General features: G+C 60.0%; 196 protein-coding genes, 8 tRNA genes, 3 rRNA genes, 1 other RNA gene, 16 pseudogenes and 1 riboswitch (2 of these 225 only partly in view). Of the genes and pseudogenes, 123 read left to right on the top strand and 101 right to left on the bottom strand.

Annotated elements, in window-relative coordinates:
• From ileS to ispH, 4 genes are all read left to right on the top strand, one after another.
• Positions 1-1,912 carry the 3' portion of an isoleucine--tRNA ligase gene (gene ileS, locus ACZZZ4_RS04790; protein ID WP_463547343.1) on the top strand. Its footprint begins 920 nt before the window's first position, so 1,912 of the gene's 2,832 nt are visible here — the last part of the coding sequence; its start codon lies beyond the left edge, outside the window; its stop codon occupies positions 1,910-1,912.
• Positions 1,905-2,417 (top strand): signal peptidase II, encoded by a 513-nt coding sequence (gene lspA / locus ACZZZ4_RS04785; protein WP_039761690.1) that lies wholly within the window; start codon positions 1,905-1,907, stop codon positions 2,415-2,417. Before ileS ends, lspA begins: the two co-directional genes overlap by 8 nt.
• Entirely contained in the window at positions 2,410-2,862 is a 453-nt protein-coding gene (fkpB, locus tag ACZZZ4_RS04780; RefSeq protein ID WP_016773128.1) for an FKBP-type peptidyl-prolyl cis-trans isomerase, read from the top strand. The genes lspA and fkpB overlap by 8 nt, the downstream gene beginning before the upstream one ends.
• Positions 2,863-3,068: 206 nt before the next feature.
• Positions 3,069-4,013: a 4-hydroxy-3-methylbut-2-enyl diphosphate reductase gene (gene ispH, locus ACZZZ4_RS04775; protein WP_016773129.1), complete on the top strand. Its 945-nt coding sequence runs from the start codon at positions 3,069-3,071 to the stop codon at positions 4,011-4,013.
• On the opposite strand, the gene ACZZZ4_RS04770 is transcribed toward ispH, so the two are convergent.
• On the bottom strand, positions 3,970-4,539 hold the full coding sequence (locus ACZZZ4_RS04770; RefSeq protein WP_463547342.1) for a GspH/FimT family pseudopilin: 570 nt from the start codon (positions 4,537-4,539) through the stop codon (positions 3,970-3,972). The two genes, ispH and ACZZZ4_RS04770, sit on opposite strands and share 44 nt — an antisense overlap.
• Positions 4,540-4,669: 130 nt before the next feature.
• Between ACZZZ4_RS04770 and ACZZZ4_RS04765 the strand changes: the two genes are divergently transcribed.
• Genes ACZZZ4_RS04765 through thiO form a run of 7 tightly spaced genes read left to right on the top strand, consistent with a single transcriptional unit; the run spans position 4,670 to position 11,439 of the window.
• Positions 4,670-5,143: a GspH/FimT family pseudopilin gene (locus ACZZZ4_RS04765; RefSeq protein WP_101157579.1), complete on the top strand. Its 474-nt coding sequence runs from the start codon at positions 4,670-4,672 to the stop codon at positions 5,141-5,143.
• Positions 5,140-5,589: a type IV pilus modification protein PilV gene (gene pilV, locus ACZZZ4_RS04760; RefSeq protein WP_129999801.1), complete on the top strand. Its 450-nt coding sequence runs from the start codon at positions 5,140-5,142 to the stop codon at positions 5,587-5,589. Before ACZZZ4_RS04765 ends, pilV begins: the two co-directional genes overlap by 4 nt.
• Positions 5,586-6,299, top strand: coding sequence for a PilW family protein (locus ACZZZ4_RS04755; protein WP_463547341.1), 714 nt, complete (start codon positions 5,586-5,588; stop codon positions 6,297-6,299). The genes pilV and ACZZZ4_RS04755 overlap by 4 nt, the downstream gene beginning before the upstream one ends.
• 10 nt (positions 6,300-6,309) lie before the next feature.
• The gene (locus ACZZZ4_RS04750) at positions 6,310-6,789 is read left to right on the top strand and encodes a pilus assembly PilX family protein (protein ID WP_016773134.1); all 480 of its coding nucleotides are present in this window, start codon (positions 6,310-6,312) and stop codon (positions 6,787-6,789) included.
• Positions 6,776-9,865: a pilus assembly protein gene (locus ACZZZ4_RS04745; protein ID WP_463547340.1), complete on the top strand. Its 3,090-nt coding sequence runs from the start codon at positions 6,776-6,778 to the stop codon at positions 9,863-9,865. The genes ACZZZ4_RS04750 and ACZZZ4_RS04745 overlap by 14 nt, the downstream gene beginning before the upstream one ends.
• A gap of 15 nt (positions 9,866-9,880) precedes the next feature.
• The gene (locus ACZZZ4_RS04740) at positions 9,881-10,282 is read left to right on the top strand and encodes a type IV pilin protein (RefSeq protein WP_129999805.1); all 402 of its coding nucleotides are present in this window, start codon (positions 9,881-9,883) and stop codon (positions 10,280-10,282) included.
• Between the two features lie 56 nt (positions 10,283-10,338).
• Positions 10,339-11,439, top strand: coding sequence for a glycine oxidase ThiO (gene thiO / locus ACZZZ4_RS04735; RefSeq protein ID WP_463547339.1), 1,101 nt, complete (start codon positions 10,339-10,341; stop codon positions 11,437-11,439).
• 92 nt (positions 11,440-11,531) lie between these two features.
• On the opposite strand, the gene ACZZZ4_RS04730 is transcribed toward thiO, so the two are convergent.
• The 4 genes from ACZZZ4_RS04730 to ACZZZ4_RS04715 all read right to left on the bottom strand — a co-directional run bounded on the left by ACZZZ4_RS04730 (position 11,532) and on the right by ACZZZ4_RS04715 (position 15,820).
• Positions 11,532-12,899, bottom strand: coding sequence for a sigma-54-dependent transcriptional regulator (locus tag ACZZZ4_RS04730; RefSeq protein WP_463547338.1), 1,368 nt, complete (start codon positions 12,897-12,899; stop codon positions 11,532-11,534).
• Positions 12,874-14,475, bottom strand: coding sequence for a sensor histidine kinase (locus ACZZZ4_RS04725; RefSeq protein ID WP_463547337.1), 1,602 nt, complete (start codon positions 14,473-14,475; stop codon positions 12,874-12,876). The genes ACZZZ4_RS04730 and ACZZZ4_RS04725 overlap by 26 nt, the downstream gene beginning before the upstream one ends.
• A complete protein-coding gene (locus ACZZZ4_RS04720; RefSeq protein ID WP_039761661.1) occupies positions 14,444-14,677 on the bottom strand; it encodes a PP0621 family protein in 234 nt (77 codons plus the stop codon). Before ACZZZ4_RS04720 ends, ACZZZ4_RS04725 begins: the two co-directional genes overlap by 32 nt.
• A 126-nt stretch (positions 14,678-14,803) precedes the next feature.
• Positions 14,804-15,820, bottom strand: a complete 1,017-nt coding sequence (locus tag ACZZZ4_RS04715) for an outer membrane protein assembly factor BamD (protein ID WP_016773139.1) — start codon at positions 15,818-15,820, stop codon at positions 14,804-14,806.
• Between the two features lie 151 nt (positions 15,821-15,971).
• Between ACZZZ4_RS04715 and rluD the strand changes: the two genes are divergently transcribed.
• From rluD to ACZZZ4_RS04675, 8 genes are all read left to right on the top strand, one after another.
• Complete coding sequence (gene rluD / locus ACZZZ4_RS04710) at positions 15,972-16,934, top strand: 23S rRNA pseudouridine(1911/1915/1917) synthase RluD (protein WP_016773140.1); 963 nt, start codon at positions 15,972-15,974, stop codon at positions 16,932-16,934.
• Positions 16,931-17,653, top strand: a complete 723-nt coding sequence (gene pgeF, locus ACZZZ4_RS04705) for a peptidoglycan editing factor PgeF (RefSeq protein ID WP_463547336.1) — start codon at positions 16,931-16,933, stop codon at positions 17,651-17,653. The genes rluD and pgeF overlap by 4 nt, the downstream gene beginning before the upstream one ends.
• Before the next feature lie 131 nt (positions 17,654-17,784).
• Positions 17,785-20,349, top strand: a complete 2,565-nt coding sequence (gene clpB, locus ACZZZ4_RS04700; RefSeq protein ID WP_463547335.1) for an ATP-dependent chaperone ClpB — start codon at positions 17,785-17,787, stop codon at positions 20,347-20,349.
• A 296-nt stretch (positions 20,350-20,645) separates the two neighbouring features.
• Positions 20,646-20,721: transfer RNA gene (locus tag ACZZZ4_RS04695), tRNA-Asn, on the top strand.
• 9 nt (positions 20,722-20,730) lie between these two features.
• Positions 20,731-20,807, top strand: a tRNA-Pro gene (locus tag ACZZZ4_RS04690).
• Positions 20,808-20,812: 5 nt separating this feature from the next.
• Positions 20,813-20,888, top strand: a tRNA-Lys gene (locus ACZZZ4_RS04685).
• Between the two features lie 96 nt (positions 20,889-20,984).
• Positions 20,985-21,061, top strand: a tRNA-Pro gene (locus tag ACZZZ4_RS04680).
• A gap of 160 nt (positions 21,062-21,221) precedes the next feature.
• Positions 21,222-22,847: a methyl-accepting chemotaxis protein gene (locus ACZZZ4_RS04675; RefSeq protein WP_039761656.1), complete on the top strand. Its 1,626-nt coding sequence runs from the start codon at positions 21,222-21,224 to the stop codon at positions 22,845-22,847.
• Between the two features lie 208 nt (positions 22,848-23,055).
• Here the strand turns inward: ACZZZ4_RS04675 and ACZZZ4_RS04670 are convergent, their stop codons facing one another.
• The 4 genes from ACZZZ4_RS04670 to ACZZZ4_RS04655 all read right to left on the bottom strand — a co-directional run bounded on the left by ACZZZ4_RS04670 (position 23,056) and on the right by ACZZZ4_RS04655 (position 25,792).
• On the bottom strand, positions 23,056-24,354 hold the full coding sequence (locus ACZZZ4_RS04670) for an NAD(P)/FAD-dependent oxidoreductase (protein ID WP_016773144.1): 1,299 nt from the start codon (positions 24,352-24,354) through the stop codon (positions 23,056-23,058).
• A 63-nt stretch (positions 24,355-24,417) separates the two neighbouring features.
• A complete protein-coding gene (locus tag ACZZZ4_RS04665) occupies positions 24,418-24,591 on the bottom strand; it encodes a DUF3094 domain-containing protein (RefSeq protein WP_007909875.1) in 174 nt (57 codons plus the stop codon).
• A gap of 50 nt (positions 24,592-24,641) precedes the next feature.
• Complete coding sequence (locus ACZZZ4_RS04660) at positions 24,642-25,169, bottom strand: MOSC domain-containing protein (RefSeq protein ID WP_415761401.1); 528 nt, start codon at positions 25,167-25,169, stop codon at positions 24,642-24,644.
• Positions 25,166-25,792, bottom strand: a complete 627-nt coding sequence (locus ACZZZ4_RS04655; protein ID WP_007909887.1) for a DUF1780 domain-containing protein — start codon at positions 25,790-25,792, stop codon at positions 25,166-25,168. The genes ACZZZ4_RS04660 and ACZZZ4_RS04655 overlap by 4 nt, the downstream gene beginning before the upstream one ends.
• Positions 25,793-25,909: 117 nt before the next feature.
• Here ACZZZ4_RS04655 and ACZZZ4_RS04650 point away from each other — a divergent pair, with 117 nt between their 5' ends.
• Positions 25,910-26,599: an energy-coupling factor ABC transporter permease gene (locus ACZZZ4_RS04650; protein WP_463547334.1), complete on the top strand. Its 690-nt coding sequence runs from the start codon at positions 25,910-25,912 to the stop codon at positions 26,597-26,599.
• A gap of 49 nt (positions 26,600-26,648) precedes the next feature.
• Here ACZZZ4_RS04650 and yacG read toward each other — a convergent pair whose 3' ends face one another.
• The 5 genes and pseudogenes from yacG to pilB form a co-directional block, all read right to left on the bottom strand.
• On the bottom strand, positions 26,649-26,849 hold the full coding sequence (yacG, locus tag ACZZZ4_RS04645; RefSeq protein ID WP_016773149.1) for a DNA gyrase inhibitor YacG: 201 nt from the start codon (positions 26,847-26,849) through the stop codon (positions 26,649-26,651).
• A pseudogene (gene coaE / locus ACZZZ4_RS04640) lies at positions 26,846-27,459 on the bottom strand (dephospho-CoA kinase). The gene yacG and the pseudogene coaE overlap by 4 nt, the downstream one beginning before the upstream one ends.
• Positions 27,456-28,328: a prepilin peptidase gene (locus ACZZZ4_RS04635; RefSeq protein ID WP_463547333.1), complete on the bottom strand. Its 873-nt coding sequence runs from the start codon at positions 28,326-28,328 to the stop codon at positions 27,456-27,458. The pseudogene coaE and the gene ACZZZ4_RS04635 overlap by 4 nt, the downstream one beginning before the upstream one ends.
• Before the next feature lies 1 nt (position 28,329).
• Positions 28,330-29,547 carry a type II secretion system F family protein gene (locus ACZZZ4_RS04630; protein ID WP_463547332.1) on the bottom strand — a complete coding sequence of 406 codons (1,218 nt, stop codon included), beginning with the start codon at positions 29,545-29,547 and terminating at the stop codon, positions 28,330-28,332.
• A 2-nt stretch (positions 29,548-29,549) separates the two neighbouring features.
• A complete protein-coding gene (gene pilB, locus ACZZZ4_RS04625) occupies positions 29,550-31,250 on the bottom strand; it encodes a type IV-A pilus assembly ATPase PilB (protein ID WP_434766758.1) in 1,701 nt (566 codons plus the stop codon).
• A gap of 226 nt (positions 31,251-31,476) precedes the next feature.
• On the opposite strand from pilB, the gene ACZZZ4_RS04620 reads away from it, so the two are divergent.
• The gene (locus ACZZZ4_RS04620) at positions 31,477-31,914 is read left to right on the top strand and encodes a pilin (RefSeq protein WP_039761637.1); all 438 of its coding nucleotides are present in this window, start codon (positions 31,477-31,479) and stop codon (positions 31,912-31,914) included.
• A gap of 298 nt (positions 31,915-32,212) precedes the next feature.
• Positions 32,213-32,566, top strand: a complete 354-nt coding sequence (locus ACZZZ4_RS04615) for a BON domain-containing protein (protein WP_039761635.1) — start codon at positions 32,213-32,215, stop codon at positions 32,564-32,566.
• A gap of 269 nt (positions 32,567-32,835) precedes the next feature.
• Here ACZZZ4_RS04615 and ACZZZ4_RS04610 read toward each other — a convergent pair whose 3' ends face one another.
• The 14 genes from ACZZZ4_RS04610 to dksA all read right to left on the bottom strand — a co-directional run bounded on the left by ACZZZ4_RS04610 (position 32,836) and on the right by dksA (position 52,534).
• Positions 32,836-33,135: a DUF2845 domain-containing protein gene (locus ACZZZ4_RS04610; RefSeq protein WP_039761633.1), complete on the bottom strand. Its 300-nt coding sequence runs from the start codon at positions 33,133-33,135 to the stop codon at positions 32,836-32,838.
• The gene (locus ACZZZ4_RS04605; protein WP_463547331.1) at positions 33,132-36,083 is read right to left on the bottom strand and encodes a DUF748 domain-containing protein; all 2,952 of its coding nucleotides are present in this window, start codon (positions 36,081-36,083) and stop codon (positions 33,132-33,134) included. Before ACZZZ4_RS04605 ends, ACZZZ4_RS04610 begins: the two co-directional genes overlap by 4 nt.
• Positions 36,084-36,305: 222 nt before the next feature.
• Entirely contained in the window at positions 36,306-37,322 is a 1,017-nt protein-coding gene (locus ACZZZ4_RS04600) for a class I SAM-dependent rRNA methyltransferase (RefSeq protein WP_463547330.1), read from the bottom strand.
• 134 nt (positions 37,323-37,456) lie between these two features.
• Positions 37,457-39,394, bottom strand: a complete 1,938-nt coding sequence (gene acs / locus ACZZZ4_RS04595) for an acetate--CoA ligase (protein ID WP_463547329.1) — start codon at positions 39,392-39,394, stop codon at positions 37,457-37,459.
• Between the two features lie 201 nt (positions 39,395-39,595).
• Entirely contained in the window at positions 39,596-41,260 is a 1,665-nt protein-coding gene (pgi, locus tag ACZZZ4_RS04590; RefSeq protein WP_016773160.1) for a glucose-6-phosphate isomerase, read from the bottom strand.
• Positions 41,261-41,619: 359 nt separating this feature from the next.
• Positions 41,620-42,480: a pantoate--beta-alanine ligase gene (gene panC, locus ACZZZ4_RS04585; RefSeq protein WP_039761627.1), complete on the bottom strand. Its 861-nt coding sequence runs from the start codon at positions 42,478-42,480 to the stop codon at positions 41,620-41,622.
• Entirely contained in the window at positions 42,477-43,277 is an 801-nt protein-coding gene (panB, locus tag ACZZZ4_RS04580; RefSeq protein ID WP_463547328.1) for a 3-methyl-2-oxobutanoate hydroxymethyltransferase, read from the bottom strand. The genes panC and panB overlap by 4 nt, the downstream gene beginning before the upstream one ends.
• 435 nt (positions 43,278-43,712) lie before the next feature.
• The gene (gene folK / locus ACZZZ4_RS04575) at positions 43,713-44,198 is read right to left on the bottom strand and encodes a 2-amino-4-hydroxy-6-hydroxymethyldihydropteridine diphosphokinase (RefSeq protein ID WP_463547327.1); all 486 of its coding nucleotides are present in this window, start codon (positions 44,196-44,198) and stop codon (positions 43,713-43,715) included.
• Between the two features lie 3 nt (positions 44,199-44,201).
• Positions 44,202-45,602 (bottom strand): polynucleotide adenylyltransferase PcnB, encoded by a 1,401-nt coding sequence (locus ACZZZ4_RS04570; RefSeq protein WP_463547326.1) that lies wholly within the window; start codon positions 45,600-45,602, stop codon positions 44,202-44,204.
• 732 nt (positions 45,603-46,334) lie between these two features.
• Entirely contained in the window at positions 46,335-47,771 is a 1,437-nt protein-coding gene (locus ACZZZ4_RS04565; RefSeq protein ID WP_039761623.1) for a sigma-54-dependent transcriptional regulator, read from the bottom strand.
• Between the two features lie 22 nt (positions 47,772-47,793).
• A complete protein-coding gene (locus tag ACZZZ4_RS04560; protein ID WP_161806084.1) occupies positions 47,794-50,748 on the bottom strand; it encodes a sensor histidine kinase in 2,955 nt (984 codons plus the stop codon).
• Complete coding sequence (locus ACZZZ4_RS04555; RefSeq protein WP_003176118.1) at positions 50,732-50,908, bottom strand: hypothetical protein; 177 nt, start codon at positions 50,906-50,908, stop codon at positions 50,732-50,734. The genes ACZZZ4_RS04560 and ACZZZ4_RS04555 overlap by 17 nt, the downstream gene beginning before the upstream one ends.
• Positions 50,909-50,985: 77 nt before the next feature.
• Complete coding sequence (gene gluQRS, locus ACZZZ4_RS04550; protein WP_463547325.1) at positions 50,986-51,879, bottom strand: tRNA glutamyl-Q(34) synthetase GluQRS; 894 nt, start codon at positions 51,877-51,879, stop codon at positions 50,986-50,988.
• Positions 51,880-52,090: 211 nt separating this feature from the next.
• A complete protein-coding gene (gene dksA, locus ACZZZ4_RS04545) occupies positions 52,091-52,534 on the bottom strand; it encodes an RNA polymerase-binding protein DksA (protein WP_016773167.1) in 444 nt (147 codons plus the stop codon).
• A 332-nt stretch (positions 52,535-52,866) separates the two neighbouring features.
• Here dksA and ACZZZ4_RS04540 point away from each other — a divergent pair.
• Both ACZZZ4_RS04540 and sfsA read left to right on the top strand, forming a co-directional pair.
• Positions 52,867-54,035: pseudogene (locus ACZZZ4_RS04540) on the top strand (pyridoxal phosphate-dependent aminotransferase).
• Positions 54,035-54,748 carry a DNA/RNA nuclease SfsA gene (sfsA, locus tag ACZZZ4_RS04535; protein WP_415761419.1) on the top strand — a complete coding sequence of 238 codons (714 nt, stop codon included), beginning with the start codon at positions 54,035-54,037 and terminating at the stop codon, positions 54,746-54,748. Before ACZZZ4_RS04540 ends, sfsA begins: the two are co-directional and overlap by 1 nt.
• Here the strand turns inward: sfsA and ACZZZ4_RS04530 are convergent.
• The gene (locus ACZZZ4_RS04530) at positions 54,745-55,062 is read right to left on the bottom strand and encodes a Rieske (2Fe-2S) protein (RefSeq protein ID WP_463547324.1); all 318 of its coding nucleotides are present in this window, start codon (positions 55,060-55,062) and stop codon (positions 54,745-54,747) included. The two genes, sfsA and ACZZZ4_RS04530, sit on opposite strands and share 4 nt — an antisense overlap.
• Positions 55,063-55,227: 165 nt before the next feature.
• Here ACZZZ4_RS04530 and ACZZZ4_RS04525 point away from each other — a divergent pair, with 165 nt between their 5' ends.
• The 4 genes and pseudogenes from ACZZZ4_RS04525 to ACZZZ4_RS04510 all read left to right on the top strand — a co-directional run bounded on the left by ACZZZ4_RS04525 (position 55,228) and on the right by ACZZZ4_RS04510 (position 58,768).
• A complete protein-coding gene (locus ACZZZ4_RS04525) occupies positions 55,228-56,100 on the top strand; it encodes a heme/hemin ABC transporter substrate-binding protein (protein ID WP_463547323.1) in 873 nt (290 codons plus the stop codon).
• Between the two features lie 50 nt (positions 56,101-56,150).
• Complete coding sequence (locus tag ACZZZ4_RS04520) at positions 56,151-57,134, top strand: FecCD family ABC transporter permease (RefSeq protein WP_463549254.1); 984 nt, start codon at positions 56,151-56,153, stop codon at positions 57,132-57,134.
• Positions 57,134-57,901 (top strand): heme ABC transporter ATP-binding protein, encoded by a 768-nt coding sequence (locus ACZZZ4_RS04515; protein WP_463547322.1) that lies wholly within the window; start codon positions 57,134-57,136, stop codon positions 57,899-57,901. The genes ACZZZ4_RS04520 and ACZZZ4_RS04515 overlap by 1 nt, the downstream gene beginning before the upstream one ends.
• Positions 57,902-57,920: 19 nt before the next feature.
• A pseudogene (locus tag ACZZZ4_RS04510) lies at positions 57,921-58,768 on the top strand (ChaN family lipoprotein).
• A 233-nt stretch (positions 58,769-59,001) separates the two neighbouring features.
• Here ACZZZ4_RS04510 and ACZZZ4_RS04505 read toward each other — a convergent pair.
• The 4 genes from ACZZZ4_RS04505 to ACZZZ4_RS04490 all read right to left on the bottom strand — a co-directional run bounded on the left by ACZZZ4_RS04505 (position 59,002) and on the right by ACZZZ4_RS04490 (position 62,361).
• The gene (locus ACZZZ4_RS04505) at positions 59,002-59,796 is read right to left on the bottom strand and encodes a Crp/Fnr family transcriptional regulator (RefSeq protein WP_463547321.1); all 795 of its coding nucleotides are present in this window, start codon (positions 59,794-59,796) and stop codon (positions 59,002-59,004) included.
• A gap of 15 nt (positions 59,797-59,811) precedes the next feature.
• A complete protein-coding gene (locus ACZZZ4_RS04500) occupies positions 59,812-60,084 on the bottom strand; it encodes a TfoX/Sxy family protein (protein WP_016773175.1) in 273 nt (90 codons plus the stop codon).
• A 284-nt stretch (positions 60,085-60,368) separates the two neighbouring features.
• On the bottom strand, positions 60,369-60,713 hold the full coding sequence (locus tag ACZZZ4_RS04495) for a pentapeptide repeat-containing protein (RefSeq protein ID WP_039761605.1): 345 nt from the start codon (positions 60,711-60,713) through the stop codon (positions 60,369-60,371).
• A 91-nt stretch (positions 60,714-60,804) separates the two neighbouring features.
• Complete coding sequence (locus ACZZZ4_RS04490) at positions 60,805-62,361, bottom strand: bifunctional aminoglycoside phosphotransferase/ATP-binding protein (RefSeq protein WP_463547320.1); 1,557 nt, start codon at positions 62,359-62,361, stop codon at positions 60,805-60,807.
• A gap of 115 nt (positions 62,362-62,476) precedes the next feature.
• Between ACZZZ4_RS04490 and mrcB the strand changes: the two genes are divergently transcribed.
• The 3 genes from mrcB to ACZZZ4_RS04475 are packed head-to-tail and all read left to right on the top strand — an operon-like array spanning position 62,477 to position 65,902.
• Positions 62,477-64,801 carry a penicillin-binding protein 1B gene (mrcB, locus tag ACZZZ4_RS04485; RefSeq protein WP_463547319.1) on the top strand — a complete coding sequence of 775 codons (2,325 nt, stop codon included), beginning with the start codon at positions 62,477-62,479 and terminating at the stop codon, positions 64,799-64,801.
• Between the two features lie 16 nt (positions 64,802-64,817).
• A complete protein-coding gene (locus tag ACZZZ4_RS04480) occupies positions 64,818-65,567 on the top strand; it encodes a tetratricopeptide repeat protein (RefSeq protein WP_463547318.1) in 750 nt (249 codons plus the stop codon).
• Positions 65,567-65,902 carry a YqcC family protein gene (locus ACZZZ4_RS04475; RefSeq protein ID WP_039761596.1) on the top strand — a complete coding sequence of 112 codons (336 nt, stop codon included), beginning with the start codon at positions 65,567-65,569 and terminating at the stop codon, positions 65,900-65,902. Before ACZZZ4_RS04480 ends, ACZZZ4_RS04475 begins: the two co-directional genes overlap by 1 nt.
• A 126-nt stretch (positions 65,903-66,028) precedes the next feature.
• Here the strand turns inward: ACZZZ4_RS04475 and ACZZZ4_RS04470 are convergent, their stop codons facing one another.
• Positions 66,029-66,445 (bottom strand): DUF4124 domain-containing protein, encoded by a 417-nt coding sequence (locus tag ACZZZ4_RS04470; protein ID WP_415761432.1) that lies wholly within the window; start codon positions 66,443-66,445, stop codon positions 66,029-66,031.
• Between the two features lie 398 nt (positions 66,446-66,843).
• Here ACZZZ4_RS04470 and ACZZZ4_RS04465 point away from each other — a divergent pair, with 398 nt between their 5' ends.
• From ACZZZ4_RS04465 to ACZZZ4_RS04400, 14 genes and pseudogenes are all read left to right on the top strand, one after another.
• A complete protein-coding gene (locus ACZZZ4_RS04465; protein ID WP_463547317.1) occupies positions 66,844-68,568 on the top strand; it encodes an acetolactate synthase 3 large subunit in 1,725 nt (574 codons plus the stop codon).
• 2 nt (positions 68,569-68,570) lie between these two features.
• On the top strand, positions 68,571-69,062 hold the full coding sequence (gene ilvN / locus ACZZZ4_RS04460; RefSeq protein WP_003176102.1) for an acetolactate synthase small subunit: 492 nt from the start codon (positions 68,571-68,573) through the stop codon (positions 69,060-69,062).
• A gap of 46 nt (positions 69,063-69,108) precedes the next feature.
• Entirely contained in the window at positions 69,109-70,125 is a 1,017-nt protein-coding gene (gene ilvC / locus ACZZZ4_RS04455; protein ID WP_463547316.1) for a ketol-acid reductoisomerase, read from the top strand.
• Between the two features lie 148 nt (positions 70,126-70,273).
• Entirely contained in the window at positions 70,274-71,131 is an 858-nt protein-coding gene (gene pssA, locus ACZZZ4_RS04450) for a CDP-diacylglycerol--serine O-phosphatidyltransferase (RefSeq protein ID WP_016773182.1), read from the top strand.
• A gap of 63 nt (positions 71,132-71,194) precedes the next feature.
• A pseudogene (msrP, locus tag ACZZZ4_RS04445) lies at positions 71,195-72,207 on the top strand (protein-methionine-sulfoxide reductase catalytic subunit MsrP).
• Positions 72,207-72,830, top strand: a complete 624-nt coding sequence (msrQ, locus tag ACZZZ4_RS04440; protein ID WP_463547315.1) for a protein-methionine-sulfoxide reductase heme-binding subunit MsrQ — start codon at positions 72,207-72,209, stop codon at positions 72,828-72,830. The pseudogene msrP and the gene msrQ overlap by 1 nt, the downstream one beginning before the upstream one ends.
• Before the next feature lie 541 nt (positions 72,831-73,371).
• Positions 73,372-74,908: ribosomal RNA gene (locus ACZZZ4_RS04435) — 16S ribosomal RNA — on the top strand.
• Positions 74,909-74,989: 81 nt separating this feature from the next.
• Positions 74,990-75,066, top strand: a tRNA-Ile gene (locus ACZZZ4_RS04430).
• A 30-nt stretch (positions 75,067-75,096) separates the two neighbouring features.
• Positions 75,097-75,172: transfer RNA gene (locus ACZZZ4_RS04425), tRNA-Ala, on the top strand.
• 247 nt (positions 75,173-75,419) lie between these two features.
• A 23S ribosomal RNA gene (locus ACZZZ4_RS04420) occupies positions 75,420-78,313 on the top strand.
• Positions 78,314-78,467: 154 nt separating this feature from the next.
• Positions 78,468-78,583: ribosomal RNA gene (gene rrf, locus ACZZZ4_RS04415) — 5S ribosomal RNA — on the top strand.
• Together the 16S, 23S and 5S rRNA genes with 2 tRNA genes alongside form the textbook arrangement of a ribosomal RNA operon.
• Before the next feature lie 147 nt (positions 78,584-78,730).
• On the top strand, positions 78,731-79,390 hold the full coding sequence (locus tag ACZZZ4_RS04410) for a paraquat-inducible protein A (protein ID WP_039761234.1): 660 nt from the start codon (positions 78,731-78,733) through the stop codon (positions 79,388-79,390).
• Entirely contained in the window at positions 79,377-80,000 is a 624-nt protein-coding gene (locus ACZZZ4_RS04405; RefSeq protein WP_039761236.1) for a paraquat-inducible protein A, read from the top strand. The genes ACZZZ4_RS04410 and ACZZZ4_RS04405 overlap by 14 nt, the downstream gene beginning before the upstream one ends.
• A pseudogene (locus ACZZZ4_RS04400) lies at positions 79,993-82,295 on the top strand (PqiB family protein). Before ACZZZ4_RS04405 ends, ACZZZ4_RS04400 begins: the two are co-directional and overlap by 8 nt.
• Positions 82,296-82,484: 189 nt before the next feature.
• Here ACZZZ4_RS04400 and mksF read toward each other — a convergent pair.
• The 3 genes from mksF to mksB are packed head-to-tail and all read right to left on the bottom strand — an operon-like array spanning position 82,485 to position 87,293.
• Positions 82,485-85,325 carry an Mks condensin complex protein MksF gene (mksF, locus tag ACZZZ4_RS04395; RefSeq protein ID WP_039761238.1) on the bottom strand — a complete coding sequence of 947 codons (2,841 nt, stop codon included), beginning with the start codon at positions 85,323-85,325 and terminating at the stop codon, positions 82,485-82,487.
• Positions 85,322-86,023, bottom strand: a complete 702-nt coding sequence (gene mksE / locus ACZZZ4_RS04390; RefSeq protein WP_415761443.1) for an Mks condensin complex protein MksE — start codon at positions 86,021-86,023, stop codon at positions 85,322-85,324. The genes mksF and mksE overlap by 4 nt, the downstream gene beginning before the upstream one ends.
• The gene (gene mksB, locus ACZZZ4_RS04385) at positions 86,013-87,293 is read right to left on the bottom strand and encodes an Mks condensin complex protein MksB (RefSeq protein ID WP_163032968.1); all 1,281 of its coding nucleotides are present in this window, start codon (positions 87,291-87,293) and stop codon (positions 86,013-86,015) included. Before mksB ends, mksE begins: the two co-directional genes overlap by 11 nt.
• 232 nt (positions 87,294-87,525) lie before the next feature.
• On the opposite strand from mksB, the gene ACZZZ4_RS04380 reads away from it, so the two are divergent.
• A complete protein-coding gene (locus ACZZZ4_RS04380) occupies positions 87,526-88,272 on the top strand; it encodes an energy transducer TonB (protein ID WP_463549253.1) in 747 nt (248 codons plus the stop codon).
• Entirely contained in the window at positions 88,265-88,717 is a 453-nt protein-coding gene (gene rimI, locus ACZZZ4_RS04375; RefSeq protein ID WP_076564123.1) for a ribosomal protein S18-alanine N-acetyltransferase, read from the top strand. Before ACZZZ4_RS04380 ends, rimI begins: the two co-directional genes overlap by 8 nt.
• A 58-nt stretch (positions 88,718-88,775) precedes the next feature.
• Here the strand turns inward: rimI and ACZZZ4_RS04370 are convergent, their stop codons facing one another.
• Complete coding sequence (locus tag ACZZZ4_RS04370; protein WP_039761244.1) at positions 88,776-89,180, bottom strand: hypothetical protein; 405 nt, start codon at positions 89,178-89,180, stop codon at positions 88,776-88,778.
• Positions 89,181-89,320: 140 nt separating this feature from the next.
• Between ACZZZ4_RS04370 and can the strand changes: the two genes are divergently transcribed.
• On the top strand, positions 89,321-89,965 hold the full coding sequence (gene can / locus ACZZZ4_RS04365) for a carbonate dehydratase (protein WP_039761245.1): 645 nt from the start codon (positions 89,321-89,323) through the stop codon (positions 89,963-89,965).
• Between the two features lie 9 nt (positions 89,966-89,974).
• On the opposite strand, the gene ACZZZ4_RS04360 is transcribed toward can, so the two are convergent.
• Positions 89,975-90,499 carry an SET domain-containing protein gene (locus ACZZZ4_RS04360; protein WP_039761246.1) on the bottom strand — a complete coding sequence of 175 codons (525 nt, stop codon included), beginning with the start codon at positions 90,497-90,499 and terminating at the stop codon, positions 89,975-89,977.
• A 172-nt stretch (positions 90,500-90,671) separates the two neighbouring features.
• Positions 90,672-91,844: a hypothetical protein gene (locus ACZZZ4_RS04355; protein WP_463547314.1), complete on the bottom strand. Its 1,173-nt coding sequence runs from the start codon at positions 91,842-91,844 to the stop codon at positions 90,672-90,674.
• 217 nt (positions 91,845-92,061) lie between these two features.
• Between ACZZZ4_RS04355 and ACZZZ4_RS04350 the strand changes: the two genes are divergently transcribed.
• Positions 92,062-92,352, top strand: coding sequence for a nucleotidyltransferase family protein (locus ACZZZ4_RS04350; protein WP_076564119.1), 291 nt, complete (start codon positions 92,062-92,064; stop codon positions 92,350-92,352).
• Positions 92,349-92,693, top strand: a complete 345-nt coding sequence (locus ACZZZ4_RS04345) for a HepT-like ribonuclease domain-containing protein (RefSeq protein ID WP_129997694.1) — start codon at positions 92,349-92,351, stop codon at positions 92,691-92,693. The genes ACZZZ4_RS04350 and ACZZZ4_RS04345 overlap by 4 nt, the downstream gene beginning before the upstream one ends.
• Positions 92,694-92,729: 36 nt before the next feature.
• Here the strand turns inward: ACZZZ4_RS04345 and ACZZZ4_RS04340 are convergent, their stop codons facing one another.
• Positions 92,730-94,148 (bottom strand): short-chain fatty acid transporter, encoded by a 1,419-nt coding sequence (locus ACZZZ4_RS04340; RefSeq protein WP_016773194.1) that lies wholly within the window; start codon positions 94,146-94,148, stop codon positions 92,730-92,732.
• Between the two features lie 338 nt (positions 94,149-94,486).
• Here ACZZZ4_RS04340 and ACZZZ4_RS04335 point away from each other — a divergent pair, with 338 nt between their 5' ends.
• The 4 genes and pseudogenes from ACZZZ4_RS04335 (at position 94,487) to ACZZZ4_RS04320 (ending at position 98,019) form a co-directional block, all read left to right on the top strand.
• Positions 94,487-95,800 (top strand): MFS transporter, encoded by a 1,314-nt coding sequence (locus ACZZZ4_RS04335; RefSeq protein WP_129997693.1) that lies wholly within the window; start codon positions 94,487-94,489, stop codon positions 95,798-95,800.
• Positions 95,801-95,868: 68 nt separating this feature from the next.
• A pseudogene (locus ACZZZ4_RS04330) lies at positions 95,869-96,642 on the top strand (PAS domain-containing protein); the annotation flags it as partial.
• Positions 96,622-97,230 carry a methyl-accepting chemotaxis protein gene (locus ACZZZ4_RS04325; protein WP_420480646.1) on the top strand — a complete coding sequence of 203 codons (609 nt, stop codon included), beginning with the start codon at positions 96,622-96,624 and terminating at the stop codon, positions 97,228-97,230. The pseudogene ACZZZ4_RS04330 and the gene ACZZZ4_RS04325, both read left to right, overlap by 21 nt.
• Positions 97,231-97,419: 189 nt before the next feature.
• Positions 97,420-98,019, top strand: a complete 600-nt coding sequence (locus ACZZZ4_RS04320; protein ID WP_434766726.1) for a flavin reductase family protein — start codon at positions 97,420-97,422, stop codon at positions 98,017-98,019.
• 53 nt (positions 98,020-98,072) lie between these two features.
• Here the strand turns inward: ACZZZ4_RS04320 and ggt are convergent.
• Together ggt and ACZZZ4_RS04310 are read right to left on the bottom strand one after the other, a co-directional pair.
• Positions 98,073-99,904: pseudogene (gene ggt / locus ACZZZ4_RS04315) on the bottom strand (gamma-glutamyltransferase).
• A gap of 190 nt (positions 99,905-100,094) precedes the next feature.
• A complete protein-coding gene (locus tag ACZZZ4_RS04310) occupies positions 100,095-100,277 on the bottom strand; it encodes a hypothetical protein (protein ID WP_463547313.1) in 183 nt (60 codons plus the stop codon).
• Between the two features lie 163 nt (positions 100,278-100,440).
• Here ACZZZ4_RS04310 and ACZZZ4_RS04305 point away from each other — a divergent pair.
• Positions 100,441-100,777, top strand: a pseudogene (locus tag ACZZZ4_RS04305) (helix-turn-helix domain-containing transcriptional regulator).
• 188 nt (positions 100,778-100,965) lie between these two features.
• Here ACZZZ4_RS04305 and ACZZZ4_RS04300 read toward each other — a convergent pair.
• Together ACZZZ4_RS04300 and ACZZZ4_RS04295 are read right to left on the bottom strand one after the other, a co-directional pair.
• Positions 100,966-101,042, bottom strand: a tRNA-Met gene (locus ACZZZ4_RS04300).
• A gap of 115 nt (positions 101,043-101,157) precedes the next feature.
• Positions 101,158-103,215, bottom strand: a complete 2,058-nt coding sequence (locus tag ACZZZ4_RS04295; protein WP_463547312.1) for a methyl-accepting chemotaxis protein — start codon at positions 103,213-103,215, stop codon at positions 101,158-101,160.
• A gap of 328 nt (positions 103,216-103,543) precedes the next feature.
• Here ACZZZ4_RS04295 and ACZZZ4_RS04290 point away from each other — a divergent pair, with 328 nt between their 5' ends.
• On the top strand, positions 103,544-104,761 hold the full coding sequence (locus tag ACZZZ4_RS04290) for an MFS transporter (protein WP_463547311.1): 1,218 nt from the start codon (positions 103,544-103,546) through the stop codon (positions 104,759-104,761).
• 182 nt (positions 104,762-104,943) lie between these two features.
• Here ACZZZ4_RS04290 and ychF read toward each other — a convergent pair whose 3' ends face one another.
• The 8 genes from ychF to ACZZZ4_RS04250 form a co-directional block, all read right to left on the bottom strand.
• Positions 104,944-106,044, bottom strand: coding sequence for a redox-regulated ATPase YchF (gene ychF, locus ACZZZ4_RS04285; RefSeq protein ID WP_039761260.1), 1,101 nt, complete (start codon positions 106,042-106,044; stop codon positions 104,944-104,946).
• 22 nt (positions 106,045-106,066) lie between these two features.
• Entirely contained in the window at positions 106,067-106,651 is a 585-nt protein-coding gene (gene pth, locus ACZZZ4_RS04280; protein WP_039761261.1) for an aminoacyl-tRNA hydrolase, read from the bottom strand.
• Positions 106,652-106,822: 171 nt separating this feature from the next.
• Positions 106,823-107,425 (bottom strand): 50S ribosomal protein L25/general stress protein Ctc, encoded by a 603-nt coding sequence (locus tag ACZZZ4_RS04275; protein WP_039761263.1) that lies wholly within the window; start codon positions 107,423-107,425, stop codon positions 106,823-106,825.
• A gap of 141 nt (positions 107,426-107,566) precedes the next feature.
• Positions 107,567-108,508, bottom strand: a complete 942-nt coding sequence (locus ACZZZ4_RS04270; protein ID WP_003171603.1) for a ribose-phosphate pyrophosphokinase — start codon at positions 108,506-108,508, stop codon at positions 107,567-107,569.
• A gap of 45 nt (positions 108,509-108,553) precedes the next feature.
• A tRNA-Gln gene (locus ACZZZ4_RS04265) sits at positions 108,554-108,628 on the bottom strand.
• A 37-nt stretch (positions 108,629-108,665) separates the two neighbouring features.
• Positions 108,666-109,517 carry a 4-(cytidine 5'-diphospho)-2-C-methyl-D-erythritol kinase gene (gene ispE, locus ACZZZ4_RS04260; protein ID WP_122507866.1) on the bottom strand — a complete coding sequence of 284 codons (852 nt, stop codon included), beginning with the start codon at positions 109,515-109,517 and terminating at the stop codon, positions 108,666-108,668.
• Positions 109,518-109,520: 3 nt separating this feature from the next.
• Positions 109,521-110,138, bottom strand: a complete 618-nt coding sequence (lolB, locus tag ACZZZ4_RS04255) for a lipoprotein insertase outer membrane protein LolB (protein ID WP_463547310.1) — start codon at positions 110,136-110,138, stop codon at positions 109,521-109,523.
• A 3-nt stretch (positions 110,139-110,141) separates the two neighbouring features.
• A complete protein-coding gene (locus ACZZZ4_RS04250; protein WP_463547309.1) occupies positions 110,142-111,866 on the bottom strand; it encodes a tetratricopeptide repeat protein in 1,725 nt (574 codons plus the stop codon).
• Between the two features lie 182 nt (positions 111,867-112,048).
• Here ACZZZ4_RS04250 and hemA point away from each other — a divergent pair, with 182 nt between their 5' ends.
• The 6 genes from hemA (at position 112,049) to ACZZZ4_RS04220 (ending at position 117,408) form a co-directional block, all read left to right on the top strand.
• Positions 112,049-113,335, top strand: coding sequence for a glutamyl-tRNA reductase (gene hemA / locus ACZZZ4_RS04245; RefSeq protein ID WP_016773209.1), 1,287 nt, complete (start codon positions 112,049-112,051; stop codon positions 113,333-113,335).
• Positions 113,332-114,414 carry a peptide chain release factor 1 gene (prfA, locus tag ACZZZ4_RS04240; RefSeq protein ID WP_463547308.1) on the top strand — a complete coding sequence of 361 codons (1,083 nt, stop codon included), beginning with the start codon at positions 113,332-113,334 and terminating at the stop codon, positions 114,412-114,414. The genes hemA and prfA overlap by 4 nt, the downstream gene beginning before the upstream one ends.
• Positions 114,415-115,245 (top strand): peptide chain release factor N(5)-glutamine methyltransferase, encoded by an 831-nt coding sequence (gene prmC / locus ACZZZ4_RS04235; RefSeq protein ID WP_463547307.1) that lies wholly within the window; start codon positions 114,415-114,417, stop codon positions 115,243-115,245.
• Entirely contained in the window at positions 115,239-115,994 is a 756-nt protein-coding gene (locus ACZZZ4_RS04230; RefSeq protein ID WP_039761279.1) for a molybdopterin-synthase adenylyltransferase MoeB, read from the top strand. The genes prmC and ACZZZ4_RS04230 overlap by 7 nt, the downstream gene beginning before the upstream one ends.
• Positions 115,987-116,778: a glutamate racemase gene (gene murI, locus ACZZZ4_RS04225; RefSeq protein ID WP_463547306.1), complete on the top strand. Its 792-nt coding sequence runs from the start codon at positions 115,987-115,989 to the stop codon at positions 116,776-116,778. The genes ACZZZ4_RS04230 and murI overlap by 8 nt, the downstream gene beginning before the upstream one ends.
• Positions 116,779-116,889: 111 nt before the next feature.
• Positions 116,890-117,408: an acyloxyacyl hydrolase gene (locus ACZZZ4_RS04220; protein WP_024014291.1), complete on the top strand. Its 519-nt coding sequence runs from the start codon at positions 116,890-116,892 to the stop codon at positions 117,406-117,408.
• A 134-nt stretch (positions 117,409-117,542) separates the two neighbouring features.
• Here ACZZZ4_RS04220 and ACZZZ4_RS04215 read toward each other — a convergent pair whose 3' ends face one another.
• From ACZZZ4_RS04215 to ACZZZ4_RS04160, 12 genes and pseudogenes are all read right to left on the bottom strand, one after another.
• Positions 117,543-117,848: a YkgJ family cysteine cluster protein gene (locus tag ACZZZ4_RS04215; RefSeq protein ID WP_039761282.1), complete on the bottom strand. Its 306-nt coding sequence runs from the start codon at positions 117,846-117,848 to the stop codon at positions 117,543-117,545.
• A gap of 52 nt (positions 117,849-117,900) precedes the next feature.
• Entirely contained in the window at positions 117,901-118,392 is a 492-nt protein-coding gene (locus tag ACZZZ4_RS04210; protein WP_129997682.1) for a DUF2878 domain-containing protein, read from the bottom strand.
• Positions 118,385-119,649 (bottom strand): annotated as a pseudogene (locus tag ACZZZ4_RS04205) (class I SAM-dependent methyltransferase). Before ACZZZ4_RS04205 ends, ACZZZ4_RS04210 begins: the two are co-directional and overlap by 8 nt.
• Entirely contained in the window at positions 119,636-120,451 is an 816-nt protein-coding gene (locus ACZZZ4_RS04200) for a DUF1365 domain-containing protein (RefSeq protein ID WP_463547305.1), read from the bottom strand. Before ACZZZ4_RS04200 ends, ACZZZ4_RS04205 begins: the two are co-directional and overlap by 14 nt.
• A complete protein-coding gene (locus ACZZZ4_RS04195) occupies positions 120,448-121,695 on the bottom strand; it encodes an NAD(P)/FAD-dependent oxidoreductase (RefSeq protein ID WP_129997679.1) in 1,248 nt (415 codons plus the stop codon). The genes ACZZZ4_RS04200 and ACZZZ4_RS04195 overlap by 4 nt, the downstream gene beginning before the upstream one ends.
• Entirely contained in the window at positions 121,692-122,474 is a 783-nt protein-coding gene (locus ACZZZ4_RS04190) for an SDR family NAD(P)-dependent oxidoreductase (protein ID WP_129997678.1), read from the bottom strand. The genes ACZZZ4_RS04195 and ACZZZ4_RS04190 overlap by 4 nt, the downstream gene beginning before the upstream one ends.
• Positions 122,471-122,893 (bottom strand): nuclear transport factor 2 family protein, encoded by a 423-nt coding sequence (locus ACZZZ4_RS04185; protein ID WP_039761293.1) that lies wholly within the window; start codon positions 122,891-122,893, stop codon positions 122,471-122,473. The genes ACZZZ4_RS04190 and ACZZZ4_RS04185 overlap by 4 nt, the downstream gene beginning before the upstream one ends.
• Positions 122,886-124,331 carry a deoxyribodipyrimidine photo-lyase gene (gene phrB, locus ACZZZ4_RS04180; RefSeq protein WP_463547304.1) on the bottom strand — a complete coding sequence of 482 codons (1,446 nt, stop codon included), beginning with the start codon at positions 124,329-124,331 and terminating at the stop codon, positions 122,886-122,888. The genes ACZZZ4_RS04185 and phrB overlap by 8 nt, the downstream gene beginning before the upstream one ends.
• Before the next feature lie 16 nt (positions 124,332-124,347).
• The gene (locus tag ACZZZ4_RS04175; protein WP_463547303.1) at positions 124,348-125,289 is read right to left on the bottom strand and encodes a MerR family transcriptional regulator; all 942 of its coding nucleotides are present in this window, start codon (positions 125,287-125,289) and stop codon (positions 124,348-124,350) included.
• Positions 125,289-126,251, bottom strand: a complete 963-nt coding sequence (locus ACZZZ4_RS04170) for a YbgA family protein (protein WP_463547302.1) — start codon at positions 126,249-126,251, stop codon at positions 125,289-125,291. The genes ACZZZ4_RS04175 and ACZZZ4_RS04170 overlap by 1 nt, the downstream gene beginning before the upstream one ends.
• 198 nt (positions 126,252-126,449) lie before the next feature.
• On the bottom strand, positions 126,450-126,665 hold the full coding sequence (locus ACZZZ4_RS04165) for a TIGR02450 family Trp-rich protein (protein ID WP_415761487.1): 216 nt from the start codon (positions 126,663-126,665) through the stop codon (positions 126,450-126,452).
• Positions 126,662-127,648: an NAD(P)/FAD-dependent oxidoreductase gene (locus ACZZZ4_RS04160; RefSeq protein ID WP_130909546.1), complete on the bottom strand. Its 987-nt coding sequence runs from the start codon at positions 127,646-127,648 to the stop codon at positions 126,662-126,664. The genes ACZZZ4_RS04165 and ACZZZ4_RS04160 overlap by 4 nt, the downstream gene beginning before the upstream one ends.
• Positions 127,649-127,845: 197 nt before the next feature.
• On the opposite strand from ACZZZ4_RS04160, the gene ACZZZ4_RS04155 reads away from it, so the two are divergent.
• Together ACZZZ4_RS04155 and hemH are read left to right on the top strand one after the other, a co-directional pair.
• Positions 127,846-128,748 carry a TIGR01777 family oxidoreductase gene (locus tag ACZZZ4_RS04155; protein ID WP_463547301.1) on the top strand — a complete coding sequence of 301 codons (903 nt, stop codon included), beginning with the start codon at positions 127,846-127,848 and terminating at the stop codon, positions 128,746-128,748.
• A gap of 13 nt (positions 128,749-128,761) precedes the next feature.
• On the top strand, positions 128,762-129,787 hold the full coding sequence (gene hemH, locus ACZZZ4_RS04150; RefSeq protein ID WP_463547300.1) for a ferrochelatase: 1,026 nt from the start codon (positions 128,762-128,764) through the stop codon (positions 129,785-129,787).
• A 131-nt stretch (positions 129,788-129,918) separates the two neighbouring features.
• Here the strand turns inward: hemH and ACZZZ4_RS04145 are convergent, their stop codons facing one another.
• Entirely contained in the window at positions 129,919-131,193 is a 1,275-nt protein-coding gene (locus ACZZZ4_RS04145; RefSeq protein WP_071173568.1) for a uracil-xanthine permease family protein, read from the bottom strand.
• A gap of 2 nt (positions 131,194-131,195) precedes the next feature.
• Positions 131,196-131,834: a uracil phosphoribosyltransferase gene (upp, locus tag ACZZZ4_RS04140; RefSeq protein WP_024014279.1), complete on the bottom strand. Its 639-nt coding sequence runs from the start codon at positions 131,832-131,834 to the stop codon at positions 131,196-131,198.
• 165 nt (positions 131,835-131,999) lie between these two features.
• On the opposite strand from upp, the gene ACZZZ4_RS04135 reads away from it, so the two are divergent.
• The 3 genes from ACZZZ4_RS04135 to ACZZZ4_RS04125 all read left to right on the top strand — a co-directional run bounded on the left by ACZZZ4_RS04135 (position 132,000) and on the right by ACZZZ4_RS04125 (position 133,568).
• The gene (locus ACZZZ4_RS04135) at positions 132,000-132,557 is read left to right on the top strand and encodes a hypoxanthine-guanine phosphoribosyltransferase (protein WP_016773231.1); all 558 of its coding nucleotides are present in this window, start codon (positions 132,000-132,002) and stop codon (positions 132,555-132,557) included.
• Positions 132,558-132,737: 180 nt separating this feature from the next.
• Positions 132,738-133,217, top strand: a complete 480-nt coding sequence (locus ACZZZ4_RS04130) for a hypothetical protein (protein ID WP_463547299.1) — start codon at positions 132,738-132,740, stop codon at positions 133,215-133,217.
• A 63-nt stretch (positions 133,218-133,280) separates the two neighbouring features.
• Positions 133,281-133,568, top strand: a complete 288-nt coding sequence (locus tag ACZZZ4_RS04125) for a PA4642 family protein (RefSeq protein ID WP_463547298.1) — start codon at positions 133,281-133,283, stop codon at positions 133,566-133,568.
• A gap of 60 nt (positions 133,569-133,628) precedes the next feature.
• Here the strand turns inward: ACZZZ4_RS04125 and mqo are convergent, their stop codons facing one another.
• Positions 133,629-135,137, bottom strand: coding sequence for a malate dehydrogenase (quinone) (mqo, locus tag ACZZZ4_RS04120; protein WP_039761312.1), 1,509 nt, complete (start codon positions 135,135-135,137; stop codon positions 133,629-133,631).
• A 702-nt stretch (positions 135,138-135,839) separates the two neighbouring features.
• Positions 135,840-136,073 (bottom strand): hypothetical protein, encoded by a 234-nt coding sequence (locus tag ACZZZ4_RS04115; protein ID WP_039761314.1) that lies wholly within the window; start codon positions 136,071-136,073, stop codon positions 135,840-135,842.
• A gap of 205 nt (positions 136,074-136,278) precedes the next feature.
• Between ACZZZ4_RS04115 and ACZZZ4_RS04110 the strand changes: the two genes are divergently transcribed.
• Positions 136,279-136,863: a YajG family lipoprotein gene (locus ACZZZ4_RS04110; RefSeq protein WP_039761315.1), complete on the top strand. Its 585-nt coding sequence runs from the start codon at positions 136,279-136,281 to the stop codon at positions 136,861-136,863.
• Between the two features lie 189 nt (positions 136,864-137,052).
• Here ACZZZ4_RS04110 and ACZZZ4_RS04105 read toward each other — a convergent pair whose 3' ends face one another.
• Positions 137,053-137,259, bottom strand: coding sequence for a hypothetical protein (locus ACZZZ4_RS04105; protein ID WP_039761317.1), 207 nt, complete (start codon positions 137,257-137,259; stop codon positions 137,053-137,055).
• Positions 137,260-137,452: 193 nt separating this feature from the next.
• On the opposite strand from ACZZZ4_RS04105, the gene ACZZZ4_RS04100 reads away from it, so the two are divergent.
• Positions 137,453-137,731 (top strand): hypothetical protein, encoded by a 279-nt coding sequence (locus ACZZZ4_RS04100; protein WP_101161925.1) that lies wholly within the window; start codon positions 137,453-137,455, stop codon positions 137,729-137,731.
• Positions 137,732-137,785: 54 nt separating this feature from the next.
• On the opposite strand, the gene ACZZZ4_RS04095 is transcribed toward ACZZZ4_RS04100, so the two are convergent.
• Complete coding sequence (locus tag ACZZZ4_RS04095) at positions 137,786-138,952, bottom strand: 1-acyl-sn-glycerol-3-phosphate acyltransferase (RefSeq protein WP_041479984.1); 1,167 nt, start codon at positions 138,950-138,952, stop codon at positions 137,786-137,788.
• A gap of 138 nt (positions 138,953-139,090) precedes the next feature.
• Here ACZZZ4_RS04095 and ACZZZ4_RS04090 point away from each other — a divergent pair, with 138 nt between their 5' ends.
• From ACZZZ4_RS04090 to ACZZZ4_RS04080, 3 genes are read left to right on the top strand one after another with little or no spacing between them, the layout of a single operon-like run.
• A complete protein-coding gene (locus tag ACZZZ4_RS04090; RefSeq protein WP_463547297.1) occupies positions 139,091-139,273 on the top strand; it encodes a CPXCG motif-containing cysteine-rich protein in 183 nt (60 codons plus the stop codon).
• A gap of 9 nt (positions 139,274-139,282) precedes the next feature.
• Entirely contained in the window at positions 139,283-139,543 is a 261-nt protein-coding gene (locus ACZZZ4_RS04085) for a putative signal transducing protein (RefSeq protein ID WP_039761322.1), read from the top strand.
• 35 nt (positions 139,544-139,578) lie between these two features.
• On the top strand, positions 139,579-140,202 hold the full coding sequence (locus ACZZZ4_RS04080) for an SOS response-associated peptidase (protein ID WP_129997667.1): 624 nt from the start codon (positions 139,579-139,581) through the stop codon (positions 140,200-140,202).
• A gap of 99 nt (positions 140,203-140,301) precedes the next feature.
• On the opposite strand, the gene ACZZZ4_RS04075 is transcribed toward ACZZZ4_RS04080, so the two are convergent.
• The gene (locus tag ACZZZ4_RS04075; protein ID WP_430981869.1) at positions 140,302-141,045 is read right to left on the bottom strand and encodes a methyl-accepting chemotaxis protein; all 744 of its coding nucleotides are present in this window, start codon (positions 141,043-141,045) and stop codon (positions 140,302-140,304) included.
• 111 nt (positions 141,046-141,156) lie between these two features.
• Positions 141,157-141,354 (bottom strand): annotated as a pseudogene (locus tag ACZZZ4_RS04070) (HAMP domain-containing protein); the annotation flags it as partial.
• 1,338 nt (positions 141,355-142,692) lie between these two features.
• Here ACZZZ4_RS04070 and ACZZZ4_RS04065 point away from each other — a divergent pair.
• Entirely contained in the window at positions 142,693-143,511 is an 819-nt protein-coding gene (locus tag ACZZZ4_RS04065) for a M48 family metallopeptidase (protein ID WP_016773242.1), read from the top strand.
• A 96-nt stretch (positions 143,512-143,607) separates the two neighbouring features.
• Here the strand turns inward: ACZZZ4_RS04065 and ACZZZ4_RS04060 are convergent.
• The 3 genes and pseudogenes from ACZZZ4_RS04060 to ACZZZ4_RS04050 form a co-directional block, all read right to left on the bottom strand.
• Positions 143,608-144,191: pseudogene (locus ACZZZ4_RS04060) on the bottom strand (TMEM165/GDT1 family protein).
• A gap of 88 nt (positions 144,192-144,279) precedes the next feature.
• Positions 144,280-144,404, bottom strand: a riboswitch (yybP-ykoY riboswitch).
• A gap of 39 nt (positions 144,405-144,443) precedes the next feature.
• On the bottom strand, positions 144,444-145,442 hold the full coding sequence (locus tag ACZZZ4_RS04055) for a methyltransferase (RefSeq protein WP_463547296.1): 999 nt from the start codon (positions 145,440-145,442) through the stop codon (positions 144,444-144,446).
• Positions 145,443-145,472: 30 nt separating this feature from the next.
• A complete protein-coding gene (locus ACZZZ4_RS04050) occupies positions 145,473-146,438 on the bottom strand; it encodes a 2-hydroxyacid dehydrogenase (protein ID WP_463547295.1) in 966 nt (321 codons plus the stop codon).
• A gap of 241 nt (positions 146,439-146,679) precedes the next feature.
• Between ACZZZ4_RS04050 and ACZZZ4_RS04045 the strand changes: the two genes are divergently transcribed.
• The 5 genes from ACZZZ4_RS04045 (at position 146,680) to ACZZZ4_RS04025 (ending at position 155,721) form a co-directional block, all read left to right on the top strand.
• Positions 146,680-147,309, top strand: a complete 630-nt coding sequence (locus ACZZZ4_RS04045) for a LysE family translocator (RefSeq protein ID WP_463547294.1) — start codon at positions 146,680-146,682, stop codon at positions 147,307-147,309.
• 200 nt (positions 147,310-147,509) lie between these two features.
• On the top strand, positions 147,510-149,192 hold the full coding sequence (locus ACZZZ4_RS04040) for a fatty acid--CoA ligase (protein ID WP_463547293.1): 1,683 nt from the start codon (positions 147,510-147,512) through the stop codon (positions 149,190-149,192).
• A gap of 337 nt (positions 149,193-149,529) precedes the next feature.
• Positions 149,530-151,419 (top strand): DUF1302 domain-containing protein, encoded by a 1,890-nt coding sequence (locus tag ACZZZ4_RS04035; RefSeq protein ID WP_310406004.1) that lies wholly within the window; start codon positions 149,530-149,532, stop codon positions 151,417-151,419.
• 27 nt (positions 151,420-151,446) lie between these two features.
• Positions 151,447-152,811, top strand: coding sequence for a DUF1329 domain-containing protein (locus ACZZZ4_RS04030; RefSeq protein WP_024014265.1), 1,365 nt, complete (start codon positions 151,447-151,449; stop codon positions 152,809-152,811).
• A 522-nt stretch (positions 152,812-153,333) separates the two neighbouring features.
• Positions 153,334-155,721 carry a LuxR C-terminal-related transcriptional regulator gene (locus tag ACZZZ4_RS04025; RefSeq protein WP_463549252.1) on the top strand — a complete coding sequence of 796 codons (2,388 nt, stop codon included), beginning with the start codon at positions 153,334-153,336 and terminating at the stop codon, positions 155,719-155,721.
• Positions 155,722-155,824: 103 nt separating this feature from the next.
• Here the strand turns inward: ACZZZ4_RS04025 and ACZZZ4_RS04020 are convergent, their stop codons facing one another.
• Positions 155,825-160,222, bottom strand: coding sequence for a matrixin family metalloprotease (locus tag ACZZZ4_RS04020; protein WP_463547292.1), 4,398 nt, complete (start codon positions 160,220-160,222; stop codon positions 155,825-155,827).
• Positions 160,223-160,425: 203 nt separating this feature from the next.
• Between ACZZZ4_RS04020 and ACZZZ4_RS04015 the strand changes: the two genes are divergently transcribed.
• Together ACZZZ4_RS04015 and ACZZZ4_RS04010 are read left to right on the top strand one after the other, a co-directional pair.
• The gene (locus ACZZZ4_RS04015; RefSeq protein ID WP_463547291.1) at positions 160,426-161,070 is read left to right on the top strand and encodes an MBL fold metallo-hydrolase; all 645 of its coding nucleotides are present in this window, start codon (positions 160,426-160,428) and stop codon (positions 161,068-161,070) included.
• Positions 161,071-161,189: 119 nt separating this feature from the next.
• The gene (locus tag ACZZZ4_RS04010) at positions 161,190-161,924 is read left to right on the top strand and encodes a YiaD family glycine zipper/OmpA-like lipoprotein (protein ID WP_041479972.1); all 735 of its coding nucleotides are present in this window, start codon (positions 161,190-161,192) and stop codon (positions 161,922-161,924) included.
• A gap of 255 nt (positions 161,925-162,179) precedes the next feature.
• On the opposite strand, the pseudogene ACZZZ4_RS04005 reads toward ACZZZ4_RS04010, so the two are convergent.
• Positions 162,180-162,613, bottom strand: a pseudogene (locus ACZZZ4_RS04005) (Z-ring associated ZapG family protein).
• A 144-nt stretch (positions 162,614-162,757) separates the two neighbouring features.
• On the opposite strand from ACZZZ4_RS04005, the gene ACZZZ4_RS04000 reads away from it, so the two are divergent.
• The 3 genes and pseudogenes from ACZZZ4_RS04000 (at position 162,758) to zapE (ending at position 165,951) form a co-directional block, all read left to right on the top strand.
• Positions 162,758-163,387 carry an alpha/beta hydrolase gene (locus ACZZZ4_RS04000; protein ID WP_463549251.1) on the top strand — a complete coding sequence of 210 codons (630 nt, stop codon included), beginning with the start codon at positions 162,758-162,760 and terminating at the stop codon, positions 163,385-163,387.
• Positions 163,388-163,411: 24 nt separating this feature from the next.
• Positions 163,412-164,766, top strand: a pseudogene (locus ACZZZ4_RS03995) (tryptophan--tRNA ligase).
• A 90-nt stretch (positions 164,767-164,856) separates the two neighbouring features.
• Positions 164,857-165,951 (top strand): cell division protein ZapE, encoded by a 1,095-nt coding sequence (zapE, locus tag ACZZZ4_RS03990; protein ID WP_039761353.1) that lies wholly within the window; start codon positions 164,857-164,859, stop codon positions 165,949-165,951.
• A gap of 223 nt (positions 165,952-166,174) precedes the next feature.
• Here the strand turns inward: zapE and ACZZZ4_RS03985 are convergent, their stop codons facing one another.
• Positions 166,175-167,071, bottom strand: coding sequence for a GlxA family transcriptional regulator (locus ACZZZ4_RS03985; protein ID WP_165368386.1), 897 nt, complete (start codon positions 167,069-167,071; stop codon positions 166,175-166,177).
• A 250-nt stretch (positions 167,072-167,321) separates the two neighbouring features.
• Here ACZZZ4_RS03985 and ACZZZ4_RS03980 point away from each other — a divergent pair, with 250 nt between their 5' ends.
• Positions 167,322-168,458: an acyl-CoA dehydrogenase family protein gene (locus ACZZZ4_RS03980; protein WP_129997655.1), complete on the top strand. Its 1,137-nt coding sequence runs from the start codon at positions 167,322-167,324 to the stop codon at positions 168,456-168,458.
• 156 nt (positions 168,459-168,614) lie between these two features.
• Here the strand turns inward: ACZZZ4_RS03980 and ACZZZ4_RS03975 are convergent, their stop codons facing one another.
• A complete protein-coding gene (locus tag ACZZZ4_RS03975; protein WP_039761359.1) occupies positions 168,615-169,655 on the bottom strand; it encodes an NADP(H)-dependent aldo-keto reductase in 1,041 nt (346 codons plus the stop codon).
• A gap of 244 nt (positions 169,656-169,899) precedes the next feature.
• Between ACZZZ4_RS03975 and rplM the strand changes: the two genes are divergently transcribed.
• From rplM to ACZZZ4_RS03940, 7 genes are all read left to right on the top strand, one after another.
• The gene (gene rplM / locus ACZZZ4_RS03970; protein WP_003228062.1) at positions 169,900-170,328 is read left to right on the top strand and encodes a 50S ribosomal protein L13; all 429 of its coding nucleotides are present in this window, start codon (positions 169,900-169,902) and stop codon (positions 170,326-170,328) included.
• A gap of 14 nt (positions 170,329-170,342) precedes the next feature.
• The gene (rpsI, locus tag ACZZZ4_RS03965) at positions 170,343-170,735 is read left to right on the top strand and encodes a 30S ribosomal protein S9 (protein WP_003228056.1); all 393 of its coding nucleotides are present in this window, start codon (positions 170,343-170,345) and stop codon (positions 170,733-170,735) included.
• Between the two features lie 272 nt (positions 170,736-171,007).
• Positions 171,008-171,601: a ubiquinol-cytochrome c reductase iron-sulfur subunit gene (gene petA, locus ACZZZ4_RS03960; RefSeq protein ID WP_007917031.1), complete on the top strand. Its 594-nt coding sequence runs from the start codon at positions 171,008-171,010 to the stop codon at positions 171,599-171,601.
• On the top strand, positions 171,601-172,812 hold the full coding sequence (locus ACZZZ4_RS03955; RefSeq protein ID WP_039761369.1) for a cytochrome b: 1,212 nt from the start codon (positions 171,601-171,603) through the stop codon (positions 172,810-172,812). The genes petA and ACZZZ4_RS03955 overlap by 1 nt, the downstream gene beginning before the upstream one ends.
• Complete coding sequence (locus tag ACZZZ4_RS03950; protein ID WP_415761520.1) at positions 172,812-173,594, top strand: cytochrome c1; 783 nt, start codon at positions 172,812-172,814, stop codon at positions 173,592-173,594. Before ACZZZ4_RS03955 ends, ACZZZ4_RS03950 begins: the two co-directional genes overlap by 1 nt.
• A 146-nt stretch (positions 173,595-173,740) precedes the next feature.
• On the top strand, positions 173,741-174,358 hold the full coding sequence (locus tag ACZZZ4_RS03945) for a glutathione S-transferase N-terminal domain-containing protein (RefSeq protein ID WP_007961620.1): 618 nt from the start codon (positions 173,741-173,743) through the stop codon (positions 174,356-174,358).
• A 16-nt stretch (positions 174,359-174,374) separates the two neighbouring features.
• Positions 174,375-174,788, top strand: coding sequence for a ClpXP protease specificity-enhancing factor (locus ACZZZ4_RS03940; protein WP_039761371.1), 414 nt, complete (start codon positions 174,375-174,377; stop codon positions 174,786-174,788).
• A 48-nt stretch (positions 174,789-174,836) separates the two neighbouring features.
• On the opposite strand, the gene ACZZZ4_RS03935 is transcribed toward ACZZZ4_RS03940, so the two are convergent.
• The 4 genes from ACZZZ4_RS03935 to ACZZZ4_RS03920 form a co-directional block, all read right to left on the bottom strand.
• Positions 174,837-175,415, bottom strand: a complete 579-nt coding sequence (locus ACZZZ4_RS03935; protein ID WP_434766682.1) for a BON domain-containing protein — start codon at positions 175,413-175,415, stop codon at positions 174,837-174,839.
• Entirely contained in the window at positions 175,412-176,005 is a 594-nt protein-coding gene (locus tag ACZZZ4_RS03930) for a phosphoheptose isomerase (RefSeq protein WP_463547290.1), read from the bottom strand. Before ACZZZ4_RS03930 ends, ACZZZ4_RS03935 begins: the two co-directional genes overlap by 4 nt.
• Positions 176,006-176,106: 101 nt before the next feature.
• The gene (locus ACZZZ4_RS03925; protein ID WP_415761523.1) at positions 176,107-176,469 is read right to left on the bottom strand and encodes a YraN family protein; all 363 of its coding nucleotides are present in this window, start codon (positions 176,467-176,469) and stop codon (positions 176,107-176,109) included.
• Positions 176,469-178,280, bottom strand: coding sequence for a penicillin-binding protein activator (locus ACZZZ4_RS03920; protein WP_039761373.1), 1,812 nt, complete (start codon positions 178,278-178,280; stop codon positions 176,469-176,471). The genes ACZZZ4_RS03925 and ACZZZ4_RS03920 overlap by 1 nt, the downstream gene beginning before the upstream one ends.
• Before the next feature lie 177 nt (positions 178,281-178,457).
• Between ACZZZ4_RS03920 and rsmI the strand changes: the two genes are divergently transcribed.
• The 18 genes and pseudogenes from rsmI to lpxC all read left to right on the top strand — a co-directional run bounded on the left by rsmI (position 178,458) and on the right by lpxC (position 198,043).
• Positions 178,458-179,363 carry a 16S rRNA (cytidine(1402)-2'-O)-methyltransferase gene (rsmI, locus tag ACZZZ4_RS03915; RefSeq protein WP_165368379.1) on the top strand — a complete coding sequence of 302 codons (906 nt, stop codon included), beginning with the start codon at positions 178,458-178,460 and terminating at the stop codon, positions 179,361-179,363.
• 73 nt (positions 179,364-179,436) lie between these two features.
• Positions 179,437-179,787, top strand: an RNA gene (gene rnpB / locus ACZZZ4_RS03910) — RNase P RNA component class A.
• A 402-nt stretch (positions 179,788-180,189) separates the two neighbouring features.
• Positions 180,190-180,645, top strand: a complete 456-nt coding sequence (gene mraZ, locus ACZZZ4_RS03905; RefSeq protein WP_007917012.1) for a division/cell wall cluster transcriptional repressor MraZ — start codon at positions 180,190-180,192, stop codon at positions 180,643-180,645.
• Entirely contained in the window at positions 180,642-181,589 is a 948-nt protein-coding gene (rsmH, locus tag ACZZZ4_RS03900; RefSeq protein ID WP_463547289.1) for a 16S rRNA (cytosine(1402)-N(4))-methyltransferase RsmH, read from the top strand. The genes mraZ and rsmH overlap by 4 nt, the downstream gene beginning before the upstream one ends.
• Complete coding sequence (gene ftsL / locus ACZZZ4_RS03895) at positions 181,586-181,879, top strand: cell division protein FtsL (RefSeq protein WP_016773269.1); 294 nt, start codon at positions 181,586-181,588, stop codon at positions 181,877-181,879. Before rsmH ends, ftsL begins: the two co-directional genes overlap by 4 nt.
• Positions 181,879-183,618 (top strand): peptidoglycan D,D-transpeptidase FtsI family protein, encoded by a 1,740-nt coding sequence (locus tag ACZZZ4_RS03890; protein WP_177433300.1) that lies wholly within the window; start codon positions 181,879-181,881, stop codon positions 183,616-183,618. The genes ftsL and ACZZZ4_RS03890 overlap by 1 nt, the downstream gene beginning before the upstream one ends.
• The gene (locus ACZZZ4_RS03885) at positions 183,618-185,081 is read left to right on the top strand and encodes a UDP-N-acetylmuramoyl-L-alanyl-D-glutamate--2,6-diaminopimelate ligase (protein ID WP_039761379.1); all 1,464 of its coding nucleotides are present in this window, start codon (positions 183,618-183,620) and stop codon (positions 185,079-185,081) included. The genes ACZZZ4_RS03890 and ACZZZ4_RS03885 overlap by 1 nt, the downstream gene beginning before the upstream one ends.
• Positions 185,074-186,441, top strand: a complete 1,368-nt coding sequence (locus ACZZZ4_RS03880) for a UDP-N-acetylmuramoyl-tripeptide--D-alanyl-D-alanine ligase (protein WP_434766678.1) — start codon at positions 185,074-185,076, stop codon at positions 186,439-186,441. Before ACZZZ4_RS03885 ends, ACZZZ4_RS03880 begins: the two co-directional genes overlap by 8 nt.
• Positions 186,441-187,523: a phospho-N-acetylmuramoyl-pentapeptide-transferase gene (gene mraY / locus ACZZZ4_RS03875; protein WP_016773275.1), complete on the top strand. Its 1,083-nt coding sequence runs from the start codon at positions 186,441-186,443 to the stop codon at positions 187,521-187,523. Before ACZZZ4_RS03880 ends, mraY begins: the two co-directional genes overlap by 1 nt.
• A 5-nt stretch (positions 187,524-187,528) precedes the next feature.
• Positions 187,529-188,875 (top strand): UDP-N-acetylmuramoyl-L-alanine--D-glutamate ligase, encoded by a 1,347-nt coding sequence (gene murD / locus ACZZZ4_RS03870; RefSeq protein ID WP_415761529.1) that lies wholly within the window; start codon positions 187,529-187,531, stop codon positions 188,873-188,875.
• Complete coding sequence (gene ftsW / locus ACZZZ4_RS03865; RefSeq protein ID WP_016773276.1) at positions 188,872-190,089, top strand: putative lipid II flippase FtsW; 1,218 nt, start codon at positions 188,872-188,874, stop codon at positions 190,087-190,089. The genes murD and ftsW overlap by 4 nt, the downstream gene beginning before the upstream one ends.
• On the top strand, positions 190,079-191,149 hold the full coding sequence (gene murG, locus ACZZZ4_RS03860; RefSeq protein WP_463547288.1) for an undecaprenyldiphospho-muramoylpentapeptide beta-N-acetylglucosaminyltransferase: 1,071 nt from the start codon (positions 190,079-190,081) through the stop codon (positions 191,147-191,149). Before ftsW ends, murG begins: the two co-directional genes overlap by 11 nt.
• Positions 191,142-192,566: pseudogene (gene murC, locus ACZZZ4_RS03855) on the top strand (UDP-N-acetylmuramate--L-alanine ligase); the annotation flags it as partial. The gene murG and the pseudogene murC, both read left to right, overlap by 8 nt.
• Before the next feature lie 30 nt (positions 192,567-192,596).
• Entirely contained in the window at positions 192,597-193,571 is a 975-nt protein-coding gene (locus tag ACZZZ4_RS03850) for a D-alanine--D-alanine ligase (RefSeq protein ID WP_016773280.1), read from the top strand.
• A gap of 4 nt (positions 193,572-193,575) precedes the next feature.
• Positions 193,576-194,442 carry a cell division protein FtsQ/DivIB gene (locus ACZZZ4_RS03845; RefSeq protein ID WP_039761388.1) on the top strand — a complete coding sequence of 289 codons (867 nt, stop codon included), beginning with the start codon at positions 193,576-193,578 and terminating at the stop codon, positions 194,440-194,442.
• A gap of 15 nt (positions 194,443-194,457) precedes the next feature.
• Positions 194,458-195,717: a cell division protein FtsA gene (gene ftsA / locus ACZZZ4_RS03840; RefSeq protein WP_016773282.1), complete on the top strand. Its 1,260-nt coding sequence runs from the start codon at positions 194,458-194,460 to the stop codon at positions 195,715-195,717.
• Positions 195,718-195,822: 105 nt separating this feature from the next.
• Positions 195,823-197,019 carry a cell division protein FtsZ gene (ftsZ, locus tag ACZZZ4_RS03835; RefSeq protein WP_016773283.1) on the top strand — a complete coding sequence of 399 codons (1,197 nt, stop codon included), beginning with the start codon at positions 195,823-195,825 and terminating at the stop codon, positions 197,017-197,019.
• A 112-nt stretch (positions 197,020-197,131) separates the two neighbouring features.
• On the top strand, positions 197,132-198,043 hold the full coding sequence (gene lpxC, locus ACZZZ4_RS03830; protein ID WP_007916984.1) for a UDP-3-O-acyl-N-acetylglucosamine deacetylase: 912 nt from the start codon (positions 197,132-197,134) through the stop codon (positions 198,041-198,043).
• A 203-nt stretch (positions 198,044-198,246) separates the two neighbouring features.
• On the opposite strand, the gene ACZZZ4_RS03825 is transcribed toward lpxC, so the two are convergent.
• The 7 genes and pseudogenes from ACZZZ4_RS03825 to ACZZZ4_RS03795 form a co-directional block, all read right to left on the bottom strand.
• On the bottom strand, positions 198,247-199,755 hold the full coding sequence (locus tag ACZZZ4_RS03825) for a sensor domain-containing diguanylate cyclase (RefSeq protein WP_463547287.1): 1,509 nt from the start codon (positions 199,753-199,755) through the stop codon (positions 198,247-198,249).
• A 185-nt stretch (positions 199,756-199,940) separates the two neighbouring features.
• A complete protein-coding gene (locus ACZZZ4_RS03820; protein WP_463547286.1) occupies positions 199,941-201,257 on the bottom strand; it encodes an OprD family porin in 1,317 nt (438 codons plus the stop codon).
• Positions 201,258-201,452: 195 nt separating this feature from the next.
• Positions 201,453-201,674 (bottom strand): hypothetical protein, encoded by a 222-nt coding sequence (locus ACZZZ4_RS03815; protein WP_039761392.1) that lies wholly within the window; start codon positions 201,672-201,674, stop codon positions 201,453-201,455.
• Between the two features lie 300 nt (positions 201,675-201,974).
• Positions 201,975-203,339 (bottom strand): heavy metal sensor histidine kinase, encoded by a 1,365-nt coding sequence (locus ACZZZ4_RS03810; RefSeq protein WP_463547285.1) that lies wholly within the window; start codon positions 203,337-203,339, stop codon positions 201,975-201,977.
• A complete protein-coding gene (locus tag ACZZZ4_RS03805; protein WP_016773287.1) occupies positions 203,329-204,006 on the bottom strand; it encodes a heavy metal response regulator transcription factor in 678 nt (225 codons plus the stop codon). The genes ACZZZ4_RS03810 and ACZZZ4_RS03805 overlap by 11 nt, the downstream gene beginning before the upstream one ends.
• A 7-nt stretch (positions 204,007-204,013) precedes the next feature.
• A pseudogene (locus ACZZZ4_RS03800) lies at positions 204,014-207,126 on the bottom strand (multidrug efflux RND transporter permease subunit).
• A complete protein-coding gene (locus tag ACZZZ4_RS03795) occupies positions 207,123-208,283 on the bottom strand; it encodes an efflux RND transporter periplasmic adaptor subunit (protein WP_463547284.1) in 1,161 nt (386 codons plus the stop codon). The pseudogene ACZZZ4_RS03800 and the gene ACZZZ4_RS03795 overlap by 4 nt, the downstream one beginning before the upstream one ends.
• A gap of 190 nt (positions 208,284-208,473) precedes the next feature.
• Between ACZZZ4_RS03795 and ACZZZ4_RS03790 the strand changes: the two are divergent.
• The 3 genes and pseudogenes from ACZZZ4_RS03790 to ACZZZ4_RS03780 all read left to right on the top strand — a co-directional run.
• Positions 208,474-208,569: pseudogene (locus tag ACZZZ4_RS03790) on the top strand (transcriptional regulator); the annotation flags it as partial.
• Positions 208,570-208,580: 11 nt separating this feature from the next.
• Positions 208,581-208,955, top strand: coding sequence for a hypothetical protein (locus ACZZZ4_RS03785; RefSeq protein WP_463549250.1), 375 nt, complete (start codon positions 208,581-208,583; stop codon positions 208,953-208,955).
• Positions 208,956-209,094: 139 nt separating this feature from the next.
• Positions 209,095-209,334: a hypothetical protein gene (locus ACZZZ4_RS03780; protein WP_039761398.1), complete on the top strand. Its 240-nt coding sequence runs from the start codon at positions 209,095-209,097 to the stop codon at positions 209,332-209,334.
• A 132-nt stretch (positions 209,335-209,466) separates the two neighbouring features.
• Here the strand turns inward: ACZZZ4_RS03780 and ACZZZ4_RS03775 are convergent, their stop codons facing one another.
• The 5 genes from ACZZZ4_RS03775 to norR form a co-directional block, all read right to left on the bottom strand.
• A complete protein-coding gene (locus ACZZZ4_RS03775; RefSeq protein ID WP_463547283.1) occupies positions 209,467-210,216 on the bottom strand; it encodes a YkgJ family cysteine cluster protein in 750 nt (249 codons plus the stop codon).
• Between the two features lie 83 nt (positions 210,217-210,299).
• Positions 210,300-210,626, bottom strand: a complete 327-nt coding sequence (locus ACZZZ4_RS03770; protein WP_463547282.1) for a hypothetical protein — start codon at positions 210,624-210,626, stop codon at positions 210,300-210,302.
• Positions 210,627-210,773: 147 nt separating this feature from the next.
• Complete coding sequence (locus ACZZZ4_RS03765; RefSeq protein WP_463547281.1) at positions 210,774-211,256, bottom strand: GNAT family N-acetyltransferase; 483 nt, start codon at positions 211,254-211,256, stop codon at positions 210,774-210,776.
• Between the two features lie 3 nt (positions 211,257-211,259).
• Positions 211,260-212,162, bottom strand: coding sequence for a chemotaxis protein CheV (locus ACZZZ4_RS03760; protein ID WP_016773296.1), 903 nt, complete (start codon positions 212,160-212,162; stop codon positions 211,260-211,262).
• A 96-nt stretch (positions 212,163-212,258) separates the two neighbouring features.
• Positions 212,259-213,821 (bottom strand): nitric oxide reductase transcriptional regulator NorR, encoded by a 1,563-nt coding sequence (gene norR / locus ACZZZ4_RS03755; protein WP_463547280.1) that lies wholly within the window; start codon positions 213,819-213,821, stop codon positions 212,259-212,261.
• A gap of 165 nt (positions 213,822-213,986) precedes the next feature.
• Between norR and hmpA the strand changes: the two genes are divergently transcribed.
• The 10 genes from hmpA to ACZZZ4_RS03705 all read left to right on the top strand — a co-directional run bounded on the left by hmpA (position 213,987) and on the right by ACZZZ4_RS03705 (position 223,010).
• Positions 213,987-215,168, top strand: coding sequence for an NO-inducible flavohemoprotein (gene hmpA, locus ACZZZ4_RS03750; protein ID WP_039761403.1), 1,182 nt, complete (start codon positions 213,987-213,989; stop codon positions 215,166-215,168).
• Between the two features lie 222 nt (positions 215,169-215,390).
• Positions 215,391-215,900: a disulfide bond formation protein B gene (locus ACZZZ4_RS03745; protein ID WP_039761404.1), complete on the top strand. Its 510-nt coding sequence runs from the start codon at positions 215,391-215,393 to the stop codon at positions 215,898-215,900.
• An 827-nt stretch (positions 215,901-216,727) separates the two neighbouring features.
• On the top strand, positions 216,728-217,669 hold the full coding sequence (gene cyoA, locus ACZZZ4_RS03740; protein ID WP_463547279.1) for a ubiquinol oxidase subunit II: 942 nt from the start codon (positions 216,728-216,730) through the stop codon (positions 217,667-217,669).
• A 3-nt stretch (positions 217,670-217,672) separates the two neighbouring features.
• Positions 217,673-219,703, top strand: coding sequence for a cytochrome o ubiquinol oxidase subunit I (gene cyoB, locus ACZZZ4_RS03735; RefSeq protein WP_016773302.1), 2,031 nt, complete (start codon positions 217,673-217,675; stop codon positions 219,701-219,703).
• Between the two features lie 3 nt (positions 219,704-219,706).
• Positions 219,707-220,330 (top strand): cytochrome o ubiquinol oxidase subunit III, encoded by a 624-nt coding sequence (gene cyoC / locus ACZZZ4_RS03730; RefSeq protein WP_024014230.1) that lies wholly within the window; start codon positions 219,707-219,709, stop codon positions 220,328-220,330.
• Complete coding sequence (gene cyoD, locus ACZZZ4_RS03725) at positions 220,330-220,665, top strand: cytochrome o ubiquinol oxidase subunit IV (protein ID WP_011335842.1); 336 nt, start codon at positions 220,330-220,332, stop codon at positions 220,663-220,665. Before cyoC ends, cyoD begins: the two co-directional genes overlap by 1 nt.
• Positions 220,666-220,675: 10 nt before the next feature.
• Complete coding sequence (gene cyoE / locus ACZZZ4_RS03720; RefSeq protein WP_016773305.1) at positions 220,676-221,563, top strand: heme o synthase; 888 nt, start codon at positions 220,676-220,678, stop codon at positions 221,561-221,563.
• 115 nt (positions 221,564-221,678) lie between these two features.
• Entirely contained in the window at positions 221,679-222,023 is a 345-nt protein-coding gene (locus tag ACZZZ4_RS03715; RefSeq protein WP_463547278.1) for a toxin, read from the top strand.
• Positions 222,020-222,334 (top strand): helix-turn-helix domain-containing protein, encoded by a 315-nt coding sequence (locus ACZZZ4_RS03710; RefSeq protein ID WP_122611835.1) that lies wholly within the window; start codon positions 222,020-222,022, stop codon positions 222,332-222,334. The genes ACZZZ4_RS03715 and ACZZZ4_RS03710 overlap by 4 nt, the downstream gene beginning before the upstream one ends.
• A gap of 184 nt (positions 222,335-222,518) precedes the next feature.
• Positions 222,519-223,010, top strand: coding sequence for a RidA family protein (locus ACZZZ4_RS03705; protein ID WP_463547277.1), 492 nt, complete (start codon positions 222,519-222,521; stop codon positions 223,008-223,010).
• A 73-nt stretch (positions 223,011-223,083) separates the two neighbouring features.
• On the opposite strand, the gene ACZZZ4_RS03700 is transcribed toward ACZZZ4_RS03705, so the two are convergent.
• On the bottom strand, positions 223,084-223,785 hold the full coding sequence (locus ACZZZ4_RS03700) for a hypothetical protein (protein ID WP_016773307.1): 702 nt from the start codon (positions 223,783-223,785) through the stop codon (positions 223,084-223,086).
• Between the two features lie 134 nt (positions 223,786-223,919).
• Positions 223,920-224,846, bottom strand: coding sequence for a LysR family transcriptional regulator (locus ACZZZ4_RS03695; protein ID WP_463547276.1), 927 nt, complete (start codon positions 224,844-224,846; stop codon positions 223,920-223,922).
• Positions 224,847-224,948: 102 nt separating this feature from the next.
• Between ACZZZ4_RS03695 and ACZZZ4_RS03690 the strand changes: the two genes are divergently transcribed.
• Complete coding sequence (locus ACZZZ4_RS03690; RefSeq protein ID WP_463547275.1) at positions 224,949-226,130, top strand: acetylornithine/succinylornithine family transaminase; 1,182 nt, start codon at positions 224,949-224,951, stop codon at positions 226,128-226,130.
• Here the strand turns inward: ACZZZ4_RS03690 and ACZZZ4_RS03685 are convergent, their stop codons facing one another.
• The 3 genes from ACZZZ4_RS03685 to ACZZZ4_RS03675 form a co-directional block, all read right to left on the bottom strand.
• Positions 226,131-226,322 carry a type II toxin-antitoxin system Phd/YefM family antitoxin gene (locus tag ACZZZ4_RS03685; RefSeq protein WP_463547274.1) on the bottom strand — a complete coding sequence of 64 codons (192 nt, stop codon included), beginning with the start codon at positions 226,320-226,322 and terminating at the stop codon, positions 226,131-226,133.
• 169 nt (positions 226,323-226,491) lie between these two features.
• On the bottom strand, positions 226,492-228,411 hold the full coding sequence (locus ACZZZ4_RS03680) for an alkaline phosphatase D family protein (RefSeq protein ID WP_463547273.1): 1,920 nt from the start codon (positions 228,409-228,411) through the stop codon (positions 226,492-226,494).
• A gap of 71 nt (positions 228,412-228,482) precedes the next feature.
• On the bottom strand, positions 228,483-228,773 hold the 3' portion of the coding sequence (locus ACZZZ4_RS03675) for a hypothetical protein (RefSeq protein ID WP_463547272.1). 447 nt of this gene lie beyond the right edge of the window; the window shows 291 of its 738 coding nt (coding positions 448-738); its start codon lies beyond the right edge, outside the window; its stop codon occupies positions 228,483-228,485.

Genomic DNA, 228,773 nt, shown 5'->3' with positions numbered 1-228,773 from the left:
CGATCGTCTGTCGCCGGTGTACCTGGCTGACTACGTCGAACTGGGCGCTGGCACCGGCGTGGTTCACTCCGCCCCGGCCTACGGCGTGGACGACTTCGTGACCTGCAAGAAATACGGCATGGTCAACGACGACATCCTCAACCCGGTGCAGAGCAACGGCGTATACGTGCCTTCGCTGGAATTCTTCGGCGGCCAGTTCATCTGGAAGGCCAACCCGGCCATCGTGGAAAAACTGACCGAAGTCGGTGCGCTGATGCACACCACCGTCATCGAACACAGCTACATGCACTGCTGGCGCCACAAGACCCCGCTGATCTACCGCGCCACTGCGCAGTGGTTCATCGGCATGGACAAGGAGCCAACCAGCGGCGACACCTTGCGCGTGCGCTCGCTCAAAGCCATCGAAGACACCAAGTTCGTTCCGGCCTGGGGCCAGGCGCGTCTGCACTCGATGATCGCCAATCGTCCGGACTGGTGCATCTCGCGTCAGCGCAACTGGGGCGTGCCGATCCCGTTCTTCCTCAACAAGGAAAGCGGCGAGCTGCACCCGCGTACCGTCGAGCTGATGGAAGAAGTCGCCAAACGCGTTGAAGTCGAAGGCATCGAAGCCTGGTTCAAACTCGACGCAGTCGAACTGCTGGGCGATGAAGCGCCGCAGTACGACAAGATCAGCGACACCCTCGACGTCTGGTTCGACTCGGGCACCACGCACTGGCACGTCCTGCGCGGTTCGCACCCGATGGGCCACGAGAGCGGCCCGCGTGCCGACCTGTACCTGGAAGGTTCCGACCAGCACCGTGGCTGGTTCCACTCCTCGTTGCTGACCGGTTGCGCCATCGACAACCACGCACCGTACCGCGAACTGCTGACGCACGGTTTCACCGTCGATGAGTCCGGGCGCAAGATGTCCAAGTCGCTGGGCAACGTGATCGCGCCGCAGAAGGTCAACGACACCCTGGGCGCCGACATCATGCGTCTGTGGGTCGCTTCGACCGACTACTCCGGCGAAATGGCCGTGTCCGAGCAGATCCTGCAGCGCAGCGCCGATGCCTACCGTCGTATCCGTAACACCGCGCGCTTCCTGCTTTCCAACCTGACCGGTTTCAACCCGGCCACCGACCTGCTGCCGGCCGAAGACATGCTGGCGCTGGATCGCTGGGCCGTGGATCGTACGCTGCTGCTGCAACGCGAGTTGCAAGAGCACTACGGCGAATACCGTTTCTGGAACGTGTACTCGAAGATCCACAACTTCTGCGTGCAGGAGCTGGGTGGTTTCTACCTCGACATCATCAAGGACCGCCAGTACACCACCGGCGCCGACAGCAAGGCCCGTCGCTCGTGCCAGACCGCGCTGTTCCACATCTCCGAGGCGCTGGTGCGCTGGATCGCGCCGATCCTCGCCTTCACTGCCGACGAGCTGTGGCAATACCTGCCGGGCGAGCGTAATGAGTCGGTCATGCTCAACACCTGGTACGAAGGGCTGACCGAGCTGCCGGAAGGCTTCGAGCTGGGTCGCGCCTACTGGGATCGCATCATGGAAGTGAAAGTCGCGGTCAACAAAGAGATGGAAATCCAGCGTGCGGCGAAAGCCGTCGGTGGCAACCTGCAGGCCGAAGTGACGCTGTTTGCCGAAGAGGCGCTGAGCGCCGATCTGGCCAAGCTGAGCAACGAGCTGCGTTTTGTCCTGATCACCTCGACTGCCAGCGTTGCGCCGTTCGTGCAGGCTCCCGCCGATGCAGTGGCCACCGAAGTCAGCGGTCTGAAATTGAAGATCGTCAAATCGACGTTCCCGAAATGCGCGCGTTGCTGGCATTGCCGCGAAGACGTCGGCGTGAACCCGGAGCATCCGGAAATCTGCGGGCGTTGCGTCGACAACATCAGCGGCGCGGGCGAGGTTCGTCACTATGCCTGATGCCATTGGCCGTTTCGGACGGCTGAGCTGGCTGTGGTTGAGCCTGCTGGTCCTGGTCATTGACCAGGCCAGCAAGTTCTACTTCGAAGCCAGGCTCGAAATGTTTCAGCAGATCGTGATCATTCCCGATCTGTTCAGCTGGACCCTGGCCTATAACACTGGCGCTGCCTTCAGCTTCCTCGCCGACAGCTCCGGCTGGCAGCGCTGGCTGTTTGCCCTGATCGCGATTGTGGTCAGCGCCGTGCTGGTGGTCTGGCTCAAGCGTTTGGGCCGCAACGACACCTGGCTGGCCGTCGCCTTGGCACTGGTGCTGGGTGGCGCGCTGGGCAACCTGTATGACCGCGTTGCCCTGGGCCATGTGATCGACTTCATCCTGGTGCACTGGCAGAACCGCTGGTATTTCCCGGCGTTCAACATTGCCGACAGCGCGATCACCGTTGGCGCGATCATGCTGGCACTGGACATGTTCAAATCGAAGAAAACCGAAGAGGCCGCTCATGACTGAACCGCTATCGACTGAGCAACGCATCGGCCAGAACACCGAAGTCACGCTGCACTTTGCCTTGCGCCTGGAAAACGGTGACACCGTCGACAGTACCTTCGACAAGGCCCCGGCGACCTTCAAGGTCGGCGACGGCAACCTGCTGCCGGGTTTCGAAGCCGCACTGTTCGGTTTCAAGGCCGGCGACAAGCGCACCCTGACCGTCGAGCCGGAAAACGCTTTCGGTCAGCCGAACCCGCAGAACGTGCAGACTATCCCGCGTTCGCAGTTCACCGACATGGAGTTGTCGCCGGGGCTGCTGGTGATCTTCAATGATGCGGCCAATACTGAATTGCCAGGCGTGGTGAAGGAATTCGATGACACGCAAGTGACCGTCGACTTCAACCACCCGCTGGCGGGCAAGACGCTGACCTTTGACGTGGAAATCATTTCCGTCAAAGCGATCTAAAAATGCAGGAGTGAGCCTCTGTGGCGAGGGGATTTATCCCCGCTGGGGAGCGAAGCGCTCCCAGACCAGTCAACGGATTCTGAGATAAGTCCGTTGATAGTCTACGACTGCTACGCAGCCGAGCGGGGATGAATCCCCTCGCCACAACAAGCAGGTCTCCACAGTCTGTTTTCCATTGTTTTCGCGCGCAAGACACGAGGCACAGCATGCAAATCAAACTCGCCAACCCCCGTGGCTTCTGCGCCGGTGTGGACCGGGCGATCGAAATCGTCAACCGCGCCCTGGAAGTCTTCGGGCCACCGATCTACGTGCGCCATGAAGTGGTGCACAACAAATTCGTCGTCGAAGACCTGCGCAGCCGTGGCGCGATATTCGTCGAAGAGCTCGATCAGGTGCCCGATGACGTCATCGTCATCTTCAGTGCCCACGGGGTTTCCCAAGCCGTACGCAACGAAGCCGCCGGTCGTGGCCTGAAAGTCTTCGATGCAACCTGCCCGCTGGTGACCAAGGTGCACATCGAAGTCGCCAAATACAGCCGCGACGGTCGCGAGTGCATCCTGATCGGCCACGCCGGTCACCCGGAAGTTGAAGGCACCATGGGCCAGTACGATGCCAGCAACGGCGGCGCGATCTACCTCGTCGAAGACGAAAAGGACGTGGCAGCATTGCAGGTCCGCGATCCGGAAAGACTCGCTTTCGTCACCCAGACAACCTTGTCGATGGACGACACCAGCCGCGTTATCGATGCCCTGCGCACGCGCTTCCCGGCCATCGGTGGCCCGCGCAAGGACGACATCTGCTACGCCACACAAAACCGCCAGGACGCCGTCAAGCAACTGGCCGACGAGTGCGACGTGGTGCTGGTGGTCGGCAGCCCGAACAGTTCCAACTCCAATCGTCTGCGTGAACTGGCTGAACGTATGGCGACTCCGGCGTACCTGATCGACGGTGCCGAAGATCTGCAACAGAGCTGGTTCGACGGCGTCGAGCGCATCGGCATTACCGCTGGCGCCTCGGCACCGGAAGTGCTGGTCCGTGGTGTCATTCAGCAATTGCAGGCCTGGGGCGCGACCGGTGCCGACGAGCTGGCTGGCCGTGAGGAGAACATCACGTTCTCGATGCCGAAAGAGCTGCGCGTCCGTTCGATCTGACATTTCTGCTTTTGTCGCACAGCGCCTGCTTGGTTTCCTGACTGCTCAGGCGCACGCGACCGGTCGCCGCCAGCACGATCTGGCGCTGGCTGACCGGTTCGTGTGGCGAACAGATATGTAATGTCCCCGCCTGAAATCGCCGTCCCGGCATCAGCGGTTGCCCCAAATGACTGAACCGCACGTAGCGGCTCACCCACCAATTGCCGACGATCGGCACCTTTGCCTCGCTGGCGCGTTCAAGCAACAGCGGATTGCTGCTGTCCTCCGGCCCCTTGCCGCTCCGATCCAGAATGATCCGCCAACCCTGACTCCAGTCCCCATCGATGCCATGGATCACCACGCTCTGATTGTGCGTGATGGCCAGTGTGCGAGCGTGGCGGATGCCTTCGAGCAGCGACTGCGCCGCGTGGTCGCGTTGCGTCGCCTGTTTGAGTGCGGCGAACGCCGGACTGACCAGCAGCAGAACAATTGCACCAATCGCCAGTCCCATAAGCAGTTCAATCAGGCTGAAACCGTGTTGCGGCATGAAAAATCCCTCCTTGGAATGGTATGAGCGGCGCGATCCGTGCGCCGCGCAGGGCAAATCAGTCGGCACGTGCCGAGCGAATGTTCTAGCGTGTAAAGGCAGGTATAGCCGACAGCAACGGAGGGCATCGATGGATCTTCGTACAAAAGGTTTCACGCTGGTCGAGTTGCTGGTCGCGATCGCGGTGTTCCTGGTACTGATCACGCTGGCGGTGCCGGCCTTTACCCGTACGATCCAGAGCAGCAAGGCGGATACCGAAGTCGGTGACTTGCAGCGGGCAATCAATTTCGCCCGGCTCGAAGCGATCAACCGTGGCGTGACCACGCGTCTGCGTCCGACCGCTGGCGGCAGTGTCTGGACCGGTGAGCTGGCGGTCTACGACAGTACTGGCAATCCGGCCAATGTGTTGCGGGTTGTTCCAGCGATGAGCAGTGGCGCAACTCTGACGCTACCCTCAGGAGTGACCGCACTGGATTTCAACAATCTTGGTGGTCTGGCGGCACCGTCGACGGCGGTGGCCATCGGTTACACGCTGGGCACGCAAAGCAGGACGCTGAACGTGTGTTTGAACGGACGCATTCAACTGGGTGGAAATTGCGGATGAGGGCAGGGAGCAACAACGCACAGGAGGGCATGACGCTGATCGAAGTGCTGGTCGCGTTGCTGATTCTGACCGTCGGGCTGTTGGGCGCAGCGGCGGTGCAGCTCAATGCGCTGAAGTACACCGACAGTTCGCGGATGACCAGTCAGGCCAGTTTCATTGCCTATGACATGATGGATCGCATTCGCGCCAATTCTGGCGCCGACTACACCGTCACGCCGCCGACCTCGGGCAATCTCAATGTTGCTCGGGATCAGGATCTCTACGACTTCACCACCAATATCGCCAACTTTGGCGGCCCGACCGCGACGGGCAGCATCACCCTCAACCAGCGGGTCTACACCATCACGATCACCTGGAGCGATGCCCGCGCGGCCAACGCTGCCAGCGCTCAGCGCAGTTTCGTCCTGACCAGCCGTGCGGCGGTCGATCCGGTAGCGACGCCATGAGGCGCTCCAGCCGAGGTTTCGGCCTGATCGAGTTGCTGATTGCTCTGGCTTTGGGGTTGATCGTCGTACTCGGTGTGGTGCAGATTTTCATCGCCGCGAAAAACACCTACGTCAGTCAGAACAGCGCCGCAGCGATGCAGGAAGACGCGCGCTTCGTCCTCAGCAAAATGATTCAGGAAATCCGTATGGTCGGCATGTTCGGCTGCCTCGGCACCATCGTCGACTCCAGCTCAGCGGGGGATTTCAACGCCGCGCAGATCGCCCCGATCAGTTGGGATAACGCCAACCTGAAACTGACCCTGGTCACTGCCGATGTCGGCAGCGGGGGAGGGACGCCAACCTGGACGGTGGTTTCCGATTGCCGTAACAGCGCGATCGCTTACAGTGGATTGCGCAGCCCGACCACGGGCCAGATCGCTTTCCCGATCCGGCGCCTGATCTACAGCTTCAGCAATAACCAGATCCTCATGGGCACAGGTAGCGGCAATCCGGCGCAGCAAGTGCTGGTGAACAACGTCAGCGCCTTCAACGTCACCTTTGGTATGGCCAGCTCGGCCACCGATGTGGCGGCCTCCACTTACAGCAGCAACCCCGGCGATCCAGCACGCATCCGCAGCGTGCGCCTGAGCCTGACCCTCACCGACCCGAACAATCGGGTACGCAATCAAACCTTCAACGTGGTTGCGGCATTGCGCAACCGCTTGCCATGAGGGCGCGTCGATGAGGATTTCCTTGCAGCAACGTCAGGCCCAGCGCGGCATGGTCTTGCTGGTCAGTCTGGTGTTTCTGCTGTTGCTCACATTGATCGGTTTGTCCTCGATGCAGAGCGCCAACCTGCAAGAGAAAATGGCCGGCAGCGTCAGCTTGCGCAATCAATCGTTTCAGGCGGCCGAAGCGGCATTGCGTGTCGGCGAAAGTGCAGTACAACTGGACAGCTATTCTTTGGCGGTGTGCAGCGGCACGAGCCAATGTCTGCCGCCGGCCGAATCGTCATCGGTCAGCTCGGCAGGTTTCAATTCGACCTCCGGGGTGACCTGGATCGCTGCCGGTAATGGCTTTTATGGCGTGCAGAACATCGGCACGACCCTGACGGCGGTGAACGTGCCGAGCAACACTTCGGCGACGTTGTATCGAGTCACTGCGGTCGGCATCGCCGGCAATTCGCGTAGCGTGGTGGAGAGTGTCTATGCGAAGTATTGAGCGCGGCCTGTCGCTGCTGATCGGCATGCTCCTGAGTTTCTATCTGGCGGCGCCGGCCTGGGCGTTCACGCCGTCCGATTCGCCATTGTTGAGCGCGGCTGCGGTGGCGCCAAACGTGATGCTGCTGATCGACGATTCAGGAAGCATGAACAGCATCATCTACGCCGCCGGATTTGACCCGAACGTCAACCGCACTCCAGCTAGGCAGTGCAATGCCTTCCTCGGATTGTGCACTGCGCTCAATGCCCCGCAGATAACCGGCGACACGGTATTTTTATCGAGCCTGCCAACCTCCGGTTGCTCGGGAGGCGCCTATGCGTTTTACAACAACAGTGTGGCGCCGTTGTGCCTGAAATTGCCCGATCCCGTAGGCAACGAGAACACTCGTTATTCCGCCGATTACATTTCCTACATCGTCAGCCTGGCCAACAGCAACGGCACCCGTGATTTCACGACTGGGACGATCCCCAACGATTACCGGATGAACGTGGCGCGCAACGTTTCCACTGCGTTGGTGAGCAGCAACCGCACCTTGCGCATGGGCCTGTCGACATTCAATCCGGCCACCAGCAGCAACCCCGGCAACGGCGGCTTCATCGCCCGCTCGATCACCGATCTGTCGCCGGTCTCCGGCAGCGTGACCCAGGCCCAGGCCGATACCAACTACAACGCGCTGATTTCATCGATCAACGGATTGAACGCGGTGGCCAACACGCCGTTGGCCGAGAGCTATTACGAAGTCACGCGCTACATGCGCGGCCTGGCGCCTTACTACAACGGCACCCCGGCGACCTATACCAGCCCCATCCAGTATCGCTGCCAGAAAAACTACGGCGTGGTGATTACCGATGGCTTGCCGACCTATGACCGTACTTTCCCTACCAACGACCCGCTGGGGGGCAGCCGCTTGCCGAACTGGGATGGCGTCAATAATGACGGTGACAATCTCAACGGTGATGGAGAAGGCGACACCCTTTATCTGGATGACATTGCCAAATTCGCCTTCGACATCGACATGCGCTCGACCGGCACCGACGCCGCCGGCAAGAGCTGGAACGCGGTGGATTTTCCGCGGCAGAACATGAATACCTACACCGTCGGTTTCGCTGCGGACAACGACATGTTGTCCGACGCCGCCAGTTATGGGCAGGGCAGGTATTACCAGGCGACCGACAGCTCCGGGCTCAATGCGGCGTTGTCGTCGGCGTTGAGCGATATCACTTCCAAAGCCGGCTCCGGTGGCGCCGGTGCAGCCAGCAGCAGCACGTTGACCACTGGCAGCAGTTTCTACCAGACCACTTACGATCCCAAGGATTGGCGCGGCACGATCAGGTCGTTTGGCTTTACCTCGACCGGCACGGTAAATACCTCGGCGGCGCAATGGTCGACCGACACCACCATCGTGCCCTCCGCGACCGCGCCGACTTTCCAGTCATGGAACACCGTGAGCAATGCGCCGATAACCCTGGCATTCGGCAACTTTTCCCCGGCCCAGCAGACCACTCTGAATCAGGGCCTGCCTACCGGGATCAACGGTAATGATCTGGTGGAGTGGAGCAAAGGCACCAACAAGGCCGGGCTCAAAGTGCGCAGTGTGCTGCTCGGTGACATCATCAATTCGCCGCTGGTGCTTGCCTCGCCTGCAGACAAGACTGCGTCGGATCTGTCGGGCGATAGCAGTTACACCAACTACCTGACGACCAAGGCTGCGAACATGAATACCAGTCTGGTGGTGAACGCCAACGACGGCTTCGTCAATGTGATCAATTCGGCGAACGGCACGCGCCGTTATGCCTACATGCCTTCCAGCGTGCTGCCTTCCTTGCGGCTGATCGCGGATACGAACTACGTCAACGGCGTCAGCCACAAATTCCTGGTGGACGGTCAGGTCGGTGTGTTCGATGCGCAGGCCGGCACTGCCTGGAAAACTCTGGCCATTGGCGGGACGGGGGCAGGTGGCAAAACCTTCTATGGGCTGCAACTGTTCGATGCCTCGGCGGGTAACGTGATCAGAGCACTGTGGGAAATCAGTGCGCCGGTCACCGCCAACACGTCGAACGCGTTCAATGACATGGGTTACGCCTACGCGCGTCCGGAAGTGGCACGCTTGGCCAATGGTCGCTGGGCGACATTCATCGCCAATGGTTACGGCAGCAATTCGGGGGTTGCGGCTTTGTATGTACTGGATGCAATGGATGGTTCGCTGATCAGGAAAATCGTCATCGATAGCACGGAAACCAGCAACGGTCTGTCATCGGTGGAACTCAGGGTCAACTCTTCGAATGTGGTACAGGCGGCCTATGGTGGAGACCTGAAAGGACGCATGTGGAAATTCGACTTGAGCGCGACGGCGCCGGAAAGCTGGGGCGTGGCGTTTGCCGGCAAGCCTCTGTTCACCGCGCCGGGCGGGGCAACGCAACCGATCACCGCGCAACCGCTGCTGGCGGATAACCCACAGGGCGGCAAACAGGTGTTTTTTGGCACCGGCAAGTTCAACGAGACTGCCGACAAGACCAACAAGGATCTGCAGGCGTTCTACTCGATCTGGGATGCAGAGGGTGGTGCCGGGCAAATCACCGTCAGCAGTTTGCAGTCGCAGGCGATCACCGGTTCGTTCTCCGGCAGCTCCGGGCAGTTCCTGACCACTAGCCAGAATGAAACGACGTATCCGGGAGAAAAAGGCTGGTACCTGCCGCTGGTGTATAACAACGTGCTGACCGGCGAGCGCGTGATCAATCAGGCCAGTATTGTTTTGGGGCGAGTTGTTTTTACCACCGCCAGCGTCGATACCACCGACCCTTGTTCGAGCTTTGGTACGGGCCGACTCGTCGAACTCGATGCGTTCAACGGTAAGATGCTCAACTACGCCGTGATCGACACCACCGGCGACCGTTTGGTCGACAGCAACGATACGATATCCAGCGGCGTGATTTTTACCGGCGGCATTCCGACCCTGAACTTCATCTCCGCTAACGGAGAGCGCAAGGGCACGACTGACACCAGCGGCGCGGTCACGGTCATTGTGGAAAAAGGTGGCGGCGGCAGCCGTCGTATCATGTGGCGACAAATCCAGTAAGCGAGAATTTGAGGCATGCGCAGATCCAGCCGAGGTTTTACCCTGATCGAGATCATGATCGTCATCGCGATTATCGGGATCATCCTCACCATCAGCATCCCTAGCTACAACGAATACGTGAAGAAGGGCCGTCGCGCCGAAGTGGTCTCGCTACTCTCGGAGCAGGCGCAGACTCTTGAACGCTTCTACACCCGCAACAATGTCTACACCGGCGTCACCGGACTGAGCGCGGGCAATGATTTCTACACCATCACCCCAACGCTGACCGACCAGACCTTTGTGCTGACGGCGATTCGTAAAACCGGTACGGCCATGGCCACCGACAAGTGCGGGGATTTCACCCTGACCAACACCGGCGTGCGAAGCATGAACAACGCGACCACCGGAGTGACCGCCAAGGATTGCTGGGGCCGCTGACGCATTCTTTTTCGGGCGCCTTTTGCGCCCACTGTCTTTTTACGGTTGGATCAAACATGATCAGGCAACAGCAAGTGGTGATTGTCGGTGGCGGAGTGATTGGCCTGCTCACCGCCTACAATCTCGCCTCCGAAGTGCGCAGCGTAGTGCTGCTGGATCGCTCGAATGTCGGCCAGGAGTCGTCCTGGGCTGGCGGCGGTATCGTGTCGCCGTTGTACCCGTGGCGCTACAGCCCGGCGGTCACCGCACTGGCGCATTGGTCGCAGGATTTTTATCCACAGCTCGGCGAGCATTTGTTTGCCAGTACTGGCGTCGATCCTGAAGTGCACACCACCGGCCTGTACTGGCTGGACCTGGACGATGAAGCCGACGCACTGGCCTGGGCCGAGCGGGAAAACCGGCCGCTGCGGGCTGTGGATATCTCGGCGGCGCATGACGCGGTGCCGGTGCTCGGCAGCGGTTTCAGTCGGGCGATCTACATGGCCGATGTCGCCAATGTGCGCAATCCACGGCTGGTCAAATCGCTCAAAGCCGCGTTGCTGGCGCTGCCCAATGTCACGATTCATGAGCAATGCGAAGTTGGAGGCTTCGTCCGCGAGGGCGAGCGCGTGGTCGGCGTGCAGACTCCGACGGGCGTGATCAACGGCGACGATATTGTCCTGACGGCGGGAGCGTGGAGTGGTGATCTACTGAAGACGCTGGACCTGACGCTGCCGGTCGAGCCGGTCAAAGGCCAGATGATTCTCTACAAGTGCGCGGCTGATTTCCTGCCGAGCATGGTGCTGGCCAAGGGGCGTTATGCGATCCCGCGTCGCGACGGTCACATTCTGATCGGAAGCACGCTGGAGCACGAAGGTTACGACAAGACCCCAACCGATGCAGCGCTGGAAAGCCTAAAGGCCTCGGCGATCGAATTGTTGCCGGCGCTGGCGGATGCCGAAGTGGTCGGGCACTGGGCCGGGCTGCGGCCGGGGTCGCCGGAAGGCATTCCCTTTATTGGCCGGGTGCCAGGGTTCGAGGGGTTGTGGCTGAACTGCGGGCATTACCGCAACGGGCTGGTGCTGGCGCCGGCGTCGTGTCAGTTGTTTGCTGACGTGATGCTGGGGCGGTCGCCGATTATTGATCCGGCGCCGTATGCGCCTGAGGGCCGGATTTAGTCAGAGGCTGGTAGACCGCCTTCGCGAGCAGGCTCGCTCTCACAGGAATACTCATTCCAAATGTGGGAGCGAGCCTGCTCGCGAAGGGGCCTTTAATCCAGGCCCAACTTCTTCAGCCGATAGCGCATCGACCGAAACGACAGACTCAACCGCTGCGCCGCCGCTGTGCGGTTCCAGCGGGTTTCCTCCAGCGCCTGCAAAATCAGTTTGCGCTCGACGCTCTCCAGATAATCCTCGAGATTGTCGATCTGCGTCAGATCGGCCAATGCGCCATCCGCCGAGCAATTGCCTTCGCTCAAGCGCAGATCCTGCGCTTCGATCGTGCGGTTTTCACACAAGGTGTGCGCGCGCTCGAGGACGTTCTCCAGTTCGCGCACGTTGCCGGGAAAGCGATAGTTCTTCAGCGCCTCCAGCGCCTGCGGATGCAGGCGCGCTTCGGGTTGTCCGGTGTCTTTGGCCAAGCGTTTGAGCACGTGCATGGCAAGCGCCTCGATGTCGTCGCGGCGTTCGCGCAGGGACGGCACGCGCAGTTCGATGACGTTGAGCCGGTAATACAGATCCTGGCGGAAGCGTTCGGCCGAAACTTCTGCTTCAAGGTCTTTGTGCGTGGCACAAAGGATACGTACGTCGACCACTGTTTCCTGCTGGCCGCCGACGCTACGCACGGCTTTTTCCTGAATCGCCCGCAGCAGCTTGACCTGCATCGACAGTGGCAGGTCGGCGACCTCATCGAGAAACAATGTGCCGCCGTGTGCCGCTTGAAACAGCCCCGGCTTGTCGTCGACGGCTCCAGTGAAACTGCCTTTGCGGTGGCCGAAAAACTCGCTTTCCATCAGCTCTGACGGAATCGCCCCGCAGTTCACCGGCACAAACGGCTGGCTGGCGCGCGGACCTTGTTCGTGGATCAAACGGGCGACCAGTTCTTTGCCGCTGCCGGATTCGCCGCTGATGTACACCGGCGCCTGGCTGCGTGCGAGCTTGTCGATCTGCTTGCGCAGATTGGCCATCGGCGGCGAGTCACCCAGCAGCCTTCGCTCGATCGCGGTGCTGAGCCCGCTCGCTGTCGGCATGCGCAGCGCCGAACTGACCAATTCACGCAATCGCGGCAGCTCCACCGGTTTGGTGAGGAAATCGAACGCGCCGGCTTTCAGCGCATTGATTGCGGTTTCGAGGCTGCCATACGCGGTGATCATCGCCACCGGAAGGTGCGGATCGCGTTGCTGGATGTGCTGCACCAGTTCCAGCCCGGTGCCGTCGGGCAGGCGCATGTCGGTCAGGCACAGATCAAAGTGCTCGCGCTGTAACAGCGCCCGCGCCTCGCCCATATTGCGTGCGCTGAAGGTCTCGAGTTTCATCCGTCCCAGGGTGATTTCCAGGAGCTCGCGGATATCCGGTTCGTCGTCGACGATAAGAATTTTTGCCGTGGGCTTGTATTCAACTTTGTTTCCGTCCGTGAGCAAAGGTGATGCGAAAGCAGCCGCCGCCTTGGCGTGATTTGAAGTCTAGGCGTGCCTGGTTGCTTTCGCACAGCTCACGGGACAGATAAAGGCCAAGACCGGTGCCTTGGCTGCTGGTGGTGAAGAACGGTTCAAAGAGGTGCGCCTGTTCATCGGCCGACACGCCGGGGCCGTTGTCCTGGACTTCGAGGACTGACAACTGGCTGTCGGGGTCGACGAACAGTGCCAGCCAGACGTCGGCCTGCTCGTGCAGTTGGGCACTGTGACGCCAGGCGTTGCGTGTCAGATTGTCGAGAATCTGCCGCAGCTGGTTGGGGTCCATCAGCGTGGTGAAATCGCCGGAATTGATCCGCAGATGAATGTGCTGGCGCTCGTTGGCTTGCTCGCGGGTTTCGCCGACGAAGTTTTCCAGCCACGGTTTGAGGTCCAGGCGTTGCGGTGCGCTTTGCTGGCGCCGGGACAGTTGCAGGACGTTTTCGATGACTCGGTTCATGCGCTGGGAGTGGTCTTGAATAATCTGCGTCAGACGCCGATCGGCGCTATCGAGTTCCTCAGACTCGGCCAGCAACTGCGCGGCGTGACTGATGGCGCCCAGCGGATTGCGAATTTCATGGGAGATGCCGGCGGTCAAACGCCCGAGCGCAGCGAGCTTGAGTTGCTGCGCCTGTTGGGTGATTTGCGCCAGGTCTTCGAGAAACACCAACGTCTGCTGGTTCGGACTCTGCTCAAGGGCGATGAAGCTGGGTTGCAGCTCAAGCCCATTGCCGGGGATTTTCAGGCTCTGCGGGCGCAAGGTCGGGTTGTTGCGCCACAGCTGCAGGCGATCGACTAGCGCGGGCGAATACTCGTCGATCAGATGTCCTTGCAGGTGGCTATGGGCGAGCAGGCTTTGTGCACTGTGATTGGCCAGTTGCACTCGGCGTTGTTCATCGAGCACCAGAATACCGGTGCGCATGCGTTGCAGGATCAACGCGTTGAGCGCCTCCAGGCTGACCACTTCGCTGGCGCGCCGTTCGGCCAGGGTCTCACTGACTTCCAGTCGGCGGATCAGCCCCTGCACCAGCAACGAGGCGGCAAAGCACAGTGCGCCGAGGGTGCCGGCTTGCAGGTAGGCGTTGGCGCTGAGGGGCTGGCTGAGACCCAGCAGAAAGCTCAGGCCGACAATGCCGATCGCCGCGATCGCGGCAATCAACAGGCCGATGCGCCTTCGCAGCAGCGTGTTGCTGATCGCCACCGAGACGACCAGCAAGTTGCCCAGCGCACTGGCCACGCCGCCGGCCGCGTAGAACAGGCCGCACAACAGCAGCACATCGACCAACGCTAAAGTGAACAGTTGCGCCGGGCGCCGGGTGTTTTCGAGGAACACCACCAGCAGCATGTTGATGATCAGGTACAGCCAGCTGCCGCCGCGCAGCAATTCGTCGTTGGCCGAAGTCAGCAGGCGATTGTCCATGTTGCTGGAGATCAGCAGCACCAGGGTGATGCCAACACTCAAACGGTACAGATGATAAAGGCGCAGCAGACGCTGAGCCTGTTTTTGGTCGGTCTCAGCGACCACTGGCGCCCGGGCCTTGCTCAAGATGAGCCTGGCTGCAATACCACTGCTGTTGGTTGCCCAGCGCGCGGTCGCGTGGCAAATGCACGCCGCAGTGGGCGCAGCGCACCATCGGCGGCGCGTCCTGTTCGCGCGGCGAGCGGGTGGACGAGGCGGGGGCCTTGAATTTGCGCCAGAGCCAGATGGCGGCGAAGATCAGGGCAATCCAGAACAATAAACGAAGCATGATGAGCGGCTTTTCGACTGATGATCCGGCAGTTTAGCCAAGGACCCGATCAGCGCACAGCCAATTAAAGCGCGGCAATAAAAAAGGGAGATCCGCAGATCTCCCTTTTTCGTACCGCCGGTGTGATCAGTCGAACACGCCGAAGGTCATGTAGCTGAACCACGAGCGGTCGGTGTCGCTGGACTCCGGCTCTGGCTCTTCGATCACGTCGCCGTTTTCGTCTTTAGGCTTGAGCTCGTTCGGGATCGCGTCTTTCGCGTCCTGGAACTGCTTCTGCACGTCCTGGTTGGCGCGGGTTTCGCCCGGCGGCAGCGGTGGACGCGATTCGATCAGGCCCAGAGTCGCCTTGCTCAGGAACGAACGGTTGTCGGCCTCGGCTACGCGCGGCACGAACTGGCCGTCCTGCAGGCTCGGGTGATCCGGGTAGTTGAGCTTGAGGGTTTCCAGGCTGGTGGCCGCCAGATCGTCGAGATGCAGACGCTGGTAAGCCTCGGTCATCACCGCCAGGCCGTCGCCGACCGATGGGGTTTCCTGGAAGTTCTCAACCACGTACTTGCCACGGTTGGCAGCGGCTACGTAAGCCTGACGGGTCAGGTAGTAGTCAGCGACGTGGATTTCGTAGGCCGCCAGCAGGTTGCGCAGGTAGATCATGCGCTGCTTGGCGTCCGGCGCGTAGCGGCTGTTCGGGTAGCGGCTGGTCAGTTGCGCGAACTCGTTGTAGGAGTCACGGGCGGCGCCCGGGTCACGCTTGGTCATGTCCAGCGGCAGGAAGCGCGCCAGCAGGCCGACGTCCTGGTCGAACGAGGTCAGACCCTTGAGGTAGTACGCGTAATCCACGTTCGGATGCTGCGGATGCAAACGAATGAAACGCTCGGCGGCAGACTTGGCAGCTTCCGGCTCGGCGTTCTTGTAGTTGGCGTAGATCAACTCCAGCTGAGCCTGATCGGCGTAGCGACCGAACGGATAACGCGACTCCAGAGCCTTCAGCTTGGCTGTGGCGCTGGTGTAGCTGTTGTTGTCCAGATCAGTCTGAGCCTGCTGATACAGCTCGGCTTCGCTGAGGTTTTCGTCTACGACTTCCTTCGATGAGCAAGCAGCGGTCAATGCGAGGATGGCGATCAGCAGCAGGTGTTTCACTTGCATGGCGGCTTGCGTCCCTATGACGGCCGCTGTCTTGGGCGGGGCCGTCCTGTTATGATGAGCGCCCCGTTGAAAAGCCTCGGGGCAAAAGACGCCGTATTTAACCACAAGCGCGCAGCCGAAACCAAAGGCTGTGCCGACGCCCAGTCCGAGCATGTCCGATAAAATAGAACTTCGCGCAGAGGTGCCGTCCGAATTGGGCGGCCAACGCCTCGATCAAGTCGCCGCCCAACTCTTCGCTGAGCACTCACGCTCGCGCCTTTCCGCCTGGATCAAAGAAGGCCGCCTGACTGTGGACGGGGCGGTGATCCGTCCGCGCGACATTGTGCATGGCGGTGCCGTCCTTGAGCTGACTGCCGAGCAGGAAGCCCAGGGCGAGTGGATTGCCCAGGACATCGAGCTCGACATCGTCTATGAAGACGACGACATCCTGGTGATCAACAAGCCTGCGGGCCTGGTGGTGCACCCGGCTGCCGGTCACGCCGATGGCACTCTGCTCAACGCTTTGTTGCACCATGTGCCGGACATCATCAATGTCCCGCGCGCCGGTATCGTGCATCGTCTGGACAAGGACACCACTGGTTTGATGGTGGTGGCCAAGACCATTCAGGCGCAGACCAAACTGGTTGCGCAGTTGCAGAGCCGCAGCGTTAGCCGCATCTATGAGTGCATCGTGATCGGCGTGGTCACCGCCGGTGGCAAGATCAACGCACCGATCGGTCGTCACGGTCAGCAACGCCAGCGCATGGCGGTGATGGAAGGCGGCAAGCCTGCCGTCAGCCACTACCGCGTGCTCGAACGCTTCCGTTCGCACACCCACGTGCGGGTGAAATTGGAAACCGGTCGGACCCACCAGATCCGCGTGCACATGGCGCACATCAACTTCCCGTTGGTCGGCGATCCGGCGTATGGCGGGCGTTTCCGCATTCCGCCAGCGGCCAATCCGACCATGGTCGAGTCGCTCAAGCACTTCCCGCGTCAGGCCCTGCACGCGCGCTTCCTCGAACTCGATCACCCGACGAGCGGTGAGCGCATGAGCTGGGAATCGCCGCTGCCGGAAGATTTCGTCTGGCTGCTGACCCTGCTCAAACAGGATCGCGAGGCCTTCGTCGGATGAACTGGCTGACGCCGGACTGGCCTGCGCCGGCCAGCGTCAGGGCCTGTGTAACCACCCGCGAGGGTGGTGTCAGCGAGGCGCCGTTCGACAGCCTGAATCTGGGCGATCACGTCGATGATTGCCCGCAAGCGGTGGCCGAAAACCGTCGTCGTTTGACCGATCACTTTTCCATACAGCCTGCCTGGTTGCAGCAAGTGCATGGGGTCACCGTTGCGCATGCTGATCCGGGCGTCGTTGCGACTGCAGATGCCAGTTGGACCGCAACGCCGGGTATCGCCTGCGCGGCGATGACGGCGGATTGCTTGCCGGCGTTGTTCTGCAATCGTGCGGGCACCCGTGTAGCGGCGGCCCATGCCGGTTGGCGTGGTCTGGCGGCTGGTGTGCTTGAAGCCACGCTCGACAGCCTCAATGCTGCACCTGCAGACGTGCTGGTCTGGCTCGGTCCGGCGATTGGCCCGCAAGCCTTTGAAGTCGGCGCGGAAGTGCGCGAAGTCTTCGTCAAGCAGTTGCCGGAAGCGGCGACTGCCTTCGTGCCGAGCAGCAATGCCGGCAAGTTCATGGCCGACATCTATCAACTGGCGCGCCTGCGTCTGGCTGAATGCGGTGTTACCGCTGTTTATGGTGGCGGTTTCTGCACCGTGACCGATCCGCGCTTCTTCTCCTATCGCCGTGCGTCGCGCACTGGACGCTTCGCCTCACTCGTTTGGATCACCCGCTAGACTTGCCTGACCTGTATCAACTCTCCGACGCTTGAATCTTGCAGAATCGACCGCATCTATAGCGGTATCTGGCAGGTTTCTTTATTCAGGACGGTTTCTTAGGTCCGGCCTGCTCAAAAGGAAGGTGACCCATGCGTATAGACCGTTTAACCAGCAAATTACAGTTGGCCTTGTCCGACGCTCAGTCGTTGGCGGTTGGCCACGATCATCCGGCCATCGAGCCGGCGCACCTGATGCAGGCCATGCTTGAACAGCAGGGCGGCTCGATCAAGCCGCTGTTGATGCAAGTAGGCTTCGACGTCAACAGCTTGCGTAAAGAGCTGACCAAAGAGCTCGATCAACTACCGAAAATCCAGAACCCGACCGGCGACGTCAACATGTCGCAGGATCTGGCGCGCCTGCTCAATCAGGCCGACCGTCTGGCTCAGCAGAAGGGTGACCAGTTCATCTCCAGCGAACTGGTGCTGCTAGCCGCGATGGACGAGAACAGCAAGCTCGGCAAGCTGCTGCTCGGCCAGGGCGTGAGCAAAAAAGCCCTGGAAAATGCGATCAACAACCTGCGTGGCGGCGAAGCGGTAAATGACGCCAACCACGAAGAGTCGCGGCAGGCGCTGGACAAGTACACCGTCGATCTGACCAAGCGCGCCGAAGACGGCAAGCTTGATCCGGTAATCGGCCGTGACGACGAAATCCGTCGCACCATTCAGGTTCTGCAGCGTCGCACCAAAAACAACCCGGTGCTGATCGGTGAGCCTGGCGTGGGTAAAACCGCGATCGCCGAAGGGCTGGCGCAGCGCATCATCAACGGCGAAGTGCCGGACGGCCTTAAAGGCAAGCGCCTGCTGTCGCTGGACATGGGTGCGTTGATTGCCGGCGCCAAGTATCGCGGCGAGTTCGAAGAGCGCCTGAAAGGCTTGCTCAACGAACTGTCGAAGCAGGAAGGGCAGATCATTCTGTTCATCGACGAACTGCACACCATGGTCGGCGCCGGTAAAGGCGAAGGCTCGATGGACGCCGGCAACATGCTCAAGCCAGCGTTGGCTCGCGGCGAGTTGCACTGCGTCGGCGCGACCACGCTCAACGAGTACCGCCAATATATTGAGAAGGATGCGGCGCTCGAGCGGCGTTTCCAGAAAGTCCTGGTGGACGAGCCGAGCGAGGAAGATACCATCGCAATCCTGCGTGGCCTTAAAGAGCGTTACGAGGTTCACCACAAGGTGGCGATCACCGACGGCGCGATCATTGCCGCGGCGAAACTCAGCCATCGCTACATCACTGATCGGCAACTGCCGGACAAGGCCATCGACCTGATCGACGAGGCCGCCAGCCGTATCCGTATGGAGATCGACTCCAAACCGGAAGTGCTCGATCGTCTGGAGCGGCGCCTGATTCAGCTGAAGGTTGAATCCCAGGCACTGAAGAAAGAAAGTGACGACGCAGCGAAGAAACGCCTGGAAAAACTCCAGGAAGAAATCGAGCGTCACGAGCGTGAGTATTCCGATCTGGAAGAAATCTGGAACTCGGAAAAAGCCGAGGTGCAGGGTTCTGCGCAGATTCAGCAGAAGATCGAGCAATCGCGTCAGGAGTTGGAAGCCGCACGCCGCAAAGGCGACCTGAATCGCATGGCCGAGTTGCAGTACGGGGTGATCCCGGATCTGGAGCGCAGCCTGCAAATGGTCGACCAGCACGGCAAGAGCGAAAACCAGTTGCTGCGCAGCAAGGTGACCGAGGAAGAGATTGCCGAAGTCGTGTCGAAGTGGACCGGTATCCCGGTGTCGAAAATGCTTGAAGGCGAGCGCGACAAGCTGATGAAGATGGAAAGCCTGTTGCACAAACGGGTGATCGGTCAGGAAGAAGCGGTCGTGGCCGTGGCCAACGCCGTGCGGCGTTCCCGCGCCGGGTTGTCCGACCCGAATCGTCCGAGCGGCTCGTTCATGTTCCTCGGCCCGACCGGCGTCGGTAAAACCGAGCTGTGCAAGGCCTTGGCCGAGTTCCTCTTCGATACCGAAGAGGCTATGGTACGGATCGACATGTCCGAGTTCATGGAGAAACATTCCGTGGCTCGTCTGATCGGCGCGCCACCAGGCTACGTCGGTTATGAAGAGGGCGGTTATCTGACCGAAGCGGTGCGTCGCAAGCCGTACTCGGTGATCCTCATGGACGAAGTCGAGAAGGCCCATCCGGATGTGTTCAACATCCTGCTGCAAGTGCTTGAGGATGGCCGGCTGACCGACAGTCACGGGCGTACGGTGGACTTCCGCAACACGGTGATCGTGATGACGTCCAACCTGGGATCGATGCAGATCCAGGAACTGGTCGGTGATCGTGAGGCGCAGCGCGCTGCGGTGATGGACGCGCTGACGTCGCACTTCCGTCCGGAGTTCATCAACCGGGTCGACGAGGTGGTGATCTTCGAGCCGCTGGCGCGGGATCAGATCGCCGGGATTACCGAGATCCAGTTGGGTCGTCTGCGCAGTCGTCTGGCCGAGCGCGAGCTGAAGCTGGAGCTGAGCCCGGAAGCGATGGACAAGCTGATCGCGGTCGGTTACGACCCGGTGTATGGCGCACGGCCTCTGAAACGGGCGATCCAGCGCTGGATCGAAAACCCGCTGGCGCAGTTGATCCTGTCGGGTCATTTCATGCCTGGCGACACCGCCACCGGCAAGGTCGAGAACGACGTAATCGTTTTCGGCTAAGCCTTGGCGACAATGAAACCGGGAAGGCCTCGCAATGCGAGGCCTTTTTTCGCCAGGCTGTTGAACTCAAAGGAAAAGGCTTGTAAAGTGCGCCCCGCAGTCAGTCACCGGCAGCGTTTCAACCCACTGGGTTGGAATCTGAAATAAGTTGCAAATCATTAACTTGAAAGCAATTTAGGGGGTTGACAGAGGTGTTCTAGGTTGTAGAATAGCGCGCCTCAGACACACGAACGCAGCGATGCGAACGGGTGGCGAGATGCAACAAAGCTTCACCGTTGTAAATTGAAATATGTAGTTCCGTGATAGCTCAGTCGGTAGAGCAAATGACTGTTAATCATTGGGTCCCAGGTTCGAGTCCTGGTCACGGAGCCAATTTCAAACCGGGGTATAGCGCAGTCCGGTAGCGCGCCTGCTTTGGGAGCAGGATGTCAGGAGTTCGAATCCCCTTACCCCGACCATATTTGGGTCGTTAGCTCAGTTGGTAGAGCAGTTGGCTTTTAACCAATTGGTCGTAGGTTCGAATCCCACACGACCCACCATTTTTGAAACCAGTTTGCGCTGGGATCGAATCTTAAGATCAGAGGCCAAAAGCGCTGATCGAAGAAGGCGATCTTTGAAAGGTCGCCTTTTTTTACCGGGGTATAGCGCAGTCCGGTAGCGCGCCTGCTTTGGGAGCAGGATGTCAGGAGTTCGAATCCCCTTACCCCGACCATATTGAAAATCCTCGTATCGAAAGATACGGGGATTTTTTTGCCTGCCGAAAGGCGAATCCCTTCAAGTCGTCATACAACCTGCCGATAGCCCGCTAACACGAGGGGACTGCCAACGCTTCGCCCCTTGATCTGGCCATTACAAGAATAAGGGCGTTCGTCATGTTGCTTCGTCAGTTGAATATTGCTCCCCGGGCTGCCCTGGGATTTGCCCTGATCGCGGTATTGGTGGCCTTGCTCGGCGTGTTTGCGCTAGGGCAGATGTCGAGCATCCGCGACAGTGAGGTGGCGGTGGAGAACCGCTGGTTGCCGAGCATCCGTGGCGGCGACGAGATCCGTGAACTGATGCTGCGCATCCGCACTATCTCCCTGCGCATGGCGCTCGATCAGGATCCGGCCAACATCGCCACCTATCGCGGCCAGATGGACACCCGCGACAAGGAGCTGAGCGAGAAGATCGCCGCCTACGACAAACTGGTCGACACTGCCGAAGGCCAGCAGCTGTACGACCAGTTCAAGAAAACCTTCGCTGCGTACCGCACTGGCATTGCCCAGTCATTCACCCTCGCCGAGCAGGGCAAGCGTGACGAGCTGACCAAATTGCTGTTGGTCGATATGAAGACTGTGGTCGACGGCTCCGGCAAGCAACTCAACGATCTCGCCGATCTGTTCGCCCGCCAGGTCGCTGCCGAAAGCGAGAAGTCCGCTGCGCATTATGAAACCTCGCGCACCATCGTTACTCTTTTCATTGCCTTGGCAGCGCTGGCCACGGTGGCGCTGGCGATGTTGCTCACACGCAGTATCGTGCGCCCGCTGAGCAGCGCTGTGGAGGCCGCTGAAAGTGTCGCCAAGGGCGATCTGACCCGACCGATCGAAACCCATGGCAATGACGAAGTCAGCCGCTTGCTCAAGGCCTTGGCGACGATGCAACAGAACCTGCGCGAGACCCTGCAAGGTATCAGCGGCTCAGCCACACAACTGGCCACTGCCGCTGACGAACTGAGCGCCGTCACCGTCGACAGCACCCAAGGCCTGCAAGAGCAGAACAACGAAATCGAGCAAGCCGCCACTGCGGTCAACCAGATGACCGCTGCGGTGGAGGAGGTCGCGCGCAACGCGGTGTCGACCTCCGATGCCACGCGCCAGTCCAGTCAGTCGGCGCAATTGGGCCAGGAGCGCGTCAGCGAAACCGCCAGCGCGATCAATGCGCTGGCCAGCGATGTGCAGAACACCGGTGAACTGGTGCAGTCGCTGGCCAATCAGTCGCAGGACATCGGCAAGGTTCTGGACGTGATTCGCGCCATCGCCGAGCAGACCAATCTGCTGGCGCTCAATGCTGCCATTGAAGCGGCACGTGCGGGTGAAAGCGGTCGCGGTTTTGCGGTAGTGGCCGATGAGGTACGCGCGCTGGCGTATCGCACCCAGCAATCGACGCAGGAAATCGAGCAGATGGTGCAAGGCATGCGCAGCGGTTCGAGCCAGGCGCTGGAGTCAATGCAGGCCAGCGCATCTCGTGCGGCGAGCACTTTGGTTCTGGCCGAGCGGGCGGGTGAGGCGCTGGTGACGATTACGGCGTCGGTGCACGAGATTCACGAGCGCAACCTGGTGATCGCCAGCGCTGCCGAGGAGCAGGCGCAGGTGGCGCGGGAAGTGGATCGCAATCTGGTGAACATTCGCGACCTGTCGGTGCGTTCCGCTGCCGGGGCCGATCAGACCAGCGCGTCGAGCCATGAATTGTCGCAGCTGGCCAATGCCCTGCAGGGCATGGTGCGACGCTTCCAGCTGTGATCGACAGCCAATAAAAAGCCCCGCGCGATGCGGGGCTTGGAATAAAGATCAAAGGTGGGAGCGAGCCTGCTCGCGAATGCGCCGGATCTTCGAGCAGCACGAAAACCTGTGGGAGCCGGGCTTGCCCGCGATAGCGGTGGGTCAGGCAACAGAAATATCAACTGACCCGGCGCCATCGCTGGCAAGCCAGCTCCCACAGATGTTGGCCTTAGTGCAGTTTCAGACGCGGTTCGGTGCCGCGGCCAATCTTGCTGCCCAACATCAGCATCGCCGTGCGAAACGGCCCGTACAGCGCCATCTGGTGCATGCGGTACAGCGACACATAGAACATCCGCGCCAGCCAGCCTTCGAGCATCACGCTGCCGGTCAGGTTGCCCATCAAGTTACCCACAGCCGAAAAGCGCGACAGCGAAATCAGCGAACCGTAGTCGGTGTACTTGTACTCCGGCAGGGTCTTGCCTTCGATGCGCAGTTTCAGCGACTTGGCCAGCAACGAGGCTTGTTGATGCGCCGCTTGTGCCCGTGGCGGCACGTTGCGATCAGTGCCCGGTTGCGGACAGGCCGCGCAGTCACCGAAGGCAAAGATGTTTTCGTCGCGCGTGGTTTGCAGAGTCGGCAGCACTTGCAGCTGATTGATGCGGTTGGTCTCCAGACCGTCAATGTCCTTGAGGAAACCCGGTGCGCGGATGCCGGCAGCCCAGACTTTCAGGCTGGCCTTGATCTCGTTGCCATCGGCGGTGATCAGGCTGTCGGCAGTCACTTCGCTGACTGCTGCGTTGGTCATCACATTGACCCCGAGCTTCTCCAAGGTCTTGTGCACCGGCCCGCTGATGCGCTCCGGCAGGGCAGGCAGTACCCGTGGGCCGGCTTCGATCAAAGTAATGTGCATGTTTTCCGGTTTGATCCGGTCCAGACCATACGCGGCCAATTCATGGGCGGCGTTGTGCAGCTCTGCCGCCAGTTCGACGCCAGTGGCGCCAGCGCCGACGATGGCCACGCTGATCTGCTCGACCACATCGGTCTGACCGGCGTGGGCGCGCAGATAATGATTGAGCAATTGCTGATGGAAGCGCTCGGCCTGTTTGCGCGTATCGAGGAACAGGCAATGCTGCGCCGCGCCCTGGGTGCCGAAATCGTTGGTGGTGCTGCCGACGCTGATCACCAGCGAGTCATAAGCCACTTCACGCGCCGGCACCAGCTCGACGCCGTTTTCGTCGTATGTTGCGGCCAACTGGATTTTCTTCTGCGCGCGATCAAGTCCGCTCATGCGCCCGAGCTGGAACTCGAAGTGGTTCCATTTCGCCTGGGCAACATAGTTGAGTTCGTCTTCAGAAGAGTTCAGGGAGCCGGCGGCCACTTCGTGCAGCAGCGGTTTCCAGATGTGGGTCAGGTTCGCGTCGACCAGCATCACGCTGGCCGTGCCGCGCTTGCCCAGAGTCTTACCCAGACGGGTAGCCAACTCCAGACCGCCGGCGCCGCCGCCGACAATGACAATACGATGGGACATAGGGATAACTCGCAAGGTTTTTAAAGGAAATCTTTGTGGTCACCCAAGCGAGCGCGATGCAGCTCATAGCGTCAGGTAACTGATAAATCGGCTCAACAGGCCCAGACCAATGGTCACTGCCAGCACCAGCACCAGGAGCATCCACGGCCGGAAAGGCCGGCGCTCGACACGGTGTTGGGACAGTTGCAGGTACTCTTCGACATGCTTTTGGTCTTCGGGGTTCAGGCGGCTGGTCATATTTGCCTCGTCAGGTAGACGTTACTGAATGAGCACAGGCTACAGCGGTTTCAGCCCGGGTTGAAGGCAGCGTAGCCGCTGTCCGGAACCGGTTCGACGCACACGCTATCGTCGAGGCGAATGATGCCGCTTTGTAACACCCGGGCGGTGATCCCGCCATGCCCGCGCACGGCCTGGAAAGTGCCCGGGCCAAGATTGTTCTGCAAGCGTGCGCAGGGCTGACACCAGCCAGTGGTTTCGAGTATCGCTTGCCCGATGCGAAAGCGCCGCCCCTTCAGGCTAAACAAATTGATTCCGCTTATAACGAGATTGCGCCGCAGATCTTCAGGCCGGATCGGCTGGTCATCGGGACGGCCCATCAATGCGTTGATTACCGCCAGGTGCTCCCACTGAATCAGCGTCACCTGTCGCGCATTGCGAATGCCCGGGCGGGCGTGGTCGCCGGTGAGCCCGGCTTCCAGCCGCGCCTCGACCGCGTCGAGCTCAAGCATCGGCCCACGGGATTCTGGACGCACGCCGATCCAGCGCACACGACCGGTTTGCGGAACCTCGGCGATCAGTTGCTGCAGCGGCGTCACAGGCTGATGCCCACGTCGAACACAATGCTGCGGCCGAGGTTGCTGCGAAGAAAGTCCGGTGCGTCGGGATGGGCGAACAGCACGCGGGCGAACGTCGGGCCGACCAGCGACAGCGAGCGCCAGCCCTGACGCAGATATTCGGTCGGTGGCGGGAAATGACTGTTGAGATCCAGCACTTCGCGCTTGAGGCTGGCGAAGGCGATGATGTCCAGCTCACCCAGATCCATGCCGCGTTCCTTGTAGTTGTGCGCCTTCTTGCGCAGGGTCGGCGCCAGACGCAGGAGAAATTCGTTGGCCGGGATGCGTTTGGGCTTGGCTTCGCGGCGCACCAGTTGGCTCAGGGAAAACGCGCTGCGCCGACGCTGCAATTCGTCGCGCCACTCGTCATTGAGACGGCGGCCTTCGTCGAGGACGAAAAAAACTTCGAAATTGGCATCGCGGAACAACACATCCGGCGGTTCACCCGCAGGGGCGAACTCATCGGCGCGGTAGGGGATGTTCAAACCTTGCAGCAGGCGCTGGCAGACCCAACGCTCACGCTCCCATTTGCGGGCATTGGACAGGAACGCATTGGCTTGCTCGGCCGCGATGGTCAGCAGGCGTAAATAATCTGAATCATCCATAAGCCCAAGCTTAGCGTCCAAATGCGACAAGCAGAAAGCTTTGCATCGGCTGGTGCACATACATCGGCGGTGTAGACTGCGACAAAGCGGTAAGCCTATGGAGAAGGTGAGGGAATCATGATCGGTGCCGAACTGCTGTCCTCGGCAAGCCTGACGCTCGGCTGGCTGATTTATCCACCGGTGCTGCTCTGGGCGATCATGCGTGCGCCATGGGTCGAGCTGTTCAGCGACAGTCGCCGGCAGCACTTGCTGTTCGGCACGGTGTTCGCGCTGTTTCTGCTGTGGCTGGTGCGCAGGGATTTCGACACCGGCGTGTCCTATCACTTCATCGGCATGACGGCGGTCACGCTGCTGCTCGATTGGCCGCTGGCGATCGTCGGCGGGCTGGTTGCGCAGATTGGCCTAGTGCTGCTTGGGCGTCAGGATCTGGCTGCGGTGGGCGTCAATGGCGCGTTGCTGATTCTGCTGCCAGTGCTGATCACCGAGTGCGTGGCGATTCTGGTCGAGCGTGCGCAGCCACGAAATCCGTTCGTTTATATTTTCTGTTCCGGTTTCTTCGCCGCTGCGTTGTCCGGCCTGTTGTGCCTGATCCTCAGCCTGACGCTGCTGTGGTACGACGGCCTCTTCGCCATGCCGGAATGGCTGGAAGATTTCGTCGGCTACCTGTGGTTGCTGTTGTTTCCAGAGGCCTTTATCAACGGCATGGTTGTCAGTGCGTTGGTGGTGTTCTGCCCGGAATGGCTGGAGACCTTCAACCGCACCCGTTACCTTTCAGCGCCCTGGAAGGACGACGATCCGAAGTATTGATCCACTCCGAACCGCCATCCTCGCGGGCATTACGCAACCTGATCAGCGATCAATGACGCGGATCGAAATCGCCGGAAAACAATTCGTCTTCGGCATCCGGAGCGACCGGAATCTTGTGCTCTTCCGAGGCCCAGGCGCCGAGGTCGATCAGTTTGCAGCGGTCGGAGCAGAACGGACGGAATTTGTTTGCCGGGGTGAATTCGACAGGGGCGCCGCAGGTCGGGCATTCAACGGTTGGAATCTGGCTCATGCTTGGCCTCCGGATAAAGTCAGATAAAAGTGATGCAGACGCTCGACCTCGCTGTGCAGCCAGGCGAGATCGCGGTCATTGACGATAACGTCGTCGGCACGGCTCACGCGGTCTTCACGGCTCGATTGCGCCTTGAGGATCGCCTGCACCTGCGCTTCGCTGGCCTGGTCACGCTGCAAGGTGCGTTCGATCTGCAGTTGTTGCGGCGCATCGATGACCAGAATGCGCTGAGTCATCGCGTATTGCCCGGACTCGATCAGCAGCGGTGAAACCAGAATCGCGTAAGGCGATTTTGCCTGCGCCAAGTGATGAGCGATTTCCTCGCCGATCAACGGATGCAACAGCGCTTCGAGCCAACGTCGCTGTTCCGGGTCTTCAAAAATCAGTTTGCGCAGGGCGGCAGTCCATCGGCCTGCAACACGCCAGAACCGATGTGCTCGGCGATTTTCGCCAGCGCCGGACGCCCCGGTTCGACTACCCAGCGCGCCGCATGATCGGCATCCACCACATGCACACCGAGATCGATGAAGTGCTGTGCCGCTGCACTCTTGCCGCTGCCGATGCCGCCGGTCAGGCCGAGGATCCAGGGTTTTTCCACAGGGGTATTCATTTCAAACCGACAGACTGCCAATAGAAGTCGGTTATTTGACCACCCCAGAGCAAGGCAATCCAGCCGGCAATTGCCAGAAAGGGTCCGAAGGGGATCGGCATCGAGGTTGCCTGGGCGCGCAGACGCAGCATGACGACGCCCAAAATCGCCCCAACCAACGATGACAACAGAATCGTCAACGGCAGAATCTGCCAGCCACCCCACGCGCCGAGCAAGGCCAGCAGTTTGAAGTCGCCATGACCAATGCCGTCCTTGCCGGTGAGCAGTTTGAACAGCCAGAACACCGACCACAGCGCCAGATAACCCGCGACCGCGCCCCACAACGCATCGGGCAACGCCACGAACACGCCGAAGCTGTTGACGATCAGCCCCAGCCACAGCAGCGGCAGCACCAGTACATCGGGCAGCAGCTGATGTTCACAGTCGATCAGACTCATCGCCAGCAAGCCCCACGTCAGCAAGATCAGCAACCCCGCCGGCCAGCCGAAGCCCAGATGCCAGGCGATGAATGCAGAAAGCAGGCCGCAGGCGAGTTCAGTCAGCGGGTAACGTTTGCTGATCGGCGCCGCACAGGCCGAGCAGCGCCCGCGCAGGCACAGATAACTGAGCAGCGGAATGTTTTCCCACGGGCGGATCCGGTGCCCGCAGTGCGGGCATGCGGAGTGCGGCAGCATCAGGTTGTAAGTCGGCACAGGCGTTTCAGTGGGCAGGCCGAGCACATCATGGGCCTGCTGCCGCCAGTCGCGCTCGAGCATCTTTGGCAGGCGCCAGACCACAACATTGAGGAAGCTGCCGACCACCAGCCCGAGCAGCAGCGCGCTGACCACAAAGGCCAACGGATACACGGCAAACAGTTCGTCGATAGGCATGTCAGATCGCTGAGCCGAGTTGGAAGATCGGCAGATACATGGCCACCACCAGTCCACCGACGATGACCCCCAGCACCACCATGATGAACGGCTCCATCAGGCTGGTGAGGTTGTCGACCATGTTATCGACTTCCGCCTCATAAAAACCGGCGACCTTGTCGAGCATGTCATCCAGCGCGCCCGATTCTTCGCCGATGGCGGTCATCTGCACCGCCATGTTCGGAAACACACCGGTGCTGCGCATCGAGAAATTGAGCTGCATGCCGGTCGAGACGTCTTGCCGCACGCGCAGCACCGCGCGCTTGAACACCACGTTGCCGGTGGCGCCGGCGACCGAATCCAGCGCCTCCACCAACGGCACCCCCGCCGCGAAAGTGGTCGACAGGGTGCGGGCGAATCGCGCGACGGCGGACTTGTACATCAAGGTGCCCACCAGCGGCAGCTTCAGCAGCCAGGCATCGCGACGGTCGCGCAGCGCCTGTGAAGTTTTCAATGCGTGGCGAAGGCCGAAAAAGGCTGCCACCAGGGCAAAAAGAATCGCCCACCACCACTGCTGCATGAACTCCGACAGGCTGATGATCATCAGGGTGAAGCCCGGTAATTCGGCGCCGAAGCCGGAAAACACCGACTGGAACTGCGGCACCACTTTGACCAGCAGAATGCCGGTCACCACCGCCGCCACCAGCACCACGGCGGTGGGGTAAGTCATGGCTTTTTTGATCTTGGCCTTGAGCGCTTCGCTTTTTTCCTTATAAGTCGCGACCCGTTCGAGCAAGGTGTCGAGGGCGCCGGACTGTTCGCCGGCGTCGACCAGATTGCAGTACAACTCGTCGAAGTATTGCGGTTTCTTGCGCAGGGCGGTGGCGAAGCTGTTACCGGCGGCAACTTCCTGTTTGACCTCATCGACCAGTTTGCGCATGGCCGGGTTTTCGAAGCCTTCGCCGATGATGTCGAAGGACTGCAACAGCGGTACACCGGCCTTCATCATCGTTGCCATCTGCCGGGTGAACAGGGCGATGTCCTTCGGTTTGATGCGTTTGCCCAAGCTCAGCAGGGAAGCGGATTTCTTGCGCACCTTGCCCGGGTTGATCCCCTGTTTGCGCAGCTGCGCCTTGATCAGTGCGGGGTTCTGCCCGCTCAACTCGCCCGTGACCTTGCTGCCTTTGCGGTCGGTGCCTTCCCAGGCGTAAACGCTGACTTTCGCTGCCTTGACCGCCATGTTCAATCCTTGGTGACCCTGTTGATTTCCTCAAGGCTGGTGATGCCTTGCATGGCCTTGTGCAGCCCGGAAGTGCGCAGATCGGCGAAGCCGTCGCGACGCATCTGGATGTCGATTTCCAGCGAATTGCCTTCGGCCATGATCAGCCGTTGCAGGTCCGGTGTGTTCTTCACCACTTCATAAATCCCTACGCGTCCTTTGTAACCGCCATTGCAGTGATCGCAACCGACCGGCTCGTAGATCGTGAAATGACCGATGCGTTCCTCGGGGAAGCCTTCCTTGAGCAAGGTTTCATGAGGGATTTCCAGCGGCCGCTTGCAGTGCGTGCACAACTTGCGTGCCAGACGCTGGGCGATGATCAGGCTGACCGAGGTGGCGATGTTGAAACCGGGAATGCCCATGTTGTGCAGGCGCGTCAGGGTCTCAGCCGCGCTGTTGGTGTGCAGGGTCGACAGCACCAGGTGGCCGGTCTGCGCGGCCTTGATCGCGATCTCGGCGGTTTCCAGGTCGCGGATCTCACCGACCATGATTACGTCCGGGTCCTGACGCAGAAACGAACGCAGTGCCTGGGCAAAGTCCAGCCCTTGCCGGGGATTGACGTTGACCTGGTTGATGCCTTCCATGTTGATCTCCACCGGGTCTTCAGCGGTGGAAATATTGATGTCGACGGTGTTGAGGATGTTCAGCCCGGTGTACAGCGACACGGTTTTACCGGAGCCGGTGGGCCCGGTGACCAGAATCATCCCTTGCGGCTGTTTCAGCGCGGCGAGGTACAAGGCCTTTTGTTCGGCCTCGTAACCCAAGGCGTCGATGCCCATTTGCGCACTGGACGGGTCGAGAATCCGGATCACCACTTTTTCGCCCCACAGGGTCGGCAGGGTGTTGACGCGGAAATCGATGGATTTGCTTTTCGACAGGCGCATCTTGATCCGCCCGTCCTGCGGTTTGCGCCGTTCGGAAATATCCAGACTGGCCATCACCTTCAGGCGAGCGGCAATGCGCCCGGCCAACTGGATCGGCGGCTTGGCCACCTCGCGCAGCATGCCGTCGGTGCGCATGCGCACCCGGTAGTTTTTCTCGTAGGGTTCGAAATGCAGGTCAGAGGAGCCGCTCTTGATCGCATCGAGCAGCATCTTGTGCACGAAGCGTACGACCGGAGCGTCGTCGGCATCGAGGCCGCCGATGACGTCCTGTTTGCTGTCATCGACGGACTCGACGTCGAGGCCGTCGAGATCAACATCGGCCATTTCTTCCAGACCCGAGGCGTGGCTGTCGAAGAACTTGTCGATGGCGTCGCTGAGCTTGTCGTCCTCGACCAGAATCGCTTCGGTGCTCAGGCCGGTGCTGAACTGGATGTCGCTGATCGCCTGCTGATTGCTCGGGTCGGAAAGGCCCACGAACAGCTTGTTGCCGCGCCGCCACAGGGGCAGGGCGCAGTGCTGACGCACCAGTTTTTCACTGACCAGGCCCTTGGGCTGAGTCTCCTTGTCGAGGCAGTTGAGATCGAGCAGGGCCATGCCGAAGTGTTCCGAAGCGATCTCGGCGATCTGCCGGCTGTTGACCAGCTTGTTGTGTACCAGGTAATTGACCAGCGACACGCGATTGCGCTGGGCCTGCGCCCAGGATTGCCGGGCGCTTGTTTCCGTGAGCAGTTCGGCCTGGACCAATTGCTTGGCCAGACCGCTCAGAGCGATGTCATTCATGGGGATTCCGCACGCTTGCCGTTCATGACTTATAGCCTAGTCAAGTGACAGCGCCAAACACGGCCGGTGCAGGTGACAAAAAGTGTCAGATAGTGCGGTTGCGGGTTGTAGGAAACGACGCAGGGGATTGCGCGCGCCCAGCAGGCGGGGTCTGAAAGGCGTTGGCATGGGCTGTGCTGAGCCTTGTTCAGGTCATGAGATTTCGACTCATGCATGGAGCGTGTCTATGAAAAAACAACAAGGTTTCACATTGATCGAGCTGCTGATCGTCGTGGCGATCATCGGCATTCTGGCGACTATCGCCTTGCCTCAGTATTCGAAGTATCAAGCGCGGTCGAAGGTGACGGCGGGGCTGGCGGAGATTAGTGCATTGAAAGTGCCGTTCGAGGACACGATCAATCAAGGCACAGCTCCAACTCTGGCCAACGTTGCTAATGGTGCGACTACTACTTCCAACTGTACGTTGGCAGTTACCGGTACAGCCGCGACTGGCGAAGGCACGCTTACCTGCACCCTGCTCAATGCACCAGGTCCGGTGTTAGGTAAAACCATTACGCTTTCTCGTTCCGGGGCGGCTACGGGGAATACCTCCGGTGTTTGGACGTGTGCGACGACGGTCAACGCTGATTATTCTCCGCGCGGTTGCACGGCCAGCGGTACGTAATCACAAAGGTGAATAACCAGAATGCCCCGCATTGCGGGGTATTTTTGTATCTGCGATCGCTTCACAAAAGCTCCAATAATTTCAGCAGCTTATGAACTTTCCAAAAAACCGCAACTTGCATGTGATTTTCACGCAAGTCATGCATTTTGCATGAAAACGAAAATAGCCTGTTTTCATAACTCGTTGTTTTTTAAAGAGTTTACATGCCAGGAAAAGTTGGCACAGCGTTCGCAATATCTCTGGTAACCCTGCTGACAAGCGTTACAGCAGACTTCCAGTAAAAACAGGAGTTACTCGTATGAAGAAGTTCGCTATCACTGCCGCTGCTACCGCTCTGACCCTGACCATGGCTGGTGGCGCTTTCGCCCAGTCCGCTCAGGCTACCCAAGCGCCAATGGTTCTGGCTGCTGGTGAAGTTACCAAGGCTAAAGAAGCTACTTCCGACACCTGGATCACCACCAAAGTGAAAAGCGATCTGGTTACCGAAAAAGGTATTCCAGGCACCGACATCAAAGTCGAAACCAACAAAGGTGTAGTTTCCCTGTCTTCTGACGTAGCTGTTACCGAAGCTCAGAAAACCACCGCTGTGAACATCACCAAGAAAATCAAAGGCGTTAAAGCGGTATCCGCTGACGGCCTGAAAGCCGAGTAAGGCAAGACTTCTCGCCTGAACCGGGAGAAGACGCGACAGACGGGCCGAGTAATACGTCTGCCGCAACTTTAGAGTTCATGCGAACGGTCACACGGATGTGACCATTACAGGCCCCGGCACTTGTGTCGGGGCCTGTTCTATTTCAGGGATCACACAAAACAAATGTAGGAGTGAGCCTGCTCGCGATGGCGGTCTGTCAGTTGATTCATTGTTGACTGACAGACCGCCATCGCGAGCAGGCTCACTCCTACAGAGGGACGATATGTTGATCAGTTACCGCGTTTGCTGTTGATCTGCCGCAGGCGATTGCCTTCGAAGCGCAGATATTGGTACATGCCATTGTTCGGGCCGTAGGTCCATTCCTCGACCTGAAACTCCTCGCGGCGATTGGCACTGCGCTTGTAGCCAAGCACGTCACGGCTCACCGGCTCGCCACATTTTTGCAGCACCTCGCTTGCGCGGTCGCCAAGGCTGATCAACTGGCTGCCGCAGCGCAAGGTATCCGAGGCCGACGCGTGGCCAGCAGCGCACGTCAGCGCGAGCACGGCCAGCCAGTTACGCACGGTCATTCGGCATCCAGGTGCATTTGCGTGACCACGCGGCCATCGCTTTCGGCCTCGCCAAGGTTGGCATCGATGAAGTACACCCGGTCATCCTCAAGCTTGCCCTTGTCGACCAGATAATCCTTGATGGTGCTGGCGCGATCCTGGCCCAACTGGCGCAACAGCACATCGCTGCCGCTCCAGAACGCGATCACGCCCTGGCGCATTTTCGCCGTGCGTTCTTCCTTGCCCAGATCTTTCCATTCTGCCGGTGGCTGGGTCTTCAGGCGAGTGCGGTAGATGCCTTCGAGCAACGCGCCTTTCTCGCTCTCGGGCACTTGCAGCAGCGAGGCCTGGGCCGGGACTTTATCGCCACGGCGCTGGAGCATCTTGTAGTAGTTGTACTGATATTCGCGTTCCAGACGTTGCTCGGCCAGCAGTGGTCCATCGCTGCTCTTCGCGGCAGTGCCTTCGATTTCCAGGCGCAGCGCCGGACGTTCCTTGAGCGCTTGCGAGAGTTTTACCAGCGCCGCTTCGGCGTCTTTGTTCAAGTCGCTGGAACCCGGCGCGAAGGACACCGTGCCAAGGTCTTCGGAGCCACCGCCACTGACCAGCCCGCCGATCATTTTGAATGGCGCGGCGGCCGCTTTGACGATCAGGTTGCGCAGGGTTTGCCAAACGATCGGCATCACGCTGAACTGCGGATTGTTCAAGTCGCCGGTGACCGGCAATTCGATGGAGATCTTGCCGTCGACATCCTTGAGCAGGGCGATCGCCAGCTTTAGCGGCAGGCTGACTGCATCGGGGCTGTCGACTTTCTCGCCCAGTTGCAGTTGCTCGACGACGACTTTGTTCTCGGCTTTCAATTGTCCTTTGATGATCAGGTAGTGCAGGTCAAGGTTGAGCCGGCCCTTGCGGATGCGGTATCCGGCGAATTTGCCGGAGTAGGGCGTCAGGGTCGTCAGTTCGACGCGTTTGAAACTGGTGGCGATGTCGAGGCTGGCCATCGGGTCGAACGGATTGACCGCGCCCTTGATGGTCACCGGCGCATAACGGTCGACTTTGCCTTTGATATCGACGCTGGCCGGCTTCGCCTGACGACTGTCGATGGTGCCGATCTGGCCGTTGAGCTGTTGCACGGCGGTGGCGAAGTTGGGTGTCAGACTGAAGTCGGCGAAGTTGGCCGAACCATCGTTGATCGCAATCGCGCCGATGTGAATGCCCAGCGGTTTGTCCTTGCCCGCCGGTTTGGCTGCGGTGCTTTTTGCACCGCTGTCGGCCGGTTGCGGGATCAGCAGGTCGTCGACGTTGGTAGTGCGATCGTCGTTGATCATGAAGCGCACATACGGCTGCAACAGGTTGACCTTGTCGATCGACAGGCTGTCGCCGTGCTGATAGTTGATGCCGTCGATCACGACTTGCTGCCATTTGAGGAAGTCGCGGGTCTTCAGCGTATCGAGGGTGTGCAGTTGATCGATCTGCGCGCGGCCGGTGACGCTGAGCGCCAGTGGCTCAGTGCTCTTCAGGTTGACCTTGAGGTCGCTGCCGAGCATGCCGCTGCGCAGTTCCAGGCGAATGAACGGGTTGATGTAGGACTGCGCGACACGCAGGTCGATGTCCTGGGTTTTGACGTTGAGCTGTGCGTTGACCGGGGCCAGGTTGACCGTACCGTCGGCGCTGATCTTGCCTTGCTTGCCCAGGCCGCTGTCGAGCTTGAGCTTGAAAGGCGAGCCGTTGAGGCTGTCGAAATCCTGCAGATCGACGTTCAGCGGAGTGATATCCAGCGCCACCGCCGGTTGCGCCGAGCGGTCGGCGAGATGGACCGTGTAGTTGCGCAGCTGCACATCTTTGACCAGCACCTGCCATGGCTTGCTCGGTGCGCTTGGCTCAGGTTTCGGCGAGTCGGCGGCAGCCGGTGCATCGACCGGTTCGGCAGCGGCTTTGGCCGCTGGTTTCGACGGTTGGCTGGCGAACAGTTTCTGCCAGTCCAACTGGCCGTCGGCTTCCAGCGCCGCCCAGGTTTCCAGCTTGTTGCTGCGGACCTTGCCGACCACCACTTGCTGCTTGGCCAGGTCCAGCGAGGTTTCGCTGACGTCGAGGCGTTCGAGCCTGGCCAGCGGACGTCCGTCTGGAGCCTTGATGGCGAACGGCGCAATGCTCACCGCGACGTTGTTGAGCAACAGTTCGGTCTGTTTCGACAGGTTGAGTTTGTAGTCGGTGCTGAGGCTGACAACGCCGTTTTCCAGCACCAGCGGCACTGCGTCGCGCACGTAAGGCCAGAAGGATTTCATCTGGCCATCGGTGACTTTCAGGGTGCCTTCGGAGGTAAAGGGAATCAGACTGAAATTGCCGGTCCAGTCGATCCGCCCGCCAGCGGGGCCGATCGCGACAAGGGTCATGTCGGCGCTGTCCTCGGGCAGGGTGCTGAGGTTTTTCAGCTCGAAACTGAGATCGTCGTAAAGAAATTCGATTGGCTCGCTAGGGCGTACATCCTCGAAATGCACCACGCCGCCAGCCAGTTTGATGTTGTCGATGCGCAGCGGGAATGGCTTGGCGTCGGGATCGGCGGGTGTCGGCTCGCTCGGCGGCACGTTGAACAGGCCAAGCAGGTTGAGCTTGCCGTCCTTGGCGAAGAGGATTTCGCTTTTGGGTTTGTCCAGTTCGATGTCGGACAGATGCAGCGCTTTGGTCCACAGGCTGTCGATTTGCAGGTTGGCATAGAAGCGATCGAAGCCGACCTGCTCCTTGCCCGGCTCGCCGATGACCAGGCCCCACAGGGTGACCTCAAGGCTGAAGGGGTTCAGTTCGATGCGCTGCAGATGCGCCGGCACCGTCGCGTAGTTGGCCAGTTGCTGGTTGGCCACGCGCAAGGCGATGCCCGGCAGGATCAGAAACCCCAGCAGGCTGTAGAGGGCCAGGGCTGTCAGCAGTGCGCCAATCGCGCGAATCAATCCTTTGGGCATGTGCGGCTTCATCTGTCTGAATCGGAGTGCCTTGGAGTATGGCACGCGATTCTGGTTCCGAAGTGCTTGATGTGGGACAGGATTGTTCAGTTTTATCTGTACGAACAAAATCCCATGTGGGAGCGAGCTTGCTCGCGAAGGGGTCGTATCGGGCAGCCTTTTTGGTGACTGATGCACCGCTTTCGCGAGCAAGCTCGCTCCCACAGTGGAGTGTGGCTATCCGAGAATTGGGAATTACAGCTGCAGAATGAGCGTCTTCAAGGGTGGCTGCTGGTCCAGCGAAGGGAAGTCGGCGCCCGGGGGCATCACGCTCCATTCGCGTACCGGGCGGCCGGCTTTTTCGGCGCAGCGCAGCACTTGTTCGCGCCAGTCGTCCATGCTGACTTTCGCCAGGTTGTTGCAGCAGATCAGCACGCCGTCATCGGCGGTGGTCAGCAGCGCGGGTTTGAGCAGGCTCTGATAATCGCGCAGCAGATCGACGGTGCCGAATGCACTTTTCGCCCAGGCCGGCGGGTCGAGCAGGACCAGATCGTATTGGCGCTGTTCGAGGCGCTGATAGCTCGGCAGCTTCTGCCCGCGACGCACGCTGATCGGCAGGCCAGCGAGCTGACGGATCGCCGGAAAGTAATCGGACTGAATGAATTGCATCGGCGGCAGCTGCGGGTTGAGCAAACCATTCTCGCGACCGACCGCGAGATTGCCCTCGGCAAAATCGAGGTTGCACACCTCGCGCGCACCGCCCGCCGCTGCACTGAGGCCAACACCACAGGTGTAAGCGAACAGGTTGAGCACGCTTTTGCCTTGCGCGTGATCCTTGACCCAGCCACGGGTGTTGCGCAGGTCGAGGAACAGCAGCGGATCCTGCCCGGCATGGCGCCCGCGCACGCGATAGTTCAGGCCCCATTCATGCCCGACCAGATCCGCCAAAGCAGCGTCATTGGCCTTGTAGACGCTGTCCTCACGATCGATCCGCGAGTTGCCACGGGAGCGGTCGTTGTAGACCAGCAGGGTGTCGAAGCCCAGCGCCTGGTTGACCATGGCATGCAGTTGCAGCAGATCGTCGCGTTCGAGTGTCTGGTGAAAACTCTGCACCAGCAATTGCGGGCCGTAGCGGTCGATGGTCAGGCCGCCGGCGCCTTCCTGGCTGCCATGGAACAGCCGATAACAATCGGTGCCCTGGCTGTGCAGCACAGCGAGCAGGTCCTGGCGTTGATCGAGGGCGGCGCGCAGCGCCTGATTCAAGGAAGACATGCGGGCGCCTTGCTGAAAAAAACGCGAAGCTTAGCAGTCGCGGAGCTACAAGCGGCAAGTTTCTAGCTGCAAGCTAAAAGCGAAAAGCCGCGCGGACCGCTTTAGCTTGCGCTTGTAGCTAGAAACTGCAGCTCTCAAGTATTGAGCCGCTTGTCGACCAGATCCTGCACCACACTTGGATCAGCCAGCGTCGAAGTATCGCCCAGACTGTCGAGCTCATTGCAGGCAATCTTGCGCAGGATCCGCCGCATGATCTTGCCCGAGCGGGTTTTCGGCAGCGCCGGCGCCCACTGGATCAGGTCCGGTTTGGCGAAGCTGCCGATCTCCTTGCTGACATGCGCCAGCAGGTCTTTCTTCAGCTCTTCGTTGGCCTCGGTGCCGTTCATTGGCGTGACGAATGCGTAGATGCCCTGGCCTTTGACGTCGTGCGGATAACCGACCACGGCGGCCTCGGCGATGCTGTCATGCAGCACCAGCGCGCTTTCCACTTCGGCGGTGCCGATGCGGTGGCCGGAGACGTTGATCACGTCGTCGATGCGTCCGGTGATCCAGTAATCGCCGTCCTCGTCGCGGCGGGCGCCGTCGCCGGTGAAGTAATAGCCGGGGTAGGGTTTGAAGTAGGTGTCGATCATCCGCTGCGGATCGCCGTAGACGCTGCGGATCTGCGCCGGCCAGCTCGATTTGATCGCCAGCACGCCGCTGCCGACGCCTTTGATTTCCTTGCCGACTTCGTCGAGCAACACCGGTTGCACGCCAAACATTGGTTGCGTCGCGCAGCCCGGTTTGATCCGTTGCGCGCTGACCAGCGGGCTGAGCATGATGCCGCCGGTTTCGGTCTGCCACCAGGTGTCGACGATCGGGCAGCGCTGTTCACCGACGGCATTGAAATACCATTCCCACGCTTCCGGGTTGATCGGCTCACCGACGCTGCCGAGCAATCTGAGGCTGGCGCGCGACGTTTCCTTCAATGGTTCGGCGCCTTCGCGCATCAACGCGCGCAGGGCGGTGGGGGCGGTGTAGAAAATGTTGACCTTGTGCTTGTCGATAACCTGCCAGAAGCGCGAACTGCTCGGGTAGCTCGGCACGCCTTCGAACATCAGTGTGGTCGCACCGTTAGCCAGCGGCCCGTAGACGATGTAACTGTGGCCGGTGACCCAGCCGACGTCGGCGGTGCACCAGAACACTTCGCCGTCGCGGTAGTCGAGCACGTACTTGAAGGTCATTGCTGCTTGCAGCAGGTAGCCGCCGGTGGTGTGCAGCACGCCTTTGGGTTTGCCGGTGCTGCCGGAGGTGTAGAGGATGAACAGCGGATCTTCGGCGTCCATCGGTTCCGGCGGGCAATCGTCGTCGACTTCGCGTACGGCCTGGTGATACCAGAGGTCGCGGCCTTCGACCCAGTCGACCTGGCCCTGCGTACGCTCGACCACCACCACGGTGCTGACGTTCGGGCAACTTTGCAGGGCTTTGTCGACGTTGTTTTTCAGTGACACGAAGCGGCCGCCGCGCACGCCTTCATCGGCGGTTATCACGGTACGGCAGTCGGCGTCGAGAATTCGATCACGCAGGGAATCCGGGGAAAATCCGCCGAACACTACCGAGTGAATCGCGCCGATTCGCGCGCAGGCGAGCATGGCGTAGGCGGCTTCGGGGATCATCGGCATGTAGATGCACACCCGATCGCCTTTCTTCACGCCACGGCTTTTCAGCACGTTGGCCAGACGGCAGACGTGGTGATGGAGTTTGTTATAAGTGATCTGCGCCGATTCGGCTGGGTCGTCGCCCTCCCAGAGCAGGGAAATCTGTTCGCCGCGTTGTTCAAGGTGGCGGTCGATGCAGTTGTAGCTGACGTTGAGCTTGCCGCCGGCAAACCAGACCGCTTCACCGGTTTTCAGGTCATAGCGCTGCACGGTCTGCCACGGCGTGCTCCAATCGAGGAAGCGCGTTGCCTGCTCGGCCCAGAAGGCACTGGGGTGTTCAATCGATTCGCGGTACAGGCGCCGATACTCGTCCTGGCTCAACTGAGCGGCCTGGCGCACGGCATCGGCTTTGGGGAACGTGCTGATATCGAACATGACGGTTCCTTATTCTTGTGGTGCGACACGAATAAAGATGCGCCGAGCGCTGCACAGGTTCAAGTCATGTGCCAAAACAACTGTGGGAGCGAGCCTGCTCGCGAATACGGTGTCTCAGTCAACGAAGGTGTTGAATGAAGAACCGCTTTCACGAGCAGGCTCGCTCCCACAGGGGAACAGCGTTGTGCCCGGAGGCTTGGATCAGCCGCGATGACGCCCGCGGAAGTAGTTGATCAGGCCCTGAGTCGAGGCATCGTCAGCCACGGTCTCGTCGCTGCCGACCAGGCGGTTGTAGACGCCTTTGCCCAATTCCTTGCCCAGTTCCACACCCCACTGGTCGAAGGCGTTGATGCCCCAGACCACGCTTTGCACGAACACTTTGTGCTCATACATCGCAACCAGCGCGCCGAGGCGACGCGGGCTGATGCGTTCGACTACCAGAGTGTTGCTCGGACGATTGCCCGGGATCACCTTGTGCGGCGCCAGTTTGCGCACGTCGTCTTCGCCCATGCCTTTGTCGCGCAGTTCGGCTTCGGCTTCCGGCAGGGTCTTGCCGAGCATCAGCGCCTGGCTCTGCGACAGGCAGTTGGCGTACAGCCACTGGTGGTGGTCGGAGACCGGGTTGAAGCTGACGATCGGCACGATGAAGTCAGCCGGAATCAGCTGGGTGCCCTGGTGCAGCAACTGGTGGTAAGCGTGCTGACCGTTGCAGCCGACGCCGCCCCAGATCACCGGGCCGGTATCGGTCGACACCGAGGTGCCGTCCTGACGCACGCTCTTGCCGTTGGATTCCATGTCCAGCTGTTGCAAGTGCTTGGTGATGTTGCGCAGGTAGTGGTCGTACGGCAGGATCGCGTGGCTTTGCGCGCCCCAGAAATTGCCGTACCACACGCCGAGCAGAGCCAGCAGCACTGGCATGTTCTGTTCGAACGGCGCGGTCTGGAAATGCTGGTCCATGGTGTAGGCACCAGACAGCAGTTCCTTGAAGTTGGACATGCCGATGGCCAGGGCGATCGGCAAACCGATCGCCGACCACAGCGAATAACGGCCGCCGACCCAATCCCACATCGGGAAGATGTTTTCTTCACGGATACCGAAGGCCACCGCAGCGGCGTTGTTGCTCGATACCGCGATGAAGTGGCGATACAGCTCGGCTTCCGAACCGCCCTGCGCCAGGTACCAGGCGCGTGCGGCCTGAGCATTCTTCAGGGTTTCGAGGGTGTTGAACGACTTCGACGAAACGATGAACAGCGTGGTCTCGGCGCGCAGTTTCTGCGTCAGCTCGTGGAATTCACTGCCGTCAATGTTCGCCAGGTAATGGCAACGCACGCCTTTCTGCGCATAGGACAGCAGCGCTTCGGACACCAGCTCCGGGCCGAGGAACGAACCACCGATGCCGATGTTGACCACGTCGGTGATCGGCTTCTCGGTGTAACCACGCCACAGTCCGTCGTGAATGCGGCCGACCAGATCGGTGATCTGGTTCAAGACCTTGTGCACTTCCGGCATCACGTTGACGCCGTTGACCGACAACTTGTCGCCGACCGGGCGGCGCAGGGCGGTGTGTAGTGCCGGGCGGCCTTCGGAAGCGTTGACGATTTCGCCGTCGAACAGCGCTTTGATCGCGCCCTTCAGATCGACTTCATTGGCCAGACCCACCAGTAGATTGCGGGTCTCGGCGTTGATCAAATTCTTCGAATAATCGAGAAACAGGCCGCAGCTGCTGAGGGTGAACTGATTGAAACGCTGCGGATCGGCGTTGAAGGCTTCGCGCATGCTGAAATCCTGCATGGCTTGGCGGTGATCTTTCAACGCTTGCCAGGCGGGCAGAGCGGTAACGTCGTGAGGAGTGCGGTAGTACGCCATCGCTGCGGTTTTCCTTTTTACTTGAACGGCCTTTTGAACACGGTGCAGATCAGCCATGCCCTTTTAGCGCATGGGATCAACTGCGTCGACACGATATCTGGACACAGGGCGAATACAGTAAACCTCGCGCTGCGTTCTGTCTTGACTTTGTCTGACCAGATCCCTGTACTTTTTTAACATCCGAACGGGGATTTGCCCGACAAACGGAGGTGCCCGGAAGAGTCTCGCCCAACCGGCATGCACCGAAAACACTTGTGGGAGCGAGCCTGCTCGCGAAGCCGTGGTGTCAGGCAACTTATAAGTCGCTGATACACCGTCTTCGCGAGCAGGCTCGCTCCCACAGGGACATTCGTTGCTGCTTAAATCGGGCTATCGAGATTCAGGTGCAGGTTGTCGATCAACCGCGTGGTGCCGAGGAACGCTGCCGCCAGAATCACCAGATCGCGGTCTTCCGCCGTCGCCGGACGCAAGGTCAGACCATGACGGATTTCCAGATAATCCGGACGTAGACCCGCCGCTTCCAGCACCTGCAACTGTGCAGCGATCAGCGCCGGGTAATCACGCTCACCTTGCTTGATCGCTTCGGCAATGCTGCTCAGCACGCGATACACCACTGGTGCCACGGCGCGCTGGTCTTCATTGAGGAAGCCGTTGCGCGACGACAACGCCAGGCCGTCCGCCGCACGCACGGTCGGCTCGCCGATGATCTGGATCGGCATGTTCAGGTCGTGCACCAGTGCGCGGATCACCGCCAGTTGCTGGTAATCCTTCTGGCCGAAGATCGCCAGATCCGGCTGGACCATGTTGAACAGCTTGCTGACCACCGTCGCCACACCTTCGAAGTGCCCCGGACGGCTCGCGCCACAGAGGCCTTCGGACAATTGCGGCACGCTGACCCGGGTTTGTCCGGCCATGCCGTCCGGGTACATCTCATCGACCGTCGGCGCGAACAGCAGGTCGCAACCGGCTTCGAGAAGTTTTTCCTGATCGGCGGCGAGGGTGCGCGGGTATTTGTCGAGGTCTTCGCCGGCGCCGAATTGCAGCGGATTGACGAAAATACTCGCGACGACGAAATCCACTCGCTGCGTAGCCTTGGTGATCAATGCGACGTGGCCGCTGTGCAGGTTGCCCATGGTCGGCACGAAGCCGATGCGCTTGCCTTCACTGCGCGCGCGGGCGACGGCGGCGCGCAGTTCGCGTACGGTTTTGACGGTGTTCATGCAGAGAATCCGTGTTCGATGCCGGGGAACGTGGTGGCTTTGACTTCGCTGACGTAAGCCTTCAGCGCGGACTGGATGCTGTCCTGACCGTGCATGAAGTTCTTGACGAATTTGGGGACGCGGCCGGTGATCGACAGGCCGAGCATGTCGTGCAATACCAACACCTGACCGTCGGTGGCGTTGCCGGCGCCGATGCCGATCACCGGAATGCCCACGGCCTGGCTGATTTCCGCCGCCAGTTCGCTCGGTACGCACTCGAGCAACAGCATGGCCGCACCGGCCTGCTCCAGCGCGATCGCATCGGCACGCATCTGCCGCGCCTGGTTCTCGTTGCGGCCCTGCACTTTATAGCCGCCGAGAATGTTCACTGCTTGCGGGGTCAGGCCCATGTGCGCACACACCGGCACACCGCGCTCGGCGAGCAAGCGGATCGACTCCGCCAGCCACAGTTGACCTTCGACCTTGACCATGTGCGCACCGGCCTGCATCAGCATGGCGCTGTTGGTCATGGTCTGTTCGAGGGTGGCATTGGCCATGAACGGCAGGTCGGCGAGGATCAGGGCATCACCATTGCCACGCTTGACGCTGGCGACGTGGTAGGCCATTTCCGCCGTGGTCACTGGCAGGGTGCTGTCATGACCCTGCAGAACCATACCGAGGGAGTCGCCGACCAGCAGCACTTCGACACCGGCCTCGTTGCAGGCGTGGGCGAAGGTCGCGTCATAGCAGGTCAGCATGGTGATCTTTTCACCTTTCTGCTTGAGGCTCTGGAGCGTGGTCAGGGTGATGGCTGGCATGTAAAAAATCCTCGTTCAGGCGCTCTGGAAACTGCTGCGAGTCACGCGCGTGATTCTTCATCTACTCAGGCGCACGGTCTTGTGTCGTGCTTTGAAAAGCCTGGATTGCGCCCGTTCATGCCGGGTTGGCGGCAGCGGGACGCCTATAGTCGTGATGAGCCAACCGGAAGTCAATTGCGTGTGTTACCGCATTGTTACGCGGGCGGTGTTACCGCCGTTACTGATGCGATTCAGCGGCGCTGCGGGCCTGATTCGGGGGATTTTTGTCTGACAAAAACTGGAGATTGGCAGGTGACCTGTGGCGAGGGGATTTATCCCCGTTGGGTCGCGGAGGGGCCCCATGTTTGTATGCAGCTTGGTCAGATTTGGGCCTGCTTCGCAGTCCAACGGGGATAAATCCCCTCGCCACACAACCACTGTTACAGAAGATTATTGTCAGGGCTGGGAGAGGCGTTCAAGGCCGACGAACGGGCAGGCGGCCAGAAGGTCGGAGAGGGCGCGGCCATCGGCCAGCCGCAGGTCTTGCGGCGCCAGTTCAGCGAGGGGGTAGAGCACAAAGGCCCGCTCCTGAATCTGATAATGCGGGACTTTCAGCCGTGGCTCATCGATCAGACGATCGCCGAACAGCAGAATATCCAGATCCAGCGTGCGTGGCCCCCAACGCTCCAGACGCTCGCGGCCCTGCTCATTCTCGATTGCCTGCAAGGCGTCGAGCATCTCTAACGGTGCGAGCGAGCTGTCGAGGGCGACGACGGCGTTGGTGTAACGCGGCTGGCCCGGCAACAGCGAATCGCTTTGATAAAAGGCTGAGACGCCAGAAAGAGTGGTCTGCGGCAATTGCCCCAGCGCCGCAACGGCGCTGCGCAATTGCCCGGCCGGGTCAGCGAGGTTGCTGCCCAGACCGATGTAGATGCGCTCCATGACTTACTCGCCCGTCGCGCTCGAAGCGCCGGCGCGCTTGCGCTTGGAGCCGCCGCTGCGGCGACGTTTGCGTGGCGCGCCGCTGGCATCGTCACCCTTGCCGCTGAGGTCGCGGATCATGTCGCGGCGCTCGCTGTCGTTGGCGTCCTGATAATCGGTCCACCATTCGCCGAGACCATCGGTCTCCTCACCGGCGCTTTCGCGCAGCAGCAGGAAATCGTAACCGGCACGGAAGCGCGGGTTGTCCAGCAACAGATCGGCGCGTTTGCCGCTGCGCCGTGGCAGGCGTTCCTGCATGTCCCAGATTTCGCGGATCGGCATGGTGAAGCGCTTCGGAATCGCGATGCGCTGGCACTGTTCGGCGATCAGCTCGTGAGCGGCTTCCTGCATCGCCGGAATCGGCGGCATGCCACGTTCCTGCAGACGCAACACGCGGGCGGGCAGCGCAGGCCAGAGCAGGGCGGCAAAGAGGAACGCCGGGGTCACCGGTTTGCTCTGCTTGATGCGCAGGTCGGTGTTGGTCAGTGCTTCGCTGATCAGCGTGTGGGTGTATTCCGGGTTGTATTCCAGCGCCTCGGCACTGGCCGGGAACAGCGGCGCGAACAGCTGCAGATCAACCAGCATTTCAAAGGTGATCGCGCCGTGGCCGGAGAGGAACAGCTTGAGCACTTCTTCGAACAGCCGCGCCGAGGGAATCTCGCGCAGCATCGGCGCCAGTTCGCGGATCGGCTGCACGGTGTGCTTCTCGATCCCGAAGTTGAGCTTGGCGGCGAAACGCACGGCCCGCAGCATGCGCACCGGGTCTTCCTGGTAACGCTGCTTCGGGTCGCCGATCAGACGGATCAGGTGATTGCGGATGTCGTGCACGCCATTGGCGTAATCGAGGATGCGCTCGCTGACCGGATCGTAATACAGGGCGTTGATGGTGAAGTCGCGACGTTGCGCGTCTTCTTCCAGGGTGCCGTAGACGTTGTCGCGCAGAATCCGCCCGCTCTCGTTGCGCGAAGACTGGTTGCTGTCTTCGTCGTCTTCGTTGACCGGGTGATTGGCGCGGAAGGTCGCGACTTCAATGATTTCGCGACCGAAATGGATGTGCACCAGCTTGAAGCGGCGGCCGATGATTCGCGCATTGCGGAATTCGGCACGGACCTGCTCGGGGGTGGCGCTGGTGGCGACGTCGAAATCCTTGGGCGTGATGCCCAACAGCATGTCACGCACGCAACCGCCGACCAGATAAGCCTGGTAACCGGCACCTTGCAGGCGTTCGACAATATTCACCGCATAGCGGCTGAACTGCGTTTTCTGCAGCGAATGTTGGCCGCTGTTGAGCACTTCAGGGGTGCTGCGGATGTGTTGCGTACGACGCACGGGAGTTCGGAATGACTGGAACAGCTTCTTCAGCATGGGATGCACTGTTTGAAGGAATGTTCGGCCATACCAAAAGAATGACCGCATGATGGGCGCAGATTCTAGCATTTAGTCGGGGGATGGTGTAGGACGCGGCAGATATGAGCTGCAAGCCCCAAGCTGCAAGGGTCGAGCGAGGAAAACGGGGGGATTTCACGGAAGGGAGAAACTACAAGGGAGCCGAAGCTCCCCAAGAAGTAGTTGCGTGCTCTTTTTATTATTGATTCGGGCTTCTTGTTTTTGTTGAGTGCCCTCGCCACGAAGTGTTTCCTTCGTGACCCTCCCAATCGGGAGCCAAGAGCAAACGGATTGCTTTGGTCGCTGAATTGCAGTGATCTGTCGATCCAACCAGTACAGGCTCTGTCTTAGGACAGTTTTTGTTGTTCTCGGCCTGGTCGTGGGGCAAGCCCCAAATACAACGCCTCTCCAAAAGAATCAGTTAGCTGCGCCTCTCGCCGTCTTGTTTTTATTGTGCGTGAGTCGATTCGTCTTATTTTTATTGTCTTGTGCATTGCTTGTTATTGTTCTTGTACCAAACATATAGCAGGGTGCGTGCCAACTTTTGCCAGGCCCAGAAAAACAAGGGGTTAGGTCGATATAGCCGTTTTGCAGGGGCGAAAAAAAGCCGGGGTTTCGTTACCGATAACCCCGGCTTCTGTTACGTGAATCGACTGCGGTAACAGTTTTTTCACATTGTCATGCGTTACCCGCGCACGCGGTGGGTAACGCTCAGCTCTCGCTGGCGACCCCGGTCTTGCGCCGTGGAATGCCCAGACGCTGGCGGCGTTCCCACAGACATTTACGGCTGACGCCGAGTTTGCGCGCCAGCTCGGTCTCGGTCATGTGGTCCTGATGCTCAAGGACGAAGTGCTGGAAGTAATCCTCCAGCGACAGATCCTCGGTCGGCTCATGGCTGCTGTTGCTGGCGTTACCGCCGGTTTGCGGCGGCAGACCGATGAACTCGTCGTCTTCCAGATCGCTCAGCTCGATGTCGATGCCCAGCAGGTCGGCCGAAATCTCCGGGCTTTCGCTGAGAATCACCGCACGCTCAACCGCGTTCTCCAGTTCACGGACGTTACCGGGCCAGGAATAGTGCCGGATCGCCTGTTCGGCATCGGCGGCGAATTTCAGGTCGGTGCGATTGATCCGCGCGCTCTGGCGAGCGAGGAAGGCATTGGCGATTTCGTTGACGTCGGCGCCACGCTCGCGCAGCGGCGGCAGCTTCAGGGCAATCACGTGCAGACGGTAATAAAGGTCTTCACGGAACTGGCCGATTTTCGCCAGGCTCTTCAGATCGCGGTGAGTTGCAGCGATCAGGCGCACGTCGACTTTCTGCGATTGCACCGAACCTACGCGGCGAATCTCGCCCTCCTGCAAGACCCGCAGCAGGCGAGCCTGGGCTTCGAGGGGCAGTTCGCCGATCTCATCGAGGAACAAGGTGCCGCCATCCGCCGCTTCGACCAGACCGGCGCGACCGGCACTGGCCCCGGTGAACGCGCCTTTTTCGTGGCCGAACAGTTCGGACTCAATGAGGCTTTCCGGAATCGCCGCGCAGTTCACCGAAATCATCGGCGCCTTGGCGCGTTTCGACAGATTGTGCAGAGCGCGGGCCACCAGTTCCTTACCGGTGCCGGACTCACCCTGAATCAACACATTGGAATCGGTTGGCGCGACCTTGCGGATCTTGCTGTACAGGTCCTGCATCGGTGGGCACGAACCGATGATGCCAATTTCACCATTGCTGTTATCCACAGCGGCTTTGCCGTTGCCAGCGGCAGGCTTGCTCGCCGTGGCTTCGCCGGCAGCCGGCGCCGACTGGCGATCGCGCAGAATCCGCGCAACCGCCTGGAGCATTTCATCGTGGTCGAACGGCTTGGCGATGTAATCGACCGCGCCCATTTTCATCGAGTCGACCGCCGAGCGCAGGCTGGCGTAACTGGTCATGATCAGCACCGGTGTGCCTTGCCCGAGCTTGATCAGCTCGGTGCCCGGAGCGCCCGGCAGGCGCAGGTCGCTGACGATCAGATCGAACGTAGGAATGGTGAAGCGTTCTTGTGCTTCCTGCACTGATCCGGCTTCGCTGACCTGGTACTGGTTGCGTTCCAGCAGGCGGCGCAAGGCGGAGCGGATAATGGTTTCGTCTTCGACGATCAAAATGTGCGGCATTGATTCGATACTCTCGACGGTCTCAGTTCACAGCGGACGTCGCTTCGACATGACGCGGTAAGGTCACCCGAATACGGGTGCCGCGTTGGCTTTGTACATCAGCCGGGCTGTCGATGGTGATTTGTCCATAATGCTCTTCAACGATGGAATAGACCAGTGCAAGGCCCAGACCGGTGCCTTCACCCGGGTCCTTGGTGGTGAAGAAAGGTTCGAACAATCGGTCCATGATGCTCGACGGAATGCCACTGCCTTCGTCTTCGACGATCAGATCGACCGTGTGTTCGCCGGCTTCGCTCTTGACCCGTACCGCACTGTGCGGCGGCGAGGCGTCGCGGGCGTTGGAGAGCAGATTGATCAGCACCTGGGCAAGCCGTTGCGGATCACCTTCGACCCAATGGTCGGGATCGCACAGGTTGTAGAACTGCACTTCGAAATTGCGCCGGTTCAGCGCCAGCAGGCCGATGGCGTCCTGCGCGACTTCGGCCAGACACACTGGTTCGTCGCTGTGCTGATGGCTGCCGGCATGGGCGAAGCTCATCAGCGACTGGACGATGCGCGAAACGCGTTTGGTCTGCTCGAGAATCTGCCCGCTGATTTCCGTCAATTCGCCGTCATCTTCGCGCTCCTCGCGCAGGTTCTGCGCCAGACAGGCGATGCCGGTGATCGGGTTGCCGATTTCGTGGGCCACACCTGCTGCGAGTCGGCCGATGCTGGCCAGCCGTTCGGAATGCACCAGTTTATCTTCGAGCATCTGCGTTTCGGTCAGATCCTCGACCAGTAACACCAGGCCACTGTTACCCGGGGCCAACGGCTCGTCGATTGCCGCTTTGTGCAGGTTCAGCCAGCGAGTCTGACCATCCAGCGCCAGGTGCTGTTTGTGCAAATGCTCGTCGGGCAGATTGATAAAACCTTGCAGCAATTCTTTCCACGGATTGGCGATGGTGCTCAGGCGCGAACCGACCACCCGTTGCGCGGCGATGCCGGTCAGCTCTTCCATGGCCTTGTTCCACATCAGGATCTCCTGATCCTTGGCCAGCGAGCAGACGCCCATCGGCAGTTCCTGCAAGGTCTGGCGGTGGTAGCGGCGCAGGGCGTCGAGCTCGGCGGCCAGGCCGGTGAGGCGCGAGTGGTAATCCTCGAGACGGCTTTCAATGAAGTGAATGTCTTCGGTGACGTAGTTTTCGCCGCCAGCCTTATAGGGCAGGAAGGTTTCCACCATATCCTGCGCAACGCTCGGGCCCATCAGGCCGGACAGGTTGGCCTCAATGCGGTCGCGCAACCGGCGCAAGGCATACGGCCGACGTTCATCGAAGGGCAGATACAAGTCGCGCAGCGCTTGCTCGACTTCTTTCTGCGCAGCCTTGGCACCCAGCGGCTTGGCCAACTGCGTGGCGAACTCCTGCGGCGAGGCGGCGTGCAGTTCGCGGCGTTGCGGGCGGCGCACGTTATCCACCGCACAGGCTTCGGCGGCGCTGGCTTCTTCCGGGCTGGCGTTGGTAAACAGCGAAATCAAAGTGAACATCAGGACGTTGGCCGCCAGCGAGGCGATAGCTGCCATGTGCCAACTGGTGTCGTCGAGCACGTAGATCATGTTCAGCAGCGGGATATAGAAACCCTGCAGATTGCCGACCAGCGGCAGCAGCATGGTCACCACCCAGACCGTGATCCCCGCCAGCAGACCGGCAATGAAGCCACGGCGGTTGGCGGTCGGCCAGTACAGCACCGAGAGCACCCCGGGAAGAAATTGCAGGGTCGCAACAAACGCGACGATGCCGAGGTTGGCCAGATCCTGCTCGACGCCGAGCATCAGATAGAAACCGAAACCGGCCATGATGATCGCCACGATCAGTGCCCGGCGGGTCCATTTCAGCCAGCGGTAGATATTGCCCTCGGCCGGCGGCTGATAGAGCGGCAGCACCAGGTGGTTCAGCGCCATGCCGGACAAGGCGAGGGTGGTGACGATGATCAGGCCACTGGCGGCGGACAGACCGCCGACGTAGGCAAGCAAGGCCAGCGGTTTGCTGTTGGCGGCAATGCCGATGCCGAGGGTGAAATATTCCGGGTCGGTGGTGGCGCCGAGTTTCAGACCGGCCCAGAGAATCAGCGGTACGGCGAGACTCATCAACAGCAGAAACAGCGGCAGGCCCCAACTGGCGCTGACCAGCGAGCGCGGGTTGAGGTTTTCCGTAAACGTCATGTGGTACATGTGCGGCATCACGATCGCCGAGGCGAAGAACACCAGCAGCAGCGTGCGCCACGGGCCTTCCTGCAACGGCGTGTGCAGGGCGGCGAGGGCGGTCTGGTTTTGCAGCAGCCACAGTTCGAGCTGTTGCGGGCCGTCGAACACGCCATACAGCGCGTACAGCCCAACACCGCCGAGGGCGATCAGTTTGATGATCGACTCAAAGGCAATCGCGAACACCAGCCCTTCATGTTTCTCGCGCGTGGCGATGTGCCGGGAACCGAAGAAAATCGTGAACAGGATGATCAGCGCGCAGAACGCCAGCGCCACGCGACTCTGCACACGTTCGCCGGTGAGGATACCGATCGAGTCGGCCACGGCCTGAATCTGCAGAGCCAGCAATGGCAAGACGCCGATCAGCATGAAAATCGTGGTCAGCGCACCGGCCCAGGTGCTGCGAAAGCGGAAAGCGAACAGGTCGGCCAGCGACGACAGTTGGTAAGTGCGGGTGATTTTCAGGATCGGATAAAGCAGCACCGGCGCCAGCAGAAATGCTCCGGACACGCCCAGATAGCTGGACAGAAAGCCGTAACCGTACTGATAGGCCAGGCCCACTGTGCCGTAGAACGCCCAAGCACTGGCGTAAACCCCCAGCGACAGGGTGTAGGTCAACGGGTGGCGAATGATCGCGCGCGGGATCATGCCCCGTTCGCTGACCCAGGCTACGCCGAACAGCGCCGCCAGGTACGCGGCGCTGATCAGGATCATCTGGGTCAGGCTAAAGCTCATCGGCATCTTTTTGGCTCTGCAGGATGAAGGTCACGACAATCAGGATCAGCCAGAGCAGATAAGGGCGATACCAGGCGCCCGTCGCGTCGATCCACCAATCCATGATGGCGGGGGAGAACAGGTAGATCCCGACGACCAGAAGCAGGACCAAGCGATAGATGTACATCCCGGCCTCTCTTTTTTATGCGCGTGCCCGAAAACGTGCGGCGATGGTAACGGATGGGGGCGCGACTGCAAGTGTCGTCATTGCAGTTGCGCTTCAGGCAGGGTCAATGTGCGCGGGATCCTGTCGGCATCCCAGTGCGCGCAGCCCCAGGCCAGCAGTTCACGCGGCGAAGCGTGCGCCAGTTCGGTGCCGGGGTTTTGCCCCAGTGCGCGCAAGGCCCGCAGCAGCAATGGCGTGGCCTGATCGGCTTCAAGCGGCGGCGAGCGGTAGGACTTGCCGAGTTTGTTGCCGTCCGGCTGGGTGATCAGCGGCAGGTGCAGATAGCGCGGCTGTTTCAGGCCGAGCAGTTCTTGCAGGTACAGCTGACGCGGCGTCGAATCGAGCAGATCGGCGCCACGCACAATGTCGGTGATGCCTTGCCAGGCGTCATCGAGCACCACCGCGAGTTGATAGGCGTAGAGACCATCGCGCCGACGGATGACGAAGTCGCCGACGTCGCGGCCCAGGTGCTGGCGGTATTCGCCCTGCACGCGATCAATAAAGTGGTATTCCAGCTCCGGCACGCGCAGGCGGATCGCGGCGTCGTGCTGATCATGCCCGGCATTGCGGCAAAACCCCGGATAAAACCCGTTATAGGGCTCCAGTTGTTTGCGCGAACACGTGCAGGCGTAGGCCAGACCATGGTTGAACAGGCTGTCGAGCACTTCGGCATAAGCCGCATGTCGATCGCTCTGGCGGACCATTTCGCCGTCCCATTCGAAGCCGTAGCTTTCCAGCGCCTTGAGAATCGCCGCTTGCGCACCGGGCTCTTCGCGCGGCGGGTCGAGATCTTCCATGCGCACCAGCCAGCGCCCCCCGACGGAGCGGGCGTCGAGGTAAGACGCCAACGCAGCGACCAGCGAACCGAAGTGCAGGTGACCACTGGGCGTGGGGGCGAAGCGGCCGATGTAGGCGGGGGATTTGGCAGTCATGGAGGCGATAAAGGCTATTCAGAATTTGAGCAGGTTACCTCTGTGGGAGCGAGCCTGCTCGCGAAAGCGCTGTGTCAGTCAATAATGAGCTGTCTGAAGGGACGCTTTCGCGAGCAGGCTCGCTCCCACAGAGGCAGAAGCAGGTTCCGCGGGCAAAAGGCACAAACAAAAACGGAGCGTTCGCACGCTCCGTTTTTCGTTCAGGTCGAGATTACTTGCCGACCTGCTTTTCCTTGATTTCCGCCAGGGTCTTGCAGTCGATGCACAGATCCGCTGTCGGGCGGGCTTCGAGGCGCTTGACGCCGATCTCGATGCCGCAGGACTCGCACCAGCCGTACTCTTCGTCTTCGATCAGTTGCAGGGTCTTGTCGATTTTCTTGATCAGCTTGCGCTCGCGATCGCGGGCACGCAGTTCGAGGGCGAACTCTTCTTCCTGGCTGGCACGGTCGGCCGGGTCAGGGAAATTGGCCGCTTCGTCTTTCATGTGATCAACCGTGCGGTCGACTTCCTGCATCAAGTCCAGTTTCCACTTGTTCAGGATCTTGGTGAAGTGCGCGCGCATAGGAGCGCCCATGTACTCTTCACCCGCCTTCGAAACGTAAGGTTCGAAGCCGCTGATCGTGTCTTTCTGTTGTTGCTTTGCTTGGGTGGACATGAAATAGACCGCCTCTACTCTTGTAATCCATTGCGCAGGATTGCTCCATCACCGACACCTGCCGGCCCTGCGGCTGCAAGCGGGCGAACTTACCAGATCAAATCAGCCTGCGCTACTCCCGGATGTCGAGCCCCCGGCGGGTGGCGCTTGCAGATGTCTGACAAGCCGTGTCTGTGGGAATGGAGACCTGTTCAATCACTGATTTTAGTCAATCCTGGAGCGTACGTTCAGATCGTTACAGTCCAGCGTTCTTGAGGCTGTGACCTTCACGGGTTCTCGCTCGTTCCGGCAGACAGGTAGAATCGTCTCTTTTTTCCGTCGAAGGCATTCCAATGGGCCCCTACAGTGCGCGCAGTCGTGCGATCGAACCGTTCCATGTGATGGCGCTGCTGGCGCGGGCCAATGAATTGCAGGCCGAAGGCCACGACGTGATCCATCTGGAAATCGGCGAGCCGGACTTCACCACCGCCGAGCCGATCATTCGCGCCGGACAAGCTGCGTTGACTGCCGGCAAGACCCGTTACACCGCCGCCCGTGGCATTCCCGAACTGCGCGAGGCGATCGCCGGTTTCTACCATTCGCGTTACGGCCTGAACATCGAGCCACGGCGGATTCTGATCACGCCGGGGGGCTCCGGCGCGCTGTTGCTGGCCAGTGCGCTGTTGGTCGATCCGGGTAAACACTGGCTGCTCGCCGACCCGGGCTACCCGTGCAATCGGCACTTTCTGCGCCTGGTCGAAGGCGCGGCGCAATTGGTGCCGGTCGGGCCGGAGGTGCGTTATCAACTGACCCCGGATCTGGTCGAGCGGCATTGGGATCACGACAGTGTCGGCGCCCTTGTCGCTTCGCCGGCCAACCCGACAGGCACTTTGCTGACGCGCGATGAACTGGCCGGGTTATCCACAGCGATCAAGGCCAGGCACGGACACTTGGTGGTGGATGAGATCTACCACGGCCTGACCTACGGCACTGATGCCGCCAGTGTGCTGGAAGTCGATGACAGCGCTTTTGTCCTCAACAGTTTCTCCAAGTATTTCGGCATGACCGGTTGGCGCCTGGGTTGGCTGGTGGCGCCAGACGCAGCGGTCAGCGAACTGGAAAAACTCGCGCAGAACCTCTACATCAGCGCGCCGAGCATGGCGCAGTACGCGGCGCTGGCCTGTTTCGAGCCGGCCACCATCGCGATTCTCGAAGAGCGCCGCGCCGAGTTCGCCCGCCGTCGTGACTTCCTCCTGCCAGCGCTGCGTGAACTCGGCTTCAACATCGCCGTTGAACCGGAGGGCGCATTTTATCTCTACGCCGATATCGGCCAATTCGGGGGGATGCCTTCGCGTTCTGCCGGCATTTCCTCGAAACCGAGCACGTCGCCTTCACGCCGGGACTGGATTTCGGTCGTTATCAGGCCGGCCATCACGTGCGCTTCGCTTACACACAAAACCTCGCACGTTTGCAGGAAGCGGTGGAGCGTATCGCCCGCGGTTTGAAGAGCTGGCAAGGCTGATGCGCTTTTATCCTGCTCTGGAAGAAGCGCGGCTGATTCGCCGGTACAAGCGTTTTCTCGCCGATATCGAGACCGTTGGCGGCGAATTGCTGACCATTCACTGTCCCAACACCGGTTCGATGCTTAATTGCCAGGTCGAGGGCGGGCAGGTCTGGTTCAGTCGCTCCAATGACCCGAAACGCAAATTGCCCGGCACTTGGGAAATTGGCGAAACCCCGCAGGGCCGGCTGTTTTGCGTCAACACCGGGCGCGCCAATGGCTTGGTCGAAGAAGCGCTGCAGGCCGGCGTAATCACCGAGCTGGCTGGGTTTACCGCGTTAAAACGTGAAGTCGCGTACGGGCAGGAGAAAAGCCGCATCGACTTCCGCCTCGAATACCCCAGTGGCCCGGCGTATGTCGAAGTGAAAAGCGTCACGTTGGGCTTCGACGGTACGGCGGTGGCGGCGTTTCCCGATGCGGTGACCCAGCGCGGCGCCAAGCATCTGCGCGAGCTTGCGCATCTGGCGCGCGACGGTATCCGGGCAGTGCAGTTGTACTGTGTGAACCTCACCGGCATCGATGCGGTGCGCCCGGCGGAGGAGATCGACTGGGCTTACGCCGAGGCGCTGCGTGAAGCGGTTGCTTGCGGTGTCGAGGTGTTGGCGTACGGCGTGCGCCTGGACCATGAAGAGATGGTCATCGACCGCCGACTCGACGTGCGGCTAAACGGTTAAACATTGACCCACACGCCTTGTGTGTCTTCCCGGCATTCAATCGCCGTCAGCGACTGCCCGGCGCAGGGGCCGGCAACGCATTCGCCGTTCTCGATCAGAAACAGTGCGCCGTGGGTGGCGCACTGGATCAGGCTGTTGCTCGGATCGAGAAACTGGTCAGGCTGCCATTCCAGCCCGACACCCCGGTGCGGGCAGCGATTGAAATAGACAAAGACTTGGCCACCCCGACGTACGGCAAACAGCTTTTTGCCTTCGATTTCGAAACCGCGACTGCCGGCTTCGGCCAGATCGCCGCCGGCGCAGAGAAACTTCATGGCTATCCTCTAATGTCCGCTCGTGTCGGGATATGTCCGAGCTTGACGTTCAAATGCAAACAATTATCAAATGGCGGCCTTCTCCCACAGGGAGTCTGGCCGTTTGCCGAGGATACTTGGCTCGCTGCGCCGATGCCCGGGAAACCTTGTTCAAGGAAGCTGTGTATGCGCCTGAAAACCCGCGTTGTCGTGCTGTGCGCCGGCCTTTTGCTCTGCCATCAGGCGGCCGCAGCGGATTTACCGCAACGCTGGGTCAGCGCCGGCGGCGCGCTGTCGGAATGGGTCAGCGCACTGGGCGGCGAGTCAAAACTGGTTGGAGTCGACACCACCAGTCAGCATCCCCAATCGTTGCAGGCGCTGCCGAGTATCGGCTATCAGCGTAGCCTGTCGGCGGAAGGCATCTTGAGCCTGCGCCCGGACATTCTGGTCGGCACCGAAGAAATGGGCCCGCCGCCGGTTCTGGCGCAAGTCAAAGCGGCCAAGGTCAAGGTCGAGTTGTTTTCAGCCCAGCCTGATCTGCCGACACTGGAAAAAAATGTCACTCATCTGGGCCAGTTGCTCGGCGCGCAAAGCCAGGCGGCGCAGTTGCTGCAGACTTATCAACAGCAACTCCAGGCGCAGAAAGCGCGCGTTGCCCAAGTGCAGACCACGCACAAAGCCCCCGGAGTGTTGCTGTTGCTCGGGCATGCGGGCGGCAAGCCGTTGATCGCCGGCAAGGACACTGCCGCCGATTGGCTGCTGCAACAGGCCGGCGGCCATAACCTCGCAACGCATACCGGCTACAAGCCGTTTTCCATGGAATCTCTCGCCAGCCTCGATCCCGAAGTGCTGGTGTTCGCTGACCGTGCGCTGACCGGTGAAGCGGCAAAAGCGGCATTGTTCAAGGAAAACCCCATCCTCAATTCCAGCCGCGCGGCCAAGAGCGGTCGGGTGATGGAGCTGGATCCGACGCTGCTGGTTGGCGGTCTCGGGCCACGGTTGCCGGCTGCGCTGAAAACCCTGACTGACGGCTTCTACCCGGCCAAGGGCGGCCAATGATCACACTGGTCAAACCCCGTGGCTTGTTTATCGGCCTGACATTGCTGTGTCTGCTGGCGATCTGGCTGTCGCTGGCGCTGGGGCCGGTAAGCCTGCCGTTGTTCGATACCTTGCGCGCGGCGCTGCGTCTGATCGGCGTGCCGTTGGCGCCGCAAGGGTTGGAGCAGGCTGAGCTGATTCTCGGCCAGATCCGCATGCCGCGAACCTTGCTCGGCTTGGCGGTCGGCGGCGTACTGGCGCTGTCCGGGGTGGCGATGCAAGGACTGTTTCGTAATCCGCTGGCAGATCCGGGGCTGGTCGGCGTGTCCAGTGGCGCGGCACTTGGCGCGGCGATTGCGATTGTCGGCGGTTCGTTCTTTGGCGGCCTGCCGGAGTGGTTTGGGCCGTATCTGTTGTCGGTGTGTGCGTTTCTTGGCGGGCTCGGGGTGACGGCGCTGGTCTATCGGCTGGGCCGGCGCAACGGTCAGACCCATGTGGCGACCATGTTGTTGGCCGGTATCGCGCTGACGGCGCTGGCCAGTTCGGCGGTCGGTCTGTTCACATATCTGGCCGATGACGCCACGCTGCGCACCCTGACATTCTGGAACCTGGGCAGCCTCAACGGCGCCAGTTATGCGCGGCTGTGGCCGTTGCTGATCATTACCGTTGGCGTTGCGCTGTGGCTGCCGCGCAGGGCCAAGGCGTTGAATGCCTTGTTGCTCGGTGAATCCGAGGCCGGTCATCTGGGCATCGATGTCGAACGACTCAAGCGCGAACTGGTGTTCTGCACCGCGCTGGGTGTCGGCGCGGCGGTGGCGGCGGCCGGCATGATCGGTTTTGTCGGGCTGGTGGTGCCGCATCTGGTGCGCCTGCTGGCAGGCCCCGATCACAAAGTGCTATTGCCAGCTTCGGTTTTGGCGGGTGCGAGCCTGTTGTTGCTCGCCGATCTGGTGGCGCGCCTGGCGCTGGCGCCGGCGGAGTTGCCGATCGGCATTGTCACCGCGTTCATCGGTGCGCCGTTCTTCCTTTATCTGCTGCTGCGAGGGCGTGCCTGATGTTGTCTGCACGCGATCTGCATGTCCGCCGTGGCCGCAAGACTGTGCTCAGCGGGGTCACGCTCGGGCTCGAACCCGGTGAAGTGCTTGGCGTGCTGGGACCGAACGGCGCCGGCAAAAGCACCTTGCTCGGCGCCTTGTGTGGAGAGTTACTCGCCAGTGACGGCAATGTCTCGCTCGATGGTCAGGCGTTAAGTCATTGGAGCGGAACGCAGCGGGCACAACGACTGGCGGTGCTACCGCAGGTGTCGACGCTGGATTTTGCCTTCGCCGTGGAAGAGGTCGTCGGCATGGGCCGTTTGCCGTACCAGACCGGGCGCGTGCGCGACGACGAGATTGTCGCGGCGGCGCTGGCCGCCGCCGACGCCGGGCACCTGAGTGGGCGCAGCTATCTGGCGTTGTCCGGTGGCGAGCGTCAGCGCGTGCATCTGGCGCGGGTGCTGGCGCAACTCTGGCCGGGCCAGGCCGGGCAAACCTTGTTGCTCGACGAACCGACATCGATGCTCGATCCGCTGCATCAGCACACCACCTTGCAGGCGGTTCGCGACTTCGCCAATCGTGGCGCGGCGGTGCTGGTGATCCTGCATGATCTGAATCTGGCGGCGCGCTATTGTCATCGCGTGCTGTTGCTGGAGCAGGGGCGCCCTGTCGCGCTGGATACTCCGCAGCAAGTGCTGCGTCCGGATACGCTCAAAGCGGTGTTCGGCCTGGAGGTTTTGGTGCAACCGCACCCGGAGCGTGGGCATCCGCTGATCATCGCCCGCTGAATCATCATTGAGGTGTTGCATGCGCGGATTGTGGTTGTTGGCGCTGGTGTTGCTCGCGGGGTGTCAGCACGTGGCGGTTCCGCCAGTGGGCGGTGAAATCCGCGATCTGCGCAGCGGCGAGACGCTCACCGCGCAGCAACTTCTGGTGCGTCTCGCTGAACCGGAGCGTTTGATCATCGGTGAGCAGCACGACAATGCCGACCATCACGCGGCGCAATTGTGGCTGTTGCAGGCGCTCGGCGAGCAGCGAACGCAAGGCAGTCTGCTGCTGGAAATGCTCACGCCGAATCAACAAGCGAAAGTCGATGCGGCGCGCCAGGCGAAATACGCTCCGGCAGATCTGCCTGCGGCATTGGCCTGGCAAGAGGGCTGGGACTGGAATCTTTACGGGCCGATCGTGCGCTTCGCCCTGACGCAGCCCTATCCGCTGCTGGCGGCCAATCTTGATGACAGCGAAATCCGCGCGTTCTATCGCAATCCACCGGCTCTGAACGGTCCGCGCAGTAATGCGCTTTCGGTTAAAAAACCTTGCTTGGGCAAATCAGTGAATCCCACTGCGGCCTGCTGCCCGAATCACAGATGCCGGCGATGCTGACGATTCAGCAGCAGCGTGATCGGCGAATGGCCGAACGCATGCTGGCGGCGCCGACACCTGCGATCCTGCTGGCCGGTGCCTGGCATGCGCGCAAGGATGTTGGCGTGCCGCTGCATCTGCTGGATCTCGGTGCAGCGGAGGCACCGACCGTTTTGATGCTGGCCGAGCAGGGCGATGCGGTCACGGCGGCGATGGCCGATTACGTCTGGTACACGCCGGCCACGCCGAAGCCGGATTACTGCGAACAGATGCGCCAGCAATTCGCCAAATGACTTTTCCACAGGCAAAAAAAAGACCCGGTAAAAACCGGGTCAAATAACCGTGATTAGCCTGATGAGGAGATAATCTGAGAGTCCGAACCAAGGGCTTTTCAGAATATCGACTGATCTCGCGACCAGTTGTGATAATCATAGCGATTCTCATTAACGCGTCAACCGCTGATTTTGCAAATCTGTAATTTAGTTTTGCGAACGGTCGTGAGACCCCGTGAATAAAGGGCTTTGCGCTAGCTGCGATGCGCCGTCAATTGCGTGATCTGTCGATTCAACTGGCCAATGCGGCGAGCCATGCCCTCAATCAGGCTGTGGGCGATCTTCGGATTGCTGCGGGTCATGCTCAAAAATTGATCACCGGGAATCAACATCACCGTGCTCGGCTCTGACGTCACTACCGTGGCGTTGCGCGGCTCGCCGGTAAACAACGCCATGGCGCCGAAAATCTCGTCCCTCGGCACGTCGCCGACCTTGTGCCCGTCAACAAATGCCTCGGCGTGCCCGTCGATAATCACGAACACATGATCCGCCGCATCGCCCTGTTGAATCAGCACGGCGCCGGCTTCAACGCGTTTGAAGGCGTTAGTGCTGCGAAACTCCCGGGGTTTCAACTCGGCCACGGCGTGGGCGAGCAGCGCCATTTGCCCAAGCAGATAGCTCAGCAACTGTTCCGCTCGATTAGGATCGGCGTACACGTGCTGCACAACCTCCGCGCGTCCGTAGGGCACTAGTCGCACAGTGCCCTCGCTGCGCAAGCGGCAGTCATTCCATTGCTCGCCGCGTTGCAGGCCGAGCAGATCACCCTCCTGCCAGTAGAACAGCGCACGACCAGCGATGCAGCCATGCACCACGCCCTCGGCCAGTAGAAACAACTGGTCGCTCGGCACTTGCGCAAACAGATCATCGGTCGCCTCCAGCTCGATGACTGGCGCGCATGGCGACAAATCCTCCAGCCACTGCCCAGGAAGATTCTGCAAGCGATTGATCAACGCGTCGGCGTGCGCCGATTGCTCCCCCAGTAAATACATGGCGTCAGCGCCTGTTCAGTTCTTGTGGCGCGCGGAAATGGCTTCGAGCTGTTTGTTCAAGGCGTCCTTGCGCTCGGCGGGGATGTCGTTCCAGTGCACGTCCATCAACGCGCCCTCGATCGCATACAACAACACCTTCGATGCGCGAAACCCCCGAGTACGCACGGCCCGGTAGGCATCCACCGCACCGAGGCGACGCAAGTCCGAGGCGCTGTGGATGCCCACGGCATGCAGCCACTGCGCCGACGTCTTGCCAAGATTTTTCAGGTGTTGCAGTTCATCATTCATCAAGCCTCCTTGCGACGGCCGAATGGTGCGTGGGCGAGCTTCTCAGCAGTGTAGCCATCAGTAGGAAAAGCGTGGTTGTTTGGTCGGATTCGACGCAAAAGCTTCTAAGAAAGGGGAGTGAAAGACCTGCGAACGCAGAGAGGAGGGGCGTAGCGCATACAATTGGAGTGAGCCTGCTCGCGATAGCGGTATAACAGCCGACATCCATTTTGAATGTCAGTCAGCTATCGCGAGCAGGCTCACTCCTACAAGGGGAGGGTGGTGTCAGGGGCTGACGATGATTCTCAACGGGTGCGATAGCGCAACCGAGTGCCGAAATTCATCGACATCAGGATCTCGTCGGCACTCAGCTCCGGCGGAAAGTACGCCCCGGAGATCTGCGCATGCGCCAGGCTGGCGCCTTCGAGCGAGGCCTTGCGGAAGTCGATGCCACGCAGATCGGCGGAGCGGAAGTACGCATCGCGGAAATCCACGCCGTCGGCGTTCAGTTCGCGCAGGTCGAGGCCACGGAAATCGCCGCCGACCATGTCGATCGGGCCATCCTGTGGGCGTTCCTTGTTGAAGCCTGCAACGTCGTCTTTGTGCAGCAGGGCGTAAAGCGGAGTGTCGAGCAGTTTTGGCTGGCTCATGTCAGATCACCTGTTGGTTTTATGACGCCAGTATAGTGCCACTATTTGACGGCCGTGAAGCGAGCGAGGGCTTCACGGCCGAAATAGTTTTTTACAGACCCGGCAGGCGCTGACGGATCTGCGCGACCACGGTGTCCAGCGTGCCGGATTCATTGGTCTGCACGCGTTTGCTGCGCAGGATTTCTTCCGGCGTCAGCGCTTCGCGATTGGCCTGTTGCGCTTCGATCACCGCAAGGGTGGCGTCGGACGGATCCTTCTGATCGGCCTGACGGATCGCCAGCCAGCTCTCGATCACTGCTTGTGGGGCGTTGCAGTCGAGGATCAGGAACGGCGTGCCGGTGGCTTCGGCGATCTTCGCCGCGTCGTCGCGCTGCTCACGCTTGAGGTAAGTCGCGTCGATCACCACCGGGAAGCCGGCGTGCAGGATCACCTCGGCGATTTCATGCAGACGCGCGTAGGTCGCGGTACTGGCGTCGGCGCTGTAAATGCCCGCTTGCACATCGTTGGCAACGGTCTGCTCACCGAACAGGCGCTTGCGTTCGACATCGGAACGCAGGCGAATCGCGCCCAGCGCCTCGACCAGACGCATGGCCACATGACTCTTGCCGACAGCGGAAACGCCGTGGGTGATGGCCATGAAACGCGAAGGAATGGTGCTGTAGCTTTCCGCCAGGTTGGCGTAGTTGCGGTACTGGCGCAGGGTGGTGGCGCGCTGCACCGCAGTCGCGTCCGCCGGCATGCTGAACAGCGCCACCTTGGCTCGCACCAGCGCGCGATAGGCTTTATAGAAGTTCAGCACTTCCAGGCCCTCATAGTCGCCGGTCAGTTCCAGGTATTGGCTGATGAGGCGACGCGCCAGCGATTTCAGGCCACGGTCTTCCAGGTCCATGGCGAGGAAACCGGTGTCGGCCCAGACGTCAGTGAAACGGAATGGCTCGTTGAACTCGATGCAGTCGAAGATCACCACGTTGCCATCGATCACAGTGGCGTTGCCCAAGTGGATGTCGCCGTGGCATTCACGGGTGAAACCTTGCGCCTTGCGCTGGGCGAACAGCGGCTTGAGACGTTCGAAGCTGCTTTCGGCCCAGGCTTTCAGGGCCTCGAGTTGGAGCAAATCGTTCTTGTCGCTGAGGAACGGCAGGATCTGCTCGAAATTCTGCGCGACCGGCGCCATCACGCTGTCCGGCGTGCCGGCGTCGTGTTCGGCCGGGACTTTCGGGGCGTTGAGATGGAAGTGTGCGATCTGCTCGGCCAGCGCATCGATGTGCTGCGTGGTCAGTTCGCCATTGGCTTGCAGGGTGCTGAGCAAGCCGCTCTGGGGGAACTGGCGCATTTTCAGCACGTATTCGATAGCCGGGCCGTCGCCGCCCAGTTGCGGTGCTTCGACGCTGCCGGTGACCGGCAACACGTCCAGATACAAATCAGCGGTCAGGCGCTGGTTGAGGCGCAGCTCTTCCGCGCAGAAATGCGCACGTGCGTCGAGACTGGTGAAGTCGAGGAAGCCGAAATTCACCGGCTTCTTCACTTTATAGGCAAAGGGCCCGGTGAGAATCACCCACGAAATGTGGGTTTCGATGACCTGAAATCCTTCGACGGGATGCGGGTAGAGGGCCGGGTTTTGCAGGGCAGCGATCAGGGACTGGCTCACGGGCGATCCTTCAGAGACGGGGAATTCGAGGCGGCCATTATGGCTGCTTGCCCGCCTGACGCAAACCTCTGCGCGCGCCTGTTGAGGATCGATAAAGTGCGTATAATCCGCCGCCATGACTCGATCCCGATCCCCCCGTACCAAGAAAAAACCACCAGCCAAGGGCCTTAGTCCGTGGTTGAGCTGGGCCATTAAACTCAGCCTGGTCGGCCTTGTAGTGCTGGCCGGCTTCGCCGTTTACCTCGATGCCGTGGTGCAGGAGAAATTCTCCGGCAAGCGCTGGACAATCCCGGCCAAGGTGTACGCGCGCCCGCTTGAGCTGTTCGTCGGACAGAAGCTCAGCAAGGACGATTTCCTCACCGAACTCGATGCCCTCGGCTATCGCCGCGAAGCCGTGAGCAACGGCCCGGGCGCCGCAGCGGTTAGCGGCAACACGGTCGACCTGAACACTCGCGGCTTCCAGTTCTATGAAGGCCTGGAAAAACCGCAGCCAGTGCGTGTGCGTTTCTCCGGTGATTATGTTGCTGAGCTGTCCTCGACCAACGGTTCGAAACTGTCGGTTGTGCGCCTCGAGCCGCTGATGATCGGCGGCATTTACCCGAAAAATCTCGAAGACCGCATCCTGATCAAACTCGATCAGGTGCCGCCATACCTGCTCGAAACCCTGATCGCCGTTGAAGACCGCGACTTCTACAGCCACTGGGGCGTGTCGCCGAAATCGATCGCCCGCGCGGTGTGGATCAACACCTCCGGCGGCAAGATGACCCAGGGCGGCAGTACGCTTACCCAGCAGTTGGTGAAGAACTTCTACCTGACCAGCGAACGCAGCCTGACCCGCAAGCTCACCGAAGCGATGATGGCGTTGCTGCTCGAACTGCATTACGACAAGAAGGAAATCCTTGAGGCCTACCTCAACGAAGTCTTCGTCGGCCAGGACGGTCAGCGTGCGGTGCACGGTTTCGGTCTGGCCAGCCAGTTCTTCTTCGGCCAGCCGTTGTCCGAGCTGAAGTTACATCAGGTGGCGATGCTGGTCGGCATGGTCAAGGGGCCGTCCTACTACAACCCGCGTCGCAACCCGGAGCGCGCGCTGGAGCGGCGTAATCTGGTCCTCGACGTGCTGGCGCAGCAAGGCGTGGCCACCGCCGAACAGGTCGAAGCGGCGAAGAAAATGCCGCTCGGTGTGACGACTCGCGGCAAGCTCGCCGACAGCTCGTTCCCAGGCTTTATCGACCTGGTCAAACGCCAGTTGCGCGAAGACTATCGCGACGAAGACTTGACCGAAGAAGGCCTGCGCATCTTCACCAGTTTCGATCCGATCCTGCAGATGAAAGCCGAAGCTTCGGTCAACGACACGTTCAAACGTCTGGCGGGGCGCAAGGGCTCGGATGACGTCGAAGCGGCGATGGTCGTGACCAACCCGGAAACCGGCGAAGTCCAGGCAATGATCGGCAGCCGTCAGGCCAGCTACGCCGGGTTCAACCGTGCACTGGATGCGGTGCGCCCGATCGGCTCACTGATCAAACCGGCGGTATACCTGACCGCGCTGGAGAAACCGAGCCAATACACGTTGACCAGTTGGCTGTCGGACGATCCATTGTCGGTCAAAGGCGCCAACGGTCAGGTGTGGAAGCCGCAGAACTACGATCGCCGCTCCCACGGTACGGTGTTCCTCTATCAGGGCCTGGCGCATTCCTACAACCTGTCGACCTCGCGTCTGGGCCTGGAAGTCGGCGTGCCGAACGTGCTCAAGACTCTCGGTCGCCTGGGCGTTACCCGTGAATTCCCGGCGTTCCCGTCAATGCTGCTGGGCGCCGGCGGCATGACGCCGATCGAAGTGGCGACCATGTACCAGACGCTGGCCAACGGTGGTTTCAATACGCCGATGCGCGGTATTCGCAGCGTGCTGACCGCCGAGGGCGAGCCGCTCAAGCGTTATCCGTTCCAGATCGAGCAGCGTTTCGACCCGGCCTCGATTTACCTGATCCAGAACGCCATGCAGCGGGTGATGCGTGAAGGTACCGGCAGTTCGGTTTATAACGTGCTGCCCAAGACCCTGACGCTGGCGGGCAAGACCGGTACCAGTAATGATTCGCGCGACAGTTGGTTTGCCGGCTTCAGCCAGGATCTGCTGGCAGTGGTCTGGCTCGGCCGCGACGACAATGGCAAGACGCCGTTCACCGGGGCCACCGGTGCGCTGCAGGTCTGGACCAGTTTCATGCGCAAGGCCGATCCGCTGCCGCTGGACATGCCGCAGCCGGACAACGTCGTGCAGGCCTGGGTCGATTCACGCACCGGACAGGGTTCCGATGCCAACTGCCCCGGCGCTGTGCAGATGCCGTATATTCGCGGCAGCGAACCGCCACCCGGCGCCGCGTGTGCAAGCGAAACACCTGCCTCGCCGGAGTCGGTGATGGACTGGGTCAAGGGCTGGATGAATTAAGCAAAGAGGGTTTCAAGTGAACAAGTGGTTGATTCCAGCGGTGACCGCCGTGGCTTTGCTCAGCGGCTGCTCCACCGTACAGCGTGGTTCGATTCCGGTAGTGGATTCGGGTACGGCCGTGTCCAACAGCGAACGTATCGGCGCCAATGGCGGTTTCCGCCAGACCACAGTCAAGCGCCCGGCGCAGGGCCAGACTCAGGCGATTCCGCAAGGCGATACCGGCGTGGTGGTCATGGTGCCGGGCGGCGGTGCTGCGGTGTCGACACCGATCAGCTCTTCGCCGATCGTTCCGGGTCCGGCATCCGGAGGCATCACGTCGGGGCCTTACAACCCATCGGCGGTCGAACCGGCGCCGGTCAACGCCGGCAGCTACAGCATGCCGTCGACACCCAGTGGCATCCCTTCGGCCAGCAGTGGCGGTGGCCTTTCGGCGGATGAGCAACTGGACGGCCCGGTGCTGGCCTTGCTGACCACTGCGCAACAGCAGCAGGCCGGCGGTGACCTCAACGGCGCGTCCTCCAGTCTTGAGCGGGCGCAACGTGTCGCCCCGCGCGAGCCACAAGTGCTTTACCGTTTGGCCCAAGTGCGCATGGCTCAGGGCGATGCGCCGCAAGCCGAGCAGTTCGCCCGTCGCGCGCTGACCATGGCCAACGGTCGTCCGGATCTGCAAGCCAGTTTGTGGGAAATCATCGCTCAGGCCCGCGAGAAACAAGGCGACTCCGCCGGCGCCGCTCAGGCCCGTCAGAAGGCCAAGGTTTCCCTGTGATGGATGCGCGCTTCCCGAAAATCGCCGATCAGCTGTTGCTGATCGAGCGAGAGCTGCGCACCCAGGGCTGGTGGGACGAGGTTGAGCCGTCGGCCGAAGCGCTGAGCAGTGTCGAGCCGTTTTCGGTCGACACGCTGGACTTCGAACAATGGCTGCAATGGATCTTCCTGCCGCGCATGAAGATGATCCTCGAACAGGATCTGCCGCTGCCGAACGCCTCGGGGATTCAGGAAATGGCGGAAATGGTCTTCGCCCAGCGTAATCTGGGCGGCAAGGATCGGCAGTTGCAGGTGCTGCTCAAAGAGTTTGACTTGCTGATCACTGCCTCGCGCTGAATACAGGGACTGTAGGAGCTGCCGAAGGCTGCGATCTTTTGATCTTGTTTTAAAAGCAAGATCAAAAGATCGCAGCCTCGTTACACTCGTCAGCTCCTACACCGCTCCAGAGTTCCTACGCTGCGATTACGAGCAATTCTCGGCAATCTGCTTCTTCGCTTCGACGATGCGTTCCTGACGCTGTGTATCGTTGAGCCTGCGCAAATCCCCCTCGACCTCCTCACGCAAACGCGGATTGTTCTGCAGTTGCGCCAGGTTCGTGCGTGCCTGCTCGCAAAATGCCTTGAGCTGCGCCTGCTGCTCGGCGACCTGTTTCTTCACCTTGGCATCAATGGCTTTCTGATCGCCCAGTACGCCGCCGCCCGGCATCGGCGCAGCTTTCGGCGCGGGTGAGGAGGGCGTCTGTACGGTCGTCGACGGTTGGCCCTTCGGAGGCTGCGCATCGAAATGCGTGACGCCTTGGGCATCGACCCATTTGTAGATTTGAGCGGCCGAGCACCATGGGCTGAAGCCGATCAGTAATGTGAGGAGGAGCGTTCGCATGCTGATTCCTTGGCAAAAATGCGCAATTGACGCTAACAGAGTAGCGCTTTTCAGGTTTTTTCTTGCGTTCTCATGTGCTTACCCACAATTAACCTCACAGACGACTTGACTTGCAGAGGGCGAAACAGAAGAATCCAAAGTCCGCTGTAGAGGGACTGCCAGAAGCAGACCCACTCGGTAGATCATGAGGCGCACATCCGCGCCGACCTGTTACACCCGCAACGCGTTACCTCGCGCTGGGTGGGAAAGGCCCGCAACACTTGGGACGATCCCAATACTTGCTCAGTCAGTGCTGACGTAGTCGGCGACCACCGTCGCTCATGCTCTGCCGAGAAGTAAACCTATTAAGACCCGCCCCTTTTTGTGGACGGTATTCTGGCGTTTTAGAGGTGAACAACGTGGAGCTTTTATCTGGCGGTGAGATGCTCGTCCGCTTTTTGCGTGACGAAGGCGTCAAATATATCTACGGGTACCCGGGTGGTGCTCTCCTGCATGTTTACGATGCCCTGTTCAAAGAGCCGGAAGTGACCCACATCCTGGTTCGTCACGAACAAGCGGCTACCCATATGGCTGACGGCTACGCCCGTGCCACCGGTAAAGCCGGCGTGGTATTGGTGACTTCCGGTCCAGGCGCCACAAACGCCATCACCGGTATCGCCACCGCCTACATGGACTCGATTCCGATGGTGATCATTTCCGGTCAGGTGCCAAGCACCATGGTCGGCACCGACGCGTTTCAGGAAACCGACATGATCGGTATCTCCCGGCCGATCGTGAAGCACAGCTTCATGATCAAGCACGCTTCGGAAATCCCGGAAGTCATGAAGAAGGCTTTCTACCTCGCGCAATCCGGTCGTCCGGGCCCGGTCGTGGTCGATATCCCGAAAGACATGACCAATCCGGCCGAGAAGTTCGAATACGTTTTCCCGAAAAAAGCCAAGCTGCGCTCCTACAGCCCGGCCGTTCGCGGTCACTCCGGGCAGATCCGCAAAGCAGCGGAAATGCTGTTGGCAGCCAAGCGACCAGTGCTGTACTCCGGCGGCGGCGTCATCCTCGGCAACGGTTCTGCACAGCTGACCGAACTGGCGAAAATGCTCAACCTGCCGGTGACCAACACCTTGATGGGGCTGGGCGCTTTCCACGGCACTGACCGTCAGTTCATCGGCATGCTCGGCATGCACGGCAGCTACACCGCCAACCTGGCGATGCACCATGCCGACGTGATCCTCGCGGTCGGCGCACGCTTCGACGACCGGGTGATCAACGGCCCGGCGAAGTTCTGCCCGAACGCCAAGATCATCCATATCGACATCGACCCGGCGTCGATCTCCAAGACCATCAAGGCCGACGTACCAATCGTTGGTCCGGTCGAGAGCGTCCTGACCGAAATGGTCGCGATTCTCAAGGAAATCGGCGAGACCCCAAACAAGGAGTCCGTGGCCAGCTGGTGGAAGCAGGTCGATGAATGGCGTGGCGATCGCGGCCTGTTCCCTTATGAAAAGGGCGACGGCAGCAAGATCAAACCGCAGACCGTGATCGAAACCCTCTGCGAAGTGACCAAGGGCGACGCCTTTGTGACTTCGGACGTCGGTCAGCACCAGATGTTTGCCGCGCAGTACTACACGTTCAACAAGCCGAACCGCTGGATCAACTCCGGTGGTCTGGGCACGATGGGCTTCGGTCTGCCAGCAGCGATGGGCATCAAACTGAGCTTCCCGGACGACGACGTTGCCTGCGTCACCGGCGAAGGCAGTATCCAGATGAACATCCAGGAGCTGTCGACCTGCCTGCAATACGGCTTGCCGGTGAAGATCGTCATCCTCAACAACGGTGTGCTGGGCATGGTTCGCCAGTGGCAGGACATGAGCTACGGCAGCCGTCACTCGCACTCCTACATGGAATCGCTGCCCGACTTCATCAAGCTGGCTGAAGCCTACGGCCACGTTGGCGTACGCATCACCGAATCGAAAGATTTGAAGTCGAAGATGGCAGAAGCGTTCGCCATGAAGGATCGCCTGGTGATCATCGACGTTGCGGTCGACACCAGCGAGCACGTCTACCCGATGCAGATCAAAGACGGCTCCATGCGCGATATGTGGCTGAGCAAGACGGAGCGTACTTAATCATGCGGCACATTATTTCCCTGCTTCTGGAAAACGAACCCGGCGCTCTGTCTCGCGTAGTCGGCCTGTTCTCGCAGCGCAACTACAACATCGAAAGCCTGACCGTGGCCCCGACCGAAGACCCGACCCTGTCGCGTCTGACGCTGACCACCGTGGGTCACGATGAAGTCATCGAGCAGATCACCAAAAACCTGAACAAGCTGATCGAAGTGGTCAAGCTGGTGGACCTGTCGGAAAGCGCTCACATCGAGCGTGAACTGATGCTGGTCAAGGTCAAGGCCACTGGCGCCCAGCGCGCCGAGATCAAACGCACCACCGATATCTACCGTGGACAGATCGTCGACGTCAGCGCCAGCGTGTATACCGTTCAATTGACCGGTACCAGCGACAAGCTCGACAGCTTCATTCAGTCCATTGGCACCGCATCGATTCTGGAAACCGTCCGCAGCGGCGTGACCGGCATTGCTCGCGGCGACAAAGTACTCAGCATCTAAACCAAATTAGCGCATGGCCTGAATGGCCGGATATAAGGGGAAATTCATGAAAGTTTTCTACGATAAAGACTGCGACCTGTCGATCATCCAGGGCAAGAAAGTTGCCATCATCGGTTACGGCTCCCAGGGCCACGCTCAAGCGTGCAACCTGAAAGATTCCGGTGTCGACGTAACTGTCGGTCTGCGTAAAGGTTCGGCCACCGTTGCCAAAGCCGAAGCTCACGGCCTGAAAGTGACCGACGTGGCCTCCGCCGTTGCCGCTGCCGATCTGGTCATGATCCTGACCCCGGACGAGTTCCAGTCCTCGCTGTACAAGAGCGAAATCGAGCCGAACATCAAGAAAGGCGCCACCCTGGCCTTCTCCCACGGCTTCGCGATTCACTACAACCAGGTTGTTCCGCGTGCCGACCTCGACGTGATCATGATCGCGCCGAAAGCCCCGGGCCACACCGTACGTTCCGAGTTCGTCAAAGGTGGCGGTATCCCTGACCTGATCGCGATCTACCAGGACGCCTCGGGCAACGCCAAAAACGTTGCACTGTCCTACGCCGCCGGCGTTGGTGGCGGTCGTACCGGCATCATCGAAACCACCTTCAAGGACGAGACCGAAACCGACCTGTTCGGCGAACAAGCCGTTCTGTGCGGCGGTACCGTTGAACTAGTGAAAGCCGGCTTCGAAACCCTGGTTGAAGCTGGCTACGCGCCGGAAATGGCCTACTTCGAGTGCCTGCACGAACTGAAACTGATCGTTGATCTCATGTACGAAGGCGGTATCGCCAACATGAACTACTCGATCTCCAACAACGCCGAATACGGCGAGTACGTGACCGGCCCGGAAGTCATCAACGCCGAGTCCCGTCAGGCCATGCGCAACGCCCTGAAACGTATTCAGGACGGCGAATACGCCAAAATGTTCATCAGCGAAGGCGCAACCGGCTACCCTTCGATGACCGCCAAGCGTCGTAACAACGCCGCTCACGGTATCGAAATCATCGGCGAGCAACTGCGCTCCATGATGCCGTGGATCGGTGCCAACAAGATCGTCGACAAAGCCAAGAACTGAGTCGTCGTTACTTGAGCGAAAAACGCGGCCTCGGCCGCGTTTTTTCGTTTGGGCCGGTGCTTCTGGTATAAAGCTGCATCGTTTGTGGCCGAACTGTCGTCCTCAAGCCTCTGTCGAATTTTTTCCAAACCGTTGCAAGGTAATGTCCATGAGCGAACGTCCCGAAGAGCCGAACAAGGCTTCCGACGCCGAAAGCCTGCTGCCCATCGATGAGCACATCGAAGAAGGGCACGACGCTGAAGGTCGTAAAGTCCGGCATCGTGGTATCTATCTGCTGCCGAACCTGTTCACCACTGCCAACCTGTTCGCAGGCTTCTATTCCATCATCAACTCGATGAGCGCGCAGGCCGCCTTGAGCGCCGGCGACTCGGTTAATGCGAGCAAGTATTTCGCGTTCGCTGCGATCGCGATTTTCGTCGCGATGGTCCTCGACGGCCTCGATGGCCGCGTGGCGCGCATGACCAATACGCAAAGTGCCTTCGGCGCCGAGTACGACTCGCTGTCGGACATGGTCGCCTTCGGCGTCGCGCCGGCATTGCTGGCCTTCGGCTGGGCGCTGGGCGATATGGGCAAGGTCGGCTGGATGGTCGCCTTCATTTATGTCGCAGGTGCGGCGTTGCGTCTGGCGCGCTTCAACACCCAGGTCGGCACGGCGGACAAACGCTATTTCATTGGTCTGGCCAGCCCGGCGGCGGCAGGTGTGGTGGCCGGTATTGTCTGGGCGTTCAGCGATTACGGCATTCAGGGTTCGAAGATGTCCTTCCTGGTGGCCTTGATGGTGGCGGCGGCTGGCATGCTGATGGTCAGCAACATCAAGTACAACAGCTTCAAGGAGCTGGATCTCAAAGGGCGCGTGCCGTTCGTGGCGATCCTCGCGGTGGTGTTGGTATTCGCTGTCGTGTTCAGTGATCCGCCGCGCATTCTGCTGCTGGTATTCCTCGCCTATGCCGCTTCCGGTCCGGTGCAGTATCTGTTGCGTCTTCGTCGTCACAAAAACGCCGAGTGATGTAATTTCGCGCATACTCCGCAGTCTATGGGTGCACCTGTCCTCCAAAGCTGCGGAGTTGTCATGTTGATCAAGATCCCCAAAGCATCCGACTGCCATGAGTCGGATGTCACGCCTGAAGCCATTTATCTCTCCCGCCGCCAATTGCTCGGTGCCACCGCTGCCGGTATTGCCATGAGCAGCTTGCCACGCTGGGCCAGTGCCGCCGATGCCCCGCGCTACTCTGATGTCGAATCTGGCAAGGCGCCGGCCTGGTTTGCCGAAAAGCTCCCTTCTACTCAATGGGGGCGGTCAACGTCAAGGACGAGGCGATCACGCCTTATAAAGACGCCACGCACTACAACAACTTTTATGAGTTCGGTACCGGTAAGGGCGATCCGGCTTCGAATGCTGGCGACCTCAAAACCGAACCCTGGAGCGTAGTGATAGACGGGGAGGTGGGTAAACCGGGGCGTTATGCACTGGAGGACTTCATGAAGCCGTATCAACTGGAGGAACGTATCTATCGTCTGCGCTGCGTCGAGGCGTGGTCGATGGTCATTCCCTGGATCGGTTTCCCGATCTCGGCCTTGCTCAAACAGGTCGAGCCGACCTCCAAAGCCAAGTACATCCGCTTCGAAACCCTGCAGGATCCCAAGAGCATGCCCGGCCAGCGTTCCGGTTTTGCCTTGATCGACTGGCCGTATGTCGAAGGCTTGCGTCTCGATGAGGCGATGAATCCCTTGGCGATCCTGGCGGTGGGCATGTATGGCCGCGAACTGCCGAACCAGAACGGCGCGCCTTTGCGTCTGGTGGTGCCGTGGAAGTACGGCTTCAAAAGCGTGAAATCCATTGTGCGCATCAGTCTGGTGAGCGAGCAGCCGAAGACCACCTGGCAAAGCATTGCTGCCGATGAGTATGGCTTCTACGCGAATGTGAACCCGACGGTTGATCACCCGCGCTGGACGCAGGCGCGCGAGCGACGTCTGCCGAACAGTCTGTTCAAGCCGAATGTGCGCGATACGCAGATGTTCAACGGCTACTCGGATGAAGTCGCTTCTTTATATGCAGGGCTCGATCTGCGGAAGAACTACTGATGCGCTATCCGTTCTGGCGAGTGGGCGTGTTCATTGCGGCAGCGATCTGGCCATTGCTGTGGTTCTATCAGGCGTTCGCTGATTTGCTTGGGCCTGATCCGGGCAAGGTATTGGTTGATCGTCTCGGGCTGGGGACGCTGGTGTTGCTGTTGATCACGCTGAGCATGACGCCGCTGCAAAAGCTGAGCGGCTGGGCGGGATGGATTGCAGTGCGCCGGCAGTTAGGGCTTTGGTGTTTTGCTTATGTGACGCTGCATCTGTTCAGCTATATGGCGTTTATCCTCGGGTTCGATTGGTCACAGCTGGGCGTTGAGCTACGCAAGCGGCCTTACATTATTGTCGGTGCGCTGGGCTTTCTCGGATTGCTGATACTGGCGGTGACGTCCAATCGTTATAGTCAGCGTCGTTTGGGGCCTCGCTGGAAGAAGCTGCATCGCCTGGTTTACCTGATTCTCGGACTGGGTTTGCTGCATATGCTGTGGATCGTGCGGGCCGATCTGGAAGAGTGGACCATTTATGCCTTTATAGGTGGCGTGCTTTTGCTGCTTCGTCTGCCGCCGGTGATGAAGCGAATCCCGCGTTTACTGGGTAAAAAGCAGAATCTGCAAGAAAAGCGAAATTAACGGTTGACGGCAGATTCCAGAGGTCTATAATTCGCCCCACTTCCGGCGCAGTCGAAACGGAAAACTCCTTGAGATTCAAAGAGTTACGCAGTTTTCGACAGTGGCTTGCTTCAGAACATCGAAGCCTGGAAGGAGTTGATAGAGCAGTGATGTGTAGCTCTTTTAACGGTTCGATCTTCTCGGTCGAAAGCGGAGAAAAAGAGGTGTTGACAGCAGCGATTAACGCTGTAGAATTCGCCTCCCGCTAACGAGAGATCGGAAGCGCAAGTGGTTGAAGTTGTTGAAGAATTCTTCGAAAACTTCTGAAAATAATCACTTGACAGCAAATGAGGCTGCTGTAGAATGCGCGCCTCGGTTGAGACGAAAGATCTTAACCAATCGCTCTTTAACAACTGAATCAAGCAATTCGTGTGGGTGCTTGTGCAGTCAGACTGATAGTCAACAAGATTATCAGCATCACAAGTTACTCCGCGAGAAATCAAAGATGTAACCAACGATTGCTGAGCCAAGTTTAGGGTTTCTTAAAAACCCAAAGATGTTTGAACTGAAGAGTTTGATCATGGCTCAGATTGAACGCTGGCGGCAGGCCTAACACATGCAAGTCGAGCGGATGAAAGGAGCTTGCTCCTGGATTCAGCGGCGGACGGGTGAGTAATGCCTAGGAATCTGCCTGGTAGTGGGGGACAACGTTTCGAAAGGAACGCTAATACCGCATACGTCCTACGGGAGAAAGCAGGGGACCTTCGGGCCTTGCGCTATCAGATGAGCCTAGGTCGGATTAGCTAGTTGGTGAGGTAATGGCTCACCAAGGCGACGATCCGTAACTGGTCTGAGAGGATGATCAGTCACACTGGAACTGAGACACGGTCCAGACTCCTACGGGAGGCAGCAGTGGGGAATATTGGACAATGGGCGAAAGCCTGATCCAGCCATGCCGCGTGTGTGAAGAAGGTCTTCGGATTGTAAAGCACTTTAAGTTGGGAGGAAGGGTTGTAGATTAATACTCTGCAATTTTGACGTTACCGACAGAATAAGCACCGGCTAACTCTGTGCCAGCAGCCGCGGTAATACAGAGGGTGCAAGCGTTAATCGGAATTACTGGGCGTAAAGCGCGCGTAGGTGGTTTGTTAAGTTGGATGTGAAATCCCCGGGCTCAACCTGGGAACTGCATCCAAAACTGGCAAGCTAGAGTATGGTAGAGGGTGGTGGAATTTCCTGTGTAGCGGTGAAATGCGTAGATATAGGAAGGAACACCAGTGGCGAAGGCGACCACCTGGACTGATACTGACACTGAGGTGCGAAAGCGTGGGGAGCAAACAGGATTAGATACCCTGGTAGTCCACGCCGTAAACGATGTCAACTAGCCGTTGGGAGCCTTGAGCTCTTAGTGGCGCAGCTAACGCATTAAGTTGACCGCCTGGGGAGTACGGCCGCAAGGTTAAAACTCAAATGAATTGACGGGGGCCCGCACAAGCGGTGGAGCATGTGGTTTAATTCGAAGCAACGCGAAGAACCTTACCAGGCCTTGACATCCAATGAACTTTCCAGAGATGGATTGGTGCCTTCGGGAACATTGAGACAGGTGCTGCATGGCTGTCGTCAGCTCGTGTCGTGAGATGTTGGGTTAAGTCCCGTAACGAGCGCAACCCTTGTCCTTAGTTACCAGCACGTAATGGTGGGCACTCTAAGGAGACTGCCGGTGACAAACCGGAGGAAGGTGGGGATGACGTCAAGTCATCATGGCCCTTACGGCCTGGGCTACACACGTGCTACAATGGTCGGTACAAAGGGTTGCCAAGCCGCGAGGTGGAGCTAATCCCATAAAACCGATCGTAGTCCGGATCGCAGTCTGCAACTCGACTGCGTGAAGTCGGAATCGCTAGTAATCGCGAATCAGAATGTCGCGGTGAATACGTTCCCGGGCCTTGTACACACCGCCCGTCACACCATGGGAGTGGGTTGCACCAGAAGTAGCTAGTCTAACCTTCGGGAGGACGGTTACCACGGTGTGATTCATGACTGGGGTGAAGTCGTAACAAGGTAGCCGTAGGGGAACCTGCGGCTGGATCACCTCCTTAATCGACGACATCAGCTGCTGCATGAGCTCCCACACGAATTGCTTGATTCATTGAAGAAGACGATAGAAGCAGCCCGAAATTGGGTCTGTAGCTCAGTTGGTTAGAGCGCACCCCTGATAAGGGTGAGGTCGGCAGTTCGAATCTGCCCAGACCCACCAATTTTGTGTGGGAAACGCCTGTAGAAATACGGGGCCATAGCTCAGCTGGGAGAGCGCCTGCCTTGCACGCAGGAGGTCAGCGGTTCGATCCCGCTTGGCTCCACCACTACTGCTTCTGAAGTTTGAAAGCTTAGAAATGAGCATTCCACCGGTTCGGTGATGAATGTTGATTTCTAGTCTTTGACTAGATCGTTCTTTAAAAATTTGGGTATGTGATAGAAAGATAGACTGAACGTTACTTTCACTGGTAACGGATCAGGCTAAGGTAAAATTTGTGAGTTCTCTTAGTTGAGAAATTCGAATTTTCGGCGAATGTCGTCTTCACAGTATAACCAGATTGCTTGGGGTTATATGGTCAAGTGAAGAAGCGCATACGGTGGATGCCTTGGCAGTCAGAGGCGATGAAAGACGTGGTAGCCTGCGAAAAGCTTCGGGGAGTCGGCAAACAGACTTTGATCCGGAGATGTCTGAATGGGGGAACCCAGCCATCATAAGATGGTTATCTTGTACTGAATACATAGGTGCAAGAGGCGAACCAGGGGAACTGAAACATCTAAGTACCCTGAGGAAAAGAAATCAACCGAGATTCCCTTAGTAGTGGCGAGCGAACGGGGACTAGCCCTTAAGTGGCTTTGAGATTAGCGGAACGCTCTGGAAAGTGCGGCCATAGTGGGTGATAGCCCTGTACGCGAAAATCTCTTAGTCATGAAATCGAGTAGGACGGAGCACGAGAAACTTTGTCTGAATATGGGGGGACCATCCTCCAAGGCTAAATACTACTGACTGACCGATAGTGAACTAGTACCGTGAGGGAAAGGCGAAAAGAACCCCGGAGAGGGGAGTGAAATAGATCCTGAAACCGTATGCGTACAAGCAGTGGGAGCAGACTTTGTTCTGTGACTGCGTACCTTTTGTATAATGGGTCAGCGACTTATTTTCAGTGGCGAGCTTAACCGAATAGGGGAGGCGTAGCGAAAGCGAGTCTTAATAGGGCGTCTAGTCGCTGGGAATAGACCCGAAACCGGGCGATCTATCCATGGGCAGGTTGAAGGTTAGGTAACACTGACTGGAGGACCGAACCGACTACCGTTGAAAAGTTAGCGGATGACCTGTGGATCGGAGTGAAAGGCTAATCAAGCTCGGAGATAGCTGGTTCTCCTCGAAAGCTATTTAGGTAGCGCCTCATGTATCACTGTAGGGGGTAGAGCACTGTTTCGGCTAGGGGGTCATCCCGACTTACCAAACCGATGCAAACTCCGAATACCTACAAGTGCCGAGCATGGGAGACACACGGCGGGTGCTAACGTCCGTCGTGAAAAGGGAAACAACCCAGACCGTCAGCTAAGGTCCCAAAGTTATGGTTAAGTGGGAAACGATGTGGGAAGGCTTAGACAGCTAGGAGGTTGGCTTAGAAGCAGCCACCCTTTAAAGAAAGCGTAATAGCTCACTAGTCGAGTCGGCCTGCGCGGAAGATGTAACGGGGCTCAAACCATACACCGAAGCTACGGGTATCATCTTCGGATGATGCGGTAGAGGAGCGTTCTGTAAGCCTGTGAAGGTGAGTTGAGAAGCTTGCTGGAGGTATCAGAAGTGCGAATGCTGACATGAGTAACGACAATGGGTGTGAAAAACACCCACGCCGAAAGACCAAGGTTTCCTGCGCAACGTTAATCGACGCAGGGTTAGTCGGTCCCTAAGGCGAGGCTGAAAAGCGTAGTCGATGGAAAACAGGTTAATATTCCTGTACTTCTGGTTATTGCGATGGAGGGACGGAGAAGGCTAGGCCAGCTTGGCGTTGGTTGTCCAAGTTTAAGGTGGTAGGCTGAGATCTTAGGTAAATCCGGGATCTTAAGGCCGAGAGCTGATGACGAGTTACCCTTTGGGTGACGAAGTGGTTGATGCCATGCTTCCAAGAAAAGCTTCTAAGCTTCAGGTAACCAGGAACCGTACCCCAAACCGACACAGGTGGTTGGGTAGAGAATACCAAGGCGCTTGAGAGAACTCGGGTGAAGGAACTAGGCAAAATGGCACCGTAACTTCGGGAGAAGGTGCGCCGGTGAGGGTGAAGGACTTGCTCCGTAAGCTCATGCCGGTCGAAGATACCAGGCCGCTGCGACTGTTTATTAAAAACACAGCACTCTGCAAACACGAAAGTGGACGTATAGGGTGTGACGCCTGCCCGGTGCCGGAAGGTTAATTGATGGGGTTAGCTAACGCGAAGCTCTTGATCGAAGCCCCGGTAAACGGCGGCCGTAACTATAACGGTCCTAAGGTAGCGAAATTCCTTGTCGGGTAAGTTCCGACCTGCACGAATGGCGTAACGATGGCGGCGCTGTCTCCACCCGAGACTCAGTGAAATTGAAATCGCTGTGAAGATGCAGTGTATCCGCGGCTAGACGGAAAGACCCCGTGAACCTTTACTATAGCTTTGCACTGGACTTTGAATTTGCTTGTGTAGGATAGGTGGGAGGCTTTGAAGCGTGGACGCCAGTTCGCGTGGAGCCATCCTTGAAATACCACCCTGGCAACTTTGAGGTTCTAACTCAGGTCCGTTATCCGGATCGAGGACAGTGTATGGTGGGTAGTTTGACTGGGGCGGTCTCCTCCTAAAGAGTAACGGAGGAGTACGAAGGTGCGCTCAGACCGGTCGGAAATCGGTCGTAGAGTATAAAGGCAAAAGCGCGCTTGACTGCGAGACAGACACGTCGAGCAGGTACGAAAGTAGGTCTTAGTGATCCGGTGGTTCTGTATGGAAGGGCCATCGCTCAACGGATAAAAGGTACTCCGGGGATAACAGGCTGATACCGCCCAAGAGTTCATATCGACGGCGGTGTTTGGCACCTCGATGTCGGCTCATCACATCCTGGGGCTGAAGCCGGTCCCAAGGGTATGGCTGTTCGCCATTTAAAGTGGTACGCGAGCTGGGTTTAGAACGTCGTGAGACAGTTCGGTCCCTATCTGCCGTGGACGTTTGAGATTTGAGAGGGGCTGCTCCTAGTACGAGAGGACCGGAGTGGACGAACCTCTGGTGTTCCGGTTGTCACGCCAGTGGCATTGCCGGGTAGCTATGTTCGGGAAAGATAACCGCTGAAAGCATCTAAGCGGGAAACTTGCCTCAAGATGAGATCTCACTGGAACCTTGAGTTCCCTGAAGGGCCGTCGAAGACTACGACGTTGATAGGTTGGGTGTGTAAGCGCTGTGAGGCGTTGAGCTAACCAATACTAATTGCCCGTGAGGCTTGACCATATAACACCCAAGCAATTTGCTGACCTGAGAAGGCACCAGATTGCGGTGTGTGAAGACGAAACGAACCGAAAGTTCGAAGCGCACAAACACCTAGCTGTCACATACCCAATTTGCTGAAACGAGGCCATCTGGTCACGAGTCAGTACCCGAATTTCTTGACGACCATAGAGCGTTGGAACCACCTGATCCCATCCCGAACTCAGCAGTGAAACGATGCATCGCCGATGGTAGTGTGGGGTTTCCCCATGTGAGAGTAGGTCATCGTCAAGATTAAATTCCGAAACCCCAATTGCGAAAGCAGTTGGGGTTTTGTTTTGCCTGCGAGAAAGTTTTCAGCGTTACGGCGAACAAAATTGCACAGTTATTTTCGAATCAGAACACTAGAATAGCCCCATCTTTATCGGAGCCAGAGCCTGTATGTCAGAATCGGTTGACGCCCCCGGGCTGTCAGATTTACCGCTGGAAGACTTGATAGCCTGCCACGAGTGCGACCTGCTGATGCGCAAGCCGACACTTGCCCATGGTGAGAAAGCGCTCTGCCCGCGTTGTGGTTATGAGTTATACGCCCACCGCCATAACGTGGTGCAGCGCAGCCTCGCCCTGGTGATCGCGGCGTTATTACTTTACGTACCGGCAAACTTTTTACCCATCATGCAACTCAATATCCTCGGGCAATCGTCGCAGGATACGGTCTGGAGTGGCGTGGTCGGTCTGTTCAACACCGACATGCAAGGAGTGTCGATTGTCGTCTTCCTTTGCAGCATGGCCATACCGTTACTCAAGTTGTTGTGCCAGCTGTTTGTGTTACTGACGATTCGTTTCGAAGTCGGCCGAAGCTACGGTTTGCTGCTCTATCGTATTTACCACCACCTCAGAGACTGGGGCATGCTCGAGGTCTACCTCATGGGCGTCCTCGTCGCGATCGTGAAGCTTGCGGACATGGCAGCCATCACCGTCGGCCTCGGGCTGGCATGTTTCATTGGCTTGTTGTTGGTACAAGTCTGGCTGGAGGTGGTGATGTCACCGCATCAGATCTGGCAGGCATTATCAGGAGAGGATGCCCATGCGGGCGATTGATGCGGGCATTCTGGTCTGCACCGAATGTCACGAGCTGAACAAGCAGGAAGCTGACGTCGACGAGCAGAACTGCACCCGTTGTGGCGCGCAGGTTCACGCTCGCCGCCCGAACAGCCTGACCCGTACCTGGGCGCTGTTGATCACGGCAGCAATTATCTACATTCCGGCGAATGTCTTGCCGATCATGACGGTCAGCTCTCTGGGTCAGGGTGATCCGAGCACCATCATGTCCGGGGTTATTCAACTGGTGCAGCACGGCATGATTCCGATCGCGGCCGTGGTGTTCATCGCCAGTATTCTGGTGCCGACCTTCAAACTGGTCGGCATCGCGCTGTTGCTGTTTTCTGTGCAGCGTCGGCAACCATTATCGGCCCGCCAGCGTATCTGGATGTACCGTTTCATCGAGTTCATTGGCCGTTGGTCGATGCTCGATATTTTTGTGATCGCCATTCTCGTGGCGGTCGTCAACTTCGGCCGGATAGCCAGTGTCGAAGCCAACCTGGGCGCCGTCGCCTTCGCCTCTGTGGTGATTCTGACGATGCTCGCGGCAGTTACTTTCGATCCCCGACTGATTTGGGATAACACGGAGTCGGACGACGACCATGACTGATTTGCCTGTAGCGAAAACCCGACCCGCTTCGAACTGGTCGGCCATTTGGGTGCTGCCTCTGATCGCGCTGATCATCGGCGGCTGGCTCGGCTGGCGTGCTTATTCCGAGACCGGTATAGAGATTCAGGTGCGCTTCGAAAGCGGCGAAGGCATCCAGGCCAACAAGACTGAAGTGGTCTACAAAGGCATGCCGGTCGGCAAGGTCAAAACGCTCAAGCTCGACGATGAAGGCAACTCCAAAGGCGTGATCGCCACCATCGAAATGAACAAGGACGTCGAGCAGTACCTGAAGACCAGCACACGGTTCTGGCTGGTCAAGCCGAGCGTGACCCTGGCCGGTATCACCGGTCTGGAGACATTGGTCTCGGGTAACTACGTTGCCATCAGTCCCGGTGAAGGCGAGCCGGTGCGCAAATTCAAGGCATTGGCCGAAGAGCCGCCGCTGTCCGACGCCAAGCCCGGTCTGCACCTGACCATCAAGGCCGATCGCCTCGGTTCTCTGAATCGTGGCAGCCCGGTGTTCTACAAGCAGATCAAAGTTGGCCAGGTCAAAAGCTATGTGCTTTCCGAGGATCAGAGCACTGTTGAGCTGAAAGTGTTCATCGAGCCGACCTACGCCAAACTGGTGCGCAAGCACACGCGTTTCTGGAACGCCAGCGGCATCAGCATCGACGCCAACCTGTCCGGCGTGAAAGTGCGCAGCGAATCCCTGGCCAGCATCGTCGCCGGTGGTATCGCGTTCGCGACGCCGGAGAATCGCAAGGACAGTCCGGCAACCGATCCGAGCCTCCCGTTCCGTCTCTATGAAGACTTTGACGCTGCCGCTGCCGGGATTCGCGTGAAGGTCAAGCTCAGCGATTTCGAAGGTCTGCAGGCGGGTCGCACGCCGGTGATGTACAAAGGTATTCAGGTCGGCAACCTGAAAGCGTTGAAGGTCGATCCTGACCTGAACAGCGCCACCGCCGAGCTGACCCTTGATCCGTTGGCCGAAGACTATCTGGTGGAGGGCACGCAGTTCTGGGTGGTCAAACCGTCGATTTCCCTTGCCGGTATTACCGGCCTGGAAGCGCTGGTAAAAGGTAACTACATCGCCGTGCGTCCGGGTGACAAAGGCGCCGCGCCAAAGCGGGAATTCGAAGCACGACCAAAAGCTCCGCCGCTGGACCTGCGATCGCCGGGCCTGCATCTGGTGCTGTTCACCGATTCGCTCGGCTCGATCGATGTCGGCAGCCCGATTCTGTACAAGCAGGTCAAGGTCGGTTCGGTGCAGAGCTACCAGTTCTCCCGAACCAAGAAGCAACTGGTCATCGGCGTACACATCGAGAAGGAATACGAAAACCTGGTCAACGCCTCGACGCGCTTCTGGAACGTCAGCGGCATTACCCTCACCGGTGGCTTGACCGGCGGCATTCAGGTGAAGAGTGAATCCCTGCAAACCCTGATGGCCGGCGGTATTGCATTCGAAACACCGCAAGCCAATGCGCCGTTGAAGAAACGCATCCCGCGCTTCCGTCTGTTCGCCGATCATGACGAGGCGAACAAGAAAGGTGCGGTAGTGACCATTAAAGTCGATCGCGCTGACGGTTTGAGCAGCGGCACTCCGGTGCGTTTCAAGGGGCTGGATGTTGGCAAGATCGAGAGCGTGGATCTCACCGACGACATGCAGTCGGTGATCCTCACCGCACGCATCACCGAAGTGCCGGAGAAAATTGCGCGGGTCGGCAGTCAGTTCTGGGTGGTCAAGCCGGAGCTGGGCCTGATCAAGACGCAGAATCTGGAAACCCTGGTCACCGGCAAATACATCGAAGTCCAGCCAGCGGCGAAAAATCTCGGGCCGCAAAAAACTTCGTTGCTTTGGCCGAGGCGCCGGAAGTCACCAAACAGGAAGCCGGTTTGAGTCTGGTGTTGAGCGCTGCACGTCGTGGTTCGCTGAAGCCCGGCGTACCAGTCACCTATCGTGAAATCACCGTCGGCAAGGTGACCGGTTATGAGTTGGGCCAGACCGCTGACCGTGTATTGGTGCACATCCTGATCGAGCCGAAGTATGCGCCATTGGTGCGCAGCGGCAGCCGCTTCTGGAACACCAGCGGTGTGGGCTTCGATTACGGTTTATTTAAAGGCGTGACGGTGCGAACCGAGTCGCTGGAGACGCTGATTCAAGGTGGTATTGCCTTCGCCACCCCGGACGGTGAACGCATGGGCAACCCGGCGCGGGCCGAGCAGACGTTCCCGTTGTTCGACAAATTCGAGGATGAATGGCTGACCTGGGCGCCGAAGATTCAGCTCGGTAAGTAACCTGAAGTTTATGGGGCGTCTATCAAGACGCCTTCGCGAGCAAGCTCGCTCCCACATTTTGTATGCGTTTCTATGTGGGAGCGAGCTTGCTCGCGAAGAGGCCCTCTGATTCAACCCAAATCCCAGGCGATAAAAAAGGGCCGCGATCCCAGCAGATCGCGGCCCTTTTTTGCCTTCAGCTAAAGCCGATCAAACCGCATCCAGCTCCGGCTCATCCGCCTGCACATTCAGCGTGGCCTTGACCACATCGTGGCGGCGGATGTACTTCCAGTCCGCCTCATCGATGTAGATACCGGCCGGGCCGCTGCCGCCTTCCAGGTCGATCGCGACACTGGCGCAGACCTGCGGCTTCACGCTCGCCAGAATCGGCACGAAGCCCAGTTGCAGACTGGTTTCAAGCAGCGCCGCCTGGTTCTTCTCGTCGATATCCGCCGCCTCGTCGAGGTAGTACGGTAGACGCACGCGACCGGCCAGATCGCGATCCATCAAATGCAGCAACAAGTACATGTTGGTCAGCGCCTTGATGGTCATGGTCGTACCGTTGGACGCCGCGCCGTCGATGTCGGTGTGGATGACCGGTTGGCCGTTGACCTTGGTGATCTCGAAGGCGAGTTCGAACAAGTCCTTGAGACCGAGCTGGTTGTGGTTGGCCGCCACCAGCCGTGCCAGATATTCCTTGGCCTCTTCGTTCTTGTTGTCCTGCTCGGCGCTCTGGCTGAGGTCAAACACCGACAGGGTTTCGCCTTCCTCATACTGCCCGGCGCTGTGGATGATCTGGTCGATGTGCTTGAGCGCTTCCTTGTTCGGCGCGAGGACGATGCGGAAGCTCTGCAGGTTGGAAACCTGACGCTTGTTGATCTCGCGGTTGAACAGCGCCAGTTGATGCTCGAGGCTGTCGTAGTCGCTGCGAATGTTGCGCAGGGTGCGGGCGATGTCGGTGACCGCCGCACGCCGCGCCTTGCCCAGCGTCAGTGCTTCGTCGGTGCGGTGTGCGTAAGCGTTGATCAGCAGCGACAGACGCCGCTCCATGTCGTCTTCGCTGTCGAACTTGGCCACGCCTTTGAGACGCACCTGCGCGTACAGTGCCTCGATCTGGCCATCGGCACGCAGCAGACCCTGCCAGCTGTCCTGATAGTCGTTGAGCAGCGGCAGCAGGTTGTCCATCGAATCGTCGACCGGATCCATGAACGGCGTACCGAACGGCAGATCCGCCGGCAGCAACTGACGACGACGCAAGGCATCGTCGAGGGTGCGCTGCTTGGCTTCCATGTCGGCAATCTGCCGACCGACCAGTTGCAGCTTGGCCGACAGTTGCTGGACGCGCTCGGTGAACGCATCGCTGGAGCGCTTGAGTTCGTCCTGCGCGGCTTCCATCTGCGCCAGTTGCTCGAGCTTGTCGCCTTCTTCGGCGCTCAGCGTCTGGGTGCGACGGAAATCTTCCAGCGCCTTCTGTGCGTCCAGCACCTGCTGGTACAGCGCTTCGGTCTGGGTCTTGCTCGCGGCGCGGTCGGCGGCCACGGCTTGTTGGGTTTTCAGCTGCTTGAGTTCTTTTTCCAGACGTTCCTTCTGATCGCGCAACGCCGCGCGGTCAGCCAGCGCTTGCAAGGCCGGCGGCTCGATGTGCGAGATGTCGATCGACAGGCCCGGCACCTCGAAACGCTCGCCTTTGAAGCCGTCAAGAATCAGCTCGACCGATTTGACCCACTCGCCGTTCTCGTCGAGGGTGATGCCGTGCTCGCCCAGCGGCAGGCTGAACAGCGCGCTATTGAACAGACGCATCAGGCGTTCGACGTCCTGTTGCGAGAACTCTTCGCGCAGGCGGGCGTAGCTGTTGTTATCAGCGTGATCGAGTTGCTGCTTCACCGACTTCAGGCGTTTTTCCAGATCGCGCAGACGCTCTTCCAGATCTTCGGCGCTGAACTGACGCGACTGCGCCAAGGCACCGGCCAGTTCGTCGTGAGCGTCCTTGGCGGCGAGCAATTGTTGCTCGAGCACTTTGACGTCATCGACCAGGGCGAAGCGGTTCTTTAATACCGACAGCTCACCGAGCCAGCGCTGAATGCCGGAAATTTCCCGCTCCAGACGCATCAATTCCTGAGTGCCGCCGCGCTGATCGTTTTGCAGATCGTCCTGCTCGCGACGGTAGTGCTCGGCCTGGATGGTCAGCTCTTCCTTACGCGCCGTGGCGTAGTCCGACCAGGTGCCGAGCAGGGAATCGAGTAGCGGCGACAGGCGATGCAGTTTGCCGCGCAGCACGTCGCGCTGTTTCACGCCGTTGGCCAAGGCTTCGACCAATGGGCCGGCGGCGACCAGCGAGTTGTAGTCCTGTTCCATGCGCCGCACGTCGCGGAAGGCTTCTTCGCACGCGGCGATGTAATCGACGCTGCCCGAACGCAGGCTGTGCTCGAAGGCATCGAGGAACAGTTGCTTGAGCTTGGCCGCGGTGATTTCGCGCATGTGCAGCAGGTTGATGAACAGCGCGCGGAAGGTCTTCAGGCTCTGCTCGCTGGTGGAGCGCAGCGGGATCAGCGTCAGGTCGAGCGGGATCGAGGTGTGGCCGCCAACCAGCAAGCGGCGCAGTTCGTCCGGCTTGAGCTCGTAAGCCTTCAGGCCTTCTTTTTCGAGATTGCTGAACAGTTCTTTCTGGCGCAGGCAGGTGTCGTTTTTCTGGTAGTGGGCCAGATCGAGCTTGCCGGCGTAGGCGAAGAACTGGTGCCCGAAACCGCCCCCCGGGCCGCGACCGACCACGCCGATCACGTGCGGGCCGTGGGGCAGGTTGACTTCGACGAGGATGTAACTGGTGTCGGAGGCGAAGTAGAAACGCCGCGATTGCTCGAGGCTGTACTTGCCGAAACTCATGTCCGACATGCGCGCCAGAATCGGAAACTGCAAGGCGTTGATCGACGCCGACTTGCCGAGGTTGTTCGCGCCATAAACCGACAGCGGTTCTTCCAGCGGGAACAGGCCGAGGCTGTAACCGGCGGTATTCAAAAGGGCAAAGCGGCGGATGCCGTAGCGTTCCTGGCTCATGCATCGGACTCCTGTTCTTCGGCAATGGCGCGGGCCAGTGCGTCGTCTTCGCTTTCTTCTTCAAACTCGCTCAAATCCAGTGGATCGTCGGTTTCGAGGAATTTCGCTTCGGCTTCTTCGTCGATCAGCACCGGTGCCGGCAGCGGCAGTACGCTGTGCACGCTGGCTGCCAAGTCGCGGTCCTGCTGCACCGACAGGCACACGTCGAGGAAACGGTGCATTGGCGGCAGGAAGCGGTAGACACCGTTTTCTTCGCCGGCAAAACCGAGCTGAGTCATGCGGCGCATGATTTTTTCTTCGAGTTCTTCGACGGTCTGCACTTCGGCCTGAATGAACAGATCGCGGTACTTGTCCAGCAGCGACGGCAACTCTTCGCGGCCAAGGCTGCCGCCGTCGAGCACGGCAATCGGGTCGCGGCCCTGATCGGCCAGGTGCTCGACGAGGATGAAGGTGAACAGCGCCAGTCGCTGGGCGGTCTTGTTCACCGCTGCGGCGGCCATGTCCGGCACGAAGTAGTAGAAACCACGGGTGTCGCAGACCAGTTCAAAGCCCAGCGCCTTGAACAGCGTGCGGTACTGGTCCTGGAAATTCGACAATTGCGCGTACAGCTCGGGATCACGACGGCTGACGTGGTAACCCTTGAACAACTCGCGGAAGATCGGCGCCAGTTGCGACAGTTCGGAAAGATCAAGATGCATTTGGGATGCTCGCAGAATTCTCGGCGGCGGTGTCGCTGGCCGAGAGCAGGGCGAAGGAGCGCAGGCTGACCTGGTGCTCGTGAGTGTGGTATTCGCGGCGTTCCAGACGCTCGCGCTTGAAGCGTTTTTCCCGCGACAGGCGCGAGAACCAATAAAGCAATTCGTCGGTGGCGCCGTCCGGTTCCTGCTCCAGCAGCCAGGTCATCAGATCCGGCATCGGCAGCGATTCTTCGCAACGATCGACCATCTCGCGCACGGTGCGCGGTGCACGTGGAGCGTCGCCAGCCTTTTGGGTTTTGTGCGCCTTGGGAAAGCGCGCCGGTTTCGGCTCGAAACGCGCCAGCGCATAAACGTAGGCTTCGACCTGACTGGCGCTGCCCAAGAAAGTGCTCTGTGGGCGGGTGAACAGCGGCATCGCCGCTTGCGGCACGGCGTCGATGCCTTTACGCCGGATCGCCGCCAGCGCCAGTGCGGCGCCACGGGTCACGGCGTTATGCCGACGCGCTTCTTCACGCAACGGCAGCAGCAGTTCGCGGGCATGGCGCAACGTGAGCTGGGCGCTGGTTTGCATTTCGAGAATGCGCGCGTGGGTGCGCAGGAGCATGTCGTCATCGACCAGATGGCCGAGGCGCTGCTGTTCGCTGAGCATTTTCAGCAGCACGGTTTCGACCTTGCGCACGCCTTGTTCGAAGGCGCCGTCGGCGTTGACCAGATCAATCATCGGCTCGACGTATTCGTCCCACGTCGCCAGCACTTCGGCGTAACGCTGACGCAATGGAATCTGCCGGTCGCTGGTCTTCGCCCGTTCGGCGACTGCCACCAAGGCCTGTTCATCGTTGTCGAGTTTCTTCAGTACGTCGCGCACGCGCATGTCGAGCAAGCGCAGCTGGCGCGCCAGATCGTTGCCGTCGCGAACGTCGAAGGCGTCCTGGATGTAACCGGCCAGACGTTCGAGGTGACGCAGGTAGGCTTCGATTTCCAGGCACAGACCGAGGCGGTGTTCGCGGCGCAGGTAGGCGAGGAAGTCGTGGATCTGCGCGTTGAGCTCGAAGCGGTTCGGGCTTTTCGCCACCGGAACCAGAATATCGAGGCGGATCCACACGTCGAGCAGGCTGGTGATGTCCTGCGGCGTGCTGTCGAGTTGTTGGGCGGCCAGTTGCGTGCGCAGTTCGTTGAGGCTCAGGGTGCCTTGGTCGAAGTGCTCGCACAGTGGCTCCAGAAGTGCCCAGTGTTCAGCGAGGGCGCGCAAGACGCGCTTGGGTTCGATCATCGGAATGGCCGGCTGGTTGGCGGTTAAAAGCGGCGATTGTACTGCATCACAGGCGTGGCGATTCACTCTCGGGACGGGCTGTCGCATTCTTTGCTCGAAGCGCAGTGGCGCAGGCTAGCGATCAACAGCAAGCGATCTTGTGCGAAGGGCGGTAGAATCAGCGCACTTTCCGTTATCCACAAGTGGCCGACCTTTGCTTATCGAGTCCCGCCGCCGCGCCTATTTGAACGCCATGCAGGTGGTCAACTGGCTGCCGCGCACCGAACTGCCTTTCGCCGCACCGTCGCGGCCCGAGCTGCTGGAGATGCCCGAGCCTGAGCTTGAGTTGCCGGTCACTCCGGCGCCCCAGGCCGAAGCACCGGCGCAGCCTGCCGTGCGTCAGGCCGAACGGCCGAAAGTCGAAGTGCCGCGCCCGTCGCTGGCCAGCACCCGCAACGGCGCCAAACCGGTGGAAGAAATCGACGAGACGCCGGTGGTGGTCAAGCCTGCGCCAGTGCCGCCGCCGCGTTTCGCCCTGCAACTGCTGCGCGCCGGGCGCTGCCTGCTGCTGGTCGAGTTACCCACAGGCGAAGCGTTTCAAAGTCGCGATCCGGCCTACCTGCTGCTCAAGGACATGCTGCGCGCCGCTGGTCTGCCGGATGCGCCGCAAATCGTCGGTGAACCGGTGCGCTGGCCGTGGCTCAATCGCGGCACGCTGGATCAAGGCCCGGAAGCGGCGCGCGACTTCGTGCAGGGTTTTCTCTCGGTGCAGATGGAAGCGGCGCCCTGCGCCTGTCTGTGGCTGATCGGCCTGCCGGCGGTGAAATTTGCCGGGGAAGCGGACGCCGAAGCGTTCAATAGTGAATTGCAGATCGAAGGTCTGGGCCTGGCCTGGGCGATTCCCGGTCTGGAACTGTTAATGGAAGAGCCACAGCGCAAGGCCGCTGTGTGGCAAGCCATGCGTCGGCTGATGGCGCGCTGGAAACAATCCGATGAGTGAGGCTGTAACCTTTCGCCCGATGACCGAGGCGGATCTGGACGCTGTGTTGAAGATCGAATATGCCGCGTACAGCCATCCGTGGACCCGGGGGATTTTTCTCGATGGCCTGGGCAAATACCAGATCTGGCTGATGTTCGAAGGTCAGCAGCAGGTTGGCCACGGTGTGGTGCAGATCATTCTTGATGAGGCGCACCTGCTCAATATCACCGTCAAGCCGGAAAACCAGGGGCGTGGGTTGGGCTTGACGTTGCTTGAGCATTTGATGTCGCGAGCGTATGCGGCTGAGGCTCGGGAATGCTTTCTCGAAGTGCGCGACAGCAACACGGCTGCGTTCAGGTTGTATGAACGGTATGGCTTCAACGAGATTGGCCGGCGTCGTGATTATTATCCGGCGGTGGGTGGGCGTGAGGATGCCGTGGTGATGGCCTGTACCCTGGTTGACTGAGACCCTGTAGGAGCAGCCTTCGGCAGCTCCTACAGGGGGCGAACTTCAAATCAGCTGGTCAGCGCTTGCCATTCAGCGGATCCAGATCCGCCAGTTCCGCTTCATCCAGCCCGTCACCGCCGCCGATGTCGTTTTCACCGACCTCGCTCAAATCCCAATCCGCCGGATTGCCCTCGCCGATTTCATCGGCATCGCGCGCGCCGTCCTCGCGAATCAACGTTTCCGGGCTCAGGTCATCGTCGGTCGGCTGATGATCATCCACCGAAGCCCCGGTCATACCCGCCTCACGCACCCGCTCAGCCGGCATCAACTGGTCGCGTTCGCGCTCGGGCAGCTCATCACCGATTTTCGCACTGGGTTCTTCGTCGTCAAAATCCAGCTCGTGCACCGAGCCCATGCGGTCTTCGTTATCATCGATGGGTTCCGGTTGCACCGCATCATAAGGGCGTCGTGAATCAGTCATGGCAATTCCTCATAGTGTGGGCCTTACTGAGTGGACTCACCGGGCGCGCGAGAATTCCAACGGAAACACTTTGCGCTGGTGGCGTGACTTCGACGGATGGTCGTCTATCAAACCTGCGCATCTTTCTTGAGGCCTTATCCATGCACGATCTACAAGACCTGATTGATAACAACGAGCGTTGGGCTGACGCGATCACCAAGGAAGACCCGGACTTCTTCGCCAAACTGGCGCGCCAGCAGACCCCGGAATATCTCTGGATCGGCTGCTCCGACGCACGCGTGCCGGCCAACGAAATCGTCGGCATGCTGCCGGGCGATCTGTTCGTACACCGCAATGTCGCCAATGTCGTGCTGCACACCGACCTCAATTGCCTGTCGGTGATCCAGTACGCGGTTGATGTGCTCAAGGTCAAACACATCCTCGTCACCGGCCACTACGGCTGCGGCGGCGTGCGTGCTTCGATGCAGGATCGTCAGTTCGGCTTGATCGACGGCTGGCTGCGCTCGATCCGTGATCTGTACTACGAGAAACGCGAAGAGCTGGCCAAGCTGGCGACCGAAGAAGAGCAGGTCGACCGCATGTGCGAACTCAACGTGATCCAGCAAGTGGCCAACGTCGCGCACACCAGCATCATCCAGAACGCCTGGCATCGCGGACAGCCGCTGTCGATCCACGGCTGCATCTACGGGATCAAGGATGGCCGCTGGAAAAGTCTGAACACCACCATCAGTGGTTTCGAGCAATTGCCGCCGCAATATCGTCTGCGCCCGGTCGGCGCGCCGTAACCGTCGCTCTCAACCACGCCCCGCGTGACGCCAGCGCTGTAAAAAGTGCTGGCCTTCAGGCGTGGGGTGCTCATCGTAACCGGTGATCCAGCCACGGCAGCGCGGCGAGCCGCAATCGCAGGCGAACTGGTGCAGCAGTTTGTCTTCGGTCGATGCGTAATCGATGCTCAGGCGCTCGCCGCTATGGATATCCTTCAAGGCCCACAGCCACAGTTCGCTCATGTCGAGAAAGGCATTCGGGTCGCAGGCGTGTTCCAGCACTCCACAAAAGCGCGGATCGTAAACATGGATGCCGGTTTGCAACTGACGGGTCTGTCGACAGCGATAGGGCAGCAATTGCCCTGACACCCGACACATTCGGCTGATGCGCAGAAATTCGCGACGCGCGACCACTGCCGTGGCAACGCCTCGTTCGTTGTGGATGATCTGGAAGTCGTCGCAGGATGGATAGCCCAGCCGCACGGGAAGTCCGGCGAAGGGATAGATGCCTTCGGTGTCGCGGGGCGGATGCCGGCCCATGGCTTGGTTGTTCATAACGATCCTTGTTGGTAGGTGTTGCCTCCGGGTTGTGCCCATGCCTCGCCTGCGGGACATGATTGGATCCAAGCCTCGCGTATTTGAAGCTACCGGTCTACTGTCAAACCTGACAGGCGCGATCACCGTTATCCCGCGTCAGCATTGGCTGACACGGGGGCTCCGGCAGCGACTACAGAGCGGGTGCGGGCACAGCGGCCGCAGGCAAGGGCGCTTTCAACTGCTGCAGTTGTGTCTTGACCGGTGGCGTGGCGCACTTGGCAGCCGCTTCTTCGACGCTGAGGTCGCGGATCGAGGTGTAGAACAACTCGCAGGTTTTGACCTTTTGCGTCACCTGCCATGTTTGCGTGCAACTGTTCAGCGTGGTCTTGGCATCGCTGCCCGGTTTGCTGCCCATCGCCGCCTGCCAGCAGGCAGCACTCAAATCCTGGCCCATGACTTTCAGGCCCGCCGCGTCTGCCTTGGCCTGGGCATCGTCGCCGGTGTAGCTCTTCGGATCGGCGGCGTACCAGATATAGCTCGGATGATTCGAGCCGAGCACCGGCACATTCACCCCTTCGCTCGGACTGATGCTGGCCAGGCCCAAAACGCCAACCGTCGGTCCATATTGTTCCTTGATCCAGTTGCGCACTGGCGCCCCGAACGCAACCATCGGCAGCGTCGTGCCGCTGGCGGTCTGGCTGAACTGCTTGACCAGTGTGGTCTGGTAATCCTTGAAGTAGTCGTAGACGTCCTCCAGATCCCCGCCGGCATTGGATGGTGCGGCGATCGGCGCGATGTCGATGATGGTCTGGTAAGCCGGCGTCTGCTCGGCGGGGATGCCGTTATCGGTCAGCAAGGTTGCCCAGCGATCGGTAGTATTCGAGCGCAAATAGTCCTGCGCCTGCGTCAGCGAATAATCCGGCGGGAAGTGCAATAGCTCGACAGTTTTGCGGTTTTCCAGCGCCATGCCCAGCGGCAGGAACAGATACCAGCTATAGGCCCATTTGCCATCGGCATTGAGCTTGCTGGCGCCGGCATAAGCCAGATCGCCGGCGTCGAGCAACGCCGACAGCGGCTTGTCGTAGCCGTCGGGGACACCGCTGATCTCGGCGTAGAGCTGATCGTTGTCGGTTTTCACCAGCACCTTGGCGTTGGCATAACCGTCGCGTTGCACACTCTGGCTCAGGTAATGAGCGACGGTCTGCTCCAGCGTCCAGTTGCGGAAGCAGATCACGCTGCAGTTGTTGGGGTAGGCGAAGAGGCGGGTGACGCGCTCGGTGCTGCCCAGTTTCACGTCGACATCGGCGTGAGCGGCGGCGCTTAGCGTCAGTGCAGCGAGGGTAAGTCCTGCGAGTTTGAACATGCTCAGATCCTTTTCAGCGTGGGTTCCCCTCGATGTGGGGGCGCTTCATAGTGGATCAGCGGTGTTTGACAGAAAAGCGGTTGAGTGTGGATTCTTGCCTGAATGCGGTATTACCCAAGCAGCGCACATATTGTTACGGCTGTGCCAACAAGCACGCTGCCTGGTGCGCGTCCGCACTGCTAGACTGCAGCGACATCGAATTTTCCAAGGGTGAGTCATGAAGCCTTCTACTGCTCTCGACATGCAAAGGTCCGCCGTCCGCGAAGTCATCAGGCGCTTTCGTGTGGCCAACCCGCGTGTATTTGGTTCAGCATTGCTGGGGACGGATCTGGACGGTAGCGATCTCGATCTGCTGGTTGACCCGCTGCCCGGCACGACGCTTTTTGATCTGGGCGGACTTCAGGTTGAGCTTGAAGACCTGTTGGGTGTTGCGGTCGAGGTGCTGACCCCCGGCGACCTGCCAGTGAAATTTCGTCAGCAGGTGCTTGATCAGGCGCGACCCGTATGAACGAGAACCGGCGAGATGATTATCTTGAACATATTCGTCAGGCCGCGAGCGATGCGCTTATCTTCGTCGAGGGCCTGAACAAAGATGAATTCGCTGAAGATAAGAGAACGCAACAAGCGGTGATCATGAGCCTGATCATCATTGGAGAGGCAGCGACCAAGATCATGGATCGTTACCCTGAGTTCACTGTTGAAAACGCGCAGGTGCCGTGGCGCAGCATGCGTGGGATGCGTAATCGAATTGCTCACGGTTATTTCGATATCAATCTGGACGTTGTCTGGGAAACCGTTCAGGTTGCGTTGCCTGCACTGTTGAAGTCCCTTCCGACCGCTCAAGGTTGAATACGCCTGTCCGCAGACAGGCGAATTAAAGTCTACCTACGGCATCACCGGCGGCGTATACGCCAATGTCGTCCCCAACGCCCACAACAACAGCAGCACCAGCGGCGTGTGCACCAGCAGTTGCACGAACGAGAAACCGATCAGGTCCCGCGCCTTCAACCCGAGCACGCCCAGCAGCGGCAGCATATAGAACGGGTTGATCAGGTTCGGCAGAGCTTCGGCGGCGTTGTAGATCTGCACTGCCCAGCCGAGGTGGTATTGCAGGTCATTGGCGACTTGCATCACGTAGGGCGCTTCGATAATCCACTTGCCGCCGCCGGACGGTATGAAGAACCCGAGAATCGCCGAATACACGCCCATCAGCAGCGCATAGGTGTCGTGGGAGGCGATGCTGACGAAGAAAGTCGAAATGTGATGCGCGAGGGTTTGCGCATCGGCGCCTTTGACCGTGGTCATCAGCGCGGCGATCGAGCCGTACAGCGGAAACTGGATCAACACGCCAGTGGTGGTTGGCACCGCACGGGCCACCGCATCGAGGAAGCTGCGCGGGCGCCAGTGCAACAGCGCGCCGAGCATGATGAACAGGAAGTTGTAGGTGTTCAGGCCGGAAATCGCAGTGATCGCCGGTTTGGTCGAGAACTCGTGAAACAGCCATCCCGCCGCCAGCAGCACCAGCACGATGATCAGCAACGGGCTGTGTTCCAGCCATTCGCCGGGGCGAGTGCGCGGTTGCAGCGGTGGCAGATTGAACGCCGGGTCGATGCCACAGGCCTTGGCGTCGCGTGCCGAGTTCGGCCCCGGGGCGGTGGCGTAGGCGATGATGATCGAAATCACGATCAGTGCCAGCAGCATGACCCCGGACTGCCAGAGAAAAATGGTTTCGGTGAACGGGATCACGCCGGTGATCGACAGGATCGACGGCGGCAGGCTGCCGGGGTTGGCCTGCAACTGGGCGGCCGACGATGACAAGCCCAGCGCCCACACCGCACCGAGGCCCAGATACGCCGCAGCGCCTGCGGCGCGATAATCCATTTTCAGGTCGGTGCGGCGGGCGAGGGCGCGTACCAGCAGTCCGCCGAATACCAGCGACAGACCCCAATTGAGCAGCGATGCGACCATCGAGATCAACGCCACCCAGGCCACGGCGGAGCGGCCGTTCTTCGGGATGCGTGCCAGTTTGTCGATCAGTTTGACTGCGGGCGGAGAGCTGGCGACGACATAACCGCCGATCACCACGAAGGCCATCTGCATGGTGAACGGGATCAGGCTCCAGAACCCGTCGCCGAAGGCCATCGCTGCAGCGGTGGGTTTGGCGCCCATGGCCAACGTGGCCAGCGCAACGATGATCACGGCCAACGCGGCGAATACCCAGGAGTCGGGAAACCAGCGTTCGGCAAAACTGGAACAGCGCAGGGCAAAGCGCGCGGAGCGGCTATCTTCGATATCAACGGCCACGGGGAGTACCTCGGGTTTTTTATGGTTATTTTGATCTCTGGCCACAATCTCAACATGGTCAGCGCCTCTTGTGGGAGCGAGCTTGCTCGCGAAGGCGTCAGGTCAGTCAACAGTGATGTTGAATATACCGGCCTCTTCGCGAGCAAGCTCGCTCCCACAGGGATTGATGGTGGTTTGTAAGCTGTGGCCCAGCAGACAGGCACTAACAGTAAATCAAGCGCCGCCCTTTTGTTGAGCAGGTTTTCGCAAACCGAGACTATGGTCTGACGGGTTGTCGATCCGCGCTTTTGCGTAGACCATGAGCGCCTTGGTTTTTGCCGATGCCTGAGTTCTTTGTCATGACTGCCAATTCTCCAGCCCGACCGGCGCCATTCAGCCGTGCCGACTACAAGACCCTCGGCCTTGCGGCGCTCGGCGGGGCGCTGGAAATCTACGATTTCATCATTTTCGTGTTCTTCGCGCTGACCCTGAGCCAGCTGTTCTTCCCGCCGGAAATGCCCGAGTGGCTGCGCTTGCTGCAGAGTTTCGGCATCTTCGTCACCGGTTATCTGGCACGGCCGCTGGGCGGGATTCTGATGGCGCATTTCGCCGACCGTCTCGGGCGCAAAAAGGTGTTCAGCCTGAGCATCCTGATGATGGCGCTGCCGTGTCTGCTGATCGGGATCATGCCGACCTACGCGCAGATCGGCTATTTCGCGCCCTTGCTGTTGCTGGCGCTGCGCATCCTGCAAGGCGCTGCGGTGGGTGGTGAAGTGCCGAGTGCCTGGGTGTTCGTCGCCGAGCATGCCCCGACCGGCCATCGCGGTTACGCCCTCGGATTCTTGCAGGCCGGCCTGACATTCGGTTACTTGATCGGTGCACTTACCGCGACCTTCCTCGCACAGGTATTCACGCCCGCCGAAATTCTCGATTACGCCTGGCGCTATCCGTTTCTGCTCGGCGGCGTGTTCGGCGTAGTGGGCGTTTATCTGCGCCGCTGGCTCAGCGAAACCCCGGTGTTCATGGCCATGCAAGCGCAGCGCGAGGCGCGGGTCGAGCTGCCGTTGCGCACGGTGCTGCGTGAACATCGTCTGGCCATGTTGCCGGCCATGTTGCTCACCTGCGTACTCACCTCGGCAGTGGTGGTGTTCGTCGTCATCACCCCGACCATGATGCAGAAAACCTTCGGCATGACCGCCAGCCACACCTTCGGCCTCAGTGCCTTGGGCATCGTCTTCCTCAATATCGGCTGCGTGGTCGCCGGTCTGCTGGTCGACCGCATCGGCGCCTGGCGCACGGTCATGCTCTACAGCCTGTTGCTGCCATTGGGCATTGGCGTGTTGTATGGCTGTCTGATCATGGGCGGGCATTGGATCGGCATGGCCTATGCGGTCGCCGGCCTGGCTTGCGGGGTAGTGGGTGCGGTGCCTTCGGTGATGGTCGGGCTGTTCCCGGCGCGGATTCGCGTGTCGGGCATTTCCTTCACCTACAACATTGCCTACGCCGCCTGGGCAAGTATCACACCGCTGTTGCTGATTGGTCTGATGCCGTGGAGCCCGTGGGTCTGCGTGATGTTCTGTGCAGTGATGGGCGCGGTGGGCATTCTGACAGCGGCGTATTTCGGTGCGCGCATGCCGCGCACCGGCCCGTGTCAGGCTGCCGGCGCGGCTTGAACCGACAGCGCCGGACTATTTTCGACTGACGGGTCTTGAGCCCGCTTCAGAAAAGCTGTGCAAGGCCGATGGCTAGGTTGTATCCGCTTACTACCTGCCATCGGTGCTTTCCCATGTTCAATAAACGCTTGAAGCAAGAGCTGGCCGCTCTTCGTGAAGAACTCTCCAGCCTTGTACAAGTGAAGGAAAGCCTGGAAAGCGAAATGCTCGCGCTGACCCTTGAGCCCGACGGGCGGATCCGTTCGGTCAACCAGAACTTTCTCGATGAAATGCTCTACAAGAGCCAGGACCTGGTCGGCCGGGCAATCGAAGACATCGTGCCGGCCCACGTCAAATCCGACGAATTCCATCAGCGCTTCAAGAACTCGATGAGCCGTGGCGAGCACTTCGCCGGCGCCGTGCGCCTGTTACGCGGCAATGGCGACGAGGCGTGGCTGCGTTCCATCGTGCAACCGGTGCGCTCGTCCGATGGCCGGATCAGACACATTTCCTTCTACGCCAGCGACCTGACCCGCACCATCGAAGCCTCCCGCGAGCATGAGAACCTGATCGGCGCGCTGGTGCGCTCCACCGCCGTGATCGAGTTCGACCTCAACGGCAATGTGCTCAGCGCCAATGATCGCTTCCTCAACGGCATGGGTTACAGCCTGGCGCAGATCAAAGGCAAACATCACCGCACGTTCTGCGCCCCGGATGAGTACAACAGCGCCGAGTACCAAAACTTCTGGCGGCGCCTGAACAGCGGTGAATTTGTCGCTGGCCGCTTCAAGCGTATCGACAGCCATGGTCGTACGGTGTGGCTGGAAGCGTCCTACAACCCGGTGGTTGATGCCAACGACAAACTGTACAAAGTGGTGAAGTTCGCCACGGTGATCACCGATCAGGTCAACCGCGAGCAGGCGGTTGCCGATGCAGCGAGCATCGCTTACAGCACCTCGCAACAAACCGACAGCACCGCGCAACGGGGCACCACGGTGGTCACCGAAGCGGTGAACGTGATGCGTGATTTGTCGCGGCACATGCAAGCCGCTGGCGAAGGTATCGAGGCGCTCAACGAGCAGTCGCTGGTGATCGGCACCATCGTCAAAACCATCAGCGGCATTGCCGAACAGACCAACCTGCTGGCGCTCAACGCCGCCATCGAAGCCGCTCGCGCCGGCGAGCAGGGCCGTGGTTTTGCCGTGGTCGCGGACGAGGTCCGGCAGTTGGCCTCGCGCACCAGCCAGGCGACCGATGAAATCGTTGGCGTGGTACGGCAGAATCAGGAAATGGCCCGCAATGCCGTGGCGCTGATGACCGACGGCAAGCTTCAGGCTGAACAGGGCCTGGCGCTGGCGGCGGAGGCGGGCACGGTGATCGTCGAGATTCAGGACGGTGCGCAGAAAGTGGTGGATGCGGTGGGGCAGTTTGCCAATCAGCTGTCTCACTGACACCGCACTGATCGTTCCCACGCTCTGCGTGGGAATGCCGCCCGGGACGCTCCGCGTTCCTTCGCTGGCGTGGCGCAGAGCGTGGGAACGATCACCGAGGGGCAGCGCCGCATCTGCTCATTCCCACAGGTTCTGTGATTCTCCAGTGACAGCGCTACAATCGGCTCCTTTTCCTCCGGAGCAAATCCCATGAGCGTCTCCCACCGCCGTCCGGTGCCTCTGAACAAAGCCTACCGCCTGCTCAACCACGGGCCGACCGTGCTGGTCAGCGCCGCTCACGACGGCCAGCGCAACATCATGGCCGCCGCTTGGGCCATGCCGCTGGATTTCGAACCACCGAAAGTCGCCGTCGTCCTCGACAAATCCACCTGGACCCGCCAGTTGCTCGAAGCCTCCGGCACTTTTGTGCTGAATGTGCCGTGCGTCAATCAGGCCGATATCGTGCAAACCGTCGGCAACACCTCCGGCCTGGAAATCACCCGCGCCCAGGGTCAGGACAAGTTTCAGGCGTACGGTCTGCAAACCTTCGCTGGCGAACAGGTTGAAGCGCCGCTGCTCGACGGCTGTGTCGCCTGGCTCGAATGCCGCCTGCTGCCGGAGCCGCGCAATCACGAGCAATACGACCTGTTCCTCGCTGAGGTCATCGCCGCCCAGGCGGACGAGCGTGTGTTCAGCGATGGGCGCTGGCATTTCGAAGGGCAGGATGGATTGCGTACGCTGCATCACGTTGCGGGCGGGCATTTTCTGACGATTGGGGATGGGGTGGATGGCAAGACGTTGGCGGTCTGATTTACTCCCGGGAGAAGGCCTGCTGCTCGGCAGGCCTTTTTCAATGCAGTGTTTCAGTCCCCCAACGCTTCTCCCTCACGCCGAGGATCGGCACCCCCGTCAAGGTCGCTTTGCCCTGCGCATCCTTCACCCGCACGATCGCCTGGGTACCGCTGGTCATGTCGATTTCGCTGAGCGTGTGGCCCTTGTCCTTGAGTGCCTGAATCAGCGCCGGGCTGAACTGTCCCTGTTCCAGTTCGGTGGGGCCATTGCGGCTGCCGAAGTTGGGCAGGTTGATCGCACTTTGTGCATCGAGGTTCCAGTCGAGCAGGCCGATGGTGGTTTTCGCCACGTATTCGATGATCTGCGAGCCGCCGGGGGAGCCGACCGTGGCGACAAATTCACCGGTGTTGCGATCAAAGATCAGCGTCGGCGCCATCGACGAGCGTGGGCGTTTGCCCGGTTCGACGCGGTTCGCGACTTTCTGCCCGTTCTCTTCGGGGATGAACGAGAAGTCGGTCATCTGGTTGTTCAGCAGAAAACCTTGAACCATCAGGTGCGAGCCGAACGCGGCTTCGATGGTGGTGGTCATCGACACGGCGCCGCCGAGATCATCCACCGCGACCACTTGCGAGGTCGAGATGCGCAACGGCGAGCGGTCCGGTGCGTAGGCAACCTGTACGCCCGGCGGTGTGCCCGGTTTGGCGCTGCCCATGCTGCGCTCGCCGATCAGACTGGCGCGGCTGGCCAGGTAGGCAGGATCGAGCAACCCTTTGACCGGCACCGGTACGAAGTCGGTGTCGGCCACGTATTGCGCACGGTCGGCATAGGCCAGACGTTCAGCCTCGGCGATCAGATGCACCGCTTGCGGCGCCGGTTCGATGCCGGCCGGCCTGTTGGTGTTCACTGGTTTGAGCGGCGTCAGCGACAGGCGTGGGTCGCGAGTCTCCAGCGCCTGCAATGTGCCGAGAATCTGCGCCACGGCGATCCCGCCTGACGACGGTGGCGGCATGCCGCAGACCTGCCAACGCTTGTAGTCGGTACACAGCGGCGCGCGCTCCTTGGCCTGATAACGCTGCAAATCGGTCAGCGACAGGCTGCCGGGGTTGGCGTGCTGTTGAACCACGGCGACGATCTCTTCGGCGATCGGACCTTTGTACAGCGCATCGGCACCTTCGCTGGCGATACGTTTGAATACGGCCGCCAACTTCGGGTTTTGCAGGCGCGTGCCGACAGCTTTGACGCTGCCATCCTCATTGAGGAAGTACGCAGCCATGTCTGGCGACTGGCGTATCAGAGGATCGGCAGTCAGCAGCGAATGCAGGCGCGGGGAAATCGCAAAGCCTTGTTCGGCCAGTTTGATCGCCGGCTCAAACAGCTTCGCCCATGGCAAGCGACCGTGTTGCCGATGCGCCAGCTCCAGGGCGCGCAATACCCCGGGCGTACCGACCGAGCGCCCGCCGATCTGCGCTTGCGTGAAAGCCATCGGTTTACCGTCAGCCTTCAGGAACAGCTTCTCGGTGGCCCCGGCCGGCGCCGTTTCGCGGCCGTCATAGGTGCGCACCTGCTTGCCATCCCACAACACAATCATCGCCCCGCCACCGATCCCGGAAGACTGCGGCTCAACCAGCGTCAACACCGCCTGCATCGCAATCGCCGCATCAATCGCCGAACCACCCTCACGCAACATCTCCCGCCCGGCTTCGGCCGCGAGTGGATTGGCAGCAGCGGCCATGTGCCTGTTGGCGTGACGGGTTTGCAGATCAGTGCGATAGCCGGATGCAGCTTCCGGTGCCAGCGGCAACGAAGAAGAGGGCGGGGCGTTGCATGCGTTGAGGGTCAGAGCGCTGACAAGCAGTGTCAGGGCTGGCAGGCGAAAGCGCTTCAAGGGCTGGGCTGGAAACACGCGGGCTCTCCGTCCGTGGGGTAAAAGTCTTGGGGGACTTTATCGAGCGGGCGGGTGGGGTGCAAACTGCGTGAGGATTACAGCACTCCCGCTCAGCGGCCGCGCCAATCGATTGGCCGAAAACGATGCCCTTGTGGGAGCGAGCCTGCTCGCGAAAGCGGTAACTCGGATGGTGCGATCTTCTTGGTTCTTAGTCGGTGTGAAGCGTGCCGTCGGCCATTTTGCTCGGCAGAATTTCCAGCACGAACACGCTGGCCGGCCCGCCGGCGCCACGGATGGCCCTGTTCAGGCGCTGTTGCAAAAAAACGCCGCCGGCCAGACGTCCCAAAGCCAGGTGGGCACCTATCGCCGTCGCGACCGCCGGATTTCTCATACAGATTATTCAGGTCGACAGCCTACACGGCGTTGCCTGAGGATGGTTTCTGTACGGTTCCCAGGAGGGGCTTCACTTTTGCTGGGCGGTGGAACAAAACAAAGGCAGCAACACGACATCGATCAATCAAAAGAAATCTAAAAGGCGCTGAAGAGGTAGCTCAATGAAAAGCGTAAGCAATCACGAGGACAGTGTTCTCGAAATGCTGCGCACGGACGAGAATGTCGCTCTCGAATATCTCGTTGCAGCATTGGAAGAAATTGATGAAGAGGGCGGTGAGTCTGTGTTTCTCACCGCGGTGCGACGTGTGGTGGAAGCGAGAGGCGGTTTTGCCGCTGTCTCCAATGCAACCGGACTCAATAGAGGCAATCTTCCGCCAATTTTCAGCAGATGGGAACCCAGGCCTTTCTACGCTACTGAAGGTGCTGTCTGCTGTGGGGCTCGGTTTGTCGAAGGTGGTCGCTCACAGTCAGGATGATCAGGAACACACAGCAGCGTGATCCACCGTGGTAATAAGAAGCCCGGCTCGATGTCGGGCTTTCTGATTTTTTCCCTGCGGAATTTCTCTGATGGGGGAACGTGGAATTGATCCGCTGACATTAAGCGGTAGGTTGCGAGTGAAGCAGAGCGCAACTTTTCTCGAGGCATAAAAAAACGGCCTACCTTTCGGTAAGCCGTTTTTAGTACTTGGTGGCTACACAGGGACTTGAACCCCGGACCCCAGCATTATGAATGCTATGCTCTAACCAACTGAGCTATGTAGCCAAGTGGCGCGCATTATTCCCCTGAAATGGCAAAGCGTCAAGCGTAAATCGAAAATATTTCTTCCTGTTTTCAACCGCTTATCCTCCAGCCCCGAAAATCGGGGCCGGGGAGGGCGTCAGCGCAGTTGGAATCTGGCGGTATTGGCGCTCAGGGCTTCGCTGCCCTGGCTCAAGGTGTCGGCCGCGAGGTTCACCGCCCGTGCGCCTTCAAGCAAACGCACCGCCGCTTGATCGACCTGCTGGATATTGCCGCTGACTTCGTCGGCGGTGCTGGCCTGTTCTTCAACCGCCGTGGCGATTTGCGCCAGGGTGTCGGTGACGCTCTGTACGGCGCTGGCGATTTCTCCCAAGCGTTCGCCGAGTCCGGTGACCGCCTCGGCATCCGATTGCGCCTGGCCGCAGGCGGCTTCCATCAGGCTCACCGCTTCGTTGACCGTCGCGCGCAGGCTGTCGACGGTGCCAGCGATCTGCGCGGTGGACGATTGCGTGCGTTGCGAGAGGCTGCGCACCTCGTCGGCGACCACGGCAAAGCCGCGACCCTGTTCGCCGGCGCGGGCGGCTTCGATGGCGGCGTTGAGCGCGAGCAGGTTGGTCTGCTCGGCGACGCCGCGAATCGTGTCCACTACCAGTTGAATCTGTTGGCCTTGCTCGCTGACCCGGCCGAGCGCGGCGGCAGTGTCGTTCAGGCGCTGATTGAGCTGCTGAATGCTGGCCGTGGTGCGCTGGCTGTCGCGGCTGCTGTCGGCGGCGATGCGCCGGGTCTGCTGGGCGCTGCCGGAGGCCTGTTCGCAACTCTGCGCGACGCCTTGCGAGGTGGCGGCCAGTTGTGTGGCGGCAGCGGCGATCTGGCTGATCTGCAACTGCTGCGCCTCGACTTCGCTCAGGGCGCCGCTGGAGTGTTGGTTGAGGCTCCGCACCGCGTTGCTCAACTGCGAGGTCTCGTGGTCGACGCCAAGCATGCTGCTGCGCAGTTGCACCACAGCGACGTTGAGCGCGGTGCTGATCGCTGCCAGCTCATCGCGCCCCACCACCGGCACTTGCAGGCTCAGGTTGCCGTCGCGCAAAGCTTCGGCGAGTAGGGTGATGCCGCTGGCGCTGCGGCGGATCGAGGCTTGCAGGCAAACGAACAGGTACAACGCGGCCAGCAGCAGGCAACCGAAGATTGCGGCGACAAGAATGAACTGGCGGATCGCCGAGCTGTAATACGCATCGAGCCGCTGATCCAGCGCGACCAGGGATTGCTGGCGCAGGGACGCGAGGTCGGTGAGCAGCGCGTCGAGGCTGCGTTCGAAGTCTTCCGGCTTGAGGTTGATGCTGCCGCCGAACACACCGTCGTCGAGGACTTTCAGGCCGCTATCGAGGTGTTTCAGGCTGTCGTGATACTGACCGGCCCAGGCTTGCAGCTCGACTGGCAGACGCGCCTCCAGCAGGCCGGCGGTTTTCACCAGTTGCTCGCGGGCGTCGCCGATGCGGCTGCGCAGGTCGCGCAACTGCAAGCGGCTCTGCAGGGTGAACTGCCCGGAGACCACCGAAGCCTGGCCGACTGCGGCGAGACGCCCGACCCGCTCGATCAGGTCAGGTGCGTGTTGCGTGGAAATCTGCGTCAGCAAGTAGGTTTCCAGCCACGGCGCTAGGGTCAGGCGATTATCCATGACGATCTGCTCGCGCAAGGCTTGCAGCGCGCCCAGGGCATTGGTGAAGCGGTCGTAACCGTCCGGCCACCAGCCAACGCTGCTGAGACTTTTCGAATCCAGACCATTGAGTGCGGTTTGCAGCGCCTGATAGCGCGCGAGGATTTCGTCCTCGGCGCCTTGCTGGCTCAGTGCATTGCCCAACTCCGTGGTGGCTTGCAGCACCGCCGGTTGCACGCCGTCGAAGGCAGCCATGGCGGCGAGGGTGGCCGGTGTCGGCTGACGATTGGTCTCGGTGGCGCGCCAGCGGGCGGCGCGGTCGCGTTGCGCGGCGAGCAGGTTGTCCAGCGCATCCAGCGCGAGCAATTGACGCACACCGGCACGTTCGCCGGAGATCAGATTGAGCTTCTCGCGATAGTCATGGCCGATCATCAACAGGCTGCCGGCCAGCGGCAGAATGAACAGCAGAAACAATAATTGGAATTTACCTGCGAAGCCAAACCGCCCCAGCAATTTGATCCCCGGTGAAAGGAAAGCCTGCATGCCTCATGACTCCTCTGGACACCACGCACCATTGGCGTGCATCGCGAACCTTTGGGCTGCGACCTGTGCCCTCTAAAAGGCCTCGAAAGTTCACCCATGCCCGCTCTGTAGGCCGGCTCTGTAGCGAAACTTCCCATTGTCGAGCGCCTTTGTAAGGCGATCGTGTTCAAGGGCAGAAGCAAGGCAAGATTCAGACCATGGCGTTGCGCTATCACCGTTCGCTCGACGACCAGTTAGTTAGCTGCCTAAGGGGATAGCGCGAGCGCACCGAAAAATGGCACATTGACGCACCTGCCTGCGGGCACTCATCTGCTGTCCGGAAATTTTCATGGCTATCAGCAACGTTCAGACCGCCGCTGCCTCGGCGACCGCTGCTCCGCAAAGCAGCCCCTTGGTGATGCGCATCATCGGCGCGGTGGCGCTGGCGCATTTGATCAACGACCTGATCCAGTCGGTGCTGCCTTCGATCTATCCGATGCTCAAGGCCAACTACGGCCTGACGTTTACCCAGGTCGGCCTGATCACCTTGACCTTCCAGTTGACCGCGTCGCTGTTGCAGCCGTGGGTCGGTTATCACACTGATCGCCACCCGAAACCGTGGCTGTTGCCGGCGGGCACGGTGTGTACGTTGATCGGCATTCTGATGATGTCGGTGGTCGGCAGCTTCCCGATGATTCTGCTGGCGGCGGCGCTGATCGGCATTGGCTCGTCGACCTTTCACCCGGAAGCCTCGCGTGTTGCGCGTCTGGCTTCGGGTGGACGCTTTGGCCTGGCACAATCGACCTTCCAGGTCGGTGGCAATGCCGGCTCCGCGTTCGGCCCGTTGCTGGCGGCGGCGATCATCATTCCCTTCGGCCAGGGCAATGTGGCGTGGTTCGGTCTGTTCGCGGTGTTTGCGCTGTTTGTGCTGTACCGCATCAGCCGCTGGTACGCCAACCACCTGAACCTGTTCAAGCTCAAGGCCGGCCAGGCGGCGACGCACGGCTTGTCGAAGGGCAGGGTGACCAGTGCGCTGGTGGTGCTGGGGCTACTGGTGTTCTCCAAATATTTCTACATGGCCAGTTTCACCAGCTACTTCACCTTCTACCTGATCGAGAAGTTCGACCTGTCGGTGGCCAGCTCGCAGCTGCACTTGTTCCTTTTCCTGGGCGCAGTGGCGGCGGGGACGTTCTTCGGTGGACCGATTGGCGACAAGATCGGGCGCAAGGCAGTGATCTGGTTTTCCATCCTGGGGGTGGCGCCATTCACCTTGATCCTGCCGCATGTCGATCTGTTCTGGACCAGCATTCTCAGCGTGGTGATCGGCTTCATTCTCGCCTCGGCGTTCTCAGCGATCGTGGTGTACGCGCAGGAACTGGTGCCGGGTAATGTCGGGATGATTGCCGGGATTTTCTTCGGCCTGATGTTTGGTTTCGGCGGGATTGGCGCCGCGCTGCTCGGGCATCTGGCGGATGTGCACGGGATTGAGTACGTGTATTTCCTGTGCTCGTTCCTGCCGTTGTTTGGTGTGTTGGCGATCTTCCTGCCGCGTACTAAAAAGGCGTGATCAGACGAATCGAACTGTGGGAGCGAGCCTGCTCGCGAATGGGTGGGTCAGTTGACGAATGCTTAGCTGACACGCCGCATTCGCGAGCAGGCTCGCTCCCACAGGGAAATGTACGCAGTCACTGAATTTCAGGCACAAAAAAGCCGCGTATCAAACGCGGCTTTTTCTTGCCCGGCTGTTGCTTAGACGTTGAAACGGAAGTGCATCACGTCGCCGTCCTTGACGATGTAATCCTTGCCTTCCAGGCGCCATTTGCCGGCTTCCTTGGCGCCGGCTTCGCCCTTGTACTGGATGAAGTCGTTGTAGGCGATGACTTCGGCACGGATGAAGCCTTTTTCGAAGTCGGTGTGGATCACGCCAGCGGCCTGTGGTGCGGTGGCACCGACCTTGACGGTCCAGGCGCGGACTTCTTCGACACCGGCGGTGAAGTAGGTCTGCAGGTGCAGCATTTCGTAGCCGGCGCGGATCACGCGGTTCAGGCCAGGCTCTTCCAGGCCCAGAGCCTCGAGGAACATGTCCTTCTCTTCGCCGTCATCGAGCTCGGCGATCTCCGCTTCGATCTTGTTGCACACCGGAACGACCATGGCGCCTTCTTCTTCAGCGATGGCCTTGACCACGTCCAGGTGCGGGTTGTTGTCGAAACCGTCTTCGGCAACGTTGGCGATGTACATGACCGGTTTGGTGGTCAGCAGGTGGAAGCCCTTGATCACTGCCTTTTCGTCAGCGCTCATGTTCTTCATCAGGCTGCGTGCAGGCTTGGCTTCGGTGAAGTGCGCGATCAGTTGCTCGAGCAGCGCCTTCTGAACCACAGCGTCCTTGTCACCGCCCTTGGCGTTGCGCGCGACTTTCTGCAGTTGCTTCTCGCAGCTGTCGAGGTCGGCGAAGATCAGTTCCAGGTCGATGATTTCGATGTCGCGTTTCGGGTCGACGCTGTTGGAAACGTGAATCACGTTGTCGTCTTCGAAGCAGCGCACGACGTGAGCGATAGCGTCGGTTTCGCGGATGTTGGCCAGGAACTTGTTGCCCAGGCCTTCACCTTTCGAGGCGCCGGCGACGAGGCCAGCGATGTCGACGAATTCCATGGTGGTCGGCAGGATGCGCTTCGGATTGACGATGGCTGCCAGAGCTTCCAGGCGCGGATCTGGCATCGGCACGATGCCGCTGTTCGGCTCGATGGTGCAGAAGGGGAAGTTCTCGGCCGCGATACCGGATTTGGTCAGGGCGTTGAACAGGGTGGACTTGCCGACGTTAGGCAGGCCGACGATGCCGCAATTGAATCCCATGGTGTTTCCCCTCGGGTAAAAGTCAGGCCTTCTGGCTGTGCAGGTTTTTCATCGCGCGGTTCCATTCCCCGGCGAGGATATCCGGCAGCACGCCGAGGGCAAAGTCGATGCTGGCATCGAGTTTTTCCTGTTCGGCGCGTGGCGCACGACCCAGGACGAAATTTGAAACCATACTGGCAACGCCCGGGTGGCCGATGCCAAGCCGCAGGCGGTAGAACGTATTCTGATTGCCCAGTTGCGCAATGATGTCGCGCAACCCGTTGTGACCGCCATGACCGCCGCCCTGCTTGAGCTTGGCAACGCCCGGAGGCAAGTCGAGTTCGTCATGCGCCACGAGGATTTCTTCAGGCTTGATGCGGAAGAAACCGGCGAGTGCCGCCACGGCTTGGCCGCTGCGGTTCATGTAGGTGGTGGGAATCAGCAGACGAACATCCTGACCCTGATGCGAGTAGCGCCCGGTCAGGCCGAAATATTTGCGATCGGCCACAAGAGTCACATTCTGTGCGTGGGCGATGCGCTCAACAAAAAGGGCCCCTGCGTTATGCCGGGTCTGTTCGTATTCAGCGCCTGGATTTCCCAGGCCAACGATCAGTTTGATGGCAGTCACGATAGGGGCCCTTCCTTGGAGTGGTGGATAACATCGCCGCGATCAGGGAAAGCGGCGAAAGTGGACGAAAAATGCTCATTTACCATGGATGTAAACTCCGCGTTCTCGCCCGCTTTCTCGCTACGTTCCAGTCCGCGATGTTACTTGCTCACTCCGGCATGACAGAGTGAATTACTCTGCTGCGCCTTCTTCGGTAGGTTCTGCAGCTACACGTGGAGCGTGGACGTTGGCAACAGCCTTGTCATCGCCGTGTGCCAGAGCAACGAACTCAACACCTTTAGGAGCTTTGAGGTCCGACAGGTGAATGATGGTGCCGATTTCTGCTTTCGACAGGTCGACTTCGATGAACTCAGGCAGATCTTTTGGCAGGCAGGAAACTTCGATCTCGGCAACAACGTGCGAAACTTCGCCGCCTTTCTTGACTGGAGCTTCTTCGCCAACAAAGTGCACAGGCACGATGGCGGTCAGTTTCTGGCCGGCAACAACGCGTACGAAGTCAGCGTGCATCACGTGGCCTTTGGCCGGGTGACGCTGCAGAGCCTTGATGATGACGTTCTGCTTGGTGCCACCAACGTTCAGCTCGATGATGTGGCTGTAAGCCGCTTCGTTTTCGAGCAGTTTGGCAACTTCTTTGGCCAGCATGCTGATGGATTCAGGGGCTTTGTCGCCACCGTAAACTACAGCTGGAACCAGGCTTGCGAGACGACGCAGGCGGCGGCTCGCACCTTTCCCCAGGTCGGAACGCACTTCAGCATTCAGAGTAAAATCGTTCATTTTGTATCTCCAAAATAGCCATGACCGAGTGGCGTTTGCGACCAGCGCCGAACACGGTATGGGCAAAAAAGCCCCGCCCCGACAGGAATGCCGGGGCGGGGCGCTTTTCGTCAACGAGACATTTCGTGAAGGGCAGGGCCCTTAACGGAACATCGCGCTGATCGATTCTTCATTGCTGATGCGGCGAACCGCTTCGGCAACAACCGGTGCGATATCCAGTTGACGGATACGTGCACAGGCTTGTGCTGCAGCGGACAGCGGGATGGTATTAGTGACCACCAGCTCGTCCAGCACGGAATTTTCGATATTCTCGATGGCCCGGCCCGACAGCACAGGGTGTGTGCAGTAGGCAAAGACCTTGGCTGCGCCATGCTCTTTCAGGGCCTTGGCCGCGTGGCACAGGGTGCCGGCGGTATCGACCATGTCATCGACGAGAATACAGGTACGCCCTTCGACATCACCGATGATATGCATCACTTCAGAGTGATTGGCTTTCTCACGGCGTTTGTCGATGATCCCGAGATCGACGCCCAGCGACTTGGCAACAGCCCGTGCACGCACGACGCCACCAATGTCCGGGGACACGATCATCAGGTTTTCGAAGCGCTGATCTTCAATGTCATCCACCAGAACCGGGGAGCCGTAGATGTTATCTACCGGAATATCGAAGAAGCCCTGAATCTGGTCAGCATGCAGATCAACCGTGAGAACACGGTCGATGCCGACTACGGTAAGCATGTCAGCGACGACTTTCGCGCTGATAGCCACACGTGCGGAACGCGGACGGCGATCCTGACGGGCATAACCAAAATAAGGAATAACAGCAGTGATACGAGTAGCCGAGGAGCGGCGGAAGGCATCAGCCATCACTACCAGTTCCATCAGGTTATCGTTGGTCGGAGCGCAAGTCGGCTGAATAATGAAGACGTCTTTACCGCGAACGTTTTCATTGATCTCGGCTGTGATTTCACCGTCGGAAAACTTGCCGACAGAGATGTCACCGAGAGGGATATGCAGCTGACGTACGACACGCCGAGCCAGATCGGGGTTGGCATTCCCCGTAAAGACCATCATCTTGGACACGCGCAGTACCTAGAGGCTGAGGGTAACCTGGATGAGTAGAGAAAATGGCAGGGGCGGCTGGATTCGAACCAACGCATGGCAGGATCAAAACCTGCTGCCTTACCGCTTGGCGACGCCCCTGTATCTGTTGCTTTCAAGTGCCGGGCACTTGATTCCTTTAGAGCAGACTTTGCAGCTTGCGATGCAACATCGAAACGTTGCTTCCTTTCGCTACAAACCCTGTAAGGGTCTCTGTCAGAAGGGCCGAGACTTTATCAGCTTCAGCTTTGCTTGGGAAGCCCCCAAACACACAACTTCCAGTTCCGGTGAGCTTTGCTTCGGTAAATTTACCTAACAAATCCAATGCGTTACGTACCTCTGGATAACGCCTTGCTACCACCGGCAAGCAGTCATTTCGACTGTTTCCCTCGGGAACGGGGCGCACTTTAATGGGCGGTGTGTTACGTGTCAACAAAGGATCGGAAAAAATTTCTGCCGTACTAACAGCGACTTGCGGCACGAGCACCAGATACCACGGTTCTTCGGGATCGACCGGGGTCAGTTTCTCACCGACGCCCTCGGCAAACGCCGCGTGGCCGCGGACGAAAACCGGCACATCGGCACCGAGTGACAAGCCCAGTGCGGCGAGGCGATCTTCATCCCAGCCCAGTTGCCAAAGATGATTGAGACCGAGCAGGGTCGTCGCCGCGTTCGAACTGCCGCCACCGATGCCGCCGCCCATGGGCAGGACTTTGTCGATCCAGATGTCGATGCCGAGCGCGCAGCCGGACTGTTGCTGCAACATCTTCGCTGCGCGCACGATCAGGTTGCTGTCGTGGGGCACGCCGGCGAACTCGGTGTGCAGTTGAATCACGCCGTCATCGCGCACGGCGAAAGTGAGTTCATCGCCGTAATCGAGGAATTGAAACAGCGTCTGCAACTCGTGATAACCGTCTTCACGGCGACCGAGAATGTGCAGCATCAAGTTGAGTTTGGCCGGCGAGGGCAGGGTCAGGCGTGCAGCGGTCATGCGTTATTGCCCCAACTTGCGCGGTTGCCAGGTCTTGATCACCAGCGTCACGTCGAGGTCGGTGCCGTGCAGCTTGATGCGTTCGGGCAGCCAATAACCATTCTGTTCGGTGTAGGCGGTGTATTCGACTTTCCAGCCGTCCTGCTCAAGGCTGGCCAGACGACTGTCGGCGTCCAGGTTCAGACGACTTTTACTTTCCGGAGCTGGCAGGCCACGAACCCACCAGGCCAGATTCGACACCGGCAATTTCCAGCCGAGCTGTTCTTCGAGCAGCGCTTCAGGTGATTGCGATTCGTAGCGGCCCTGGTTGGCAACTTCCAGCGACACCTTGCCCGGACGCCCGGTCAGGCGTGCCGCGCCACGACCCAGCGGGCCGGACAGGCGAATGTCGTAATAGTCCTGCCGCTGCAGCCAGAACAACGTGCCGCTGCCGGAATCCTTCGGCGCGTGGATGCCGATCTTGCCGTCGATCTGCCAGCCATCGAGGCCGGTCAGTTGCTGTTTGTTAGCCGCCCACTGGGCCGGGCTGCCGTGGCCCTCGACCGACTCGCGAGTGCCGAACCCCGAGCAGCCGGCGAGCAGGGCGATGAAGCTGAAAACAATAACGTGGCGCAAAAACATGGGTTAAAGAGTCTCGGATCCGGTCAGGCGCTTGATGGTGCTGCGCAGAATGGTGCTGTCGGGTTGGTCCTTGAGGAACTTGCCCCACACTTGTTTGGCTTCGCGTTGATTGCCCTTGGCCCAGAGGACTTCGCCAAGGTGCGCGGCGACTTCGTGATCAGGAAAACGCTCGAGCGCCTGGCGCAAGTATTTCTCCGCATCATCCAGATTGCCCAAGCGGTAGTTCACCCAGCCAAGGCTGTCGAGAACTGCCGGGTCTTCCGGGTTGATCTGGTGCGCCTGCTCGATCAACGTTTTCGCTTCAGCGTAGCGGGTGGTGCGATCGGACAGGGTGTAGCCCAGCGCATTCAGCGCCATGGCATTGTCCGGATCGCGCTTGATGATCAGGCGCAGGTCTTTTTCCATCTGCGCCAGGTCATTGCGTTTTTCCGCGAGCATGGCCCGGGTGTAAAGCAGGTTGAGATCGTCCGGATATTTCTGCAGCGCTTGTTGCAGGATTTTCCAGGCTTTGTCGTCCTGTTTATTGGCCGACAGGCTTTCCGATTCGATCAGGTAAAGCTGGATTGCGTAGTCCGGCTGCTCGTCACGCTCGGCCGCCAGTTTGCTCTGCGCTTCGGCGGTCTTGCCGTTGCTCATCAGGATATCGGCCTGACGCAGCTGTGCCGGCAGATAGTCATTGCCCGGGCCGACCTGGGCGTATTCGATGAGCGCGCCTTGCGGGTCGTTGCGCTCTTCGGCAATCCGACCGAGGTTCAGGTGCGCCGAATCGACGTGGCTTTCGCGAGCGATCAAGTCTTCCAGATAACCCTTGGCCTCATCCCACGCCTTGGCTTCCAGGCACACCAGCGCCAGCGAGTAACGCAGTTCATCGTCTTCCGGGTATTGCTGAACAAGGGTGGAGAACTCGGCTTTGGCGTCGTCCATGCGGTCCTGTTCGACCAGCATGCGCGCGTAAGTCAGGCGCAGGCGTTTGTCTTCCGGGTATTTCCTGATGTTTTTCTGCAACAGCGGCAGCGCTTCGTCGCCACGGTTAAGCAACTGAAGCAGGCGCGCGCGCAGCAGGATGGGAGCGATCTCGCCATCTTCCGGCGGATTGTCTTCAAGCAGAGTCAGCGCACCTTGATTGTCGCCGTCCTGCTGCAACAGCAGAGCCTTGCCGAAAATCAGCTGGTTGTTGTTCGGGTGACGCTGGAGCAAACGGTCGAAGCTTTTCATCAGACCGTTGCGGGTTTCCTGATCGGTGTCGGCGGCCGACAGCGCGAGGAAGTCAAAATGGGTGTCGCCCTTGCCCTGCAGGACTTTCTCCATGTAGACCATGGAGTCGTCGTAACGCCCGGCGCGGGCCAGTTGCACGGCGGCGGCGCGTTGCGCTTCGAGGTCGTCCGGAGCATTGCGGGCCCAGATGAGCGCGGTGTCGAGGGCCGGTTGATCGGCGCCCAGATACTCGGCGATGCGAAAAGCACGCTCGGAGACGCCCGGATCCTGGGTGTTGATCGCCTGGGTCACGTAATTGTCCAGAGCAATGTCGAAACGATTGCGCTGGCCGGCGAGTTCGGCGCTCAGCAGGCTGAACACGGTTTCCTCGCTGAACGAGCTGTAAACCTTGGGCTTTTCAGGCGCGGGCGTGGTGTCTTCGGCCGGCGGGGTGCCGTTCGGCGCAACGGGCGCCATGGTCTGGCAGCCGCTGAGGAAGACAAAAGCGAGGAGCAACGCGGAAGATCTATTCATATAGGAAGAGGACGACTAACCTGCGGTCGGATCATCATGACACAAGCCTTCGGCCAAACATAACCGAGACTCAATTGTGGCCATTATAGGGGCCGACAATTGGGACAATAGTCAGCGGTAGTTGTTCTGAATCTTTCGAAGTAGGACAATTGCCGGCTTCACGTCACCACCAGCGACCTTGAATGGCCTTCCTTGCACTCGGTATTAACCACAAGACTGCTTCAGTAGACGTCCGCGAGCGCGTGGCCTTTACCCCTGAGCAGCTGGTTGAGGCCTTGCAGCAGCTCTGCCGACTGACCGACAGCCGCGAAGCCGCGATCCTCTCCACCTGCAATCGCAGTGAGCTTTATATAGAACAGGATCAGCTTTCGGCGGACGTCGTGCTGCGCTGGCTGGCCGATTATCACCATTTGAGCCTCGATGAGCTGCGCGCCAGTGCCTATGTGCATGAAGACGATGCGGCTGTTCGTCACATGATGCGCGTCGCCTCCGGGCTCGACTCGCTGGTGCTGGGCGAACCGCAGATTCTCGGTCAGATGAAATCGGCCTACGCCGTAGCCCGTGAGGCCGGCACTATCGGGCCGTTGCTGGGGCGGCTGTTTCAGGCCACCTTCAATGCCGCCAAGCAGGTGCGTACCGATACTGCGATTGGCGAAAACCCGGTGTCGGTGGCGTTTGCCGCAGTGAGCTTGGCGAAACAGATTTTCAGCGATCTGCAACGCAGCCAGGCGCTGCTGATCGGTGCCGGCGAGACGATTACGCTGGTCGCGCGCCATTTGCATGAGCTGGGAGTCAAGCGCATCGTCGTCGCCAACCGCACGCTGGAGCGCGCCAGTCAGTTGGCCGAGCAGTTCGGCGCCCACGCGGTACTGCTCTCGGACATTCCGGCGGAGCTGGTGCGCAGCGATATCGTCATCAGTTCGACCGCCAGCCAGTTGCCGATTCTTGGCAAGGGCGCGGTGGAAAGTGCGCTGAAGCTGCGCAAGCACAAGCCGATCTTCATGGTCGACATTGCGGTACCGCGCGATATCGAGCCGGAAGTCGGCGAACTCGACGACGTTTACCTGTACAGCGTCGATGATCTCCACGAAGTGGTCGCCGAGAACCTCAAGAGCCGTCAGGGCGCTGCACAAGCGGCGGAGGAAATGGTCTCGGTCGGCGCCGACGATTTCATGGTGCGCCTGCGCGAACTGGCGGCGGTCGATGTGCTCAAGGCCTATCGTCAACAGAGTGAACGCCTGCGTGACGAAGAATTGCAGAAGGCCCTGCGTCTGCTGGCCAACGGTGGCAACGCCGAAGATGTGCTCGGGCAACTGGCCCGTGGCCTCACCAACAAACTCTTGCATGCGCCCAGCGTGCAGTTGAAAAAGCTGTCTGCCGAAGGCCGCCTCGATGCGCTGGCCATGGCCCAGGAACTCTTCGCCCTTGAGGGCTCACCGGATAGTTTTTCGGATAAAAAACCGCAATGAAAGCGTCACTGCTCAACAAGCTGGACATTCTCCAGGACCGTTTCGAGGAACTGACCGCGCTGCTCGGCGACGGTGAAGTCATTGCCGATCAGGCCAAATTCCGCGCCTATTCCAAGGAGTACGCCGAACTCGAGCCGGTAGTGGCCGCGTATAAAAAGCTGCTCGGCGTACAAAGCGATCTCGAAGGCGCGCAGGCGCTGCTCAAGGACAACGACCCGGACATGCGCGAAATGGCCGTGGAAGAAGTTCGCGAAGCCAAGGAGTTGCTGGTCACGCTGGAATCCGACCTGCAGCGCATGCTGCTGCCGAAAGATCCGAATGACGGGCGCAACGTCTTCCTCGAAATTCGCGCCGGCACCGGTGGCGACGAGGCGGCGATTTTCTCTGGCGACCTGTTCCGCATGTACTCGCGCTATGCCGAGCGGCGTGGCTGGCGTGTCGAAATCCTCTCGGAAAACGAAGGCGAACATGGTGGCTATAAAGAAGTCATTGCGCGCATCGAAGGCGACAACGTTTACGGCAAACTGAAATTCGAGTCCGGCGCGCACCGTGTACAGCGTGTACCCGCCACCGAATCCCAGGGCCGTATCCACACTTCAGCCTGCACAGTCGCGGTATTGCCCGAGCCGGACGAGCGCGAGGCCATCGAGATCAACCCGGCGGATCTGCGCGTCGACACGTTCCGCTCCTCCGGCGCTGGTGGTCAGCACGTCAACACCACCGATTCGGCGATCCGCATCACCCATATCCCGACCGGCACCGTCGTTGAATGCCAGGAAGAACGTTCCCAGCACAAGAACCGTGCCCGGGCGATGGCGTGGTTGTCGGCCAAGCTCAATGATCAGCAAAACGCAGCGGTAGCCAACGCGATTGCCAGCGAGCGCAAGTTGCTGGTCGGTTCCGGCGATCGATCCGAGCGCATCCGCACCTACAACTACGCCCAAGGCCGGGTCACCGACCATCGCGTCAACCTGACCCTGTATTCGCTGGATGAAATTCTCGCCGGTGGCGTCGAGGCGGTGATTGAGCCATTGCTGGCCGAGTATCAGGCAGACCAACTCGCAGCGATAGGTGAATAAATGACCATCATCGCCAGCCTGTTGCGCGCTGCCGAGCTGCCGGACTCGCCCACTGCACGCTTGGACGCTGAACTGCTCCTCGCCGCCGCACTGGGCAAGTCGCGCAGTTTTCTGCACACCTGGCCCGAGCGCATCGTGCCGAGCGAGGCTGCGCTGACCTTTGCCGAATATTTGCAACGGCGGCGTAGCGGTGAACCGGTGGCCTACATTCTCGGCCAGCAGGGTTTCTGGAAACTCGATCTGGAAGTCGCGCCGCACACGCTGATCCCGCGCCCGGACACCGAGTTGCTGGTGGAGGCAGCCCTTGAGTTGCTGCCTGCAACCCCGGCCAAGGTCCTCGATCTCGGCACCGGCAGTGGCGCGATTGCGTTGGCTTTGGCCAGCGAACGTCCGGCGTGGAAAGTCACCGCCGTCGATCGCGTGCTCGAAGCCGTGGCCCTGGCCGAACGCAATCGCCAGCGTCTGCACTTGAACAACGCCACGGTGCTGAGCAGCCATTGGTTCAGCGCCCTTGAAGGCCAGCGCTTTCATCTGATCATCAGCAACCCGCCATACATTGCCGCCGCCGATCCGCATCTGGTAGAGGGCGATCTGCGTTTCGAACCGGCCAGTGCACTGGTCGCCGGTGAAGATGGCCTCGACGATTTGCGCCTGATTGTTGCGCAGGCGCCGGATCATCTTGAAACCGGCGGCTGGCTGATGCTCGAACACGGCTATGATCAGGCCGAAGCCGTGCGTGATCTGCTGCTCACTCGTGGCTTTGAAGAAGTCCACAGCCGCACCGATCTGGGCGGCCATCAACGCATCAGTCTGGGGCGCCTGCCGTGCTGAATGATCAGGAATTGCTGCGCTACAGCCGGCAGATTCTGCTGCAACACATCGACATCGACGGGCAGCTGAAGCTCAAGGCCAGCCGCGTGCTGATCGTCGGCCTTGGCGGTCTCGGCGCGCCGGTGGCGTTGTATCTGGCGGCAGCGGGCGTCGGCGAGTTGCATCTGGCGGATTTCGACACGGTCGACCTGACCAACCTGCAACGACAGATCATTCACGACACCGACAGTGTCGGCATGTCCAAGGTCGATTCGGCGCTCAAGCGTCTTGGTGCGATCAATCCCGAAATTCAATTGATCGCCCATCGCCAGGCGCTGGACGAGGATTCTCTCGCCGCAGCGGTGGCGGCGGTGGATCTGGTGCTCGATTGCTCGGACAATTTCTCTACGCGTGAGGCGGTTAACGCCGCCTGTGTTGCCGAGCGCAAGCCATTGGTCAGCGGCGCGGCCATTCGTCTGGAAGGGCAGCTGTCGGTGTTCGACTCACGGCGTGCCGAGAGCCCTTGCTATCACTGCCTGTACGGACACGGCAGCGAAGCCGAGCTCACGTGCAGCGAAGCGGGTGTGGTCGGGCCGCTGGTCGGTCTGGTCGGCAGCTTGCAGGCGCTGGAGGCGTTGAAGGTGCTGGTCGGTTTTGGCGAGCCGCTGGTGGGGCGGCTGTTGCTGATCGACGCCTTGGGCTCGCGCTTCCGTGAACTGCGGGTCAAGCGCGATCCGGGCTGCAGCGTCTGTGGCGCCCGCCATGCGTGAAGCGCCAATCGGCGTGTTCGACTCCGGGGTCGGCGGCTTGTCGGTCCTCGGCGAGATCCAGCGTTTGCTGCCCAACGAATCGCTGCTTTACGTCGCCGATTGCGGACACATTCCCTACGGCGAAAAGACCCCGGAATTCATCCGCCAGCGTTGCAGTGTGATGGCCGGGTTTTTCCGCGAGCAGGGCGCCAAGGCTCTGGTGCTGGCGTGTAATACCGCGACCGTGGCCGGTGTTGCCGACTTGCGTCGCGATTTTCCCGACTGGCCGATTGTCGGCATGGAACCGGCGGTCAAGCCGGCCGCAGCGGCGACCCGTAGCGGCGTGGTTGGCGTGCTGGCAACGACAGGTACGTTGCAGAGCGCCAAGTTTGCCGCTTTGCTCGATCGCTTTGCGGCTGACGTAAAAGTCATCACTCAGCCCTGCCCGGGGCTGGTTGAGCTGATTGAAAGTGGCAACCTGCACAGTCCCGAGTTGCGCACGTTATTGCAGGGTTACGTCACGCCTTTACTGGCTCATGGCTGCGATACGATCATCCTCGGATGCACCCATTATCCTTTTCTCAAGCCGTTGCTAAGGTCGATGATCGCCGACGATATCACCCTGATCGATACCGGAGCTGCCGTGGCCCGACAGCTGCAACGGCTGCTGGTCGAGCGTCATCTGCTGTCACAGGGGCCGAGCGTGCCAGTGAAATTCTGGACCAGTGCTGATGCGCAATCCTTCAGAAAAATCCTACCTCTGCTGGGCCAAACTGCGTCGAATGTGCAAAACTTCGACTTGTAAAAAAAATGTGAAATAACTCGAAATACGCTGAACTTCTGACCACGCGCAGATTTCTATAGCGACAGCAGCAACTAAAAACCAAACGATCGTTCCGGAAAAGGAAGTTTCAAAGTGAAGCGACTATTCTGCTTGGCCGCGATTGCGGCCGCACTGATGGGGCAAAGCATTTCTGCACAAGCCGCTGGCGTTGAATTCGCCGTCGGCGGTACCAGCGATTCGACAATGACGTATCGCCTGGGCATGAATTTCGACTGGGACAAGAGCTGGCTGCAGAGCGACGTCGGTCGCCTGACCGGCTACTGGAGCGGTGCCTACACGTACTGGGAAGGTGACAAGACTTCCAGCAACAACAGCCTGTCGTTCTCGCCTGTATTCGTTTACGAGTTTGCCGGTCAGTCGGTCAAACCCTACGTTGAAGCGGGTATCGGCGCGGCGTTCTTCTCCAACACCGAATATGAGAGCAACAAGCTGGGCGGGTCCTTCCAGTTCGAAGACCGCATCGGTTTCGGCCTGCGCTTCAATGGCGGCCACGAAGTCGGCATCCGCGCCACGCACTACTCCAACGCCGGCCTGTCCAGCGACAACGATGGTGTAGAAAGCTACGCGCTGCATTACACGATGCCGCTGTAATCCGCCGCTACGCGGAACCAACGTGGGAGCGAGCCTGCTCGCGAAAGTTGAGTGTCAGTCAATTCAAATGGTGGCTGACACACCGCTTCGCGAGCAGGCTCGCTCCCACAGTTGTTTCTGCGTTGTCAAAAAAATCAGCGGTAGGCTGTGGCAATACCCCGGCGTTCTTCGATGCACTCCGGCGCGCCCATTTCGAACTCGCGGCAGATCAGCGGGCGGCGTTCGTAGATCGTGCACATCATGCTGTCGCGATCCAGCGCGGCGCACCAGCCGTCGTCCAGACGCAGCATTACTTCACCGCCCCATTCATCGGTATCGATAAAGCGATCAGGCACGCCGGTGTCGGTGATCAGCATCACTTCGAGCTGGCAGCAGCATGCCGCGCAGGTCGAGCAGGTGACGGCCGGTTCTTCGACTTGTGTGAGGGGGATGGTTTTCATGGCGGCAGTGTAAGGCAGTGATCGCTGTGGGTGTGAAAGCGCTGACGGACGCTCACGGCACCAGACGCCGCGCCATCAAATGCAACAACGGAAACAGCCCTGCCCAGAGCAGCCCGATGACGATCAGCGTCGACACTTCGCCGTATGGAAATTGCACGCCGGCCAGTCGTCCGCCGCCGTAGTAAGACAACGCACCGCCCACCGCACCAAGTGCGCTGGCCAGCCACCATGGCCGTGCGCTCCAGGCCAGACAATGACGCAATGTGGTGGCGAGCAGCGCCCAGAGCAGCATCAGCCACAACGGAATCAACGGAGACGCATCCGCAAAGCGGAACACGCCGAGCTGACGCAAAACGCTGTCCACCGCCGTGCCGACAATCACCACGCACAAGATCAAACGGCCTTCCTCCGCCCAACTGCTGATCCAGCGCAGATGAATCACCAGCGTCGCCAGTGCAAGTAACAGCCACAAACTGTTGCCGCCGAGCACGCAGGCGAGCCAGCCGAGCTGAAACAAGAGGGCATTGGCGACACGCTCACGCATCGAAGCGCCCGAGCAGCGGCGCGGTCATTGCCGCCGGTTTCGCCAGCAACAGTTGTGCGGTGCCGATGGTGCGCTCCAAAAACCGCCCTCGCAGTAGCACAGGTAGAACTCCCACAAACGCAGGAAATAATCGTCGTAGCCCAGTTCGCTCAGGCGGCCCTGGGCGAGGCGAAAGTTCTCGTGCCACAGGCGCAATGTCTTGGCGTAATGCAGACCGAAATCTTCCATGTGCAGCAGGTTCATGTCGGTTTCGCGGCTGACCACATCGAGCATCTTGTGCACCGAGGGCAGGGCGCCGCCGGGGAAGATGTAGCGCTGGATAAAGTCGACGCTGCGCTTGGCCTGTTCATAACGTTGCTCGCGAATGGTGATCGCCTGGAGCAGCATCAGGCCGTTGCTTTTGAGCAACTGCGCGCATTGCTTGAAGTAGGTCGGCAGGAACCGATGGCCGACCGCTTCGATCATCTCGATCGACACCAGTTTGTCGTACTCGCCGCTGAGGTCGCGGTAATCCTTGAGCAGCAAGGTGATGCGGTCCTGCAAGCCCAATTGTTCGATGCGTTTGGCAGTGAACGCGAACTGCTCTTTCGACAGCGTCGTAGTGGTCACGCGGCAACCGTAATGCTGCGCCGCGTACAGCGCCATGCTGCCCCAACCGGTGCCGATTTCCAGCAGGTGATCGCTGGGCTTGAGCGCGAGTTTCTGGCAGATGCGTTCGAGTTTGTTCAGTTGCGCCTGTTCCAGAGTGTCGCTCGGCGAAAGGAACTGGGCGGCGGAATACATCATGGTCGGGTCGAGAAACTGTTCGAACAGTTCATTGCCGAGGTCGTAGTGCGCCGAAATATTTTTCTGCGAGCCTTTACGCGTGTTGCGATTGAGCCAGTGCAAGCCTTGCACGAACGGCCGGCCCAGACGCGCCAGGCCACCTTCCATGGCATCGAGTACATCGAGATTGCTGACGAACACGCGCACCACAGCCGTCAGGTCCGGCGAGCTCCAATAGCCGTGGATGAATGCTTCGCCGGCGCCGATCGAGCCGTTGCTGGCGACCATGCCCCACAGGGCTGGATCAAGCACGTGAACCTCACCGAGCAAAGCACTGCCCGGGGTGCCGAAAAGCATTTGTTCGCCATCCTCAACGACCATCAGTTGTCCGTGTTTGAGCTGCGCCAATTGGCGCAACACGCCGCGCCGCAGCAGCGTGCCGGTCAAACCGTTGGTGCTGAAGCGACTGAGCGGCAGGCTAGAGGATTTCATGGTGCGGCTCCTTCGGAGGCACGGTGGCGGTTTTAAAGCTGCCGTCGGCAGCCTGATGAGCGAAGATCGGCGCGCGCTTGAACAGCAGTCGCAGCGCTTGCCAATAAATCGCCAGAGCGGTTTTTGCGGTCATCCACGGGAAGCGCCGCAGGTAGCGATGCAGGCTGCGACGATCGAGCGGTTCGCGGCGCAGATTGAGCGTGGCGTCGAACAGTTTCTCGTTGCCCTGCCAATCGGCCATGTGCACGCCAAGGCTTTGCGCAGCGGGGCTGAAGCTCATGCGGTATTCGAGGTCGCGGGGCAGAAACGGCGAGACGTGAAACGCCTTGGCCACAGCGAAATGCTGATGGAAATCCACCAGGCTGGTCGGTGTCTGCGCCGGCAGCACATAGTGATAACGCTCGCGCCACGGCGTGTTGGTCACTTCACAAACGATCGCCGCCAGTTGCCCGTCGGCTTCATGGCAATAGAAGAAACTCACGGGATTGAACGATAGCCCCCAACTGCGCGGCTGCGTCAGCAGGCACACCGCGCCTTGTGGCTCATGACCGATGGCTGCACCGACCTGCTGGCGCACCGCGTCGATCAGGCGCATGCCCTTGCCGGTGAAGGCTTTCAGGTAATCGGTTTCGCGAAACGAGAACGGCGCGAAACGACTGCGCCCCGCCAGCGGCGACAAGGCCAGCACGGCGTCCTGTTCGCTCAGGTCGAGGTAGAGCAAACCGATGCGGTAGCGGAATTCGTGGCGGCGCGGCGAAAAACGTCGGTGGCCGATAACGCCGCTGTACAGAGCGCTGTTCACAGGGTTTCACCGAACGCGGCGGCGACGCGCAAGCCGCTGACCACGCCATCTTCGTGAAAACCGTTGGCCCAGTAGGCGCCGCAATAATGCGTGTGCTGCTCGCCATCGAGTTCGCCCCAACGGTTTTGCGCGGCCGCTGCGGCGAGGGTGTATTGCGGGTGGGCGTAGGTATAGCGGGCCAGCACTTTATCGGGGCTGATCCCGGCGGTCTGGTTGAGGCTGACGCAGAACGTGGTGTCGCTTTCGATGCCCTGCAGGATGTTCATGTTGTAGGTGACCGCCGCGCGCGTATGGCCGGCGCCCCCGAGGCGATAATTCCAGCTGGCCCAGGCCAGTTTGCGCGTCGGCAGCAGGCGCGTGTCGGTGTGCAGCACGACATCGTTGTCGGCGTAGAGCAGGGCGCCGAGAATCGAGCGCTCGGCGTCGCTCGGGTTGGCCAGCAGGTTCAGCGCCTGATCGCTGTGACAGGCGAACACCACTTTGTCGAAATGTTCGAGGCCGGCCGGGCTGTGGATAACTACGCCGTGCTCGTTGCGCTCGACGCGCTTGACTGGGCAGTTCAGGCGGATCCTGTCGCTGAACGAAGCGGTCAGCGGCGCCACATAGGCACTGGAACCGCCTTCAATGACCTGCCACTGCGGCCGATCACTGACCGACAACAGGCCATGATTCTTGAAAAAACGCAGGAAAAACTGCAGCGGGAAATTGAGCATTTCCGCCATCGGCATCGACCAGATCGCCGCGCCCATCGGCACGATGTAATGCAGGATGAAACGCTCGCCGTAGCCGCCAGCCTTGAGGTAATCATCCAAGGTGGTGTCGGCGGCGATGCGCAGTTCGATCAGGTCGCGCTGGGCTTCTTTATTGAAACGCAGAATATCGCGCAGCATGCCCCAGAAACCCGGCGACAACAGATTGCTGCGCTGGGCGAACAGACTGTTGAGGTTGTTGCCGTTGTACTCCACGCCAGTGTCGGGGTCGGTTACCGAAAAGCTCATTTCGGTCGGCTTGAACGCCACGCCAAGCTGGTTGAGCAAGCGGATGAAATTCGGGTAGGTCCAGTCGTTGAACACGATGAACCCGGTATCGATGGCGAACGATTGCCCGGCCACGCTCACCGGTACGGTGTGGGTATGGCCGCCGACCCAGTCACTCGCTTCGAACACGGTGATGTCGTGGCGGCGGTTCAGCAGGTAGGCGCAGGTGAGCCCGGCGATACCGCTGCCAATTACGGCGATTTTCATATCGGGTCCCGCTGCGGAGGGTTCTTGCGCACCATGCGTTTGCCGATCGCCAGTTGCGCGCGAGCGGGCAGCTTGGACAGCGGCCACAGCGCGGCCATGAACAGCCCCGGGAAGGCAATTTCCAGCGGCCGGTCCTTGAGTTTGGCGAAGATGTGCCGCGCCGCTTTATCCGCAGGCCAGCTCAGTGGCATCGGGAAATCGTTCCTCTCGGTCAGCGGCGTTTCGACAAAACCCGGGCTGATGATGGTGACTTCAATGCCTTCATCCGCCAGATCGATGCGCAGCGATTCGAACAGGTAACGCAGCCCGGCCTTCGATGCGCCATAGGCTTCGGCGCGAGGCAGCGGCAGGTAAGTCACCGAACTGGCCATGCCGACCAGATGCGGCGCCGTGCCTTTGCGCAGCAACGGCAGGGCGGCTTCGATGCAGTAGCTGCTGGCGAGCAGATTGGTGCGCACCACGTGCTCGATGATCGACGAATCGAACTGCCGCGCATCGACATATTCACAGGTGCCGGCGTTGAGAATCACGCTGTCCAGCGCCCCCCAGGCTTCGCTGATCTGCTCACCGATTTCGCGCACGGTCTGACTGTTGGTCAGATCGCCGGGCACCACCAGCACCTGGCCAGGATAGCGCTGGGACAAGACTTTCAGCGGCGCGGTCGAGCGCGAGCTGACCGCCAGATGCGCGCCGCTTTTCAGAATGTCCTCGCACAATGCTGCACCGATGCCACTGCTGGCGCCGGTCAACCAATACCGCCGTGGAGGTGTACGACTCATCCCATTCTCCTTTTCAGCCAGGCAATCACCCGGCCCAATATTGGCAAGTGTTCATAAAGCAGCGCCCCGGCATCGAAATAATCCCGATGGCGATAAACCTTGTCGCGCCAGAGCAGGTGCGAACAGCCACCGACCCTGATTTCCCGGCCCTTGGCCAGACGCGGATGGCGATAACTCATGACCCAGCGCAAGTAACCTTCACCGTCGCTGATCTGGTCGAAACCATGAAAATCGAAACGCAGATCGCTGACGTTGGCGTACAGCTCACTGAAGTAATCCTGCAGTTGTGCCAGGCCCTGAACTTCGTGCAGCGGATCGGTGAAATGAATGTCGTCGCTGTACAGCTCGCCCAAGCGATGCAGGTTGTCTTTGTTCAACCCGGAAAACTCGCGGGCGAAGCTGCGCAGGAAGTCACTCATCGCTGCCGCCGACAGGCTGGCGCGATGGCAGGTTCTTGAACGCGCTCAATGCACGCTCGCGTGAGGCGCTCAGATTGACGATCGGCGCCGGATAATCGGCCACGCCGAACAGCCCACCGGCGGCCGCCGGATTGTGTACTTCCTTCTTGTTGAGCCCGGCCAGTTCCGGCAACCAGTGCTTGATGAACACGCCTTCGGCATCGAATTTTTCCGACTGGCTCAACGGGTTGAAGATACGGAAGTACGGAGCCGAGTCGGTGCCGGTCGACGAGCTCCACTGCCAGCCACCGTTGTTGGCTGCCAGATCGCCGTCGATCAGGTGGCGCATGAAAAAGCGTTCGCCCTCGCGCCAGTCGATCAACAGATTTTTGGTCAGGAACATCGCCACGACCATGCGCAGGCGATTGTGCATCCAGCCGGTTTCCAGCAGTTGACGCATGGCCGCGTCGATGATCGGCAGCCCGGTGCGAGCTTCCTGCCAGGCCTTGAGTTCCTCCGGCGCATCGCGCCAGGCCAGCGCCTCGGTTTCCGGGCGGAAGGCGCGATGGCGCGAGACGCGTGGATAGCCGACCAGAATGTGTTTGTAGAACTCGCGCCACAGCAGCTCGTTGATCCACGTCACCGCGCCGACCTTGCCGCTTTCGAATTCGCCCTGATTGCTTTGCAGCGCGGCGTGCAGGCACTGGCGTGGCGAGATCACCCCGGCGGCGAGGTAGGCCGACAACTGGCTGGTGCCGGGTTTGGCCGGGAAGTCGCGTTCGCTGCGGTAGTAGTCGATCTGCGCATCGGTGAAGGTGTCGAGCCGGCGTCGCGCCTCTTGCTCGCCGGCCGGCCATAAGGCGCGCAGGGATTCGCTCGGCGTGGCGAAGCCTTTGACCGCCTCCGGAATCGCATCGCTGGCAATATCCAGCGCGGCCTGTTTGCCCGGTGCTTTGACCAGCGCCGGCATCGAGCGATGCAGGCGTTCGTAGCAGACCTTGCGGAACTGACTGAACACCTGGAAGTAGGTGCCGGTCTTGGTCAGCACTGTGCCGGGTTTGAACAGCAACTGATCCAGGTAACTGTGGAATTCGATGCCCTCGGCCTGCAACGTTTCGGCCACGGCTTCATCGCGGCGGCTTTCGTGAACGCCGTATTCCTCGTTGACGTGCACCGCCTCGATCTTCAATTGCCGGCAGAGCTTGAGCAGTTCTGCTGGCGCCTGATCCCAATGCAGCGCGCTGCGAATCAACAGCGGGATGTTCAGCGCGCCGAGGCTTTGGCTCAGTTCGCGCAAATTGCGCAGCCAGAAATCCACTTTGCACGGCGCATCGTCGTGCTCCAGCCATTGCTGCGGACTCAACAGATACACCGCCACGGCCGGGCCGCGAGCTGCGGCGGCCGCTAGGGCAGTGTTGTCATGTTGGCGCAGGTCGCTGCGCAGCCAGATCAGTTGCATGTGATTAAACCCATCATCAAATCAATCCGCGTTCGAGCAGCGCCTGGTGTGCGGCAAGCGGATCTTCAGCCAGGAACAGATCGGCAATCTGGGCGGTGCGTGCGGACAACTCGCTGTGGTGGATGTGCACCGTGGGGCCAGCAATCAAGGTCGGGCAATTGACGTTCGCCAACAGCTTGGGCAACTGCGCCAGTTGCATGGCTTTGCTTGAATACAACAGCACGCCACGGGCTTGCAGATGCTCGACGGTCAGCGCCAGTTCACCGGCCGGCAACGGCCAATCGAACACTTGCACCGGGCAATCGGCACTGCTGATCAGCCACGCGCATAGCCACAGATGCGGCTCCAACGGCAGGTCGGAATGATTGATCAACAGCAGCGGCGCCGAATGCAGTTGGCGGTTGTTATGGTAGATGCGTGCACCGAATTTGCTGCGCAACCAGGAAAAGAAAAACGTCCGCTCCATCTGTGCGCCGAACTGGCCCTGCCAGCGCTGTTCGAGCTCGGCCAGCAGCGGCATCAGCAATTGCTCGCACAAGGTCCGGGGCGGATAAAGGGCAATGGCCTGGTTGACGCTGTCATCCAGGGTCCGTTCATTGAGCGCGGTGACTGCCGACAGCAAGGTCTGACGCAGACGCTGCCAATCGTTCTCCACGGTTTCCGTAAAGGCCTGCGGCGCGTCGAGCAGCGGCTTGACCTGGCTGACCGCAACGCCACGGTTGAGCCAGGTGAGGATGGCCATGATCCGTTGCACATGTTCGGCGCTATACAGTCGATGGCCCTTGGGCGTGCGCTGCGGCACCACCAACCCGTAACGGCGTTCCCACGCACGCAGGGTAATGGCGTTGACGCCGGTCTGCCGCGCGACTTCGCGGATCGGCAACCAGCCTTCGTCGAGGGCTTTCTTGAAGTCGGCGCCGAGGTCTTCCTGGGCGCTGCTGTCGGTTTTATCGTTCATTAGATCGCGTTTCGCAGACTAAGGTTTTCCGGATGCGGCTGCAGGTAAACCTGCTGCGCGATGTACGGATCCGGATGGAGTCGAAAGTGGTGTTTGAGCAGCGTCAACGGCACCACCAGCGGCACAATGCCTTGGCGGTACTGGCCGATGACCTGCTGCATTTCCTGTTTGTCTTCGGCACTCAGCGATTGTTTCAAATATCCGCTGAGGTGCAGCAGCACGTTGCAATGGGTGCCGCGGGTGGCGCATTTCTTCAGCGCGGCCATCAGCTCGCTGAAGTAGCGCGGGCCGAGCTCGGCGGGATCGCTGTCAGCCATGTTGCCGAGCAATTTGCCCAGGGTTTTATATTGCAGCGGGTTGTGCGCCATCAGCAGGTATTTGTAGCGCGAATGAAAGTCGGTAAGGGCGCGGCGGCTCAGGCCCTCGGCGAGCACTTGCTGCCAGGCGCTGTAGGCCAATACACGGGTGATGAAGTTTTCCCGCAACACCGGATCATTGAGGCGCCCAGCTTCTTCCACCGGCAAGTCTGGATGTTGTGCGCAGAATGCCTGCGCATAGATGCCGCGTCCGCCACCATTCACTGGCGCGCCGTTGGCGTGATAGACCTTGACCCGCTCCAACCCGCAGGAGGGCGACTGCTGCATGAAGATGTAGCCGGATAGGTCCCGCAACTCGGCGGCCATTTTCTCGCCATATTCGGCCAGCGGCCCGGTCACATTGATGGTCCGGTCGACGGTGCCGACTGCCTCGGGTTGCTCAGGATCGCCGACCAGGCGAATCGGCTCACGGGGAATGCCCATGCCGATCGCGACCTCCGGGCACAGCGGGACGAAGTCGAAATATTCGGCGAGGGTACGGCTGCACAGCCGCGATTCCTTGTGCCCACCGTTGTAGCGCACTTCTTCGCCCAACAGGCAGGCGCTGATGGCGATCTTCGGCTTGGACAGGGAAGCAGTAGACATGAGCACCTCGAATCTATACCTGTACAGAGAGTTATCTCTGTACAACTTTTCCTCAGCATAGAACGATGGATGTACAAGTCAAATGTTTTGTATAAGATTTTTTGTAGGAGTGCGCCTGCTCGCGATGGCGGTGGGTCAGCCAAAACATTTTCTACCTGACATACCGCATCGCGAGCAGGCTCACTCCTACAGGGGAATTTATTTCCAGCCCAATAGCCAGTGTTCATTGTCCTGAAGCGTTCGCCAATCCAGTCGCTCGCTGCGCTGGGTCAGCACCGCCTGCAATTCAACCTCCAGCACCGTACCTTCCTCGTCGCGGATCAGTTCGGTGACCAGAAAATGTTTTTCGCGGTTTTGCGGGTGGGCTGCTGTCCATTTCGACAGCAGCAATTTGCGTGGATTGATGCGATTCATTGCAGGTGTTCGTGCAAGCGACGTGCAGCCTCCTGACCGCTCAGCCAGGCCCCTTCGACGCGACCCGACAGGCACCAGTCGCCGCAGGCGTACAAGCCCAGATCGACATCGGCCAGTGTGGTCCATTCATGGCCAGTGGCGGGCCGGGCGTAGAGCCAGCGGTGGGCGAGGCTGAAGGTCGGCGCCGGCATGGCGCTGTGCAGCAGTTCGGCGAACGCACCGTGCAGATGCTCGATAACCGCTTCCTTGGACAAGTCGATATGCTGCCGGCTCCAGGCGCTGGTTGCATGCAGCACCCACGTGTCGAGAGTGCTGTCGCGCCCGGGTTTGCTGCGGTTGCGCGCCAGCCAGTCGAGCGGGCTGTCCTGTACGAAGCAGCCTTCGATTGGCGTGTCCAGCGGGGTTTCGAAGGCGAGAGCGACGGCCCAGGTCGGCTCCATTTTCACCCCGGCAGCGACGCCGGCCAGTTTCGGCGCGGCGGCCAGCAACGCGGTGGCTTGCGGTGCCGGCGTGGCGATCACCACATGGCTGAAGGGGCCGTGGGTGCAGCCGTCGGCGTCTTGCAGATGCCAGTGTTCTTCGCCGCGATAGACCTCGGTGATGCGGCAGGCAAACTGCACATCCAGGCCATCGAGCAGACCACGGGTGATGGCGCTCATGCGCGGCGTGCCGACCCAGCGAGTCTGCTCGTCCGGCGACATGTTCAGTTGCCCGCCCTGGAAGGTGTACAGCTGCGGCGTCCACTCGGCGGCCCAGCCCTGACTCTGCCAGCGCTGCACCTCGGTAACGAAGCGTCGGTCGCGCGCGGTGAAGTATTGAGCGCCCATGTCCAGCGAGCCGGCGTCGCTGCGCTTGCTCGACATGCGCCCGCCGCTGCCGCGGCTTTTATCGAACAGTTGAACGGTATGCCCGGTCTCTGTCAGAGCCTGGGCGGCGGAGAGCCCGGCGATGCCGGTGCCGATGATTGCGATAGGTACAGTCATAGGGGCCTCGTTTACCTTTCTGTACAGACTACGCCGTCGATGAAACCTGTACAATTCTGTTTTTTGGTATAACTTCTAGCGTTCTCGTTCTGACAGCTTGGCCTATTGTTAAACCATAGAGCCTGCCCGATAGAAAAGATCCCTGCCTATAAAAATAGACTAGTGATCCGGGTTAAACGCCACGCGAGGAAGATGTCATGCACATATTGCTGACCGGCGGTACTGGTTTGATCGGACGTCAGCTCTGCCGGCACTGGCTGGAGCGGGGCCATCGCCTGACGGTGTGGAGTCGCCGCGCGGAAAAAGTCGCGCAGATCTGCGGCGCGCAGGTGCGCGGGATAGCCCGTCTGGAGGACCTCGGCGACGAGCCGCTGGATGCGATCGTCAATCTCGCCGGTGCGCCGATTGCCGACCGTCCCTGGACCCATCGACGCAAGGCGTTGCTGTGGAGCAGTCGCATCACCCTGACGGAAACGCTGCTGGTGTGGCTGGAAACTCGCGTGCAGAAACCGTCGCTGCTGATTTCCGGCTCGGCGATCGGTTGGTATGGCGACGGTGGCGAGCGCGAATTGACCGAAGAGTCGCCGCCCGGCATCGACGATTTCGCCAGTCAGTTGTGCATCGCCTGGGAAGAAACCGCTTTGCGTGCCGAGAACCTCGGCATTCGCGTGGTGCTGGTGCGAACCGGTCTGGTGCTGTCGGCCGAGGGCGGCTTTTTGTCGCGCCTGCTGCTGCCGTTCAAACTCGGGCTGGGCGGGCCGTTGGGCAATGGTCGGCAGTGGATGCCGTGGATTCACATCGACGATCAAATCGCCCTGATTGATTTTCTTCTGCACCGGAATCAGGCCAGCGGTCCTTATAATGCCTGCGCCCCTGCATCTGTGCGCAACCGCGAATTTGCCAAGACCCTGGGCAGTGTATTGCACCGCCCGGCATTCATGCCGATGCCGACCCTGGCGCTGAAAGTCATGCTCGGCGAGCTGTCACTGTTATTGCTCGGCGGCCAGCGCGCGACGCCGGCACGCTTGCTGGAAGCGGGCTTCAGCTTCCGCTTTACGGATTTACGCGCGGCCCTGGATGACCTCTCCAGCCGCCTCTGAAATAGGACGTTGCATGACCGATCACGCTTTGCTTCTGGTCAACCTGGGCTCTCCGGCCTCCACCTCGGTGGCCGATGTGCGCAGCTACCTCAATCAATTTCTCATGGACCCCTACGTGATCGACCTGCCATGGCCGCTGCGGCGGTTGCTGGTGTCGCTGATCCTGATCAAGCGTCCCGAACAATCGGCACACGCCTATGCCTCGATCTGGTGGGAAGAGGGCTCGCCGCTGGTGGTGCTCAGCCGCCGCCTGCAGGAGCAGATGACCCGGACCTGGAAACACGGCCCGGTGGATCTGGCGATGCGTTATGGCGAGCCGTCGATCGAAACCTGTCTGCTGCGTCTGGTGAAGGCCGGGCACAAAAAGATCACGTTGGCGCCGCTGTATCCGCAGTTTGCCGACAGCACCACGACCACGGTGGTCGAAGAAGCCCGGCGTGTGCTGCGCGAGAAGAAACTCGATGTGCAGCTGTCGATCCTGCAACCGTTCTACGATCAGCCGGAATACATCGAGGCGCTGGCCGCCAGCGCGCGCCCGCATCTGCAGCAGGATTACGATCATTTGCTGCTGAGTTTTCACGGCTTGCCGGAGCGCCATCTGAGCAAACTGGACCCGACGGGCAATCACTGCCTCAAGGGCGCCGATTGCTGCCAGACCGCGTCGCCGGCGGTATTGGCGACCTGTTATCGCGCGCAGTGCTTCCGTACCGCTGCCGCCTTCGCCAAATCCATGGGCCTGCCGGACGGCAAATGGTCGGTGTCGTTTCAGTCGCGCCTGGGCCGGGCGAAATGGATCGAGCCGTACACCGAAGTGCGGCTGGATGAATTGGCCAAAAGCGGTGTGAAAAAGATTCTGGTGATGTGCCCGGCGTTCGTCGCTGACTGCATCGAGACCCTGGAAGAGATCGGCGATCGCGGCAAGGAACAGTTCCGCGAAGCGGGGGGCGAGGAGCTGGTGCTGGTGCCGTGCCTGAACGACGACCCGCAATGGGCCAAGGCGTTGGCGACCCTCTGCGAAAGAGCGCCGCTGGCCCTCTGAGCAAGCCCGCTCACACAGTGATCGTTCCCACGCTCTGCGTGGGAATGCAGCCCGTGACGCTCCGCGTCACTGGACGCGGAGCGTCCCTTGAGGCATCCCCACGCGGAGCGTGGGAACGATCATTGCGGGGGTTAAATCAGCGGCTCATCCGCCTTCTTCTGCTTCCAGCCGTCATTGCCCGGCAGGATCAGGTTCAGCGCAATCGCCACCACCGCGCACAGCGCGATGCCTTTGAGGCCGAAGTCATCAGGGCCGGTGCCGGTGCCGACCAGCACGCCGCCGATGCCGAACACCAGCGTCACCGAGACGATGACCAAATTGCGCGCCTCGCCTAGGTCGATCTTGTGACGGATCAGAGTGTTCATACCCACCGCTGCAATCGAACCGAACAACAGGCACAGAATCCCGCCCATCACCGGCACCGGAATGCTCTGCAGCAGCGCGCCGAACTTGCCGATGAACGCCAGGGTGATGGCGAAGATCGCCGCCCAGGTCATGATTTTCGGGTTGTAGTTCTTGGTCAGCATCACCGCGCCGGTCACTTCAGCGTAAGTGGTGTTGGGCGGGCCGCCGAACAGGCCGGCGGCGGTAGTGGCGATGCCGTCACCGAGCAGGGTGCGATGCAGGCCCGGCTTCTTCAGGTAATCGCGACCGGTCACGCTACCCACGGCAATCACGCCGCCGATGTGTTCGATCGCCGGGGCCAGTGCCACCGGAACGATGAACAGAATCGCCTGCCAGTTGAACTCCGGCGCGGTGAAGTGCGGCAGGGCGAACCATGGCGCTGCGGCAATTTTCGCTGTGTCGACCACGCCGAAATAGAACGACATGGCAAAACCCACCAGCACGCCGGAAATAATCGGCACCAGACGGAAGATGCCCTTGCCGAATACCGCCACGATCAACGTGGTCAGCAGCGCCGGCATGGAAATCATCATCGCCGTCTGATAGTGGATCAGCTCTGAACCATCGCCGGCCTTGCCCATCGCCATGTTCGCGGCAATCGGCGCCATGGCCAGGCCGATGGAAATGATCACCGGACCGATCACCACCGGCGGCAGCAAACGGTCAATGAAACCGGTGCCTTTGATCTTCACGGCCAGGCCGAGGAAGGTGTAGACGAAACCGGCCGCCATCACTCCGCCCATGGTCGCGGCGAGGCCGAACTGGCCCTTGGCGAGAATGATCGGCGTGATGAAGGCGAAGCTCGACGCCAGAAACACCGGCACCTGACGCCCGGTGACGATCTGGAACAGGATCGTCCCCAGACCGGCGGTAAACAGTGCCACGTTCGGGTCCAGGCCCGTGATCAGTGGCATCAGCACCAGGGCGCCGAAAGCCACGAACAGCATCTGCGCGCCGGACAGCACCGTGCGCCAGAGCGGATCGTTGAACTCTTGCTGCATGGTTACGCGTCCTTCTGCTTGGTGCCGAAGATCTTGTCACCGGCGTCGCCAAGCCCAGGAATGATGTAGCCGTGCTCGTTCAAGCGCTCATCGATGGACGCGGTATAGATGGTCACGTCCGGGTGCGCCTGTTCTACCGCAGCAATGCCTTCCGGCGCGGCGACCAGGACCATCGCGCGGATGTCGCGGCACCCGGCCTTTTTCAGCAGGTCGATGGTGGCAACCATGGAGCTGCCGGTGGCGAGCATCGGGTCGATGATCATCGCCAGGCGCTCATCGATTTCCGGTACCAGTTTTTCCAGATAAGTGTGCGCTTGCAGGGTTTCTTCGTTGCGGGCAACGCCCACAGCGGAGACCTTGGCGCCCGGGATCAGGCTGAGCACGCCTTCGAGCATGCCGATACCGGCACGCAGGATCGGCACGACGGTGATCTTCTTGCCGGCGATCTTCTCCACTGACACGGTGCCGCACCAGCCGGCAATGTCGTAGGATTCGAGTGGCAGATCTTTTGTAGCTTCATAGGTCAACAGGGCGCCGACTTCCTGAGCGAGCTCGCGGAAATTCTTGGTGCTGATGTCAGCGCGGCGCATCAGGCCGAGTTTATGACGGATCAGCGGATGGCGGATCTCGAGGATGGGCATGGGAAAGGCTCCGGCGGCGGGCAAAAAAACCGGCCTAGATTAATCTATCCGAGGGTGATGTCCTATAGGACATTCTGTACGTTAGTCCATAAGAGCTTGATTCGACCTCGCGGGATGCGTACCTTTGCCCGCTTTTCCAATTCCGCCAACCCCTTGGAGAGCGCCATGTCCGCTGATCTCGAGCATATCCGTCAAATCATGCGAGAGGCTGACTGCCTGTACACCGAGTCTGAAGTCGAAGCGGCCATCGCCCGCGTCGGTGCACAAATCAACGAACAACTGGCTGACAGCAATCCGGTGGTGTTCTGCGTGATGAACGGCGGCCTGATCTTCTCCGGCAAATTGCTGACGCATCTGCAATTCCCGCTGGAAGCGTCCTACCTGCACGCGACTCGTTATCGCAACGAAACCAGCGGCGGCGACCTGTTCTGGAAAGCCAAGCCGGAAGTCTCGTTCATCGACCGCGACGTGCTGATCATCGACGACATCCTCGATGAAGGTCACACCCTGGGCGCGATCATCGACTTCTGCAAACACGCCGGCGCACGCAAGGTGCACACCGCCGTGCTGATCGACAAGGACCACGACCGCAAGGCACGTCCTGATCTGAAAGCCGATTTCGTCGGCCTGCCGTGCATTGACCGTTACATCTTCGGCTATGGCATGGACTACAAAGGCTACTGGCGCAACGCCAACGGGATTTACGCCGTTAAAGGCATGTAATCCGCGCCTCAATCTAAATGTGGGAGCGAGCTTGCTCGCGAAAGCGGTGTATCGGTCGACATCTGTTTTGAATGTCAGTCCGCCTTCGCGAGCAAGCTCGCTCCCACAGTGTTTTTGTGTGTGCTGATCCATCCGCGTTACCCATGCTAGAGTGCTCGGCCCCGCCTCCCGGAGCCTGTCATGCGCCTCTTGATCCGCAGCCTCGCCGCGCTGTTGCTATCTCTCAGCCTGCCGTTGTCCGCCGCGCCGATGCACAGTCAATTCCTGCCGCCCGACGATCTGACCCTGCGCGATGCCGAACCCGAGCAGCAACAACTGATGCAAGTCAGCGAGTACTCGGTGGTGGTCGGTGCGCAGCGCCAGTCCAATCAACAGCCGATTCCGGTCACCTCATCCCTGTTGATCCGCCTCAAGGGCAAATCGCTGAACAAAGGCGCGACCATCAGCCAGGTGCTGGTGAGTTTCGACGGTGAGAGCAAAAGCCTGAAAAAACCGGCCTACGACGACAAGAGCAAAACCCTGACGCTGTTCTATCCACTGGCGCAATACCGCGTGGTGATGGATCTGCTGCGCAACGACACGGTGTACGTGCAGTTCCTCAGTTACGCCAACGGCCATATCTGGGCCGATTTGCACACCGGGGCGATTCGTCCGCGTTGAGCCGGGCGGTCGGGCAGGGGTAAACTGCCCGCCCCGTGTCATGTCTGCGAGCTGGAGTCGGCAATGCGTAAAGATAAGAAACAAGTGATTGGTGACGAGATCGGCGATGAGCAGATCAAGCTGTTCCTCGATTTTGAGCCGGTCGACGCCACTTCGCCGTCGCTGCACAAACTGATCAAGGCTTATCGAGGTTTGCGTATCGATGACTTTGAGCGCTTTCTGGGTTTCTTCGTCGAAGCCGGTTATGACGTCGATGGCAGGGACGAGCAGGGCAAGACTTTTGTTGAACTGATCAAGGATCAGCGTAACGCCGCTGAGTACATCGAATTGATCGAGAAGGCTCGCGGCTAGGATCAAAAGATCGCAGGCAAAAAAAACGCCCCGAACGGGGCGTTTTTTCATGCGGCGCGATCAAGCAAAGCTTGGCGTCTCGCTGCTTTCTTCAACCAGTTCCAGGGCGATGTTGTTCTGCGTGTTGATCTTGCGATACAGCGCAGCATCGGTTTCCAGAACCTTCTCGCGGGCCGGGAAGATTTCCGCCAGTTTGCTTGCCCACTCGCCCGACGCCTTGGCCGGGAAGCACTTCTCGATCAGCTCGAGCATGATCGAAACGGTCACCGACGCGCCTGGCGATGCGCCTAGCAGCGCAGCAAGGGAGCCGTCTTTTGCCGCGACCAGTTCGGTACCGAACTGCAGGATGCCGCCCTTTTTCGGGTCCTTCTTGATGATCTGCACCCGTTGGCCGGCCACTTCCAGGCGCCAGTCTTCGGCTTTCGCCTGCGGGTAGAAACGGCGCAGGGATTCCAGGCGCTGTTCCATCGACTGCATCACTTCGCTGACCAGGTACTTGGTCAGGTCCATGTTGTTTTTCGCCACTGCCAGCATCGGCCCGATGTTACCGGCGCGCACCGACATCGGCAGGTCCATGAAGGAGCCGTGCTTGAGGAACTTGGTGGTGAAACCGGCGTACGGCCCGAACAGCAGGGATTTCTTGCCGTCGACGACGCGAGTGTCGAGGTGTGGCACCGACATCGGTGGCGAACCCACAGCGGCCTGGCTGTAGACCTTGGCCTGATGCTGCTTGACCACTTCCGGGTTATCGCAACGCAGCCACTGGCCGCTGATCGGGAAGCCGCCGAAGCCTTTGCTTTCTTCGATGCCCGAAGCCTGCAGCAACGGCAGCGCCGCGCCACCGGCACCGAGGAAGACGAATTTGGCGTCGACTTCGCGCGTGTTGCCGTTGTTGACGTCCTTGATGCTGACGGTCCAGCCGGCGCCGTTACGCTTGAGGCCGGTCACGCGCTTGCAGTATTTGACCTGGGTGTCTGGGGCGCTGCTCAGGTGCTTGAGCAACTGATTGGTCAGGGCGCCGAAGTTGACGTCGGTGCCGTTCATCACGCGGGTGGCGGCGAGGACTTCGTCGGGCGAGCGGCCCGGCATCATCAGCGGCATCCACTCGGCCATCTTGCCCTTGTCTTCGGTGTACTCCATGTCGGCGAACGCGTGGTGCCTGCTCAGGACATTGAAGCGTTCCTTGAGGAACGACACACCGCTCTCGCCCTGAACGAAACTCAGGTGCGGCACCGGGCTGATGAAGGATTTGCTCGAGCCGAACGTGCCCTTTTTGGTCAGGTACGACCAGAACTGTTTGGACACCTCGAACTGGGTGTTGATGTGCACGGCTTTCTTGATGTCGACGCTGCCGTCGGCGGCCTGCGGCGTGTAGTTCAGCTCGCACAGGCCGGCGTGACCGGTGCCGGCGTTGTTCCACGGATTGGAACTCTCGGCAGCACCGGAATCCATCAGCTCGACGACTTCCAGCTTGATCGCGGGGTCGAGCTCTTTGAGCAGTACGGCCAGGGTGGCACTCATGATGCCGGCCCCTACCAGAACTACGTCGACTGCTTCGTTATGCGCCATTTAACGCGTCTCCCAAATCTGCAGCACCAAATTGTCGGCATGGCTGCCAGGCGTTCCAGGGCAGGTCAGTGGGCCCGGGCTATCCGTGGTCAGGTTGGCCATGTCCGGATCTTCGCAATTTTTCGCAACTTCGACGGATGCGTGCGGCCTGGTTTCAAGCGTTCCATGAACGCATTTTCGCGCAGGGCTGGCAATTCGACTTATGGTCGAGTCATCCGTTTTCGTGCAACCAAATCCGTAGCGGACAGGCTTCAGGCTCCGATGTTCGAGGTGTACCCGGTCCTGTGTCGTTGGGCTGTTTCAGACGCTAATGGTGCATGTTCAGACGCAAAACTATTCATTTGCTCGCCACACTCTTGTGAAGTTGTGAAAACCCGTTTTTTTCACGCTCTTTTGAAGACGTGAACCTCAAAAAGGGCTGCCTTGGCCTGGCACCTGCCCGCAAGGGCGAAACAACGCGGTGGCCGAGCGATTGACAGCTCTGCAGATTCGCGAAAAGCGGGTTTTTGCCGGAAGAACAGGCAAGCGCGCCAACTTCACTCGATCTGTGTGGGCGGCTCTCTGTGGGCGATTTTGATGTCGATGCATGCGCATTGACGCTGTTGCGGGGCCCGATCAGGAGACGTCCTTATAATCGGGGGAGATTGTAGCGAAGAAATGCGCGCAGTTGCTCGTGTTTAATGACTTTTCTTAGGCATCCGGTCAGATGCTCAACTGCACCTGACCGCGTGCGCGCATTTGTCGCGGTACGACCCGGGCGCTGGCGGGCAGCGGCTGGTTCAACCAGGTCAGGCGGATTTCTTCGATTTCCACCCAGCCGTCGCCCATCGGTTGCAGGCTGCACTGCTTGAACGCCTGGCAATGGCCGTTGCGGTCGAGCAGGGCGAAGCTGCGATGCAGCGGGCGTGGGGCGAACAGCGAGATCAGATAACGCATGGCAGAGTTCCTTGAAAGAGGACTGCTTTGAAGCTTGTCGGCGAGCCATGACGCCAGGGTGTATGGACGGTGAAGAATGTGTGACAGGAACCGCTTTCGGCGGGGTTTGTCAGACATTTCAGTATTCACTGTGCGGCGCTGGTTACGCGCAGTGGCCCACCGCTATACTGCCGGCCTGTTTGTGCCTGATTCTGGAGAGAAGAGCATGTTGCAACGCCTGTTGTTCGGTTTGATCACTGTCGCCGGTTTGACCCTCGCCGGCTGCGCCCACAGCCCGCAACAACTGAATCCGGAGCCGAAGCTGACCACGCAACTGCCAGCGGTCGGTCGCGGGCAGCCGGTCATCGTGCGTGTGGTCGACGGTCGTCCGTCGCCAACCCTCGGCACCCGTGGCGGCCTGTACCCGGAAACCAGCGCCATCACCGTGCAGCGCGAGCAGATCCTGCCCAAGCTGCAGGCCCAGGCCGAAGCCGCCGTGCGTCTGCTCGGCTTCACCCCGACCACCAGCGCACCCAACGCGCCTCAGTTGACCGTGACCCTGGCCGAGTTGAAATATCAGTCGCCGAAAGAAGGCATGTACGTGACTGAGGCCACCATCGGCGCGACCTTCCGTTCCGACGTGCAGAACGCCAACCGCCGTTACAGCGGCCGTTATGGCGCTTCGCTGGACCAGCGCTTCGGCATGGCGCCGAATCAGGAAACCAACACCAAACTGGTCAGCGATGTATTGAGTGACGCACTGACGCGTCTGTTCAAGGACCCGACTGTGGGTCAGGTGCTCGCTGAGTAAGTTTGCAGCGAATGTGAAAAAGCCCGGGATCAGCGATGAGCCCGGGCTTTTTTGTGGCCGCATGTTTTGAATACCGCAGAAACCTGTGGGAGCGAGCCTGCTCGCGAAAGCGCTGGCTCATTCGAAGCAATGTTGACTGACCCAATGCATTCGCGAGCAGGCTCGCTCCCACAGGGGATCTGCGGTGCTTCAAGCAGCCTGGGAATAAAAATCGAGCACGCTCACGCCGGTCAACAAATCGGCCTCGGGCAAATCCGCATGCTGATGCCCGCCCAGCGCGCAATACACCAGCCAGTGCCGGTCCTGCACGTTGAAGGCGAGGCTGCCGACCAGGCTTTGCTGGTCGTCGTAAGGGGTGATGAGGTACAGGCGATCCTGGTTTTCCGCGTGCAGCATGTCGCATTCCATTCGGGTTTCGAGGCGCGCAGGGTGAAGCATCCACGTGACGATGCCATGACACAGGACAGCCATCGGTCGATTCTCAGGTTATTTGTCGCAAAGGCTGGGGCAGGGTGGGCCGGTTTGGGTAGAATCCGCGCCGCGGTCGTCGGTCTGGCGTCTGCCACACCGGTTAAGTTCGAGGTCTGTGATGTCGCTGCACTTGATGACGCTGTTTACCGCCCATCCCGCCAAATTGATCAACCTGCTGGCCTTGCTCCTGGCCTTTCCGGGCAGTTGGTTGCTGCACGCGACCCGCCGCCGTGAGCAGCGCGCGCAGGCCAGCCTGGCGGCACAGCGTCAGGCGCAGCCGAATGCCGAGCCGATCCTCGATTGGGCGACGTTGCGCATGAACCGGTTTTTCTATCGTTTTGGTTTTGCTTGCCTGGGGCTGGCCCTGCTCGTCTCGTGGATCAGCACCCGCTTTTAAAAGCAAAAGCAAACCCTGTGGTGAGGGGATAAATCCCCTCGCCACCGCTGTTGCCTACAGCGGCAACCCAGCCTTGACCCGATACTGATTGCGCACCGGCGTCGCATATTGCAGCACCAGGTACGGGCGATGCTCAGCGGGGCAGGCATCCAGTCTGCTTTGCCATTCATCCTGCGCCTTGGCCAGTTCGTCAGCCGGGAACACCTCGGCTGCCGTCGGCACATTCAGTTGCGGGTCGGCATCCGCCCATTGCGCGTACGCCAGGTAATGCACCGGGAACAACCGGTAGCCGCCGAGAATCTGCTTGTCCATCTCGATCGCCAATTGCTTGGTGTCTTCAAACACCTCGGTGATCGGCGCGGCGAAGTTCACGTGCACCCGGCCTTTGTAGCCGGTGATGCCCTTGGCAATGCTCACGTCATCCTCGCCCGGCGCCTTGGCGTAGGTGCCGGTGGTAGCGCGGATGTACAGCTCGCGGGCCTTGGCCTGGTCGCACGGGTCGTATTCATAGCTGATCGACACCGGGGTGACGTTCAGCGAGCGGATCACTTCGCCGAACGGCTCGTCCTTGCGGCTCATATGGAACATCTTGAGGATCGCCGACTCGGTACGATCATCGCCATCCTTCGCCCGGCCTTCCGCCTGAGCAATCCAGATCGACGCGCAATCGTTGCGGATCGAGTGGTTGATGTATGCCGATAACAGCTGATACGCAGCCATTTTCTCGCGCCGGCCGGTGATCGAACGGTGGACGATGAAGCTCTTGTTCAAGCGCATCAGGTCACTGACAAACGGCTTTTGCAGCAGGTTGTCGCCAATCGCGATGCGCGGCGTCGGCAGGCCGGCATGGTACACGGCGTAGTTGACGAAGGCCGGGTCCATGACGATATCGCGGTGGTTGGCGATGAACAGGTAGGCGCTGCCGGACTTGAATTGCTCGACACCGGTATAGGTCACGCCGTCGGTGGCGCGCTCGATGGTGTGGTCGACGTAGAACTCGACTTTGTCCTGTAAGGTAGCCACGGAATTCACGTCGGCAAACTCACGACGCAGCCGATGGGCTATAAGAGGTTTGAGCATCCAGCCGAAGGCACCGGCAAAACGCGGGAAGCGGAAGTGGGTGAGGATATCTAGAAACGCCTTGTCGCCGAGCAGCCTTGCCAGTACCGCAGGTACTTCGCTGTCGTCGTAAGGTCGGATGGCATCGAATTCGCCCATCATGCTCTCTTGTTGGAAACGGCTAGGGTAAGTAAAGGGTTTGATCGAAAACCCGCGGGGCATGGTCTGAAAAGTAGTCAGACAAAAATAGCCCTGCAAATAGACCGGCGATTATACGCACAAGTCACTGGGGAGACCGCGATGCTGGAAAATGCAGTGTATGAATGTCCGTATTGCGGTGAGGAAGTCGAGACCACTCTGGATTTGTCCGGTGGGGATCAAACGTATATCGAAGACTGCCAGGTGTGCTGTCGTCCGATCACCTTTGTCCTGCAGGTACATGAAGAAGAGTGGCATCTTGAAGGCTTCAGCGAAAACGAGTGAGGGCCGCGTATGCAGCGTATCTACGAGCCGGCAAGCCTGATGGAAGGCGAAATGCTCAAGGGCATGCTCGCCAATGAAGGGATCGAAGCGCACTTGATCGGCCGTGATCTGGTCGGCGGCACGGGCGAACTGCCGATTTTCGGACTGCTCGGGTTGTCGGTGGCTAACGATCAGGCCGAATACGCCCGCGAGCTGATCACCGCGTACAATGCCGCGCTGCCACTGCCCGGCGACGAACCGGAAAGCTTCCCCGGGACGCTGGTCTGTTAGGCTGACGTTGGTTTTATTCAGAGTTGTGTTGCCCCATGTGTGGACGTTATGCCCTGTTTCGCTGGAACCGCGATTTCGCGGCCCTGCCAGGTTTTCCCGCCGATCAGCAGGCGCAGTGGAACATTTCCCCCAATGATTCGGTGTTGATGCTGCGTGCCGACGGAGACGGCCAACGCACCTTGGCCCGTGCGCGCTGGGGCCTGACGCCGCCGTGGCTGACCGATCTGTCGAAAACCCCGGCCCATGCCCGCGCCGAAACCGTGGCCGAGCAACCGATGTTTCGTGAGGCGCTGCGTCTGCGCCGCTGCCTGCTGCCGGCCAACGGTTTCTACGAATGGCGCGGCACCCAGCGCAAGCGGCCTTACTGGTTGACGCCGGGGGAGGGCTCGTCATTGTTTTTCGCGGCGATCTGGGAAGCGTATCCGGTGCAGGAACAGGTCTGGCTGAGTACGGCAGTGATCACTCAGTCTGCGGCGAGCCAGCGGCGGCCGTTGATTCTTGATGAGGCGGGGCAGGCGGCATGGCTCGATCCCGAGACGCCGCTGCATGTCTTGCAGGGTTTGCTCGCCAGTGAGCCGGCAGCGCTGCGTGAGCGGGTGCTGGCAAATCTGGTGAATGATCCGAAGTTGAATGGGCCGGAGTGCCTCACCCCGGCTTGATGAGTGATCTGTGCCGGCATATTCGCGAGCAGGCTCGCTCCCACATGTGAATGCAATCCAACTGTGGGAGCGAGCCTGCTCGCGAAGAGGATCTAAAGATCAAACCTTGAACTGATTGATCAACCGCCGCTGCTGCTCGGCCAGTTTGGTCAGCCCGGCGCTCGCCGAACTCGATTCATCCGCACCGCCGGCCACTTCATTCGCCACCTGACCGATGTTGATCACATTGCGGTTGATGTCGTCGGCCACTGCGCTTTGCTCTTCCGCCGCGCTGGCAATCTGCGTGTTCATGTCGTTGATCACCGACACCGCCTGGGTAATGGTCTCCAGCGCTTCGGCCGCTTTCGCCGCGTGTTGCACGCTCTCATCGGTGCGGTTCTGGCTGTCTTCCATCACGCGCACCACGTCGCGGGTGCCTTGCTGCAATTGCTGGATCATCGTCTGAATTTCTTCAGTGGCCTTCTGGGTTTTCTGCGCCAGATTGCGCACTTCATCCGCAACCACGGCAAAACCGCGACCCTGCTCGCCGGCCCGCGCGGCCTCGATTGCGGCGTTCAGTGCCAGCAGGTTGGTCTGTTCGGCGATGCCACGAATGGCGGTAAGAATGGCGTTGATGTTTTCGCTGTCCTTGGCCAGCGTCTGCACCACGTCGACAGCCTTGCCGATTTCCACCGCCAGCACGCCAATTGAATTGGATGTGTCGCGGACGATTTGCATGCCTTGGCTGGCGGCCTGATCGGCGTGGCTTGCCGCTTGCGCCGCCTGGGTGGCGTTGCGTGCCACGTCCTGGGCGGTGGCGGTCATTTCCTGCACCGCTGTCGCCACCTGATCAATCTCGGCCATCTGTTTCTGCACGCCGATGTTGGTGCGGATGGCGATGTCAGCGGTGTGTTCCGAGGAATCGCTGACGCTCTGCACCGAGGTCACCACCTGGGTGATCATCGCCTGCAACTTGGCGAGGAAGGTGTTGAAGCCTTTGGCAATCGAGCCCAGTTCATCGCTGCGGTCGCTGCTCAAGCGACGGGTCAGATCGCCTTCGCCCTGAGCGATGTCATCGAGCATGGCGACCATTTGCTTGAGTGGCCGCGCGATGCCGTGGCCCACCAGCCAGATCACCAACAGGCCGATGCCGGCAATGATCAGGCCGACCATGGCCATGCCAAAGGTGTCGGATTTGCGCTGGGCATCAAGGTCGGCCTGGAGGTTTTGCAGATCGGCCATGACCGCGTTGAGCGGCAATTGCAGCATCAGCGTCCAGCGTGCGTCGGTCTGGCCGATGCCGAACGGCAGGTACAACTCGATGCGGCCCTTGGCCTGATTGACCGAATAAGTCACCTCGTCGCGCTTGAGGTTGGCCAGGTTGCTGGTCTGTTCGGCGTCGAGGATGTCGCTGACTTTTTCACCGAATTTGCTCGAATCCTTGGTGTAGGCAACGATCCGACCGTTGCCGCCGACCAGCGCCATTTCACCGGCGCCGCTGTAAAGCTTCTGGTTGGCGGCGAGGAGCATGTCCTGAATGAAGTTCACCGAGAGGTCGGCGCCGACGATGCCCTGAAACGCGCCGTTGACCATGATCGGTTCGATGAACGAGGCGAGCATGACGATCTTGTCGCCGACCTTGTACGGTGCCGGGTCGATCACACAAGGTTTCTTCGTCTCTTTCGAACACAGGTAGTACTCGCTGGCGCGCACCCCGGTGGACAGGGTTTTCTGATCGTCGACATCGGCCAGTTTGTCCACGCCCAGGCTGCCGTCGGTATTGCGGAACCACCAAGGCAAAAAGCGCCCGTTGGCAGGATCGATACCGACCACAGAGCTGCCGACGTAAGCCGCGTCATTGTGGTCCAGCGCGTTTTTTTCCCAGCCGATGTAGGTGCCGAGAATCTTCGGGTTTTTTTCGACGTTTTCCTTGATCAGGCTGATCAGTTGCTCGCGGCTGACGCTCAGGCGCGGCTGGCCATCCGCGCCGTTTGTGCCGAGCAGGGCGTTGACGCGCACCAGACCGCCGGCAATTAGCAGCGGCGCTTCGAGTTCGCGCTGGATCTGGCTGACCTGCGTCTGCGCCAGCGAAGTCAGGCGCTGCTCGATGACTTGCTCGAACTGCGCCTGGGTGCGCTGTTGCACCATCTCTTGAGTGCGAGCGCCGGAGAACAGCGCGTACAGCACCAGCGCCGCGACCACGCTGAGAACGATGGCGCCGGCCAGGGCGGCGACGGAAAACTGGATCGACTTGAACTTCATGGGAGCTCCGCACGCAAGAGGACTATCTGCGAGGGATTTATCGGCGGGGTGTGCGGGGCCATGAGAGACGTTGGTCGGAATCGCCGCGCGATGTCGCTGATGGATCGGTGCACGGCGGATTCAATGCGCGTTGAGGAATTTCCAGCCAGTCTTGCGGCCTTAGGTGAATGTGCGCGCAATGTGCGTTGTATCTGGCGTCAATACAATTAGCCGCCTAGGATACGCCTCAGGTTTTCAGGGAGCTTTTGAATGAACAAGACATTAGTGGTAAGTGCTTTGAGCGCAGCGCTGTTGCTGGCCGGTTGTCAGTCGGTCAACACCACCAGCGGCGGTGCCGTGGGCGTGGAGCGCAAGCAGTACATGTTCAGCATGCTGTCCTCGCAAGAGGTCGACCAGATGTACGCGCAGTCGTATCAGAAGACTGTCGGAGAGGCGTCGAGCAAGGGTGTGCTGGACAAGACCAGCCCGGAAGCCAAGCGCGTGCAGACCATCGCCAACCGCTTGATCGCCCAGGCGCCGACCTTCCGCCCGGACGCGGCGCAGTGGCAATGGGAAGTCAATCTGATCAAGAGCGATGAGCTCAACGCCAACTGCGGTCCCGGCGGCAAGATCATTTTCTATACCGGGCTGATCGACAGCCTGAAACTCACCGACGACGAAATCGCTGCGGTCATGGGCCATGAAATTGCCCACGCCCTGCGCGAGCACGGTCGTGAAGCGATGTCCAAGGCCTATGGTATGGAAATGGCCAAGCAGGGCGCCGGTGCCTTGTTCGGCTTGGGTCAGGACAGCCTGGCGCTGGCCGACACCGTGGCCAACTACGGCATGACCTTGCCCAACAGCCGCGCCAACGAAAACGAAGCCGACCTGATCGGCCTGGAACTGGCCGCCCGCGCCGGCTACAACCCGAACGCGGCGATCACTCTGTGGGACAAGATGAGCAAGGCTTCCGAAGGCGCGCCGCCGGAATTCATGAGCACCCACCCGGCCTCCAGCAGCCGCATTGCTGCGTTGCAGGCAGCGATTCCGAAAGTGATGCCGCTCTACGAAAAAGCGCCGAAGTCCTGAATAGAGCAGTTACAAGCTTCAAGCGGCAAGCTACAAGTCAAAGCAGACTCGCTGGGCTTGCAGCTTGCAGCTTGCAGCTTGCAGCTGGCAGCTGCTTCAAACCCAACCGCTGCTCTGCATCGCTTTATAAACCGCAACAATCGCCAGAATCATGAACGCCGAAGCCGCGAGGCGGCGGATCAGGGTCAGCGGCAGTTTCTCTGCGGCAAAATTGCCCGCCAGTACCACCGGCACGTTGGCAATCAGCATGCCGACGGTTGTGCCGATAATCACCAGCCACAGTTCCGGGTATTGCGCGGCGAGCATCACTGTGGCGATCTGCGTCTTGTCACCGATTTCCGCGAGGAAGAACGCGATGAGCGTGGTCAGGAACGGCCCGAACTTGCGCGCCGTGCTGGCTTCGTCGTCATCTATTTTGTCCGGGACCAGAGTCCACAGCGCCGTGGCGGCGAAGCTGGCGGCGAGAATCCAGTGCAGGACGGCGTCGGAGAAAAACTGCCGAACCAGGCACCTACCGCACCGGCTGCTGCGTGGTTGGCCAGGGTCGCGGCGACAATCCCGGCAATGATCGGCCAGGGTTTGCGAAAGCGAGCGGCGAGAATCAGCGCGAGCAGTTGCGTCTTGTCGCCGATTTCGGCCAAGGCAACGATTGCGGTGGGAACGAGTAACGAGTCCAGCATCAGGGATTTCCTAAGGGGCGGGTCGACACGGCTATGACACGTACAGCCTTCCCGCCCCGGGTAAGGTGTGCGTGTCATAGGTCTTGTCAAACCCTGCGATCCGTCTGGTGCGGACGCTTGGGTCGCATACGCCATGATCTGAGGATCAAGTATGTTGACGTATGCCGGACGAGCATGGCGCTCGTGGGAGACTACTCCCCTAGGACGGAGCGGATTCTGCCTAGGCAAATCCGATTGGGCAAGAACAAATTTTCAACCGCGCTTGGCCCGGTAAATCCGGAAGCCGTTGCCTTCGGCTTTGATCGCACACACGCCTAGGTGCTCCTCGATCAGCGGCTGATACTTGAGGAAGCTGTTCGCCACAAGGCGCAGTTCGCCACCGTTTTTCAGATGTTTCGCCGCTTTTCGCAGCAAATTCTCCGTAGCGAAATAATCGGTATGCACGCCGACATGGAAAGGCGGATTGCTCAGAATCGCGCTCAAACCCATCGGTGCGGCATCGATGCCATCGCCGGTCAGTACTTCCGCTTCCAGGCCGTTGGCAGCAAGGGTCAGGCGGCTGCTGGCGGCAGCGAATGCGTCGACATCGAGCAAGGTCACCTGGTTGTGCGGATAGCGACGTTTCACCGCAGCCCCGAGCACGCCGGCACCGCAACCGAAATCGAGCAGATGGCCGCTCGGCAGTTTGTCCAGATGCTCCAGCAGCAGGGCGCTGCCGCGATCCAGGCGACCGTGGCTGAACACGCCTGGTAGGCTGATGACTTTCATCGGTCCTTCGGCCAGCGGCAGTTCGTACGTCTGCGCCAGGCTTTCCAGCGATTTCGCTTCAGGCGCATTGGCCACGGTGACTTGCCAGAGCTGACAGTGGCGAGCGCTGTCGAGTTTGCGCGGCTTGCCGAACGGGTTGAGCTGTTTCGACGCGCCTTCGATGCCGCTGCGTTTTTCCCCGACCAGAAACACCTCGCGCCCGGCCAGACGCGACGCCACGGCGTTGAGGATGTAATCGGTGAGGTCCTTGGACTTGGGCAGGAACACCACAGCGCTGTCGAACTCGCGCTCCGGGACATTCACGCCGAACTGGCTGCGGCCCTCGAAACGCGCGTCCAGTGCGGCTTGGTCGCCAGCGTGCCAGCACCAGCCGAACGCATTCGGCAGACGCCCGAGCAAATCATCGGCGGGCAGGCCGGCCAACAGCAGCGAACCCTGGAATAACTCGGCCTGACGAAGCAGTACTTCACTGCGCGGATCCATAACTGCTCCTTGAAAAAGTGCCGCAGTTTATCAACTGACGACCCGCAGCGCCTCACCGCTGAAAAACGCTTCGGCGTTTTCGCTCAGTTGGGCGACGATACGCTGGCGCGCCTCGCGGCTGCCCCAGGCATTGTGCGGGGTGACGATCAGGCGCGGGATATCGGCCGCAAGTAGCGGATTGCCTTGGGTCGGTGGCTCGACACTCAACACATCGGTCGCCGCGCCGCCGAGGTGGCCGATACGCAGAGCGTCGGCCAACGCCTGCTCATCGATCAGGCCGCCGCGAGCGGTATTGACCACAAATGCGCCGGGCTTCATTGAGGCCAATTCGCGGGCACCGATGAAATGCCGGGTGTGCTCGTTGAGCGGGCAATGCAGGGTCAGCGCGTCGATCTGCGGCAGCAGTTCATTCAGCGGCAAACGATCCGGCCGCGCCGGGCGCCCGGGAATCTGCCCGAGCAACACGCGCATGCCGAACGCCTCGGCCAGTCGCGCCACGGCGCCACCGAGCTCGCCATGGCCGAGCAGGCCAAGGGTTTTGCCTTGCAGTTCGACGATCGGGTAATCGAGCAGGCAGAACTGCTTCGCCTGGTGCCAGCGGCCTTCGCCCACAGCTTTCTGATAGTCGGCCAGGCGCGTGGCGAGGTTGAGCAACAGCATGATCGTGTGTTGCGCCACCGACGGCGTGCCGTAAGCCTGGCAATTGCACACGGTGATGCCGTGGGCGCGGGCGGCAGTGAGGTCGACATTGTTGGTGCCGGTGGCGCTGATCAGGATCAGTTTCAGTTGCGGGTTGGCAGCCATCGCGGCCGCGTCGATCACGACTTTGTTGGTGATCGCCACACTGGCGCCGTGCAGGCGTTCGCTGACCTGTTCCGGCAAAGTCTGGGCGAACAGCTGCAAGTCGCTGAAGCATTCGCGCAACGGACCGAGGTCCAGATCGCCTAGATCCAGCGAAGGATGATCAAGGAATACCGCGCGGCGCGTGTTCGTCATCAACTGTACCTTTTGTGCTGTGAGCGGAGGGCGTACTCTGCCGAGCCTACCAGATGAAACAATTGGTTACTCAGCCCTGAAGTAGTGCCGTCTCGTGTGGGAGCGGGCTTGCTCGCGAAGGCGGTGTGTCATTCAATGCAAAGGTTGAATGGGACACCGCATTCGCGAGCAAGCCCGCTCCCACAAAAGTTGCGTCTACAGCATGGCAACGATGTGATCGATCAATCCAAGAGGAGCCCCCATGTACTGGACCGAGTTCTTGACCGTTGCCCTGATCCACTTGCTCGCCGTCGCCAGTCCCGGCCCGGACTTTGCCGTGGTCGTGCGCGAGAGCGTGACCCATGGGCGTCGCGCCGGCACCTGGACCGCGCTGGGCGTGGGCATGGCGATTTTCCTGCATGTCGGCTATTCGTTGCTCGGCATCGGTCTGATCGTCTCGCAGTCGATTGTGCTGTTCAATGCGTTGAAGTGGGCGGCAGCTGCTTACTTGCTGTACATCGGCTTCAAGGCCTTGCGCGCGCAACCGGCGAAAACCGTCACCGATGACTTGCACAAGGAAGCCGGCGTGCGAACTGCGCGGGGTGCGTTCACCTCGGGCTTCGTCACCAACGGCCTGAACCCGAAAGCCACGCTGTTTTTCCTCTCGCTGTTCACCGTGGTGATCAACCCGCACACGCCGCTGGCCGTGCAGGCCGGTTATGGCGTGTACCTGGCGCTGGCAACGGCGATCTGGTTCTGCCTGGTGGCGATGCTGTTCAGCCAGCAACGCGTGCGCGCCGGCTTCGCCCGCATGGGCCACTGGTTCGACCGCACCATGGGCGCGGTGCTGATTGCTCTCGGCGTGAAAATCGCGTTCACCGAGATGCATTGAGAACTGGAACACATCAATCCCTGTGGGAGCGAGCCTGCTCGCACAGGTCGTGTTTTCTTCAACTTCGGCCCGAAATGCTGGCGCAAAGCTAGCATTTGCACGGCTCTGCAAATCATTCCTTTGGCTGATTTGACTGTCATGCAGGCGCACTAGAGTACGAATCTCTCCGCCAACACCGTGCAGTCAGAAAAGGGATTCTTATGTTGCAGACTCGGGTCATTCCGCCGGCCGATGGGGCCTACCAGTATCCATTGCTGATCAAACGGCTGCTGATGTCCGGCGCCCGTTACGAGAAAACCCGCGAAATCATCTACCGCGACCAGTTGCGCTACAGTTATCCGACCCTGATCGAACGCGTCGCGCGGCTGGCCAATGTGCTGACGACTGCCGGGGTCAAGGCCGGTGACACCGTGGCGGTGATGGACTGGGACAGCCACCGTTACCTGGAATGCATGTTCGCCATTCCGATGATCGGCGCGGTGATTCACACCATCAACGTGCGCCTGTCGCCCGAGCAGATCCTCTACACCATGAACCACGCCGAGGACCGCTTCGTGCTGGTCAACAGCGAGTTCGTCGGTCTGTACCAGGCCATCGCGCCGCAGCTGACCACGGTCGAGAAAACCCTGCTGCTGACCGATCTCCCGGAGAAAACCGCAGAGCTGCCCAACCTCGTCGGCGAATACGAGCAACTGCTGGCCGCTGCGAGTGCGCAATACGATTTCCAGGACTTCGACGAAAACTCGGTGGCCACCACGTTCTACACCACCGGCACCACGGGCAATCCGAAAGGCGTGTATTTCACCCATCGGCAACTGGTGCTGCACACCATCGGCGTGGCGACGATCATGGGTTCGATCGACAGCGTGCGGCTGCTCGGCACCAACGATGTGTACATGCCGATCACGCCGATGTTCCACGTCCACGCCTGGGGGTTGCCGTACGTGGCGACCATGCTCGGGCTCAAGCAGGTTTATCCGGGGCGCTACGACCCGGAGTATCTGGTGGAGTTGTGGCGCAAGGAGAAGGTCACCTTTTCCCATTGCGTGCCGACCATCCTGCAGATGCTGCTCAACGCCAAGGCCGCGCAGGGTGCCGACTTCGGCGGCTGGAAGATCGTCATCGGCGGCAGCGCACTCAATCGCAGCCTCTATGAAAACGCCAAGGCCCGTGGCATTCAGCTGACGGCCGCGTACGGCATGTCGGAAACCGGGCCGCTGGTGTCCTGCGCGCACCTCAACGACGAATTGATGGCCGGCAGCGAAGACGAGCGCACCACTTACCGGATCAAGGCCGGTGTGCCGGGGCCGTTGGTCGAAGCGGCGATTGTCGACGGCGATGGCAATTTCCTTCCGGCCGACGGCGAAACCCAGGGCGAACTGGTGCTGCGCGCGCCATGGCTGACCGAAGGTTATTTCAACGAGCCGCAGAAGGGCGCCGAGCTCTGGGCCGGTGGCTGGTTGCACACCGGTGACGTCGCCACGCTCGACAGCATGGGCGTGATCGATATTCGTGATCGCATCAAGGACGTGATCAAGACCGGCGGCGAGTGGATCTCCTCCCTCGACCTCGAAGACCTCATCAGCCGGCATGCGGCGGTACGCGAAGTAGCAGTGGTGGGCATCGCCGATCCCCAGTGGGGCGAGCGCCCGTTTGCCTTGCTGGTGGTGCGCGAAGGGCAGGTGATTGGTGCACGCGAGCTCAAGGAACACCTCAAGCCGTTCGTCGAGCTGGGGCACCTGAGCAAGTGGGCGATTCCCAGTCAGATCGCCCTTGTTACCGAAATTCCCAAGACCAGTGTCGGCAAGCTCGACAAGAAGCGCATCCGCCTCGACATCACTGAATGGCAGGCCAACAACAGCACCTTCCTTTCGACACTTTGAGTGTCTGCTGGCGCGCCGAAACCGGCGCGCCAGACCCACCAAGCAAGCGCTTGGCTTGTGAAATCGAAAAAATCAGCCATCCTTGCCGTGCCGACGTGTGTCGGACTGGCGAAAGGACTGTTCCAGAGTGGTTGGCGGCTGCAAATCACACTTTAGAGGGATCAAGCACTACCACCCGCTGGCTATAGTCCGCTCAAGGACTTTTTGAAAACGGAGCACACGCACTGATCGGGGCGAGCAACTCTGGAACGATTTCGGGCAGCCCTGGCGCCCGGTCCTCCACAGCGTTTTTAAAAGTACTCACTGCCATAACAATAATGCACATGGAGTAGCGTCGATGACCTCAGTAAACCAGTTCTGGCGCCGGGCGAAACTGCCTCTGGCGGTCAGTCTTGCCTCCTCGCTCGCCGGGCCTGCATTCGGCGTCAGTTTCAACGTCGGTGAAATCGAAGGCCAGTTCGACTCGTCCCTGTCGATCGGCGCCAGTTGGTCTACTCAGAGCCCGAACAAGAACCTCATCGGCGTCAACAACGGTGGCCGCGGCCTGTCGCAGACCTCCGATGACGGCCACGCCAACTTCAAGAGCGGCGAAACCTTCTCGAAGATCTTCAAGGGCATCCATGATCTTGAATTGAAATACGGCGACACCGGCGTGTTCGTCCGTGGCAAGTACTGGTACGACTTCGAACTGAAGGACGAGAGCCGCCAGTTCAAGGACATCAGCGACAGCAACCGCAAAGAGGGCGCCAAGTCCTCCGGCGGACAGATCCTCGACGCCTTCGTCTACCACAACTACGCGATTGCCGATCAGCCAGGTTCCGTGCGTCTGGGCAAGCAGGTAGTGAGCTGGGGTGAAAGTACCTTCATCGGCGGCGGCATCAACTCGATCAACCCGATCGACGTCTCCGCGTTCCGTCGTCCGGGCGCCGAGATCAAGGAAGGCCTGATTCCGGTCAACATGTTCTACGTGTCCCAGAGCCTTACCGATAACCTCTCGGCCGAAGCGTTCTACCAACTGGAATGGGACCAGACCGTCGTCGACAACTGCGGCACCTTCTTCTCCCAGCCGGACATCGTAGCCGACGGTTGCGACAGCAATCTGCGCGTACTGAACAAGCGTTCGCAGATTCCGGCGATCGCTTTGGGGCCGTTGGCCGCCAACGGTGTCAACGTTGACGAAGAGGGCGTGCTGGTGCGCCGTGGGCCGGACCGTGACGCGCGCGACAGCGGTCAGTGGGGCGCGTCCCTCAAATACATGTTCGAGCCACTCGACACCGAGTTCGGCGCCTACTTCATGAACTATCACAGCCGTGCGCCGATCTTCAGCGCCACCGGTGCACCGCAATCGGTGTACAACACCGCCGCCGGTCTGCCAGGGCCGTTTGCCGCGCTCGCACCACTGCTGGTCGCGGGCAACTCGAACTACTTCATCGAATACCCGGAAGACATTCGTCTCTACGGTCTGAGCTTCTCCACCACCCTGCCTACCGGTACGGCGTGGAGCGGTGAGATCAGCTACCGTCCGAACGCGCCGGTACAACTGAACTCCACCGACATCCTGTTTGCCGGCGTACGCCCATTGGGCGGCGCGCTGACCAACGCTTCGCTGCTCACTGGCGTGCCAGGCCAGGACCTGCATGGTTACGAGCGCAAGGAAATCACCCAACTGCAAACGACCTTCACGCACTTCTTCGATCAGGTCATGGGCGCCAGCCGTCTGACCCTCGTCGGTGAAGTCGGCGCGACCTACGTCGGTGGCCTGGAAAGCCGTTCCGACAAGCGTTATGGCCGCGATCCGGTCTACGGCCCGGGCGAGTTGCCAGCCACCGGTGGGATCAATACCTGCGCCAACATCCTCAACAACAGCACCATCAACGGCGCCGGCCCGGGTTCGCCTCAGAACAACCGCAGCCGCAATTGCGACAACGATGGTTTTACCACTTCGATGTCGTGGGGCTACCGTGGCCGGGCAATCTGGGAATACAACGACGTGTTTGCCGGCGTGAACCTCAAGCCGAACGTGGCCTGGTCCCACGACGTCAGCGGTTACTCGCCAGGCCCTGGCGGCAACTTCGAGGAAGGTCGCAAAGCGGTCAGCCTGGGCGTCGATGCCGAATACCAGAACACCTACACCGCGAGCCTGGCCTACACCAATTTCTTCGACGGCAAGTACACCACCGTGGATGACCGCGACTTCGTGGCGCTCAGCTTCGGCGTGAACTTCTAAGCACTGCATTTCAGGACGAACGAATTTATGAAAATAACAAAGAGTCTGTTCCACGCCGGTGTTCTGGGCCTGTCGCTGCTGGCGACCAGCGTCATGGCGGCGGTGCCTGCTGCCGAAGCGGATAAGCTGGGCAAAAGCCTGACGCCGATGGGCGCAGAAATGGCCGGTAATGCCGATGGTTCGATCCCGGCCTGGAAACCGCTGCCGAAAAACGCCGGCAGCGTCGACAGCAAGGGCTTCCTGTCCAATCCTTACGCCAGTGAGCAGCCGCTGTTCACCATCACTGCCAAGGATGTCGACAAGTACAAGGACAAGCTTGCCCCGGGCCAGTACGCGATGTTCAAGCGCTACCCGGAAACCTTCAAGATGCCGGTCTATCCGTCCCATCGCGGCGCCACCGTGCCGGATGACGTGTTCGCCGCCATCAAGAAGAACGCCACCAGCACCAATCTGGTGTCCGGCGGCAACGGTCTGGAAAACTTCGATACCGCCGTGCCGTTCCCGATTCCTAAAACCGGCGTGGAAGTGATCTGGAACCACATCACCCGCTATCGCGGCGGCAGTGTGACCCGTCTGGTGACCCAGGCCACGCCGCAACCGAACGGCTCGTACAGCCTGGTGTACTTCCAGGACCAGTTCGTGTTCCGCGACAAGATGAAGGACTACGATCCGGCGAACCCAGGCAACATCCTGTTCTACTTCAAGCAGAAAGTGACCGCGCCGGCGCGTCTGGCCGGTGGGGTACTGCTGGTGCACGAGACGCTCGATCAGGTCAAGGAGCCGCGTTCGGCGTGGGTTTACAACGCCGGTCAGCGTCGTGTGCGCCGTGCACCGCAAGTGTCGTATGACGGCCCGGGTACTGCCGCCGACGGCCTGCGTACCTCGGACAACCTCGACATGTACAACGGTGCGCCGGATCGTTACGACTGGAAGCTCGAAGGCAAGAAAGAGATGTACATCGCCTCCGACAGCTACAAGCTCGACGATCCGAAACTGAAGTACTCGGACATCATCAAGGCCGGCCACATCAACCAGGACCTGGCTCGCTACGAGCTGCGCCGCGTCTGGCACGTCGTCGCGACCCTGAAGGAAGGCCAGCGCCACATCTATGCCAAGCGTGACTTCTACATCGACGAGGACACCTGGCAGGCAGCGGTCATCGACCACTACGACGGTCGTGGCCAACTGTGGCGTGTAGCCGAGGCGCATGCCGAGAACTACTACGACAAGCAAGTGCCGTGGTATGCCCTCGAAACCCTCTACGACCTGCAGTCCGGCCGTTATCTGGCACTGGGCATGAAGAACGAAGAGAAGCAGGCCTATGACTTCGGCTTCACCGCCACCACCAGCGACTTCACCCCGGCCGCTCTGCGTCAGGATGGTGTTCGCTAAACCTGGGTAAACCCGAGGCCGCATCCTCGTGAAAACGCCCCGACCGGTTCGGGGCGTTTTTGTGTCTGTAGCCTTTTTGTAGCCATTTGTAGCAGCGACCTTCATTACCTCTTCGTTTAAGGCTAGGCTGCGGACATCTGCAACGCCGCCAATCGCCTTCGAACAAGAGCCGGCCATGACTGATCTGTCCCCACTTCCGGGTCCCGCAAGCATCACCGTCGCAGCACTGGACGGGCGTTTTTCCGCCCGCCGCTGCCTGATGGCTATGTCTTGCGGCCGCGTTTGTGCCAGCGTCTGCAGGCCGGGCTCGGTGGTCGGTTGCTGCTGGTCAGCGCCCCGGCCGGGTTCGGCAAGAGCTCGCTGGCCGTGGAGTTCTGTCAGAGCCTGCCAGCGCACTGGCAAAGTCTCTGGTTGGGTTTGAGTCCACGGGACAGCGATCCCGGACGTTTTCTTGAGCGCTTGCTTGAAGGTCTCCAAGACTATTTTCCAGCCTTGGGCGCCGGTGCTCTTGGCCTGCTGAAAATGCGTCAGCGTCATCAGCCGTTTGCTTTCGAAGAGTGGCTTGACGGTTTGCTCGATGAGCTGGCGCTGCACCTCGATCCTGCCGCGCCGCTGCTGCTGGTCCTCGACGATTACCACCTCGCCCAGGGGCCGGTGCTGGATCGTTGCCTGCAATTTTTCCTCAATCATTTGCCCGATGGCTTGCTGGTGATGGTCACCAGCCGCCAGCGCCCGGACTGGCATCTGGCGCGTCTGCGCCTGTCGCGGCAGTTGCTCGAACTGCACGAACAGGATTTGCGCCTGACCCACGACGAAGCGCTGACCTTGCTCGATCGCCACAGCAGCTCACTGCGCGGCGAGGCACTGGAGAGCCTGATCCAGCGCAGTGAAGGCTGGGTTGCCGGCCTGCGCTTCTGGCTGCTGGCGGTGGCCGAGGCGGGCAACGATGCCGCGCTGCCGCAAGCACTGAACGGCGGGGAAGGGCTGATCCGCGATTATCTGCTCGAAGAAGTCATCGATTGCCTGCCGGCCGAAGTGCAATCGTTTCTCTACGAAACCGCTCCGCAGGAACGCTTTTGCAGCGAGCTGTGCGATGCGGTCCGCGAAGCCCATGACAGCGCCGAGATCCTGCGCTTTCTGCTCGCCCACCAAGTGTTTCTGGTGCCGCTGGACGAGCACGGCCACTGGTATCGCTATCACCATTTGTTCTCTGACTTGCTGCGCAGCCGGCCAATTGCCCGGGCGATGGTGCCCAACGCCACCCTGCATTTGCGCGCCTGCCGCTGGTTCAATGCGCAAGGCCTGCTCGACGAAGCGGTTGAGCAGGCCTTGCGTGCCGGGCATCTCGATGTTGCGGCGAATCTGGTACAGAACCTGTCCGAAGAGCAACTGCTCGCCGAACAGAACGTCGGCATGCTGCTGCGCTGGAAAATGGACTTGCCCGACAGCCTGCTGATTAGCACGCCACGGCTGATCGTGCTCTATAGCTGGGCGCTGGGGCTGGCCTGTCAGCTCGATGCCGCCGAAGAACTGGCCAGCCATTTGAGCCGCTTCCTGCCGGCACCTTCGGCCACTGCGCAGAAGTCGATGCTGGCGCAGTGGCTGGCGTTGAGCGGGATCATCGCTCGCGGGCGCGGCCATCGCGAACTGACCCTGCGCTATTGCGGCGAGGCGCTGGAGAGCCTGCCGGCCAAGCGTTACGGCCAGCGGCTGATGTGCCTGTCGACCTTGTCCAATCTGGCGATCGCCGACGGCGATCTGTGGCGCGCCCGCGGCCTGAATCGCGAATCCCTCGAGCTGGCGCAACGCGTCGGCAATCCATTATTCGAAGCACTGGCGCATTACGACAGGGCGCGGGTTCTGCAATCGCGGGGCGAGATTCTGCGTGCGCTGGATGAAGTGCATCAGGGGCTGGAGCGCTTGCGCGGTCTGTCGCCGCAACGCCTGTACGCCGTGCGCGCACGGTTGACGCTCTATGAAGGCTTTCTGCTGGCAATGCGTTTGCAGCCGCAGGCCGCACGCATGCGTCTGCTGGCCGGCATCGGCGAGGCGCGCGCCTGTCGCGACATCAGCGTGCTGATCGGTCACTGCGTGATCGCCCGCCTGGACGGCGCCTGTGGCGAGTTCGCCAAGGCCTTCGCCGAACTCGCCGAAGCCGAACGCCTGATGCACATCTGGGACGTGCCGCCGATCTACTATCTGGCGATGATCACGCTGGTCAAATGCGAACTGTGGCTGGCGCAGGGGCGCACCGATCTGGCCGAAGCCTGGTTGGCGCGACTGGGGCAAACCTACACCGGTGAACGCGCCGCGGCACCGCCGGAATTCCATCCGCAATTGCCGTTGCACGTCGAATTGCAGCAGGCACTGCTCGACATGATTCAAGGGCAGCCGATGCTTGCCGAAGGACGTTTGAACGTGTTGCATGAAAACGGCCAGCAGACCGGTCGGCAATTGCTCAGCGTGATGGCGTTGACGCAGAAGGTGGCGCTCTTGTTGTCGAGTGGACGCGAGCCCGAAGCACGCAAAACCTTGAATTTCGCGCTGGAAGCTGCTTCCGGCGGTGTCTTCCAACCCTTCGATGCGCTACTGAAAAACCATACCGACTGGTTGCGTGGGCAATTGCAGGCGCTTGCCTGCAACGCCGTCAGCCAGCAATTGCTCACACATGTCCCAACAGCCGCGCCGCGACCGAGCATAGAAAACTCAACTGCCGATCAGCTCAGCAGCCGTGAATTGGCGGTGCTGCGCCTGATTGCTCAGGGCTGTTCCAATCAGGAGATCAGCGAGCAATTGTTCATTTCCCTGCACACCGTGAAAACCCATGCCAGCCACATCAATAGCAAACTGGGCGTCGAGCGGCGTACCCAGGCAGTGGCGCGCGCCAAGGAACTGGGATTGCTCTATTGAGATCGCGCCATGACCCGGCAGAAAAACAAACGCCCCGAACCAGTCGGGGCGTTTTTTTTCAGTTCACCGGCCGGGGTTGCTGGCCTGGCAATTGAACAGGGCGTCAGGCCACCAGATCGTTGGCACTGAAGCTGTTCACACCCACCAGCTGGATTTCAAAGTCCGCGCCGGCATTGCCGCTGACATTGCCCGACAGTACGTGGTCGACGAAGCGCAGTTGCCCGGCACCGGTGAAGTCATTGGCACCGATGAAGGTGAAACCGTCCATGCCGCCTTGCAGCAGGTTCGCATCGAATTTCGTCAGGTCGATTTTGTCGCCCTGCAGGCTGCTGAAATCGGTGATCACGTCACGGCTGGCGCCCACGCCCATGTCGGTACGCGAGCTGAACACGAAGGTGTCGGCGCCAGCGCCGCCTGTGAGCGTGTCCGTCCCCGCGCCGCCATCCAGGACATTGTCTGCGTCGTTGCCGTAAATGGAGTTGTTCAACCTGTTGCCGGTACCTTTGCTGGCGGACCCGACAAGACTCAGAATCTCCAGGTTGGCCCCCAAGGTGTAATCGACGTACGAATAGACGCTGTCGATTTCCGAGAGCGACGTGCCGGTTTCGGTGACCACATCGCCGATGTTGTCGACGATATACGTGTCGTTGCCAGCGCCGCCGGTCATGGTGTCAGCACCCTTGCCACCGTTGATGAAGTTGGCATCGGCGTTGCCGACCAGGATGTTGTCCAGGCCGTTACCAGCCAGGGTAAATGCGCCGGCGCCGAGTACGGTGACGTTTTCAACGTTTTGCAGGTTGCCAATGTTCAGATCAATCATGGAGCTGGTTGACGTCGCGTTGAACAGCGTGATCAAAGTATCGCTGCCTTCGTTGGCGTTTTCCTGGATCAGCGCCAGTTCGGCGTACTGGTCGAGGGCGTAGGCATCGTTGCCTTTGCCACCCATCATGGTGTCGACTCCGGCACCGCCATTGAGTTGGTTATTGCCGTCGTTGCCGGTCAGCACGTTGTTCTGGTCATTGCCGATGGCGTTGGTGTGGGCCGTCCCCGTCAGAATCAGGTTTTCCAGATTCGCACTGAGGGTGTAACTGACCGAGGAGCGGACCGTGTCGATCTCATTGGCCAGAGTGCTGGTTTCGCTGATCACGTCACTGACGTTGTCGACGATATACGTATCATTGCCAATACCGCCCGCCATGAAGTCGGCGCCCGCACCACCGTCGAGGATGTTGTTGCCGGTATTACCGTAGATCACATTGTTCAGGGCGTTACCGTTGGCATTCAAGTGGCTGCCCCCGGCCAGGGTCAGATTCTCGACATTGGTACCCAAGGTGTAATCAATGTAGGAGTACACCGTGTCGATTTCTGACAGCGATACGCCGGTCTCGATCACTGCATCGTTGATGTTGTCGACGATGTAAGTGTCATTGCCAGCGCCACCCGTCATGGTGTCTGCGCCCAGGCCCCCGTTGATGAAGTTGGCAGCAGCGTTGCCCATCAGGACGTTGTTCAGGCTGTTGCCGGCCAGCGTGAACTCACCGCCACCCAGCAACATGACATTTTCGACTTGCTGCAGATTGGTCAGATTCAGGTCGACGATGCTGGTCTGCGCGTTGGCGTTGTATTGGATGAGCAGCCTGTCGATGCCTTCGCTGGCGTTCTCCTGGATGAGTCCCAGTTCGGCGAACTGGTCGAGGGCGTAATCGTCATTGCCTTTGCCACCGATCATGGTGTCGATACCCAGGCCGCCATTGATCTGGTTGTTGCCGTCGTTACCGTAAATGACGTTGTTCAGCGCGTTACCAACGCCTGTAAGGTCAGTGTTGCCGACCAGTGTAAGGTTTTCGACATTGGCACTCAGATAATGGCTTACGTAAGAGTAGACCGTATCGATTTGCGACGGTGTTGCATCGGTTTCGATGACCTGGTCGAGGATGTTGTCGACGATGTAGGTGTCGTTACCACCGCCGCCCTGCATGATATCGATGCCTTTGCCACCGTTGATGAAGTTGGCGTCGGCGTTACCGATCAGGGTGTTGTTCAGTTCGTTGCCTGCCAACGTAAAGGCGCCTGCCCCTGACACGCTCAGGTTCTCGACGTTCTTCAAGTTTGCGGTGTTGAGGTCGATCGTACTGTTCAACGCGGTCGCGTTGAACAGCGTAATCAGGGTGTCGTTGCCTTCGTTGGCGTTTTCCTGGATCAGCGCCAGTTCGGCGTACTGGTCGAGGGCGTAGGCATCGTTGCCTTTGCCACCAATCATGGTGTCGACTCCGGCACCGCCATTGAGCTGGTTATTACCGTCGTTGCCTGTCAGCACGTTGTTCTGCCCGTTGCCGATGGCGTTGGTGTCGGCCGTGCCAGTCAGAACAAGGTTTTCCAGATTCGCACTGAGGGCGTAACTGACCGAGGCGCGGACCGTGTCGACCACCCCAACCAGATCCCAATCCTCAAAGATCACATCGCCAGTGTTGTCAACGATGTAGGTATCGTTGCCGAACCCGCCTGCCATATAGTCGGCACCGACGCCGCCATCCAGAACGTTGTTGCCCGCATTACCGTAGATAGCGTTGTTGCGTGCATTGCCGGTAGCGTTCAGATTTGCTTCGCCGGCCAGGTTCAGATTCTCCAGATTGTCGCCCAGGGTGTAATCGATATAGGAGTAGACCGTATCGATCTCCGTAAGCGAGGCACCGGCCTCGATCACTGCGTCGTTGACATTGTCGACGATGTAAGTGTCATTGCCAGCGCCGCCGGTCATAGTGTCGGCGCCTTGGCCGCCATTGATGAAGTTTGCGTCAGCGTTACCGACCAGGACGTTGTTCAGGCTGTTGCCGGCGATGGTAAACGCCCCCGTACCCAGCACAGTCACGTTTTCGACGTTCTGCAGATTGCTCTGGCTGAGGTCGATGAGGTTGTATTGCGCATTGGCGTTGAAAAGCGTGATCAGCGTGTCGTTGCCTTGGTTGACATACTCGCGGATCAGTCCCAGTTCGGCACCTTGATCCAGAGCGTAAGCATCATTGCCATCGCCGCCGATCATGGCGTCAATGCCGCCGCCACCGTTGAGCTGGTTATTGCCCGAGTTGCCGACCAGGATATTGCCGAGCGCGTTGCCGATAGCGTTAATGTCAGCAGTGCCGGTGAGAATGAGGTCTTCAACATTCGCACCCAGGGTATAGCTGATTGAAGACTGTACGGTATCGATCTCGCTGTACAGCGCACGGGTTTCGATGACCACATCGCCAACGTTATCGACGATGTAGATATCGTTGCCGGCACCACCGGTCATGATGTCGGCCCCCAGGCCGCCGTCCAGAACGTTATCGCCGGCGTTGCCCGTGAGTTCGTTATTCAGTGCATTGCCCGTGGCGGTCAGATTCGCAGCGCCGGACAGCGTAAGGTTTTCGACATTGTCGCCGAGGGTGTAGTCGATATACGAAAAGACACTGTCGATTTCAGAGCGCGAGGTGCCGGTTTCAACCACCACATCGCCCGCGTCATCGACAATGTAGCTGTCGTTGCCGGCACCGCCAGTCATGGTATCGGCCCCGGCCATGCCATTGAGCAGGTTGTCCAGTCCGTTGCCGATCAATGTGTCGTTGAAACCGGAACCGACGGCGTTTTCGATCTTGGCGCCGAACGCAATCGCCAGCCCTTCGTTGAAGTCAGCGCCATCAGGGTCGCTGAAGACCTTGCCGATCTTGCTGAACGCGCCTTCGTTGAGATCGATGCGCACGGCCGCTGCCTGGTTGCTGCCGTCGATCGCGTCGACACCGCCGGCGTCCCATATCGTTTCGAAAACCGATTGATTGGCTGCCCAGGAGTAGACGGTGTTGCCTGTCGCCCACATAGTATTGGCGCCGTAGAGGTTCTGGATCGCCAGAATGTCCAGGAGCATCGGAGTGGTCGGGTGGTAAGAGTATGAGTTGTTATAACTCATGATCGTATGGGTAATGTCGTCCAGCGCCGGATCCATCGTCGTCGCGTTGCCCGGGGTCGGTGCGAACGGGTGTTTGAGTCCCAGTGCATGGCCGATTTCATGAACGAATGTCATGAAATCGTAGGTACCTTTGACCGGCGACGGGTCATCGGTGTTCGGGCCGATCCAGATGTCGCCGGCATTGGGGGTGTCGCCCGGCGTGTATGCCCATGCGGCAGCGTCGGCGTCCATGAGTGCGTAGCCGCCAAACCGGATGTCCCCAACGTTGGCCCAGTTGTCACTGGTCTGGCGGAAAGTGATGTCGGCCACTGCGCTCCAAGTGCTCAGCGCGGCGGTCGCTGCGGCCCGCTGGGTCGCAGTCAGCTCGTATCCCGCTTCGTATTCATTGGCTGCGCTGTAATCTGTCGCGAAATACGAATTTGCCAGGCTTATAAAGCTGTAAGTCAGGCTGACGCCCATTCCATCATCAGCCCACTTGGTACCGGATAGAAGACTGTCGAGATATTTGATTCCGGTCAGTGAAACATACTGGCTTTCGGTCGATTCGGTTGGGCGTGGCATTTCGCAATTCCTGAAATGGGCTGCGGCCCTTCCTGAAATGTGGCCGCTACAGACGTTGATTTTGCACCAGTATTGGATGGTTTGACATCATTGGGCCACTATTTTCTGATTAGCGGCGTCAATTAACTGACCTGGCGTTCTCTATCGGCAGGTGCAGTAGAATCCTGAAGCCAATATCCGTGCCGCCTGTCCAGGATCCTTCCATGTCAGTCTCAATTCCAGTGCTCATTCGCGAAACCTTCCCCGTCGGCCCTTTGCAGTGCAACTGCACGATCATCGGCGACCCGATCACGAAAAAAGCCATCGTCGTCGACCCGGGCGGCAACCCTGATCTGATCATGGCGCGCCTCGATGCCCATGGCCTAAAAGTCGTCAGCATCATCCACACCCACGCGCATCTCGATCACTTTCTGGCTTCCGGGCAGATGAAAGAGAAAACCGGTGCGACCTTGCATCTGCACAAGGAAGATCAATTCCTCTGGGACAACCTGGAAATGCAATGCCAGATGTTCGGTGTGCCGTATACGCCCGTGCCTTCGCCGGATCGCTGGTTGAGCGATGATGAAGAACTGGCCTGTGGTTGCGGCGTCGCGCTGCACACGCCGGGGCATACACCCGGTTCCATGAGCTTCTGGTTTTCCGAGGCTAAGCTGTTGATAGCCGGCGACACGCTGTTTCGTCGCGGGGTAGGGCGTACGGATTTGTGGGGCGGCGATCAGGCGACCATCGTGCGTTCGATCAAGCAGCGGCTGTACACGCTGGACGAAGACGCGACGGTGGTCACCGGGCACGGGCCGGATACGCGCCTGGGTGATGAGATGCGCGAGAACCCGTTTGTGCGTGCCTGAATTTTTTGTCACGGGTGTGCGGTGGAATTTTTGTGCATTGTCATGATCCAACGCCGGCGCAGGTCCATTAGTTAAGCAGTGGCCGCTGCACCACAGAATGCAAAAACCAGGAGCTCTCCATGTTCACCACGCGTCGTTTGATTATTGTCGCTACTGCCGTGGCCGTGTTGTCCGGCTGCGCCTCGCCCAACCCGTATGACAATCAGGGTCAGGCCGACGGTGGCTCGCAAGGCATGAGCAAAACCGCCAAATACGGTGGCCTCGGTGCGCTCGCTGGCGCTCTCGCCGGTGCCGCCATCGGTCACGACAACCGTGGCAAGGGCGCCTTGATCGGCGCCGCCGTTGTCGGTGCTTCCGCAGCAGGCTACGGCTACTACGCCGACCAGCAGGAAAAGAAATTGCGCGCGAGCATGGCCAACACTGGCGTTGAAGTGCAGCGTCAGGGCGATCAGATCAAATTGATCATGCCGGGCAACATCACCTTCGCCACCGATTCGGCGAACATTGCCCCGAGTTTCTACCAGCCGCTGAACAACCTGGCCAACTCGCTGAAAGAGTTCAACCAGAACCAGATCGAAATCGTCGGCTACACCGACAGCACCGGCAGCCGCCAGCACAACATGGACCTGTCCCAACGTCGTGCGCAGAGCGTCGCGACCTACCTGACCTCGCAAGGCGTCAGCGGTGCCAACCTGTCGGCCCGTGGCGCCGGCCCGGATAACCCGATTGCCAGCAACGGCGACGTCAACGGCCGCGCGCAGAACCGCCGGGTTGAAGTCAATCTGAAGGCTATTCCGGGCCAGCAGTATGGTGGTCAGCAGCAACAGCCGGGTACGGTACAGCAGTATCCGTAAGCGATTGCCTGATTGAAGAAATGCCCGGTCTTTTGATCGGGCATTTTTTTGTGTCATCTGTGCCGGCCCTTTCGCGGGCAAGCCCGCTCCCACAGGTATTGGTGGTGTATCCAAAATCTGTGTTCCACACCTGACCCCTGTGGGAGCGGGCTTGCCCGCGAAGAGGCCAGTGTTGTCACCGCAAAATCAGCCGATGCAAAAAAGCCCCCGGACAACAGCATTGTCCGGGGGCTTTTTGTTGGGCGCGAAACCCGATTACTTCTTCAGACCATAATGCTCATCGAGCATGCCAGGGAATTTGGCGATTTCGGCGCATAGTCACGTGGCGGTTCCTGATCACGCGGTGGCGTCAGGCGTTCACGGGGTGCCTGCGCCGCGTCAGCGTGCAGGGCGGCGATCAGGCGCTGGCGGGTCTGCTCATCCAGGGCCAGACGGTTGGCGCCCTCGGCGAGATGATCCTGCACTTCCTGATAGCTCTGAGTGAGCTTCTTGACCAGCATCGCGGTGCTGTTGAAGTGGGTGACCACTTCGTTTTGATAACTGTCGAAACGCTCCTGGATATCATCCAGTTGACGTTGCGTGCGGCTCGGTGCGGCGTTCGGCGCAACGCGCGCGATCAGGAATCCAATGGCGACACCCACAACCAGGGCAAGAGTCGGTAACAACCAAACTAAGAGCGAGTGTTCCACGAGTCCTTCCTCTATAAACGGCTTTGCTTTACGTTAACGGCTCGAACCTGCGCTGTATACCGCGATTCACTCGCAATAGATTGGCACAGACAATTTGCTAGACGAGTCGACCCGATTCGAGGTCACGGAGTTCCTCCCTTGCTGATGCGCGAAACCCCTGTAGTGATTGACGGCCCTGTCGGCCAAATTGAGGCTTTGTATCTGGATAACGAGCAGCCGCGCGGCATCGCGCTGATCTGCCATCCGAACCCGGTGCAGGGCGGCACCATGCTCAACAAGGTCGTCTCGACCCTGCAGCGCACCGCGCGCGACGCAGGCCTGATCACCTTGCGTTTCAACTATCGCGGCGTCGGCGCCAGCCAGGGCAAGCACGATATGGGCACCGGTGAAGTCGATGATGCCGAGGCAGCCGCCGCATGGCTGCGGGAAAAACACCCGGATCTGCCGCTGACCCTGTTCGGTTTCTCCTTCGGCGGATTTGTTGCAGCAAGTCTCGGCGGCCGTCTTGAAGCCCAGGGCGTGCAGCTTGAGCACTTGTTCATGGTCGCCCCGGCGGTGATGCGTCTGGGTGAGCAGGATCAACTGCCGCAGCACGGCGGGTTGACTGTGATCCAGCCAGAAACCGATGAAGTCATCGATCCGCAACTGGTCTACCAGTGGTCGGAACAACTCCAGCGCCCCCATGAGCTGCTGAAAGTGGCAGAATGCGGACACTTTTTTCACGGCAAGCTGACCGATCTCAAGGATCTGCTGCTGCCGCGTCTCTCGAATTGATTGCAGTCTGACAAGCGATTACCCATGACCAACCGTACCCGCATTCTCACCGGCATCACCACCACCGGCACGCCGCACCTGGGCAACTACGCCGGCGCGATCCGTCCGGCGATCCTCGCCAGCCGCGACAGCAACGCCGATTCGTTCTACTTCCTGGCTGACTACCACGCTCTGATCAAATGCGATGACCCGCTGCGCATCCAGCGCTCGCGTCTGGAAATCGCCGCGACCTGGCTGGCCGGTGGCCTCGATGTTGACCGCGTGACTTTCTACCGCCAGTCCGACATCCCGGAAATCCCCGAGCTGACCTGGCTACTGACCTGCGTCGCCGCCAAGGGCCTGCTCAACCGTGCGCACGCCTACAAGGCCTCGGTGGACAAGAATGTCGAGACCGGTGAAGACCCGGACGCCGGTATCACCATGGGCCTCTACAGCTATCCGGTGCTGATGGCCGCGGACATTCTGATGTTCAACGCGCACAAGGTGCCGGTCGGTCGCGATCAGATTCAGCACGTGGAAATGGCCCGTGATATCGGTCAGCGTTTCAACCATCTGTTCGGCCAGGGCAGAGAGTTCTTCACCATGCCCGAAGCGCTGATCGAAGAAAGCGTGGCGACATTGCCGGGCCTCGACGGTCGCAAGATGTCGAAGAGCTACGACAACACCATCCCGCTGTTCTCCAGCGCCAAAGAGATGAAAGACGCGATCTCGCGGATCGTCACCGATTCCAAGGCCCCGGGCGAAGCGAAAGATCCGGACAACTCGCACCTGTTCACTCTGTTCCAGGCCTTCGCCACCCCGGCGCAGGCTGACGAGTTCCGTAGCGAATTGCTTGGTGGTCTGGGCTGGGGCGAGGCGAAAAATCGCCTGTTCCAGTTGCTCGACAACGAACTGGGCGAAGCGCGGGAGAAATATCACCAGTTGATCGAGCGTCCGGCGGATCTGGAAGACATTTTGCAGATCGGTGCGAAGAAGGCCCGCGCCGTGGCCACGCCGTTCCTCAACGAACTGCGCGAAGCCGTTGGCCTGCGTTCTTTCGTCAATCAGGTTCAGGTCGCCGCCACCACCAAGAAAAAGCTGCGAAAACCGCACGTTTCGTCAGCTTCCGCGAGGACGACGGCAGTTTCCGTTTCCGTCTGCTGGCGGCCGATGGCGAGCAATTGCTGCTGTCGCGCAACTTCGCCGACGGCAAAACTGCCGGCCAGGTGACCAAACAGTTGCAGTCCGGCGAGCCGCTGGACGTACGCACTGAAGAATTGAGCTTCAGCGTCTGGCTGGCCGGTGAGTGCGTCGGCGACAGCCCGGCCTTCGCCGACGTTGCCGCGCGAGACGCCGCCATCGAGGCATTGCGCATCGCGTTGACTCCAGCTCAGGACTGATCGGCGGCGCGACCCGACCAAGGGCCGATTGCCATTCCCACAGGCCGTCGCTACAGTGACGGCCCGTTTTTGTTGCCTTGCTAACGAATTATGACGCCCCTAGAACGATATCAAGCTGATCTGAAACGCCCGGACTTCTTCCATGACGCCGCGCAGGAAACTGCTGTGCGTCACCTGCAGCGTCTGTACGACGACTTGATCGCAGCCGACCAGAACAAGCCGGGTTTCCTCGGCAAGCTGTTTGGCAAAAAGGATCAGGCACCGGTCAAGGGCCTGTATTTCTGGGGCGGCGTCGGTCGCGGCAAGACTTACCTGGTCGACACCTTCTTCGAAGCGCTGCCGTTCAAGGAGAAGACCCGCACGCATTTCCACCGCTTCATGAAGCGTGTGCACGAGGAAATGAAAACCCTGGGCGGCGAGAAGAACCCGCTGACCATCATCGCCAAGCGCTTCGCGGCCGAGTCACGAGTGATCTGCTTCGATGAATTCTTCGTCTCCGACATCACCGACGCGATGATCCTCGGCACGCTGATGGAAGAACTGTTCAAGAATGGCGTGACTCTGGTCGCGACGTCGAACATCGTTCCGGACGGCCTGTACAAGGATGGCCTGCAACGTGCGCGCTTCCTGCCGGCCATCGCCCTGATCAAACAGAATACCGAGATCGTCAACGTCGACAGCGGCGTCGATTATCGTCTGCGTCACCTCGAGCAAGCCGAGTTGTTCCACTATCCGCTCGACGAAGCTGCCCACGAAAGCCTGCGCAAGAGCTTCAAGGCACTGACGCCGGAGTGCACGGCGGCGGTGGAAAACGATGTGCTGATCATCGAGAACCGCGAAATCCGCGCTCTGCGCACCTGCGACGACGTGGCCTGGTTCGACTTCCGCGAACTGTGCGACGGCCCGCGCAGCCAGAACGATTACATCGAACTGGGCAAGATCTTCCACGCCGTGCTGCTCAGCGGCGTCGAGCAGATGAGTGTCACCACCGACGACATCGCGCGGCGCTTCATCAACATGGTCGACGAATTCTACGATCGCAACGTCAAACTGATCATTTCTGCCGAAGTCGAGCTGAAGGATCTGTACACCGGCGGACGCCTGACCTTCGAGTTCCAGCGCACGCTGAGCCGACTGCTGGAGATGCAATCTCACGAATTCCTGTCGCGGGCGCACAAGCCTTGATCGGAGTCTCGGCAACGAAAAAGGCCTGCGATTGCAGGCCTTTTTTATGCGCTGAAGTTTTTCCCTGTGGGAGCGAGCCTGCTCGCGAAAGCGCAGTAACTGATCGTTCCCACGCTCCGCGTGGGAATGCATCCCGTGACGCTCCGCGTCACTTGCGAGGCGGACGCAGAGCGTCCAGTGGCGGCATTCCCACGCAGAGCGTGGGAACGATCATCAGGCCGGGTTACGCAGCTTGCTGGAACTGCTGCCGATACTGGTTCGGCGACAGTTCGGTGTGCTGGCGAAACAGTCGCGCGAAGAAGCTCGCATCGTCGTAACCGACCTCATAACTGATGGTCTTGATGCTCTTGCGCGTGCCCGAAAGCAAACCCTTGGCCGTCTCGATGCGTAGGCGCTGCAAGTAGTGCAGCGGTTTGTCGCCGGTGGCGGTCTGGAAGCGACGCATGAAGTTGCGGATGCTCATGCCGTGCTCGCGGGCGACGTCTTCGAAGCGGAACTTGTCGGCGAAGTGTTCTTCGAGCCAGTGCTGGATCTGCAGGATGATCACGTCCTGATGCAGCTTTTGCCCGCCGAAACCGATACGCCCCGGCGAATAGCTGCGTTGCACTTCGTAAAGGATGTCGCGGGCCACCGCTTGCGCTACGTTCGAGCCGCAGAAGCGTTCGATCAGATAGATATACAAGTCGCAGGCCGAGGTGGTGCCGCCAGCGCAATAGAGGTTATCGGCATCCGTCAGATGCTTGTCCTGATTCAGATAGACCTTGGGGAAGCGCTCGGCGAAGGCGTTGAAGAAGCGCCAGTAGGTGGTCGCTTCCTTGCCGTTAAGCAGCCCGGCTTCGGCGAGCCAGAACACCCCGGTGGCTTCGCCGCATAACACCGCGCCGCGCGCATGCTGTTCGCGCAGCCACGGCAGGATTTGCGGGTAACGGCTGCACAGCGTGTCGAAATCGTCCCAGAACGCCGGAAGGATGATTACGTCGGCGTTTTCCAGGCCGCCGTCGACCGGCATCATCACATCACTGAAGCTTTTCACCGGTTTGCCATCGGGGCTGACCAGGCGCGTTTCGAACGCCGGCGTCAGGCCGTGGCCCAGTTGTTTGCCGTAACGCAGGCTGGCCACATGGAAAAAATCCTTGGCCTGCATGAGGGTGTAAGCGAAAACCCGGTCGATGGCCAGGATGCTGACGCGCCGCAAGGGCGGGGAGACGTGCTTAGACATAATTCAACTTTTGTTTTGTTTTTATAAGGGAAAGTGGTCACCAGACGGCTGGATCGTCTTATTTTTTGTCGGATGTGTCCAGTGTCCCGTAGCAGGAGTCGGGCTTAGTCTCTGTGAGCCGAATACCTCCAACAACAAAGAAAGGTGCCGCATGATCCCCAGAACCCTGTTCAGCCCCGAGCACGAATTGTTCCGCGACAGCGTGCGAACGTTCCTCGAAAAAGAGGCCGTGCCGTATCACGCGCAGTGGGAGAAGCAGGGGCACATCGATCGCGCGCTGTGGAACAAGGCGGGGGAGGCGGGGATGCTGTGCTCGCACCTGCCGGAGGAGTACGGCGGGCTGGGCGCGGATTTTTTGTACAGCGCCGTGGTGATTGAGGAGGTCGGTCGTCTTGGCTTGACCGGCATCGGATTCTCGTTGCACTCGGACATCGTCGCGCCGTACATCCTGCATTACGGCAGCGAAGCGCTGAAGCACAAGTACCTGCCGAAACTGGTCTCGGGTGAAATGGTCACGGCAATTGCCATGACCGAGCCTGGCGCGGGTTCCGATCTGCAAGGGGTGAAAACCACGGCAGTGCTGGACGGTGACGAATATGTGATCAATGGCTCGAAAACCTTTATCACCAATGGCTTCCTGGCTGATCTGGTGGTCGTGGTGGCCAAGACCGACCCGAAGGCTGGCGCCAAAGGCACCAGCCTGTTTCTGGTGGAAGCGAACACTCCGGGCTTCGAGAAGGGCAAGCGCCTGGAGAAGGTCGGTATGAAAGCTCAGGACACTTCGGAGTTGTTCTTCCAGGACGTGCGCGTGCCGAAGGAAAATCTTCTCGGGCAGGCGGGTGCCGGGTTTGCCTATCTGATGCAGGAATTACCGCAAGAGCGTCTGACCGTGGCCATCGGCGGGCTGGCCTCGGCCGAGGCGGCGCTGCAATGGACGCTGGATTACACCCGTGATCGCAAGGCGTTCGGCAAGGCGATTGCCGACTTCCAGAACACCCGCTTCAAACTGGCCGAAATGGCCACCGAGATCCAGATCGGCCGGGTCTTCGTCGATCGCTGCCTGGAGTTGCATCTGCAGGGCAAACTCGATGTGCCGACGGCGGCGATGGCCAAATACTGGGGCACCGACCTGCAATGCAAAGTGCTCGACGAGTGCGTGCAGTTGCATGGCGGCTACGGCTTCATGTGGGAATACCCGGTGGCCCGGGCGTGGGCGGATGCGCGAGTGCAGCGGATCTATGCCGGCACCAATGAAATCATGAAGGAGATTATTGCGCGGTCGCTGTGATGATCGTTCCCACGCTCTGCGTGGGAATGCCGCCGGGGACGCTCCGCGTTCCGCTGTCAAGGTAATCCGACTGGCCCCTTCGCGAGCAGGCTCGCTCCCACAGGTACAGTATTCCACTGTGGGAGCGAGCCTGCTCGCGAAGCTTTTGGCGGTCAGTTATGGCGCCGGATTCGGATGATCCTTGTGAATCGCCTCGATCCCGGCCAGCACTTCATCGGACAATTTCAGATCAAAACTGGCAATGTTGCTGTCCAGCTGCTCCAGCGTCGTTGCGCCGATGATGTTGCTGGTCACGAACGGTTGCTGGGTCACGAAGGCCAGGGCCATTTGCGCCGGATCCAGGCCATGTTCTCGGGCCAGGGCCACGTAACGGCTGCACGCCGCTTCCGATTGCGGGTTGAAGTAGCGGCTGAAGCGGCTGTAGAGGCTCAGGCGGCCTTTTGGTGGACGGGCGCCGCCCTCGTACTTGCCGGAGAGGAAGCCGAACGCCAGCGGCGAATAGGCGAGCAGGCCGCACTGTTCGCGAATGGCGATTTCCGCCAGGCCGACTTCGAAGCTGCGGTTGAGCAGGTTGTACGGGTTCTGGATCGACACCGCACGCGGCCAGCCACGGGCTTCGGCCAAAGCCAGAAAGCGCATGGTGCCCCACGGCGTCTCATTGGACAGGCCAATATGGCGGATCTTGCCAGCCTTCACCTGTTCGTCGAGAGCTTCGAGCGTGTCTTCGAGCGGAGTCAGGTTGGCTTCGATCTTGTGCTTGTAGCCCAGCTGTCCGAAAAAGTTGGTGCTGCGTTCCGGCCAGTGCAGTTGGTACAGGTCGATGTAATCGGTCTGCAGGCGCTTGAGGCTGCCGTCCAGTGCCTCGGTGATGTGCTGGCGGTTGTGCCGCAGGTTTTTATCGCGGATGTAGTCGATGGTATTGCCGGGGCCGGCGATCTTGCTGGCGAGGATCCAGTCGGCGCGATCGCCGCGGCTCTTGAAGTAATTGCCGATGTAGCGCTCGGTGGTGGCGTAGGTTTCGGCTTTTGGCGGCACCGGATACATTTCGGCGGTGTCGAGGAAATTGATCCCCGCTTCTTTGGCCCGCTCGATCTGGGCGAAGGCTTCAGCTTCAGTGTTTTGCTCGCCCCAGGTCATGGTGCCGAGGCAGATTGCACTCACGTTCAGGTCGGTACGGCCTAGCTGGCGATAGTCCATCGGGTGCTCCTTGGGCAAAACATTCATAAAAGCAGGTTGAAAAATTTTTCGCAATCTGCATAATTGCCGACCTCTTTCTGCAGTGGAAGTGATGCGCCGCCGCCGAAGAATCTTGCCGTTGAACGGACGCGCCGACCCGAGCCCCCGAAAGCGTCTGTATCCGGCTGCCTTTGACTTGTCAAAGTACGCACTATTCAGTAAGATCCGCCGTCTTATTTACAGGCGGCCCCTGAGGCTATAAAGAATGAAAACTTTTACTGCTAAACCGGAAACAGTAAAGCGCGACTGGTTTGTCGTCGACGCTGCTGGTCAGACCCTGGGTCGTCTGGCCACCGAAATCGCGAGCCGTCTGCGTGGCAAGCACAAGCCTGAGTACACTCCTCACGTTGACACCGGCGACTACATCGTCGTCATCAACGCCGAGCAGATCCGTGTTACCGGCGCTAAAACCACTGACAAAATGTACTACTCCCACTCCGGTTTCCCGGGCGGCATCAAGTCGATCAACTTTGAAAAGCTGATCGCCAAAGCCCCTGAGCGCGTGATCGAGACCGCGGTTAAAGGCATGCTGCCTAAAAACCCACTGGGTCGCGACATGTACCGTAAGCTGAAAGTCTATGCGGGCGCTGCACACCCTCATACTGCTCAGCAGCCCCAAGAACTGAAGATTTAACGGAATAGTTCATTATGTCGGCGACTCAAAATTACGGCACTGGCCGTCGCAAGACCGCAACCGCACGCGTTTTCCTGCGTCCGGGTACTGGTAACATCTCCATCAACAACCGTTCGCTGGATAACTTCTTCGGCCGCGAAACTGCCCGCATGGTAGTTCGTCAGCCGCTGGAGCTGACCGAGACTGTCGAGAAGTTCGACATCTACGTCACCGTGATCGGCGGTGGTGTAAGTGGTCAGGCTGGCGCAATCCGCCACGGCATCACTCGCGCTCTGATGGACTACGACGAAACCCTGCGTAGCGCTCTGCGCAAAGCCGGCTTCGTTACCCGCGACGCCCGTGAAGTTGAACGTAAGAAAGTTGGTCTGCGTAAAGCGCGTAAGCGTCCGCAGTACTCGAAGCGTTAATTCCGCTTCCGCGTTCAAAAAGAACGCCCGCCTCCTCACGGAAGCGGGCGTTTTTTTATGCCTGCGATTTATCAAAGAATTGCGTTGTGACAACTTGCCACAGCCGTAGACCCCCTATACTCCAAGGCTTAAGGGGCTGAGCCCTGGGGAATTAACCTTGTCAGAATTGGGGGTTTTCATTACCATTCGGGCAAAATTTTTATAAGTAACATTTGATTTATTTAGTAGACGCCTGATTTAACAGGCCAAAAAAGCTGATGGGAGAGGACTGAATGAGCAATGACGGCGTGAATGCAGGCCGGCGTCGCTTCCTGGTGGCAGCCACATCCGTGGTGGGTGCTGCAGGAGCGGTGGGGGCTGCGGTCCCGTTCGTGGGGTCATGGTTTCCCAGTGCCAAGGCGAAAGCTGCCGGTGCACCGGTGAAAGTGAATGTCAGCAAAATCGAGCCAGGCCAGCAGATGATTGCTGAATGGCGCGGCCAGCCGGTGTTCATTGTCCGCCGTACCGAGGAAATCCTGGGGAATCTCAAGAAGATCGAGGGTCAGCTCTCCGATCCGACCTCCAAAAACTCCACGCAACCCACTTATGTCGACCCGGAAGTACGCTCGATCAAGCCGGAAATTCTGCTGCTGATCGGGATCTGTACGCACCTGGGTTGCTCACCGACTTTCCGTCCCGAAGTGGCACCTGCGGATCTGGGCAAAGACTGGGTAGGCGGCTATTTCTGCCCGTGCCACGGTTCCCACTACGATCTGGCTGGCCGCGTCTACAAGTCGCAACCTGCGCCTTTGAACCTGCCAGTTCCCCCGCATTCCTATGAGACCGATGACCTGATTGTCATTGGCGTCGATACGGAGAAAGCGTGATGAGCAAGTTCATGGATTGGGTTGATGCGCGCTTTCCCGCGACCAAAATGTGGGAAGACCATCTCAGCAAATATTACGCACCAAAAAACTTCAACTTCTTCTATTTCTTCGGCTCGCTGGCGCTGCTGGTGCTGGTCAACCAGATCGTCACTGGTGTCTGGCTGACGATGAGCTACACGCCGTCGGCGGAAGAGGCCTTTGCTTCCGTCGAATACATCATGCGCGACGTCGAGTACGGCTCGATCCTGCGTCTGCTGCACTCGACCGGCGCCTCGGCGTTTTTCATCGTGGTTTATCTGCACATGTTTCGCGGCCTGCTCTACGGTTCGTACCAGAAACCGCGCGAGCTGGTCTGGGTGTTCGGCATGCTGATCTACCTGGCGCTGATGGCCGAAGCGTTCATGGGTTACCTGCTGCCGTGGGGCCAGATGTCTTATTGGGGGGCTCAGGTGATCATCTCGCTGTTCGGCGCGATTCCGCTGATCGGCGATGACCTGACCCAGTGGATTCGTGGTGACTACCTGATCTCCGGAATCACCCTGAACCGCTTCTTCGCCTTGCACGTTGTCGCGCTGCCAATCGTGATTCTTGGTCTGGTGGTGTTGCACATTCTCGCGCTGCACGAAGTCGGTTCTAACAACCCTGACGGCGTCGATATCAAGAAGCACAAAGACGAAAACGGCATCCCGCTGGATGGCATTGCGTTCCACCCGTACTACACGGTGAAGGACATTGTCGGCGTTGTAGTGTTCCTGTTCATCTTCTGCTCGATTGTGTTCTTCTTCCCGGAAATGGGCGGCTACTTCCTCGAAAAACCGAACTTCGAGCAGGCAAACGCATTCAAGACACCTGAGCACATTGCGCCGGTCTGGTACTTCACACCGTTCTACGCGATCTTGCGGGCGATCCCGGACAAACTCTTGGGCGTTGTCGCCATGGGCGCGGCGATTGCGGTGCTGTTCGTGCTGCCGTGGCTGGATCGCAGTCCGGTAAAATCGATGCGCTATAAAGGCTGGCTGAGCAAGATCTGGCTGGTGGTGTTCTGCATTTCCTTCGTGATTCTCGGCATTCTCGGCGTCCTGGCGCCGACACCGGGGCGCACATTGCTGTCGCAGGTCTGCACCTTCCTCTATTTCGCCTACTTCATTCTGATGCCGTTCTACACCCGGCTCGAGAAGACCAAACCGGTTCCGGAAAGGGTGACTGGCTGATGAAAAAGTTATTTCTTGCTCTGATTTTCGCTGCGCTGCCTTCCTTGGTTTTTGCTGCCGAGGGTCATGGTCCGGAACTGGAAAGTGTCGATATCGATGTCTCCGACAAAGCCGCCCTGCAGGATGGTGCGCGGACTTTCGCCAACTATTGCATGGGCTGTCACAGCGCCAAGTTCCAGCGATACGAGCGCGTCGCCGATGACCTCGGCATCCCGCACGAGTTGATGCTGGAGAAGCTGGTGTTCACCGGTGCCAAGATTGGCGACCACATGAACATCGGCATGCAGCCGGCCGACGCCAAGACCTGGTTCGGTGCAGCGCCGCCGGACCTCACGCTGGTAGCGCGGGTACGCGGCACCGACTGGCTCTACGGTTATCTGAAGTCGTTCTATGAAGATAAAGCGCGTCCATGGGGTGTGAACAACAGGGTCTTCCCGAATGTCGGAATGCCCAACGTACTGGTTGGCCTGCAGGGTCGTCAGATCATAGATTGCAAGCAGGTGCCGATTGTTGAGGACGGCAAGAAACAATACGATCCGCTGACCGGCACGCCGCTGACTCATGAAGCGTGTGATCAGTTGGTCGTCGTGCCGAAGACCGGTGCTCTGAACGAAGAGCAGTTCGATGAGAAGGTCAAGAATCTGGTAACCTTCCTGGCTTACTCGGCTAACCCGGTTAAGCTGCAACATCAGCGCATCGGTACTTATGTCTTGCTGTACCTGGCGTTCTTCTTTGTGTTCGCCTACCTGCTCAAGCGTGAATACTGGAAAGACGTGCACTGATACGCTTCAAGCATTGCTGTTAATCGCGCGCGCCCAAGGGCGCCTCCGATAAAGCAGGGTCTGCTCAGTCAGACCCTGCGGGAGGTGCCCTCTGGGCGCGCGCGTTTTTCCGGTTCCGACAAATTCAACAAGCGAGGAGGATCGCCATGGGCGTGACCAATCGGTTGGCCTGTTACTCCGACCCCGCCGACCACTATTCCCACCGAGTGCGCATCGTGCTTGCAGAGAAGGGTGTCAGCGCCGAAATCATTTACGTGGAAGCCGGCCGCCAGCCGCCTAAACTGATAGAGGTGAACCCTTACGGCAGTCTGCCGACGCTGGTCGATCGTGACCTGGCGTTGTGGGAGTCGACCGTGGTGATGGAGTATCTGGATGAGCGTTACCCGCACCCGCCGCTGATGCCGGTTTATCCGGTGGCGCGGGCCAACAGCCGTCTGCTGATCCACAGGATTCAGCGTGACTGGTGCGGGCTGGTGGATCTGATTCTGGATCCCAAGAGCAAAGAGGCTGCACGGGTCGTGGCGCGCAAGGAACTGCGCGAAAGCCTGACCGGCGTTTCGCCGCTGTTTGCCGACAAGCCGTTCTTCCTCAGTGAGGAACAAAGTCTGGTGGATTGCTGCCTATTACCCATACTCTGGCGTTTGCCGATTCTGGGTATTGAACTGCCGCGGCCGGCCAAGCCGCTGCTTGATTATATGGAGCGTCAGTTTGCGCGTGAGGCTTTCCAGGCGAGTCTGTCTGGTGTCGAACGCGATATGCGCTAAGGCTTAAGGAGCCGCTATGAACTCCAGTCGACCTTATCTGGTCCGCGCGCTCTACGAGTGGATTGTAGATAACGATTGCACCCCGCACATGCTGGTCAACTCTGAATACCCGGCAGTGCAGGTGCCACAGGGCTTTGCCAGCGACGGCCAGATCGTCCTGAACATCTCGCCGAGCGCCGTGCGTCATCTGCACATGGACAACGACGTGGTGACGTTCGAAGGCCGCTTCGGCGGTGTTCCGCACAGTCTCTACGTGCCGATCAGCGCGATCCTGGGCATCTATGCCCGGGAGAACGGCCAAGGCATGGTGTTTGACCTCGAGTTGCCGATGGATGACGAGGAAGACATCGATCCGGATGACGACTCGCCGCCACCAAGCAGCGAGCCACCACGCCCGAGTGGCCGGCCGAGTTTGAAGGTTGTGAAATAAAAAAAGGCGATCCGGATGGATCGCCTTTTTTGTGTCTGCCTTTTACGGTCAGTCGATGTATTCGAACAGCTTCACGATCTTCTGCACACCGGACACACCCTGAACCAGATTGGTTGCCTGAGTGGCTTCCTGTTTGGTCAGCAGGCCGAGCAGGTAGACGATGCCGTTCTCGGTCACGACTTTGATGCGCGAGCCGGGAATGCTGGCGTCGGTGAGCATCTGGGTCTTGATCTTGGTGGTCAGCCACGCGTCGTTCTGGCGCGCGAGCAGGGAGGACGGTTGCAGCACTTGCAGTTCGTTGTGCACCTTCTTCACGCGCTGGACGTTGGCGGCGGCCTGTTCGGCTTTGGTCTTGAGGTCTTCGCGTGGCGTCTGGCCGGCGAGCAGGACGACGCCGTTGAAGCTGGTGATGACGATGTGCGAGTCGTTGTCCAAAGCCGGATCGGCCTTGGCGATGTTCACGCCTGCTTTGGTTTCGATCAGCGAGTCGTCGATCTTGCTGCCGAAGGTGCGCGTGCCACGGTCGTCTTCGATCGGCGCTTCACGGCTGGCATTCACCACCGAGGTGCAGCCGCTGATGCCGAGGCACAGGGTCAAGGCCAGAAGGCCAAGGCGATTAGGGGTCATTCTTCACTCCCGAACAGTTGGCTGTCGATCAGATCGCAAAGGCAATGGATCGCCAGCAAGTGGACTTCCTGAATACGTGCAGTGACGTAGGCCGGTACGCGAATCTCGACGTCCTCGGGCAACAGCAGCGACGCCATGCCGCCGCCATCGCGTCCGGTCAAAGCTACGACAATCATTTCGCGATCATGTGCGGCCTGGATCGCTTGAATAATGTTCGCCGAGTTGCCGCTGGTCGAAATCGCCAGCAACACATCGCCCGGCTGGCCGAGCGCGCGGATCTGTTTGGAGAACACTTCGTTGTAGCTGTAGTCGTTGGCGATCGAAGTGATCGTCGAAGTGTCGGTGGTCAGCGCAATCGCCGGCAGGCTTGGACGCTCGCGCTCGAAGCGGTTGAGCAGCTCCGAAGAAAAATGCTGGGCATCGCCGGCCGAACCACCGTTGCCGCACGAGAGCATTTTGCCTTCGTTGAGCAGGGCGTTGACCATGATCTGGCTGGCTTGCTCGATGTGCGGTGCAAGTACGTCCATCGCCTGTTGCTTGGTGTCGATACTGGCCTGGAAAAGCTGGCGAATTCGGGATTGCATGTCCATCTGTGTGACCTTAAGTGGCGCGGCTGTTCGGCACGTGAATGTGCAGCCGGCAAAGCAAAGAGCAAAATGTGTCGGACGAAAACGGGGCAGGGTGCAGGCGATCAACTGTCGAAAGCATTCTGCAACCAGTTCAGCTGATTCGGGTGGCTTTCGATTGCCACCACATCGAAGCGGCAGGGGGAATTGGCCCAACGCGACTCGCGCTGAAGAAAATACTGTGCTGCAAAGATCAGTTTCTGCTGCTTGCGCTCGTCGATACTGGCGAGCGCGCCACCCCATTGAGTGTTCTTTCTGTAGCGAACTTCAACGAATACTACTGTATCGCCATCAAGCATGACCAGATCAAGCTCGCCGCGTTTGCATAACCAGTTCTGCGCCAACAGGCGCAGACCTTGTTGTTGCAGATGTTCGAGCGCCTGGCGCTCGGCATCCTTGCCGCTTTGCGAGCGTGACCTGTCGGGCATCAGCGCGGTGTGTCCGGCAGGCGCTGCACCTGGCCGCTGACGAACTGTGCCCACGGCAGCTGGCGCACAACGCGTTGGGTCTGGGTCATGCCGAGGCTGCCGGACTGGCCTTCGATGCGGCTGTCCGGCAGGGCCTTGAGTTGACCCAGGCGCGGTGCCAGGCGATAGGCATCGGCGCCCATGGCGTACAGGCGACCAAGGCTGCCATTGGCTTGCGGCCATTGCGCAGCCACTTGCTGGCGCAGCGGATCGCTGGTTTCCAGCAGCCATGGGGTTTCGCAGAAGCGAATGCCGTTCATGTCGTTGTACTGGTTGACGTCGCCGCTGGCGCTGTACACGTGGGAAGTCGCGTAGACCGGCACGTCACCGGCGTACTGGAAGTTCAGGGTCGGCTTGATCTGCTGTGCCTGTTGCGGCGTCGCGGCCAAGAAGATGAATTCGATGTCCTGACGACGCGAAGGCTGGGCGGCGACATTTGTGCCGGCAACATTCTGCAGGCTCTTGGCGCGGGCTTCGCTCTGGCGCAGCTGGAACATGTCGGCGATCTGCTGGGCCAGTTGCACCGGCTGATCGACACGTTCGGTGGCAACGATACTGCCGCCATTGGCTTGCCAGTCCTGGCTGAACGCGCGCAGGACGCGATCGCCCCATTCACCCTTCGGCACCATGATCGCGGCGCGATGCAGGCCGTCGGCACGGGCACGACGGGAGACTTCGCGAGCTTCGTCTTCAGCAGCGAGGCCGAACTGGAACAACTGTGCCGGGCCTTGTTCGCCTTCGCTGTAGTTCAGCGCGAGGGTGGTGATCGGCAGTTGCGGGCGAGTGCTCAGTTGCTTGACCAGCGGTTTTTCCAGTGGGCCGACAACCAGTTGCACACCGTCAGCCTGAGCCTTGCGATAGAACTCGTCCATCGAGGTCAGCTTGGAGCTGTCGTAGAACTCGATGGCAGGTGGGTTCTGGCCGGCCTGTTGCGCCTGATAATGCGCGGCCATGAAGCCTTCACGCAGCGCTTTGCCGACCGACGCCAGCTGGCCGTCCTGTGGCAGCAGCAGGGCGATTTTGCTCAGTGGCTGGCTGGCCAGTTCCTTGAGCTTGGTCAGTGGCAGCGGCAGGTTGACAGCCGCCGGGTGCTTTGGATTCTGCGCGCGCCAGTTATCGATCGCGGCTTGCTGCTGCTCCAGCGTGCCGGCGGTTTTCACCGCTTGCGCCAGTGCCATCCAGCCGCCGAGATCGTCGGTGGTGTTCGGTTGCAGTTGATCGGTCGGCAGCGAGGCGATCAGGGTCCAGATCGCTTCGTGGTTCTTGCTCGCCGCTTCGCCTTCGAGCATCGGTGCGATGAACACACGCTCGCGGGCAGCGGCCAGGGTCTGGCCATCGGCTTCAAGGGCGCGGGCGTGAACGGTGCCGGTGCGCACTTGCTGCTCTTCCGGCATTTCCCCGAGCTTCTGGAAGCTCGGATGGCTCAGGGCGGTCAGCGCAGCTTTCGGCTGATTGCGCGTCATGGCCAGTTCGGCGGACAGCGTGTTGGCGAAAATCTGCTGGCCTGGCTTGAGTTGCTCCACCGGCACTTGTTGCAGGATTTGCGCGGACTGGCCGGCATTGCCTTGGCGGTAAGCCTGGTCCGCCGCGCTCAGGCGCAACAGGGCAGCTTGTTCCGGGGTTTTAGCCTGGGCAGCCTGTTCGAGCAGTTGCTCGATGCTGGCGTCCGGAGTCCGTGGAAGTTCGCCAAGGCTGGAGGAAGGGGAGCTGGCACACGCGGCCAACAAGGCAGCGAGGCAGAGGGCAGTGAACAGCCGCAGGCAAGCGATCATGTAAGTGTTCCTGATACTCGATCAAATTAGCGTGGAATTGTACCCAAGCACTGGCCGGGGCGCGATGTTACTGGCGTGAATCGGTCAATTTAGCTGGAGTAAATGTTGCGGCAGCGCACAACCGGACGAAAAACCGCGCTCGGCCGGAGCGTATCGCAAGCCTCGTGACGCGCTACAATGGCCGCTTTTACCGATCACGAGGTGTGCGCTTTGACTGCTCCAGGTCCTTTGAATTCCGCTGCTGGCTCGCTTTATGTGGTGGCGACGCCCATCGGCAACCTGGACGACATCAGCGCCCGGGCCTTGAAGATCCTCCGTGAAGTGGCATTGATTGCAGCGGAAGACACGCGGCATTCGGCGCGCCTCATGCAGCACTTCGGCATCGGCACGCCCTTGGCCGCATGTCACGAACACAACGAACGGGATGAGGGTAGCCGCTTTATTACCCGGTTGCTGGCGGGCGACAACGTCGCGCTGATTTCCGATGCCGGCACGCCGCTGATCTCCGATCCGGGCTATCACCTGGTGCGTCAGGCCCGTGCGGCCGGCATCAACGTGGTGCCGGTGCCGGGTGCCTGCGCGTTGATCGCGGCGCTGTCGGCGGCGGGCTTGCCGTCCGACCGTTTCATCTTCGAAGGATTCCTGCCGGCCAAGTCGGTCGGGCGCAAGGCGCGTCTGGAGGCAGTTAAAGAAGAACCGCGCACGTTGATTTTCTATGAGGCGCCGCATCGCATTCTCGAATGCCTGCAGGATATGGAAGCGGTGTTTGGCGGCGAGCGTCAGGCTCTGCTGGCGCGGGAAATCACCAAGACCTTCGAAACCCTCAAAGGCTTGCCGCTCAGCGAGCTGCGTGGGTTCGTCGAGTCCGACAGCAATCAGCAGCGCGGCGAGTGCGTGGTGCTGGTGGCCGGCTGGACCGCGCCGGAGTCGGAAGACGCGGTCAGCAGCGAAGCCATGCGCATCCTCGATCTGTTGCTCGAAGAAATGCCACTCAAGCGCGCCGCGGCACTGGCAGCACAAATCACTGGCGAGCGCAAAAACGTGCTGTATCAGGTGGCGCTGGATAAACAGAAAGGCGTGTAAGCCGTCGCCCATGGCGCTCTGGAGGGTTTTAGCGCTTGTTCTTCCGGCGCTCTGCCGTTAACCTTCGCGGCGGAGAGTCGATCGGACAGTCGCTGCCCTCTATGAAAATTAGGGGGAGGAAAGTCCGGGCTCCATAGGGCGAAGTGCCAGGTAATGCCTGGGAGGCGTGAGCCTACGGAAAGTGCCACAGAAAATAACCGCCTAAGCGCGCAAGCGCCGGTAAGGGTGAAAAGGTGCGGTAAGAGCGCACCGCACGTCTGGCAACAGTTCGTGGCTAGGTAAACCCCACTTGGAGCAAGACCAAATAGGGTCCCAAGGCGTGGCCCGCGCTGGGACCGGGTAGGTTGCTAAAGATGTCCAGTGATGGCCATCGTAGACGAATGACTGTTCAAGACAGAACCCGGCTTACAGATCGACTCTCCACCTTTTTCTTTCCCTGCTTGAAACAAAGAAGACGCGGCTGTGTAATATCAGCCGGCCTGGTCTGAAATTCCGGCAGCGGCAAACGCGGTAATAGCCTTTTCCCACCCTGCTTCAATCAACAGCCGAAGCGCCTTTGTAATACCGAAAAAATCTTACTCTTAACAAACTACTTTAACTTTCGAGCGCAGCGTTCAGTGCTGTATCAGGTTATTGGTCGAAACTTCACGTCAGATTCTCGTTGAGCCTCCTTTTACGTCGCTAAATCTCCGTTCTGTAAGGCTTTTCCTTTAATCCGCGCCTTGACGGTGTGGTGGGCGCATTCCTATAGTGTGCGCAAGTGGCGGAAAGTGGCATGAAGTGGGTTTTTTGAGCTCAAAACGATAAAAATTGGAGAAACGCTGACGTGTTTCGCGGAGCTAACGCTATCAGTCTCGATGCAAAGGGCCGTCTCGCCATGCCGAGCCGGTACCGTGACGAGCTCGATTCGCGCAGTTCCGGCCAATTGATCGTGACCATTGATGCCGTTGATCCATGCCTGTGTGTCTATCCGCTCGATGAGTGGGAAATTATTGAAACCAAGTTGCGCGCACTCCCTTCGCTTCGCGAAGAGAACCGTCGCCTGCAACGTTTATTGATTGGTAATGCCGTCGACCTCGAACTCGATGGCAGTGGTCGTTTTCTGGTTCCGCCGCGTTTGCGCGAATACGCCAAGCTCGATAAGCGCGCGATGCTGGTCGGCCAACTGAACAAGTTCCAATTGTGGGACGAGGATGCATGGAATGCGGTATCTGCCGCTGACCTTGCTGCTATTCAACAACCGGGCGCGATGCCTGATGAACTGCGTGATTTGATCCTGTGACTATTGATAGCGGCTTTAACCACATCACCGTACTGCTTGACGAAGCCGTCGAGGCTCTCGCCGTACGTCCTGATGGCTGCTATCTGGACGGCACGTTCGGGCGCGGCGGGCACAGCCGGTTGATCCTCAGCCAGCTCGGGCCGGACGGTCGACTCATCGGATTCGACAAGGATCCTCAAGCGATTGCCACCGGGCAAACGCTAGCGGCCGAAGACGGCCGCTTTGTCGTTGTGCAGCGCAGCTTTGCCGAGCTCGGTTCGGTGGTTGCCGAGCAGGGGCTGGCCGGCAAGGTCAGCGGCATTCTGCTCGACCTCGGCGTGTCGTCGCCGCAGCTCGACGATGCCGAACGCGGCTTCAGTTTCCTCAATGACGGGCCGTTGGACATGCGCATGGACCCGTCCCGTGGCATCAGCGCTGCCGAATTCGTCAACACCGCGCCGGTGGAAGAAATTGCCCGGGTGTTCAAGGAATACGGCGAAGAACGTTTCTCCGGGCGTATGGCCCGTGCCGTCGCCGAGCGCCGTGACATCAAGCCGTTCGAGCGCACCGCCGATCTGGCCGAAGTGCTGAAAATCGCCAACCCGGCGTGGGAAAAAGGCAAGAACCCGGCTACCCGCGCGTTCCAGGGTTTGCGCATTCACGTCAATAACGAACTCGGCGATCTGGAAGCCGGCCTCGACGCCGCGCTGGACGCGCTGGAAGTTGGCGGCCGTCTGGTGGTCATCAGCTTCCACTCGCTGGAAGACCGCATCGTCAAACTGTTCATGCGCAAACTGGTGAAAGGCGAGGCGGATAATCTGCCGCGCAATCTGCCGGTTCGCCACGTCGCCTTCGAACCGAAAATCAAAATCCACGGCAAAGCGCAGACGGCCTCCGACGCCGAACTCAAAGCCAACCCACGTTCCCGTAGCGCCGTCATGCGTGTCGCGGAGAAGTTGCGGTGAGCAAGCTTTTCGCCAAACCCCTGCCCGGCGGCAGCTTTCTGATGCTGCTGCTGTTTATCGGCGTGCTGTTTTCGGCCATTGCCGTGTCGTACAGCGCGCACTGGAACCGGCAATTGCTCAACACGCTTTATAACGAACTCAGCGTGCGCGACAAGGCGCAGGCGGAGTGGGGCCGGCTGATTCTCGAACAGAGCACCTGGACTGCGCACAGCCGCATCGAAGTGCTGGCCACCGAGCAACTGAAGATGCACATCCCTGGCGCGGCTGACGTGAAAATGGTGGCGCCATGATGAAACTCGAAGGCGCACTGTTCCCATGGCGCTTCCGCTTGATGGTGGCGCTGCTCGGCCTGATGGTCGCGGCGATCTGCTGGCGCATCATCGACCTGCAAGTGGTCGACCGTGACTTCCTCAAAGGTCAGGGCGACGCGCGCAGCCTGCGGCACATTCCGATTCCGGCGCACCGTGGCCTGATCACCGACCGTAATGGCGAACCTCTGGCCGTCAGTACGCCAGTGACCACGTTGTGGGCCAACGCCAAGGAAATGCAGACGGCCAAAGAGAAGTGGCCAGCGCTCGCCGCCGCGTTGGGCCAGAACCCGAAAGCCCTGAGCGAACGCCTTGAAGCCCAGGCCAACAAAGAATTCATTTACCTGGTGCGCGGGCTGACCCCCGAGCAGGGTCAGGCTGTGCTCGATCTGAAAGTGCCGGGCGTTTATGGCATCGAAGAATTCCGCCGCTTCTACCCGGCCGGTGAAGTCACCGCGCACATGGTCGGCTTTACCGATATCGACGATCACGGTCGCGAAGGTGTCGAGCTGGCCTATGACGAGTGGCTGGCCGGGGTGCCGGGCAAACGACAAGTCATCAAGGATCGCCGGGGCCGGCTGATCAAGGATGTTCAGGTCACCAAGAACGCCAAGGCCGGCAAGCCCTTGGCGTTGTCGATTGACCTGCGTCTGCAATACCTGGCCAACCGCGAGCTGCGCAACGCGATCATCGAGAACGGCGCGAAGGCCGGCAGTCTGGTGATCATGGACGTGAAGACCGGCGAAATTCTGGCCATGGTCAACCAGCCGACCTACAACCCGAACAACCGTCGCAACCTGCAACCGGCGATGATGCGCAACCGCGCGATGATCGACGTGTTCGAACCGGGTTCGACCATGAAAGCCATTTCCATGAGCGCTGCGATCGAAACCGGCCGCTGGAAACCGAGCGACACCGTCGAGGTGTACCCGGGCTCGTTGCAGATCGGCAAGTACACCATCAAAGACGTGTCGAAGACCGAAGGTCCGGTGCTCGATCTGACCGGCATCCTGATCAATTCCAGTAACGTCGGCATGAGTAAAGTCGCCTTCGATATCGGCGGCGAAACCATTTTCCGTCTCGCGCAGAAAGTCGGCCTCGGTCAGGACACCGGCCTGGGCTTCCCCGGCGAACGTGTCGGCAATCTGCCCAACTACCGCGAATGGCGCAAGGCTGAAACTGCAACCTTGTCTTACGGCTACGGCATTTCCGTGACTGCGATCCAGCTGGTGCACGCGTTCTCGGCGCTGGCCAACAACGGTCGCCTCGCGCCGCTGACCCTGATCAAAACCGACAAGATGCCGCAGACCACTCAAGTACTGCCGGAAGCCGTGGCGAAAACCATGCAGGGCATGTTGCAGCAAGTGATCGAGGCGCCACGCGGTGTGTTCCGTGCGCAGGTGCCGGCGTACCACGTGGGCGGCAAGTCGGGTACCGCGCGCAAGACTTCGGTCGGCACCAAGGGCTACGCAGAAAATTCCTACCGCTCGCTGTTCGCCGGCTTCGGCCCGATGAGCGATCCGCGTTACGCCATCGTTGTGGTGATCGATGAACCGACCAAGGCCGGTTACTTCGGTGGTCTGGTGTCGGCGCCAGTGTTCAGCCGTGTGATGTCCGGCACCCTGCGCCTGATGAACGTTACCCCGGACAACCTGCCGACCACCCAGCAGGCCAATGCCACCCCGGTCGTTCCGCTGAAAGCCAATGGAGGGCGCGGCTGATGTCATTAAGTCTGAACAAGATATTTCCCCACGCCGGCCACGATCTGTTGATCCGTGAACTGGCGCTGGACAGCCGCAACGTGCGCGCCGGCGATCTGTTTCTCGCTGTGCCCGGTGGGCGCTTCGATGGCCGTGCGCACATCGCCGATGCCTTGCAACGCGGCGCGGCTGCCGTGGCTTATGAAGTCGAAGGCGCCACCGTGCTGCCGATCACTGACGTGCCGCTGATTCCGGTCAAGGGTCTGGCGGCGCAGCTGTCGGACATTGCCGGGCGTTTTTACGGTGAGCCGAGTCATCACCTGAACCTGATCGGCGTCACTGGCACCAATGGCAAGACCAGCGTGACCCAACTGGTCGCGCAGGCGCTGGATCTGCTCGGCCAGCATTGCGGCATCGTCGGCACGCTCGGTTCCGGTTTCTACGGCGCGCTGGAAAGCGGCCTGCACACCACGCCGAATCCGATTGCCGTGCAAGCGACGCTGGGCGACCTGAAAAAGGCCGGCGCGAAAGCCGTGGCCATGGAAGTGTCGTCTCATGGTCTGGATCAGGGGCGGGTGACAGCGCTGGCGTTCGACGTGGCGGTGATGACCAATCTGTCACGTGATCATCTGGATTATCACGGCACCATGCAGGCGTACGCGGAGGCCAAGGCCAAGCTGTTCGCCTGGAATGACCTGAAGTGCCGCGTGGTCAACCTCGACGACGATTTCGGCCGGCAATTGGCGGCGGAAAAACGCGAGTCGCGTTTGATTACCTACAGCCTGCTCGACAGCAGCGCCTACCTGTTCTGCCGCGAAGCGCAGTTCGACGACCACGGCGTACGCGCCACGCTGGTCACGCCGCAAGGCGAGCATCACCTGCGCAGCACATTGCTCGGGCGCTTCAACCTGAGCAACGTGCTGGCGGCAGTCGGCGCCCTGCTCGGCCTGGATTACGCCCTCGACGAAATTCTCAAAGTGCTGCCGAAGCTCGAAGGTCCGGCCGGGCGTATGCAGCGTCTGGGTGGCGGTACGCAGCCGCTGGTAGTGGTCGATTACGCCCACACCCCGGATGCGCTGGAAAAAGTTCTCACTGCATTGCGCCCGCACGTCAAAGGTCAACTGCTGTGCCTGTTCGGCTGCGGCGGTGATCGCGATCGTGGCAAGCGTCCATTGATGGCCGAAGTGGTCGAGCGTCTGGCTGACCAGGTGCTGGTCACTGACGACAACCCGCGCACCGAAGATCCTGCTGTGATCTTCGACGACATCCGCGCCGGTTTCACCGCTGTGGATAAAGTCACTTTCGTCGCCGGTCGTGGCCAGGCCATCGCGCAACTGATCGCCGGTGCGACGGCTGACGACGTGATCGTGCTCGCCGGCAAAGGTCACGAGGACTATCAGGAAATCAACGGCGTGCGCCACGCGTTTTCCGATCTGGTCGAGGCCGATCATGCCCTGACCGCGTGGGAGGTGGCCCATGCTTAAGGCCCTGACACTCAGCGAATTGATCAACGCGCTCGACGCCCAACTGATTGGCGACGACGCCAGTTTCAATGGCGTAAGCATCGACAGCCGTGCGATCCAGCCGGGCCAGTTGTTCATCGCCCTGACCGGCCCGCGTTTCGACGGTCATGATTATCTGAACGACGTTGCCGGCAAAGGCGCCGTAGCGGCACTGGTCGAGCGCGAAGTCGCCGACAGCGCGCTGCCGCAGTTGCTGGTCAAGGACACCCGTCAGGCGCTGGGCCAACTCGGCGCCTTGAACCGTGCTGCATTCACCCAGCCAGTGGCGGCGGTGACCGGTTCCAGCGGCAAGACCACGGTCAAGGAAATGCTTGCGAGCATCCTGCGCACCCGCGGCCCGGTGCTGGCAACCCGTGGCAATCTGAACAACGACCTCGGCGTACCGCTGACCCTGATCGAACTGGCGCCGGAACACACCTCGGCCGTGATCGAACTGGGTGCCTCGCGTCTTGGCGAAATCGCCTACACCGTGGGCCTGACCAAGCCGCATGTGGCGATCCTGAACAACGCCGGCACCGCTCACGTCGGTGAGTTCGGCGGCCCGGAAAAAATCGTCGAAGCCAAAGGCGAAATCATCGAAGGTCTGGCCGCCGATGGCATCGCCGTGCTCAACCTCGATGACAAGGCTTTCGGCATCTGGAAGACCCGTGCTGCCGGTCGTCAGGTGTTGACCTTCGCCCTGAGCAACAGCGAAGCGAATTTTCACGCCAGTGATCTGGCCACTGATGCCCGCGGTTGCCCAGCGTTCAACCTGCACACGCCTGAGGGTAGCGAGCGCGTGCAACTGAACCTGCTTGGTACCCATAACGTCGCCAATGCCTTGGCAGCCGCCGCTGCTGCTCACGCCTTGGGCGTGTCGCTGTTCGGCATCGCCACTGGCCTCGGCGCGGTGCAACCGGTCAAGGGGCGCACCGTGGCGCAACTGGCGAAAAACGGCATGCGCGTGATCGATGACACCTACAACGCAAACCCCACCTCGATGTGCGCGGCCGTTGATATACTCGCCGGCTTTTCCGGCCGCACCGTCCTGGTGCTCGGAGATATCGGCGAGTTGGGCGACTGGGCGGAGCAGGGGCACCGCGACGTGGGCGAGTACGCCCGAGGCAAGGTTTCCGCGCTTTACGCGGTCGGGCCGAACATGGTCCACGCGGTAAACGCTTTCGGTGAGCAGGCGCAGCACTTCGGCACACAGGCCGAGCTGATTCAGGCCCTCGCCGCCGAGCAGGACACAAACACCACCATTTTGATCAAGGGTTCGCGCAGCGCAGCGATGGAAAACATCGTTGCGGCTCTGTGCGGGTCCAGTCTGGAGAAACATTAATGCTGCTGCTGCTAGCGGAGTATCTGCAACAGTTCTACAAAGGCTTCGCGGTCTTCCAGTACCTGACCCTGCGCGGGATTCTCGGTGTGCTGACCGCGCTGGTTTTGTCGCTGTGCTATGGCCCGTGGATGATCCGTACTCTGCAGAACCGTCAGATCGGCCAATCGGTACGTAACGATGGCCCGCAATCGCACCTGTCCAAATCCGGCACGCCGACCATGGGTGGCGCGCTGATTCTGTCTTCGATCGGCGTCAGCACTTTGCTCTGGGCGGACCTGAGCAATCGCTATGTCTGGGTGGTGCTGTTGGTGACGCTGCTGTTCGGTGCTATCGGCTGGGTCGACGATTACCGCAAAGTCATCGAGAAAAACTCCCGTGGCCTGCCGAGCCGCTGGAAGTATTTCTGGCAATCGGTGTTCGGCCTCGGCGCAGCGATCTTCCTTTATATGACTGCCGCCACGCCGGTGGAAACCACCCTGATCCTGCCGATGCTCAAGGACTACAGCATTCCGCTGGGTGCCGGGTTCATCGTATTGACCTACTTCGTGATTGTCGGTTCGAGCAACGCGGTCAACCTGACTGACGGCCTCGACGGCCTGGCGATCATGCCAACCGTGATGGTCGGCGGTGGCCTGGGGATTTTCTGCTACCTGTCGGGTAACGTGAAATTTGCCGAATACCTGCTGATTCCTTACGTGCCTGGCGCGGGCGAGCTGATTGTGTTCTGCGGCGCACTGATCGGTGCCGGCCTCGGCTTCCTCTGGTTCAACACCTATCCGGCGCAAGTGTTCATGGGCGACGTCGGTGCCCTGGCACTCGGCGCGGCCCTGGGCACCATCGCCGTGATCGTCCGCCAGGAAATCGTCCTGTTCATCATGGGCGGCGTGTTCGTGATGGAAACCCTGTCAGTGGTCATTCAGGTTGCCTCCTTTAAGCTGACCGGTCGCCGCGTGTTCCGCATGGCGCCGATTCACCACCACTTTGAACTCAAGGGCTGGCCCGAGCCGCGCGTGATCGTCCGTTTCTGGATCATCACCGTGATTCTCGTCCTGGTCGGCCTTGCCACCCTGAAGCTGAGGTAGAACGAGTGTCTCTGATCGCTTCTGACCACTTCCGCATCGTTGTCGGCCTCGGCAAGAGCGGCATGTCCCTGGTTCGCTTCCTGGCGAACCGGGGCACGTCGTTTGCCGTCGCCGACACGCGGGACAATCCACCGGAACTGGCCACGCTCAAGCGTGACTATCCGCACGTGGAAGTGCGTTGTGGCGAGCTGGACGTCGAATTCCTCTGCCGTGCCGACGAGCTCTACGTGAGCCCCGGCCTGGCGCTGGCGACCCCGGCCCTGCAAGCCGCCGCGGCCCGTGGCGTGAAAATGTCCGGCGACATCGAGCTGTTCGCGCGTAACGCGCGGGCGCCGATTGTCGCGATCACCGGTTCCAACGCAAAAAGCACCGTCACCACGCTGGTTGGCGAAATGGCGGCTGCGGCTGGCAAACGCGTCGCTGTTGGCGGCAACCTCGGCACCCCGGCGCTGGATCTGCTCAGCGATGTCGTCGAGCTGTACGTGATGGAGCTGTCGAGTTTCCAGCTGGAAACCACCGACCAGCTCAACGCCGAAGTGGCCACCGTACTGAACATCAGCGAAGACCACATGGATCGCTACAGCGGTCTGCCGGCCTATCACCTGGCCAAGCACCGGATCTTCCGTGGCGCGAAGCAGTTTGTGGTCAACCGTCAGGACGCCCTCAGCCGTCCGTTGATCGGCGAAGGTCAGCCATGCTGGACCTTTGGCCTGAGCAAGCCGGATTTCAAGGCGTTCGGCATTCGCGAAGAAGATGGCGAGAAGTACCTGGCCTTCGAATTCCAGAACCTGATGCCGGTGCGTGATCTGAAGATTCGCGGCGCGCACAACCAGTCCAACGCGCTCGCCGCATTGGCCCTGGGTCACGCTGTGGGCCTGCCGTTCGACGCCATGCTCGCAGCGCTGCGCACGTTTGCCGGTCTCGAGCATCGCTGCCAGTGGGTGCGCGATCTCGATGGCGTGGCTTATTACAACGATTCCAAAGCCACCAACGTTGGCGCTGCTCTGGCCGCCATCGAAGGCCTCGGTGCGGACATCGACGGCAAGATCATTCTGATCGCCGGCGGTGACGGCAAAGGCGCCGAATTCAATGATTTGCGCGATCCGGTGGCGGCCAACTGCCGCGCCGTGGTGCTGATGGGCCGTGACTCCGACAACATCGGCGCAGCCATTGGCGATGCCGTACCGCTGATTCGCGCGAGCTCGCTGATCGACGCTGTTGCGCAATGCCGCGCCGCTGCCCAACCGGGCGATGTGGTGCTGCTGTCGCCGGCCTGCGCCAGTTTCGACATGTTCAAGAATTACGAAGACCGTGGTCACCAGTTCGTCCGCGCTGTGGAGGAACTGGCATGAACCTGAGAAACATCATCAAGCCGTACCCGTCGCCGCTGATCACCGGGCGTGGCATCGACCTCGATTTCCCGATGCTCGCCGGTTGCCTGGCGCTGCTGGGGCTTGGCCTGATCATGATCGCCTCGGCGTCCACCGAAGTGGCGGCGGCGCAGTCGGGCAGTCCGCTGTATTACATGATTCGCCACCTTATCTATGTGGTGCTGGGCCTGGGCGCGTGCATCGTCACCATGATGATCCCGATCGCCACCTGGCAGCGCCTCGGCTGGATGATGCTGATCGGTGCGTTCGGCCTTCTGGTGATGGTGATCATCCCCGGCATCGGTCGCGAAGTGAACGGTTCGATGCGCTGGATCGGTTTCAGCTTCTTCAACGTGCAACCGTCGGAAATCGCCAAGGTGTTCGTGGTGATCTACCTCGCCGGTTATCTGGTGCGCCGACAGAAAGAAGTGCGCGAGAGCTGGATGGGCTTCTTCAAGCCGTTCATCGTCCTGTTGCCGATGGCCGGTCTGTTGCTGATGGAGCCGGACTTCGGTGCCACCGTAGTCATGATGGGCGCGGCGGCGGCGATGCTGTTCCTTGGCGGGGTCGGGCTGTTCCGTTTCTCGCTGATGGTGGTGCTGGCGGTCGGCGCGGTGGTTTTGCTGATTCAGATGCAGCCCTATCGAATGGCGCGTCTGACCAACTTCGCCGACCCGTGGGCCGACCAGTTCGGCGCCGGTTATCAGTTGTCGCAAGCCTTGATCGCGTTTGGTCGCGGCGAGTGGCTGGGCGTCGGCCTGGGCAACAGCGTGCAGAAACAGTTCTACCTGCCGGAAGCGCACACCGACTTCGTGTTCTCGGTACTCGCCGAAGAACTCGGTGCGGTCGGTTCGCTCTGCACCGTCGCGCTGTTCGTGTTCGTGTGTATTCGCGGCATGTACATCGGCCTGTGGGCGGAGAAGGCCAAGCAGTTCTTTGCCGCTTACGTGGCTTACGGCTTGTCGTTCCTGTGGATTGGTCAGTTCCTGATCAACATCGGCGTGAACGTAGGCCTGTTGCCAACCAAAGGTCTGACCTTGCCATTCCTCAGTTACGGCGGCAGCTCGCTGGTGATCTGCTGTGCCTGCCTGGGCCTGTTGTTGCGCATCGAGTGGGAGAGTCGAACCCACTTGGGCAGCGAAGAGATGGAATTCCAGGAGAGCGACTTCGCCGAGGAGCCGACTCATGGGCGCTAACGTATTGATCATGGCCGGCGGTACCGGCGGCCACGTGTTCCCGGCGCTGGCCTGTGCCCGCGAGTTTCAGGCGCGCGGCTACACCGTGCACTGGCTCGGCACGCCACGCGGGATCGAAAACGAACTGGTCCCGGCGGCAGGGCTTGAACTGCATCGGATCAACGCCAGCGGACTGCGCGGCAAGGGCAAGCTGTCGCTGCTCAAGGCGCCGCTGATGCTGCTCAAATCGATATGGCAGGCGCGGGCGATCATGCGCCGCCTGAAGCCGGTGTGCGTGGTCGGCTTCGGCGGTTATGTGACCGGCCCTGGCGGCCTTGCTGCGAAACTGGCCGGCGTGCCAGTGATCGTTCACGAGCAGAACGCGGTCGCCGGCACCGCCAATCGGTTGCTGGTGCCGTTCGCCGCCCGAGTGTGTGAAGCGTTCCCCGACACCTTTACTCTGTCGGACAGCCGCCGTACTACCGGTAATCCGGTGCGCAGCGAGCTGTTCCTCGACACATCGCGACCGGCGCTGACCGGGCGCAAAGCGCGTTTGCTGATCCTTGGCGGCAGCCTCGGCGCAGAACCGTTGAACAAATTGCTGCCTGAAGCCCTGGCCCAAGTCGCTGCCGACCTGCGCCCGGAAGTGTTTCATCAGGCCGGCAAAAATCACGATGAAGTGACTGCCGAGCGTTACCGCGCCGCGGGCGTGGAAGCGCAGGTGCAGCCGTTCATCAAAGACATGGCCCAGGCCTATGGCTGGGCTGACCTGGTGGTGTGCCGCGCCGGCGCGCTGACCATCAGTGAGCTGGCGGCCGCCGGTCTGCCCTCGATGCTGGTGCCTTTGCCCCATGCGATCGACGATCACCAGACCCGCAACGCCGATTATTTGGCCCGCGAAGGCGCTGCCTTCCTGATGCCGCAAAGAACGACTGGTGCCGCGGATCTCGCCGCGCGCCTGACAGAGGTCTTGATGCAACCGCAACGACTCGAAGCAATGGCCCAAGCGGCCCGCCGACTGGCCAAACCCGATGCCACCCGTAGCGTGGTCGATACCTGTCTGGAGGTGGCCCATGGTTGAGAATCAGAAAGCCATGCCACAACCGGAAATGCGCCGCATCCGTCGCATCCACTTCGTCGGCATCGGCGGCGTGGGCATGTGCGGTATCGCTGAAGTGTTGTTGAACCTGGGCTATCAAGTCTCCGGTTCCGACCTGAAAGCGTCGCCGGTGACCGAACGCCTGGAGTCGTTTGGCGCGCAGATCTTCATCGGTCACCGTGCCGAGAACGCCGCTACCGCCGATGTGCTGGTGGTGTCGAGCGCTGTGAACACGTCCAACCCGGAAGTGGCGACTGCCCTTGAGCGCCGCATTCCAGTGGTGCCGCGCGCAGAAATGCTCGCCGAACTGATGCGCTATCGCCACGGTATTGCCGTCGCCGGTACCCACGGCAAAACCACCACCACCAGCCTGATCGCTTCGGTGTTCGCCGCCGGTGGCCTGGACCCGACGTTCGTGATCGGTGGTCGTCTGAATGCAGCGGGCACCAATGCCCAGCTCGGCACCAGCCGTTACCTGATCGCCGAAGCCGACGAAAGCGATGCGAGCTTCCTGCATCTGCAGCCGCTGGTGGCCGTGGTCACCAACATCGACGCTGACCACATGGCGACCTATGACGGTGACTTCAACAAACTGAAGAAAACCTTCGTCGAATTCCTGCACAACCTGCCGTTCTACGGGCTGGCGGTGATGTGCCTGGACGATCCGGTGGTGCGCGAAATCCTGCCGCTGGTGAAACGTCCGACCGTGACCTACGGCTTCAGCGAAGACGCCGACGTACGCGCAATCAATGTGCGCCAGCAAGGCATGCAGACTTTCTTTACCGTGCTACGCCCGGATCGCGAGCCGCTGGACGTGTCGGTGAACATGCCGGGCAACCACAACGTGCTCAACTCGCTGGCGACCATCTGCATCGCCACCGACGAAGGCGTCAGCGATGAAGCCATCGTTCAGGGCCTGTCGGGCTTCCAGGGTGTTGGTCGGCGCTTCCAAGTCTACGGCGAACTGCCGGTAGATGGCGGCAACGTAATGCTGGTCGACGACTACGGTCACCACCCGACCGAAGTCGCTGCGGTGATCAAAGCCGTGCGCGGTGGCTGGCCGGAGCGCCGTCTGGTGATGGTCTACCAGCCGCACCGCTACAGCCGCACCCGCGATCTGTACGACGATTTCGTCAATGTACTGGCCGATGCCAACGTGCTGCTGCTGATGGAAGTCTATCCGGCCGGCGAAGAGCCGATCCCGGGCGCCGACAGCCGCAAGCTGTGCAACAGCATCCGCCAGCGCGGTCAGCTCGACCCGATCTACATCGAGCGGGGCGTCGACCTGGCGCCGTTGGTCAAGCCGCTGCTGCGCGCCGGCGACATTCTGTTGTGCCAGGGCGCGGGTGATATCGGCGGTCTCGCGCCGAAGCTGTTGAAAAGTGAATTGTTCGCCGGCGCCGTGGCGGCGCCGGTCGAGGAAGTTGAAATGACTGCTGCCTACGCCAAGCTGTTCTCCACCATCGCGCCGAAAGACTTCGGCCGCGTCGCCGTGCTCTTCGGCGGCCTGAGCGCGGAGCGTGAGGTGTCGCTGAAATCCGGCAACGCTGTGCTCGAGGCGCTGCAAAGCGCTGGCGTCGACGCGTTCGGCATCGATGTGGGCGAAGATTTCCTGCAGCGTCTGCTCAGCGAAAAGATCGACCGTGCGTTCATCATTCTCCACGGTCGCGGCGGTGAAGACGGCAGCATGCAAGGCCTGCTCGAATGCGCGGGTATTCCGTACACCGGCAGCGGCATCCTCGCCTCGGCACTGGCGATGGACAAACTGCGCACCAAGCAGGTCTGGCACAGCCTCGGGATTCCGACGCCGCGTCACGCCGTGCTGTGCAGCGAAGCCGATTGTATTTCGGCGGCGACGGAACTGGGCTTGCCTTTGATCGTCAAACCGGCGCATGAAGGTTCAAGTATCGGGATGGCCAAAGTGAATTCTGCGTCCGAGTTGATCGACGCATGGAAAGCGGCCAGTACCTACGATTCGCAAGTGTTGGTCGAGCAATGGATTCAAGGTCCGGAGTTCACCATCGCCACCCTGCGTGACCAGGTGTTGCCTCCTATCGCCCTGGGTACACCGCACACGTTCTACGACTACGACGCCAAGTACATCGCCAACGATACCCAGTACCGCATTCCGTGCGGGCTCGACGCGGCCAAGGAACAGGAACTCATGGAACTCACGGCCAAGGCCTGTGAGGCGCTGGGTATCGCCGGTTGGGGCAGGGCGGACGTGATGCAGGACGCCGACGGGCAGTTCTGGTTCCTCGAAGTCAATACCGCACCGGGCATGACCGATCACAGTCTTGTGCCGATGGCGGCGCGGGCTGCCGGTCTGGATTTCCAGCAACTGGTTCTGGCCATTCTGGCCGCCAGCGTCGAAGACGCAGGCGCAACAGAGGCGCGAGGTTAAGACCATGCAAGGCGCTCATCTCAGACATCAGCCACCCGCACCCGGCCGCAAGCCGGTGCCGCGGGGTGCCAGCCGAATGGTGGCGAAAGAGCCGATGTCCGCGCGCCTGCCGAAAGCCAATTTCAGCTTTCTGAAAAGCCTGTTCTGGCCGGTGCTGCTGGTGGCGCTGGGCTTTGGTACTTATGAAGGCGCGCAGCGTTTGCTGCCGTACGCTGACCGGCCGATCAGCAAGATCGCGGTGCAGGGCGACTTGAGCTACATCAGCCAGCAGGCGGTGCAGCAGCGGATCGCGCCGTTCGTGGCGTCGAGCTTCTTCACCATCGACCTCGCCGGTATGCGTACCGAGCTTGAGCAGATGCCCTGGATCGCCCACGCCGAAGTGCGGCGGGTATGGCCGGATCAGGTAGTGATCCGCCTCGAAGAGCAATTGCCGGTGGCGCGTTGGGGCGACGAGTCGTTGCTCAACAACCAGGGTCAGGCGTTTACGCCCAAGGAACTGGCGAACTACGAACACCTGCCACAGCTGTTCGGCCCACAACGGGCTCAGCAGCAGGTGATGCAGCAGTATCAGGTGCTGAGCCAGATGTTGCGCCCGCTGGGTTTTTCGATTGCACGCCTGGAATTGCGTGAACGCGGCAGCTGGTTCCTGACCACCGGTGCCGGCAGTTCCGGCCCCGGCATCGAGTTGCTGCTGGGACGCGGCAACCTGGTGGAAAAGATGCGCCGCTTCATCGCCATCTATGACAAGACGCTGAAAGAGCAGATTACGAACATTGCGCGCATCGATCTGCGCTACGCCAACGGCCTCGCTGTTGGCTGGCGGGAACCCGTAGCGCCGACGACAGCCCAACCCGCTGTTGCGAAGAATTAAGAAGAGGCAGGACCCATGGCAAACGTGCAAAGCGGCAAAATGATCGTCGGTCTCGATATCGGCACCTCCAAGGTGGTGGCGCTGGTAGGCGAGGTCGCGGACGACGGCCAGCTGGAAATCGTCGGGATCGGCACGCATCCGTCCCGCGGGCTGAAGAAGGGCGTGGTGGTCAACATCGAATCCACCGTGCAGTCGATCCAGCGCGCGATCGAAGAAGCCCAGCTCATGGCCGGCTGCCGCATTCACTCGGCTTTTGTCGGCGTGGCCGGCAATCACATCCGCAGCCTGAATTCCCACGGCATCGTCGCGATCCGTGATCGCGAAGTCAGCTCGGCGGACCTTGAGCGTGTACTCGACGCCGCCCAAGCCGTGGCGATCCCGGCTGACCAGCGCGTGCTGCACACCCTGCCGCAGGATTACGTCATCGATAACCAGGAAGGCGTGCGTGAGCCACTGGGCATGTCCGGCGTGCGTCTGGAAGCCAAGGTTCACGTGGTCACCTGCGCCGTCAACGCTGCACAGAACATTGAAAAATGCGTTCGTCGCTGCGGTCTGGAAATCGACGACATCATCCTCGAGCAACTGGCCTCGGCCTACTCGGTGCTGACCGACGACGAGAAAGAGCTGGGCGTGTGCCTGGTCGACATCGGTGGTGGCACTACCGACATCGCGATCTTCACCGAAGGCGCGATCCGTCACACCGCGGTGATCCCGATTGCCGGTGATCAAGTGACCAACGACATCGCCATGGCGTTGCGCACTCCGACTCAGTACGCCGAAGAGATCAAGATCCGTTACGCCTGCGCCCTGGCCAAACTGGCCGGTGCCGGTGAAACCATCAAGGTGCCGAGCGTTGGCGACCGTCCACCGCGTGAGCTGTCGCGTCAGGCGCTGGCCGAAGTGGTCGAGCCGCGTTACGACGAACTGTTCACCCTGATCCAGGCCGAGCTGCGTCGCAGCGGCTACGAAGACCTGATCCCGGCGGGCATCGTGCTCACCGGTGGTACGTCGAAAATGGAAGGCGCCACTGAACTGGCCGAAGAAATCTTCCACATGCCGGTGCGCCTCGGTGTGCCGCATGGCGTGAAAGGCCTGGATGACGTGGTGCGCAACCCGATTTATTCCACTGGCGTTGGTTTGTTGATGTACGGCCTGCAGAAGCAGTCCGACGGAGTTTCGTTCTCCGGCATCGGCAGCCGCGACAGCTACAGCAGCGAAGAGCCTCAGGCGCCGCTGCTGGACCGACTGAAAAAGTGGGTTCAGGGCAATTTTTAAAAAAGCAGCCTGGAGCGACAAGCTTCAAGCGGCAAGCAACTGCAGTAGATACACCGCTACAAACAGCAGTAGGCGAAAAAACTAGAGAATGTAAGGAGAGGGAAAATGTTCGAACTCGTAGACAACATCCCCGCAAGCCCGGTAATCAAAGTTATCGGTGTCGGCGGTGGCGGCGGCAACGCTGTCAATCACATGGTCAAGAGCAACATCGAAGGCGTTGAGTTCATCTGCGCCAACACCGATGCTCAAGCGCTGAAAAACATCGGCGCGCGGACCATCCTGCAACTGGGCACTGGCGTGACCAAAGGCCTGGGTGCCGGCGCCAACCCTGAAGTCGGCCGTCAAGCCGCTCTGGAAGACCGCGAGCGCATCGCTGAAGTGCTGGCCGGCACCAACATGGTGTTCATCACCACCGGCATGGGCGGCGGTACCGGTACCGGTGCAGCGCCGATCATCGCCGAAGTGGCCAAGGAAATGGGCATCCTGACCGTTGCGGTCGTGACCCGTCCGTTCCCGTTCGAAGGCCGCAAGCGTATGCAGATCGCCGACGAAGGCATCCGCATGCTTTCCGAAAGCGTCGACTCGCTGATCACCATTCCGAACGAAAAACTGCTGACCATCCTCGGCAAAGACGCAAGCCTCTTGTCGGCTTTCGCCAAGGCTGACGATGTTCTGGCCGGTGCCGTTCGCGGTATCTCCGACATCATCAAGCGTCCGGGCATGATCAACGTCGACTTCGCCGACGTTCGCACCGTGATGAGCGAAATGGGCATGGCGATGATGGGCACTGGCTGCGCCAGCGGTCCGAACCGTGCACGTGAAGCCACCGAAGCGGCAATCCGCAACCCGCTGCTGGAAGACGTCAACCTGCAAGGCGCGCGCGGCATTCTGGTGAACATCACCGCCGGTCCTGACCTGTCCCTGGGTGAGTACTCCGACGTTGGTTCGATCATCGAAGCCTTTGCTTCCGAGCACGCGATGGTCAAGGTCGGTACCGTTATCGATCCGGACATGCGCGACGAGCTGCACGTAACCGTGGTTGCCACCGGTCTGGGCGCGAAAATCGAGAAGCCTGTGAAGGTTATCGACAACACCGTTCACACCTCGATGGCTTCGGCGCAGGTGCAACAACCGGCTCCGGCACGTCAGGAGCAGCCTGCAGTGAACTACCGTGATCTGGACCGTCCGACCGTCATGCGCAACCAGGCTCAGGCCGGTGCTGCGGCTGCCGCGAAGATGAATCCGCAGGATGACCTGGACTACCTGGACATTCCGGCATTCCTGCGTCGTCAGGCCGATTGATGGAATGTATCAGGGCTATGAAGGTGATTGGTGTTCAGCAAAGGCATGGTCTGCTATCATCGCCAGCCTTTGTTGATACCAGTTCGCAATTTGCGCTGAAGCGGCCCAAGCCATGATTAAACAACGCACACTGAAAAATATTATCCGTGCCACAGGTGTAGGCCTGCACTCCGGTGAGAAGGTCTATCTGACCCTCAAGCCTGCGCCTGTCGACACTGGCATTGTGTTTTGTCGCGCTGACCTCGACCCTGTGGTGCAGATTCCTGCCCGCGCGGAAAACGTCGGTGAAACCACTATGTCGACGACGCTGATCAATGGCGACGTCAAAGTGGACACGGTAGAGCACTTGCTCTCGGCCATGGCTGGCCTGGGCATCGATAACGCCTACGTCGAGCTCTCCGCGTCCGAAGTCCCGATCATGGATGGCAGCGCTGGACCCTTCGTATTCCTGATTCAATCGGCTGGCCTGGAAGAGCAGGACGCCGCCAAGAAATTCATCCGCATCCTGCGTGAAGTGACAGTGGAAGACGGCGACAAGCGCGCCACTTTCGTCCCTTTCGAAGGCTTCAAGGTGAGCTTCGAGATCGATTTCGATCACCCGGTATTCCGGGACCGCACCCAGAGTGCAAGCGTGGATTTTTCCAGCACTTCGTTCGTAAAAGAAGTCAGCCGCGCCCGCACCTTTGGTTTCATGAGTGACATCGAGTACCTGCGCAAGCACAACCTCGCACTCGGCGGCAGCGTGGAAAACGCGATCGTGGTCGACGCTGATGGCGTGTTGAACGAAGACGGTCTTCGTTATGAAGACGAATTCGTCAAACACAAGATCCTCGACGCGATTGGCGACCTGTACCTGCTGGGCAACAGCCTGATTGGTGAGTTCAAAGGCTTCAAGTCCGGTCATGCACTGAACAACCAGCTGCTGCGCAAATTGATTGAGCAGACAGATGCGTGGGAAGTGGTGACGTTCGAAGACGCCAGCACCGCACCAATCTCTTACATGCGCCCTGTTGCGGCCGTGTAAGTAAAAAACCTCTCTAGTTTTTTGAAGGCCATCCTCGGATGGCCTTTTTTTATGCCTGTGATTTTTGCTTTGTCTCTATCGGCCTCATCGCTGGCAAGCCAGCTCCCACAGGTTTACGGGTGAGACAAAAATTTGCAGCGCACCTCAAATCCTTGTGGGAGCTGGCTTGCCAGCGATGGGGCCATTACCTCCATTGCAAGACTTCAGGTTGATACCACCACCCGATTACGCCCGCCTTCCTTGGCCTGATACAGCGCCTTGTCCGCCGCAAACAACAGCTGCTCCAGTGTCATCTCGCTCGCCGTCGTCCATGTGGCAATACCGATACTCACGGTCATCGCCCGCTCAGCGCCTTCGACCCAGGGCAAGTTTTCCACAGCCTGGCGAATCTGCTCGGCGATCTGCTGCGCTCCTGCGCTGTCGGTCTCGGCGAGAATCACGGAAAACTCTTCACCGCCATACCGCGCGACCAGATCCGCCGGACGCCGCACGTTCGCGGTGATTACTTTGGCCAGTTCACGCAAGACCTGATCCCCAGCCTGATGGCCATGCCGGTCATTGAAGGCTTTGAAGTGGTCAGCATCGATCATCATCACCGACAGCGGCTGGCCCGAGCGCTGGGCGCGGAACCATTCGTGGCGCAGGGTCTGATCGAGCATGCGCCGGTTGGCCACACCGGTCAGATCATCGGTTGCAGCCAGTTGCGCCAGTTCGCGTTCGGCGCGATGGCGCAAACGCAGTTCCCGGGCGAGCAGCCAAGTCAGCCACAACAGCCCCAGGCACAACACGCCGGTGGCGCCGCTGATCAGGATCGCCGTGCGCCGCCAGGTGCCGAACACCTCCTCGCTGGACAGCGCCACCATCACCGTCAACGGCAGGTTGCCCACCCGCGAATAGGTGTAGAGCCGGCGCTGGTCATCCATGCTTGAGGTACTGGTGAAACTGCCGCTGCCATCGCGGTCATTGAGAATGCGCACTACGTTGGGCCGATTGCCGAAGCTCTTGCCTACTGAATCGCTTTGCAGGTACGGCTTCTGCGCGAGCAGCACGCCATCGCTATTAATGATGTTCAACGTGCTGTCGGTGCCGATGTCGAGGCTTTTGAACAGGTCGTCGAAATAGTCGAGTTTCAGCGACGCCACCGCCACGCCGAGGAATTCACCGGTCTGCGCGGAGATGCGCCGGCTGAAGCTGATGCGCCACTGATCGGCCTCTTCGCAATCGCAGCGGGTCTTGAACGGGCGGCTGATGAACATGCCGATGTCGCGGTTGAATGCGTGGGCGAGAAAATAATCGCGATCGGCGAAATTGCCCGGTTTCGCCTCGATGCGCGAGGAGTCGGCGATCACCTCGCCATGCTTGTCGAGCAGGAGGATGTCGCCCTTGAAGCGCGCGGTGGCAGAGCGATCGAACAGCGCCAGATGACGGATCTGCGGCGAGACGTTTTGCAGGTCGTCACGCTGAGCGGCGGCGATCAGCCCTTGCAGCGTCAGGTCGTAAAGCTCGACGGTGCGCAGCACGTCGGCGTCGATCAATTGCGCAATCGTGGTGGCGCGACGGGTGGCGGTCTCCTGCGCACTGGCGTACTCGCGGATCAGCAGGAAGGTGACGATGCACACCATCGCAATCACGGTCAGCAGACTGCCGAGGATCAGCAGACGCTCGGGGCGACCGGTCTGGCCTGTGATGGAGGGCGTGCGGCTGGCGATCATGATGGGGAGCCGGTTGGAGTGGTTTCATAAGCTTAGTTGGGCTGACGCCGGACGAACCTGTGGGAGCGAGCCCGCTCGCGAAAGCGGTGTGTCATTCAACACAGATGTTGACTGACAATCAGCTTTCGCGAGCAGGCTCGCTCCCACAGGGTAGATCACAGGATCTGAAAAACGCAGCGCCGATCTTAGAAGACGTCGACCGGGTAGTCGATGATCACGCGGTATTCATCTGTATCCGAATCAATCGCGCCGTAGCCGTTGCCGCCACGGTTGGTCGCCCATTGCAGGCGCACCGCCAGGTTCTTGGCCTGGCCGCTTTGCACGACGTACTGCAAATCGATGTCGCGTTCCCAATGCTTGGCGTTGCGGCCATCGGCGCTGTACCAGTTGGCATAGGCTGTGCTGTCCGGATCGGCTTTGGTCAGGTCCACCGTGCCGCGTGAATAGGACAGCGCCGAAGTCAGGCCGGGGATGCCGACACCGGTGAAGTCGTAAGCGTATTTCAGCTTCCACGAGCGTTCGTTCGGGCCGTTGAAGTCCGAGTATTGCTGAGAGTTGTCCAGATAAACGCTGTCGCCCTGGCTGATGTAGTCGAACGGCGTATTGCCGTTGACCCGCTGGTACGCGGCGGTAGCGCTGTGGCTGCCAATGCCGACGGTGAGATGCACGCTGTAAGCGTTGTTGTCGATGTCGCCGAGGAGCGCCTCGCCGGTGTCTTGCGTGTGATAGAAGTGCACGCCCGGGTTGAGGCTGACCAGATCGTTCAGTTGCCAGGTGTAGTCGAGGTCATAGTAGTACTGGTTCCAGATGTCTTTCAGCTCAGAGGCATAAAGGCTGCTGGTCAGGCCTTCAACACCGCTCCAGGCCACACCGGCCCAGTTCAGGTGTTGGCTGTCATCACCATCGGCCAGCGTGCCGTAGGACGTGCCGATTCGCGTGTGGCCACTTTGGTTATACGGCTTGGTGAAGCTGGCCTGGCCACCTTCGATCAGCCAGCCGTCGAAGCTGTGGTTGCTCAGGCTGATGCCACGAAAGGTCTGCGGCAGCATGCGCGTGTCGCCGCCGGCGATGACTGGGTTGGTGAGGAACAGATCACCGGCCTTCAACTCGGTATCGAAGGCGCGCATCTTCAACGTCCCGCCTGCGGTGGAGAACGAGCCCGGCGCTTTGCCGTCGCCATCGCTGATCGGCAGGATGCTCGAACCGTCGGTACCGCCACCACCGTCGAGTTTCAGGCCGAGCATGGCGTGAGCATCGACGCCGAAGCCGACCGTGCCTTCTGTATAGCCAGACTGGAACACTCCGAGAAAACCCTGGCCCCACTCGATATTGTCGTCCGCCTTCTGCAGGCGGTTGCGATTCATGTAGTAGTTGCGGGCGTTGAGATTGAGGCTCGAGCCTGCGACGAAGCCCTGTTGGGCTGACTCATCGGCGTGGACGGCGGGGGCAATACTTGCGGCAATTGCAATGAACAGCGGGGTGAGGCGGGCAGGGTAAAACACGTGCGGTGGAGCTCCTTGGGTCAGCGGGCCGCTCTGTTTCTTGAGCGACTTTGATGTTTCTTGTTGTTACAGACGCACCAGACAGCTTTCAGACCACAACGAAAAAAGGCCGCTGAACGGCAGCGGCCTAGAGTGACGACGGTTGAACGGGAAGAGCCAAACAACCGCGTCGAGGGAAACCTTTCGCGGTGCGACTCAGCTGTCTTTCTCGAGCGCTTGAGTCTGGGAATTAGCGGCCTGCGGGGACTGCGTCGCGTCTTGCGCCTTGGCCATCACCTCGGCCTGATGCTGATCGAATGCCTGCGCGCGGGCGACTTTTTGCGCAACGAACGTTTGCGATTCTTCAGCCATCGCCATCGGCGACAGGATCAATGAGGACAAAACGAATGCGCTGGCAATACCCATACTGTTGGACATCTTGAAAACCTTCTCGCTTGGCGAGTGCTGTTTGGTGCGGGCAAAGATAAGGTTGCCGAAGGTTGGGAAACAGCATGATTTTCATAAATGACTGTTACAGCTAAAGCAAAGATCGGCACGGGTAACAACCCGGTCTGTGCGTGATGGTGGCCTGTGGCGAGGGGATTTATCCCCGTTGGGCTGCGAAGCGGCCCCAAGAATTCCAGCCTCAAAGATTCTTAGAGCTTGTGCACAGGATTTTGCGACTGCTGCGCAGCCGAGCGGGGATAAATCCCCTCGCCACAGGGCTTGGCGCAGCATTCAGACCGGAAGGTGAATGCCAAAGGTGTTCATGCCCCGATCACTACGCACAAACACATCCCCGCCATGCATCAGCGCAATCGCCTTGACGATCGCCAGCCCCAACCCATGGTTATTGCCACTGTTGCGCCGAGACGCATCGACCCGATAAAAGCGCTCGAACAACCTCGGCAGATGCTCGCTGGCAATTGGCGATCCGGGGTTGGCCACACCGATGCTCACCTGATGTTCTTCAACTTCGATGCGCACTTCGATCACCTGACCCGGTTCGGTGTGCTGCACCGCGTTGCTGAGCAAATTGATCAGCGCCCGGCGCAAATGCGCGACCTCGATCTGTACCTGCGCATCGCCGCTGACCTGCACTTCAACCTGCGCGTCTTCAAGGATGAAATCCAGATAGTCCAGCGTCGTCGCCACTTCGTCAGCCAGTGACGTCGAGGTCAGTTTGGTCGCCTTGTTGCCCTGATCGGCGCTGGCCAGAAACAGCATGTCGTTGATGATCGAACGCAGCCGTTCCAACTCTTCGAGATTGGATTGCAGCACTTCGAAATAGTGTTCGGCGGAGCGCCCGCGGGTCAGTGCGACCTGGGTCTGGCCGATCAGGTTGGTCAGCGGCGAGCGCAGTTCATGGGCGACGTCGGCGTTGAACGATTCCAGCCGCGAATAGGCCAGTTCGACCCGTTCCAGGGTCGAGTTGAACGACTCGACAAACTGTTCCAGTTCCGGCGGCAGCGGCGACAGGCGCAAGCGTCCGGCGCGCAGCGGTGGTGCCAGTCGCTGGGCTTCCTGCGACAGTTTGATCAACGGCTTCAGACCGATTCTTGCGACCCAATAGCCCAATGCCGAGGCCAGCAGCACGCCGAGAATCGCCAGACTGATCAGGGCGATGAGCAAGTGATGCTGGGTCTGATGCAGCGTCTCGGTGTCGATGCCGATCATGAAGCGCAGCGGAGGGCGCTGATCCTTGGCCGGGAACTGACTGACCAGCACTTTCAGCGGGTACGGTTGATCGGGCAGTTGCAGATCGTGCATGCCCAACGGGCCATTGATGGCGGCACGAATTTGCGGGGTGAGATTGCCGTACTCGTAACGCGGATCGCCGCTGCTGATCCAGAAGCTGATGCGCTTGTCTTCCTCGCCGAGCAGCTTGAGCTTGTTGTAGATCTTCACCCAATGCTCCGGCGTGCCGTAACGGCCTACGGTGGATTCGAGCACGCTGTAACGCGCATCCAGCTCGGCTTCGGGCAACAATCCCAGGCCCTTGTCGACCTGCTGATACAGCGCGCCGCCAATTAGCAGAAACACCAATAGCGCCACCAGCGTGAACATTCCGCTGAGTCGCAGGGCAATCGAGTTACTGGACACCACGGCTCTCCAGCACATAACCCATGCCGCGAATGGTGTGCAGCAGTTTTTCGTTGAATGGCCCGTCGAGCTTGGCGCGCAGGCGTTTGATCGCGACTTCGACGACGTTGGCGTCACTGTCGAAATTGATGTCCCAGACCATCTCGGCGATGGCGGTTTTCGAGAGAATTTCGCCCTGACGCCGGGCGAGGACGCTGAGCAGGGAAAACTCCTTCGCGGTCAGGTCCAGGCGTGTGCCGGCGCGGGTGGCCTTGCGGCTGATCAGATCGATCCACAGGTCGGCGATGGTCACTTGCACCGGCTCATGGCCGCCGCTGCGGCGGGTCAGCGCTTGCAGGCGGGCGACCAGTTCGAGAAAGGAAAACGGTTTGCCGAGGTAATCGTCGGCGCCGTCGCGCAGGCCCTTGATGCGGTCTTCGACGCGCTCGCGGGCGGTGAGCATGATCACCGGGGTCTGCTTGCGCGCACGTAATGCGCGCAGTACGCCGAAGCCATCGAGCCCCGGCAGCATGACGTCGAGGACGATCACCGCGTAGTCGCATTCCAGCGCCAGATGCAGGCCTTCGACACCGTCGCGGGCAAGGTCGACGGTGTAGCCCTGTTCGGTCAGGCCTCGGTGCAGATAGTCCGCGGTTTTTTCTTCGTCTTCGATAATCAGAACGCGCATGACCGCCTCAGTCTGTGGTCGCCAGTGCCGTTGCGGGCGTTGGGGCTGGTGGGTGTGAGTGCCGGTGAAACAGCCGCTCGAGCCATAAGTATATGACCGGCGTGGTGAACAGCGTCAGCATCTGGCTGACCAGCAAACCGCCGACCACGGCAATGCCCAACGGCTGGCGCAGTTCGGCGCCGGTGCCGTAGCCGAGCATCAGCGGCAATGCGCCGAGCAGGGCGGCGAGGGTGGTCATGATGATCGGCCGGAACCGGGTGATGCACGCCTCGAAAATCGCCTCCTGCGGCGGCAGGCCACGCTGGCGCTGCGCTTCAAGCGCGAAGTCGATCATCAGGATGCCGTTCTTCTTGACGATACCGATCAGCAGCACCAGCCCGATCAACGCCATGATCGAAAAGTCCTGGCCGCAGATCCACAGCATGATCACCGCACCGAGGCCTGCTGCCGGCAGGGTCGAAATGATCGTCAGCGGATGCACGAAGCTTTCATAAAGCACGCCGAGAATGATGTACACCGCCACCAGCGCCGCCAGAATCAGCCACGGCTGGCTGGCCAGCGAACTCTGGAACGCCTGCGCCGCTCCCGGAAATTGCCGCTGATCGCGGTGGGCATGCCGATCTCGGCCTTGGCTTGATTGAGCAGAATCACCGCATCGCCCAGCGCCACGCCGGGGGCGAGATTGAACGACAGATTCGCCGCCGGGAACATGCCGTCATGGGCAATCGACAGCGGGCCGATGGTTGGCGCGTCAAATCGGGCCAGGGCCGACAGCGGCACCATCTCGCCACTGAGCGGTGAGCGTAGGTAGAAATAGTTGAGGCTCTCGGCCTTGCCACGCTGTTTGGTGTCCAGCTCGAGAATCACGTTGTACTGGTTGACCTGGGTCTGGAATTCATTGATCTGCCGTTGGCCGAATGCATCGTACAGCGCCTCGTCGACATCGCTGGCGGTCAGGCCGAAACGCGCGGCGGCGCTGCGGTCGATGCTGATGTGGGTGATGCTGCCGCCCAGTTGCAGATCGTTGGAAATGTCGCGGAACGCCGGATTGCTGCGCAGTTTTTCGGTCAGGCGCTGGGTCCAGGTAGCGAGTGTCGCGCCGTCGTTGCTCTTGAGAACGTATTGGTATTGCGCACGGCTCGGCCCGGAGCTGAGGTTGATGTCTTGGCCTGCGCGCAGATACAGGACGATGCCGGGCACTTTCATCAACTGCGGGCGGATGCGATCGATGAACTGGCTGGCGCTGACATCGCGATCGCCACGTTTTTTCAGAGCAATCCAGAAGCGCCCGTTGGCGATGGTCTGGTTGCTGCCGGACACCCCGACCGAGTGCGAGAACGCCTGCACCGCCGGATCGGCTGCAACGATTTCGGCCATCGCCAAGTGTTTTTTCACCATGTCGCCGTAGGAAATGTCCGCAGCGGCTTCGGTGGTGCCGAGGACAAACCCGGTGTCCTGTACCGGGAAGAAACCCTTGGGAATGAAAATGTACCCGGCGACCGCCAACGCCAGCGAAAGCCCGAACACACCGATCATCAGTTTCTGATGGTCGAGGGCGCGACGCAAGCCCTTTTCGTACCAGCCGAGCAAGCGCTCACTGAAACCGGGTTTAGCATTGGCGTGATGTACCGGCTTACGCATGAACAGCGCGGCAAGGGTTGGCGCCAGCGTCAGCGACACCACCACGGAAATCATGATCGTCGAAGTCGCGGTCAGGGCGAACTCCTTGAAAAGGCGCCCGACCACACCGCCCATGAACAGCAACGGAATGAATGCCGCCACCAGCGAGAAACTGATCGAAACGACGGTGAAACCAATCTCACCGGCCCCCTTGATCGCCGCCTCGCGCATATCGTCGCCGGCCTCGAGATGGCGATGGATGTTTTCAATTACCACGATCGCATCGTCCACGACGAAGCCGACCGCGACGACAATCGCCACCAGCGTCAGGTTGTTCAGGCTGAAGCCGAGCACGTACATCAGGGCGAAACTGGCGATCAGCGAGACGCCGAGCACCGCCGAGACAATCAGCGTCGCCGACAACTGGCGCAGGAACAGCGCCATCACCGCGACCACCAGCAAGATCGCGATGAGCAAGGTGATCTCGACTTCATGCAGTGAGGCGCGGATGGTCTGGGTGCGGTCGATCAGGGTTTTCACCTGTACCGAGGCCGGCAGCATCGCTTCGAGACCAGGCAGAGCGGCTTGAATGCGGTCGACGGTTTCAACAATATTGGCGCCGGGCTGGCGCGAGATCACCAGATTCACCCCCGGACGATCACCGGCCCAGGCCTGCACGTAGGCATCTTCCGCACCGTTGACGACTTTGGCGACATCGCGCAGGTGAACCGGGGCGCCATCCTTGTAGGAAACGATGAGCTGGCTGTAGTCCTCGGGGTGGAACAACTGGTCGTTGGTCGACAGCGTGGAGATGCTCGATTCGCCGTACAGCGCACCTTTGGCCAGATTAAGGCTGGTCTGCTGGATCGCCAGCCGAATGTCGGCCAGCGTCAGGCCAATCGCCGCGAGTTTGTCAGCCGAGGCCTGCACGCGAATCGCCGGGCGTTGCTGACCGGTGATGTTGATCTGGCCGACGCCGTCGATCTGGCTGATCTGCCGGGCCAGCAGGGTTTCAACCAGGTCGCTGAGTTCGGTGCCGGGCATCTGCGTCGAGCTGACGCTGAGGATCAGCACCGGGCTGTCGGCCGGGTTGACCTTCTTCCACGTTGGCAGCGTCGGCATGTCTTTTGGCAACTTGCCGGCGGCGGTGTTGATCGCCGCCTGCACTTCCTGAGCGGCGGTGTCGATGCTTTTGTCGAGGGTGAACTGCAAGGTCAGCAGGGTTGAACCCAGTGCACTGCTCGAGGTCATCTGGGTCATGCCGGGGATGGCGCTGAATTGCACTTCCAGCGGCGTGGCCACCGAGGACGCCATGGTGTCGGGACTGGCCCCGGGTAACTGCGCCGAGACTTGAATCGTAGGAAATTCCGCTTCCGGCAGTGGCGCAATCGGCAAGCGCGGGAAGGCAATTGCGCCGACCATTACCAGCGCGATGGTCAGCAAGATTGTCGCCACCGGGTGGTCGATGCACCAGGTCGAAATGCCCTTGTGCGAGCTCATGGCTTGGGCTCCGCCTGCACCACTTGCGGCGGTTCGCTCATGACTTGCACGCTCGATCCCGGTTTGAGCCGCGATTGGCCGTCGGTTACCAGCACGTCACCGGCGTTGACGCCTTTGATGATGTCCTGACCGCTGCCTTGATAAACCATCTGCACCGGTACCGCCTCGACCTTGTCGTCCTGCACGCGGTAAACGAAGTGTTGTTCGAGGCCGCGTTGTACGACGGTCGGCGGGACCACCAGCGCATCTTTATCCACAGCCGTCTGAATTTTTACCGTCACCAGCAAACCCGGCCAGAGCTTCTGGCTGGCATTGGCGAATTCGGCCTTGGCGCGGATGGTGCCGGTGTTGGCGTTGATCTGATTGTCGATCAGGGTCAGATGACCTTCGCCGAGCAGATTGCCGGTTTCGCCGTCGGTGTCGGCACCGATGTACGCCTTGACCGGTGCGCGTTGCGGATCGCTTATGAGGGTTTGCAGGGTCGGCAGCATCTGCTGCGGCAGGGAAAACTCGACGGCGATCGGGTCGATCTGCGTCACGGTGAACAGGCCTTGGGTGTCGGTCATGCGCAGGAAGTTGCCTTCATCGACGGTACGAATACCGACGCGCCCGGTGACCGGGGAGCGGATCTGCGTGTAGGACAGCTGCACCTGCGCGGCATCGATCGAGGCCTGATTGCCTTGCGCCGTGGCTTTGAGCTGATTGACCAAGGCCTGTTGCTGGTCGAAGGTCTGTTTCGACACGCCGTCGTCGACGCTGAGCAGTTTGTAGCGCTTGAGATTGACCAGCGCGACCTGCAACTGCGCCTGACTCTCGCCCAACTGCGCCCTGGCCTGGTCAAGGCTCGCGCGGATCGAGCGGTCGTCGATGGTGGCGAGCAGGTCGCCTGCTTTGACCAGTTGGCCTTCCTTGACCAGGATCTTCGTCAGGATCCCGTCGATCTGCGGGCGCACCACTACGCTGTGGAGCGAGAGTACGGAGCCGATGCCGCTGGTATAGCGCGGCACGTCTTTGGCGCTGACCGTTACGACGCGTACCGGGATGGCGGTCGGACTGGCCAGTTTGGCCGGCGCTGGTTTGAGCGCGAACCACAGGCCGGCGGCTGCCAGCAGCATCAGGAGAGTGGCCAGCAGGATTTTGTTTTTCTGGATGGACATGCGCGGCGCCGAAGTCTGGAGTTTGGGCAGATTGGCCAGTTATAAACCGGTCAGGCGGTCGGCAGGGTGACGGCTGGCTGTCAGGATTGTCAGTTTCCGACGTTAATTGCACTGGCTGCGATTGCCGTTGAGTTGATAAGTCCCTAAAAGGGACCTATCGTTCCCTTTTTGAGACTCTTTGGCGGGCCAAGTGGAAAACTTTTCTTTAAGCGAAGCCCTGTTCACCGCCACCCAGCAAAAAGTGTTGGGATTGTTGTTCGGCAAGCCTGACCAGACGTTCTACGCCGTAGTGGTGTACTGAAAGCGGAGCCACCTGACCGCAAGGAGTGTGAAGGTCTGATGCGCTCGGCTTTGGACAGGCTCAAGGATGCGCACACTTGCACACTGTCGTTTTCCAGCCGGTTCGATTTGGCCTACAACGCCGCTCACGCGCTGGCGCTGACAGCTCTTCGCCTGAGTGGCTATCGATCGGACAAGCGCTATCTGGTATTCCAGTGTCTGATCCATACCACTCAAAGCAGCAAGGTTCAGGTGCGATTGTTTGCGCTGTGCCATGAGCGGCGCAATCTCGCCGAATACGAAGGCTATATGGATGAAGATGACGCGCTTCTTGAGCAGTTGCTGGAGAGCACCACGCAATTGTTGAGTGACGTTCAACAACGCATGAACTGAAATATCATCACGCAGTGACAGTGCCTGGCAGCCGTTCAGCGCATCCCGCAAATCTTCAGATGCCGAGCCAGAGCGCACAGGTATACTGCGCGCCTTTGCGGCTCACTGATCGGGCCGACTTTTTGTTCCCGGAGCTTTTATGACTTCCCCGACCCAACCGCCGGTAGACGACGCTGTGAGCGACGTCCCGGCTGAAGTGGCTGACACCAGCGAAACCAAGGCCGAGATCCCGGCGTTCAAGTTCCCGTTCAAACCGGGCGAGCTGGCTTCGGCGAAAGGCTCGAATCAGCCGTGGTACAAGAATGGCGCGAAGAATGGCCACACCAAAACCCCGGGCATGGCGCCGCCGGGCACGCGTCGGTCGATGGGCAAGCGCTGACATCGGAAAGTGATGGTGCTTGTTGGCATCTTCGCGAGCAGGCTCGCTCCCCCATTGGATTTGTGTAGAACCCAAACCTGTGGGAGCGAGCCCGCTCGCGAGAGCGACATCCGCTACAGCACAAATATCAGATCAAGCCGCGCGCAATGAAATAAACGCATATGTCTGCGCCGGTTCCGTCACCACCTGCCCCCCGGCTGCCAGCACTTGCCCGGCGACATCATCGCCGGACAAATGAAACAGCCATTCACTGGTTCGCGCCGCCAGCGGTTGCGCGCTCACCTGGTCGATCACCGCTGCAAACGCATCCATGTTCGGCAAGTACGCTGTAAACCCGTCGCCCTTGAGCGCCGTGGTGCGTATCCCCAGCGTTGCGCAGATCACATCCTTGAGTCTGATGTCATCCCGATCCGCCTGACGCGAACGCTGGATCAGCTCAAGCAGTTCCCGATCAACCAACTCACCCCCCACGATGAGCTCTGGCCCCTGTTCCCAGGACTCCGGCGGGCAATCCTTGGCAGCCGGATTGAGCGGGATGTGCGGATTGATTTCCGCCGGGTAAATCCGGCACACCAGCGGGCGGCGCTCGTAGATTCGGCAGCGCTGGTCGTCGTCAAGATTCCGGCAGGGGCCGACGTTGTACGCGGCAAAGGTGATCGCCACATGAGCATCGGCAGTGCCACTGCGGACTACCGCGGAACGGCGCTCGGCATGTTCGCGCTGCTGCGCCGGCAGGCCCAGACCATTGCCGAGAAAAGCCTCGACCAGCACGATTACCTGACCGCCATCCGCCGCCCACATACGGGCTTCGGCCAGCGTCAACGGGACATGATGGTCGGTGCAGCACTTGCCGCAACCTACGCAGGAAAACCTCGTATTCATTGAGCGATCTTTCTTCAATCAGGACGTGAGACGACGGCGGAAAACCATCGCACAGAACCGGATCGAAGCAAGGACTGCGCCACTCACTGGGATTTGGCGACCGGACGAATCGAATCCCACTCGGTGACGTACGCGGTTTTCGACTGTTTGTTGTACAGGCACAGCTCGCTGCCTTGTTGGCCTTTCATGTGTTTTTGCGGGTATTGGCCTTGCAGCAGAACGGCTGTGTAGCCGACGCGGTCATCGAATTGCGCGGGGGTGCCGACCGGTTTGACGTTTTTCAGACCGCTGGCCTTGGTGCAACTGGCGAGCACGGTCTTGTCGTAGGCGGCCCAGGCGTCGGGGCTGGAGGCGTGGGCCTGGGAGGCGAGGGCGGAGAGGGTGAGCAGGGCCAGGGTGATGGCTTTCATGGTTGGGGCATCCTTGGTTATGGCCAAGCTTGGAGTATGCCTGAAGGATGGAAGTCGCCTGTGCCGGCGCCATTGCGAGCAGGCTCACTCCTACCATTGAAATGCGTTCTAAAATGTAGGAGTGAGCCTGCTCGCGATAACGGAGGATCAGTCGGCGACCAACTCCCGCCGAACCAAGTCCATCCCGACACTCTCATACAACCGCCGAGCCCGCAGGTTGTCCTCCAGAACCCTTAAATCGACATACCCCTCGCGCCGCTGTTGAAAGACGCTGAAGGCATGCAGCAACAACGCCCGCCCAAGCCCCAGGCCCTGCATTCGTGGGTGCACCACCAGGTTCTTGATATACGCACTTGTCCAGCATTGCGCCACTGCAACCACGCCCTCGGCATCGCATGCAACGAAACACAACGAGGGATCGTATTCGGGATCGCTGACAAACCGCTGCTGCCATTCCTCGAGCGGCGGCACTCGACCGCCACCTTCCAGCTGTCCGAGCTGCATCAACTGATGCACTGCTGGCGCCAGTTCCTCGCGGTAGGCGGACCACTCAATCCCGGCAGGCCACTGCGCATCCGGCACCGCTTCACTCAAATCGCGGCGCAGCAGAAAGCAAAACGTATCGGCCAAGACTCAGTGCCCGTTGGCCGCGACGTGCTTGGCGGCTTCGATCAGGCGTTGGGTCAGTTCCGGCGAGGAGAACTTGGTCAGCACCGCGTTGGCACCGGCCAGTCGGGCCTTTTCACTGTTCATCGCGCTGTCGAGGGAGGTGTGCAGCAAGACGTACAAGTGAGCGAAATCCGGGGTTTCGCGCAGCGTGCGGGTGAAGGCGTAGCCGTCCATCTCGGACATTTCGATGTCGGAGACGATCAGATTGATCTGCTGCGCCGTGCCCTGCAGGTCGAGCAGGCAGTCGATGGCTTCCTTGGCACTGCGCGCGGTGTGGCATTGCAGGCCGAGGTTGCGTAGGGTGTGCACCGATTGCTGCAGGGCAACCTGGCTGTCGTCGACCACCAGAATGCGCGCGTTGCCGAGCACTTCGGCGTCTTCCATGGTCAGGTCGGTCGGCGCCATTTCGATCTGCGCCGGGGCGATGCTGTGGATGACTTTTTCGATATCCAGCACCTGCACCAATGTGCCGTCCACCGAGGTCACGCCGGTGATGTAGGCGCGCGAGCCGCCGGAGCCGAACGGTGGCGGCTTGATGTCGGTGGTCAGGCAATGGACGATCTTGCTCACCGCCTGCACGTGCAGACCCTGCTTGGAACGGCTGACATCGGTAACGATCAGGCAGCCACCGTTAGGATCTTCCAGCGGCCGCTCGCCGATCGCGCGGCTGAGGTCGATCACCGACAGCGATGCACCGCGCAGCGAGGCGATGCCTTTGACGTGCGGGTGCGACTCCGGCAGCTTGGTCAGCGGCGGGCAGGGGATGATTTCACTGACTTTCAGCAGGTTGATCGCCATCAGCTTGCCGCTGCGCAAGGTAAACAGCAGAAGCGAAAGTGAATCTGCGCGGGCTTTGGTGGAGGACATAAGAACCTTCTGTGAATGGGCGAGAGTGGAAATCGCCAGAAACCTTTGATGCCGGGTTATCGGCGTGAATGGGGTGGGCTTTAGGCTATTGGCGCTTCAGCTTTTCATCCCCAGTCGCTTCGCCATCCGGCCAAGATTCGCTCGATCCACCCCCAACTCCCGCGCCGCACTCGCCCAGTTATTCTGATGACGCTCCAGCGCTGCGCTGATCAACCGCCGCTGAAACTCGTCGGTGGCACTGCGCAGATCCCCGCCGATCATTGGCATCTCACTGGCCAAGCCTGCGTTAACAGGCGCAACCACGTTATCCACAACCTCACGGGGCAAATCCAGATCCGCTGCACTCAGACTCAGAATTTTCGGCCGCACCTTGCAGTTACCCAGCGCCTTCAGCGCACTGCGCCCAATCAAATGCTCCAGCTCACGGACATTGCCCGGCCAGGTGTAAGCGAGCAGCGCCTCCTGTGCATCACTGTTCAAACGCAGGCTATTGAGACCCATGCGCGAGCGGTTCTGCTCGAGAAAGAAGCCACTGAGCAGCAACACATCACGTCCACGATCGCGCAGCGCCGGCACCCGCAGCGGATACACGCTCAAACGGTGGTAGAAGTCGGCACGATAGCGACCGCTGCGCACTTCTTCGGCCAGATCGCGATTGGTCGCCGCAATCAGGCGCACATCGACCTGATGCTCCTTGTCCGAGCCCAGGCGCTGCAACTGCCCGCTCTGCAATACACGCAGCAACTTGGCCTGGACCGTCAGCGACAGCTCGCCAACTTCATCGAGGAACAGCGTGCCGCCATTGGCCAGTTCGAACTTGCCGCGACGGTCGCTGGTGGCGCCAGTGAAGGCGCCGCGCACGTGGCCGAACAGTTCGCTTTCCACCAGCGTGTCGGGCAGGGCAGCGCAGTTGAGGCTGATGATCGGTTTGTCGGCGCGCGGGGAGGCGGCGTGGATGGCCTGGGCCACCAGTTCTTTACCGACACCGGTTTCGCCGGTGATCAGTACGGTGAGATCGCTGCCGCCGACCAGATTGATTTCTTCCACCAGACGTTTATGCGCTTTGCTCTGGCCGATCATTTCGCGGTGCTGCTGGCCGCTGGCCTGACGGTAAACCTCGGCGCGCTGATGCTCATCTTCGGCACGGTTGGCCAGACGTTCGATGCGTTCGGCGGCGTTGACCGTGGCCGAGGCGAGGCTGGCGAAGGCTTGCAGGGCATCGAGTTCGATCGGTTCAAAACGCTCGGGATCGAGCGCATCGAGGGTGATCAGGCCCCAGAGTTTTTCATCGACGAATAAAGGACAGCCGAGGCAGTCGTGTACTTCGAGGTGATCGTCGAGTCCATCGACCAAACCGTCATAGGGATCGGGCAGGTCGCTGTCGGCGGCGAAGCGCGTCGGCCCGGTGCCGGCGAGCAATATTTCAAAGCGCGGGTGTTCGCTGACTTTGAAGCGCCGGCCGAGGGTATCGGTACTCAAGCCATCCACCGCCAGCGGCACCAATGATTCGCCGTCCAGACGCAACAACGCGGCGGCATCGCAGGGCAACAAGGCGCGCATTGCCTCGAGCAAACGCCGGTAGCGCTCGCCTTCGGGCAGTTCACGAGACAGGTCGGCGACCAGGGGCAGCAGGGCGGTAAGCAGGGATTTGGCGGTCATGGTTTTTGTAGTCAAAGAGACAAGGTGTAGTCGAGATGACTATACGTTCATCTGTGTTGAAATGACTACGCAAATTTCAACCAGTTGAATTCAAAGGATTAATTAGTTGGCATGAAAGCTGATACCGCTAAGGCAATCTTTCAAGAAAGCGCAGGAGTCACCCTTATGCTTAGCGTCCAAGATCGTGCCATCGTCAAATCCACCGTGCCTCTGCTGGAAAGCGGCGGCGAGGCGTTGATCACGCATTTCTACCGCATGATGCTCTCCGAATACCCAGAAGTACGCCCGCTGTTCAATCAGGCGCACCAGGCCAGTGGCGATCAGCCCCGTGCCTTGGCCAACGGCGTGCTGATGTATGCCCGGCATATCGATCAGCTCGACCAGTTGGGTGACCTGGTGGCGAAGATCATCAATAAGCACGTTGCCCTGCAGATTCTGCCGGAGCATTACCCGATCGTCGGCACTTGCTTGCTGCGCGCCATTTCCGAAGTGCTCGGCGAAGAGATCGCCACGCCTGAGGTGATGAGTGCCTGGGGCGCTGCGTACGGGCAACTGGCCGACATCCTGATCGGCGCGGAAACCGCGATCTACGACCAGAAGGAACATGCCGTCGGCGGCTGGCGCGGTGCGCGGGAATTCATCGTCGCGGCGAAAGTGCAAGAGAGCGCGGAAATCACCTCGTTCTACTTCGAACCGGCAGACAAAGGGCCGATTCTTGCGGCCGAACCGGGTCAGTACATCGGCATGAAACTGATCCTCGACGGCGAAGAAATCCGCCGCAACTATTCGCTGTCGGCCCTGGCCAATAACGGCCAGTACCGCATCAGCGTCAAGCGTGAACCGAATGGTCGCGCGTCCAACTACCTGCATGATCAACTGCACGTCGGCTCGAGCATTCAGCTGTTCCCGCCGTCGGGCGAATTCACCCTGGCGGCCAGCGACAAACCACTGGTGCTGATCAGTGGCGGCGTCGGCATCACTCCGACGCTGGCGATGCTGGAAGCCGCGCTGGCAACCGAGCGTCCGGTGCACTTCATCCACTGCGCGCGCAATGGCAGCGTCCACGCGTTCCGCGACTGGGTCGATGGGCTGGCGGCGCGTCATCCGCAACTCAAGCGCTTCTATTGCTACGCCGAAGAAGACGGCGTGAGCCCGGCGGCGGACAGGGTCGGTATGCTCAGCGAGGAATTGCTTGGCGAGTGGCTGCCGGCGCAGCGTGATGTCGATGCCTATTTCCTTGGCCCTAAAGGATTCATGGGCGCGATCAAGCGGCACCTGAAAGCCTTGGGCGTGCCGGAGAAACAGAGCCGCTACGAATTCTTCGGGCCGGCTGCTGCTCTGGAGTGATCTGAAACCGAGTTGTCTCGTTTGCGAGCAGGCTCGCTCCCACAGGATTTGCGCCCGACGCAGATCCATTGTGGGAGCGAGCCTGCTCGCGAATCTTTGCGCGCCGCAAAAGCCATGTTGGTTAATCATTCCTTAACCGCTCTATCGTTTATTGCCCCGGTGTAGACTTGCGACAATTCCAGCCGCCGGCCGGCTGGACCATGGACTTACAAGGGAAAGGCAATGAGCGAGGAAACGATGCGGTTGGGACGTGAGCGGCGCTATCTGGTGCTGCTGGGGATCATCTGCCTGGCGTTGATCGGCGGCGCGTTGTACATGCAGGTCGTGTTGGGTGAGGCACCGTGCCCGCTCTGCATTCTGCAGCGCTATGCGTTGTTGCTGATTGCGCTGTTCGCCTTCATCGGCGCGGGCATGCGCAGCCGTCGCAGCATCACCGTGTTCGAGACGCTGGTGGTGATCTGTGCGCTGGCCGGGGTCGCGGTGGCCGGGCATCACGTCTATACGCAGTTCTATCCGGCGGTAAGTTGTGGCGTCGATGTGCTGCAGCCAATCGTTGATGATCTGCCGCTGGCAAAGATCTTCCCGCTGGGCTTCCAGGTCGACGGTTTCTGCTCGACGCCGTATCCGCCGATCCTCGGTCTGTCGCTGGCGCAATGGGCGCTGGTGGCGTTCGTGCTGGTGGTCATTCTGGTGCCGTTGCTGACTTCGCGTAATCGAAAAGCGCTGCGCTGAGTCAACTTCTCGGCAGAGCTGCCGATAAACAAAACGCCCCGATTTTCGCTGATGAAAATCGAGGCGTTTTGCATTTCAGGGTGTTTGTGAAAACACCGTGACGAACGGCAATGAAGTGTGCGGCAAGTGTGCGACATGTTGTCACACAGGGGCTGTCGCAGAGGCTGGCGAAGCGGCAGATTGGTCGCCTGTTACATAAAAACATTGGCCAGTTTCAACGTTTTCGGGCTTCAGAACGAATGTGCCAGATCAGGCAGTTTTAACAGGCGCCGGCATGTGGGCGAAGCCCTTGGAACATCGGGCTTTGCGCCGAACAGGCGCCTGTAGAGAGCCTGCGGAGCTGTCTGATTTGAGGCGGTTACGCTGGCAGATTTTGCCGCTTTTATTGAGAAACGCTTTCGATAACTTGCGCAACTTTTGCAAAAATGGCGATGGATTGTTGCTCTGAGTGATAAAAATTATTTCGGGATAAGACATGGTGTATAGGGCGCTACCTATCTACAATCGCCCGCACTGAATTCCCGGCGCTGTTCAGCCTTTATCAAGGAACTGATCAGGAGGTCGGGTGTCGAGCGAGCCGTGAGGTTTTCAAGACACCCTGGTGTCGGTGCCTTTCCAATTTTCCGCACCAAATGGAATTGGTCTGTAACAAGGCCTTTGACCACGAATTCGAATAAGAACTGAACGCTGTCCCAAGGTTTTGTCGAGCGTGTGACGCGCGACGGGCGGCCCTTATTCAATCCAAAGAAAATGCCAACCCTTGGCAGGGTGAAGTGTTGGCGATCAAAACCCAACTGCATTGCGCAAGCTGCTTTAGAGGTCGTGAGATGAGTAAAAACAGGTACCCCAGATTACTAGGCCTAGTGCCGCTGCTCGGCACGTTGTTGCTGGGAGGCTGCAACATGACCTTGCTCAATCCAACGGGCCAGGTCGGCCTGGAACAGCGCAACCTGATCATCACCGCCACGCTGCTGATGCTGTTGGTCGTCGTGCCGGTCATCGTCATGACCTTCCTGTTTGCCTGGAAGTACCGCGCTTCGAACAAGAACGCCGTCTACACGCCGAAGTGGTCGCACTCGACCAAGATCGAAGTGGCCGTATGGACCATCCCGGTGCTGATCATCATCGCCCTGGGTTACATCACTTACATCTCGACTCACGAGCTGGACCCGTATCGTCCGATCGAGTCTGACGTCAAGCCGGTGACCATCGAAGTCGTCGCGCTGGACTGGAAGTGGCTGTTCATCTACCCGGAACAAGGCATTGCCACGGTCAACAAGATCGTGTTCCCGGCGCACACGCCAATCAACTTCAAGATCACCTCCGACGCCGTGATGAACTCGTTCTTCATCCCGGGCCTGGGCGGCCAGATCTACGCGATGGCGGGCATGCAGACCAAGCTGCACCTGATCGCTGACCGCAACGCTGAAATGGACGGTATCTCCGCCAACTACAGCGGTGCCGGTTTCACCAGTATGAAATTCAAGGCTATCTCCACCACTCAGGAAGATTTCGACGCCTGGGTAAGTGAAGTCAAGAAGTCGCCTAAACAGCTTGATCAGGCTGAATACGCGGCCCTGGCCAAACCGAGCCAGAACAACCCAGTCGAACTCTACTCGTCGGTCACGCCGAACCAGTTCCAGATCATCGTCGACAAGTACGAAGGTATGAAGCCGGGCAAGCCGCTGAAGCACGAGAAGAAAGAGAAAGAAGTGGCGGCCACGGATATTGACGCGGGTTCGCATTCAGCTGCCGGGGCAGAGGAGTAAACGATGTTTGGTAAATTAAGTTGGGAAGCAGTCCCATTCCACGAGCCGATCGTGATGGTGACCATCGCCATGATCGCCCTCGGTGGTCTGGCGCTGTTCGCTGCGATCACTTACTTCAAGAAGTGGACGTACCTGTGGACCGAATGGCTGACTTCGGTCGACCACAAGAAAATCGGCGTGATGTACATCATCGTCGCCATGGTCATGCTGCTGCGCGGCTTTGCCGACGCGATCATGATGCGTACCCAGCTGGCCATGGCCACCGAGGGTTCGCCTGGCTACCTGCCACCTGAACACTATGACCAGATCTTCACCGCTCACGGTGTGATCATGATCATCTTCATGGCGATGCCATTCTTCACCGGCCTGATGAACCTTGCAGTGCCGCTGCAGATCGGCGCGCGTGACGTTGCGTTCCCGTTCCTGAACTCCCTGAGCTTCTGGCTGCTGGTGTCCGGCGTTGTGCTGATCAACCTGTCGCTGGGTATCGGTGAATTCGCCAAGACCGGTTGGGTTGCGTATCCGCCACTGTCGGGTCTGCAATACAGTCCTGGCGTGGGTATGGATTACTACATCTGGGCGCTACAGCTATCCGGATTGGGTACGACGTTAACCGGGGTCAACTTCCTCGCGACCGTACTGAAAATGCGTACCCCTGGCATGAAACTGATGGACATGCCGATCTTCACCTGGACCTGCACCTGGGCAAACGTTCTGATCGTGGCTTCGTTCCCGATCCTGACCGCTACCCTGGCACTGCTGACCCTTGACCGTTACATGGATTTCCACATTTTCACCAATGAACTTGGTGGCAATCCGATGATGTACGTCAACCTGTTCTGGGCGTGGGGCCACCCTGAGGTTTACATCCTGATCCTGCCGGCCTTCGGCATCTTCTCGGAAGTGATCTCGGCGTTCACCGGCAAGAAACTGTTCGGCCACCACTCGATGATCTACGCCTCGGGCGCGATCTCGGTACTGGGCTTCATGGTCTGGCTGCACCACTTCTTCACCATGGGTTCGGGTGCGAGCGTCAACGCCTTCTTCGGTCTGGCGACGATGCTGATTTCCATCCCGACGGGTGTGAAGCTGTTCAACTGGCTGTTCACCATCTACCAGGGCCGTCTGCGCTTCACCAGCCAGGTCATGTGGACTCTGGGCTTCATGGTGACCTTCGCCATCGGCGGCATGACCGGCGTACTGCTGGCCATCCCGGGTGCTGACTTCGTACTGCATAACAGCCTGTTCGTGATCGCGCACTTCCACAACGTGATCATCGGCGGTGCGGTATTCGGTTACATCGCTGGCTTCGCGTTCTACTTCCCGAAAGCGTTCGGCTTCAAGCTGCACGAAGGCTGGGGTAAAGCAGCGTTCTGGTTCTGGATCTCGGGCTTCTTCGTCGCGTTCATGCCGCTCTATGCACTGGGCTTCATGGGCATGACCCGTCGTCTGAACGCCACCACCAACCCTGAGTGGGTACCGTACCTGTACGTTGCCATGTTCGGTGCGGTGATGATCGCTGTCGGTATCGCCTGCCAACTGATCCAGCTGTACGTCAGTGTGCGTGACCGCAACAAGCCAGAGAACGTTTGCGATCACGGTGACCCGTGGAATGCACACACCCTGGAATGGTCGACCTCGTCGCCACCACCGTTCTACAACTTCGCTGTGCTGCCTAAGGCTGACTGCATCGACCCGTTCACCGAAGCCAAGGAAAACGGTACTGCGTACCAGCGTCCGGCCAAGTACGAGCCGATCCACATGCCGAACAACACCGCCACTGGCGTGGTGATGGGCGCGCTGTTGACCGTCTTCGGTTTCGCGATGATCTGGCACATCTGGTGGCTGGCGATCGCGAGCCTGGTGGGCACCGTCGTTTACTTCGTGATCCACGCTGCACGTGACGACCAGGGCTATATGGTTCCGGTTGAAACGATCGAGCGTATCGAAGCCGAGCAGCACAAGCGTCTGGTCGCGGCAGGGAAAATCCCGGCCAATGCCACCCGTGTTGAAACCTCGTTGGAACAGGCTTAAACCATGTCGAACTTAGTGACCAATGTTGGACACGCCCATGGTGACCATGGGCACGATGACCATCACCACGACTCGGGCGAGATGACCGTATACGGTTTCTGGCTCTACCTGATGACCGACTGCATTCTGTTTGCGTCGATCTTCGCGGTGTACGCAGTACTGGTAAACAACGTTGCCGGTGGCCCGTCGGGCCACGAGATCTTCGAACTGCCTTACGTGCTGGGCGAAACCGCTCTGCTGTTGTTCAGTTCGATCACCTACGGCTTCGCCATGCTGGCGTTGTACAAGGGCAAGAAGCAGGCGGTCCTGGGCTGGTTGTTCATGACCTTCCTGCTCGGCGCGGGCTTCATCGCCATGGAGATCAACGAGTTCCACCTGCTGATCTCCGAGGGCTTCGGTCCTAGCCGTTCGGGCTTCCTGTCGGCGTTCTTCACCCTGGTCGGTACCCACGGTCTGCACGTTTCGGCCGGTCTGATCTGGATGGGCATCATGATGTATCAGGTCAACAAGCATGGCCTGACGTCGACCAACAAGACCCGTCTGAGCTGCCTGAGCCTGTTCTGGCACTTCCTGGACGTGGTCTGGATTTGCGTCTTCACCGTTGTTTACCTGATGGGGACTCTGTAATGGCTAATGCACACTCCCATGACAGCCACGATGCTGGCCACGGCAGCGTCAAGTCGTACGCCATCGGCTTCATCCTGTCGGTAATCCTGACCGTCATTCCGTTCGGTCTGGTGATGTACCCGACCCTGCCGAAGTCGACGACGCTGGCAATCGTTCTGCTGTTCGCAGTGATCCAGGTGATCGTTCACCTGTATTACTTCCTGCACCTGGACCGTTCCATTGCACAGCGTAACAACGTGATCGCATTCGTCTTTACGGCGATCGTGATCGTGCTGCTGGTTGGCCTGTCGCTGTGGATCATGTTCAGCATCCACACGTACATGATGGCGAAGTGAGGTAGACCCGATGTCGCTCAAGCACTTTATCCAAATCACCAAACCGGGGATCATTTTCGGTAACGTGCTTTCTGTGGCAGGCGGGTTCTTCCTGGCCTCGAAAGGGCATGTCGATCTGGCGGTGTTTCTGGCCGCCATGATCGGTACTTCCCTGGTCGTGGCCTCCGGTTGCGTGTTCAACAACTGCATCGACCGCGACATCGACCTGAAGATGGAACGCACCAAGAATCGTGTGCTGGTTCAGGGCCTCATCTCCCTGAAACTGGCCCTGGTTTACGCGACCATTCTGGGTGTTCTCGGCGTTGCCTTGTTGTACAAGGTGGCCAACCCGTTGGCTGCCTTGTTCGCGGTAATCGGCTTCATCATCTACGTCGGCTTCTACAGCCTGTACCTCAAGCGCAAGTCGGTTCACGGCACGCTGGTGGGCAGTCTGTCGGGCGCCATGCCGCCAGTGATTGGTTACGTTGCCGTGACCAACAGCTTCGACATGGCCGCACTGACCCTGCTGGTGATGTTCAGCCTGTGGCAGATGCCGCATTCCTACGCCATCGCGATTTTCCGTTTCAATGATTACCTGGCCGCATCGATTCCGGTGCTGCCAGTGAAACGCGGCATTCAAGTGGCGAAGAAGCACATCCTGCTCTACATCCTGGCGTTCCTCGTGGCGACCTTGATGCTGACCTTCAGCGGCTACGCCGGCATGAGCTACCTCGCCGTCGCCGCCGCCATGGGCATGTACTGGCTGTACATGGCCTGGACCGGCTACAAGGCAGTCGATGACACCGTCTGGGCACGCAAGCTGTTCGTGTTCTCGATCTTCACCATCACTGCGTTGAGCGTCATGATGTCCCTGGACTTCAAGGTGCCGACAGAGCTGTTGCTGACGTACGCGCCGTAAGGTTTGCAAGCTTCAGGAAAAACCCCGCACATTGAGAGATGTGCGGGGTTTTTTGTTTATTCGACGGGCGATTTGTTGATAGGTTGTCTATAGTCAATCTGCTTATAGTTTGGCTATGCGAACGATCTTTTTTGAAACAACGATATTTACCACAAGCGTTGGCCGTTATCTGACGGACGACGAATATCGGACATTGCAGAACTATCTTCAGAGCAATCCGCTGGCGGGCGATGTAATGCCGCGAACGGGTGGCTTCCGTAAGCTGCGCTGGGCCGATTCTCGCCGTCGCAAGGGACGAAGAGGCGGCTTGCGAGTTCTCTATTATTGGCTTATGAATGATGGCCAGTTTTGGATGTTCGCCATTTATGACAAGGATGAGCTTGAGAACCTGACTGCCGAACAAGAGAAGGCACTCAGGGCAGGCATTGATAGAGAGTTGAAAAAACGAGGTACCCCATGAAAAAACGCGACCTGTTTGCAGAATTAATGCAGGGCGTTGATGAGATGGCGGCTCAACGCGAAGGCAAGATCACACTGCGCAATACCGTGCTTGAGGACAAGCCCGTACCGGAAGTGGGCGCACAGGAAATTGTAGCTCTTCGAGAAAAACTGCATATGTCTCAGGCTGTTTTCGCTAGTCGAATCAGGACGAGTCCAAACACTCTTCGAAATTGGGAGCAGGAAAAGTCGAAGCCTAATGCTCAAGCGGCCCTGTTGATCCGACTGGTGGAAAAATTTCCAGATATGGTTGAGCGCTTAAATGCTGTTTGAGCAACGCTGAAAATGAACGCGCGGCCCCGGGCATCCAATGGCTCGGGGCTTTTTGTATCTTCGCTGGTTGCGCAACTCAGGCAAACGCCCTAGATTCGGATCCAACCCTGACAGTAGTAGCTCCAAGCCATCCCCCCGGTGCTCGACTGTCTCAACCCGTGCATTGATCAAAAGGCTGGGCGCAATGACCGAACGGATGACCTGCGATGAGCGCTTTATCGCCCTGGCCGAAGAACTCAACTACGACATCTATGGCGAGAACACCGCCGGTGGCAATTACGCGCCGCTGATCCGTCATCACGATGAGCTGTACATCAGCGGGATGGTGCCGCGGGTCAATGGCAAGATTCTGTATCCCGGTCGCGTGGGGCTGGAATTGAACCTCAAGGATGCACAAGCAGCGGCGAGCATCAGCGCCATGCGTTGTCTGGCGCTGATCGTCGATGCGGTCGGTTCGCTGGACAAGATTCGCGCGTTGTTGCGTGTCTCGGTGTATGTGAAGTCGACTGCTGACTTTGTCGACCTGAGTGAAGTAGCCAACGGCGCTTCGGACGTGTTCAGCCATGTGCTGGGCGATGCCGGGCGGCATACGCGCACGACCATTGGCGTGTATCAGTTGCCGAAGAATGCAGCGATTGAAGTGGACATGATTGCGGCGTTGCATCCGTCGGCTTGAGGTTGTCCCCGCCTCAAACAAAAAGCCCCGCCTGATCACTCAGCGCGGGGCTTTTTTGCAAGCGCTTGGCAGACTACTGCGCCGCGATGCTGTAACCATCAAACGCCGTCTGCTGCTGCAGCGCAGTGATGATGTTCTTGCGGTTCACCGCCTGTTCCGTACCGGCGTTATCGACGAAGGTTTCGCTCTCCAGCTCGGCTTCATCGCCTTCACCGACAAAGGTGAAACCGAGGAATTCAAGTGCCTCACGATCAACATTCAGGCGCGAACGCGGCGTGCGCATTGGCAGGGTCACGCTGGCGCCGTCCTTGCTGATGGTGAAGATTTCCACTTCTTTCTTCTTCGCAGCTTTGCTCTTGCCGCCGCTCGGATTGCTGATCGCCTGATGGGTCTGATTCAGCACTTTCAGCGCCAGACCGTAAACGATTTCCTGAAACGCCGGATCGTCCTTGAAGCTGGACAGAATGCGCCCGATCGAGAACTTGCTGCTCAGATCTTCCAGCGCGGCAATGTCGGCTGCCTCGGCGTCTTTCAGGCGCTTGAGTTCGCCCATCAGCTCGTACGCTTTGTCGTCATCAAAGCTGTCATGCGCCTGACGGATCGCCGCACGCAATTCGCGGATCTGGTCGCTCTCGCGGGTCGACTGGAACGCGTCGAGGACCATCTCGCTGATGATTTTGGCTTGAGGCAGGTGTTGTGAAAGATTGATGGAGTTTTCGTATTCCGCTTTGGACGACTGGGTGACTACGGATTCAGCGGTGTTGAAATCGGACATTGAAATTTCACTACTTTTTAACTTGAGTTGGGGCGAGAAAGCACGAGGTCTTTTTCAGGCCGACTAATTTAGGGGAGCGGGGCGGCGTTGTCACGGAGCAACGGTCTGGTGGTCGGGATTTTTCCCAGCGTGCGTTATTTTCCGATCATGGCGTCAGCGGGTTTCCCCCAAGTACGCATCGCAAACTCGACAAACCGTCTCAGCTTCGGCAACCGATAGCGATCCTGCGCATACAACAAATGCATCGGCCTGCTCGGCGGTTGGTAGTCCGTCATTACCCTGATCAGTTTGCCGTCGCGCAGATCCTGCTCCACCAGCGCGTCGGGCAGCATCATGATGCCCATGCCGTTGCGCGCCGCCTGGTGCAAACCGGCGGAGCTGTTGATCAGCATCGGCCCGCTGACGTCGACGAGGACTTCACCTTCCGGGCCGCTCAGACGCCAGCGTTTTTCCACCGATTGCCAGTCATCTCCAGCCGGGTAGGCGAAGGACAGGCAATCGTGCTGCTGCAAATCCTGTGGCGTGTGCGGCATGCCGCGTCGTGCGATGTATTCCGGAGAGGCGCAGACCGTCAGGGTGTAGTCGATCAGGGGGCGGGCGATCAGGTTGGACTGGTCGAAATTGCCCAAACGGAACGCGACATCGAGGCCGTTTTCCAGCAGATCCGGGCGGCTGTTGGTCAGCACCACGTCGAGTTTCACCTGTGGATAGAGCAAGGAATATTCGCTCAGGGCCGGGGTCAGTCGTTCGACGCCGAAGGTCAGCGGCGCAGTGATACGCAGCAAGCCGCGCGGCTCGTCCGACGCTTGTTCGGCAAGGCGTTCAGAGTCGGCCACCAGGCCAAGCACTTCCAGGCAGCGTTGATAATAGACGCTGCCGAATTCTGTGAGGCGTTGGCGGCGCGTGGTGCGTTGCAGTAATTGCACGCCGAGCCGTTGCTCCAGCGCGCGCAGATGATTGCCCACCATCGTCGTCGACATTTCGCACTTCGCAGCGGCGGCCGTCATGCTCCCGGTTTCGACCACTTTGACGTAGACGCCCATCGACTGAAATAAATCCATTATCAAGCTCGGCTGTTAAATGATTGAAGTTTTTCCGGGTTTATCCAGCTCAGGTGGCTAACCATACTGCAAAAACACCGACCTGCAATGGAGTTTCACGTCATGACCGCCGCCCTGATGAACACCTACCAACCACTGGCCCTGAGTTTCATCAAGGGCCTGGGCACGCGCCTGTGGGATCAGGCGGGGCGCGAATATCTGGATGCTGTTGCCGGTGTGGCAGTGACCAATGTCGGGCACTCGCATCCGCGCATCGTCGCGGCGATCAGCGAGCAAGCGGGGCTGCTGCTGCACACCTCAAACCTGTACAGCATCGACTGGCAACTACAGCTGGCCAAACGGCTGACGGCGTTGTCGGGGATGGAGCGCGCGTTTTTCAACAACTCCGGCGCCGAAGCGAACGAGACGGCGCTAAAACTGGCGCGCCTTTACGGCTGGCGCAAAGGCATCGAGCAGCCGCTGGTGGTGGTCATGGCCAACGCGTTTCATGGCCGCACCCTCGGCACCTTGTCTGCCAGCGATGGCCCGGCGGTGCGCCTGGGCTTCAACGAACTGCCGGGGGATTTCGTCAAAGTGCCGTTCGGCGATCTCCCGGCGCTGGAGCAAATACAGCGCAAACACGGCGCGCGCATCGTGGCGATTCTGGTCGAACCGATCCAGGGCGAAAGCGGCGTACAAGTCGCACCGCCGGGTTATCTCAAGGCCCTACGCGACCTGTGCAATCGCCACGCATGGTTGCTGATGCTCGATGAAATCCAGACCGGCATCGGCCGCACCGGGCAATGGTTCGCCTGTCAACACGAAGGCATCGTGCCCGATGTCATGACCCTGGCCAAAGGCCTCGGCAATGGCGTGCCGATCGGCGCCTGCCTGGCCCGTGGCCGCGCGGCCGACCTGTTCACCCCGGGCAGCCACGGCAGCACCTTCGGCGGCAATCCACTGGCCTGCCGGGTCGGCTGCACGGTGCTGGACATCATCGAAGAACAAGGTTTGCTGGAGAATGCGCGAGTGCAGGGCGCGCGGCTGCTGGAACGCTTGCGCGCCGAATTGGCAGACAACCCGAACGTGCTGGCAATCCGGGGGCAGGGCCTGATGATCGGCATCGAGCTGAAACAACCGGTGCGCGACCTGCCGCTGATCGCTGCGCGGGATCACGGCTTGTTGATCAACGTGACTCGTGGCAAGACCATCAGGTTGCTGCCGCCGTTGACGATTGATGAGCGCGAGGTAGGGATGATTGTCAGAGGGGTCGGGCGGACGTTGTCGTCAGCCCTATCTGCATAATCACTGCTGCGGAGTGTCTGGTAAGGACGGCGAATTGACTGTCCGCAAAAGTGACTCATAGTTAGTCAGACCTATCATCACAACCGGTTCGGCACCGCGCCTGGTAATCAGCAACGGTTCGCGATCATTGGTTGCTTGGTCCATCGACAAGGCCAGGTGAGCTGTGGTTTTGCTGAAGGTGATGGTTTGCATGATGTGGGCCTGCGAGAGGTTGGTACACAGCGAGGTCGACTGTGATTGCGCCCAGTATCACTTAAGCACTTCGGAGGCGTTTCCGAGAGGCTTGTAATCCTTATCTGCTGTAATTGTCAGCAGGTGGAGTGCCCGTTGCCGGGCCCTCCACCTATGCTCAGATCTGGTTTCAGTCTGGCCCATCCCCCAACTCCGGCGCCAGCATCCTCGTCTTTTCCGCCCCATTCGAGTTGTGCTGAACAATCTCGCTCGGCTGCCCCTGTTCATTGAAAAACACCTGTCCGATCCCCGCCGAATTCCACAGCCGCTCCCCGGCCTCGGCATGTTCCGGCGTATACGGGACGATGCGCATCAGGCGGCGTTTGGTGAACCAGTTCAACGGCGAGCGCGGTGAGTAGAGCCAGCGGTTGAGGCGGTCGAACCATTCCAGCAGCGTTGGCGGGAATTCGTTCTTGATGCCGCTGCTGGTGATCTGCCAGATCCGTGGGCCGGCCTTGCGGTGGCGGATCAGGACTTCGTAGACGAAGGAATAATGCACATCGCCGGACAGCACCACGTAGTTCCCGGGCGTGCGCGAGTGTCGGAAAATGTTCAGGATCACCTGCGCTGCGCCGCGATGGGCCATCCAGTTTTCCGCGTCGACCAGTAGCGGGTAACCGCACCAACTGAACACCTTCTGCACGGTTTCAATCAGCTTCACGCCAAAGATCGGCGCCGGCGAAACGATGATTGCCGACGGGTGATCGAGCAGTTCCTGTTGCAGTTCGCTCAAGGCTTCCCAGTCGAGCAGGCCCGACGGTTGCTTGAGCGCCATCTCGCTACGCCAGCGCCGGGTGCGCGTGTCGATCACCACCAGTGCCGGAGTGCTCGGCAACACGAAATGCCACTGCTGAAAACGCAGTAACTGATCAATCAGATCATCCTGCACCGGCATGTCCAGATAGCCGTCATCACCGCTGGCACTCAGTTGCGCGGTCTGCTCCAGCATTCCTTTGAAAGCGTCCGGATTGTTGCCCCAGCCCTGGCACAACAGATAAGCAATCAGCGCGTTGCCAATGATGCGCTTGGAGAACGGATGGCCGTAGGCGGTTTCCTCCCACTGCGCAGAAAGATTCCAGTCATCAGTGATGTCGTGATCATCGAAAATCATCAGGCTCGGCAGATGCGCCAGCGCCCGCGCGACGTTGCCCAGGCCAGCCTTGAAGGCATCGATGCGCGTGTGCTCGGCGTTGTAGCGCTTGCGGCGTTCCGGGGTCAGTGTCGGAGCGCCCGGATTGATCAGCGACCACGGCGTCGGCGACCACACCAGCATGTACATGGCCATGACTTCGGCGAACGTCACCAGGTGATTGTCGGCACTGCTGCTGGTGAAAATCGGCTTACGCGCGCCACCGAAAAATCGCTCGCGCAAGGTCTCGTTGCTCTCCAGCGCCGGTAACAAATCCGCACGGTGGTAGTAACTGGCCGGGTGCTCGTAGAGCTTGGCGCTGTCGCTGACCACGGCTCCGTCAAGGTGCTCGTCGAACAGACCCAGACGTTCGATCAAGGCATGAATCGCCCGAAGCATCGGCCCGGCGACGTCGTCGGCATAAACCTGATCACCACTCATCATCAGCAGCGCCGGGCGCCGTAGCGCATCGGTTTCGTCGGCCAGCAATTGATCGACGCAGAGCAAACCATCGGTTGCCGGGTGATGCGGCTTGCGGCAGGAGCCGTGGAGCAATTGCTCGATCCGCGAACGCACGACGAGGTTCGCGCAGGTAGCGCCGGGGTAAAGCAGATGAGGCGCCCACTCAGCCATACCGATGGCATCATCGATCAGCAGGTCGTAATCGATAAACGTGTCGCAGGGCAGGGCGCTTTCAAGTTGGACGTCGATCAGATGCACGAACGCATGACGGCCTACGGCAATGATCGTGCATTTCTGCGCATCGAGCGGAATATCTCCTACACCTTGCAGGCGCAAAGTCAGCGCCAGTTCACGCGAGCCCACCAGCCACAGCACCACGCGCGTCGGCTCCAGCCGCCGCAGCAACGGGCCGGCCAGGACAGGAGGCAGCGAGATCAGGTTATCAGGTGTTGAAAACATCGAGGGCAAAGCTCAAGGCGCACAGGCCGGCGATGATAGCGCAGCCGGCGCCTTGATCCCTTAAATCAGCCTTAAGAGTCGGCTTTTTGCAGTGTCAGCGCCAGCAAACGCCATTCCCCGGCCGTCGCATCAACCCGTGGCAGCTCTTGTACAGAACAATCGAAACGGTAGGTCACATCGTCGCCATTCATGTTGCGCGCGGTGACGCTGTTGCTGAAGCTGTAGATCTGATCCTTGTAGCGATGGCTGACCAGCGCTTTGCTGTCGGCAAAGCGCGCCGAAGCGGGATAACGCAGGGTGCTGGTCACAAACGGGCTGCACATGACATACGCGATCATCGACTTGTCGGCTTGTGCGTCACT

The sequence above is a fragment of the Pseudomonas sp. AC252 genome, assembly GCF_979258105.1.
Note: the sequence above shows the minus strand (reverse complement) of the source record. Positions and strands in the feature narration are given on the sequence as shown.

Coding starts and splice junctions, on each gene's coding strand:
- ACZZZ4_RS03975 (WP_039761359.1), bottom strand. CDS start 169,655: ATGGACTATCGCCAGCTAGGCCGTACCGACCTGAACGTGAGTGCAATC.
- ACZZZ4_RS04720 (WP_039761661.1), bottom strand. CDS start 14,677: ATGCTTCGTTTATTGTTCTGGATTGCCCTGATCTTCGCCGCCATCTGG.
- ACZZZ4_RS04130 (WP_463547299.1), top strand. CDS start 132,738: ATGCGCCTCTTGATCCGCAGCCTCGCCGCGCTGTTGCTATCTCTCAGC.
- ACZZZ4_RS03945 (WP_007961620.1), top strand. CDS start 173,741: ATGGGCGTGACCAATCGGTTGGCCTGTTACTCCGACCCCGCCGACCAC.
- ACZZZ4_RS03930 (WP_463547290.1), bottom strand. CDS start 176,005: ATGGACATGCAATCCCGAATTCGCCAGCTTTTCCAGGCCAGTATCGAC.
- norR (WP_463547280.1), bottom strand. CDS start 213,821: ATGACCGCCAAATCCCTGCTTACCGCCCTGCTGCCCCTGGTCGCCGAC.
- ACZZZ4_RS04515 (WP_463547322.1), top strand. CDS start 57,134: ATGTTGTCTGCACGCGATCTGCATGTCCGCCGTGGCCGCAAGACTGTG.
- ACZZZ4_RS04095 (WP_041479984.1), bottom strand. CDS start 138,952: ATGATGGGCGAATTCGATGCCATCCGACCTTACGACGACAGCGAAGTA.
- ACZZZ4_RS03920 (WP_039761373.1), bottom strand. CDS start 178,280: ATGATCGCTTGCCTGCGGCTGTTCACTGCCCTCTGCCTCGCTGCCTTG.
- ACZZZ4_RS04050 (WP_463547295.1), bottom strand. CDS start 146,438: ATGACGAACACGCGCCGCGCGGTATTCCTTGATCATCCTTCGCTGGAT.
- ACZZZ4_RS04765 (WP_101157579.1), top strand. CDS start 4,670: ATGGATCTTCGTACAAAAGGTTTCACGCTGGTCGAGTTGCTGGTCGCG.
- fkpB (WP_016773128.1), top strand. CDS start 2,410: ATGACTGAACCGCTATCGACTGAGCAACGCATCGGCCAGAACACCGAA.
- ilvC (WP_463547316.1), top strand. CDS start 69,109: ATGAAAGTTTTCTACGATAAAGACTGCGACCTGTCGATCATCCAGGGC.
- dksA (WP_016773167.1), bottom strand. CDS start 52,534: ATGTCCACCCAAGCAAAGCAACAACAGAAAGACACGATCAGCGGCTTC.
- lspA (WP_039761690.1), top strand. CDS start 1,905: ATGCCTGATGCCATTGGCCGTTTCGGACGGCTGAGCTGGCTGTGGTTG.
- ACZZZ4_RS04650 (WP_463547334.1), top strand. CDS start 25,910: ATGATCGGTGCCGAACTGCTGTCCTCGGCAAGCCTGACGCTCGGCTGG.
- ACZZZ4_RS04215 (WP_039761282.1), bottom strand. CDS start 117,848: ATGAAAACCATCCCCCTCACACAAGTCGAAGAACCGGCCGTCACCTGC.
- ACZZZ4_RS04210 (WP_129997682.1), bottom strand. CDS start 118,392: ATGCGTGAGCGTGTCGCCAATGCCCTCTTGTTTCAGCTCGGCTGGCTC.
- ilvN (WP_003176102.1), top strand. CDS start 68,571: ATGCGGCACATTATTTCCCTGCTTCTGGAAAACGAACCCGGCGCTCTG.
- pgeF (WP_463547336.1), top strand. CDS start 16,931: ATGAACTGGCTGACGCCGGACTGGCCTGCGCCGGCCAGCGTCAGGGCC.
- ACZZZ4_RS04555 (WP_003176118.1), bottom strand. CDS start 50,908: ATGTACATCTATCGCTTGGTCCTGCTTCTGGTCGTCGGGATCTACCTG.
- ACZZZ4_RS04195 (WP_129997679.1), bottom strand. CDS start 121,695: ATGAAAATCGCCGTAATTGGCAGCGGTATCGCCGGGCTCACCTGCGCC.
- rimI (WP_076564123.1), top strand. CDS start 88,265: ATGAGTGAGGCTGTAACCTTTCGCCCGATGACCGAGGCGGATCTGGAC.
- ACZZZ4_RS04030 (WP_024014265.1), top strand. CDS start 151,447: ATGAAAATAACAAAGAGTCTGTTCCACGCCGGTGTTCTGGGCCTGTCG.
- ACZZZ4_RS04525 (WP_463547323.1), top strand. CDS start 55,228: ATGCGCCTGAAAACCCGCGTTGTCGTGCTGTGCGCCGGCCTTTTGCTC.
- ACZZZ4_RS04620 (WP_039761637.1), top strand. CDS start 31,477: ATGAAAAAACAACAAGGTTTCACATTGATCGAGCTGCTGATCGTCGTG.
- ACZZZ4_RS04110 (WP_039761315.1), top strand. CDS start 136,279: ATGTTGCAACGCCTGTTGTTCGGTTTGATCACTGTCGCCGGTTTGACC.
- ACZZZ4_RS04045 (WP_463547294.1), top strand. CDS start 146,680: ATGTACTGGACCGAGTTCTTGACCGTTGCCCTGATCCACTTGCTCGCC.
- pssA (WP_016773182.1), top strand. CDS start 70,274: ATGAGCGAACGTCCCGAAGAGCCGAACAAGGCTTCCGACGCCGAAAGC.
- ACZZZ4_RS03925 (WP_415761523.1), bottom strand. CDS start 176,469: ATGCCCGACAGGTCACGCTCGCAAAGCGGCAAGGATGCCGAGCGCCAG.
- ACZZZ4_RS03955 (WP_039761369.1), top strand. CDS start 171,601: ATGAGCAAGTTCATGGATTGGGTTGATGCGCGCTTTCCCGCGACCAAA.
- ACZZZ4_RS03780 (WP_039761398.1), top strand. CDS start 209,095: ATGACTTCCCCGACCCAACCGCCGGTAGACGACGCTGTGAGCGACGTC.
- ACZZZ4_RS03685 (WP_463547274.1), bottom strand. CDS start 226,322: ATGCAAACCATCACCTTCAGCAAAACCACAGCTCACCTGGCCTTGTCG.
- ACZZZ4_RS04655 (WP_007909887.1), bottom strand. CDS start 25,792: ATGGATGATTCAGATTATTTACGCCTGCTGACCATCGCGGCCGAGCAA.
- ACZZZ4_RS04530 (WP_463547324.1), bottom strand. CDS start 55,062: ATGAAGTTTCTCTGCGCCGGCGGCGATCTGGCCGAAGCCGGCAGTCGC.
- ACZZZ4_RS03845 (WP_039761388.1), top strand. CDS start 193,576: ATGCAAGGCGCTCATCTCAGACATCAGCCACCCGCACCCGGCCGCAAG.
- ACZZZ4_RS03940 (WP_039761371.1), top strand. CDS start 174,375: ATGAACTCCAGTCGACCTTATCTGGTCCGCGCGCTCTACGAGTGGATT.
- ACZZZ4_RS03805 (WP_016773287.1), bottom strand. CDS start 204,006: ATGCGCGTTCTGATTATCGAAGACGAAGAAAAAACCGCGGACTATCTG.
- ACZZZ4_RS04335 (WP_129997693.1), top strand. CDS start 94,487: ATGACTGCCAATTCTCCAGCCCGACCGGCGCCATTCAGCCGTGCCGAC.
- ACZZZ4_RS03935 (WP_434766682.1), bottom strand. CDS start 175,415: ATGACCCCTAATCGCCTTGGCCTTCTGGCCTTGACCCTGTGCCTCGGC.
- cyoA (WP_463547279.1), top strand. CDS start 216,728: ATGAGTAAAAACAGGTACCCCAGATTACTAGGCCTAGTGCCGCTGCTC.
- mraY (WP_016773275.1), top strand. CDS start 186,441: ATGCTGCTGCTGCTAGCGGAGTATCTGCAACAGTTCTACAAAGGCTTC.
- ACZZZ4_RS03760 (WP_016773296.1), bottom strand. CDS start 212,162: ATGTCCTCCACCAAAGCCCGCGCAGATTCACTTTCGCTTCTGCTGTTT.
- ACZZZ4_RS03770 (WP_463547282.1), bottom strand. CDS start 210,626: ATGAAAGCCATCACCCTGGCCCTGCTCACCCTCTCCGCCCTCGCCTCC.
- ACZZZ4_RS04470 (WP_415761432.1), bottom strand. CDS start 66,445: ATGCGAACGCTCCTCCTCACATTACTGATCGGCTTCAGCCCATGGTGC.
- ACZZZ4_RS03715 (WP_463547278.1), top strand. CDS start 221,679: ATGCGAACGATCTTTTTTGAAACAACGATATTTACCACAAGCGTTGGC.
- mksF (WP_039761238.1), bottom strand. CDS start 85,325: ATGAGCCAGGAACGCTACGGCATCCGCCGCTTTGCCCTTTTGAATACC.
- ACZZZ4_RS04275 (WP_039761263.1), bottom strand. CDS start 107,425: ATGAACGATTTTACTCTGAATGCTGAAGTGCGTTCCGACCTGGGGAAA.
- ychF (WP_039761260.1), bottom strand. CDS start 106,044: ATGGGATTCAATTGCGGCATCGTCGGCCTGCCTAACGTCGGCAAGTCC.
- pgi (WP_016773160.1), bottom strand. CDS start 41,260: ATGGCGTACTACCGCACTCCTCACGACGTTACCGCTCTGCCCGCCTGG.
- ACZZZ4_RS04500 (WP_016773175.1), bottom strand. CDS start 60,084: ATGAATGATGAACTGCAACACCTGAAAAATCTTGGCAAGACGTCGGCG.
- ACZZZ4_RS03700 (WP_016773307.1), bottom strand. CDS start 223,785: ATGTCCGATTTCAACACCGCTGAATCCGTAGTCACCCAGTCGTCCAAA.
- ACZZZ4_RS03825 (WP_463547287.1), bottom strand. CDS start 199,755: ATGATCGCCAGCCGCACGCCCTCCATCACAGGCCAGACCGGTCGCCCC.
- ACZZZ4_RS04075 (WP_430981869.1), bottom strand. CDS start 141,045: ATGGCCGAGATTGATCAGGTGGCGACAGCGGTGCAGGAAATGACCGCC.
- rplM (WP_003228062.1), top strand. CDS start 169,900: ATGAAAACTTTTACTGCTAAACCGGAAACAGTAAAGCGCGACTGGTTT.
- folK (WP_463547327.1), bottom strand. CDS start 44,198: ATGGAGCGCATCTACATCGGTCTGGGCAGCAACCTCGCTGACCCGGCC.
- hmpA (WP_039761403.1), top strand. CDS start 213,987: ATGCTTAGCGTCCAAGATCGTGCCATCGTCAAATCCACCGTGCCTCTG.
- ACZZZ4_RS04295 (WP_463547312.1), bottom strand. CDS start 103,215: ATGCAGGCTTTCCTTTCACCGGGGATCAAATTGCTGGGGCGGTTTGGC.
- ACZZZ4_RS04755 (WP_463547341.1), top strand. CDS start 5,586: ATGAGGCGCTCCAGCCGAGGTTTCGGCCTGATCGAGTTGCTGATTGCT.
- ACZZZ4_RS04040 (WP_463547293.1), top strand. CDS start 147,510: ATGTTGCAGACTCGGGTCATTCCGCCGGCCGATGGGGCCTACCAGTAT.
- ACZZZ4_RS04505 (WP_463547321.1), bottom strand. CDS start 59,796: ATGTATTTACTGGGGGAGCAATCGGCGCACGCCGACGCGTTGATCAAT.
- ACZZZ4_RS04600 (WP_463547330.1), bottom strand. CDS start 37,322: ATGTCTTCCTTGAATCAGGCGCTGCGCGCCGCCCTCGATCAACGCCAG.
- ACZZZ4_RS03795 (WP_463547284.1), bottom strand. CDS start 208,283: ATGTCCATCCAGAAAAACAAAATCCTGCTGGCCACTCTCCTGATGCTG.
- ACZZZ4_RS04115 (WP_039761314.1), bottom strand. CDS start 136,073: ATGCGTTATCTGATCTCGCTGTTCGCCCCACGCCCGCTGCATCGCAGC.
- ACZZZ4_RS04350 (WP_076564119.1), top strand. CDS start 92,062: ATGAAGCCTTCTACTGCTCTCGACATGCAAAGGTCCGCCGTCCGCGAA.
- ACZZZ4_RS04165 (WP_415761487.1), bottom strand. CDS start 126,665: ATGAATCGCATCAATCCACGCAAATTGCTGCTGTCGAAATGGACAGCA.
- pilB (WP_434766758.1), bottom strand. CDS start 31,250: ATGAATGACATCGCTCTGAGCGGTCTGGCCAAGCAATTGGTCCAGGCC.
- ACZZZ4_RS04025 (WP_463549252.1), top strand. CDS start 153,334: ATGCGTCAGCGTCATCAGCCGTTTGCTTTCGAAGAGTGGCTTGACGGT.
- sfsA (WP_415761419.1), top strand. CDS start 54,035: ATGCGCTTTTATCCTGCTCTGGAAGAAGCGCGGCTGATTCGCCGGTAC.
- mqo (WP_039761312.1), bottom strand. CDS start 135,137: ATGGCGCATAACGAAGCAGTCGACGTAGTTCTGGTAGGGGCCGGCATC.
- rluD (WP_016773140.1), top strand. CDS start 15,972: ATGTCCGATAAAATAGAACTTCGCGCAGAGGTGCCGTCCGAATTGGGC.
- ACZZZ4_RS04750 (WP_016773134.1), top strand. CDS start 6,310: ATGAGGATTTCCTTGCAGCAACGTCAGGCCCAGCGCGGCATGGTCTTG.
- ftsA (WP_016773282.1), top strand. CDS start 194,458: ATGGCAAACGTGCAAAGCGGCAAAATGATCGTCGGTCTCGATATCGGC.
- rsmI (WP_165368379.1), top strand. CDS start 178,458: ATGGCCGCTTTTACCGATCACGAGGTGTGCGCTTTGACTGCTCCAGGT.
- prmC (WP_463547307.1), top strand. CDS start 114,415: ATGACCATCATCGCCAGCCTGTTGCGCGCTGCCGAGCTGCCGGACTCG.
- ACZZZ4_RS03710 (WP_122611835.1), top strand. CDS start 222,020: ATGAAAAAACGCGACCTGTTTGCAGAATTAATGCAGGGCGTTGATGAG.
- ACZZZ4_RS03890 (WP_177433300.1), top strand. CDS start 181,879: ATGAAACTCGAAGGCGCACTGTTCCCATGGCGCTTCCGCTTGATGGTG.
- ACZZZ4_RS04000 (WP_463549251.1), top strand. CDS start 162,758: ATGCGCGAAACCCCTGTAGTGATTGACGGCCCTGTCGGCCAAATTGAG.
- ACZZZ4_RS04155 (WP_463547301.1), top strand. CDS start 127,846: ATGCACATATTGCTGACCGGCGGTACTGGTTTGATCGGACGTCAGCTC.
- clpB (WP_463547335.1), top strand. CDS start 17,785: ATGCGTATAGACCGTTTAACCAGCAAATTACAGTTGGCCTTGTCCGAC.
- ACZZZ4_RS04610 (WP_039761633.1), bottom strand. CDS start 33,135: ATGACCGTGCGTAACTGGCTGGCCGTGCTCGCGCTGACGTGCGCTGCT.
- ACZZZ4_RS04495 (WP_039761605.1), bottom strand. CDS start 60,713: ATGAGCCAGCCAAAACTGCTCGACACTCCGCTTTACGCCCTGCTGCAC.
- thiO (WP_463547339.1), top strand. CDS start 10,339: ATGATCAGGCAACAGCAAGTGGTGATTGTCGGTGGCGGAGTGATTGGC.
- ACZZZ4_RS04355 (WP_463547314.1), bottom strand. CDS start 91,844: ATGTTCAAACTCGCAGGACTTACCCTCGCTGCACTGACGCTAAGCGCC.
- ACZZZ4_RS04010 (WP_041479972.1), top strand. CDS start 161,190: ATGTTCACCACGCGTCGTTTGATTATTGTCGCTACTGCCGTGGCCGTG.
- ACZZZ4_RS03885 (WP_039761379.1), top strand. CDS start 183,618: ATGTCATTAAGTCTGAACAAGATATTTCCCCACGCCGGCCACGATCTG.
- ACZZZ4_RS04020 (WP_463547292.1), bottom strand. CDS start 160,222: ATGCCACGCCCAACCGAATCGACCGAAAGCCAGTATGTTTCACTGACC.
- ACZZZ4_RS04665 (WP_007909875.1), bottom strand. CDS start 24,591: ATGACCAGCCGCCTGAACCCCGAAGACCAAAAGCATGTCGAAGAGTAC.
- ACZZZ4_RS04190 (WP_129997678.1), bottom strand. CDS start 122,474: ATGAGTCGTACACCTCCACGGCGGTATTGGTTGACCGGCGCCAGCAGT.
- ACZZZ4_RS04145 (WP_071173568.1), bottom strand. CDS start 131,193: ATGCAGCAAGAGTTCAACGATCCGCTCTGGCGCACGGTGCTGTCCGGC.
- ACZZZ4_RS04290 (WP_463547311.1), top strand. CDS start 103,544: ATGGCTATCAGCAACGTTCAGACCGCCGCTGCCTCGGCGACCGCTGCT.
- ACZZZ4_RS04080 (WP_129997667.1), top strand. CDS start 139,579: ATGTGTGGACGTTATGCCCTGTTTCGCTGGAACCGCGATTTCGCGGCC.
- ACZZZ4_RS03775 (WP_463547283.1), bottom strand. CDS start 210,216: ATGAATACGAGGTTTTCCTGCGTAGGTTGCGGCAAGTGCTGCACCGAC.
- ACZZZ4_RS04560 (WP_161806084.1), bottom strand. CDS start 50,748: ATGCCGATGAGCTTTAGCCTGACCCAGATGATCCTGATCAGCGCCGCG.
- murI (WP_463547306.1), top strand. CDS start 115,987: ATGCGTGAAGCGCCAATCGGCGTGTTCGACTCCGGGGTCGGCGGCTTG.
- cyoB (WP_016773302.1), top strand. CDS start 217,673: ATGTTTGGTAAATTAAGTTGGGAAGCAGTCCCATTCCACGAGCCGATC.
- hemA (WP_016773209.1), top strand. CDS start 112,049: ATGGCCTTCCTTGCACTCGGTATTAACCACAAGACTGCTTCAGTAGAC.
- upp (WP_024014279.1), bottom strand. CDS start 131,834: ATGCCCATCCTCGAGATCCGCCATCCGCTGATCCGTCATAAACTCGGC.
- ACZZZ4_RS04175 (WP_463547303.1), bottom strand. CDS start 125,289: ATGAACGATAAAACCGACAGCAGCGCCCAGGAAGACCTCGGCGCCGAC.
- ACZZZ4_RS04320 (WP_434766726.1), top strand. CDS start 97,420: ATGAGCGTCTCCCACCGCCGTCCGGTGCCTCTGAACAAAGCCTACCGC.
- cyoD (WP_011335842.1), top strand. CDS start 220,330: ATGGCTAATGCACACTCCCATGACAGCCACGATGCTGGCCACGGCAGC.
- ftsW (WP_016773276.1), top strand. CDS start 188,872: ATGAACCTGAGAAACATCATCAAGCCGTACCCGTCGCCGCTGATCACC.
- cyoC (WP_024014230.1), top strand. CDS start 219,707: ATGTCGAACTTAGTGACCAATGTTGGACACGCCCATGGTGACCATGGG.
- ACZZZ4_RS04055 (WP_463547296.1), bottom strand. CDS start 145,442: ATGGATCCGCGCAGTGAAGTACTGCTTCGTCAGGCCGAGTTATTCCAG.
- ACZZZ4_RS04405 (WP_039761236.1), top strand. CDS start 79,377: ATGCGGGCGATTGATGCGGGCATTCTGGTCTGCACCGAATGTCACGAG.
- ACZZZ4_RS04085 (WP_039761322.1), top strand. CDS start 139,283: ATGCAGCGTATCTACGAGCCGGCAAGCCTGATGGAAGGCGAAATGCTC.
- panC (WP_039761627.1), bottom strand. CDS start 42,480: ATGAACACCGTCAAAACCGTACGCGAACTGCGCGCCGCCGTCGCCCGC.
- mksB (WP_163032968.1), bottom strand. CDS start 87,293: ATGATCGAACCCAAGCGCGTCTTGCGCGCCCTCGCTGAACACTGGGCA.
- panB (WP_463547328.1), bottom strand. CDS start 43,277: ATGCCAGCCATCACCCTGACCACGCTCCAGAGCCTCAAGCAGAAAGGT.
- msrQ (WP_463547315.1), top strand. CDS start 72,207: ATGCGCTATCCGTTCTGGCGAGTGGGCGTGTTCATTGCGGCAGCGATC.
- ispE (WP_122507866.1), bottom strand. CDS start 109,517: ATGACCGCTGCACGCCTGACCCTGCCCTCGCCGGCCAAACTCAACTTG.
- ACZZZ4_RS03680 (WP_463547273.1), bottom strand. CDS start 228,411: ATGTTTTCAACACCTGATAACCTGATCTCGCTGCCTCCTGTCCTGGCC.
- ACZZZ4_RS03950 (WP_415761520.1), top strand. CDS start 172,812: ATGAAAAAGTTATTTCTTGCTCTGATTTTCGCTGCGCTGCCTTCCTTG.
- cyoE (WP_016773305.1), top strand. CDS start 220,676: ATGTCGCTCAAGCACTTTATCCAAATCACCAAACCGGGGATCATTTTC.
- ACZZZ4_RS04360 (WP_039761246.1), bottom strand. CDS start 90,499: ATGAACAACCAAGCCATGGGCCGGCATCCGCCCCGCGACACCGAAGGC.
- ACZZZ4_RS04605 (WP_463547331.1), bottom strand. CDS start 36,083: ATGAAGCCGCACATGCCCAAAGGATTGATTCGCGCGATTGGCGCACTG.
- ACZZZ4_RS03880 (WP_434766678.1), top strand. CDS start 185,074: ATGCTTAAGGCCCTGACACTCAGCGAATTGATCAACGCGCTCGACGCC.
- ACZZZ4_RS04125 (WP_463547298.1), top strand. CDS start 133,281: ATGCGTAAAGATAAGAAACAAGTGATTGGTGACGAGATCGGCGATGAG.
- ACZZZ4_RS03695 (WP_463547276.1), bottom strand. CDS start 224,846: ATGGATTTATTTCAGTCGATGGGCGTCTACGTCAAAGTGGTCGAAACC.
- ACZZZ4_RS04630 (WP_463547332.1), bottom strand. CDS start 29,547: ATGGCGGTCAAGGCAGCGAAAGTCAGCGTTTACGCCTGGGAAGGCACC.
- ACZZZ4_RS04250 (WP_463547309.1), bottom strand. CDS start 111,866: ATGAATAGATCTTCCGCGTTGCTCCTCGCTTTTGTCTTCCTCAGCGGC.
- murG (WP_463547288.1), top strand. CDS start 190,079: ATGGGCGCTAACGTATTGATCATGGCCGGCGGTACCGGCGGCCACGTG.
- lolB (WP_463547310.1), bottom strand. CDS start 110,138: ATGTTTTTGCGCCACGTTATTGTTTTCAGCTTCATCGCCCTGCTCGCC.
- ACZZZ4_RS04715 (WP_016773139.1), bottom strand. CDS start 15,820: ATGCAAGTGAAACACCTGCTGCTGATCGCCATCCTCGCATTGACCGCT.
- ACZZZ4_RS04310 (WP_463547313.1), bottom strand. CDS start 100,277: ATGAGAAATCCGGCGGTCGCGACGGCGATAGGTGCCCACCTGGCTTTG.
- prfA (WP_463547308.1), top strand. CDS start 113,332: ATGAAAGCGTCACTGCTCAACAAGCTGGACATTCTCCAGGACCGTTTC.
- ACZZZ4_RS03980 (WP_129997655.1), top strand. CDS start 167,322: ATGATCCCCAGAACCCTGTTCAGCCCCGAGCACGAATTGTTCCGCGAC.
- ACZZZ4_RS04380 (WP_463549253.1), top strand. CDS start 87,526: ATGCAGGTGGTCAACTGGCTGCCGCGCACCGAACTGCCTTTCGCCGCA.
- ACZZZ4_RS04105 (WP_039761317.1), bottom strand. CDS start 137,259: ATGCTGCACGCGGAAAACCAGGATCGCCTGTACCTCATCACCCCTTAC.
- ispH (WP_016773129.1), top strand. CDS start 3,069: ATGCAAATCAAACTCGCCAACCCCCGTGGCTTCTGCGCCGGTGTGGAC.
- ACZZZ4_RS04615 (WP_039761635.1), top strand. CDS start 32,213: ATGAAGAAGTTCGCTATCACTGCCGCTGCTACCGCTCTGACCCTGACC.
- ACZZZ4_RS04565 (WP_039761623.1), bottom strand. CDS start 47,771: ATGCCGCACATTTTGATCGTCGAAGACGAAACCATTATCCGCTCCGCC.
- phrB (WP_463547304.1), bottom strand. CDS start 124,331: ATGCAACTGATCTGGCTGCGCAGCGACCTGCGCCAACATGACAACACT.
- gluQRS (WP_463547325.1), bottom strand. CDS start 51,879: ATGACTGCCAAATCCCCCGCCTACATCGGCCGCTTCGCCCCCACGCCC.
- ACZZZ4_RS03705 (WP_463547277.1), top strand. CDS start 222,519: ATGACCGAACGGATGACCTGCGATGAGCGCTTTATCGCCCTGGCCGAA.
- ACZZZ4_RS04160 (WP_130909546.1), bottom strand. CDS start 127,648: ATGACTGTACCTATCGCAATCATCGGCACCGGCATCGCCGGGCTCTCC.
- ACZZZ4_RS04345 (WP_129997694.1), top strand. CDS start 92,349: ATGAACGAGAACCGGCGAGATGATTATCTTGAACATATTCGTCAGGCC.
- yacG (WP_016773149.1), bottom strand. CDS start 26,849: ATGAGCCAGATTCCAACCGTTGAATGCCCGACCTGCGGCGCCCCTGTC.
- hemH (WP_463547300.1), top strand. CDS start 128,762: ATGACCGATCACGCTTTGCTTCTGGTCAACCTGGGCTCTCCGGCCTCC.
- lpxC (WP_007916984.1), top strand. CDS start 197,132: ATGATTAAACAACGCACACTGAAAAATATTATCCGTGCCACAGGTGTA.
- zapE (WP_039761353.1), top strand. CDS start 164,857: ATGACGCCCCTAGAACGATATCAAGCTGATCTGAAACGCCCGGACTTC.
- ACZZZ4_RS04670 (WP_016773144.1), bottom strand. CDS start 24,354: ATGTCCCATCGTATTGTCATTGTCGGCGGCGGCGCCGGCGGTCTGGAG.
- ACZZZ4_RS04635 (WP_463547333.1), bottom strand. CDS start 28,328: ATGCCTATCGACGAACTGTTTGCCGTGTATCCGTTGGCCTTTGTGGTC.
- ACZZZ4_RS04410 (WP_039761234.1), top strand. CDS start 78,731: ATGTCAGAATCGGTTGACGCCCCCGGGCTGTCAGATTTACCGCTGGAA.
- mksE (WP_415761443.1), bottom strand. CDS start 86,023: ATGCATCTTGATCTTTCCGAACTGTCGCAACTGGCGCCGATCTTCCGC.
- ACZZZ4_RS04035 (WP_310406004.1), top strand. CDS start 149,530: ATGACCTCAGTAAACCAGTTCTGGCGCCGGGCGAAACTGCCTCTGGCG.
- rpsI (WP_003228056.1), top strand. CDS start 170,343: ATGTCGGCGACTCAAAATTACGGCACTGGCCGTCGCAAGACCGCAACC.
- ACZZZ4_RS04185 (WP_039761293.1), bottom strand. CDS start 122,893: ATGAGTGACTTCCTGCGCAGCTTCGCCCGCGAGTTTTCCGGGTTGAAC.
- ACZZZ4_RS04745 (WP_463547340.1), top strand. CDS start 6,776: ATGCGAAGTATTGAGCGCGGCCTGTCGCTGCTGATCGGCATGCTCCTG.
- ACZZZ4_RS04675 (WP_039761656.1), top strand. CDS start 21,222: ATGTTGCTTCGTCAGTTGAATATTGCTCCCCGGGCTGCCCTGGGATTT.
- ACZZZ4_RS04090 (WP_463547297.1), top strand. CDS start 139,091: ATGCTGGAAAATGCAGTGTATGAATGTCCGTATTGCGGTGAGGAAGTC.
- ACZZZ4_RS04015 (WP_463547291.1), top strand. CDS start 160,426: ATGTCAGTCTCAATTCCAGTGCTCATTCGCGAAACCTTCCCCGTCGGC.
- ACZZZ4_RS04475 (WP_039761596.1), top strand. CDS start 65,567: ATGGATGCGCGCTTCCCGAAAATCGCCGATCAGCTGTTGCTGATCGAG.
- ftsZ (WP_016773283.1), top strand. CDS start 195,823: ATGTTCGAACTCGTAGACAACATCCCCGCAAGCCCGGTAATCAAAGTT.
- ACZZZ4_RS04170 (WP_463547302.1), bottom strand. CDS start 126,251: ATGTCTACTGCTTCCCTGTCCAAGCCGAAGATCGCCATCAGCGCCTGC.
- ACZZZ4_RS04570 (WP_463547326.1), bottom strand. CDS start 45,602: ATGCTGAAGAAGCTGTTCCAGTCATTCCGAACTCCCGTGCGTCGTACG.
- ACZZZ4_RS03745 (WP_039761404.1), top strand. CDS start 215,391: ATGAGCGAGGAAACGATGCGGTTGGGACGTGAGCGGCGCTATCTGGTG.
- acs (WP_463547329.1), bottom strand. CDS start 39,394: ATGTTCGATATCAGCACGTTCCCCAAAGCCGATGCCGTGCGCCAGGCC.
- ACZZZ4_RS04740 (WP_129999805.1), top strand. CDS start 9,881: ATGCGCAGATCCAGCCGAGGTTTTACCCTGATCGAGATCATGATCGTC.
- ACZZZ4_RS04370 (WP_039761244.1), bottom strand. CDS start 89,180: ATGACTGATTCACGACGCCCTTATGATGCGGTGCAACCGGAACCCATC.
- ACZZZ4_RS04770 (WP_463547342.1), bottom strand. CDS start 4,539: ATGCCGCAACACGGTTTCAGCCTGATTGAACTGCTTATGGGACTGGCG.
- ACZZZ4_RS04065 (WP_016773242.1), top strand. CDS start 142,693: ATGAACAAGACATTAGTGGTAAGTGCTTTGAGCGCAGCGCTGTTGCTG.
- mrcB (WP_463547319.1), top strand. CDS start 62,477: ATGACTCGATCCCGATCCCCCCGTACCAAGAAAAAACCACCAGCCAAG.
- ACZZZ4_RS03850 (WP_016773280.1), top strand. CDS start 192,597: ATGACTGCTGCCTACGCCAAGCTGTTCTCCACCATCGCGCCGAAAGAC.
- pilV (WP_129999801.1), top strand. CDS start 5,140: ATGAGGGCAGGGAGCAACAACGCACAGGAGGGCATGACGCTGATCGAA.
- can (WP_039761245.1), top strand. CDS start 89,321: ATGCACGATCTACAAGACCTGATTGATAACAACGAGCGTTGGGCTGAC.
- ACZZZ4_RS03690 (WP_463547275.1), top strand. CDS start 224,949: ATGACCGCCGCCCTGATGAACACCTACCAACCACTGGCCCTGAGTTTC.
- petA (WP_007917031.1), top strand. CDS start 171,008: ATGAGCAATGACGGCGTGAATGCAGGCCGGCGTCGCTTCCTGGTGGCA.
- ACZZZ4_RS04100 (WP_101161925.1), top strand. CDS start 137,453: ATGTCGCTGCACTTGATGACGCTGTTTACCGCCCATCCCGCCAAATTG.
- ACZZZ4_RS03815 (WP_039761392.1), bottom strand. CDS start 201,674: ATGTCCAACAGTATGGGTATTGCCAGCGCATTCGTTTTGTCCTCATTG.
- ACZZZ4_RS04135 (WP_016773231.1), top strand. CDS start 132,000: ATGTCCGCTGATCTCGAGCATATCCGTCAAATCATGCGAGAGGCTGAC.